Origin of the sequence: Paenibacillus sp. HJGM_3 (genome assembly GCF_045062745.1) — a bacterium.
Lineage (GTDB): Bacteria > Bacillota > Bacilli > Paenibacillales > NBRC-103111 > Paenibacillus_AA.
Genome location: NZ_JBJGED010000008.1, coordinates 1 through 230,686, shown reverse-complemented (window position 1 = coordinate 230,686; position 230,686 = coordinate 1). Strand labels below are relative to the sequence as shown.

The following is a 230,686-nucleotide window of genomic DNA, read 5'->3' as shown; positions in this document are numbered from 1 at the left end:
CTTAGTTAAGAAAGGAAGCTGGGTTCGAATGCGCAAGTCGAACAAATACACGTTGGCTGCTCTGATCGTACTATTGGCTATACTGGCTGCAACCCGGAGCGGCGTTCAAGCCGCACCGGCTGAATTGTCCCCAATCACTCCCGGCGAAGCTCCGGCGGCGACGAAACGGGTCGCGATTGTGATCGACGATTTCGGCAATCGCATGAGCGGCACGGAGCAAATGATGGAAATGCCGGTTCCGATTACGGTAGCCATCATGCCGTTCATGCCGACAACTAAGAGCGACGCGGAACTCGCGCAAAAGGCCGGTCATGAAGTGATCGTCCACATGCCGATGGAGCCGCTGCGGGGCAAGAAGAGCTGGCTGGGACCGGGCGCGATCATGACCGCGATGAGCGACAACGAAATTCGCCGGAAGGTAAACGAGGCGATCGACAGTGTGCCGCATGCCATCGGGATGAACAACCATATGGGCTCCAAGGCCACTACCGATCCCCGGGTGGCTCGTATCGTGCTGGAGGTATGCAAGGAGAGGGGGTTGTTCTTCCTGGACAGCCGTACCTCTTATTTCAGCTTGATGAAAAAAATCGGACAAGAGGTCGGGGTCCCCGTCGTGGAAAATCAACTCTTCCTTGACGACACGGTCAGTCAAGTCCATGTGAAACGGCAGCTGCGCAAAATCCTCACGCACCTCGAAGGGGCCAATCAATGCATTGCCATCGGTCATGTCGGCGGTTCCGGCAAAACCACAGCCTCTGCATTGCGGGAGTCCATTCCCGAGCTCTCCAAGCAGTTCGAGTTCGTGAAGCTTTCCACGCTCGTACCGAGGTTGTTAACCCGCTGACGCCCGGCCGGACATCCGCACAGCCGTTCCAGGCTCCTTCCGCATAGCATAACGATAAGCCTGATGGGGGCCCGCGGAAGGGGGAGCGTTCGTGAGCATTCAGTATGTGAGGAGCAAATGGCTCCGGACCGAGGCGGTGGCCCGTGATCGCCGGGTGCGCGCCTATGTGCCGGAAACCGCTATTTTCGCTGCCGGCAGCCTCACACGGATGTTGAACAGTTACAACACGGTTTATGTGAAGCCGGATCATGGGAATCATGGCACCGGGGTTATGCGCGTTTGGAGGAGCAAAGCCGGAGGCAAATACTCGGTCCAGTCGGGCAGCCGGACGCGATCGTACCGTTCGGTCGGCGCGCTCTATACCGCACTGCAGGCGGCGAGGATCGGCCGACAGCGCTATCTGGTGCAGCGCGGAATTCGGCTGTGCCGGTATGAAGGGCGGCCGTTCGATCTCCGCATAATGGTGCAGTCCAATCCCGAGCATAAATGGGAGGTCACGGGCATGCTGGCCCGGGTGGCCGGATCGCGGGGCGTCGTCACGAATGTCCGCCATGGCGGTGCCGTTGTCTCGATGGACCGAGTCTGCCGCAGCATCGGCATGAATCTGAGCCAGATTGCGGCGCTGCGCAGCCGGCTTCGGAAAGTGGGCCTCAGAACCTCGTCCGCGATGCTGCGCCGGTTCAAGCGGATCAAGGAGCTAGGCCTCGATGTTGGCCTGGATAAATCCCGGCGGCCTTGGATCATCGAGGTGAACACAAGCCCGGACTTGTCTTTGTTTTTACGCGTGAAAGACCACAGGGAGTTTCGCAAAATGTACAAGTATGCGCTCGCCTACGGGAAAAAATTCCCGCCCCGCAAGTCCAAGCGGTCTAAAAAGTAAGTCACAAGCTCTGGCAGCCCTAACCGGCCCGCCGGAGTTTTTTTGTAGGAGTGCTTAACCCGGGATCGCCGGGAATCGTCGGCTTCTCGCCAACTGGCGACTCCGGTGTAATAGATTAGAAGTTTTGCAGACTTGGTTCTACTCAGCCTCCCGATTTCATAGATTAATATCAGCTAGATTCACAGAGCGCGGGAGGGAATCGGATGAAATGGGTAGTCGCAACATTAAACCTGAGCAAAGTGAACCGGACGGTTCGCAAAATTCGTACCATGAGCAAACTTCTGACAGCGTTGGCGGTCGGAACGCTCGCCTTTTTCATCGTCACCGGTCTGTTCTCGATTGTGTCCAACAAGAATAACGCCTCGTCCATCTCTTCTATGAAAGGGATGGCGGCCAACTTATCGCTCACTTTCTTCCTCGATATGGTAGCGATGGAAATGCCGTTCATGAACACTAGCGGCTATGCACACGCGTTGTCGCCGGGCAATACGGCCAATTTCCTGCTTCAATATATGACCGGCGTCAATGCCCGGGATCCGAAGAGCCTGCTGGCCGCCGAGCTTCCCGGTCTCGCGAACGAGACAAGCGCGCTCTTGTATTCCGGCCAAGCGACGAAGGTGAACGACGGCCCGGCCGATTACATGCCGCTGCCGCAGGCGATCACACAAGTGCCGACGACAGGCACCGGAACGGGATCCGGCGGGGTCGCGCCGACACCTACACCTGCAACCGGCGCAGGCGCGGGTGGAACGACCGGCACGCCGGGAGGGGCGGGGAACGAGGTGTCCAAGGAACCGAGAGTGTTCCTCTATCATTCGCACAACCGGGAATCGTTCCTGCCCGAGCTCGCCTCCAAAGGGATCAAGGACCCCGACGGCGCTTACGATTCCGACATCAACATTACGCTCGTCGGCAAACGGCTGAAGGACAAGCTGGAGGGGCTAGGCATCCCTACGCTGCAGTCGACGACGGATTACCCCAGCACGGAAAAAGGGTTCAACTACGCCAAATCGTACGCCTATTCGGCCAAAACGGTACAAACGGCCATGGCGGCTCATTCGGCTCTCGATATGATCTTCGATATTCATCGCGATGCGCTGGCCCGAGACCGGACGACGGTGAAGCTGAATGGCAAAGATTACGCACAAGTGTACTTCATCGTCGGCACGAAAAACCCGAACTGGAAGCAAAACGCCGAATTCGCCAACCGGCTGCACACGATTTTGGAGGAGCGGTACCCCGGCATCTCGCGGGGCGTATACGCCAAGTCCTCGCAAGGCAACGGAGAGTACAACCAGCACCTGTCGCCGAACAGCATGCTCCTCGAAGTAGGCGGACCGTACAACTCGCTGGAGGAAATGTACCGCACGTCGGATTTGCTCGGCGAGCTGATCGCGGAGCTGGTGCGGCAGGACGAGCAAGCGGAAAAAGTAAACGGCTCCGGGGCGCCAGCCAAGAAAAACATGTAGCTCGGTCGGCCCGCGGATGGCTACTTTAAAGGAGGTCGCGCAGTGAGAAACATAAACTGGTTGTCGGATTTATTCGGGCTTTGGCGGGCGGGTCGGGGCATACGGGCGGCGTTTCTCGCTTGTGCGGCGTTCACGTTCCTGCTCCTGACGGCAGTCGGCGTTGCCGGGGTATGGCTGGCCAAGGACGGAGCGCGCTCTTCCCCTGCCATGCAGCGGTTCGCGGCGTCGGTCGTCCGGCCGTTCTTCCTCGATATGATGAGCCTGGAGGTGCCTCACTTGTCCGAGGCGCGGCAAGGAGGCTCGATCTTCGCCGGGAAGCGGGTGATCGGGTACTTGACCGGCCTCTGGCTGCAGGTGAATCCGTCGGAGCCGAGGTCGCTGCTCGCGGGCGAGCTGCGAGGCTTGCCACAGGGCGGAGCCCAGGGCCCCAGAACGGGGGCTGGCGGTCCGGCCGGCACAGCAGGGGGAGGCGGAGGGTTCCCGCCTAGCCCCACTCCGCAGGCTACCCCGGCTCCCTCTGAAACGCCTGCGAGTACCGCCACGCCGACTCCTGCACCGACGGCGACTGCAACTGCGACTGCAACGCCTGCCGTGACGCCGGCTTCGGGGCTCACGACGAATGGCCGCAAGGCGGTGCTCATCTATCACTCCCACCCGAGGGAATCTTGGGTACCGGAGCTGCAGGCGGGCACGGTGGCGGACGCGGAGAGCGCGGACAAGAACATCACGCAGGTCGGGCGGAGGCTCGCCGAGCAGCTGGAGAAGGCCGGCATCGGGACGATTCACTCAGGCACGGATTATAAGACGACGGTACCGGATTACAATTGGAACTTTTCCTATAAATATTCACAGCAAACGGTTCAAGAAGCATTTGCCGCGAATGATCGGCTGACGTTTCTGTTCGACATCCACCGGGACTCGGCGGCCAGGAAAATCACGACCGCCACGATCGGCGGCGCGGATTATGCGAAGGTGTACTTCATCGTCGGGAAGAAAAACGAGCATTGGGAGCAAAACGAGGCGTTCGCCAAAAAAATGCACGACCGGCTGGAAGCGGAGTATCCGGGGCTGTCCAGAGGCATTCTGGATAAAGCGGCGGGAGGCCACGGAGAGTACAATCAATCGCTCTCCCCGAACAGTATGCTGCTGGAGATCGGCGGGGCTTACAACACCTTGGAGGAATGCAACCGGACGGCCGACATCCTGGCCAAGGTGATCGGGGATCTTTACTGGGACGCGGAAAAAGTGAATGGAAGCGTCTCTATAGGCAAAAACCGGCAGGCCGGGCCAACCGGCGGATAAAGACGGATCGCTGCATGCGGGAGGAGAGTGGACGATGATGTCCCGGTACACACTGACTTTGCTCGGACTTGTGCTGATGACCGGCTTCGGTATCTTTTTCGGCGTCGAGATCGCGACTAGGGGGATGGAGCGGATCCAAGGACCGGTTTACCCGGCGGACGCGGGTCTGCCTGCGGTGGAGAGCGCCGCCCCCGGCCGCGGCAATACGGCGCAGGCAGCCGGCACGGTCCAGACCGGGGCGCAGAACGGCGCGACGCGTCCGCAGACTGGCGGCACCGCGCCCGCGACTGGCGGGAAAACCGGCACTAACGGCCCGGTACCGCAGGCGGGCGCCGGCACGGGAGCGGGGGCGGTCTCGGGGGCGGGTACAGGTGCTGGCACTGGCGCGGGCAACGGGCAGCATGCGCCGACCGGAGCGGGCCTCCCTGCGGGCAGCGCGGACTCCGGCGTGAACAAGCTCGGCAACGGGATCGGCGATCTGCTGCAGGGCATGGCGCATTCTGCGATTCGAGCTGTGGTGGGGCTGTTCGACGGCCTGGTGAATTAGTCCCGCCCGCACTTCCCCTGAGCGCTTCTTGGTACCGGACGGCTGCCGCGTTGCTGGAGTTCGCCGTTGCTGGTATAATAGGAAGTATTTGAAACGCAGGGGGATCAGCATGTCCGAACGTTTGGAACGTCAGCAAAAAATCCGCAACTTCTCGATCATCGCCCACATCGACCATGGCAAGTCGACGTTGGCCGACCGGATCCTGGAGTTTACCGGGGCGCTCTCCTCGCGCGAAATGCAGGAGCAGGTGCTCGACCAGATGGATCTGGAGCGGGAACGCGGCATTACGATTAAACTGCAGGCCGTTCGGTTGAACTATCGCGCCGATGACGGCGAACAATACATTCTGAATTTGATCGATACTCCGGGACACGTCGACTTCACGTACGAGGTGTCGCGGAGCATGGCCGCGTGCGAAGGCGCGCTTCTCGTCGTGGATGCGGCCCAAGGCATCGAGGCTCAGACGCTTGCCAACGTGTATTTGGCTCTGGACAACAACTTGGAGATTTTGCCGGTCATCAATAAGATCGACCTGCCGAGCGCCGACCCCGAGCGGGTTAAGGCGGAGATCGAGGAAGTCATCGGCTTGGACACGAGCGACGCGGTGCTCGCTTCCGCGAAGGCCGGGATCGGGATCAAGGAGATTTTGGAGCAGGTCGTTCAGAAGGTTCCGCCACCACAGGGCGACGAGAATGCGCCGCTCAAGGCGCTGATCTTCGACTCCCACTATGACGCGTACAAGGGCGTCATCGTTTATGTGCGGGTCGTCGACGGGACGATTCGCAAAGGCACCCCGATCCGCTTCATGGCCACCGGCGCGGAGTTCGAGGTTATCGAGGTAGGCGCCTTCAAGCCGCGCATGTCTATCGTGGACGAGCTCACGATCGGCGACGTCGGCTTCGTCGTGGCGGGGATCAAGAATGTGAAGGATACGCGCGTAGGCGACACGATCACGGATGCGAAGAGGCCCGCTCCCGAGCCGTTGCCCGGCTACCGCAAAATCAATCCGATGGTCTATTGCGGGCTGTATCCGATCGAGACGTCGGACTACAACGACTTGCGCGAAGCGCTGGAGAAGCTCGAGCTGAACGACGCTTCCTTGAAGTACGAGCCGGAGACGTCATCTGCGCTTGGTTTCGGCTTCCGCTGCGGGTTCCTTGGCTTGCTGCACATGGAGATTATCCAGGAGCGCATCGAGCGGGAATTCAACATTCCGCTCATTACGACCGCTCCGAGCGTTATTTTCCGGGTGACGCTGACGAACGGCGAAGTACTGCACATCGACAATCCTTCGTTGTACCCGGAGACCGGACGCATCGATTACGTGGAGGAGCCTTACGTTAAGGCGTCCATTATCGTGCCTAACGACTACGTAGGTGCAATCATGGAGCTCTGCCAAGGCAAGCGCGGCGAGTTCCTCAACATGGAATATCTCGACACGACCCGCGTCACGCTGACGTACGACATGCCGCTGTCCGAGATCGTCTACGACTTTTTCGATCAGCTGAAGTCGAGCACGAAAGGCTACGCTTCGTTCGATTACGTGTTGTCCGGCTACAAACGCTCGAATTTGGTCAAAATGGACATCCTGCTCAACAACGAACAGGTGGACGCGCTGTCGTTCATCGTGCACCGCGACCGGGCGTACAACCGGGGCCGGATCATTTGCGAGAAGCTGAAGGACATCATTCCACGCCAAATGTTTGAGGTGCCGATTCAGGCGGCGATCGGGCATAAGGTCGTGGCGCGGGAGACGGTCAAGGCGATGCGCAAAAACGTGTTGGCCAAATGTTACGGCGGCGACATCTCGCGGAAGCGCAAGCTGCTCGAAAAGCAGAAGGAAGGCAAGAAGCGTATGAAGCAGGTGGGTAGCGTGGAGGTTCCGCAAGAGGCCTTTATGGCGGTCTTGAAAATCGACGAGTAGTCGTGCCAAAGCTCAAAACCATTAAAGCGCATAACGTCACGACAGGACTTAAGGGCCTCCGCGCTCCCGTTGCAGTCAGGTTTCTTTGATGAAATTTTGGCTAATGTAGAAACAAGACTGCAAGAGGTCGCTGCTCCGGCTCCTTAAGACCTTTTGTGACTTGGCGCTTCGCATAGTTTTTGGGGAGGAGGCTCGAGAAGCCTCCTCGTCGATTTTTGTGGGGGAGTTAAAACAAGGAACCTCCACGCGGGAAGGGGGAGTAGGAAGAAATGATGAGACAAAAGACGGAGCTGCCAAAGGCGGTGTACATTCACATCCCTTTTTGCACGAACAAGTGCCACTACTGCGACTTCAACTCGTACGTGCTGAAAGGGCAGCCGGTGCAGGATTATCTCGACGCCCTCGAGCGCGAGATGGAGCGGACTGTGACCGAGGTGCCGGCGCGTGCGATCGAGACGGTATTCGTCGGCGGAGGCACGCCTACCGTGCTGCTGCCGGATCAGATGCGGCGGTTTCTGCAGCTCGTGCAGACGTATTTTCCCGATCAGGCGGCCGGTCTCGAGTTCTCGATGGAAGCGAATCCCGGGACGACCGATCTCGAGAAGCTGCATGCGATGAAGGAAGGCGGCGTGAACCGGATCAGCTTTGGCGTGCAATCGTTCGACAACGCGCTTTTGCTCGAGCTCGGACGGATCCACAATACGGACGACGTGTACCGGAGCCTCGAGAACGCGAAGGCGGTCGGCTTCGACAACTTGTCCATCGACCTCATGTTCGGCCTGCCGAAGCAGACGACGGCGATTATGGAGGACACGCTGGACAAAGCGCTGGCGCTCGATCTTCAGCATTATTCCATCTACAGCCTGAAGATCGAGGAGAACACTCTCTTCCACACGTTGTACCACAAGAACAAGCTGCCGCTGCCGGACGAGGAAGACGAGCTGGCGATGTACTTGACGATCATGCGTCGATTGAAGGAAGCGGGGTACGAGCAGTACGAGATCAGCAACTTCGCCCGGCCGGGCCGTCAGAGCCGCCACAACTCCGCCTATTGGCGCAACGAGAGCTATTACGGGATCGGAGCAGGGGCGCACGGGTATATGCGAGGCTTCCGCCACGTTAATATCAAGGGCGTGCAGCCGTACATCGAGGCGACGCGACAGGGGCTCCCGATTCTCGAGCGGTTCGAAGTCACCGAGCAGGAAGCGATGGAAGATTTCATGATGGTGGGTTTGCGCCAGCTGCGAGGAGTGAAGCGGGAGGAGTTCCGCGCGCAGTTCGGCCGCGAGCTGCAAGAGGTGTTCGCCGCGCCGCTCCAGCGTCTGATCGCGCAAGGGATGCTGATCAGCGACGGTGAGGGTTACCGGCTGTCCGAGCAAGGCTTGCTGTTCGGGAACGACGTATTCGCGCAATTCCTGGAGGATTGAGTGAAGCGTAAGGTAGGGCCTTTTAACGGTGCCCCTGCATCCGAATGGTTGAAAAAACGCTTGCTCAATCATACGTACTGATGTATATTTATACATATTTCAGTACGAACTCGACATTCATGGGTGGGATGCAAGATGAACATGACGGTGACTTGCCGGAAGGCGGCCGCGGATGACGTGGACGCGTTGTATGAGCTGATTCAAGGATATGCGGAAAAAGGAATTATGCTGCCGCGTTCTAGGGAAGCGCTCCTGCGCTATATAGATACGTTCGTGATTGCGGAAGCGGGGGGACAATTCGTCGGCTGCGGCTCGCTCTTCAGGCTCGGGACGGATCTCGTCGAGATTCGCTCGCTCGGGGTCACGGACGGGCACAAGGGGATGGGCATCGGTAGCCGGGTCGTCGAGTTCCTAGTGGATGAGGCGAGGAAGGAAGGCATTCCTAAGGTCATGGCCTTGACGTACGAAGACAAATTTTTTGAGAAAAACGGCTTCACCGTCGTCAACAAGGAGATTTTTCCGGAGAAGGTTTGGACCGATTGCGTCCATTGCAAAAAGCAGCACTGCTGCGACGAAATAGCGGTTCTGAAGCGCCTTGACTGACTTGACAAGGGGCTTTTCTTTTTGGTATTTTGTTTATAGGAATTAGCACTCCTTTCGCTCGAGTGCTAACGATGAGGGGAAATACACCAGCGTAACGCATGGGACCTGCAGGGAGGGCGGCCATATGTTATCGGAACGTCAGAGATTAATACTTAGCGCCATCGTGGATGACTATATTCGGTCGGCCGAACCGGTCGGATCCCGTACGATCTCCAAGCGCACCGACGTCAGCTTCAGTCCGGCGACGATCCGCAACGAGATGTCGGATCTGGAGGAGCTCGGCTTTCTCGAGCAGCCCCATACTTCTGCCGGCCGTATTCCTTCTAATAAAGGCTATCGCTATTATGTCGACCATCTGGTGAAGCGGGGCAACCTGTCGAGACAGGAGCTCGAGGTCATCAAGCAGTTTTTCGCGGAGAAGCTGGATGAGATGGAGCGCGCGATTCAGCACGTGGCCGTCATTCTATCCAGCTTGACGAATTATACGTCGATCGTCTTGGGTCCCGAGCTGATGGGGACGACGCTCAAGCATGTGCAGATGATCCCGCTGAACGACCAATCCGCCGTCGTGATCGTCGTCACGAACACCGGCCACGTCGAGAATAAGGTCGTCATGATCCCGGACGGCGTCTCGATGTCGGAGATGGAGCGGGTCGTGAACATGCTGAATGCGCGGATGACGGGCGTGCCGCTCTTGCATTTCAAGTCGAAGCTGTACAATGAGATCGGCGCGGAGCTCAGCCATTACTCGACGCAGTACGAAGAATTGGTGAGCTTGATCGAAGGCGTGCTGCTGCACGACGAGGATGACCGCATCTTCATCAGCGGCGCTACGAACATGCTGACGCAGCCGGAGTTCCGGGACGTGGGCAAGGTCAAGAGCATTCTCGATCTGTTCGACGAGACCCAGACGCTGATGCGGCTCGTGTCCGCCACCTCCGACGGCATTCAAGTGCGAATCGGAACGGAGAACACCGTAGAAGCAATGAATACGTGCAGCTTGATCACAGCCACATACTCGATTGACGGACGTACGCTAGGCACGATCGGCATCATGGGACCGACACGCATGGAATATGGCAAAGTGATCAGCTTGCTCGATGTGCTCTCGAAGGATATGGCGGTCTTGCTGGGCCGCTGGTACAAGTAATCGGGAAGTTAACGCCAAAGTGATGCAGTAGGGGATGCGAATCGGATGAAGCAGGGGAATGCGGACAGCGAAGAGCGGTATGCCACGCTGCTGAACAATGCGGGGGCCATTCGGGCCATCTGCTCGGCGGTGGAAGGCACGCTTGGCCCGAAGGGGCTCGATACGATGCTCGTCGGCCCGGGCGGCGAGGTGCTAGTCACGAACGACGGAGCGACGATTCTGCAGCAGATGGACGTCACGCACCCGGCGGCGCGCATGCTCGTGCAGGTCGCGAAGTCGCAGCAGGAGCGCGTCGGCGACGGCACGACGACGGCGACGGTGCTGGCCGGCGCCCTCGTGGCCGAGGGTGTCGGCCAGGTGACGCGGGGCGTGCCCGTGTCGAAGGTCGTCACCGGGATGCAGGAAGGCGTCCGGCTCGCCGCCGAGATGCTGCAGGCCCGGAGCCGGCCGATCGAAGGCTTGGGCGACCCGAGGCTGTACCGGGTCGCCCACGTGGCGGCGCGCGAGGACCGGCAGCTGGCCGAGCTCGTCATGGCCGCCGCCGACCGGCTCGGCGTAGACGCGCTGAGCGGCGAGGAGCACCGGTTCGCGGACGCGATCGTCGCGCACGACAAGCCGCTCTCCGAGGTGTGGACCGGCTTGCTGCTGAAGCACAAGCCGATCCACGCCCAGATGCTCGCGGTGGAGCGCGAGCGGCCGCGGGTGCTCGTGCTGCACGACGGCCTGGAGCCGGAGAAGCAGGACGAGGAAGCGATGGTGACGGAGGCCGGGTTCCACCGGTATTTGCAGCTGAAGGAAGAGTTCAAGACGAATCTGGATAAGCTGCTCGAGCTCGGCATCGGATTCGTCGCCGTCGACCGCGGGGTCGACCAGGAGGCGGAGCAGTTTTGCGCCGACCATGGCATCATCGTGCTGCAGCGCGTGCCGAAGCGCGACCTGCAGCGCATCTGCGACCACACCGGCGCGCGGCCGATCCGCCGCTCGGTGCTGAAGAAGGCGTCGGCCGAGCTCGCGCCGTACCTCGGCGCCTGCGCCACGATCCGCTACGACGCGCGGATCGAGCAGGTACGCCTCGCCGGCGGCGCCGGCCTGCCCGCCGCGACCGTGCTCGTCGGCGGGAGCACCGCCGAAGTCGTCGGCGAGCGGGCGCGCATCGCCCGCGACGCCGCCTCGGCGGTGCAGGCCGCCGTGCGCGGCGGCTACTTGCCCGGCGGCGGCGCGGTTGAGCTCGCCGCCGCCCACGAGCTTGACCGCTATCGCGAGACGGTCAAGGGCATGGAGGCGTTCGGCGTCGCCGCCGTCGTCGCCGCGCTGCAGAAGCCGCTCGCGCAGATGGTGCTGAACGCCGGGTTCAACCCGCTCGAGCAGGTCGAGCAGGTGCGGGCGGCTCAGCTCGCGGCGCAGTCGGACAGCATCGCCGTCGATTGCGACACGGGACGGCTCATGGACGTGTTGGAGCGGGGCATCGTCGACCCCGCTCCCGTGAAGATTCACGCGCTGCTCGCCGCAGGCGAAGTGGCGGCCGCCGTGCTGCGCATCCATACGGTCATCAAGATGAAGTCGAGTGAGAACGGGTAACCGTTTGAGCATAAAGGTTCCACCATCACGCCCATCGCGCAGATCCATAAGCAAGGCATAGAGAACATAACCGGATTAGGACAAGGAGGTGAACTGAAAGGTGAAAGAGCAAGATCCGACTGTAACCGAAACGATGGAAACGAAGCAAGCTACCCCTACGGAAGACCACCTGGAAGGTTCAAATAACGCGAAGGCGACGGAAGCGGAGGCGGCACAAGCCGAAACCGGCTTCGAGCAGGAAAGCGGTGGTGAGGAAGCGGCCGCGAATCCGCTCGCGCAGGAGCTCGAAGCCCAGCGCAAGCTGGCCGACGAGAATTATCAGCGCTACTTGCGCACCCAAGCGGACTTCGACAACTTCCGCCGGCGTTCCCGCCAGGAGAAGGAAGATTTCGCGAAGTACGCTTCGGCGAAGCTGATCGAGCAGCTGCTCCCGATCGTCGACAACTTCGAGCGTGCGATCGGAGCTTCCCGCGAAGCGAAGGATGTGGACGCGCTGCAGAAGGGCGTCGACATGATCTTCCGCCAGCTGGAGCAAGTGCTCGCGAACGAGGGGCTCGCGCCGATGAACGCAGTCGGCCAGCCGTTCAATCCCGAGTTCCACCAAGCGATCATGCAGGTGGAATCCGACGAGCACGAGGAAGGCATCGTAGTAGAAGAGGTTCAAAAAGGGTATGTATTAAAAGATAAAGTGTTGCGTCCAGCGATGGTTAAGGTCAGCCAATAACCAACCCGAACATTAACCCTTAGGAGGTTCAACTAATGTCCAAAGTTATCGGTATCGATTTAGGCACAACGAACTCTTGCGTAGCGGTCATGGAAGGCGGCGAAGCCGTCGTCATCGCGAACGTGGAAGGCAACCGCACGACCCCTTCGGTCGTCGGGTTCAAGAAGGACGGCGAGCGCGTCGTAGGGGAAACTGCGAAGCGTCAAGCGATCACGAATCCGGACCGCACGGTCATCTCGATCAAGCGCCACATGGGCACGAACCACAAGACGAAGATTGACAACAACGAATACACGCCTCAAGAAATTTCCGCTATGATCCTGCAAAAGCTGAAAGCCGACGCGGAAGCTTACCTGGGCAGCACGGTCACGCAAGCCGTCATCACCGTACCGGCCTACTTCAACGACAGCCAACGTCAAGCGACGAAGGACGCGGGGAAGATTGCCGGCCTGGAAGTGCTGCGGATCGTCAACGAGCCTACGGCGGCTGCATTGGCCTACGGCTTGGAGAAGACCGAAGACCAGACGATTCTCGTCTATGACTTGGGCGGCGGAACGTTCGACGTCTCGATTCTGGAGCTGGGCGACGGCTTCTTCGAAGTAAAGGCGACGAGCGGCGACAACAAGCTGGGCGGCGACGACTTCGACCAAGCGATCATCGACTACTTGGCGGCCGAATTCAAGAAGGAGCACGGCATTGACCTGGCGAAGGACAAAGCGGCCGTTCAACGCTTGAAAGACGCCGCGGAGAAGGCGAAGAAAGAATTGTCCACCGTGCTCACGACGACGATCTCCCTTCCGTTCATCACGGTTGTGGACGGCGTGCCGCAGCACTTGGAGGTCAACCTTACCCGCGCCAAATTCGAAGAGCTGACCGTGAGCCTCGTAGAGCGCACGCTCGGTCCTACGCGTCAAGCGCTCAGCGATGCCGGCCTTAGCGCGAACGAAATCAACAAGGTCGTCCTGGTCGGCGGCTCCACTCGGATCCCGGCCGTACAGGAAGCGATCAAGAAGCTGATCGGTAAAGAGCCTCACAAGGGCGTGAACCCGGACGAAGTCGTAGCGCTCGGCGCGGCGATCCAAGCGGGCGTCCTGACCGGCGACGTGAAGGACGTAGTCCTGCTCGACGTGACGCCATTGTCCCTCGGAATCGAAACCGCGGGCGGCGTGTTCACGAGAATGATCGATCGCAACACGACGATCCCGACGAGCAAATCGCAGGTGTTCTCGACCTATGCCGACAATCAGACGAGCGTAGAGATTCATGTCCTTCAGGGCGAGCGCTCGATGGCGGCGGACAACAAGACGCTCGGCCGCTTCATGCTGGGCGACATTCCTCCGGCGCCGCGCGGCATTCCGCAGATCGAAGTCACCTTCGACATCGATGCGAACGGGATCGTGAACGTGTCGGCCTTGGATAAGGGAACCGGCAAGAGCCAAAAGATTACGATCACGTCCTCCAGCGGCTTGACCGACGCGGAGATCGATAAAATGATGAAGGAAGCGGAAGCCCACGCCGAAGAAGACCGCAAACGCAAAGAAACGGTCGAAGCCCGCAACCAGGCCGACCAGCTGATCTACTCGACCGAGAAGACGCTGAAGGATTTGGGCGACAAGGTCGACCAAGGCGAAATCGACAAGGCGAACGCGGCTAAGGATAAGCTGAAACAGGCGCTGGAAGGAAACGACCTCGAGGCGATCAACAAAGCGTCCGAAGAGCTGTCCGAAGTCGTGCAGCAGCTGTCCGTGAAGCTGTACGAGCAAGCGGCTCAAGCCGCCCAAGGGGCGGAAGGCGCAGCAGGCGGCGCGGCCGGCGGAGATGCGAAGAAGGACAACGTCGTGGACGCCGATTACGAAGTCGTAGACGACAAGAAATAAGGCTTTTCAGTCCGGCGGATCGGAAGCTGGCGCCAGGGGCGGGTTATGCCCTGGCCCGGCTTCCGTTTCGGCGTTCGCAGATGCTATAGCAGCTATTGGGAGGTAGAAACGGTGAGCAAGCGGGATTACTATGAGGTGCTCGGCGTCGATAAGGGTGCGTCGGAAGACGAGATCAAAAAAGCGTATCGGAAGCTGGCGCGCCAATATCACCCGGACGTGAACAAAGCCTCCGACGCGGAGCAGAAATTCAAGGAAGTGAAGGAAGCTTATGACGTTCTGAGCGACGATCAGAAGCGATCCACCTACGATCAATTCGGCCATGTGGACCCGAATCAGCAAGGCGGCTTCGGCGGTCAGGACTTCGGCGGCTTCGGCGACATCTTCGATATGTTCTTCGGCGGAGGCGGCCAGCAGCGCCGCAATCCGAACGCCCCGCAGCGGGGAGCCGACCTGCAATATACGATGCAGATCGAGTTCAAGGAAGCGGTGTTCGGCAAAGAGCTGGAGATCACGATCCCGCGCACCGAATCGTGCGACACGTGTCATGGGTCCGGGGCGAAACCGGGGACGAAGCCGGAGACTTGTTCCGTCTGCCGGGGATCCGGGCAGCAGGAGGTCGTGCAGAACACCGCGTTCGGCCGCATTGTGAACCGTCGCGTCTGCTCCGCCTGTAACGGGCAAGGCACGATTATCAAGGACAAGTGCGGCACATGCCACGGCTCGGGCAAGGTGAAGAAGCAGCGCAAGATCAACGTCAAGATTCCGGCCGGCGTCGACGAAGGCGCGCAGCTGCGCGTGTCCGGAGAAGGCGAAGGCGGCACGAAGGGCGGGCCTCCCGGAGATCTGTTCATCGTCATCCGCGTGAAGCCGCACGAATTTTTCGAGCGCGACGGGGACGACATCTACTGCGAAGTGCCCCTGACGTTCGTCCAGGCGGCGCTGGGCGATGAGATCGAGATCCCGACGATGACCGAGAAGGTGAAGCTGAAAATTCCGGCTGGCACCCAGACGGGGACCTACTTCCGCCTGAAAGGCAAAGGGGTGCCGCGCTTGCGTGGCTATGGGCAAGGCGACCAGCACGTGAAAGTAGTCGTTGTAACGCCGACATCGTTGACGGAGGCGCAGAAGGATCTGCTTCGGGAGTTCGGCGGGTTGAACGGCGAAGATACCCAAGAGCAGCATGAATCGTTGTTCGACAAAATGAAGAGGGCGTTTCGCGGCGACTAAATCCGAAAGGAGCGGCTCTATGTTGTTTTACACGATCATTCTCCTGACGGCCGCGGTCGATCGCCTGTCCAAGCTGTGGGTTCGCGCGAACCTGCAGGTCGGGGAGACGAAGGCCGTCTGGGAGCCGTACGTCTCGTTTTTGCACTTCGAGAATACGGGAGCGGCGGGAAGTTCGTTTCAAGGGTTTGGCCGTTATTTTATCGTCGTGGGCGTGTTGTTCGTGGCGGGTGCGCTTTATTTTCGCCGGAAAGGCCACCTGCAAGGCTGGCTGCTGCAGAGCGGAGCGGCGTTCCTCGTCGGCGGCGCCATCGGCAATACGTGGGACCGGATCGTGTATGGCAAGGTGACGGATTTCCTCGTTTTCGGTTCCCGCGGGGGGATTATGAATATGGCCGATTTGTTCCTGAATGTCGGCGTTCTGCTGATCTTGGCCGATCTCGCCCGGAATTGGTGGCGCAGCCGTGGGGACAAGGAGGCGCCGGATCCCCCTCCTACGGCCGACGGGTTTCGTGCATAATTGGTTGCCATTGGATGCATACTATGCCAGTCCTATTCAGAGCGCCATAGTATGAATCCAGCGGAGGGATGACGATGTACGAGAACGACTATCAAACGGGCGGACAGCTGCCGATCGGCAAAAACGAAGACGTGGAATTCTCCGAAGCATTAGCGGACGAAAACGATCGCGAGGCTCAGCAGCGGGCTGAGGAAGCCGACGAACGCGCGGAGCTGTACACCGACCGGGATCTGTAGCGGGCAGGCAGCCATCATGAAAAACGTCACGATGTCTGCACTGTTCGCGAGTGCCGAGCAAGCCGCATCCGCAGCGGCCAAGCTCCAGGCGTTACGGGCGGCCAGCGTGCGGGTGGACCGGTACGATACGGAAGCGAGCGAGGAATTGTCCGTCGGGGGCAGCCGGCTGACCGCCGAGGTGAGCGAGCTCGTCCAGTCCCGGGCGCAGCGCGTCATCGAGGAATGCGGCGGCCGTCCGTCAGTTTAAATGCCGATAGAACATGCCAGAAAGGCGACCATGAGGTCGCCTTTTTGGTTCGCGCGGTCTAACTCTTCATGGGCCTGGCCAAATGTGATAAGATGGTGGTTAAAGATCATCCGAGAGAGGAGGTTCACCCGGCATGTCAGACACTGTCAAAGGCTCCTGCTGCTCCACAAGCCGCGAGGCCTTCCAGTCGATCGGAACATCGGATGCGGGGCCCGAGGAGAGCGCAGGCGGGCGCCCGCGGGACGAGGAGGAAGGGATGGTGCTCATCCCCGGCGGAACGTTCCGAATGGGCAATGGGGGAAAGGACGGCTTTCCCGCAGACGGCGAGGGACCGGTGCACGAAGTGCGGCTGGACCCTTTTTACGTGGACGTCTGCACGGTCACGAACGCCCAGTTCGACGAATTCGTCCGGGCGACACGGTACAAGACCGAGGCGGAACGGTTCGGGTGGTCGTACGTGTTCGCTCCGTTCCTGGCACCCGCCAATCGACGGCTCATTATGGGCGCTCCGCAAGGAACTCCCTGGTGGTACGCCGTGAAGGAGGCTTACTGGTACCAGCCGGAGGGCCCCGGCACGAACGTGGAGACCCGTCTGGACCATCCGGTCGTGCACATCTCCTGGAACGATGCGGCGGCTTATGCCCGATGGGCGGGGAAGCGGCTCTTGACCGAGGCGGAGTGGGAATACGCGGCCCGCGGCGGTCTCGACCAGGCGATATTCCCGTGGGGCAACGACCTTACCCCGGACGGGAAGCATATGTGCAACATATGGCAAGGTACGTTCCCGGAGAAAAATACGGCGAGAGACGGTTACGTCGGCACCGCGCCCGCCCGGTCGTTCCCGCCGAACGGCTATGGGCTGTTCAACGTATCGGGCAACGTCTGGGAGTGGACGGAGGATTGGTTCAGCCCGACCGCCTATTCCACGGAGCCGCGAGATAACCCGAAGGGGCCGGCGAAGGGAGACCGTCGTTCGATGCGCGGAGGCTCGTTCCTGTGCCACAAGTCGTATTGCAACCGATACCGGGTCGCCGCCCGCAGCTCCAATACGCCGGACAGCTCGGCGAGCAACATCGGCTTCCGCTGTGCCGCGGATGCGAAATAAACCATAGGCTGCCTTGAATTCTTCCATTGACGGAAGCTTAAAAATAGGGTAGGTTATGAGGGTCAAAATCAGATGGGGAGGACATGCACATGTCGATTCAGACGATTCAATCGAAGGACCAGCTTCGTTCTTTTTTGCATGACACGATTCAAACGACGCCCATTACGGACATTCACTCCCACTTGTTCACCGAGGATTTCGGGGGTTTGCTGCTGTGGGGGATCGATGAGCTGCTCACGTATCACTACCTGGTGGCGGAGACGTTCCGGTTTCAGCCCGAGCTCTCTTATGAAGCGTTCTGGGCGATGTCCAAGACGGAGCAGGCGGATCTCGTCTGGCAGACGCTGTTCATCGAGCATTCGCCGTACAGCGAAGCTTGCCGAGGCGTATTGACGGTGCTGAGCCGGCTTGGTCTCGATGTGAGCACCCGCGATCTGAACGCATACCGGGCCTTCTTCGCTTCGATGAGCACTACGGAGTATTTGAAGCTCGTTTTCAAGCTATCGGGCGTCAATACGGTGTGCATGACAAACGACCCGTTCGTCGACGAAGAGCGCGAAGTGTGGGAGACGATCGGGGAGATCGATCCGCGTTTCCATACCGCGCTTCGCCTGGATCCGCTGCTGAATGCCTGGGACACAACGTGGCCGCGCTTGAAGACGTGGGGCTATTCGGTAGAAGAAGCGTTCAGCGAGAAGACGATCCAAGGCGTGCAATCGTTCCTGCGCGATTGGATTCGCCGGATGAACCCGCTCTATATGGCGGTCTCGCTGCCGCCGTCGTTCCAGTTCCCGGAAGAATCGCCGCGCGGTCGCGTCATCGAGACGTGCATCCTCCCGATCGCCCGTGAATTCGACATTCCGTTCGCCATGATGATCGGCGTGAACAAGCGCGTGAACCCGGCGCTCGGCGATGCCGGCGACAGCGTTGGGCCGAGCGACGTCCGTGCGGTGGAACGTCTCTGCGCCCAGTTCCCGGACAACAAGTTCCTGTGCACGATGCTCGCCCGCGAGAATCAGCACGGCTTGGCCGTAGCGGCCCGCAAATTCCGCAATCTGCACGTCTTCGGCTGCTGGTGGTTCCTGAACAACCCGAGCCTGATCGAAGAGATGACCCGCATGCGCTTCGAGCTGCTCGGCGTCAGCGTCACGCCTCAGCACTCCGACTGCCGGGTGCTGGACCAACTCATCTACAAGTGGGATCATTCCCGTGCGATTATCGAGAAGGTGCTATTCGACAAGTACAGCGACTTGATGGACACCGGCTGGAGTCTCCAGCAAGCCGAGATTCAGCGCGACGTGGCCGATCTGTTCGGCGGCTCGTTCTGGCGCTTCCTGAACCGTCCGAACCCGGCGGCGAAGGCGTAAAGGTTTTTAACGAGCATCCGTAAGATCACCCCGAGAGCATTCACATTCATGTGGATGCTCTTTTTTGCTCGCGTATCGGTAGAAGCGATTTTATACTTTTTTTAGACTTCATTTACGGCTCGTTTATACGTTTGGGCTAAGCTAGTAGTAAGGGAAGGAGGACGCCTCATGTCCATTCGCAAAAAACTGCTGCTGTCCTATGCCGCCATGGTCGCCATTCCGGTCCTGGTGTTCGCGGCGACCGCGATCCTGCTGTTCTCGCTTGTATTCCGGCACGAGGGGACTGCACCCGGATGGGGACCGGACCGGGGCAATCCGTTCGCCGCGTCGAGCGAGCTTCGGGACGGATTGGCGTTCGTCGCCCGGTATGACGCCGGCCGGCTTCTGGACGGCGCCTTCCTCCGGAGCATCGATGTCGAGCTAACCGCCCGGCAGTCGGGTCTGGTCGTAGAGCGGGCCGGCCAGACGGTGTACGCCACCGATTTTCTGCAGGGCGCAGGCACCCTGGAGCGTATTCGGGCCTATTCGGAGCAGTCGGGAACACCGCGGTTTCACCCCGCACTGAAGGTGCAGGAGCAGTCGTACACCGTGGCGCGCAGCCCGATCGCCTTCCCCGATCAGAGCTCCGGGGAGCTCTATGTGCTCACGCGCACCGGCGACATACCGCCTCCCTTTCGATTCGTTCCGCTTCTCTTCCTCATGCTCCTGCTCGTCGTAGGCGCCACGAACGGTGTCCTCACATGGCTCGTCTCGCGCAGCATTCTGAACCCGCTCCGCGACCTGGGCAAGGCGGCGCAGCATATCAAGGAAGGCAATCTAGACGTTCCGCTGACCGACTTGGGCAAGGATGAATTGGGCGATGTCGGGCGGACGTTCGAGGAGATGCGGCTGCGCCTGCGGGAGTCGATCGCCACCCAACTGCATTACGAGGACAACCGCAAGGCGCTGCTCGCCCACATCTCGCACGACCTGAAGACGCCGATCACGGCGATCAGCCATTGCGCGGAAGGGCTGCAGGACGGAATCGCCGATACGCCGGAGAAGAGGAGCAAGTATTACGGCATGATCCGGCGGAAGGCCTCGGACATGAACCGGCTGATCGAGGAGTTGTTCCTGTTCTCGAAGCTGGACATGGGGAAGGTTCCGTTTCATATGGAGCCGGTGGAGCTGAATGCCTACCTGGAATCTTTCGTCGACGAGCTGGGGCAGGATCCGTCGAGGCCGGCGATGGAGACGTCCCTTGCGGCGGAGAGCTCAGGTCCGGTCTACGTAATGGCGGATCGCGAGAAGCTGCGCCGCGTGCTGCTCAACATCGTGGACAACAGCGTGAAGTACATGGTGCACGAGCCGCGGCGCCTCGACATTCGCTTGACGGCCGGCCCGACCGAAGCGACGGTCAGCATTCGCGACAACGGGACCGGCATGGATCGGGCCGGCCTGCCGCACATCTTCGAGAGCTTCTATCGCGACGATCCGGCGCGCAGTGCGGACACCGGAGGCAGCGGACTCGGTCTCGCCATCGTGGAGCAGATCGTCGCCGAGCACGGCGGACGGGTGTGGGCGGACAGCGCGCCGGGCGAAGGCATGTGCATCACGATTCAGCTGAAGCTGACGAAAGGACCGAGCGAACCATGACGACAAGAACGATTCTGATCATTGAAGACGATGCCGTCATTGCCGAAGTGCAGCAGGATTACTTGCAAGCGGCCGGCTATCGGGTGCTGATCGCCGCGAACGGGGATGAGGGGCTTCAGATGGCGCTTGACGAGCCGATCGATCTCATCCTGCTCGATTTGATGCTGCCCGGCCTGGATGGATACGAGATATGCCGGCGCGTCCGGGAGCGCAAGAACATCCCGATCTTGATCGTCTCCGCCAAGAAAGAGGAAGTCGACAAGATCGTCGGCTTCGGCCAGGGCGCGGATGACTATATGATCAAGCCGTTCAGTCTCGGGGAGCTCGTCGCCAGAGTGAAGGCACATCTCGCCCGCTTCGATCGGTTGACTTCGGGCGCTGGGAAGGACGAAGACGATTCACATAGGCAGGAGATCATCCGCTTGGACGGCCTGCGCATCGATACGGGGTCCCGCAAAGTGTACGTCCGGGAGGACGAGGTGCCGTTCACGACCAAGGAGTTTGAGCTATTGCTCTTCCTCGTGCAGCATCCGAACCGGGTTTTTCGCAAGGAAGAGCTGTTCGAACGGATCTGGAGCCTGGACGCGATGGGCGATAACGCTACGGTCACGGTCCACATCAGCAAGCTCCGGGACAAAATCGAGCGGGATCCGTCAAAGCCCCGGTATATCGACACGGTGTGGGGCGTCGGGTACAGGTTCAATGTGTAGAAATTGAGGGGAGAGGAGGTTGTTTCGCGATGAAGAGATTGTCTCCAGGTTGGAAAAAAGCGATGCTCGGCCTCCATCTGACGTTTACGGGCATCTTGCTCGGCTGTACCGCCGTCATCGTAGTGCTCGTCATCGCCTCTCTGGTTACGGAAGATGAGGACGTGCTTCGAGCCAGCTATACGGTGATGCACCTCTTGGCCACTTCCAGCATCCGCGCCTCCAGCATCGGATCGGTCGTCACAGGTGTAATCCTGTCGGTTTTTACGCACTGGGGACTCCTCCGCTATTACTGGATCGTCTACAAGATCATAATGACGGCGCTGTCCGTAGCGGTCGGGGTCGTGGGCTTTTACTACTGGAGCTTGAACGGCGTGACGATGATTGCGGAGGAAGGAATGCGGGCGCTGGACGATCCGGCGTTCGTAATGAACAACCAGCAGCTGTGGCTCGGCCTTGTATTTCAAGTGTTGTCTTTGGTCTCCATGGTGTTCGTCTCGGTGTTCAAGCCTTGGGGCAAACGAGTATCGCGCGTGTGAGCGCACAAGAGAGGGGAAGATGGGGATGAAGAGGATGGCTAGAACGTTATTTGCAATCATGGCGGCGCTTCTGATGCTTAGTGTAGTCGTTCAAACGTTTTTCGCGGGGATGGGGGTGTTCGGCGAAGCGTCGGGCTGGAAGCTTCATATCGTATTCGTCCGGTATTTTGATAAGTTAGCCTTGATTATGTTCCTCCTCTCCTTCGCGGGGGGAATCCGGGGCTGGCTGAGGTGGCTCAGCTTGATCGTCTTCGGCATGACCTCGCTGCAATATGTGTCCGCCCAGCTCTTCTCGGAACGGTGGATGATTGCGGCGTTCCATCCGGTCAATGCGCTGCTGCTGTTCTGGGCGACGCTGCATCTGTGCAAGCGGTCTTGGACTTGGCTTCGTCCGGGGGAAGCTTCTGTCGCCTGACGGCAAGATCGTTGGCCATAACCCGGCTTAGGTTCTCAACGATCGGACGGCAATCTTATTGCCGTCCTATTGGCGTTCCTCGAAATCTATCAACAAATTGGAAGGCAACGTATTGTATAATACTTCTATATGCTTTTTTGAGAAAAGAGGGATCTAGGTTGGAACACGTAGCGGGTACTTATGATTCGATGCTTGTCGTATTCTCGTATGTCGTAGCGGTTATGGCTTCATACACCGTGCTGGACTTGGCAGGAAGAGTCACCTCGACGCGGGGAAGCAGCCGCTCGCTGTGGTTGTCGTTCGGCGCGGTCGTGATGGGGATGGGCATCTGGTCGATGCATTTCGTCGGGATGCTCGCCTTCTCGCTGCCGATGCCGGTCGCCTACAGTCTCGAGTGGGTGCTCGTCTCGATTCTTCCGGCGATCGTCGCCTCGTTCATCGCGCTGTTCGTCGTAAGCCGGGACCGGTTGACGATCAAGCGGTTGATCGGCGGCGGACTGCTGCTCGCGACCGGCATCTCGGCGATGCATTACATAGGCATGGCGGCCATGATCGTCCCGATGAATTACAGCCCCGCGATTTTTATTCTTTCCATCCTGATCGCCATCGTCGCCTCGATCGCAGCGTTGTGGCTGGCGTTTTATTTCCGCAAAGATGGGGAGCGCGGCGAGATTTGGAAGAAGCTCGGGAGCGGTCTAGTGATGGGAGCCGCCGTTGTGGGGATGCACTATACGGGCATGTGGGCCGCGCATTTTCATATGCCTGACGCTTCGTCCGTCGTCTCCGGCACCGTGCTCGACCAGAAATGGATCGGTTACTTCATCGCCGGCGGGACTTTGTTCACGCTGGGATTGTCCTTGTTCGGCATTTTCATCTCCAAGCGGTTGTCGTCCAAGGACTCGGAAATCCAGCTCAAAACCGAGGAGCTGTATGCCAAAAATCAAGAGCTGCTGCAGCTGAACAATCATCTGGAGGAGCTGGTCCGGGAGCGCACCGCCCAGCTCGAGCAGGCGCATGACGCGGCGATCGAGGCGAATCGGGTCAAGAGCCAGTTTCTGGCCAATATGAGCCATGAGCTGAGGACGCCGCTCAACGCGATCATCGGCTACAGCGAGATGCTCATGGAGGAAGCTGAAGATATGGGCGAGCCGGCGTTCGCCGAAGACCTCGCGAAGATCGGCAAAGCCGGGAAGCATTTGCTCGCGCTCATCAACGACATTCTGGACATCTCCAAGATCGAGGCCGGCAAGATGGAGGTTTACTTCGAGCCGTGCAGCGTCGTCGGCATCGCCCAGGAAGTGATCACGACCGTGAAACCGCTCATCGAAGCGAACGGCAACCGGCTGGACGTGCGGCTGGAGGACGGGAACATGACGGTCGACGTCACGAAGCTGAGGCAAATTTTGCTCAATCTGCTGAGCAATGCGAGCAAATTCACGAAGGACGGGACGATTGGCTTCGAGGTGTTCGCCGAGTCGAGAGGACCGGCCACCGGGTTCATCTTCCGTGTTCGCGATACCGGAATCGGCATGACCCCCGAGCAGACGGAGAAGCTGTTCCAGCCGTTCACGCAGGCGGACAGCTCGACGACGCGCCAATATGGCGGCACCGGTCTCGGCCTTGCGATCAGCCAGCAGTTCTGCCACATTATGGGCGGCGATATTCGGGTGGAGAGCGAGCTGGGAACCGGGAGCACCTTCACCTGCTGGCTTCCGCTGCAACCTGCGGCGCATACCGGACCGGCGGCTCAGCCGGACGGGGCCGATGAGCGGGCAGATGGCGAAACGCCGGGCGACACCCCGGAAGCCAGTATATTGCTGATCGACGACGAGCCGTCCAATCAGCAGCTGCTCAAACGGTACTTGGCCAAAGAGGGCTGGGAGCTCGCCTTCGCGGAGAGCGGTCAGGAGGGGCTGAAGCTGGCGCGCAAGCTGCGGCCCAAGATGATCGTGCTCGACATTCTCATGCCGAGCATGGACGGGTGGAGCGTGCTGTCGGCGCTGAAGAGCGATCCGGGGCTTCAGGACATCCCTGTCGCGATCTGGTCGGTTACGAATGACAAGCAGCTCGGCTATTCGCTCGGGGCATCCGAATTTTTGTCGAAGCCTCTGCAGCGGGACCAATTGATGGGGATTTTGGACAAATATATCGAGAAGCGGAGCGAGCAGACCGTCCTCGTGATCGAGGACGACGAGACGACGAGCGAGATGATGACGAAGCTGCTGCGCAAAGAAGGCTATGTCGTGACGCAAGCCGGCAATGGGCGAATCGGCTTGGACCGGGTGGCGGAGGAGGTGCCGGCGCTTATCCTGCTCGATCTGATGATGCCGGAGATGGACGGCTTCCAGTTCATCGTCGAGCTGCGCAAGCGGGAGGCATGGAGCGCCATCCCGATCGTCGTTGTAACGGCGAAGACGATCACGTCGGAGGACCGGCTCCAATTGAACGGCTACGTAAACGCGGTGCTGCAGAAGGGCTCCTTCGATCCGCGATCGCTGCTAGCCGAGGTTCGCCGCTTCCACAAAGCGGCCGATCCGGCGAAGGAAGGGGCCGTATGAGCACCGTGCTCGATCATATCCCTGCGGATGCCGAGATCGGGGTCGGCCTCGCTCTCTTGACGGGAACCGGGGCATACATGTTTTTCTTGGCGGGATCGCGACATCGGCTTGCTGCCGGCGAAATGTTCTTCGCCGGCATCGGAGGGCATCTGGAGCCGGGCGAGAGCTTGCTCGATTGCGGGCGGAGAGAAGCGATGGAGGAGATTGGGGCGCGAATCGAGTATATCGCCTACCCAGGGGAGACGCTCTATCTTGGGACTGACGGCTCGTTTCGCATCGTGGACGCGAGTGATGCGGTTCGGCCTCTCGCGATCTTCGAGATGATTCACCTGCCCGGCAGCCCGAGAGCGGGAGGGGTGTACCACATTGTCATTTACCAGGCGCGGCTGTTGACGGAGCCCGGGGAGCTCAAGCCGGACGAAGTGGCGGGACTGCTCACACTGAGCCGCGAGCAGGTCATTGGCAGCCTCACCCGGCGCGCTTCGCTCCGGCAGCTTCTGGATGAGGGGGCTGAGCTGTACGCGGGAGACCGGGAACCGCCCGATCCGGCGGTCAAGCTGTATCCGATCGGAACGGCCGAAGCGCTCGCCACGATTTTGCAGCAAACGGAGCTTCGCGGGGAGTGGTACGGCCTCGTGGAGATGGACGATCGGCTGTTGAAGTACACCGTTATTTTCGCGAGGATGAACGGGCAATTCATTCTCATTCGCAACCGCAATCAGACCGTCTGGGAGCTGCCTGGCGGGAAGCGGGAGGAAGGCGAGACGAATGCGCAGGCGGCCGGACGCGAACTGTATGAAGAGACGGGCGCGCTCGAGTATGAACTGACCCCTGTTGGCGTCTATGCGCTTCATGGCAGCTTCGGCATGGTGTATGTCGCGGAGGTGCGGCGGTTGGGCGAGCTTCCCGCGTACGAAATTGCGGAGATTCGGCTAGCGGATGAGCTGCCTCCCGATCTGCGGTACGGCAACATCTATTACGGGTTATATGACAAGGTGGCGGTATATTGGAAGGACGGGGGAAAAAGTCCTATGACGCCGGAGGCCAAAAAAGGGCAGTAGCGCACTTCCCGACAACGGCCGACCCGTGTACCATGAACACGATTGAATCTGCTGCTCGGTCTCCATCAGGAAGGAGGAGCTACTGATGAACCTGGAGGACCTGTCGATCAAAAGCTACAGCGGTTCGCTCGTGCTCTTGTCTTGTGCGGTCGCGATCCTATCGGCGTACTCTTCTCTCAATATGTTAGGCTACGCCAACCTCTACACCGGCCGGCCGGCGCAGAAATGGTGGCGGATGGGCAGCGCGGTTGCGATGGGGATCGGGATCTGGACGATGCATTTCATCGGCATGCTCGCCATGCGCACTCCGTTCCCGCTCTCCTATCGCGTCATGCCTACGCTTTTGTCCCTGCTTCTGGCCATTTGCGCTTCATTCTTCTCGATGCTGCTCGTTCGACGAAGCAGTCTCAGTATCCATAGCTTCCTTGTCGCCGGCATGCTGATGGGCTGCGGAATTGCCTCCATGCATTATGTGGGGATGGCTGCGATCGACAGCCCCTACATCGTTCAATACCGGCTGCTCCCGTTCGCGTGCTCGATCCTGATCGCGATCGGGATTTCTTACTTGGCCCTTTATGTTACGATTCGTATGCAGAATCAGGCCTCGGCCATCAACACCCCTTATTGGAAACTGTGCGGGGCCGTCCTATTGGGGGTTGCCGTGACGAGCATGCATTATACCGGCATGTATGCCACACACTTCCTCTCCTCGGATTCGGCGTTGGTTCATAGCGCCCACTCCCGCCATTTCGTACCGGAGCTGTTCGCGCTCACGCTGGCGCCCGGCATGCTGTCGATCCTCATCAGCATCGCGGTCGCGATTCTGGTCATCCTGCTTTTGATCGGGGCTTATATCGACCGGATGCTGGCGATCGAGACCGCCCAGCTTACAACCGTTCAGTACAAGGCGTTGTTCAACAACAACCCCGATATGATTCTGGCCTTCGACGCGAAAGGACAGCTGAAGAACGTCAATTCCTCGGTCCTGGAGTCGACGGGATACTCGGCCAGCGAATTGCTGTATTGTCCCGGCATTGCCGACCGCATCTTCCACTCCCTATATAACGAGCCGGAATGGGCGGAGCTCATGAGGAGCGAGGAACCGCATCAGCAGGAGACGAGTGTGCTGCACAAGGACGGTACCGTCGTGGAGCTGAGCGTGACGACGATCCCGATGAAGGTGCGCGAGCGGATCGTCGGCGTTACCGCCATCGCCCGCAACATTACGGATCGCAAGCGCGACGAAGAGCTGCTCCGCCGTTCGGACAAGCTGAACATCGCCGGCCACTTGGCGGCCGGGGTTGCGCATGAGATCCGCAATCCGCTCACCGCGATCAAAGGATTCGTTCAGTTGTCTCAGGACAACAGACTGCATACCGATTTCCGCGAGATCATCTTGACCGAGATCGACCAGATTGAACGGATTATTACCGAGTTCCTGCTGTTAGCCAAGCCGCAGACGAGCACTTACCACAGGACCGCATTACAGCCGTTGCTCGAGCATGTGCTGACCCTCGTCCAAGCGCAAGCGAACTTGAGCAATATCGCCGTTACCGCGGAATACGGGGTCGACCTGCCGGATATATATGCCGATGCGAACAAGCTGAAGCAGGTGTTCGTCAACTTGTTGAAGAACGCCGTCGAATCTATGCTGCAAGGGGGGACGATTCATATTCAAGCCGATGTCAGGACGGATCGTAATGTGACCGTGAGAATCGAAGACGAAGGCGTAGGCATCTCCGAGGAGCTGCGCAGGAAGCTGGGCGAGCCGTTTTATAGCACGAAGGAAAAGGGAACGGGGCTCGGGCTTATGGTCAGCTTCCAGATCATCAGCGAACACCGGGGCCAGATTGAGTTCCAGCAAGCCTCAGGCGGGGGCACCGTCGTGGAGGTGACGTTGCCCGTCATGCCGCCTGAGGAAGCGCAGGGGATGTAAGTCGGGGGTTTGGCCGTTATTTATTCGGGTTTCACCAGCTCGTAGTCGTACCATAGCGCCGCTTGCTCGGTAGTCAGGTTGTATATCTTGTTCAAGTCTTGCTCGAGCGCATACAACTGCATGTCGCTAGAGACGTAATATTGCCGGGAATCACTCATGCCCAGGGCTGCTCCGGAAGTCACTTTCGTCAGCTTCAGCTGCGGATCGACCATGTAAATGCCTGGCGTAAATTGGGGCTGCTCTCTCTGAAGGGAGTAGCCCATCAATTGCACGTAGATCTGACCGTCGGCGGTTTGCGGGTCTGTGAAGCCCGGTTCTCCGAATTCTGTATTGGGACTGCCTAAACCTAGCATAGCCAAGGACAATTCATTCCAGCGGACATTCAAGGACTCGTAATGTCCTTCGGAATCCAATCGCGCGAGTTGTTGGGGTCTAATGCTGCGGCCAAATTCCGGGTACGAGGCGATCCAATACCCGCCGCCTTGAATAGGTATGACTTTTGCCGCGGGCTGCCCGCTCAGTTCGGCAGCTTTTCCATCCGTGAACAAGAATAGGTGGTAAGTGTAAAAGGATCGGTCGGCAGCCATATTGCGCTTTGCCACGCTTAACAAATATCGGTTGCCGCTTAGATCAAACCGCGTCGCCCCGAATTGTACAGTCGTCGTCTTGGACGGATCGTCCAGCTCCGACGCCTCCAGCAGTTTTTGTCCTTCGTAGTAAAGCCCATCCTCCCGAATATCCGGGTTTACCGCTTTCCCTCGATACGGATCATTCTCCCGAGTCAGCTTCATTTGATCTTGGATTTGTTCGGCCTCAGACTTGTTCATCCAAATGGGGGTCTCGGTTAGAGACTTGCTCATCTTCAGCATCACATGATCATCGTCCACCCGAATCCCCGGCTGAATGTACACATCATCCGCATCGTCCCATACGAGCTGCCCGAAAATTTGGCGTTGGCCGCCAATCACATTCAACCCGTTCATCGCGTCCCAGTATATCGTGAGCTTCAGCAAGTCATGCACGAAATGCCAAGTTAGCGGCATATACGTGATGTCCTGAAATTCGAGGAATGGATATTCCTCCTGGCTGTTGTCGACCGCTTGGGATGCAATGAAGATCGGATAATTGGAAAAGGCCGCGGTGTAGCTGATGGGAATCGGCCGCTGGACGCTTAAATCCTGCTGTAACGGTAGTCTCATGCCGCCTGGGAATGAGCCTTGCACGTAGTTGTTTTGTTTGTAGATTTGCAGCCCGCTCTCTGCGTTCCACATGAGTTGGATCCCGAGCGCAGTGGCGTTATCCCATGTAAGAGGCAAATAGGTGATCCCCTTGTACGTTAGGAAGGGATACTTCGCATGCGCGTTGTCCATCAGCTGCCCGTTGATCCGGACCGGATCGTCGCTGACAGTAACACGAGCCGTTGAGACTGAGGCATGGGTGATGGGGAGCGGAGCGGACGACAGCAGGACGATTGAGCAGAGTATTAGCCAGGTGGAGATTCGACGCAGCATGAACCGACACCTCCTTCTTGTCAAAATAAACCAGACCTAATAACATAGACGCAAGGCAGCAGCGCAGGTTGCTATCTTTTGTCAAAATGGTTTTTGAGTTGAGAAGAGCCGAGAAAGGTGAGATGAGACGAGTGAAACAGGGAAACGAGAAGGAAATCAGATTGCAGTTCAAGGAACAAGCGGAGCATTTTCGCAATCCCCGACTGACACTTAACAATGCGGAGCTGTTGAGCTGGGTCGTGAACAGCTTCGAGCTCAACCGTACGATGAAGGTGCTGGATGTTGCGGCTGGGACCGGCATAGTGAGCCGGGCGTTCGCTCCGCATGTCGCGGAAGTAACCGCAGTCGATTTGTCGGAGGACATGATCCGCCAAGGCCGTCAACTATTGGTGGAGCAAGGGATCGACAATGTGAGGTATGTTCAGGGGAATGTCGAACAACTTCCAGTGGAGAACGGACAGTTCGATGTGGTCGTCTCGCGGCTCGCGTTCCACCATTTCGTGCATCCGGACAAGGTGTTGAACGAGATGGCCAGAGCGTGCCGAAGCGACGGCGTCATCGGCGTTATCGACATGATCTCCCCCGAGGAAGCCGAGTTGGGTTACGCCTATAATCACTATGAGCGCCTGCGCGATCCGTCCCATACGGTTGCTTTGACCGGGAGCGAGCTGATACGGCTAGCGGAAGCTTCGGGAATTGCCGTGACGAGCGCGGATACGGTTCGCGTCCCGGTACATGCCGGCAACTGGCTGCGCATGACGAAGGCGGGAGACGAGGTGGCGGAGCGCATCCTGCAAGCCTTCGCGACCGAAGCGGCGACCGGCATTCACACAACGGGTATGGACCCTTACCGCAATCAAGCGGGCGAATGGATGTTCATGCAGACGTGGATGAAGGTGATCGGGTGTAAGAGAGGCGAGGGAGGTTTACCATAATGATTCAATATCCTGTACTGAATCCGGGCGCGACCATTGGAGTAACAGCTCCCTCGTCGGGAGTACGAGAAGAATTGCACCTTTTGCTTGAATCCGCAATAGACCGGATGAAAAAAATGGGGTTTTCGATGATAGGCGGGGAAACGATTTGGTCGCAGCATAAGGCGAAATCGGCGGCAGCCCAAGCTCGGGCTGCTGAATTCAACAGGATGATGAGGGATGCGGACATTCACCTCATTATTCCCCCTTGGGGAGGCGAGTTGCTGATCGAGATCCTCGAGCACATCGACTTCGACCAGATGAGTACAAAGTGGATCTTGGGCTATTCCGACATCAGCTTATTATTATTGGCTGTCACGCTTAAGACAGGCATTGCAACCGCCCATGGGACGAATCTCATCGATTTGAGAGGAGAATCAACGGATGCAACGACGGCAATGTGGCAATCTGTTTTATCCACCAAAGTTGGTGAGTTCAACCTGCAGTTTTCCTCGACTTCCTATCAGAAAGAGTGGATATCGTCTGAATCTTCGCCAAATGTCTTTCATCTAACGGAGCCGACTTATTGGATAGGGATGCCCGATGCTGCTGTGAGGATGCAAGGCCGCTTACTTGGCGGATGTGTCGATGTGATTAGACATTTGATCGGTACGCCGTATGGGGATGTGCATTATTTTCAACAATCGTATATCAACGGGGAACCGATCATTTGGTACCTGGAAAATTGTGAACTGAACACAGCCGATCTGCGCAGGTCCCTCGTCCAAATGAAATTGGCAGGGTGGTTCAATCATTGCAGCGGCATTATGTTCGGCAGAAGCGGAGCCAATCAACCTGTCGATGAGTATACTCTCGAAGACGTGTATAAGGAGCTGCACGAGGAACTCCAAATCCCTATTGTCTCTGAGATCGATTGCGGGCATGTTCCCCCTCAAATAACGTTTATTAACGGGGCGTATGCTGAAATAGAAGTGTACGATGGCAAAGGGAAGGTGAAACAGTATTTTTATCCATAGTCTCGTCGTTAGGAAATCAGAACGAGACTACCTATCACAAGCAGCGGATTCATATTCCTAAATACTTCAATTTATCAGGGTTCCGGATGATATACAAGTTCCGTATCAAATTCCCCGCCACATGGAACATGCCCACCGTATGAATCCCTTCGCTCGAACGGAGAATAAATCCGGGTTGTCCGTTCACTTGAGCGAGTTCAAAGACCGCTTTTCCATCGAGCATAGAAGCCTGACGAACCGGACCGAGAAGAAACCGCGCCACGCGATCTCTCGTTTCGATCGGATCGACAACGGCAACGGCTTTGCCACCGCCGTCAGAGACGAGCACGACCTCTTCATCGAGCATGGGCAGGATTTGCTCCAGATTCCCTTGCTTAAGGGCGGCCAAGAAGCGCCGGACCCACTCGTTGTCCGCCGTTTCAAAATGACTAAGCTCCTCCGAGGTTATCCCCAGCTTAGCACTGGCACGGCTGTATAGTTTTCGGCAATTCACTTCGCTTTTTTCTAAAAGCCCGGCTACCTCGTGATAGTCAAAGCCCAGTGCCTCACGCAAGACAAAAACGGCCCGTTCCGTAGGCGAGAGCCGTTCCAGCAGCACAAGCAAAGCGTAAGACAAGAGATCGTCCCGAATCACCGACTCCATCGAATCCTCATTCGAACTAAGAAAAGGCTCCGGAAGCCATTCTCCGAAATAGTGTTCCCGTTTTTTTCGCGCCGCCTTTTGCATATCCCGACAGCGATTCGTGACCATTTTGCAAAGATAAGCTTTGGGCTCGGCCAGCTTCTCCGGCGGAACGTCATAAATCTTCACAAAAACGTCCTGTACGGCATCCTCCGCATCGGAAACGGATCCGGTCAGCTGGTAGGCGAGTGTAAACAACAAGGATTTATATTGCTTGTAAAGTTGTTGCATCTATCTTCACTCCGTCTTTTTTAATGAAGCGTCTCTTGCCAATTACATAGACAAGAAAAGGCGGAGTTTTGTGACAGCGTCAGGAGATGTCGGTCGAGTTGCGGCTTTTCGAATACTGAATTGGGTTCGGAGATAAGCTTCATTCACTTCGATGCTGCTGGCGATGAAACTGATGGTTGGTTACCTCGGTGATAAAGATCGCTTATGGCGGTAATATTATGGACGAACCGGTATGGACCTATGCAAAATTTAGCAGGACGCATATGTCACACAAGGAGTCCCTGCGTCGTTCTATGTTCGATTCAGGGTAAACAAAAATAAAAGTAAAGAGAGGTACAGTTATGACACAGCGTATCAACTACATGAAGGAGTCCCCGGAATTTTTCAAGCAGTTAATGGAGTTCAGCAATACCGAGAAGAATAGCGCCATTGAGCAGAAGATCCGCGATCTCGTTCACATCCGGGCTTCGCAAATGAATGCGTGCGCATTCTGCCTGGACATGCATGTCAAGGAGGCTAAGATTCATGGCGAGAGCGAGCTTCGAATTTACCTGATTTCGATTTGGCGGGAATCGGCGTTGTTTACTCCTCGGGAAAGGGCTGCACTCGCATGGACCGAGATCCTGACCAAATTGCCTGAGCATGGCGTGCCTGACGAAGTATATAACCATGTTCGCGAGCAGTTCTCGGAGAAGGAAATTTCGGACCTGACTTTCTCCGTCATGGCGATCAATGCTTGGAATCGCGTGAACATCGCCTTCCAGACGGTACCCGGCTCGGCTGACGCTGCGTTCGGATTGACTAAAGCAGGTCTGAGCTGATTGATTCGAATATTGGGTATGAAAAAAGGTTGAGCAGAAAAACCTCTGCTCAACCTTTTTGTATGGGGGTTACCCCAAATTCGGCGTGTCCACTAACTCGACCGACGCTTGCCCGGTGCCATGCAGCTCGAAGACGACGATCTCGTTGTCGCCCTCCCGCAACAGGGGACCCGGCACGTATAGGGTCCGTTGCGGCCCCCGCTCCCAATACCGGCCGAGGTTGAAGCCGTTGATCCAGACGACGCCTTTCGTCCAGCCGTCGAGCTGCAAGAACGTGTCGGCCGACGGGTCGGCTCGGAACGTCCCCCTGTAGAATGTCGGAATGCTGACAGACGCTCCGGCCGCCTCGGTCAATCCTGCATTCGCGTTCGCGCCGGAGCTTGTATAGGTTAACCCGGCCAAGTCGTCGCACGGCAGCCGGTGAATCGTCCACCCGAAGAGGAACTGGTTGTTCAGGAGTACGCCTTCCGTTATGCCCTTCCGATCCCACATGTGATAGCCGTAATTGACCCGACCCATATTTTCCACCAGCAGCGTGAGCTGAGCGCCGCCTGCCGGAATGCTCAGCCGGAGCGGTGCGGACCGTGGCTGCTCTTCGACGCGCTCAATGACCCCGACGTACGTTCCGTCCAGGTAGACTAGCGCACGGTCGTGCACGTTTTGCACCCGCAGCTCGACATCCGTTCTCGGCCCCGACACACGGGTGGTATAGGCGATGAACCCCAGCTCCTGCCCCAGCTTCTCCATCGGCTCCGGACATACCCGCTCGATCGGCGCACGGCACAGGGCGTCAAGGTTAGCGAACAGCGGCGCTTGCTCAGTCAAGGCAACCCGGCCATAAGCGCGCTTCGGGACCGGAGCCGGCAGCACGCATTCGCCGATATCGGCATATTTCGCGATCACTTCGCGGATGGCGTAGAATTTCTCCGTAGGCTCGCCCGATTCACTTAACGGCACGTCATAATCGTAGCTCGTGATGGTCGGCTCATACTTGGCGAAGCAATTGGCGCCGTTGTAGAAGCCGAAGTTCGTTCCCCCGTGGAACATGTAGAAGTTGACGGAAGCTCCGGCCGCCAGCATCTCGTCCAGCACTTGGGCGACATCCTCCGCCGGCCGCGTATGGTGTTCTTCACCCCAGTGGTCGAACCAGCCGTTCCAGAACTCCATGCAGAACAGCGGATCGTCCGGTCGGTACTCCCTCAGCTTGGCGAACGCTTCCGCGGGCTTCGATCCGAAGTTGATCGTGGCCAGCACACCGTCGACCGTCCCGCCCTGCAGCATCCAATCGGTCGGCCCGTCGGACGTGAACAGCAGCACATCGATGCCGCGCTTCACCATGCCGTCCCGGAGATAGGCGAGGTACGCCTGGTCATTGCCGTAGCTGCCGTATTCGTTCTCGATCTGCATCGCGATGATCGGCCCTCCGTTCGAACTGAGCAGCGGCACGAGCTTCGGCAGCAGGACGTCGAAGTACGCGTCGACTTTGTCGAGGTACGGCCGGTGGAAGCAGCGCAGCCGCATGTCCGAATCGGCCAACAGCCATCCGGGCAATCCTCCGAATTCCCACTCCGCGCATATATACGGGCTCGGCCGCACGATTACATGCAGGCCCAGGTCGCCTGCGGTCTGCACGAACCGGACCAAGTCGGCGATGCCCTCGAAGTTGAATTGCCCTTCCTTCGGCTCGTGCAAGTTCCAGGGGACGTACGTCTCCACGGTGTTGAAGCCGCACGCCTTGAGCTTCGCCAGCCGATCGCGCCAATACTCGGGAACGACGCGGAAGTAATGAATGGCGCCGGATAAAAGGGTGATGGGGGTGCCGTTGAAAAGAAATTGATTGCCTTGTATCGTAAGCATGTTCGTTCTCCTCTCGGATTGCATGAAGTTGCGATTGGATCCTACTCGTATCTTAGAAAATCGGATGAGTATACACAATGTCCAATGCATCCATCTTTTTGACCATTTGTGCATCGTTAGTCGGGGCTGTGCTAAAATAGGGCGAAAGAGGAGGCGAAAAACGTTGGAGGCCGAAATCCATTTTCCGAATATTACAAGCACGCTGCAGGTGACCGGCTGCCTGTTCGGGGAAAAGCCGGCGGGCTGGACGTATCCGGTGCACCATCACCACCTGTTCGAGCTGCTGTACTGCCAGACGGGAGAGGTTACGCTGAACATCAAACAGTCCGTGGTCCGGCTCGAGACCGGCGACTGGCTTCTGATTCGGCCCGGCGTGCGGCACGGCCTGCGCAATGAGGCGGGCGGCAGCTACCGCTTCTTCAACATGCACTTCGACGTGGACGATCGAGACGTACGCCGCCTGCTCGCGCGCGATCCGTTCGCGCATATCCCGAAGGGACGTGTACAACACCAAGGGCTGCTGAACCAGCTCGAGCAATTGGAACGGCTGGTGCAAGCCCAACCGATGACGGCGGCGCAGGACGAGGTCGTCCGGATCGTCAAGCTGCCTTATGAGGACGTGCTAGCGGTGCAGGCGTATATCTTGCTGTTGATCCGGGAGTGGATCGCCCTGCAGGCAAGCGAGCAACCGTTGAACCCGACTGCCCATGAGAACACAATGGCTGGCGAGATCTCCTTCTACGAAGCGGACACGGCTCATCGTATCGAGGAGCTGCTGAATCTGGACATCCATGGAGGCGAAGTATCGGTAGCCAGTATCGCCGGCAAGCTCGGCATGAGCCGGAGCCAATGCACCAAGGTGTTCACTAAGGTGTACGGGCTCTCGCCGCGTCAATACATCAGCACGCTGAAGCTGAAGGAAGCGAAGGAGCTGCTCGTCCGAACGAATCTTACGATCGAGTCGATCGCGAAGCAGCTCGGGTTCGGCTCCGCGAGCCATTTCTCGCGCCAGTTCCGGCGGTGGACCGGCGTCTCGCCGAACCGCTACCGGCCGAAGCATTCCACTTCGGCGGAGGCGCAGCCATCGACCGATCCGCAATGACTGTGCGGCTGGTTTTACTAGGGTCATCCGGTATAGTACAATAGGGAAGAATTGCCGAATAGTCTAGAGAGAAGAAGGAGTACAGGGAATCGATGCGCTGGTTTGAAATTACGATATACACGAGGGAAGAAGCGATCGAGATGATCTCGAACGCGTTTCACGAAATGGGAGCGGGCGGGGTGTCCATCGAGGAGTCCGGCACGCTGAACAAGGAGAGGGACACCTCCTACGGCCAATGGTACGAGAAGCCGCTGAACGACATCCCGGAGGGGGAGGCCGTCATCAAGGCGTATTTCGCCGAGCCGGAGGATCTGGATGCGCTCGTCGAGCAGTTGAAGCAGTTCGTCGTCATGCTGCGCGACGAGATCGAGATCGACCCCGGCCGCGCCGATATCGAGACCCGTGAGGTGGACGAGGAAGACTGGGCCACGGCGTGGAAGCAATATTACAAGCCGCTGCGCATCTCCGACCGGCTGACGATCAAGCCGACATGGGAGGAGTACACGCCGGAGCACCCCGATGAGCTCATCCTGGAGCTCGATCCCGGCATGGCGTTCGGGACGGGCACGCATCCTACGACGTCGCTCTGCCTGCGTACGCTGGAGCTGACAATTCGGCCGGGCGTGGACGTCATCGACGTAGGCACCGGCTCGGGCGTCCTCGCGATCGCCGCAGCGAAGCTCGGCGCGAACCGGGTTCTGGCGCTCGATCTGGACCCCGTAGCGGTATCGAGCGCCAGGGAGAACGTGAAGCTGAACGACCTGGACAACCGGATCACGGTGGCCGAGAGCGACCTGCTCGGCGTCCTGCGAGACGAGAATCTTGCCCGGGAAGGGCGGCTGGGCGTGAAGCTGCCCGTAGAGCTGGTCGTCGCGAACATCTTGGCGGAGATCATCCTGCTGTTCGTAAGCGACGTCTATGAGGCCCTTCAGCCAGGCGGCACCTATATTGCCTCCGGCATTTACAAGAACAAGGAAGAAGCGGTGGAGGAAGGCTTGCTGGCGGCCGGCTTCACCATCGAAGCCAAGCATCGCGATCAAGATTGGATCGCCTTCGTGGCGAAGAAAGCGTAGGTGACCGTATGGATTTAGGCGGATTTTTTCGCTACCCGCTCGAACATCTGCCGTTTATTTTACTCGTCTTGATCATCGCCTTCACCGTACACGAATTCGCACACGCGTACTCGGCGTACAAGTTCGGAGACCGGACCGCGTATGACGCGGGCCGGGTCACGCTGAACCCGATGGCCCATCTGGACATTCTCGGCACGCTGCTCATCCTGATCGCCGGCTTCGGCTGGGCGAAGCCGGTACCCGTGAACCGGGGAAGGTTCAAGCACCCGAGGCTGATGGGGATCGTCGTCTCGGCGGTAGGCCCGCTCAGCAACCTATTAATCGCACTTATTGGCACGCTTATTTATGTGGGTTTGGACAAACACGGTGTGTTGGCGGGCAGCTCCCAAGGGGTGATCGACGCGGTCAATGTTTTTTTCGGCTACCTCATCCAATTGAACGCGCTCTTGTTCCTGTTCAACTTGATTCCTCTGCCGCCGCTCGACGGCTACCGGATTATCGAAGATTTGGCGCCGCTCCATATCCGGATCCGGATGCAGCAGAACGTCCAATGGGGCATTTTCGCGTTCCTGATCATGGCGTTCATCCCGCCGATCAACCGGGTTACGCTGCAGCCGATCTTAAGCTGGACCCTCGACATCATGAGGGCGTTGTTCCGGTTTGCCGATTGGGTCTTGTAGGCGGTCTCTATCAAAGCCTCCTGTCGCGATATTGCAGGGGGCTTTTTCCTATATATTTGCGGAAGACGCGGGCGAAATAGTTCGAGTCGCTATAGCCGGTCCGGAATGCGATCTGGGTGACGGGCAGCGTCGTGACGTCCAGCAAGCGCTTCGCCTCCGTGAGCCGGGTCAGATGGATGTGGTCGGTTATGGTCGTGCCGGTTTTCATTTTGAAAAGAGTGCTGAGGTAGGAGACGTTGCAGTAGCAATGGGCGGCGATCGTCCGGAGCGACAGAGCCTCGGCATAGTGCTCCTGAATGTAGTCGAGGGCTTGCTCGAGCAAGTAATTCTCCTTATGAGCGCGCGCGGCCCGTTCTACGTTAGGAACCCCTTGCGTATGCAGGAACTGCTCGTACAGCCGAATCAAATATTCGGCCAACATCCCGACCTGATGGGTCAGCGTTCGAACGTTCAGATCGTCGGAAGCGAGCGAAGCCAGGTATCGCTCTTTCAGCTCGGTTGGATTGAGCTTGTACTTCCCGGCTTGTTTTTCCAGGTGTACAAGCGCTTCCGACTCGTTCGAAGTAAACAGCCCCACGCACAGAATGCCAAGCAGCCGCTGCCTCCAATATAGCGGATAACGCAGCTCCTCGACCCCCATGTAGCATTTGCTGAAGAACGGTTTATCGCGGCGGCTGCATTGGCGGCACAGCACGTTTTTGCTGCTGACGCAGTCGCGGAAGGCGGCTTCGTGTTTTTTCAGATAGTTGCAGAACGGGTTGTTGTGATACAAGTAAGGCGTCAGCACCCGCCCCATGTCGTCGTCGATCCGGGTCAAGCCCGCTAGATCGTGAAGGTTGACGGATACCCCATACACGTCATGCAGCGACGATATATAGCCTTCCAATACGGCTGCGGACGAATGCTCATAGGAGTCGAGCTGATCGTTCCACGATAGCATCCGGCTTCCCCCTCCATTTCCAGAACTCGTACATCCAGTATACATGACCCCTGCCAAAATTTGTGCTAACGCAAGCAAAAATGTTCAAGGCCAGGCTTCCGGGCTGCCCCGTATAATCGAGCTATCTTAATGCGAAAAGGGGAGTGTTCCGATGACGACGAGCACCGAGAAGTTCGATATGGACACGATTGCGAAGACATTTCAGGAACAGGGGTACGTCTTGCTGAGGGGCGTGCTGGACGAAGCCAAGGTCAAGAAGCTGAACGCAGCCGTGGACGATATTCTCGCCCAAGAGCCGGAGGCGTTGTCCTACAACATTTACAACACTGTAGAGCGTCATCCTGAGGTGGCGTCGCTGATCGACGAGCCGACCGTCTTGCCGTTAATCGTCCGGCTGCTGGGGCTGAATATCCAGCTGCACATCTCCCATCTGACCGTGAGGAAGCCGAATCCGAACGACCTCGCCACTCCGACGAGCAGCTTCATTAACTGGCATCAGGACGGACCGCGGCCGATGTTCCATGCGCAGAACGGCGTCATCGGGACGTATTATATCAAGACGTGCTACATCCTGAGCGACATGTCCGAGCCGAACCGCGGCAATACGAAAGTGATTCCAGGCAGCCATAACCGGCCCTTCCAGCCGGATCATACGAACGTGGATGAGGAGCTTCCGGACGAGGTGCCGATCTGCGGGAAGCCGGGGGATGTGTTCCTGTTCGCCCAAAACTTGTGGCATTCCGGGTCCCCGAACCGCAGCGAGTTCACGCGCCGGCAATTGTTTCTCGGCTACAGCTACTTGTGGATGCGGCCGATCGATTATCACCGGGCATCGGACAGCCTGCTCGAAGGGGCGAGCCCGATCCGCCGCCAGCTGCTTGGCGCGATTTCGGACAATTATTTCCACTACTACGTCCCGGCGGACTCGATGCTGCCGGTGAAGGAGCTCGTGGCCTCGAAGCCGGCCGAGTCGGATGACGGGTACGGTCAAAATTAAGATGTAGGCATTTGTAATATATCCCCTTCGCTCACAGGGTCGGTGAGCCCTGATCTGAGCGGAGGGGATAGTGGCGCAAGAAGGCTTCACGAAAGCATACGGCAGGTTGTCTCGGTGGCCTCTAGCGACTCTTTACGTAGGTCAATGCAATTACGCCCGAAGGAAAAGCTTTAGCCTCTTGCAGGTTCAAGTTAATCCGGTCTGAAGACCCGAAGAGCGGTTTGCCTTTCCCCAGCACAACCGGATTCACGATAAGCCTGTACTCATCGATGAGCCCGTGTTCCGTCAATTCCCGGACGATGCTGCCGCTGCCGTAAATCACCATGTCTTTCCCCGGCTCTTTCTTCAGCCGTGCGATCTCTTCCGCCAGGTTTCCGCTTATTGGCCGGGCGTTGTTCCATGTTCCCCATGGCGTTTCTGTAAGCGTCCCGGTCGCTACATATTTTTGCAATTCGTTCGTGCGTGCGGCAAAATCGCCTGGAGCATACGGCCAAAAGCCGGCCATCATTTCATAGGTAATCCGGCCGTAAATGATGGCATCCACCGATTCAAGCAGGTTCATGGCATACTCATTCAGTTCTTCATCCTGAACGAACCAATCCAGCTGCCCCCTCGCCTCCTCCATGAAGCCTTCAATCGAAACCATTTCCGAAACTATAACTTTCCGCATCAAGCTCATCCTCCCGTTGTAAAGTTGACGGTTTATTCCGTCGGTGCCTTCAACGGCATCCCGCTCCAATATAGCAAGGTGTGGTCCGGTACGTTTCTTACCGATTGCGATCTTTTAAAGGTTGAGTTGCTTCAAGACCTGTTCACGAGCTGCTCGGTTTCATGAATCAGATCCCCTAACAGGCGGAGAGACTTCTGCAAAACGGCTTGCTCGTCGGTCACTAAGGTCAAGATTTGATTGATTCTATTGGAATACTCGCTTGGGGCCAGGTTGAAGGAGTCGGCGATGGCAGCCGCTCCTTTTTCGTTCATCCAGTAAGTTTCGTTTAGGGCAAACATAACCTGATTCAAGCAAGCGATTGCCCTGAACCAGCATCCGGCAATGTAGGCCAAATCTTTTTTAGAGATCCCTTTTTTCCCGATCTCCAGGGAGAACCTGGCTTCCCATAGAAATTTTTGAATGGTGGCTCTTTGCAACGTTGGCGGGTAGGGGGTTGTTCTGGTTTTCATGGCGTCAACAACACCTGACGGATCCCATAACACCTTACAAAACGCGATTTCCGCCAGATAGATGGAATTGAGAAACCCATGAGGATGCCCCGGTTGATAGTCGATTGTGAGATCCCCGCGATGTCATTGGTCTATTACGTTTGATACTTGATCAAGCTCGCGGTACAAAAAATCGACCGAGACTTGATTCACTTTCAGCCAGCCGCCACCGTTAATCCACGGTCCCCAGCCGCCGATGTCGGTGATTAAGTTGTCTCTGTTATCGTCATCCAAGGTGGAGGCAGCCCGACGAAGCTCGGCAATGTCTAATCCGCCGCTGGCGGTATAATAGATTCCGATATCAATATCGGAGTTGGGATGGTAGGTTCCCCTGGCTCGTGAACCGCCTAGAACAAGCGCTTGCACGCCATCGATTTGTTTAAGCCGTTCCGTAATCTTAGAAAGGATAGGTTGTATATTCATATCGCTCTCTCCGTTTCCAATTGGACTACTGTTTATTGTATCCCTCCCAGCTCAGTAACGAAATGCAAATATCACTTCGGCGGGATCCGGCAACCCGGGCTGCTTCCGGTTCGGTAGCTTTTTCGCGCGAAAAGAGGTAAGATGTAGGGTGGATATTCCCCGGAAAGAGTGACAGCGAACGAGATGCAAAGATATTTTATTGCGCCCGAACAATTGACGGCGACGGAAGCGGTGCTGACCGGCGACGACGCCCACCATCTGGTGAAGGTAATGCGGGCCCGCCCCGGTCAGACAATCATATGCAGCGACGGTCAAGGCCGGGAGGTGCTGGCCGAGATTACCGCGCTGGAGCCGGGCATCGTCCGGGCGAGCGTCGTCGAGACGTTGCCGCTCACGGCCGAACCGGCGGTGCACGTCTGGATTGCACAGAGCCTTCCCAAGGGAGACAAGCTCGAGCTCGTCATCCAGAAAGGTACGGAGATCGGAGCCGCGCGCTTCCTCCCGTTCCTGTCCGCCCGTACCGTCGTGCAGTACGATGAGCGCAAGGAAGCGAAGCGGGTCGACCGTTGGCGCAAGATCGCCAAGGAAGCGGCCGAGCAGGCACACCGCAACCGCGTGCCGGTGATTGAAGCTCCGCTAACGTGGAAGCAGCTGCTGAACCGTGTACCGGAGGCGGACGCGGCGTTTTTTTGCTACGAGAAGCCGAGCGGCCGACAGCTCCGCGAAGCGCTGCGGGACGCGTTCCCGGCCGATTCGGCGGAGACGCGTGCGGGGCGGACCGTCCTGCTCGTCATCGGGCCGGAGGGTGGCTTCACCGAGCAGGAGCTGCAGGAGGCAGAGGCCGCGGGCTGCGTGGCGGTAGGTTTGGGTGCACGAATCCTCCGCACCGAGACGGCCGGCATGGTCGGCTTGACATGCGTGTTATACGAAACAGGAGAGATGGGAGGCTGACGGCGATGTCCACAGTGGCGTTTCACACGCTGGGCTGCAAAGTCAACTTTTACGATACGGAAGCAATCTGGCATTTGTTCAAAAATGAAGGATACGAGCAAGTCGATTTCGAGCAGACGGCCGACGTGTATGTCATTAACACGTGCACGGTTACGAACACCGGCGACAAGAAGAGCCGCCAAATTATCCGGCGCGCCATCCGGCGCAATCCGGATGCGGTCGTCGCGGTGACGGGCTGCTACGCGCAGACGTCGCCCGCCGAGCTGCTGGCGATCCCGGGCGTCGATCTCGTCATCGGGACGCAGGATCGGGATAAGATTCTGCCGCTCATCCGCCAATACGAGCAGGAGCGCCAACCGATCAACGCGGTGCGGAACATCATGAAGACGCGCGAGTTCGAAGAGCTGGACGTACCGCAGTTCGACGACCGGACCCGGGCGTTCCTGAAAATTCAGGAGGGCTGCAACAACTTCTGCACGTTTTGCATCATTCCGTGGTCGCGCGGGCTCATGCGCAGCCGGAAGCCGGAGAGTGTCATCAAGCAGGCCCAAATGCTCGTAGAAGCCGGGTACCAGGAAATCGTCCTGACAGGTATTCATACCGGCGGGTATGGGGAAGATATGGAAGCTTACGGTTTGGCCGACCTGCTGTGGGATCTGGATAAGGTGGAGGGCCTGAAGCGCATCCGCATCAGCTCCATTGAGGCGAGCCAAATCAACGACCGGGTGATCGAGGTGCTGAACAAGTCGCCCAAGATGTGCCGGCATCTGCACATTCCGCTCCAGGCCGGAGACGACCGCGTGCTCGCTCGCATGCGCCGCAAGTATACGACCGCGGAGTTCGGCGAGAAGATCGCCCAGCTGCACAAGGCGATGCCGGGGGTTGCGATCACGACCGATGTGATCGTCGGATTCCCTGGCGAGACGGAAGAGATGTTCCGTGAGGGCGTCGCGTTCATGAAGCGGATGGACTTTGCCGAGATGCATGTGTTCCCTTATTCCAAACGGACCGGGACGCCTGCCGCGCGGATGGAAGATCAGGTGGACGAGGAAGTGAAGAACGAGCGCGTGCACGAGCTGATCGACTTGTCGGAGCAGATGCAGCTCGCTTATGCCGAGCGCTATGTAGGCGCCGAGGTGGAGGTCATCCCGGAGCGGACGTACAAGGGAGCGCCGGACAGCGGCCTCATTCAGGGCTACTCGGACAACTACCTGAACGTCGTGTTCCAGGGATCGAAGGACATGATCGGCCAAGTGTGCCTGGTACGCGTGACCGAAGCCGGCGTAAACGAATGCCAGGGAGAACTCGTGCGGGTGTTGGAGCGTCCGGACGTACGGCCGGGAGCCGCTAGGGCAGCGGTGGCGGCGGCGCAGTAAGGGATTTTGTGCAACGACAGGATTTCGTCTCTTGCGAATAGGGACGGAATCCTTCTTGTATATATGAAGTACACCGATTTGGATGACGAAAGGGGAGGATACGCATGAAAGAAATTTCTGCAGGCGGCGTCGTATTCCGGCGCACCGGCGACCAAGTGATGATCCAGCTGATCGAAGACCGCTACGGCCGCATTACGCTGGCGAAGGGCAAGATGGAGCCGGGCGAGACGATCGAGCAGACCGCGCTTCGCGAGATCGAAGAGGAAACCGGCATTCGCGGCCGGATTCATCAGAAGCTAGAGACCGTGTCGTACCAATATGAGCATCCCGTGCATGGCCCTATAGAGAAGGAAGTGCACTATTACTTAGTGCAAGCGATGGACGGTACGCATGAGGCGCAAGTGGAAGAAATTCATGCCGTCGATTGGGTGTCGCCGGAAGAAGCCTGGAGCAAGCAAACGAAGCAGGGATACCCGAACAACGAGATTGTCCTGAGACGGGCCCTGCAACTACTTGGAAAAGAGGTCAAACCCTGATGAGTCCATCTATCGCCGAAGTCGCATCTACGATCGACCATACGTTGCTTAAGGCCGATGCTACGGCATCGGCTATACATAAGCTTTGCCGCGAGGCCGCCGAGCACCGCTTCTACAGCGTGTGCGTGAACGGATTTTGGGTGCCGTTCTGTCGCGAACAGCTGGCCGGCACGGACGTCAAGATCAGTGCTGTCGTCGGGTTCCCGCTCGGCGCGTCCGCTTCCGCCGTGAAGGCGTTCGAGGCGGCCCGGGCCGCGGAGCAGGGAGCGGGCGATATCGACATGGTGCTCGCGATCGGCTTGCTCTTGGAAGGCAATCACGCCGCGGTACAAGCGGATATCCGCGAAGTCGTGCGCGCTGTCGAAGATCAGGCGATCGTCAAGGTCATTCTGGAGACGGGCTTCCTGAACGAGGAGCAGAAGCGCACCGCTTGTCAGCTGGCGGAGCAGGCCGGCGCGCATTTCGTGAAGACGTCGACCGGCTTCGGCCCCGGAGGGGCCACGCTGGACGACATTCGGCTCATGCGGGCGTCGGTGTCGCCGCATGTGCAAGTGAAAGCGTCGGGCGGCGTACGCGATTGGCCGACGGCGGTGGCGATGCTGGAGGCGGGGGCGACTCGCCTCGGCACGAGCTCCGGCGTCGCGATCTTGAGCGGCGCGGGCGGTGCGGCCCCTACGCAGACGGGCGGTTATTGAAGACCGGCAAGTAGCAGAGCGGAAGCGCAAGGAGCGAGCTGACGATGTTGAACAGCGTCTGCGCGTGGGCGATTTGCCCGGAGGCCGACTCGCTGAGCAGGACGGAGGCTTGGTGCAGGAGCGGCAGGAGCGGCAAGAACAGCGCGGCGCCGCCAACGTTGAGCGCGATGTGCGACCACGCTACGAACCTTCCGCTGCGGCTCGCGCCGATGCTCGCGATGAGCGCCGTGACGCACGTGCCGACGTTCGCGCCGAGCACGATGGCGATGCCGACCTCGACCGGCACGACCTGCACGGAGGCGAGCCCCATCGTCATCGCGATGACCGCGGCGCTGCTGTGGATGAGTGCGGTCACGATCATGCCCGCGAATACACCCCACAGTATGCTGCGCTGAGCATGGTCCACGAACCACGCGAACAGACCGCGCGACTGCAGCTCGGGCACGATCGTCTGCATCACCTCGACGCCGAGCATGACGGCGGCGAAGCCGCACGCCGCGAGGGACAAGCATCGCACGCTGTGCAGCCAGCGCCGCGTGCGGAATGAGCGGATCGGGACGAGCGCGAGCGTCCCGAGCCAGACGGCCGCCGCGCCGAGCAGTACCGGCAGCGCGAGCCTCGTCAGGTTTAGGCCGATGAGCTCCGTCGTCAGGCATGTGCCGATATTCGTGCCGAGAATGAGGCCGAGCGTACGGGGAAACGTCATCAGCCCGGTATTCACCAGGCCGATGCAGATGACGGTGATGGCGCTGCTGCTCTGGAGGACGGCGGTGACCCCTGTTCCGATCAGCAGGCCTCGCAGAGGGGTGCGGGTGAACCGCTCGATCAGTCGGGACAAGTAAGGACCGGCCCATTGATGAAGCGCAAGCTCCATTACCTTCATCCCGGTCAGGAAGACGCCTAAGCCGACGAGAAGCGGGAGAACGATGTGCTGCAGCATATTGGGGCTCCTTTTGCGTTTTTACGGAATGGGATTGTAGTATCCCGGGGCCCTCGCAAAGTAAAAGGAATCATCTTAAGAGATTTGCATCACTTTGTGGGGATTAAGGACATACTCAAGAATATGTGGGGGAAAGGACGGGCATGACAAGCTTTTGGCGGTGGGCGAAGCGGTGTCAGGCCCTTACATACGAGGAGGATCGGATCGGAAGATGGCAACGGTGGTGTTGGACCGCAAGCGGAAGAAACGGGTGGAGCATGGGCACCCTTGGGTTTATCAGAATGAAATCGAACGCATCGACGGACACTATGAGCCCGGCGACCTCGTGCAAGTGACGACGCATCAAGGGCAATCGCTCGCGGTAGGCTATATCAATCCGCACTCGCAGATTACGGTCCGTATCGTCAGCTACTCTCCGCTAGAACGAATGGACCGCGACTTCTTCGTCGGCCGGATTCGCCAGGCGCTGGCACACCGGGACCGGTTCGTGACGAACACCGACGCGTACCGGCTCGTCTTCGGGGAAGCGGACTTCCTTCCCGGTCTAGTCGTGGACAAGTATGCCGACGTGCTCGTCGTGCAGATTTTGTCCCTCGGCATGGATCTGTGCCGGGACGCGATCGTGGAGGCGCTGCGAGAGGTAATGAATCCTAGCGGCATCTACGAGCGGAGCGATGTGCCGGTACGCCGGCTGGAAGGGTTGGAGCCGCGGACGGGTGTTCTGTACGGAGATTGCCCCAGACACGTGCGCATCGTCGAAAACGGCCTGCAGCTCGAAGTGGATATCGTCGAAGGCCAGAAAACCGGCTATTTCTTCGACCAGCGGGAGAATCGCGCCTCCATCGCCAAGCTTATGACAGGCTGGGGCGCGCGGAGCGGGATTGCCCTGCGCCGGATCGAGTCGGATGACCCATCGGGAGGCCGCCTGGCTCCGGTTAACGCCAACGGCAAGGAAGTGACGTTCCCATATTGGGACGGTGCTAGCGTGCTGGAGTGCTTCTCCCATACGGGAAGCTTCACGCTCCACGCCTGCTTATACGGCGCCAAGAAGGTGACGTGCCTCGATATTTCGGAGCACGCCATCGAGAGCGCGAAGCGCAACGTGGAGCTGAATGGCTTCGAGGACCGCGTCGAATTCGTCGTGGCGGATGCGTTCGACTACTTGCGGGAGCAGGTTCGCGGGTTAGAGGAACGGAAGAGCCGGGCAAACACGGGGAGCGAAGGCTCCTCCGCCAAGAAAGTGGACACGTCGAAGCCGATGGCCGCCCAGGGCCGGACGTGGGATGTCGTCATTCTGGACCCGCCCGCGTTCGCCAAAACCCGAAGCGCGGTCGAATCGGCCTGCCGAGGGTACAAGGACATCAACCTGCATGCGATGAAGCTGGTGAACGAGGGCGGCTACTTAGTGACGGCCAGCTGCTCGTATCATGTGAGGCCGGAGTTGTTCCTCGAAACGATTCACGCGGCTGCGGCCGATGCAGGGAAGGTTGTCCGGCTGATTGACTTTCATGGGGCGGGCAAGGACCATCCGCATATTTTGGGCGTGGACGAGGGAGATTATTTGAAGTTCGCCATTCTGGAAGTGCGTTCGCGCCAATAACTCAGAATCCAGTCTTAAGTAGGGAGGGCCCGCCATGGAAGGGCGAGACCGACATCACGAGAAACCTCCAACATCCGCCGTCCAAGCGTCCCCCTACCGGGTTCGCGGTTGGAAAGGAAACCGCCTGCTTCACGGGATGCTGCTCCTGTATGCCGCGTATTGGATCGTGGCGGCCATTAAGCCGACGAGTCGGGGGGAATGGCTGCTGGAGAACATCCTGGTTGCGCTCACCGCGCTTGTTCTGGGGTTGACGTACAGGAAGTTTAAGTTTTCAAACCTCTCTTACTTCTTCATCCTGCTGTACCTCGTGTTCCATACATATGGCGCTCACTATACTTATTCAGCTACCCCGTTCGACAACTGGCTAAAATCGGCGTTCGATACCAAACGGAGCTATTACGACCGGGTCGTTCATTTTCTGTTCGGCTTTCTGCTCGCTTATCCGGTCCGAGAATGGTTCGTCCGGCTGTCCGGTCTTGCCAAGCAATGGACTTTGCTCATCCCGATTATCTTGCTCGTGACGTTCAGCAGCATTTTCGAAATCTTCGAGATGCGCATTGCGTTGATCATGAAAAGCCAATTGGCCCGAGATTACGTGGGACTGCAGGGGGACGTCTGGGATTCGGTCAAGGATATCGAAATGGGGTTGTTGGGGGCGGTACTCGGGTCACTTGGGCTATATATCTGGTATCGCCGGAAAGCGCGAAAGCCCGGCTAACAAAAAATCGGCATGAGCTCTACTAGGTAGAGGCTCATGCCTTATTTCGTTTAGGCTTTGCGTGCGGTCCGTTATTGGGCGGACAACGCGTCGATTCGGCGCAGCTCGTCCTCCGTAAACGTCAAGTTGCTAAGCGCGGCCACATTCTCCTCGATCTGCGACACGCGGCTTGCCCCGATCAGGGCCGAAGTCACGCGTCCGCCTCTTAACACCCAGGCAAGCGCCATTTGAGCGAGGGACTGCCCACGCTCCGCGGCCAGCTCGTTCAGTCCCCGGATGACTTGCAGCTTCTCCTCGGTAATGTTGTTGGTCTTCAAAAATACATTCCTAGCGGCGCGGGAATCTTCAGGGATCCCCTGCAAATACCGTGAAGTAAGGAGCCCTTGAGCGAGCGGACAGAAGGCGATGCTGCCGATGCCCTCTTCGTCCAACACGTCCTGCAAGCCTTTCTCGATCCAGCGGTTCAGAATGGAGTAGCTCGGCTGATGGATGAGGAGCGGCGTTCCGAGACGCTTCATGATCGCAGACGCCTCGGCGGTCTGCTCGGCGCTGTAGGAAGAAATGCCGACGTAGAGCGCCTTCCCCTGGCGGACGAGCAAATCGAGCGCCCCCATCGTCTCTTCCAGCGGGGTCTCCGGGTCCGGACGGTGGGAATAGAAAATATCGACATAGTCGAGTCCCATCCGCTTCAAGCTCTGATCCATGCTGGCGACGATGTATTTCTTGGACCCCCAGTCTCCGTACGGACCGGGCCACATGAGGTAGCCGGCCTTGGTTGAGATGATCAGCTCATCGCGATATCCGCGAAAATCGGATCTCAGAATCGAGCCGAAATGTTCCTCGGCGGATCCCGGGGGAGGGCCGTAATTGTTCGCAAGGTCAAAATGGGTGATGCCCAAGTCGAAGGAACGGGTCAGCATGTCCCGCATGTTTACTTGCCGGTCGATTCCGCCGAAATTGTGCCACAAGCCTAACGAGATGGCGGGGAGCTTCAGTCCGGATTTGCCGCATCGGGTGTACTTCATCGAGTCGTAGCGCGAAGATTGAGGGAAATATGCCACTGGTCCAGCCTCCTAATTCATTGGGTAAGTACTATGTTTTATGATACCGATTGCAAATAGCTAGAGCAAGGGGCGGGAAAAATCGTTCATACTTGATTTGTACCCTGTCTTTAGCGTGCAAGTCTGCTATTCTGAATAGGTTGCTTTTTCCCGAATGCGTTTTTTAGCCCCGGGGTCCCCGCAAAGTTATTTGCAAAAGCATCGAAGGCACTCTTCAGTTGGTGTGGGGTAAAAAAATTGGGGCTATCCCAATAAATAACAGTCATGTATAATGGGACAATAGCACATAAAACGGAACGTATGTTCCGATGCAATGGGGTGGAACGGTTGAACTTTATTTCCAAGCTTTCATGGTTTTTCAAGGAACGGTGGGCGTACTACACGTTCTCAATCGCGGCGATCGTAGTCGTCAATCTGCTGAGCATCATTCCGCCTAAAATGATAGGGACGGTCATCGACTCGATTCGCATTCACGAACTGACCGCGTCCTCACTGACCCGAACGATCGCGTTTCTGGTCGGGCTGGCGCTTGTCGTCTACGTCTTGAATTTTTTCTGGGTTCAGACTCTGTTCGGCAATTCGGCGCTGCTCGAGACGAGTTTGCGCTCCAGACTGTTCCGCCATTTGATGCGGATGACGCCTTCCTTTTTCCATCGGAACCGAACCGGAGACTTGATGGCGCTCGCGACGAATGACGTGATGGCGATCAGCCAGACGGCCGGCTTCGGGGTACTCACGCTGGTCAGCACTCTTGTAGGTACGTCCGTCGTGCTCGTGACGATGGTCGTTCTGATCGATTACAAGCTGATGTTAGCCGCCTTGATCCCGCTGCCCTTCCTCGCGATCGCGATCAACGTGTTGGGCAAGCGGATGCGGCGCCGGTTTCTCGCGGCACAAGCTTCGTTCGGCAGGATGAACGACCATGCGCTCGAGTCGATCTCCGGGCTGCGGGTGCTGCGCTCTTACGTGCAGGAGCAGCGCGACCTGTCCGCTTTCGATCAAGTGACGAAGGACGTGATGGAGAAGAACCGCAGCGTCGCCGTCATCAGCTCGATGTTCCAACCGGTGATCTCCTCCATCGTCGGCGTCAGCTATTCGATCGGATTGGGCTACGGCTCTTATTTGGTGTTCCACAACGAGCTGACGCTCGGTCAGCTCGTCTCCTTCAACATCTATTTGGGCATGCTGATCTGGCCGATGATTTCTTTTGGCGAATTTATCAATATTTTGCAGCGGGGCACTGCTTCGGCGGACCGGATGTACGACTTGTTCGCCCAGCGAGCGGACGTGCAGCCGCCGACGAAACCGCTTGCGGTCGAGGTGCCTGTGTCGATCGAGTTCGACGGCTTGACGTTCCGCTATCCGTCCGCACAGGCCGATAGTCTGAAGGATATTCGCTTCCGGTTGCAGCGCGGCGAGACGCTCGGCATCGTGGGCCGGACGGGGAGCGGGAAGAGCACGCTCCTCAAGCAGCTGCTGCGGCAGTATCCGCTCGAGGAGGGCAAGGTGCTCGTCACCGGCGTTCCGATTGAACGGATCGACATCGAGAACGTCAAGAGCTGGGTCGGGTATGTGCCGCAGGAGCACCTGCTGCTCTCCAAGAGCATTCGCGACAACATCGCCTTGGGCAAGCAGGACGCGTCGGCCGATGAACTCGACCGGGTCGTCGCCATGGCTTCGTTCAGCGACGATATCGCGCAGATGAAGGAGGGCCTCGCCACCGTGATCGGCGAATACGGCGTCATGCTGTCCGGCGGTCAGAAGCAGCGGGTCGGCATTGCCCGCGCGCTGCTGACGGATCCGGAGATCCTCATCCTGGACGACGCGCTGTCGGCCGTGGATGCGCGGACGGAGAGCCGGATTCTGGGCAATATTAGAAGGGAGCGCGAGGGCAAGACGACGCTGATCGCGACCCACCGGCTGTCCGCGGTTCAGCATGCCCAGCTCATACTCGTGCTCGACGAAGGAAGAATCGTCGAGCGCGGTACGCATGAAGAGCTGATGGCGCGGGGCGGCTGGTACAAGGAGCAGTATGTCCGCCAGCAGACCGAATCCTCGCTTATGAACGAATTGGAGAAGGAGTGACCGCTATGGAATCTATCGAATCCGAGAGAATCCCGACTTCGCTGGGCCGTCGGCTGACCGCCTATGCGATGCTGTACAAAGGGCGGATCTCGCTGGCCTTGCTTATCCTGCTGGTCGCGGTAGGGACACAGCTCGCGGGGCCTTACATCGCGAAGATCATTATCGACAAGCATATATTGGCGATCGAGCAGCCGTGGTACGAGACGAATCCGAGCCAAGTCCCTCCGGGTACGCAGTCGATCGAGTACCAGGGCAAAGCGTTCATCCGGGCGGATTGGCTGTCCCCAGGGCAATCGACTCAAGGGTGGGCGCAGGCGACCGTGAAGCAGGAGAGCTCCTCCTTCCGGCTCACCAGCACGTCCGGAACGAATACCGTACTCAGCGGGGAGGACGTGCAGCATTTCTACAGCGAGGACATTCGTCCCATCATGGGGCTCATCGCGCTCTATTTGTCTCTGCTGCTCGTCTCCGGCGCATTGACGTTCACCCAATCCTACATCCTCCAAACGGCGGCGCTCAGCATCATCCAGCGTATGCGGATGGACATCTTGAAGCAAATTCACCGCATCCCGGTACGCTACTTCGACAATACGCCGATCGGCCAGGTGGTGTCCCGGATCGCGAACGATACGGAAGCCATTCGGGATCTGTTCATGAGCTTCATGGCCACCTTCGTCGTCAGCGGCGTGAACTTGATCGGCATCTTCGTCGCGATCGCGATTTTGGACTGGAGGCTCGCGCTCATAACGCTTGTGCTCATCCCGTTCTTCTATTTAGTCATGAGGTTCCACCTCAAGTATGCGAAGGGCTACGTGACGATTATGCGGGCACGCCTCAGCGACATGAATGCGATGCTGAACGAGACGATCAACGTCATGCCGATCATCCAGGCTTTCCGGCGGGAGAAGGGGCGCACCGAAGAATTCGAGTCGTTGAACCAGGAACGGTACTTGAACCAGCGCAAGCAATTCCGTCTGTTCTCCTTATCGGCCCGGAACATCGTCGGCCTCGTAGGCAGCCTGTGCACCGCGCTCGTCCTGTGGTATTACGGCAAGCAGTCCCTTGAGACCGCGATCTCGTTCGGGGTGCTGTACGCGTTCATCGATTATTTGGGCCGGGTGTTCCAGCCGATCATCGGCATCTTCGAACAGCTGACGAACGCTCAGCGCGCCTTCGTGTCGGCCGAGCGGGTATTCGCCCTGCTGGACCGGGAGGGCGTCGACCTGGATGAGCGTCCTAGCGCTCCCCGGCCGAACGGGCTCGTGCAGTTCGAGAACGTCTCGTTCGCCTACAAGAACGAAGATTATGTGCTTCGCAACATTTCGTTCGAAGCGCGCCAGGGCGAGACGATCGCACTCGTCGGGCATACCGGCTCCGGCAAGAGCTCGATCATGAATTTGCTGCTCGGCTTCTATGAGCCGAGCCAAGGACGGATTGCGATCGACGGGCGGGACATCGCGACGTTTTCCAAGCAGGAGCTTCGTCAGCATATGGGCATCGTCCTGCAGGACCCGTTCTTGTTCACGGGCGACATCGGGTTCAACGTCAGCTTGTACAACGAGGCGATCGACGAGACGCGGATCCGCCAGGCGCTGCGGGATGTGGGGGCGGAGAGCTTCGTGAACCAGCTGCCCGGCGGCTTGCACGAGCCGGTCGTAGAGCGCGGCAACACGTTGTCCGCCGGCCAGCGGCAGCTCATCTCGTTCGCCCGCGCGCTCGCCTTCAACCCGGCGATTCTCATCCTCGACGAAGCGACCGCGAGCATCGATTCCGAGACGGAGGGCATCATCCAGCATGCGCTGCATGTGCTGAGGGAGGGGCGCACGACTTTCGTCATCGCGCACCGCCTGTCCACGATCCGAGATGCGGACCGAATCCTCGTCCTGCATCACGGCGAGATCGTGGAAAGCGGCACGCACGAGCAGCTCATGGAGCAGCAGGGCCGCTACTACAAGATGTACCAGCTGCAGAAAGGCGAGGCCGCCCGCTCTACGGTTGGACCGCCTGTCATCCTGAGCCCCGGGCTTCCCGCGAAGTAATCGGAATAAGCTACGAAGGCCTACTTCACTTTGTGGGGTTTCTTTAGCCCCGGGGTTCCCGCGAAGTAATCAACGAAGAGGAGTGTGGTTTCGATGTCAACGGATTTGCGTTACCCGATCGGCCGGTTCCAAGCGCCGGCCCAGCTCGACGACGCGGTTCGCCTGGGGTGGATAGAAGAGATCGCCTCGCTGCCGGCCCGGCTACGCGAGGCTACCGCCGGCCTGACCGAGGAGCAGCTGGACACCCCGTATCGACCGGATGGATGGACGGTACGGCAGGTCGTGCATCATGTGGCCGACAGCCACATGAACAGCTGGATCCGGTTCAAGCTCGCACTGACCGAGGAGCAGCCGACGATTAAGCCATACGCGGAAGACCGGTGGGCCGAGCTTCCGGATTCGAGGGAGCTGGCGATCGAGCCGTCGCTCGTCCTGCTCGACGCGCTTCATGAGCGCTGGGTCGTCCTGCTGCGCAGCATGAGCGAGGCCGACTTCGCAAGAACGTTCTTGCATCCCGATTCGGGAGTTGTCTCCCTGAGCCGGAATCTGGGCATTTACGCTTGGCACGGCAACCACCACCTGGCGCACATCACGTCGCTGAAGCGGCGTATGGACTGGTAGTGTGGGATGGTAGCCGGTCGGCGTACCGGCTGTCAGCCGCATGGGTTGGTAGCTGATATGCGAATAGGCCGGTGCACGAGAGGGAATTTCTCCCTCACTCTGAGCGGAGTTGTGCCAATTATAGTCTATAACAGGGAAAACCTCCCCCTTTTTGACCGGAAAACGCCTGATTTAGGCTGGTTCGTCAAAAAGTGAGGGAGGTTTTCCCCTACATCTCAGCAAAACCGAGGGAATGCCACTAAAAAGAGGGAGAAAATCCCTCTGTTAGCGTCCGCGCATGCCAAGAAACCGTCCGGGCTCGCCCGGACGGGGCTCGTGCATTTATGTCTATTGCCAGCGCTCGAGCTGATCGCGGATAGTGTCTTTGAAGATGCGGCCCTTCTGCAGAATAGGGGTCGGGACCGAGATGTTGTAGCGGACGATTTGCTTGTTAATGGCGGCGATTTCTTCATCGGTTACGGATTCGGATTGGCCGAGCTCGATCCGCTTGATCAGCTTCTCGATCCGGGTGCGGATCTCATGCTGCAGCTCCAGCCAAGGGGGCAGGACGTTGGCATTTTTGAGCATCGAATTAAGCGGATCCCCGTCCTGGACCGTGATGGGCTTGCCCTTGCCCGCCAAATTATCGAAGCCTCCGCTATCCATACAATCTTGAAACGCTTGGTCCAAATAACTGTTTAAATTGCGCACCTGAGCGATCGACTGGGCGGAGTCCTCCGCCACTTGCGCGGGCATCGCTTGCTTGTCCGTTTTCGCATCACCTATAGAGACTACGGCGATTTCCTGATTGTCCGACTTCTTGCGAAACCATTTGATCTGCACGCCAACCATCCTCTCGTAACGATCATGACAACCCTTACAATTCCATTATAAGCGCCGCCTTGCCGCGCGAAACGGGCAAATCGTGAGAATATTGTGACTGTTTCCGGCAGGAGGGGAATCGTTATTTTATTAAAGACAGATGACCGGGCGTGTGATAAACTATTCGTGGAATAGTAATCGATTACTACAAATAAAATCAGCCGAATAAGGAGCGAAAACGAGGATGAACATTCATAAGGCGGACAATGCCGGGCTGCTAGGCGAGCTGGCGGCGAATCAAGCGGCGGAGGTACTGCAGAGCACGATCGAGCGGCAAGGCTATGCCCGGATCGTGTTATCGACGGGTGCTTCCCAATTTCCTTTCTTCGAAGCGCTCAAGGCGAAGCCGATCGACTGGAGCAAGGTGGAGATGTTCCATTTGGACGAGTACGTCGGGTTGCCGGAATCCCATCCAGCGAGCTTCCGCAAGTACTTGAAGGAGCGATTCCTTTCCTTCGCACCGGTGGCGCAGGCGCATCTGGTGGATGGGGAGGGCGACGTCGCCGCTCACCTCGCAGATTTGACTAACGAAATTCGAAAAGCCCCGATTGACCTGGCGCTGATCGGAATCGGAGAGAACGCGCATATTGCGTTCAACGACCCGCCCGCCGATTTCGAGACGCGGGAGGCGTACATCGTCGTCAATCTGGATGAAGCATGCAAGGCGCAGCAAGTCCGGGAAGGCTGGTTCGAGTCGCTCGACACCGTACCGAAACAGGCGATTACGATGACCGTCCATCAAATTTTAAGCAGCCGGACGATTATCTCCGTCGTGCCCCACGAGGTGAAGGCGGAGGCGATCCGCAGCACACTGCGCGAGGGCGTGACGAACACGGTTCCGGCTTCGATTCTCAAGACGCACGGGGACTGGTCGCTGTACCTGGATCGCAACTCGGCTTCGCTAATCGAATAGCTGCATCCTTCTCTTGGGCCGTCCATTTTGGACGGCTTTTTTCAACCGGTTTTGAGCGCGGGTAACCGGGACGCTAGGGGGCCGTCTGTGGTACAATAACGCTACAACACAATCCGGCGAGGAGGCTCTCATCGCGACATGATCATCATGATAAACGGCGCGTTCGGCGTTGGTAAAACGACGGCAGCCGAGAAGCTCGTCCGCGCCATTCCCGACAGCATGCTGTTCGACCCGGAGGAGGTCGGCTACATGCTCAGAGCGATCCTCGCGGGTACGGTTACGGGACCGGAGAATACGGGCGATTTCCAGGATTTCGAGCTGTGGAAGGTATTGACCGTCCAGGTGGCGGAGCAATTGATCTCCCGCTACGGCAAGCACCTGATCGTGCCGATGACTTTGTACAAACGAAGCAATTATGACTATATCCGGGATGGATTCAACCGATTGGATGTGCGCACATATTACTTCTGCCTGCTGGCAAGCGAAGCCGCGATCTACGAGAGATTGAGAGCACGGGGCGAGAAGGAAGGCCAGTGGGTGTTCCGGCAGACGAAGCGATGTGTCGAAGCGCTCCGGGATCCAGTGTTCGCCGAGTATATCGATACGGAATCGCTAGTGCCCGAAGCGATCGTCGATTACATTCAGGCGGCCGTCCGATGAGGCGGCATACGTTCCCGAGCCCCTGGCTGCGATTCCTCACGGTGCTGGTCGCGATCGCATACACCCTGATTATGATGCGGCTGCTGTTTGATCGAACGAGCCTTCCCGGCCCCCACCCATTCCGGTACAATCTCATCCCCTTACGGACGATCACGCAATATATCGAATACCGCGATCATTTCAACTTCATGACCTGGTTTAAAAATTTGTTCGGCAACATCGTCCTGTTCATTCCGATCGGTGTATTCGCTCCGCTATTATCACGCGGCTGCGTGCGGTTCGTGCGCTTCATCGTAACGGCACTGGCGATTCTGCTAATCGTGGAAACGGTGCAGCTAGTTACGCGCGTCGGCAGCTTCGACGTGGACGATCTGATCTTGAATATGGCCGGAGCGCTCATCGGCTGGATCGGGATCCGGCTGTATGCAGGGCAGAGGTTCAAAAAAAGCCTAAGCTGAGCAGGGAGGCTGTGCGATGCGGCTATGGAATGTTGCGAGGAAACTTACGGGGAATCGTTATCTTCAAGCGGTACTAGGGATCATCATCCTGTCCTCGGTATTGGCGGCCGCCTATGCCGGGTTCCATACCCCGAAAGACCTCGCCATGGCCGAGTCCGTCGAGATTGGCGGGTTCCGCCTGTTCATGACGCAGCGGGAGATCGAAGAGATGGCGGGGAAAAGCGACCCGATCCCGAGCGCAGCCACATGTATGGGGTGCGGGCCCGAGTTCCTGTATACGAAGCTTCAAATCGCAGGACGCTACTCGGAGACGCTGGACCGCGACAATCCGAAGGTAAAGAGGCTCGTGTTCTCGGATGAAGCGTATGAAGCGTTCGGCGTGCGTCCGGGCATGACAATGGAGGAGGCGGCCAGCCGGCTCGAGCGGCAAGGCTTCGAGCAGCATCCGGACGAGCCGGGGGAGCGGTACCCTTTGTACTACGGCCTGAACAATATGTATGTCCGGCTGTCCACGAGCCGCGAACTGTCCCCTATAAGACGAACCCCGAGCTCCGATAGGGAGCCCGGGGACATTGTGGGCACGATCGTGTTGGAATATCGGGTTCGGGGCGACGAGAACATTCAATATTAGCTTTAGACCCGATGCGCTTTTTGAGTCGCCGGCTTTCCAAGCGCTTCTTTCCACAAACGGCACCACTCGTTGTAATCGGTTAAGACGTTGTCCGGATTCGCCGCGCTTCGTACGACGAAGGACGGGTGGAAGTTGCGGCCGGAGCGGGCTCCGGTTTTGTGATACCGCAGATCGAGCGACCAGCGGATGATGTCGGACCGGTTCGTCGTCCCCCTATGAGGGGTGTATTTGTTCATGATGACGATGCTGCCTTTGCGACACTCTGCTTTGATCGGCTTCACATGGGGGAGCAGCGTCGGCACGATCGTCGTGCCGCCTTCGGCTTGGTGCTCCAGATACCCGGCCTTGAACACCTCGGGCATAATCTCCATACAGCCGGTCTCGGCGGTCGCATCGACCAGCGACATCCAGAACGTAATAATCTCGGATGCTTCGGAATCATCCGACGTGACGGCCGCGTCCTGGTGCCAGGGGACGTTCTCCATGCCGATCGGCTGCTCGCCTTCGCCCTTCCAGGGCATCTTGTGGCGCAAATGCTGGATCGGATTGCAGCTCAGCTCGCGGCCGAGCAAGCTCTCGACGACGCTCAGCAGCTTGTCGTTGCGTAAGAAATCGAACATGGCGGGACCGAGCAGGAACATGATGTCGAACTGTCGGGCAATCTCCGGGCATTGCCGGGCGAGCAGCGTGAGCCGCCGTTCGAACGGCTCGTCCTCGTGCAACTCCGGGAGCTTGCCTTCGGCATGCAGGATGACGGCGCGAGCGGAGATGATCCGCTCGATCTCGTCGATTACGGGCTGCCAATCGGCCGGGGTGAATACGTCCTCGGCGATGACGTAGCCATTCGTCTGAAAGTCGATGATCTGGTTGAGCGATAGACTCATAGGATCCATTCTCCTCCTTGGCGATGCGTTCGATCCATTGATCGATCGGGTACACCCCCAGTATAGGAGCTCGCTCGCTCAGGATGAAGGCACGATTTTCGCTACTATGCGCACTATATTATCTTTTTAACCGGGCAGTGTCGGCAAGCAGGCGCATGCGGTACGCGGCCGGCGCAATGCCGTATACGCTGCGGAACACTCTGGCGAAATAGGAGGGCTCCTCGTAGCCGAGCCGCTCGGCAATGGCATAAACGGGAAGGTCGGTCAAGGCGAGCAGCTGCTCGGCTTCCCGCATGCGGATGCCTTGCAGGTGGTTGAAGGGCGATTCGCCGGTGTGCGCTTTGAACAGGCGGCACAAGTAGTTCGGCGTCAGATGGGCGAAGTCGGCTATCTCCTTCAATGTTATCGGGCGCCCTCGATGGGTATGGAGATATTGCTTGATCGAGGCGATGACCGACGCCTCCCCTTGGAGGGGCCGTTCCGTCTGCAGATACGACTCGACGACCGTCTCCACGCGGGAGAGCAGTTCCGCAACCATCAGCCCGAAATGGGAGCGGAGGAGGGGCGCGTCATACAGCTCCAGTATGCGGTCGAAGCCTTCGGTAAGAAGCGGCCTCAGTCTGGCGGGAACGACGAGCGGCCGATTCGTATTAAGCGGGTGCGTCGGACCGGCTGCCCGTGCAAAGTCGAAGAAGTGGACTTCGGCGGCGTTCCCGGCCGCATCCAGCAGCTGAAACGTGCTTTCCAGGTTCGTGAGCGGCTCGTCCAGCCCGAAGATGAATCGGTGCGGCTCGTTCGGATTGATGATATACAGCATGCCGGGCAGCGCTTCAGTCGTCGTGGAACCGACGGTGAACCGTCCCTTGCCTTCGAGAATGTACATAATGTGGAACACGGGATGGGCATGAAGAGGACCGTGCACGTTATAGCGGCTCTTCATCAGGTTTGTCGTCACATGGTCAATCGTGTAATGGCCCTTCGGGCTCGACAGCTTGATCTCGATGCGGCATCCCTCCAGTCTCGCCGCTGGCCGCGGAACGAGCGCAACTGTGAATTCGCTTTCATCTTACTGAACGTGCCCCCCTTTTGTAAATACGGGAATGACGACAATTCGAAGCCGCAGACCCCGCCCAAGTATGGTAGAATAATAGAGAAACAAGAACACATGATCTGGCGGGAGGCTACTATGGCCATACGAATATTGCTGGGCCGGGCCGGGAGCGGTAAAACCAGGCGCTGTCTCGACGATATCCGCGAGCGGCTTCTGGAGGCGCCTGCAGGCGACCCGCTCATCCTGCTCGTCCCCGAGCAGGCGACGTTCCAAGCGGAGTCCGCGCTCGTCTCGACGCCCGGCCTCGGCGGACTGATCCGCGCTCAGGTGCTGAGCTTCCGGCGGCTTGCATTCCGGGTGATGCAGGAGGCGGGCGGAACGGCCCGTATACATATAGACGACAGCGGCAAGGCGATGCTCCTGCGCCGCATCATTCAGAGGAAGAAGGGCGAGCTTCGCCAATTCGGCCGGTCGGCCGAACAGCACGGGTTCATCGACAGCCTGAACCAGCTGTATACCGAATTCCGGCGGTATGCCATCGATCCGGAACGGCTGGAGCGCCATGTTCGGCGGCAGCTGGAAGCCGGCGCGACGGGGATGACGGCGGACAAGCTTCACGACATTCGGCTCCTCTACGAGCAATTCGACGAGCAGTTGAAGGTGCATTACGTGGACGCCGAAGACTATTTGACAATCCTGGCTCAATCCATACGGGAGACCGAGAGCATGACCCGGGCGGACATCTGGATCGACGGCTTCCACGGGTTCACCCCGCAAGAGTTCGGCGTCCTCGAGCAGCTCATGCTCCACTTCCGGAACGTGACGGTATCGCTGTGCGTCGATCGCGATTATGCGGCGGACGAGGAGCCGAACGAGCTCGACCTGTTTCATCCGACCGCCCGAACGCTCGTCCGGCTGAAGCAGCTGGCGGAGCAGAACGGCGCCCGGGTCGAGCGGGTCGAGCTGCTCGAATCGGAGCCGGCGGTTCGCTATCGCCACAGTCCGATGCTTGCCTACCTCGAGCGATCGTTCGGGAATCGGACGGCTCCACCCTTCCAAGAACCGGCGGGCGAATACATAGACATATCGATTCGAAGCGCCGCGAACCGGCGCGCGGAAGTGGAGGGCATGGCCCGAGAGATGGTTCGCCAGGTTCGGGAGCGGGGCTACCGGTGGCGCGACTTGGCGATTCTCGTGCGGAACATGGAGCAGTATCGCGATTTGCTCGCAACGGCATTGCAGGATTACGCCATCCCGTATTTTTTCGATGCGAAGCGTTCGCTCCTGCACCATCCGCTCTTCGAGCTGATCCGCTCCAGTCTGGAGGTCGTGAGCGGCAATTGGCGCCATGACGCGGTGTTCCGCTGTGTGAAAACCGAGCTGCTCCTGCCCCTGCCGCAGGATCCGTCGGCCGATGAAACGCGAGCCCGTCTGCGCGGAGGGATGCACCAACTGGAGAATGTCGTACTGGCGTTAGGCATCCAAGGCTATCGTTGGAAGGAGGCGAGGCGTTGGGAGCCGGTACGCGGGGCGTCGCTGGAGGAGAACGGGCCTCCGCCTCAGCCGGACGAAGCGCTGATCGGGCTGCTGCACGAATGCCGCATGCTTGTAGTAGAGCCATTGTCGGTCCTCGAGCAAGGGATGAAGGAGGCTGACACGGTCAGGTCGATGGCTCAGGCGCTGTTCACGTTCCTGGAGCAGCTGCATGTTCCGCGCAAGCTGGACGAGCTGATGCGGGAGGCGATCGCGGCGGGCCGGCCCGAGACGGCGAAGGAGCATGCGCAAGTATGGGACAGCGTGCTGGAGCTGCTCGATCAGATCGTGGAAATGCTGGGCGACGAGACGATGCCGCTCGGCCAGTTCGCCGAGCTCATCGAGACCGGCCTCGACCAGGTGAAGCTGGCCTTGGTGCCGCCCGCCCTCGATCAGGTGCTCATCGGCAGCATGGACCGGACGCGATCGAGCCGGATCAAGCGTGCCTATATTTTGGGCGCGAACGACGGGGTTATGCCGGCGAAGCTAAGCGAGGACGGGCTATTGACCGAATCGGAACGAGAACGGTTCATCGAGGACGGGCTGGAGATGGCGGAGGGCAGCCGGAGGAGGCTGCTGGACGAGCAGTTCGTCCTGTACACGGCGCTCGCGACCCCGAGCCATCATCTGTGGATCAGTTATCCGCTGGCCGATGAGGAAGGCAAGTCGCTTCTCCCCTCCGAGATCGTGAAACGGCTGCGCCGGTTGTTCCCGGCCGCTTCCGAGCTTATGCTGCTCGCCGAGCCGGCTTCCGACTCGGGGGAGGAGGAAGCGCTGGACTTCATGGCGCACCCGGAACGGGTGCTGTCGCTCCTGTCCGTGCAGCTCCGGGAATGGATCAAGGGCCGGACGATCCCGGAGGTATGGTGGGAGGCGTACAACTGGTATTGCTCCCAGCCACTGTGGAGAGCGAAGCTGAAGCGGGCGCTGAGGTCGCTCTTCGAGACGAACGACGCCCCGCCGATCTCTCCGGCGATCAGCCGGCTGCTCTACGGAGAGCGGCTCCGGGCAAGCGTGTCGCGCATGGAGCGTTTCGTCGCCTGCCCGTTCTCGCAGTTCGTCTCGCACGGCTTGCGGCTCTCCGAACGGCGCGTCTACCGGCTGGAAGCGCCGGATATCGGGCAGCTGTTCCACGCCGCACTGAGCTGCATCGCCATGCGGCTGACCGAAGAGAGTGGGGGCTGGTCCGCGCTTACGCCGGAGCAACTCTACGCCTTCGCGTCCGACGCCGTGGATGAGCTGGCGCCGCGGCTGCAGGCGGAAATCCTGCTCAGCTCGAACCGTCACCGGTACATTACCCGCAAGCTGAAGCAAATCGTTGGCCGCGCCTCGCTCGTCCTGGGCGAGCATGCGCGGCACGGATCGTTCGTGCCGATCGGATTGGAGCTCGGCTTCGGTCCCGGACAGACGCTGCCGCCGCTCGAATTCCGTCTGGACAACGGAGCCCTCATGGAGATTATCGGCCGCATCGACCGCGTGGATCGGGCTGACGGGGACCAGGGCATGCTGCTCCGCGTCATCGATTATAAGTCGAGCTTGACCGAACTGCGGCTGACCGATGTGTATTACGGCATGTCGCTGCAGATGCTGACGTATCTCGACGTCGTCATCACGCATGCGGAGCGATGGCTCGGCCAGCAGGCGAAGCCGGCCGGCGTGCTGTACTTCCACGTGCACAATCCGATGCTGCAGCAGAAGAACGGCCTGTCCTCCGCCGAAGCGGAGCTCGCGCTGCTGAAGCGGTTCAAGATGAGGGGGCTCGTCCTGGACGATCCCGATACGGTGCTGCGCATGGACAGCCAACTCGCCGACCAGAGCGGCCGGTCGATCTTGATCCCGGTCGGGATGAAGGCGGACGGCAGCTTCTACAAAGGCTCTTCCGTCGCTTCCGAGGCGCAATGGAATCGGCTGCGGCGGTATGTGCGAGGCGTCATCCAAGATATCGGCAACCGAATGATGGAGGGACAGGTGGACATTCGCCCGTATCGGATGGGGCCGAAGCTGGCATGCACATATTGCCCGTACAAGCCGGTATGCCGGTTCGAGCCCGGAGCGGATGCCCAGTCGTACAACCGGCTGAAGGTCATCGACAAGGATCAAGTCTGGCACGCGATCGAGACCGCCACGACGGATCGGACCGCAGAAGGAGGTGCGCGATGAGTAACGACGTGAGCCAATTGGATTCGAATTCGGAACCATTATTGGAAAAGCCGGCAGGCAGCCCATGGACGGACGAGCAGTGGGAGGCGATCCGGACGCGCGGCAGCCATGTGCTGGTCGCGGCGGCGGCCGGCTCGGGGAAGACGGCCGTCCTAGTCGAGCGCATCATCAAGCGCATCACCGATGAGCGCCGTCCGATCGACGTGGACCGGCTGCTTGTGGCGACGTTCACGAACGCCGCGGCCGGCGAGATGCGCCAGCGCATCCGCGAGGCGCTCGAGAAGGAGCTGCACCGCAACCCGCAGTCCACGCATTTACTTCGGCAAATCTCGCTCATTCATCGCGCCTCGATTACGACGCTGCACTCCTTTTGCCTTGACATCGTGCGCCGTTACTTCACCCGCGTCCAGCTCGACCCTGCCTTCCGGATCGCCAATGAGACGGAAGCGGAGCTGATGCGGCAAGATCTGCTCGCGGAGCTGCTAGAGGAGGAGTACGGCCGGAGCGAGGAGGACAGCCCGTTCTGGAAGCTCGTCGACTGGTTCGGAGGCGAGCGGGGGGACGAAGCGCTGGTGCGTCTCATCCAGCGGCTGTACGACTTCGCCCGCAGCCACCCATGGTCGGACCATTGGCTGCAGCAAATCGTCGCCGCATTCGAGGGAAGCGGTGAAGCAGGGCGAGCGGCGGAACACGGCGAGCTTGGGTTCGACGTTTGGCAAGCGAGTCTGCTCCGGGATGTCCGTTTGGAATTGAGGGGCGTAAGCGGCCTGCTGTCGGAGGCGCTTCAGCTCGCGAAGCGCCCCGACGGGCCGACCGCATACATAGACAACCTGCGAGCGGACCGGGACATGCTTGAGGAGCTGTTAGAAGCATCGCACAAGTCCTGGGAAACGCTGCACGACCGGTTTCAGACGGCGGGCTTCGGCAAGCTGAGCGCCAGCCGCAGCACGAGTGTGGACAAAGATGTACAGGAGCAGGTCAAAAAACTGCGGGATCAGGCGAAAAAGCAGCTGAACGCTCTGCAGGAGGAGCTGTTCCAACGGACGGCCGAGACATACCGGGCCGAGCTCGCGGAGCTTGCGCCCCTTATGTCGAAGCTCACGGACCTCGTCACGACGTTCGGCGAGCGGTTCCGGCAGCAAAAGGCGGAGCGGGGGCTGGTCGACTTCTCCGATCTGGAGCATTATTGCCTGCAAATCTTGAGACATCCGGATTCCACGCCGGACCATGTGATTCCGTCCGATGCGGCGGAGCAGCTGCGCAGCCAGTTCGCGGAGGTGCTGCTCGATGAATACCAGGACACGAATATGGTGCAGGAAGCGATCGTGGAGCTGATCTCGTCCGCCGATCCGGGCAACCGGTTTATGGTGGGGGATGTGAAGCAGAGCATCTACCGGTTCCGCTTGGCGGAGCCGGGGTTGTTCCTGCACAAGTACGGCGCCTTCAAGGACCGCGCGGCAGGGCACCGGATCGATCTGGCGCGCAATTTCCGCAGCCGGGCGGAAGTCGTCGACGGGGTCAATTACTTATTCAAGCAGCTGATGAGCGAGTCGGTGGCCGAGATGGATTACGACGAAGCGGCGCAGCTCGTGTGCGGTGCCGGTTACCCCGTGAGCCCGAACGATTGCGCGATCGAGGTGCTGCTGGTCGACAAATCCGGGGACGGGCGCCCGGAAGTGGAGACGGAGGACGATTCCGCAGCGGAGGAGAGCGGACTGAGCGAGAGCGACTCCCTGTCCCGGACGGAAGAAAGCGTTAAGGACGAGGAAGAGCAGGCGGAGACCGCTCAGCTGGAAGCCCGGCTTATCGCGTCGACGATACATCGCCTGCGGGGAGGTACGGGAGAACGGCCCTTTCAGGTGTACGACCGAGGCATCGGCGGGTTCCGAACGCTGGAGTATCGCGATATCGTCATTTTGCTGCGTTCGCCCTCCAACTGGTCGGCCGTTATGCTCGAAGAGCTGCATCAAGCCGGGATTCCCGTCTACGCTGAGCTGAACACGGGCTATTTTACCGCCACGGAAGTGGAGACGCTCCTCTCGCTGCTGAAGGTCATCGACAACCCTTATCAGGATATCCCGCTTGCCGGCGTGCTGAGGTCGCCGATCGTCCAACTGACGGCAGAGGAACTGGCGGCCGTGAGGATGTTCCGGCGGAACGCCCCTTATTACGAAGCCGTGCTGGCCTGCGCCAATGACTATGACGGTCAGGGTGGTCAAGGACCGCTTGATCAGTTGGATCCGGAAGCGGTGGAGCGGCTGCGCGACAAGCTGCGCACGTTCCTGTCGATGCTGGGGCGCTGGCAGGAGGAGGCGAGACTGGGCTCGCTGTCCGAGCTCATCTGGAGCTTGCTTCGCGATACGGGCTTTTACGACTATGCGGGCGGGCTGACGGGGGGCTTGCAGCGACAGGCGAACCTGCGGGCGCTGTACGACCGGGGGAGACAATATGAGGCAACCTCCTTCCGGGGACTGTACCGATTCCTCCGCTTTATCGAGCGGATGCAGGACGGAGGCGGGGATTTGGGAACCGCCCGGGCGATCGGCGAGCAGGAAGACGTCGTCCGCATCATGTCGATCCATAAGAGCAAAGGATTGGAGTTTCCGGTCGTCTTCGTGGCGGGGCTGGGCAAAAAGTTCAACATGATGGATTTGAACGGGTCTTTCCTCCTGCACAAACAGCTCGGGTTCGGGCCCAAATTCGTCGACGAGCCGACGCGGCAAAGCTATCCGACATTCCCGCTGCTAGCTATGCGCAAACGGATGCGGATGGAGATGCTCGCCGAGGAGCTGCGCGTCTTGTACGTCGCCTTGACGCGGCCGAAGGAGAAGCTGTTCCTCATCGGGACGACCGCTGCGCTTGCCAAGCAGGTGCAGCGCTGGGGCGCGCAGATCGGCCATCCCGAGTGGGCGCTGCCGGACTATGAGCTGGCCAAAGCGAAATGCTTCCTCGATTGGATCGGTCCGGCGATCATCCGGCATCCCCAAGCCGATACGCTGCGCACATGGGCAGGCATCCCCGAACCGATCGGGGAAGGGTGGGGATGGATGCGGCACGACCCTTCCGCGTGGAAGATCGCCGTCGTCGGCACGGACAGCCTGGCGCAGGCGGCCGCCGCGCGGGAAGTCCGCTTCGCGGACGAGCGGATGGAAGCCGTCGCGCAGCTCCAGCCGGTGCAGGGAGTCGCTTCGCCCCACCGCGAGGCGATGGCGGAAGCGCTGAACTGGCGCTACCCGCTTGAGAACTTGCCGCGCATGTTCTCGAAGACGTCCGTCACGGAGCTGAAGAGGCTCGCGGACGAACGGCGCTATGCGGACGAAACGTTCACGGAAGGGGCGATCTGGCTTCCTTCCCATGTACGCGCGGCGCAAGAGCAGCAGGAGCAGGAGGCGGCCCGCGCCCGTCAAATGCTCGCGCGCCGGCCCAAGTTTATGGAGCAGCGGAAGATGAATGCGGCGGAGCGGGGGACGGTGTATCACGCCGTCATGCAGCATGTACCGCTCCACGCTCCGGTTACGGGCGACACGATTATGGAGACGCTCGAAACGATGGTGCGCCGCGAGCTTCTGACCCCCGAGCAGCGGGCGGAGGTGGATGCGGAGCCGGTTCGGCGGTTTTTCGCGTCGCCGCTCGGGCAGCGGGTGCTGCAGGCCGAGCGCGTGTACAGGGAAGTGCCGTTCAGCTACGGCTTGAAGGCCGACGACATCTACCCGGATCTGGACCCGTCCGAACGGGACGAGCTCATTCTCATCCAAGGGGTGATCGACTGCCTGTTCGAGGAGAACGGCGAATTGGTGTTGCTCGACTATAAGACGGATGCGGTGGTTGGCGGCCGGGTCGAGTCCCTGGTCGACCGGTATCGCATGCAGCTCGATTTGTACGCCCATGCGATCGAACAAATATGGAAGCGGCCGGTGAAAGGAAGCGTGCTGTTTTTTTTCGACGGTGCGCATGAGGTGTGGTTGTAAAGAGGAAAGGGGGAGTAAGCGTGCGGGTTATGCACACGGCCGATTGGCATTTGGGCCGGCTGTTGGAAGGAAGAAGCCGCTTGGAGGAGCAGGCGCAGGTGCTCGACGAGCTGGAGCGGCTCGTCCGGGAGGAGCAGGTCGATCTCGTACTGCTCGCCGGTGATGTCTACGATTCGGTGAATCCGCCGGCCGCGGCCGAGCAGCTGTTCTACGACGCGATCGCCCGACTGGGCGACCAAGGCCGGCGTCCGGTCGTAGTCATCGCCGGCAATCACGACAACCCGGAGCGGCTCGCCGCCTCCGGACCGCTCGCGGCGCGCCAGGGCATCACACTCGTAGGGCTGCCAACGGCCGAGCCGGTTGCAGTGGACATCGCGCGGACCGGAGAGCGGGCTGTAGTCGCGGCGCTGCCGTACCCGTCCGAATCGCGGCTCCGGGAGCTGCTCACCGATGAGCTCGATCAAGAGCTGCTGCGGGGGGCTTATTCCGAGCGGGTCGCGTCCTTGCTTCGCCGGCAGGCGGCGCAATTCCGTCCGGACACGGTCAATCTGGCCATCAGCCACCTCTACGTGCTCGGCGGTTACGAATCGGATTCCGAGCGCCCGATCCAGGTGGGAGGGGCGTATACCGTTGATCCTAGCGCCTTCGACATCGGCGCGCAGTATACGGGGCTTGGGCATTTGCACCGGCCTCAAGCGGTGAAGGCGTCGTCCCGCATCCGCTATTGCGGGTCGCCGCTCGCCTACAGCTTCTCCGAGGCGGGGCAGGCGAAGTCGGTCACGCTGCTCGATGTGAAGCCGGGCGAGGAGCCTGTTACCCAGGAAATATTCCTCTCCAGCGGTCGGCCGCTCGTGAAGTGGCGGGCGACGGAAGGGCTTGAGCAAGTACATAGATGGATGGACGACGGGCGCGACGCCCACGGCTGGGTGGAGCTGGACGTCCATCTGACGGAATCGATGGGCATGGAGCAAATTCAGCAACTGCGCAAACGGCACGGCGGTCTCGTGACGATCCGGCCGATCTATCAGAGCGTCGAGACTGAGGCGGCGGATGCCGTCGGTGCGCGGGAGCAGCTTCCCGCCGACGAGCTGTTCCGGCGGTTCTACGCCCGGCAGACGGGCGGGGCGCAGGCCGAGCCGGAGCTCGTCCAGCTGTTCCTCGAGCTGCTGCTGGAAGGCGGCGCGGCTCAGGATGAGGAAGGGGGGGCGGCATCGTGAAGCCGATTCAGCTCACGATCGCGGGGCTGCAGAGCTACCGCGAGAAGCAGGAGATTGACTTCACCCGGCTGTGCGACGCCGGCGTGTTCGGGATCTTCGGCCCGACGGGCAGCGGCAAGTCGACGATTCTGGACGCGATGACGCTCGCCCTGTATGGGGAGGTAGAGCGGGCGAGCGGCGGCACGCAGGGCATTCTGAACCACGCGGAATCGACGCTCGCCGTCTCGTTCACGTTCGAGCTGTCGAGCCCGGCCGGCTGGGAGCGGTACCGGGTCGACCGGCAGTACAAACGAAGCGGTGACGCTTCGTTGCTGCAGACGGTGAGCCGCCTAGTCCGGCTCGCGACGGCGGCGGATAACGACCCGGTCGTGCTGGCGGACAAGAGCAAGGAGGTTACGAAGTCGGTGCAGGACACGCTCGGCTTGTCCATGCACGACTTCACCCGGGCGGTCGTGCTGCCCCAGGGGAAGTTCGCCGAGTTCATATCGCTCACTAACAAGGACCGGCGGCAGATGCTGCAGCGGCTGTTCTCGCTGGAGGCGTACGGCGATCAGCTGAACGCCCGGCTGAGCAGCCGGCTGAAGGCAACCGATGTCCGGCTCAAGCAAGTCGCCGCCGAGCAGCAAGGGCTGGGCGACGCCTCGGCTGAGGCGCTGCAGGCGGCGACCGCGCGGCTCTCCGGCGCGAATCGCGCTGCCGCCGAGAGTCGCGCCCGGCTGCTGGCGAGCGAAGCCCGCCGCGACGCGCTGCGGCAGCGCTGGACGTGGCAGCTCGAGCGCGAGCAGCTGCACGGCCAGCTCCAGGAGCTCGCCTCGCGCGAAGAGACGGTCGCGCTCTGGGAGCGCTCGCTCGGCCTCGCCGCCGCCGCCGATCGGCTCCTCCCGTTCCTGCGGGAACGGGAGGAGACCGCCCGGCGTCAGGCGCTGGCCGCGCGCGAGCAAGCCGCCGCGGCCGAGAGCCTCGCCGGCGCGAGCCGCGGCCACCAGGCGGCCGCGGAAGCGCACGCCGCCGCGCAGCAGGCGCTCCTGGCCGGCGAGGCCGGCCTGTCGGTGCGCCTCGAGCGGCTGCGGCAGGCGCTGGCGCTGCAGCTCGAGCTGCAGCGCCTCGCGGCGGAGGCGGCGCAGCTCGCCGCGTCGCGCGAGCAGGCCGCGGCCGCGCTCGCGGACGGCGCCGCCCGCCTGCGCCAGCAGCGCGAGCTGCGCGAGCGCGCGCAGCTCAAGCAGCAGGAGCTGCAGCGGCAGCTCCTCGCACTGGAGGTGCCGGCGGAGCGCCGGCACCGGCTGCAGGCGGCGGCGCTCGACAAGCAGCAGCTCGCCGCCGCCGCGCGGCACGCCGCCGAGCTCGCCGCCGAAGCCGCGGGCGCCGCGCAGGCGCTCGAGCGGCTCGGCGAGCAGCGCCAGGCGCTCGCCGCGCGCGAAGCGGCGCACGGCGCCGCCCTCGCGGCGGACGCAGCGGCGGCGGCCGGCGAGCGCGAGGCGCTGCGGCGGCTCGCGGGCGAGGCGAGCCGGCTGCAGGCGGCCGCGGCGGCGGCTCAGGCGCGGCTGCAAGCGGAGGCGCGCGAGCGCGAGACGGCGCGGCTCGCCGCGCACCTCGCGGCGGCGCTCGCGGATGGCGAGCCGTGCCCGGTGTGCGGCGCGACCGAGCATCCGCGCCTCGCGCACGGCACGCCGACGCCCGCGCCGGCGGACGCGGACGCCGCGCCGGCGGACGCGGACGCCGCGCCGTCGGCCGAGCCGGCCGCGGCGCTCGAGGCGCTGCGCGACGCACTGCAGCCGCTGCAGTTCCGGCTGCAGCAGCAGGCGGCCAAGCTCGAGGAGCTGGCCGAAGCCTGGAGCCGGCGGCAGCCGGCAAGCAAGGAGACGCTCGCTGAAGCGGCCGCATCCTTAGCGCCGCTTCAATCCGTCACTTCTGACGTCGATCTGGTCGAATTGCCGGTCCCCAGTCTCCTGAAGGCCGCCGACACGCTGACAGCACAGGCTGCGGCTGCCGGCGAGCGCGTCGCTCGCCTCGAGGAGGCGTTCCGCAATACGCAGCAGCAAGAACGGCAGCTGGAGCTGCAGCAGCAGGAGCTGGCGGCTCGGCTGGAGGCGGCGCAGGCGACGCATGAGACCGCGCGCGCCAAGCAGCGGCAAGCGGAAGCTCAGCTGCAGCAGCTCTCCACAGCCTGGACCGAGCGGTACGCGGACTGGGACGTCGAGCGCATCGACGAAGAGCGGGAGCGGCTGGCCGAACAGGACAAGCAGGCAGAGGAGCTCCGCGAGCGGCTGGCCAAGAGCGGCCCGTTCCTGGAGTCGACCGATCGGCAGATCGAGGAGCTGCAGGCCGCCCAGGTCCAGCTGGACCGGGAGCTCGCCCACTTGGACGCCCAATCCGCCGCGCGCCGGCAAGCGGCCGAAGAGAAAGCCGTCCAGCTGCGGGAGCGGGCGGAAGGGGACGATGTCGACGGCTTGATGAGGGAGACGGAGGCCGAGCTGCAGCGCATCCGCCGCGATGAGTTGTCGGCGCGGGAGCGGCTCGCCGCCCAGCTCGCCGAGCTGCAGCGCAGTCAAGAACGGCACAGCGCTGCCGAGGAAGCCAAGCGCTCGACCGCCGAGGCGGCCGTGCGAGCGGAGGAGCAATGGCAATCCGCCCTGCAGGCCACCAGCTTCACTTCCCAGGAAGAGGTGGAGCGCGCCCGCTTGCCGGAAGCCGAGATCGAGTCGCGTACCGCTTCGATCCGCGCCCACCGGGAGCAGGAGACGAAGCTGAAGCTGAAGCTGCAGTCGCTCGACGACCAGCTGCAGGGCGAGCAGATCACGGAAGCGCAGTGGAACGCGTGCGTGGCGGAATGGAACGAGGCGCGAGAGCAGGATGAAGCCGCACTGCAGGAAGCGGCGCGGGCGGCGCGCGACCTCGAGGAGACGGAAGCGAAGCATGTGAAGTGGAGCGAGCTGGAGCGGGCTCGGGCCGAGCTCGAATCGCTCGCGGCCCGGCTGGGCAAGCTCCAGAGCGTGCTGCGGGGCAATGCATTCGTCGAGTACGTGGCCGAGGAGCAGCTGACCGTCGTCAGCCGAGCCGCCTCGCAGCGGCTCGGCGAGCTGACCGGCCAGCGGTACGCCATAGAGGTCGACTCGACCGGGGGCTTCCTCATTCGCGATGACGCGAATGGCGGCGTACGGCGCCCCGTCTCGACGCTCTCCGGCGGTGAGACGTTCCTGGCCTCGCTCGCCCTGGCGCTTGCGCTTTCGGCGCAGATCCAGCTGCGCGGCCGGTACCCGCTGCAGTTTTTCTTCCTGGACGAAGGGTTCGGGACGCTCGATCAGGAGCTGCTCGAGTCGGTCATCGGCGCGCTGGAGAAGCTCCACCTGGAGCGGCTGACCGTCGGCGTGATCAGCCATGTGCCGGAGCTAAGAGCAAGACTGCCGCGGCGGCTGATCGTTCAGCCTGCCGCGGCAGCCGGGGAAGGAAGCCGTGTGTCATTAGAGTCGGGGTGAGGAGACTTAATAAGCAAGAGCAACTTCGCTCACGTGCAGGTCGAGCCAATCCTCGAAGGTGTCGGCCGGCATCGGCTTGCCGAACAGGTAGCCTTGGATCTCGTCGCACCCCTGCTGCTGCAAGTAGGCATACTGCTCCTCGGTCTCTACGCCTTCGGCCGTTACTTTAAGCTTCAGGGTGCGGGCCAGCACGATGATGGCGGTGACGATCGCCGCGTCGTCGGCATCCTCGTGAATCCCGTTGATGAACGAGCGGTCGACCTTCAGGCCGTCGATCGGGAACCGCTTCAAGTAGCTGAGCGAAGAATAGCCGGTCCCGAAGTCGTCGATCGAGATTTTGACGCCCATTTCCTTCAAATCGCGCAGCATCAGAATGTTCCGGTTGACGTTCTGCATCGCTGCGCTTTCCGTTATCTCGAGCTCGAGGCATTCGGGTGCGAGCTTCGATTCCCTCAGAATCCGGTGGATGAGCACCGGCAGGTTTTGCTGCCGGAACTGCAGCGGCGACAAGTTGACGCTGACTCTCAGCGAGGAACAACCGTCACGCTCCTGCCATTCGCGCACTTGGTGGCAAGCCTTGCGAAGGACGTACTCGCCCAGCGGCACGATGAGCCCGGTTTCCTCCGCTAAAGGGATAAAGTCTATGGGCGGGATGAGGCCCAGCTCCGGGTGCACCCAGCGCACAAGCGCCTCGACGCAGACGAGCTGCTCCGAGCGCGTGCTCATGCGCGGCTGGTAGTAGACGACCAGCTCGTCCTTCTCGAGCGCCTTGCGGAGCATCGCTTCCATCGCGAACCGTTCGTACGGCATTTGCACGCCCTCGGGCGGGCTGTAGAACTGGTAGTGGTTGCGGCCTTGCTCCTTGGCGCGATACATGGACACATCGGCATTTTTCATCAGCTGCTCGGCGGTCCGGCCGTGATCCGGATACAGGGCGACGCCGATGCTCGTCGTGATGTACACTTCCTGATCGTTCAGGACGATCGATTCGTTCAGGGACTGGAAAATCTCCTTGCACAAGCTTACGACTTCCTCCATCTTCGTAAACCGGGGCACGAGGATCGCGAATTCGTCGCCGCCCATCCGGGCGAGAGTGGCCCCCTTCGGCAGCTTTTCGAGGATCCGTTCGGAGACAGAGCGGATCAGGGCATCTCCTACTTCGTGTCCCATCGTATCGTTGATATGCTTGAACTTGTCCAGATCGAGGAAAAAAACGGCGATGGGGCTCGGCTTCGACTTGGCTTGATGCAGGGCGGTGTCCAGCCGTTCCTTGAACAGGTCGCGGTTCGGCAGCATCGTAAGCCGGTCGAATAACGCCATCCGCGTCAAGTTCGTCGACACCCGGCTGATGAAGATGATGAGCAAGCCTAGCCCCATCACGATCAGGAGCGTCTCGAAGGAAAAGAAGACGCCGCCCTGAAAGTAATAAAACAAGTACAAGCTGCATGTCCCGAGCAGGCCGAACAGCAGCGTAGGCCCGATGCCGGCTTCAGACGCATAGAGCGGGACGATGAACAGCAACAGCCATGTGGGTCGTGTATCCGCACTCCATGTCGGCCAGACGAACATGAGCATCGTGATCAGCCAGTCGATACCCATCAGGACGATGAGGCCCGGCATTCTCATCAATCGGGATAAATCCTTGACCGTGAACGCTCTCCATAGCAGAAACGTGGTGTAGGCGATTGCTAGCCCGGCAATGACCAGGAGTACCGTTTGGCTGCTGCGGCTGTACAACAGCAATAGAATCAACGGTATGATTGAATGTCCGAGTGCAAATGCTTTGGCGTTCTTGTAAACCATGATTCACCCCTGATAGTATAGAAATGGCGAGGAATGCCTAGTAAAATGCGACTTCAGACGGAAGCAGGCTGAAAAAGTAGCAATATTTGCTAAACGTTCTATAGGGAATTATAACTGATTTTAAGATCAGATTCTATGACAAAACTATAGTTTTTGTCGAATGACCTTTTGTAGATCGCTGTCGAATCCCATAGGACTCCGGCTGCGCTTACTCGCCGCCCGTGCTCGTGCTATACTTTCTAGTAAGAAACAGGAGGGACTTCATGCAACCGACTAGCCGTGAGCAAGAGCTTCTCGCCCTGCAGAGCATCTCCGAGACGCTGAATCGCTCGAACGAGACGGAAGAGATGCTGCAGGCCGTATTGACTCAGCTTCTTCAAGTGACCGGCCTTCCCACGGGGTGGATTTTCCTCGCGCGGCAGGAGCCAGATTTTTCGTTCGTCTCTCGTGTCGGTCTCCCTCCGGCCCTAAGCTGGGGCGGCGATGCGCCGATGTGCTCGGGCAGCTGCTGGTGTCTGGAACGGTTGTGGGACGGCCGGCTGAGCCGGGCCGTGAATATATTGTCGTGCAAACGGATAGAAAACGCCGAGAAATACAAGTGGGGCGATACGCAGCAAATTTCCCATCACGCCTCCATCCCGCTCAAAGCCGGCGACGAACTGATCGGGGTGCTGAATGTAGCGGCTCCGGGGAAGCGGCACTTCGATTCGGAGGAGCTCGCCCTTCTGCAGGCGGTCGCCTATCAGATCGGCTCGGCGGTGAAACGAACGATGCTGTTCCAGGCCGAACGGAGGCGGGCGACCCGCATGACCCGGCTGAGCGAAGTGTCCGGCTGGATCGCGGAAACGATGGAGACCGGGGTCGTGTCGGAGCTGATCGCGGAGCGTATCGGTACTGCGTTCGAATGGGCGCACACCGCACTGTTCCTGCGCGAGGGCAACGAGCTGTACATCCGCGCCCGCTACTCGGCGGCAGAAGGACGGATCGCGAGCAGCCGTCAGAAGCTGCGTCTTCTGGACGCCGGGCCGGTCAGCGATGCGATGAGCACCCTGAACACCGTTCTTATGATCCATAACAAGGAGAAGTACGAGGAGCTTGAAGAAGTCGGCGTCGACCTGTTCCGATCGGCCATTGCCGTGCCGCTGTACCGGTCCGATATCGCCTACGGCGTGCTGCTCGTTACGGATGAACGGCCCGGGGCGTTCGATGAGCTGGATGTCGAAGTGCTCGAAGCGCTCGGCGGACAAATTGCGCTAAGCATCGACAAAGCTCGACTGGTGCTGCAGCGGCGGGAGCTGACCCGCCAGGAGGAACGCCACAAGCTGGCGCGCGATCTGCACGATTCGGTCAGCCAGACGTTGTTCTCCCTCAGCGTTACCGCCCGCGGGGCGGAGTCGCTGCCGGATGCGGACCAGACGCTGCTGCGCGAAGCGCTGCAGGAGCTGCAGACGCTATCCCAGCATGCGCTCCAGGAGATGCGCTCGCTTATTTGGCAGCTGCGTCCGCCCGGGCTCGAGCAAGGGCTTATCACCGGGCTCGCCCAGTACGGGGAGCGGCTCGGGCTGACGGTACGTACCGAGGTGAGCGGGCTGGGTGAGCTTCCGCAGCTCATTGAGGAAGCGCTCTGGCGCATCGGGCAAGAAGCGTTGAACAATGCGAGCAAGCACAGCGGATCGCCGGAAGCGGAGATTACGATCGCTTACGGGGAAGACAAGGTGCGGCTCAAGGTCGCGGATCGCGGGGCTGGCTTCGACCGGGACGGCCTGCACCCGAACGTCTCCTGTAAGGGCGGCTTAGGGCTGAACGGGATGCAAGAGCGGGCCGCCCTCGTAGGCGGGTTCGTGCATATAGCGTCGAAACCCGGCCAGGGTACGGTCGTGGTCGCCGAGCTGCCGATCGCCGACCAATTCCCTCCTAATCTATGCATGGAAAAAGGCGGAATCCAATGAAGATCAACTTGTTACTCGTGGACGACCACGCGGTCGTCTTGAAAGGGCTCGGTTTCTTCCTGAATATGCAGGCCGATCTCGAGGTGGTCGGCTTCGCCCGCAGCGGGGAAGAGGCGCTGCGGCTCGCCGCGGAGCTGAAGCCGCAGCTCGTGCTGCTGGATTTGCTCATGCAGGGGATGAACGGCATCGAGACGACGGAGCGACTAATCGAGCAGCAGCCGGAGCTGAAAATATTAATATTGACGAGCTTCGCCGAGCATGATCACGTGCTGGCTTGTCTTCAAGCGGGCGCGGTCGGGTATTTGCTGAAGGACATGGAGCCCGACCAGCTGGTCGAGGCGATCCGCGGGGCCTACCACGGCAATGTGCAGCTGAATCCGAGCATCGCGAAGCTTCTCGTCGCGGGGAAGGCCGGCTCGCCTGCCGCCGGTTCCGCGCCGGCCGACGCGCCGCCGCCGCAGACGGGCGCCGAGACGCTGACCCAGCGGGAGCTGGAGGTGCTGGTACTGATCGCTTCCGGGCAGAGCAACAAGGAGATTGCCGCCACACTCGTAATCGCGGAGAAGACGGTCAAAACCCACGTGAGCAGCATCCTCGGGAAGCTCGGGCTGGACGACCGGACGCAGGCGGCGCTGTTCGCCGTGAAGCACGGGTACGTGCAGGCTTAGCTCGGGTCTACATCGATAGTCTTAGAGAGGTCCGCCTTCGGGGGGACCTATTTGTGTAGGGGCGGCTACGGCGATATGCCGAAGTTTTCCCGGCGGCCCTCCGCTAAGATGGGAGTAGAAGGAGCGAGAGAGACGCTCCACTACGATCAGGAGGCGGAGACTATGAGAATAGTAGGATTGAATGGAAGCTTATCGTCGACTTCCAATACGTATAAAGGGGTAAAAGCGGTGCTCGACCATGCGGCGGAACACGGGGCGGAGACGGTCTTGTTCGATTTGAGAGACACGCCGCTGCCTTTATTCCATCCCGAACGCCGGGACCAGCTGGCGGACGAGAACGTATACCGGTTCATCAGCTTGATGGATGAAGCGGACGGAATCGTACTGGGAAGCCCGGAATATCACAACATGATGGGCGGGGCGTTCAAAAATGCGTTGGAGTGGGTGGGTGGCCGACAATTCAAAAACAAGCCCGTCGCCTTGATCTCCGCCACCGGCGGCCCTTCGTCGATGACCACTTTGTCGGCGATGCAAAGTATGGTGCGCAGCCTGCACGGCTGGGTCGTTCCGGTGTTCGGCTCGATCCCGGGCACGACCGAGTTCAAGCCGAACGGGGAGTTCCGCGATCCCGCGATGCAGCTGCGGTTCATGACGATCGGCGCTGAGCTGATCGAGCTCAGCAAGCTGTTGAAGCAGCGAAGACAGGATTGGGAACAAAGATGATTACCCACTTCGCGGACGTGACTTTGCCGACACCTTCGATTGCTGGAGTCAAGCAGTTTTATGGCAGGTTGGGTTTTAAGGTACTAGAGGAAACGAAGGAGCGCATCTCCTTTCGGATCCAATCTTTTAGCCGTTTAACGTTTGAATTGTCGTTCGAACCTCTGGCGCCGGCTCATCTGGCCTTCGAGGTGCCGATGTCGGCGTTCGATCAAGTCGTTGCAGAGCTGCAGTCCCGTCTCGGGCCGCCGCTAGTGTGGCCGGACGGGGACACCGTCAAATCCTTCGACAGTGGATGCAACGTGTATTATCGGGATGGGGACGGGCATTTGCTCGAGTGGATCGCTCATGGGTATGTGAACGAGCATGTGTTCGAGACTGAAGGGCCGCTGCGCCATCTATATTTGCGAGAGGTAGGTCTCCCGGTGGAAGATGTGAGAGCAGCGGCAGCCTGGTTACAGAACCGATTGAACTTCGCCCTCTTCCAGCTCGGCGATGACTTCGCATTCGCAAGAGGCGGTACTGCTCATGCCGTAGTGGTCTCTACTCAGCGCAGGTGGATTCCGATCGAAATGGTAGCTTTACCGCCACGCGTGAAGGTAGTGTGGGGGGCAGCCGATTTGAACTTCATTGGAACAATCTCCGCAAGTTTCGAGCAGACGGGTACACCTCACCGCTGGAACGCGGATTGCACCCGGCTGGAATTCGTATATGCGGGTTATCTCTTAGCGATCGAATTCACCCCGACTTTTACGGCCGAAGCAATAAACGATCTGAACTTGCCGGAATAAGATTTATTCTGATGTCATAAGGAAACCGCCGGAGCTGTCCGGCGGTTTTTACGTATCCTAAGCTCCGTATGGAATCGTTTTTCCCATATTTCTGCGTTTCACGCCATATAAATTGGCGCTTCGGTTGCAGTAAACTTAGGCTGAGCATGCACTTCGAGGAGGTACTCCCATGGAAAAATTAGCGATTGATGGAGGAACACCGGTCCGGAGCAAGCCTTTGCCTCCGCCATTCCGAGGCTCGATGCTGATCGGGGAAGAGGAGACGAACGCGGTCTCGAACGTCCTGGCCGCCCAGTCCCCGTTCCGTTACTATGGCCCGAACATGCAATACGCGGTGCAGACGCTGGAGGACTTGATTGCCAAGGATCTGAATATCCCTTACGTCTTGGGCGTCACCTCTTGCACGGCCGGCTTGGTCGTGGCGATGAAGGCGCTTGGCATCGGCTACGGCGACAAGGTTATCGTTCCGGCCAATACGTTCGTAGCGACCGCGGGAGCCGTCGTCAGCAGCAATGCCGTACCCGTCTACGTGGACATGGACGAGTCGCTCAACATGGATCCGGACGATCTGGAACGGGTATACGACGAGGAGGTCAAAGCGATCATCGTCGTGCATATTAATGGCAGCGCTTGCGATATGGATAAAATCATGGCGTTCGCCAAAAAGCGCGATCTGTATGTCATCGAAGACGTGGCCCAATCCCAAGGCTGTACTTACAAAGGGCGCATCTGCGGCACGATCGGCGACATCGGGGTGTTCAGCTTCCAAATGAATAAAATGCTCACGGCAGGGGAGGGCGGCGCGGTCGTCACATCGAATCCCGAGCTGTTCGAGCGGGCCGTACGCTATCACGACCAAGGCAGCTTCCGGGATAAGGACCGCTACCAGATCGATCCGAAGTTCGTGATGTCGGGGCAAAACTACCGGATGAGCGAATTGACCGGCGCGGTCATGATCGAGCAGTGGAAGAAGCTCGGCACGATTATCGGGACGATGAGGAAGCATCACCGCAACATCCGCGCCGCCATCGCCGCCGAGCTGCCGGACGTGAAGTTCCGCGCAGCTGCGGACGACGACGGAGATATCGGCTGCGTGCTTGGCATCGTCCATCCCACACTTGAACGGGCCCGTGCGTACGCAAGTGCCATGAAAGCGGAGAATGTGTCTACTCATTCGATGTACGACGGCGTGCCGGTGTATAAGATTCCTTGCTTCTTCGAGCAGAGGACGGCGGAGAAGGATAATTTTCCTTACAACTATCCTTTTAAGAAACCGGTCATCTACACGGAAGACATGTGCCCGAAGTGCGTAGACTTGCTGGGCCGCATCACGATTACGCTGATCAGTCCGATCCTCACCGATGAAGAAGCGGACGAAATTGCGCGTGCGGCCGTGAAGGTGCTTAAGGCATTGGATGCCAAAGCGGGAGCCGGCGCTCACAGCTAAAGCTGCAGTTCGCGCACGGCCACAAAACAAAGAGGCTGCAAGACAGATTTTCCTGTCTTGCAGCCTTGTTCGTTTTGGCCCCGAAACGGCCTTATACACCCACCGGTTGCTTCACATCGCGCAAGATGAGCTGCGCCACGTTCCGGGCGCTGGAGAACGCACGCTCCGCCAGCTCGCCCTTGCCCATGCAGCCGTCGCCGCAGAAGTAGAACGGGACGTTCTCGACCCGGTTCGGCAGCAGCCGGTTCGTATGCACGTTTTTGACGCTCGACACCATCGCCTTCTTGGACACGCGCTTCACCGCGACTTCGTCCCTCCAGCCCGGATAATGCCGGTCGAACAGCTGCTCCATCTGCAGCGTCTTCTGGTCGAGGTACGCCTTGCGGTCCGCGTCTTCATGGAAGTTGTCGTGCAGGTAGGCGATCCCCTGCAGCAGCTGGCCGCCCTCCGGCACGAGCGTATGATCGGTCGCCGACACGTCGCTGATGAACAGCTTGTTGTTCATATCGCTGATGTAGGAGAACGGACGCGCCACGACTCGCTTGAGGCCTATATCGTACACCATCACCTCGGTGGCGGTGTTGTTCTCGTACGGTGCGAGGAACGGTTCCCATGCCGTGCCCTTCAGTAGCTTCGCCACTTGCTGGACCGGCATCGCGAAGACGATCCGGTCGAAGCTTTCCTCGCGGTTCTTGGTGGTCAGTACGAACTTCCCGCCTTCATAACGGATCGAATCGATCCCTTCTTGCAAGGCGATCGCCCACCGACCGGATACTTCGAGCTTTTGCTTCAATTGATTGGTGATAACCGCCCAGCTGCCGAGCACGTAGTTGACCGGCTTGCTGGAGAGGAACAGGTTGTGATAGTATTCGCTGATGACGGCTCCGGACACTTGGCGGGCGTCCTCCGGAGTGATGAAGAAGTTCGAGCAGACGAGATGCTCCCACAGCTCCTTCAGGTCCTCGTCGGCATCCGCGTAGGCTAAGTAGTCGCCCAGGGTGCGGTAATTTTTCAATTGATGAATGTTCGCGATAATGGCGGTGATTTCGCCGGCGAACCGCATTTTTTGCATCGGACTAAGCAGATCGGTTTTGAGCAGGTTGACAAAATCGAGCGGCGCCTCGGTCAGCTGGTCGTTCTTTTCGTAGAACACCTTGCGCTTGTCGACTTGTTTACTGCTGAATGACAGCCCCAGTTCCTTCTCCATGACGGTAAGCTTGTGCCGGTCAATGCCGTAGATCGCGTGGGCGCCGTAATTCAGCGTAAATCCCGCTTTCTCGTATGTGAACGCACGGCCTCCGAGCTGCGGACTCCGTTCGAACAAAATTCCTTCGACGGAATCTTCTCCCGACAAATAAGCGGCTGCCGTTAGTCCGGCGAGTCCGCCTCCGATTACTGCGACTTTCATTTTCCGTTCCTCCTTCAATTTGGCCGCAACGAGCAAAGGCTCCGCGGAATTGCCGGACCGCAGCCCGGCCCACAACAGTGAAAATTGCTCGCGGATACGCGGCTCCAGATCGGTCTCGTCCGTCTGGCACCATAGGGCGACGATCCCGGTATACGCCGAGACGAGCAGCTCGACTTTACGCCGGTCCGGAAGCCAACGGAGCAGACTGTCGGTCAAATAAGCCAGGTGCTCCTGATGCCGCTTGGCCATCAGCTCGTTGCGCAAGGCCAATGCGTTCATGCTGCGGATGAGCCTGGGGTACGACCCGATTGTAGACGCCAAGTCTAAAAACAACCGGTTCACATGGCTCTCGAGCGAGACTACATGGGTAGGCGTCTCCCGCAGCCAAGTGTGAATGACCGACTTCTGCCGTTCCCCGACTTGGGCCAGAATGTCCTCTTTGCTGTTGAAATAGTGGTAAAACGTCCCTTTGGACGAGTGCGTAGCGGCAATAATGTCGTCGACCGAGACGTTGTCGTATCCCCGATCGATGAACAAGCGCAACGCCACTTCCATGACGTGATCGCGTTTTTTTCGGGTAGAGGCGCGCATGAAGTTCAATCGGCTTCACTCCTCTGTCACAATATACGATCATTGTACTTCAAATTAGACCGGCGGTCTATAATGGAATTGCCCTAACATCCTGCCATCCGGCAACATTTCCTGCAAGCGCGTCCCATTTCTGTTATGATGATAAAAGGTCTTTTAATTTTGTCTGGAGGGAGTTCCTCATTTCCATGTCAGCTAACGCCAAATACAACACGATCGAAGATATCAGCATCCTCGTCGACCGCTTCATGAGAGAAGATGAGCAATTGATCGGCAATCCGCTGTTTGCCGACGACGACAACGTTGTCATTTTGAAACGCAGCTTGTTCGGGCTCGTCTCCAAAGTCGAGAGCGAAGCCGAGTATGAAGAAATGCTCAATTACAAGCAGCTGCTGCACCGTCAAATCGTGCATTATTCCGAAACGCTCGAACAGATCGAAGGGCTTGTCGACGACTTGCGCGAGCTGATCGTGCATAACATTTACTTAGGTACGGAGCTTAAGCTGCTCATCCATATTTTCAAGGAGACGTACGAGCGGGAGCCCGACCTGAGCAATAAGGACGAGCGTACGCCGCAAGGCTTCCTCCGCTACCTGAAGCTGAATTGCCGCCCGGATACGGTCGCTCACTTCATCGGGATGGCGCTGCAGCAATACTTGCAAGCCAACTATGCGGAAGAGCCTTATTACGCCGGCGAGCAGTTCTTCGCCCAAAGCTACAATTACTTGGTCGAGTTCATCCTCGAAGCCGAGGAGATCGAGAAGCTGCTGAAGACGATTCAGGAGCAGCAGGAGGAATTGCTCTGGCTCCGCGATATGCTCATTACGACCGAGCATCAGCTGCAGCAAGATCCCGGGAACGAGGCGCTGCTGAACAAGCAGCAGAAGATGGCGTCCGACTTCATGACGGAGAAGCTCGAGATGGAGTTTATGTCCAACGTCTTGTTGCGCCTGTTCTAGACCCTATAATAAGTAAGGAGCGGTTGTTGAAGATGACGGATTGTATCTTTTGCAAAATCGTACGCGGAGAGATCCCTTCCCGCCAAGTGTTCGAGAACGAGCATGTGCTGGCCTTTCACGATATTCAACCGGCCGCTCCCGTTCATGTGCTGATCATCCCGAAGAAGCATATCGCCTCTGCGAACGAGATGCAGCCTGAAGACCGCGAGGTGCTGGGCGAAGTGCTGCTGGCCGCTCCCGCGATCGCACGCGAGCTCGGTGTGGCGGAAGGCGGGTATCGGCTGATCAACAATTGCGGTCCGGACGGGGGACAAGTGGTGTACCATCTGCACGTGCACTTGCTCGGCGGAGAGAAGCTGGGCGGGCTGAACGTCAAGCACCCCTAGGGCCGAAGGCCATCGCCCGGAACGGGAATAGCTTCGGGAAAATAAGGTTGGGGCGTCAGGTTGACACCCTAATTCCGTTTCCTATATAATGTAGTTTGATAACCGTGTTCTGGGTTTTTGGGACGGTCTGTTCGGAGGGAGGGAAAAACTAGTGTCTGAAACTCGTGTTCGCAAAAATGAAACGATCGATGCTGCACTTCGTCGCTTTAAGCGTTCCATCGCTAAGGACGGCGTCCTGGCTGAGGTTAAGAAGCGCAAGCACTATGAGAAGCCTAGCGTTAAGCGCAAGAAGAAGTCGGAGGCTGCTCGCAAGAGAAAGTTCTAGGAGGATTTTTTTGGAATGAGCTTAAGCGAACGATTGAACGAAGATATGAAGCAATCGATGAGAAATCAGGACAAGTTCAAACTCTCCGTCATCCGCATGGTTCGATCGGCGATTAAGAATGTTGAGATAGATATGAAGAGAACGCTTGATGACAATGAAGTGCTTGATATTCTCAGTCGTGAGGTTAAACAACGCAAAGACTCCCTCCAAGAATTTCAAAAGGCCGGCCGAGAGGACTTGGTCGATAATCTGAAGCAGGAAATTGACATCATTACCGCCTATTTGCCGCAGCAATTAACCGAAGAAGAGATCAATGTCATCGTACAACAGACCATCCAGGAGACGGGTGCTTCTTCCAAAGCGGAGATCGGAAAAGTCATGGCTGCTCTGATGCCCAAGGTCAAGGGCCGTGCCGACGGCAAGCTGGTGAACCAAGCGGTTCAAAAGCTGCTCAGCTAAACAAGCAATAAAGCCTATGAATGGTAACAAGGGGGCTGTCGCGAAAGCGGCAGCCCTTTTTGAACAAGAATGGATACTCTTTGAGCGAAGCTCAAGAATGATGGACATGCAAGTAAAGCTGCGATAACAACGTGGCTTGATTGCGGATACTCGAACCTCCAGGGTGTCTTCTCAATTGAAACATTTCTTCCCCGTTCACGTAATACCTTACATAGAGAGGTCATAAAGGAGGAGTGGCATGCGTATGAGACCGGTCCGTCAGTTGATCGGACGGTGGATGGGCGTAGGAATTGCCATATGGCTCGTACTGATGGGAACGCTTCCCGCGTTCGCGGATGTTGCGGCCCCGCAGGCACCTGCGGCAGACGCGTCCAAATCCGGCGGCAGGCTCGTCTACGTCGTTCCCGTGAAGCAAACGGTGGAGAGCGGCTTGCAGAGCTTCCTGGAACGGGCGTTTCGCGACGCGGAGGAGGCGAAGGCGAGGCTGATCGTGCTCGACATCGACACATTGGGCGGCCGGGTCGACTCCGCGGAGGAGATCGGGCGGCTCATCCGGCAAAGTCCGGTCGAGACGCTGGCCTTCGTCCATGGCCGGGCAGTATCGGCCGGCAGCTACATCGCGCTGAACGCGAACCGGATCGTCATGGAACCGGGCAGCTCGATCGGGGCGGCGGCGGTCGTGGACGGCAGCGGCAAAGAGGTGGAGTCGGCCAAGATCGTCTCCCACTGGGCGAGCGAGATGCGGGCTGCCGCGGAGCTGAGAGGGCGCAATCCTAAGATTGCCGAAGGGATGGTCGACAAGAACCTTGTAGTGGAGATGCCGGAGCTGCAGCGGACGTCGGCCAAGGGCGAGATCGTCTCCTTGACGGCGGAGGAAGCGCTTAAGGTCGGATACGCGGAGCAAGTGACGTCGGACTTGAACGACGCGATCGCCCGGGCCGGGGTGCAGGATCCCGAGATTCTCCGTTTCGAACCGACGTTTTTCGAGAAGCTGGCGCGGTTCCTCGTGCATCCGGCGACGGCGACCGTTTTGCTCTTGATCGGCATTGCCGGCGTCCTCATCGAGCTGTTCATTCCGGGCTTCGGCCTGCCGGGGCTGCTTGGGATCGCCGGGTTCGGGTTGTATTTCTTCGGCCACTATGTGGCCGGCTTCGCGGGGGGTGAGGATGTGATTCTGTTCGTCATTGGAATCGTCCTGCTGGTCGTGGAAATGTTCGTGCCCAGCTTCGGCGTGTTAGGTATCATCGGCATTGTCTCGATTATTAGCGGTGTGGTTATGGCGGCGTTCGATACGCAAAATGCACTGCTCTCGCTTGGCATCGCGTTCGTGCTGGCGGTGATCGTCGTGGCGGTATTCATCCGGGTGTTCAAGCATCGCGGCATCTGGAACCGGTTCATCCTGAAGGACTCGCTTACGACCGAGCAGGGCTACGTATCGCAATCGTCCAAGGAGCATTGGCTCGGCGCCGAAGGCATCACCGTAACGCCGCTCCGGCCTGCCGGTACGGCGGAGCTGGGGGGCGAGCGAGTCGATGTGGTGACCGAGGGGGAGTTCATCCCCGTGAATACTCGCATCCGCGTCGTAAAAGTCGAGGGCGTACGCGTTGTCGTGAAGCCGGCAGCGGAACTTTAGGCAATACTATAGTTTGAGGAGGAGTTTCGAACAGATGGATCCTACGATTACCTTGTTGTTAATTATCGCGCTTGCGATTATCGTATTGTCGGTATTTTTAAGCTTTGTCCCTGTCATGCTCTGGATTTCCGCCTTGGCGTCAGGGGTGCGCGTAGGGATTTTCACGCTAGTGGCCATGCGGCTGCGCCGCGTGATTCCGAGCCGGATCGTCAATCCGCTCATTAAGGCGCACAAGGCCGGACTGGGCCTAACGATCAACCAGCTGGAAAGCCACTACTTGGCCGGCGGCAACGTCGACCGGGTCGTGAACGCGCTCATCGCGGCCCAACGGGCGAACATCCCGCTGGGCTTCGAGCGGGCGGCGGCCATTGACTTGGCCGGCCGCGACGTGCTCATGGCCGTGCAGATGAGCGTCAACCCGAAAGTGATCGAGACGCCGGTCGTCGCCGCCGTGGCGAAGGACGGAATCGAAGTGAAGGTCCGGGCCCGGGTGACGGTGCGGGCGAACATCGACCGGCTCGTCGGGGGCGCGGGAGAAGAAACGATCATCGCCCGTGTCGGCGAGGGGATCGTCACGACCGTCGGCTCGTCCGAATCGCACAAGAACGTGCTGGAGAATCCGGACATGATCTCGAAGACCGTGCTCGGCAAAGGGTTGGACGCCGGTACGGCGTTCGAGATTCTATCCATCGATATCGCGGACGTGGATGTCGGCAAGAACATCGGCGCCCACCTGCAGACGGAGCAGGCGGAAGCCGACAAGCGGATCGCCCAGGCGAAGGCCGAGGAGCGCCGGGCCATGGCCGTCGCCCAGGAGCAGGAGATGAAGGCGAAGGTCGTCGAGATGCGCGCCCGCGTCGTCGAGTCGGAATCGCAGGTGCCGCTGGCGATGGCGGAAGCACTGCGCGAAGGCAAGATGGGCGTCATGGATTACATGAACCTGCGCAACATTGAGGCCGACACCCAGATGCGCTCGTCGATCGGCAAGACGACTCCGACGGACAAGAACGAGTAGAATGAGCCGATCGGGACTGGAGGCAAAGTCCGGGGAGGAGGCGGGACCATGCGAATACTGGAGTTTCTCTTGAGCAACATCTACTGGGTTATCGTCATCGTCGGCTTCCTGCTCACGATGCGGCAGCGATCGAAGGCCGGGCGCAAGCCTGGGCGGACGCGCACATCGCGCATGCCGACGTTCGGCGGCGGGCCGGACGACCGCGAGCCGGGCACGTGGCTGCCGGGCCGCCGCGCGCGGGACGAGGAGCGCACAGCGGCGGCCGAGCGCCCGGCGGCTGAGCAGCCGCGGGCGATGAGCGTCGGCTCCGCCGGCCCGGCCGCCTATGTGCGCGAGCCGCTCGTAGCCGCGCCGGCTGAGCGCGGCAGCCTGGCCGCCGCCGCGAAGAGCGAGCCGGCTCCGGCGGCACGCGAACAAGCGGACGCGGCGCGCCTCGAAGCGGATGCGGACGCGGTGCGCCGGGGCGTCGTGTGGGCCGAGATTCTCGGCCCGCCGCGAGCGCGCAAACCATATTCATACAGGAAGTGATCGTGTATGAGAACTTTACACCTTAGCGCCGCAGCCGTGATGCTTGCGGCGCTCGTTGTTTTCGGCGGCGGCTGCAAGCGTCCGCTGTCCCGGGACACCGCCGCCCCGGTTCAGAGCGGGACGGAGTACCGGGCGGAAGTGTTCGCCCAAGGGCTCGACGTTCCGTGGGACATGGCGTTCGTCCCGGACGGGCGCGTGTTCCTGACGGAGCGCCCCGGGACGATCCGCGTCATTGACCAGGGCCGCCTCGCGGCGGAGCCCGTGCTCTCGCTCCGGACGGCGGGGCCGTTCCAGAGCAAGGGGGAGAGCGGGCTTCTCGGCATCGCGGCCGACCCGAACTTCGCGCGCAACCATTACTTGTATGTGTACCATACATACGAGGAGAACGGCGCGCTGCGCAATCGGGTCGTGCGGCTCGTGGAGCGGGACAACAAGGCTGCCATCGACAAAGTGCTGATCGACGGCATGCCCGGACAGTCGAACCACGACGGAGGCCGAATCCGCTTCGGGCCGGACGGGAAGCTGTATTTCACGATCGGCGACGCCCAGGACCCCAAGCTGTCGCAGGACCTGAACAGCCGCGCCGGGAAGATTATGCGGATAGGCCCAGACGGGACGATCCCGGCGGACAACCCGTTCCCGGGCTCGCCGGTGTACAGCTGGGGACACCGCAACCCGCAAGGGCTCGCGTGGAACCCGAAGACGGGCAAGCTGTACAGCTCCGAGCACGGCCAATCCGCGCACGACGAGATCAATCTGATCGAGGCCGGCGCGAATTACGGCTGGCCGCTCATAGAGGGCGACGCCACCGTGCCGAAGCCGGGGACGCCGGTCCCGGCGAACGTCAAACTGCGCCCTCCGCTCGTCCACAGCGGCACGGAGACTTGGGCCCCTTCCGGCATGACGTTCGTGACGAAGGGCCCGTGGGCGGGCTCGCTGCTCGTCGCGAACCTCCGCGGCGAACAGCTGCTCAAGGTGAATCTGAAAGAAGGAGATCCCACGAAGGTCGAGAAGGTGGAGAAGCTCTACAAGGGCGAGTGGGGCCGGGTCCGCAGCGTGACCGAGGGGCCGGACGGCTCCCTCTACGTGCTGACGAACAACCGCGACGGCCGGGGCAATCCGACGCAGGGTGACGATAGAATAATCCGTCTGCGGCCGTAAAAGGCCCTCTAGCGTAAAGACAAGCAGTTCCACGTTATCGGTGGAACTGCTTGTTTTCTCTTTACAGCCGAATCGCCGCTCCCGGCCCGGCTGCTGTTATAAATGCCGTCCTCTCCGCATATGGTGTAAAAAGCTGGGCATTACAGCCAAGAGGGGGAGAAGGGCATACATGCTGCGCTTGAACAAAAGACTTAGCAAATGGACGGCCAAAATGCTCGATCTTCCTCACGATGTGGTGTACGACCTCCCCCGGTTCACGATGATTGGCAACCGTCAGCTGTACATCGAGAATCATCGCGGGGTCGCACATTTTTCCAGCGAGCAGCTTAAACTGCATTTGAGCCAAGGGACGCTGGAGGTGCTGGGCAAGCAGCTCGTCATCCGGGCGATCCTGCCGGAGGAAGTGTTCATAGAGGGCATTATAGCGGACATTCGCTATTCGGAGAGATGAAGGAGGAGGACGGGCGCGGTGAAAGCGACGTTTTGGAATCGCATGCGCGGTTATGTGGCGGTGGACGTGCGGGGGGAGCAGTTGGAGCGGCTGCTCAATGCGCTTATCGAAAAGCGGTTCGTAGTGTGGGACATTCGCAGAACGGACGAGCATACGGTTCGGTTTTTCGTGGTGCTTCGCGACTTTTTCCGTTTGCGGCCGTTGCTCAGGCAGACAAGCTCCAAGATTCATGTGACCGCGCGGTACGGGCTTCCTTTTGCGATGGACAAACTGGGCAAGCGCAAGACGTTCGCGATCGGGCTCGCCGTCTTCGTCGTGTGCCTGTACTTGCTGTCCTCGCTCGTCTGGAGGATCGATGTGGAGGGCAACGTCTCGGTTGCCAAAAGCGATATTTTGCAAGCGGCGAAGGAGCAAGGTCTGTACCGGTTCCAATGGAAATTCCGCATGAAGGAGCCGGACATGCTTGCTCGTACGATCCACGCGCAGCTGCAGGGTGTTTCCTGGGTTGGCGTGGAGGTGCACGGCACGAAGGTTCAGATCAAGGTCGTGGAGGCGACGCGCCCGGATCGGGGGCCTCTTATGAGTCCGCGCAACCTCGTGGCGTCTCACAATGCGACGATCACGCACATTTTCGCCGAGACGGGCAAGCCGGTGGCCAAGGTGAATTCGAACGTCAAAAAAGGGGATGTCCTGATCTCCGGCATCATCGGCGATGACGCGAACCGGCAGATCGTCGTGGCACGCGGTACGGTCCGGGGAATCGTCTGGCAGGAGGCGACGGTGGAAACCCCTCTCGTCTTGAAGCAAAAAGTATACACAGGCGAGTCCAAAACCCGTTCCTATCTCGTGATTGGCAGCCGCGGGCTTCAAGTGTCGGGGTACGGCAAGCTTCCGTTCGAGCAATTCGAGGTTCACGGCGAGCGTAAAATCGTGCAATGGCGCAACTATGTGCTGCCCATCGGCTGGTTGAAAGAAAAGGTGATGGAGTCCCGGTTGGAGGAGACGCAGCTGACGCAGGAGGAGGGCGAACGGCTTGCTCTCGAGCAAGCGCGTTCGGAGGTGGTGGCGGCAGCCGGCCAAGACGCCGTCCTGCGGGGAGAAAAGATTCTTTTGCATGAAAAGTCGGACAATGGTAAAGTTTATATGAAAGTCCTTTTCGAGATAGAGCGAAATATTGCCGTGGAGCAGCCGATTGTGAACTGAAGGAGATTGAGATATTGACAGAGAGAGTGAATGGGAACGGGATTAAGCTAACGCTCAAGAATGCTGCGGAGGGGCTCGCCCTGTTCGGTCCGCAGGACAAATTCATGCGGTTGATAGAGAGCAAGACAAGCGCGCACATCTTCAGCCGGGAAGCCGAGCTGGTCATTCAGGGGGAGCCTGCTGAGACCGCGTGGCTGGAACAGCTGTTCGACGTGCTGCTACAATTGATCCGCGGAGGCTACGCCTTGAACGAGCGCGACGTGCACTATGCGATCGAGCTGGCGAAGGAGCTGAAGGCGGATCAATTGCTTGATCTGCTGCGCGGCGAGATCGGTGTCACCTTCAAGGGCAAGCCGATTCGCGTGAAGACGATCGGGCAGCGTCACTATGTGGCGACGATCAAGAAGAAAGACATCGTATTCGGTATCGGCCCGGCAGGCACAGGGAAGACGTATCTCGCGGTCGTGCTGGCTGTCATGGCGCTCAAGGAAGGCCAAGTGAAGCGCATCGTGCTCACCCGGCCGGCGGTTGAAGCGGGGGAGAGCCTCGGCTTCCTGCCCGGCGATCTGCAGGAAAAAGTTGATCCTTACTTGCGTCCGTTGTATGATGCTCTTAACGATGTGCTGGGGCCGGACCAAGTGGCGAAGTCGCTCGAGCGCGGGTTGATCGAGATCGCGCCGCTCGCTTACATGCGGGGACGCACGCTAGACGATTCGTTCATCATCCTCGACGAGGCGCAGAATACGACCCAAGAGCAGATGAAGATGTTTCTCACCCGCCTCGGCTTCGGCTCGAAGATGGTCATTACAGGGGACGTCACGCAGATCGATTTGCCTAGGGGCAAAAACTCCGGTCTTGTCGAAGCCCAGCATATTCTGAGCTCGATCGAGGAGATCGGCATCGTTCATTTCAGCGAGCAGGATGTTGTCCGCCATTCATTGGTGCAAAAAATCATCATGGCCTACCAACAGGAGCAGGATCAAGGCTAACCGGGACCGGCTCTCGGGGATGAACAGAGGGGATTGAACGTTGTGAGTCGCAATGGGCGTTTTTCCACGAACGGCAAATCGTTTTCTTACCGTCTGAACGGTTGGAAGTACAGTGTAGGCATTCGAGTCATCCTGTTCGTCGGGCTGGCTTTTCTGTTCTATATGGCTTTGTCGGGCAAATGGATTCCCCAGCGCTACGATCTCCAGCTCGGCATGGCGAGCGACCGTACGATTCTGGCGCCCATGCAGATGGAGAACGGGATCGAGACCCAGAAGGCCAAGGAAGAAGCCGCCAAGAAGGTGCAGCCCGTCTATACGATCGTCTCGATGAAGAACGAGGTGCTCGTGGAGACGGTGTTCGAGAAGCTGCGCCAGATCAACAACGACGAGGCATTAAGCGACAAGGTAAGCGTATTCCGCACCGTGTTCCCGTCCTTGTACCAGGAGCATATCGCGTCGCTGTATAAGAGCGCTACGGCCGGTCTCCCGAACGATATGTTCGTCGCGGAGATGAAAGCCCGGCTGGAGGAGCAACAGTACAAAATTCCGGAGGAAGTGTACTTCAAGTTTCCCCGGCTGACCAAAGAGGACCTGAGCGTGATGGAGCCGGTCACCCGCGATATCGTTAGCCGCCTCATGTCGGATCAGATCCAGAACGCGCAGACCGCGCGGGCGAAGGTGGCGGAGCTCGTCAATACGTCGTCGCTGACGAAGAACACGAACCGCGAGCTCGTGCAGGAGATCGCCCGTTTCGTGCTGACGCCGAACCGGTTCCTGAACCAGCAGGCGACGGACGAGGAGAAGGCGAAGGCCCGGGACAACACGAAGCCGGTCTATATCAATAAGGACGACGTGCTCGTGCACAAGGGCGAGCAGATCAGCGAGGAGCTGTACCAGCGGCTCAAGACGGCGGGGCTGTTGAAGGACAAAGTGAACTATTGGCCCCAGCTCGGTCTCATCGTGACAGTGGCGCTGCTCGCCTGCGGGCTGTATATGTTCATTCGGAACAGTACGCTGCCGATTCAGCAGAACAACGCCCAGCTGTTCATGCTGCTCGTCATTTATGTGCTGAACATCGTCGGAATGAAAATTGTGGCGCTGGGACAAAATTTGGAGTATCCGTACGTCGGCTATTTGGCGCCGATCGCGATGGGCACGATGCTGATCGCCTTGCTGCTCGATTTACCGCTGGCGGTGATCTCGGCTGTGATCTTCAGCATCATCTCCAGCGTCGTCTACAATATCAAGACGGACGAGATGTTCGATTACCGGTACGGCTTCGTCTCGCTTGTCGTCGGCCTCACGGCGGTGTTCGCCATCCAGCGGGCCAACCAGCGCTCGTCGATCTTGAAGGCGGGCATTATGGCCTCTTTGTCGGGGGCGATTGCGTCGGCTTCGCTTATTCTGCTGGAGAACGACTATACGCGCAACGAGCTGCTGTTCTCGACGAGCTTCGCGATTGCGGCCGGGATCCTGACCGCGGTTCTCGTCATCGGGCTTATGCCGTTCTTCGAGGCTTCGTTCGGCATTTTGTCCCCGCTCAAGCTGATCGAATTGTCGAACCCGAACCATCCTCTGCTGCGCAAGCTCCTGACGGAGACGCCGGGGACGTACCACCACAGCGTGATGGTCGGCAATTTGTCGGAGGCGGCGGCCGAATCGGTCGGCGCGGACGGCCTGCTCTGCCGGGTCGGTTCGTTCTATCACGACATCGGGAAGACGCGGCGGCCGAGCTATTTTATCGAGAATCAGATGAATATGGAGAATCCGCACGACCGGATTGAGCCGGCGCTCAGCAAGTCGATTATCGTGGCGCATGCGAGAGACGGCGTGGAGATGCTGAAGGAAATGCGCATTCCGAAGCCGATTCGGGATATCGCCGAGCAGCATCATGGGACCACATTGCTCAAATATTTTTACCATAAGGCGCTCAAACAGCGGGAGGCCGATCCCGAGTCGGCGGCGGGTGAAGAGCCGATCACGGAAGAGGACTACCGCTATCCGGGGCCGAAGGCGCAATCGCGGGAAGCGGCGATCGTCGGCATCGCCGACGGGGTGGAGGCGGCCGTACGGTCGCTTCGCAGCCCTACGATCGAGCAGATCGACACGATGGTGCGTAAAATTATTAAGGAGCGGCTCGACGACGGCCAGTTCAACGAGTGCGATCTGACGCTGAAGGAGCTGGACACGATCGCAAAGACGCTGAACGAGACGCTGCTCGGCATTTTCCACTCGCGGATCGAATACCCGAGCGATGTGCCGGCGGGCAGTGCGACGAAGGGAGCGGGAACGGCATGAAGCTGAAACTGGAAATCTCGAACGATCAAGAAGCGCTCGCCATTACGGATGAGCTGATAGCGAAGCTGGAGCTCTTGCTGAAGCTCGCAGGCGAGCAGGAGGATGTGAACGCGGGGGAGGTCGCCCTCAGCTTCGTCGACGACGAGACGATTCACGCGTTGAATAAGGAATACCGCGGCATTGACCGCCCGACCGACGTGCTGAGCTTCTCGATGCTCGAGGCCAGTCCCGAGGAGATCGAGATCGTCTACGGCTCGGACGACGATGCGGACGAATGGGACGACGACGAGGAAGAGAGCGACGAGTCGGACGAGGGCGAGTCGGCCGATGCCGGCGATGACGACGACGATGATGAATTCCCGGAACCGCTCGGCGACATCATCATTTCGGTCCCGACCGCCATCGCCCAAGCCGAGGAATACGGGCATTCGATCGAACGGGAGCTGGGGTTCCTGTTCGTGCACGGCTTCCTCCACCTGTTAGGGTACGACCATCAGGATGAAGCTTCGGAGAAGCAAATGTTCGCGAAGCAGGAGCAGGTGCTGCTCAAAGCGGGGTTGACGCGTTGAAGGACGGCAAACGGTTCCGCCGAAGCTTTCGATACGCTTATGAAGGATTGCAATATGCGTTAACGACGCAGCCTAACATGCAGTTCCACTTTTCCGTAGGCTTGTTGACGTTCATCCTGGCCCTCGTGTTCGAACTGCCCAAGGTAGAGCTGTTGTTCATTCTGCTGGCCGTTACACTCGTCATCGTCACGGAACTGATCAATACGGCCGTTGAGAAAGCGGTCGATCTGGCGATGCCGGACCGGCATCCGCTTGCCAAAATTGCCAAAGACGTAGCCGCAGCCTCCGTACTTGTGTCTGCGGTTTTTGCCGCCGTTACGGGCATGATCGTGTTCTACGAGCCGATCGACCGGCTGATTCGCCATACCGGCCCGCACGGCGAGGGCGTCTCGCCGGCGCTCATCTGGACGCTTGTGGCGCTGGTGGCGATGCTCGTCATCGTGCTCCAGAACCGATTCGCGCACAAACGGCTTGCACGGCCGGTGAAGCCGAGTCTGGTCGCCGCAGTATCCTTTTCGATCTCGACATGGGTGACGCTGCTGACGACGCATACGCTCATCGCGCTGCTCGGCTACAGCTTGTCGCTCCAGATGATGTTCATTCTGTACGATCGCGAGAAGAGCGAGATCGCCTCGCTGATTACCGGCGCGGTTCTCGGCAGTGGTATCACCGTCCTGGTCTATTCCATCCTTCATTATATTTGAGTAAAGCGAGTGTGAGCGTGATGTCCGACTCCGTCGAGTCCCCTTTGCAAGTCCCGTTCGATCCGCAAGCGCTCATCCGGCAAGCGATCGAGGCGTCGAAGCGCGCCTACGTTCCTTATTCCCGGTTCCGTGTCGGCAGCGCGCTGCTCGATGCGGAGGGCGGCGTGCATCTCGGCTGCAACGTGGAGAACGCCGCCTACAGCCCGACCAACTGCGCCGAACGGACGGCGCTGTTCCGCGCCATCGCGGACGGGCATGCGGCGCAGAGCTTCCGGGCGATCGCCGTCGTCGGCGACACGGATGGGCCGATCGCCCCGTGCGGCGTGTGCCGGCAGGTGATGATGGAGCTGTGCGCGCCGGACATGCCGGTCGTCATGGCGAATCTGCACGGCGAGTACACGATCACGACCGTCTCCGCGCTGCTGCCGGGCGCTTTCACCTCGAAGGATCTTGGTTAGGAACAGGAATGTCACGCCCAAGTAGCTGGAGTGTAGCGCAGAAAGTGACGCTCCGAGTAACTGTAGAGACGAAAAGTTACTTTTGAGCAGGATACGTTACGGTCCGAGAGGCCAAAGTGCAGCATACGCAGAGTCATACTCTCGGTACCGAGATTAACGTACATTTTTGCCGCTATTTGGCTCAAACTATACAGGGGAGCCGAAATAAAGGACTATTTTGCCGCTAATGCCGCCGAACCCCTCACAATACGCCTACATACAGACAATAGCGGCAAAATAGTCCCTTATTCGCTCTCGAATCCATCAAAAAGTCCGAATAGATGACTTTTTTGCTTTTATTACTAAATAAAACAACAAAGTGAATGGATTCATGTCCCCGGGAGTGGAAAGAGAAAAGAGGGCCCCGGCGAGTTTTGGCTTGAAGCCCCCACCACATGTACTTTTACAATCCAAGGGGCTTCAAACAAGATGTTTGAGCTGAAGGGGCGCTTTTTCTCTTGGAACGGCGGTACCAACTCTCAAATCCATTCACTTTACCAGGAGACCACCATGAAAAAAGGCTTCAAATCGGGCTTCGCCGCCATCATCGGCCGGCCGAACGTCGGCAAATCGACCTTGCTCAACCAAATCGTCGGGCAAAAAATCGCCATCATGTCGGACAAGCCCCAGACGACGCGCAACAAAATCCAAGGCGTCTACACGACCGAGACGTCGCAGATCGTCTTCCTCGACACGCCCGGCATCCATAAGCCGCAGTCGAAGCTGGGCACGTTTATGATGAAGGTAGCCGAGAGCACGTTCCAGGAAGTGGACGCCGTGCTGTTCGTCGTGGATGTGGCGGACGGGTTGGGCGGGGGCGACCGGTTCATCATCGAGCAGCTCAAGAACGTCAAGACGCCGGTATTCCTCGTCCTGAACAAGATCGACCAGGTCCAGCCGGAGCAGCTGCTGCCGGTGATCCAGTCGTACAAAGACCTCTACGCGTTCGCCGAGATCGTGCCCGTGTCAGCCCGGAACGGGAACAACGTGACGACGCTGCTCGAGCTGGTCGGGCGGTATTTGCCGGAAGGGCCGCAGTATTACCCGGAAGACCAAGTGACGGACTACCCGGAGCAGTTCGTCTGCGCCGAGTTGATCCGCGAGAAAATCCTGCACATGACGCGGGAGGAAATCCCGCATTCGATCGCCGTGCAGATTGAGGACATGAAGGTGAAGGACAACGGGCTCGTCGACATATCGGCCGTCATCTACGTGGAGCGTGATTCGCAGAAGGGCATTATTATCGGCAAGCAAGGCTCGCTCCTCAAGGAAATCGGCAAGCAGGCCCGCCAGGACATCGAGGCGCTGCTCGGCTCCAAAATTTTTCTTCAGCTGTGGGTGAAAGTGAAGAAAGACTGGCGCAACCAGGAACATGTGCTCAAAGACTTAGGCTTCCGCCTCGACTGAACCGCGCTCGCCCCTGAGCCCGCCGTGGCAATTATTGCAACGGATAGTAGCAACACTCCTCGCAAATGATACCTAAGGAGCAGTAGACGGGAATCATTGGGAGGTTAAGTACGAATGCGCGATTTTTCGTGGAAGTATTTTACATTAACTGGTGATGTGGAGTCATATCTGCTATACAAGGAAATGCATCGCGATCGAGATGAAGAGCAAGGGGAAGAGGAAGAGCCGCTGCCGGACGAGGTGGACGGGTAAATCCGGATTCGGAGCCCGGACATGTCCGGGCGCGGCAACATCTGGCAGGGGAAGAGGGAGCGCGTATGCTGTACCGGGTGGAAGGCATCGTCATTCGCAGCTTCGACTATGGGGAAGGCAACAAGATCATTACGATCCTGACAAGGGATTACGGGAAAATGAGCGTGATGGTGAGAGGTGCCAAAAAGGTGAAAAGCCGGCACTCCGCCCTCGCGCTGTTGTTTACGTATGGCGAATTCGTTTTTTTCAAAACGGGTTCCATGGGAACGCTAAGCCAAGGGGAAATTCTGAAAGCGTATCAATCGCTTCGCGAGGACATTCACAAAACCGCTTACGCCGCCTATTTGGCGGAGCTGACGGAACGGCTCTTGGGCGAGCAGGATCGGCCCGCGTGGGTGTTCGACCAGCTGCTGGCGGCCTTGGACGCGGTCGAAGCCGACAAAGATGAGCAGATCGTAACACATATCTATGAGATGCGTTTGCTCAGTCTCGCCGGTTATACGCCGGAGTTGTCGCAGTGCGTCTCGTGCGGCTCACAAGAAGGCGAGATGGCGGTCAGCCCCTCCATGGGCGGGCTATTGTGCCCGAGATGCCGCCATCAGGATGCGTCCGCGATTCCGGTATCGGAGAGTGTGCTCAAGCTGTTGCGTCTGTTCTTACATATGGATATCGGCCGCCTAGGCAAAATCGAAGTGTCGCCTTCCACCCGGGCATTGCTCAAGCGGGTGATCCGACAGCTGTACGATACGTTCGTGGAAGTAAGGTGGAAATCGCGTCAGTTCCTCGATCAAATGGACAAGTACGGCATTTAGAGGATTTGACAACGGATACCCCGTTTGGTATTATGACACAAGCAGAATAATGTCTCCCGTTTCCTCTCTTTCGAAGAAGCGGGAGTTTTTCTATTGAGCCATGTGCTGTAAGTATGGGGATAAGGGAATTGGGGAGATGAGGGCATGAACGTACCAAGGCCGATCGTGTATGTCGTATCGGACTCTGCTGGCGACACCGGGGAATCCGTACTCCGCGCAGCCGCGATTCAATTCCACCCGCTAACCGTGGAGATCCGGCGGGCACCGTTCGTGATGGATCGGGCGACGGTGGATCGGGTGGTGGAGGAGGCGAGTCTCGCCGGCGCCGTAATTTTGTTCACGCTCGTCATTCCCGAGCTGCGGGATTACTTGACGACGCGCGCAGGACAGCTGGGCGTACCGACGATTGATTTGCTCGGGCCGATCATCAGCCGCCTGGAGAGCGTCCTGAACAAGGAGGCGCTGCACCAGCCCGGCCTCATCCACCAGCTGGACGAAGACTACTTCAAAAAGGTCGAGGCGGTGGAGTTCGCGGTAAAGTATGACGACGGCCGAGATTCCTCGGGCATCCTGAAGGCGGATATCGTCCTGGTAGGCGTATCGCGCACATCAAAGACGCCGTTATCCATGTACTTGGCCCACCGCACGCTCAAGGTCGCGAACGTCCCGATCGTGCCGGAGCTGCAGCCGCCCGAGCAGCTGTTCACCGTGAACAAGAAGAAGATCGTAGGCCTCATCATCGATCCGGACAAGCTGAACATGATCCGCAAGGAGCGGCTCAAGAGCCTCGGCCTGTCCGATACGGCTATGTATGCGCAGATGGAGAGAATCAAGAATGAGCTGGAGTACGCCAAGACGATCATGGACAAGCTCGGCTGCGTTGTGATCGACGTTTCGAACAAAGCGGTGGAAGAGACGGCGAGCGTTATTCTCGGCATGTTCCGCACTCGTTAATAACTTTCTTTTAGTAAGCAGGATTTTCGACGTTCGAAGCGTATATATTATACGGTTGTAATAAATTTCACATTTTCGTTAGTCAAAGAGCTGCGAAAAGTGGGTTATCACGGCATGAAGGCGGGTGATCACGATGCCAGCCAGCGTTCCCCGCATTCTAGTCGATGCCGACGCCTGTCCGGTGAAATCGGAAATTGTGGAAGCCGCGAAGCGGCACGGGGCGCACGTCACGATGGTCGCCTCATACGATCATCGGCTGGAGCCGGCCGAAGGCGTTACGATCGTGCAGGTGGACCGGTCGGATCAATCGGTGGACATGTACATTGCCAATCTGCTGCAGCCGAACGATATCCTCGTCACGCAGGATTTCGGGCTCGCTACGATCGGACTGGCCAAACGGGCCCGCGTCTTGTCCAACCGGGGCCAGTTGTACTCGGACCGCACGATCGACTTTTTGCTGGAAAGCCGGCACGAGAGTGCCAAGCGACGGAGAGGCGGGAAGCATTCCAAAGGGCCGAAACCCTTGACCGACGAGGATCGGCAGCGGTTTCTACAATGTTTGACAAAAGTTTTAAGGGGTTTGCAGGAGAATACCTCCATGTAGCGAATACGTATATTGCACTCCACAAGAAGGTGAACTAGGATGAGTACCGGACAAATCCCGGAAGAAGTCATTGAGGCGGTCCTAAAACACCACGACATCGTAGACGTGATAGGCAAATACGTGCATCTGTCCAAGCAAGGCCGCAATCTGAAAGGATTGTGCCCGTTTCACTCCGAGAAATCGCCCTCCTTCACCGTCCATCCCGAGAAACAAATCTTCAAATGCTTCGGGTGCGGGACCGGCGGGAACGCCATTACCTTCCTACGGGATATCGAAGGCTATTCGTTCTCGGAGGCGGTCCGCCATCTCGCGGAAGAAGCGGGAGTCCAATTCGGAGGCTGGCAGGAGGCGTCGCCCGAGCAGACGGCGAAGCAGCTCGAACGCGAGCAGCTGCTCAAGGCGCATGAACGGGCCGCCATGTTATATCATTATATTCTGAAGCATACGGAGCAAGGCAAGGCGGCAAGCGAGTATTTGAAAAATCGGGGCTTCAACGAGGCGCTGATCGAGACGTTTCAAATCGGGTACGCTCCCGCGCGATGGGATACGCTGGTCGTTCAATTGCAAAAGAATGAATTCGATATGCCTCTGATGGAGGCGGGCGGACTGATCTCGGCCAAGTCGTCCGGCGACGGATACGTGGACAAGTTTCGGGACCGGATCATGTTTCCGATCCGCGACGCCAAGGGGAAAGTGATCGCTTTTGCAGGCAGAACGCTAGGCAACGAACAGCCCAAGTATTTGAACAGTCCCGAGACCATGCTGTTTCGGAAGAGCCGCATTCTTTACAATTTTCATCAAGCCCGCGCCGCCGTGAAGAAGGAAGGCTCGATTGTCGTATTCGAAGGCTACGCGGACGTGATCAAAGCCTGGATGGCGGGCGTCCACAACGGCGTCGGCACGATGGGCACGGCACTGACGGACGAGCATGCGAGACTCATTCGGCTCGCCACGGAGGACGTAATCGTCTGCTTCGACGGCGACAACGCCGGGCAGTCGGCCTCCTACAAGAGCTTGCCAATCCTGGAGCGGGCTGGGCTGACGGTCAAGGTCGCCATCGTCCCGGATAAGCTCGACCCGGACGAGTACATCGCCCTGAACGGCGAGGAGGGGTTCCGGCGCGACGTCTTGAACGAGGCGCTGCCGGTCGTCAAGTACAGGCTGCACTACTTGAGGCGGAACTTCAATTTCCTGGACGCGGATGCGAAGCTTCGCTACGTTAAGACGGCCATTCGAGAAGTGATCGCCGATCTGCCGTCGCCGACCGAGCGGGAATATTACTTGAAAGAGCTGTCGAATGAGCATCAAATGAGCCTGGATTCCATCAAGCAAGAGACGAATCTGATCCGCCAGGAATTGCAAAAAAAGCGGCAATCTGGGGATAATAACGAAAATTCGTGGAATAATGTTAGGCATGACGGGAGAGAAGGCGTCCCACTGCCGAAACCAAGCTCTAAGGGCGACAAAGCGGAGACCGATCTGCTGACGGCGATGATGCATGACAAGGATGTCGCCGGTTACGTACAGCAGCATCTGGGAGAAGCGTTCAATATCGAAGCTCACGCAGCGTTAGCTGCTTATTTATATGCCTATTATGCGCAAGGATTCGAACCTGACGCGAGCCGCTTCATCGCCTCCCTGCAGGACGAAGCGCTGGAGCGGGTTGCGAGCTCGATGCTGATGCCCGATCTGGTCAAGGGCATCAATGCTCAAGTGATCGACGACTGCATTCGAGTCGTGAAGGCGGTGCCGCAGCTGAAGGCGTTGGAGCAAATGGAGCAGGAACGAATTCGGGTGGAGCGCGACGGGGACCCGCTCCGAGCCGCGCAAATTGCAATTGAGATTATAACTCTAAAAAATCAGCTGAAAGGCGTGTAACCCGGCGCTCGAGGTACGCGATAGTTGATTCTTTAGAGAGGAGGGAGCTTGGAATGGCGAACGATCAACATACTGAGCAAGAAACCGAACTGACGCTCGAACAGGTCAAGGAACAGCTAATAGAGCAAGGCAAAAAACGCTCCTCCTTGACTTATAAAGATATTATGGAGAAGCTCGCTCCGTTCGATCAGGATCCGGAGCAGATGGACGAATTTTTCGAACAGCTGTCCGAGCTCGGCATCGATGTGGGCAATGAGACGGAAGACGATCATATGCGGCCAAATCAGGACGACGAGCATGACGAGTTCCATCTCGACGATGACTTGTCGCTGCCTCCGGGGATCAAGATCAACGATCCGGTTCGGATGTACTTGAAGGAAATCGGGCGGGTGCCGCTCTTGTCGGCCGACGACGAGATCGACTTGGCGAAGCGGATCGAGCAGGGCGACGAGGAAGCGAAGCGTCGTCTCGCGGAGGCGAACCTGCGGCTCGTGGTCAGCATTGCGAAGCGGTATGTAGGGCGCGGTATGTTGTTCCTGGACTTGATCCAGGAAGGGAACATGGGCCTCATCAAGGCCGTAGAGAAGTTCGACTTCACGAAGGGCTTCAAATTCAGTACGTATGCGACATGGTGGATCCGTCAGGCCATCACCCGGGCGATCGCCGACCAGGCGCGTACGATCCGGATTCCGGTTCATATGGTGGAGACGATCAACAAGCTGATAAGGGTGTCCAGGCAGCTGTTACAGGAATTAGGGCGCGAGCCTACGCCGGAAGAAATCGCGAAGGAAATGGATCTGAGTACGGAGAAGGTACGGGAGATCATGAAGATCGCCCAAGAGCCGGTCTCGCTCGAGACGCCGATCGGGGAAGAGGACGATTCGCATCTGGGGGATTTCATTGAGGACCAGGAGGCGCTCGCTCCCGCCGATGCCGCTGCTTACGAATTGCTCAAGGAACAGCTCGAGGACGTGCTGGATACGCTGACGGAGCGCGAAGAGAACGTGCTGCGCTTGCGCTTCGGCCTGGACGACGGACGGACGCGCACTCTTGAAGAGGTGGGCAAGGTGTTCGGCGTCACACGCGAACGGATTCGTCAAATCGAAGCGAAGGCGCTTCGCAAGCTGAGACATCCTAGCCGCAGCAAACGGTTGAAAGATTTTCTGGAATAACCCATTCGCGACACCAAAGACCTTTCTGCTTGCAGTCAGGTCTTTTTTCACGGAGGCTGGAGATGGATTCAGAGAAACGGACGCTGATCGTCCGGGAAATCGAGCAATGGCGGAGAAGCAAGCTGCTTCCCGAGCAATATTGCGACTTCTTGCTCAACCTGTACATGGATGATACGGTAGAGCGGGAGCGCAAAGTGGCTGGCGTGTCCGTACAGGCGATCCAGAGTAGCCGCTGGCACGTCTGGCTCCTAATCTTTGGGGCCGCTGCCGTAATTTTCTTTCTCGCCCTTCATTTTAACTCTTTTCCCAGTCCTTTGCAAATTGGGCTGCTGGGCGCGGCGGTCATCGGGAGCTATGTGCTGGGCATCGCCGCGAGCCGGAAATCGCCGGTGCTGGCATACAGCCTTGTTGGGGTGGGATCGGCGGCGCTGCTCGCGGCTGGCGTTCTGATGCTGAGGCTGGCAGGGAAGGACGATCCCGGACTGTTCGTGGCGTACGTCGCCTTCTGCTGTGTCATATGGATCGCGATCGGCATCCTGGCGCGTATGGGACTGTTTCAGTATTGCGGCTGGATCGGACTGTTGCTCGTATACGCGTGGCTGCTGCAGGATCAGGAGGCGAGCCATAGCTGGGTTGGGGCACAGCTGAGCTGGCTGCCGTTATGCTTCCTGTTCGGGTGGTTCGGCTGGCTTCTGCTGCGAAGGAAGATGTCTCCGGGGTCGATCCTGTTGCTCGTTGCCTTCACGATATGGCTTTTGCCGGAGATCTATGGATTTTACATCGAAGGTCGGATGGACCCCATGTTCCAAGCGTCTCTGACGGTCAAGCTGTTGGCGGCGGGAGCGGGTTTGTTCGCAACACGAAAAAAATGGATCGAGTGGGTAGCTTAATGGTGAAATTATCGAAGCGGTTGGAAACGATCGCATCTCAAGTGCCGGCGGGCAGCCGTCTGGCGGATATCGGATCCGACCATGCCCTGCTGCCGGTGTATCTGGTTCAGCAGGGCATGATTCCTTATGCGGTCGCGGGCGAGATTAACCCCGGCCCGTATGAGGCGGCCAAAAAGCAGGTGGCGGAGGCCGGGCTGTCGCATTGCATCGCGGTGCGCCGAGGCGACGGGTTGCAAGCCGTCCAGGCCGGAGAGGTGGACGTGATCACGATCGCCGGCATGGGCGGTGCGCTCATCGTGCATATCCTCGAGCAAGGCCGGTCGAAGCTGGAGGCCGTTCAGACGCTCGTGCTGCAGCCGAATATCGGCGAAGATCAAGTGCGGCATTGGCTGACGGCCAACGGTTGGCGGCTCGCGGCGGAACAGCTGCTGGAGGAAGACGGCAAATACTACGAAGTGCTCACGGCACAGCGAGATGCGGAAAATGGTGACACGGCCGGCACCGCGAATCTGTATGCCCCGCGAATGCTGGCGTGCGGCATTCAGGTGGAGGAGAGCTTGTTGTACCGTCTCGGTCCTTATTTGATCGATTCACCGAATGAAGCGTTCTATGCGAAATGGCGCTCCGAGCTGCGTAAAATGGCCGGTATCGCTCAGGATATGGGGCGTTCGGATTCGGAATCGGCTCAGGTTCGGCGGGATGCGCTTCTGCTGGAAATCGCGAAGATGGAGGAGGTGCTCGCATGCTTGCAAAAGGACAAACCGTAATTCAGCAGTTCGAACGCATGGTGCCGAAACATCTCGCCATGCCGGACGATCGGATCGGCCTCCAGCTCGGCACGCTCCAGAAGGACATTCGGCATGTACTCATCGCGCTCGACGTGACCGATGAAGTGGTCGAGGAGGCGATCGCCGCCGGAACCGATCTTATTATCGCGCACCACGCGATCATTTTTCGGCCGCTCACGCACCTGCAGACGGACACTCCGGCCGGCCGGCTGTACGAGAAGCTGATCAAGCACGATATCGCGGTGTACATCGCGCACACGAACTATGACGTGGCCGCTCACGGCATGAACGATTTGATGGCGGAGGCGCTTGGGCTGACGGGGACTACGTTCCTGGAAGTCGTTCATACGGAGAAGCTGAAGAAGCTCGTCGTATTCGTGCCGAAAACTCACGAGGAGCAAGTGGCGAAGGCGCTTTTCGATGCCGGAGCGGGCCATATCGGCGAGTACAGCCATTGCAGCTTCCGCGTGGAGGGAACCGGCACGTTCTTGCCCGGTGATCGGACGCAACCGTTCGTCGGCCAGCCCGGCCGGCTGGAGCGCGCCGAAGAGGTGCGCATCGAGACAATTGTGCCCGATTCGATCGAGCGCAAGGCCGTGCAGGCGATGCTGAAGGCGCATCCGTATGAGGAGGTCGCCTACGATCTGTATCCGCTCGACTTGAAGGGCAAGGCGTACGGCCTGGGCCGTGTGGGCAAAGTCGCCGAGCCGGAGACGTTGACTCAGTTCGCCGAGCGGGTGAAGACGGCGTTCGATGTGCCGTTCGTTCGCGTCGTCGGCGATCCCAACCGCGTGGTTCGCAAGGCGGCGGTGTTGGGCGGTTCCGGCAGCCGATACGTCCGGCATGCCCAGTTCGCGGGCGCGGACGTTCTCGTCTCGGGCGACATCGATTACCACACGGCGCATGACGCGCTGGCCGCCGGGATCGCGGTCATCGATCCGGGTCACAATGCGGAGAAGATTATGAAGAAGAGCGTAGCGGAACGACTCCAGAGTGCGTTGAATGCGGACCGCTACACGACGCAGGTCACTCCGTCGCAGGCACATACGGAGCCGTTCCGGTTGCAGTAACCGCCGTCGACGGCTGGCAAAGGTGGAAACAGTCTCAGGTTGCATCCTCCAACAACGTCAGGTATACTTCAATATAGAATTTCGGAAAGCTTGACAGACAATCGCCGGTGCTATGCACGGGAGGAAAGTCCGGGCTCCACAGGGCAGGATGCTGGATAACGTCCAGTCAGCGCGAGCTGAAGGATAGTGCCACAGAAATGGACCGCCGATGAACTTATCCCGAGAAATCGGATAAGTAACAGGCAAGGATGGAACCGTGGTGTAAGAGACCACGAGGGGATATGGTGACATATGCCCTGGTAAACCCCATCTGGAGCAAGACCTAAGGGAACGCCCGCAGGTTCGGCCTGCAGCCTTTGCCCGAGGCGCGTTCGGGTTGGTCGCTTGAGCTTGTCAGCAATGGCAAGCCTAGATAGATGATTGTCGCTTCGATGGTGGGAGGGGCTTGTGGTCCCCGCTCGCACCACCGGAAGCACAGAACCCGGCTTACGGCAAGCTTTCCGAACTACCACAGCATTTCAGCTTTTCCTTACATACGGACATCACGAAGCCCGCCGGAGCGAACTCCAGCGGGCTTTTTTCCTTCTATTGCCAGGATGGGCGGTCTAGCCCATCCGTTGATATTTTTTGGCGATCTCGAGCAGCTCCCGGTCAACCCAATCGGTCACCATCGACAGCGACCCGCGGTTCTGGTTCGCCATCTCCAGCGCTTTGGCCACGTCGATCTGCCCGTAGCCAAAGTAGTTGTCCTTGCCCGGCGTCCCCAGATCGCTTGCCGATTTGCGTAAAATCTCCATCACTTCGGTGTTCTTGAGCAGCGGATTGACGGAGCGGATCAAGGCGGCCAGCGCCGTGACATGCGGGCTAGCCATTGAAGTGCCGGACAGCGCCGCGTACTGGTTTTTCGGATACGTGCTCGCGATATTCACCCCAGGCGCGGCCGCGTCGATATAGTCGCCGTAGTTCGAGAACGAAGCCTTCTGCTTGTTGCTGTCGGTAGCGGCTACGGCGAACACTTCCGGATAGGCGGCCGGATAGCCGGGCTGCGCCGTATTGTCGTTGCCGCTCGCGGCAATCAGCACTACGTCCCGGTCGTACGCATATTTGATCGCGTCGTGAAGGAACTGGGCGTCGGCGTAGTTGCCGAGGCTCATATTGATCACCTTCGCGCCATGGTCGGTCGCCCAGATGATGCCTTGCGCGACGGAGTACGTGTTGCCGGCGCCGGTCTCGTCCAGCACCTTGACGGGCATAATCTTGTTGTACCATGTCATCCCGGCGACGCCTTCTCCATTGTTCACGAGGGCGGAGATGACACCGGCGACGTGGGTGCCGTGGCCTACATCGTCCTGAGGATCGGTGCCTTCTTTCACCACGTTGTAGCCGCCGATCAGATGCTCCCTCAGATCCGTATGCGTCAGATCTACACCGGTGTCCACGACGGCCACGATGACGTCCTGGTTGCCTTTATTGATGTTCCAACCGGGCAGCGTATTGATTGCGGGCAAGTTCCACTGGTATTTTTTATACAACACATCGTTGGGCTCCGCAGCTGTTGTCGGTCCGGTCGGTGCAGTCGGTGCAGTCGGTCCAGTCGGTCCAGTCGGTCCGGTCGGTCCGACCGGTTCACGCGTCTCATTCGTCATGTACAGAAAGTGAGGCTCGGCGAAAACGACGTTCTTTTGCTGGAAATACCCCATCAGTTGTTTGGCTTCTAAGCGGGTGGAGCGGAAAATGTACGTATTGCCGACCTTCCGGGCCGATTCGGCACCGATATCGGCCTTCATCCGCTCCAGCTCGGCCGGGGTCGGATCCTGCTGAAACTTCACGACCACTTCGTTCACGTGGTAATGGCTCGTCCCTTCATTCTGCTCGGGATGGGTCACTGTCTTGTCGCGCAGCGTATTGGAGTCGACCGATTCGATTTTGTACCGTTTGTCGCTAGGATACGGCACGAGCCGTAAGTTTTTGCGCAAATCGACTTCCACTTTATGCAGCACATCTTGATGGATCAGGCCGACCAGCCCCGAACCGCCGCCGTCCGATGGAACGCCCAGCACAAAATATCGCTCTTGGCCGGTGCCGATCGCCTGGGACTGGTACGGCTGCCCTTGCTGCACTTTCTGACGCGCTTCCTGGAGATGAGGCGACGCCTCCTGCTGGACGTTGCCTGGTATGGAGCCTTCCGTCACCGCCGGACCTGCACCTTTGGCACCGCCGAGCCATTCCACATAGTGGATGTGTTCGTGCTCCTGCTGCAGGGCGGTCAGTTTGGACTTGACATTGGCCGGGGAATCGGATTTTAATTGATGAAGTGCGGTTTTAAAATCAAGCGCACATTGCGAGCGGCATAATTCGTCAGTTAGCTGCACATCCTGAGCCAACATCGACTGTTTGATTTGCATTTCTTTGGCCGGTCCCGGATTTTGCTGCGTATTCGGCCCAGGCAGCGGACGCCCGCTGCTGCAGCCGACTGCGAAGAGGACAAGCCCGCCGGTTGCAAGCACCGATAGCGCGGCATTCGTTTTTCTCATAGCGACCTCCCGTTGAAGCGGAATTGGATTTACTGTTAAGGTGGGGTTCCGCCAGTCGATTTATGCATCGGGATGAGCCGGAAGCTGTTGAGAGAAAACCGTGAGTGTACGCCTTTCGGCTTCGGGGTCCCGAAAGTTGTGCGGGGATAAGCTTACTTTTCGGGTGAAATTATGGTACGATGAAAGCAATGCAAGCCGAGGCAATTTTGTTACACTGAAGGAGGGGTCGACGGGAATGGTCATGCACCAAGTCAAGAATTTATGCGAAACATCACGGACGAAATTAAAAGAAGCCATCGCCAAGATGGAACTTTTCCTTAACCATTACAGCTTGCCCCAGCTCAGCACCGAGAACGATCCGGCCATGGAGGAATTTTACCGCGGCTACTTGTCGGACACGAGACATCTGCTCGTCTTCTGCGAAGTGTCGTACGAGAAGCTCGGGATGAACTTGCGCCGCCCGCACTTTAATGAAGATTACGCGGAGAAAGTGCTGTACGACGTCTATCACAGCTGCGTGAACGGCTTCTACTATCCGAAGAACGAATGCTATTCGGAAGACGGCCGTTATGCGTATACGGGACAAGATGCGATCCGGTTCCGGAAGAAACCTAGCCGCGAAGTGCGCAATCTGACGATCGAGCTGTCGAAGATTTTCGAGGAGCTCCGGGAAGATTTGACGTATTATGAAACGGACTATATGACGCAGCGCCGCATGCAAGGCGATCGGATGTAAGGGCTGCTTAAGCATAGCGTTCAGAATAGAGAGAAGAGGACCTGGTCGATGACGGCCGGGTCTTTTTGCTAGGAGGGGCACGCACCCCAATTGGGAACTACGGAGGGTCGTAAATGCCGGAGCATGATTCAGGAAAACTCGTATCGATGGGTACCCGGATCAAGGCTTTTTTGTGGGATTATATCGTCATTTTCGGTTACATTCTATTGTTGATCGGCGTATCTTATGCAGCCCGACCTTGGTTGATGCCGCTGTTCTCGTCCAGCCCTTGGACGGCGGAGCTCACCGGTTTTTGTTTCATTACGCTGCCGGTATTGCTGTATTTTGCTCTTAGCGAAGGATCTCGAGCGCATGCGACGTGGGGTAAACGAAAAGTGGGAATCCAGGTCAAGACGGTGCATGGTCAACCTATGGGATTTGGAACATCCCTGCTTCGTTCCGCAGTCAAATTCGCTCCCTGGGAGCTGGCCCATTTTACCATATGGCATATGGTGCTTCCGTCCGGAATTGCGGATTCTGTCCTTAATGGGTTATTGGCAGCTGTTTATGGACTCGTTTTCCTGTACTTGCTAAGCCCCCTATGGAGCCCCAAAAAACAAACCGTTTATGACCGGATTGCGGGATCCGTTGTGGTCCGGTCTGACAAGGCATAGTCCATATCTGCGAGAGTGTCGTCGGCTGTTGCTCCTTTTCCAAACGTTCCTTCACATAGGCGGCTTCCATACCGGGAACCTTGTAAGTGGAGGTGATATCGACAATGACGAAGCCGATCGTCAAATGCAGCGTATCCAACTGTACGTACTGGGGAGAACAGAACCAATGCCGGGCCGATGCGATCATGATCGACATCGACAGCCATGCGAACGCCCATTATAACGAAGAATTCGCCGGGGAGAGCTTCGACACCGAACATCAAGACAACGCCAGAAATTCGTCCGGCACTTGCTGCCACACGTTCAAGCCGAAAAAGTAACGGGAGGAGTCGGGGCGGATGGAAGATTATACTAAATCCAGGTACGCGGAAGGCCATTTGGTGAACGAGTCGATGCAGAGTACGCCCGTGGGCTCCCGGGAAGAGCATGGAGAGGAGTTCGGGGCTGAACTGGCCGCAGCGCCGCCCGTGTTCAACCGGACGCGGGAACTGCACAATCCCGAGGAAGACCGTCCTTATGAACGTTCGGCGGCAAGAGTGGAGGAGGAAGCGCCGAGCCGGTCTCTTGGATGGGTTGCACTAGTCTCGGCGATTATTTCCTTGTTCGTTTTGCCCGTATTCCTGGGCATCACCGCCATCGTCCTCGGCGTTATCGCGTATATGCGGGGAACGCGCGGTTTGGGAGCCTGGTCGGTCGTCATCGGAGGCATCTCCGTATTGGCGTATGTCGTACTAATCCCCACTTATTATTCTTGAACGATGGGACCGTGCCGGCGCAGGCGCGGTCCTTTTTAAATCGGCCAAACCATTTTTTTCTGTTCTTCACTGACAAATCGGTGTACAATGATTACATGCTTGTCCGCGATTTGGGAGGAAATGGTGAAATGAGCAGTATTGACCCGAGATACATCCGCCAGCTGCTGCAAGCTCAGCTGAAGCCGAATTTGGACGGGTTGTCGGCCGCCGCTTCGGAGAGCGATGACGGTGCGGATTTTGCCGACATCCTGAATACGATTATGATGGGCGTCTCTGATGACCGGTCGGCCGCGCCTTCCTATGCATCGAGCCAAGCGGCGGAGAATGCCGCAGGGCGGGCCACAACAGCGGCGACCGCCACACCGGCCAATTCCGCTTATAAAGCGTGGAATTTAATGCAGCTGTCTTCGCTGTATCCGCAACAGGTGAATTCGGCCGCAGGCTCGACTTCTTACGATTCCATCGTCGAGCAGGCCGCTCGGCAGTATGGCCTAGACGCCAAGCTCATCCATTCGGTGATCGGAGCCGAATCCGGCTATCGCTCGAATGTGGTGTCCGCGGCGGGGGCCAAAGGGTTGATGCAGCTGATGGACGGCACCGCGAGGCAGATGGGAGTCGCGGATTCGTTCGATCCGGCGCAAAATATTTTCGGCGGCACCCGCTATTTGGCCGGGTTGATGGACCGTTACAACGGCAATGAGGCAATGGCGCTCGCCGCTTACAATGCCGGGCCCGCACGGGTGGATGCGCTGAAGGTCCGCAACGACTCCGAGTTGATGGCGAAGATTACGCAGCTGCCGCTGGAGACGCAAAAATATGTAGCCGCCGTCATGGCCGGCCGTAGCTCTGTGAGCCGTATCGGACAAACGGACTGAGGCAGCGGAACATGATGTGAGGTTGCGCGAACGATACGGGATGAGTTACGATCATGGTTGGTCCGATTGAAGAGGACAGGCCGTTGATCGTTTCTTTGTATTTGGAGCAAGTTAAGAAGAACCAAGGGGGAAGGAAATCATGAGTTATTTCGACCATTGCGCGACGACGCCGCCGTATCCGGAAGTGGTGGAAGCGATGGCGGAAGTAATGACGGCGTATTACGGCAATCCTTCTTCGATACACCGGGTCGGCGTGGAGGCGGAGCGGCTCGTGTCCAAGGCGCGGACGCTGATCGCTCAGCTGCTCGACGTCGGGCCGAACGAGATTCTATTCACCTCAGGGGGCACGGAGAGCAATAATTTGGCTGTGAAAGGCGTCGCGTACCGCTATGAGTCGAGGGGCAGGCACATGATCACGACCGAGCTCGAGCATGCCTCTGTGTACGAGGCGTGCAAGCAGCTAGAGGCGAGAGGGTTCGAGGTTACGTATATTCGACCGGATACGAATGGGATTGTTCGCGTCGAGGACATAAATGCCGCGCTGCGGGAGGACACCGTTCTCGTCAGTGTCATGCATGTGAACAACGAGGTCGGTGCCGTCCAGCCGATCCGCGAAATTGGTGAGCTGCTGCGCAACCGCCCTCGCACGTTATTCCATGTCGATGCGGTGCAGAGCTTCGCCAAGCTCGCGGTGTCCCCTGCCGATTGGGGCATCGACCTGCTGTCGGTGTCCGCGCACAAGCTGCGCGGGCCGAAGGGCGCCGGCTTCCTGTACCGGCGCCAGGGCGTGCAGCTCGAGCCGCTGTTGGCCGGCGGAGGGCATGAATTCGGCACGCGGTCCGGGACCGAGAACGTGCCGGCCATCGTGGGCATGGCGAAGGCGCTGCGCATGAGCATGGACCGCCGGGAGACGGCGGCGGCGCACATGCGCGGGCTTCGCCGGCAGCTCATCGCCGCGCTCGATGGCGTGCGCGGCATCGAACTGAACGGCGCCCGCGACGAGTCGCGGATGGCGCCGCACATCGTGCACATCTCCGTGCCGGGACTCCGCTCGGAGGTCATCGTACATGCGCTCGAGCGGGAGCAGTTGTTCATCTCGACCAAGTCGGCCTGCTCGTCCGGCGAGACGGAGCCGAGCCGCGTCCTGCTCGCGATGGGGAAGGACATGGCCCAAGCCTCGAGCGGACTAAGAATCAGCCTGTCTGCGGAGCATCAGCCGGCCGATATCGAACGGCTGGCTGCCAGCCTGACACGCATGGTAGAGGAGATGGCCAAGCTATTGTGAACAAAGACATCATTTTACTTCGATTAGGGGAGCTTACCCTTAAAGGCCGCAACCGGCACCGGTTCGAGACCCAAGTGCAGCAGCAGCTGAAGCGGGTGCTGCAGCCGTTTCCAAGCGTCACCATCCGGCATGAATACGGCCGTGTCTACTTAGATTTGGGAGGCAGCGAATACGCAGCCGTCGCCCGGCAGTTGGACAAAGTGTTCGGCCTCCATTCCTACAGCCCCGCGATCCGCTGCGGACTCCGGTTGGAAGAGATTCAGACATCCGTCCGCGAGGCATTCGCGGAGATCCAGGTCAAGCCGCGCACGTTCAAGATCAGCGCCCGGCGGGTGAACAAGAAGTTCCCGTACGATACGTACGAGTTGAACCGGCTGCTCGGCGGAACGCTGCTCGAGCAGCACGAGGACCTGCAGGTCGACGTACACAACCCGGAGCTGGACATCCGCGTCGAGATCCGCGAGCAGGAAGCGCTCGTGTTCTCCGAAGTCGTCCCGGGTCCGGGCGGATTCCCGTTAGGAAGCAACGGCAAGGCGATGCTCATGCTGTCGGGCGGCATCGACAGCCCGGTCGCCGGATGGCTGGCGATGCGCAAAGGGCTGCGGGTGCAAGCGGTCCACTTCCACAGCTTCCCATACACGAGCGAGCGGGCGAAGCTGAAGGTGATCGACCTGACCCGGACTCTGGCTGGATACGCCGGCAAAATCACGCTGCATATGGTGCCGTTCACCGACATCCAGACGCGGCTGAAGCAGGAGTGCCGGGACAACCTGCTCATCACGATGATGCGGCGGGCGATGTTCCGCATCACGGAACAGCTCGCCGCACGGCAAGAGGCGCTTGCCATCGTGACGGGGGAGAGCCTCGGGCAAGTGGCGAGCCAGACGCTGCCGAGCATGCACGTGATCGGGGCCGCGGCTACCCTGCCGCTTATCCGCCCGCTCATCACGCTGGACAAGGCGGAGATCACCGCTATGGCGGAGCGAATCGGCACGTATCCGATCTCGATTCTGCCCTACGAGGATTGCTGCACGCTGTTCGTGCCCAAATCCCCGTCCACGAACCCTAATATTCACGCGGTGGAGCGCCAGGAGCGATACATGGAAGAATGGCTGCCGGAAGCGATCCGCACGGCGGTGGAGCAAACCGAGACGATGTATATCGTGCCGGAGCAGCCGGAGAAAGAAGACAGCTTGTTTTAAGTACCCCCAAAAGTGACCATGGCGGGGCTCACGAATTTCAGTTAAAAAAGTGCGGGAATTTTTGCGAAAATCATGAAACCTTTGTCCGGGTCATCCGTAATACACCGTTGCATGCTGCGGATGGCTGGCGATAGACACCCTGGCAACCAATAGATCGCAGGAGGTTAATGCATTTTATGGAGTGGTTTTTGCTATTTTTGCAAATTATGCTGATCAATATCGTACTTAGCGGGGATAACGCCGTCGTCATCGCGCTCGCGAGCAAAAATTTGCCGCTGCATCAACGGAAGCAGGCGATATGGTGGGGCGCGTTCGGCGCGGTGGCGCTTAGGCTCGTTCTGACGATCGCGGCCGTGGCGCTGCTGAAGGTGCCTTACATTCAGGCGGCCGGTTCCTTCCTGCTGATGTATATCGCGATCAAGCTTCTCGTCGAAGATGACGGGCACGCCAATGTGAAGGAAGCGGCGTCGCTCGGCAAGGCAATTTGGACGATCATTATCGCCGACTTTGTCATGAGCCTGGACAACGTGCTTGCGATAGCCGCGAAGGCACAAGGGAACATCTCGGTCATTATACTGGGGATCGCGCTCAGCATCCCGATTATCGTGTGGGGCAGCACGCTTGTCATGAAGCTGTTGCACAAGTATCCGATTTTCGTCTACTTGGGCGCAGGCATTCTGGGGTACACCGCAGGCGAGATGTTCGTGAGCGACGAGAAGATGGAGCATTATTTGCTCCACGGCAGTGCGACGATGCACCATGCGATTCCGATCGTGGCTACCGTAGTCGTGATTGCGGCTGGACTTATCAAGAAATTCTCCTCGTCGGGCAAGACCGCCTAATCGGGCCGGCAAGCCGCCCCACTAGCAATTTCTGACTCTATTCGCTAAAATAGAGCTAGCAAAAGTCGCTTCATCGGACAAGCGGCAACTAGGGGAGGGGAGCTGCATGACCCGTAATCGGTACTCGATCGGCCTCGTCATCGTGGCGGTCGGCGTTGTACTCTTGCTTGGCAAACTGGGGATTTTCGGATTTTTCTGGGGGCTCTTGTGGCCGTTTTTCATAATGGCAATCGGCGTTTTGCTGCATATGCTGTTTTTCGGCAAGCTGTTGCCTTCCGGCGTTTTGATTCCCGGCGGGATTCTCATTACGATTTCGCTCATGTTCCTATTCTGCAACATATTCGGCTGGTCGGCGATGGCGTATTTGTGGCCCGGGTACTTGTTCGCGGTGGCGGTCGGGTTGTACGAATATTATATATTCGACAAGTACAAGCCTCGCGGGGCATACACGGCTTCGCTCGTGCTGACGATCGTGGCCGCGCTCTTCTTCGCCTTGACGTTGCTGTTCTCGATCAGCATCTATTTCATCGCCCTCGTCTTGATCATCGGAGGCTTGGCTTTAGTGTGGCGTCGGCCGGGGCGCCGTTCCTGGTGAGAGTTGGCAGCCGTTCCATCGCTTGACTTGCGTTATCCGGCCGGAGAGAGTACAATAATAGTTGTATGTCAAGCGTCGGCGCATTGTCCGGCGCTTCTTTTATGAAGCCCCATACGCTTCGAAGCCCTTACTGAGAGGATTGAAATTATGCATTCCAGACAAAACATTCGCAACATCGCGATTATCGCCCACGTCGACCATGGCAAGACGACGTTGGTCGACAAGCTGCTTCAACAATCGGGTACGTTCCGGGAGAACGAGCATGTGCAGGAACGCGCCATGGACTCGAACGACTTGGAGCGCGAGCGCGGCATTACGATTTTAGCCAAAAACACCGCCATTCATTATAAAGACTACTTGATCAACATCGTGGATACCCCCGGCCATGCCGACTTCGGCGGCGAAGTCGAGCGCATCATGAAGATGGTGGACGGCGTCTTGCTCGTCGTAGACGCGTTCGAGGGCTGCATGCCGCAAACGAAGTTCGTGCTGCGCAAGGCGCTCGAGCAGAACTTGACGCCGATCGTCGTCTTGAACAAGATCGACCGTCCGAATGCCCGTCCGGCTGAAGTCGTGGACGAGGTGCTCGAGCTCTTCATCGAGCTCGGCGCGAACGACGACCAGCTCGACTTCCCGGTCGTCTATGCGTCTGCCCTGATGGGGACGTCGAGCTCCGATCCTGAGAAGCAAGATGAGAACATGGAAGCTCTTTATGAGATGATCGTGAGCCACATTCCGCATCCGACGGAAGATCCGGAGCAGCCGCTCCAATTCCTCGTGACGCTGATGGACTACAATGACTACCTGGGGCGCATCGGGATCGGCCGTGTCAATCGCGGGATCATTCGCCAGGGCCAGTCGGTGGCCGTCATGACGCGCGATGGCGCGACGAAGACAGGCCGCATCGAGAAGCTGTTCGGCTTCCAGGGCTTGAAGCGAGTGGAGATCGAGGAGGCCGGCGCGGGCGACATTGTCGCGGTATCCGGCATCAAGGAGATCAACATCGGCGAGACGATCGCCGATCCGGCTCACCCTGAGGCGCTGCCGGTATTGAAGATCGATGAGCCGACGCTGCAGATGACGTTCCTCGTGAACAACAGTCCGTTCGCCGGCAAGGAGGGCAAGTGGGTGACGTCCCGCAAGCTGCGCGAGCGGCTGTTCAAGGAGCTCGAGACCGACGTGAGCTTGCGCGTCGACGAGACCGACAGCCCGGACGCCTTCATCGTATCCGGCCGCGGGGAGCTGCATCTCGGCATTCTGATCGAGACCATGCGCCGCGAAGGGTTCGAGCTGCAAGTGTCGAAGCCGGAAGTCATCATCAAAGAGATCGACGGCGTCAAGATGGAGCCGCTCGAGCGGCTGCTCATTGACGTGCCGGAAGACAGCATGGGCGCCGTCATGGAGAGTCTTGGTACACGCAAGGCCGAGATGATCAATATGACGAACAACGGCATGGGCCAAGTCCGGCTGGAATTCCTCATCCCGGCTCGCGGACTCATCGGGTACGGCACGTACTTCCTCACCTTGACACGCGGATACGGCGTGATGAACCATGCGTTCGACAGCTACGGCCCTTACGCGGGCAGCGGCGTTGGCGGCCGTCATCAGGGCGTGCTCGTCTCGATGGAGACGGGAACGGCTACCGCATACGGGATTTTGTCGATCGAAGACCGGGGCATCCTGTTCGTCCATCCGGGTACGGAAGTGTACGAAGGCATGGTCGTGGGCGAGCATACGCGCGACAACGACATCGTCGTGAACATCTGCAAGGAGAAGCAGCTGACGAACATGCGCGCCTCCAGCAAGGATGAGACGGTGAAGATCAAGACGCCGCGCACGTACTCGCTCGAGCAGGCGCTGGAATATTTGAACGACGACGAATACTGCGAAGTGACGCCGAAGTCGATCCGCCTCCGGAAGAAGATTCTGAACAAGAACGACCGCGAACGCGCGGAGAAGCACCGGAAGATGGCGGAGGCGACCGTATAACCCGGACACATTCGGGCAGGGGAGGTGGAGAGCCCATGCAAGCGTGGCTCGCCGAACATCTGTGGATCACCTACATTCTCATTTATGTGTTTCTCGTCTATATTTACAATAAAGTGTTCCGCACCCGCCGGCTGCCGATCTTGAAGGCGGCAATCGTCTACTTGCTGATGGCCGTGGGCGCGCTGATCCTGCTTATGTTCCAAGTCGACCTCGACTTGCCGATTCTGCTCTGCCTGCTCGTGGCGGTCGCGCTCATGTTCATGGTGCGCGTCCGCTATTGGGTCGAAGCCCGGCAGAAGCGGCAGGACAACAAGGAGGCGCGATAGGGATGGCCTACTGGCTGACGCCGATCGATTCGCTTACACCATTCGTGCTCGGCGCAGGACGGATTCGCTGCGAATCGTCCGCCGAGCTCGACGAGTGGCGCGAGGCGCTCCGGCAGCTCCATCCCCGCCTGCTTCCGCTCTTCAAGGCGAGCATGCTCCCTGGGGATCCGCATCCGTCCGCTGAAGCCGCCGACCCGGCCGCCTGCGGGCTGGACCGGATCCCTTTTTCATTAGCAGGCGCCGATCCGATCCGCTTCGACGGACCGTTCTTCGGGCTGTCGTCTTGCGGCGAAGCGATGACGGAGCGTCTCCTGGAGCCGAAGGAAGCACTCGGTCACTTGGAGACATTCGGTACGGGGGCCGCCGGCCTTGGGCTTAGCGTCATCAGCGAACCGTGGTTAACCGCCATGAGACGATGGCTCGGCCAAGGGAAACGTATCATTTTAATCCGGGAGGATACATAGAGATGAAGCTGCGAGACGCTCTGTACAATTGGCTGCAGATGAAGATTGTGTCCGACGCTCGGCCGGACGATGGGGCTGCCGTGGAGACCCGGGATTTTTTCGTAACGATCCTGACCGAAGACCACAAGCTGAGCCGCTTCACCGTTTATGAGACTACGGATCGCTATTATGTGGTGCACTATGAGCTGGAAGGCCGGACAAGTACAGAGAAGTTCGACCGGGAGCTGGCGGAGCAACTGCTGAACGACATAGAATCGAATCCCAAATACAACGAATAAGGAAAGGGGGACGCCGCTATGAGCCCGGTTCCTGGTGTCGGCCCCGATGCGCACGCGCCCTTGCCGCCCCGACGGCCGAAGCCCGTCTCCAGAGGCTGGCTGAAATCGTTTTTCGTCCTTATCCTTATACTCGTACTCGGGGCGCTCGGGTATGCCGGATACTTGTACTGGCAAATCAATCAGGCGATCGATCACGTAGGTACGAACGCGCCGGTCGCTCCGGACCAATCGGCCAAATCCAAGCCGCTCACGATTTTGCTGCTAGGGACGGATACGCGGTCAGAGACCGGCAGCCTCAATACCGACGTCATCATGGTTGCTTCGATGAATCCGAATACCCAAAAAGCGACCTTGGTCTCGATTCCAAGAGACACCCAGGTGAAGCTGAGCGGCGTGAAAACGAATAAGGCAAACGCGTTTTATGCGAACTACGTGGCGGCCGACAAAAAAACCGCGCAGACCAAGACGAAGGAGCTGTTCGGCCGTTACTTGAACGTGAAGATCGATTACATGGCCATCATCAACTTCCAAGGGTTCGAGGACGTGATCGACAAGCTCGGAGGCTTGACGATCGATGTGGATATGGATATGTGCTATGTCGACAAGTTTGACGGGACGAATATCAAGCTGCGCAAGGGCGTGCAGCCGCTTGACGGGAAGAAGACGCTCGATTTCGTCCGCTACCGCAAGTCGAATTGCGGCACCGCCGAATCGAACGACATGGAGCGCAACGAGCGCCAGCAGCAAGTCATCGACCGGATGGTCGGGAAGCTGAAATCGGTCGAAGGCGTGCTCAAGCTCGGTCAAGTGATCGAGTCGGCGGCCGAGAGCGTGCAGACGGATATCCCTTCGGTCCAAATCAAAACGTTCCTGGGGACATATATCGGGATCGACCGCGATAAAATAAACTATATTCATTTGGAAGGAGACTGGCAAAGCCCGTACGTCATCCTGAAAAATGAAGAACTTAAGGCCGCGCAAGCCGCCCTTCGCGACACTTTGCAGGAGAGCCGCCCCTAGGCGGACGAACCGGTACGGGGTCTGTCTATGGTGGCTTGGCCACGGGAATGCTATAATGGGGATAAGCTGCCGCAAGTCCCCATGCCGTCAAGAGATTCAGGAGGATGAAAGTATGGCCGAACCGGTACCTGCTTTGTCGGAGCAACTGCTGCACCATTTTCATCAAGAAAAGCTCGCGCTTCTGAGCACGATTGACGCCGATACCGGAGCGCCCAGTACGAATGCCATTTCCTGGGTGACCGCCGTCTCGCCAAGTCGCGTTCGATTCGCCCTTGATCAACGTTCACGGCTAGTCGGCAATCTGCAAGCGAATCCGAACGCCACACTCACCGTGTTCGCGGACGGCTCGGTCTACGCGGTATCGGGCCAAGCTCAGACCGTGGCGGAGGCGCTGGACGGCGTGCCGTTCAAGCTGGCGTGCCTCGAGGTGCACGTAGACGCGGTGCGCGATGTGATGTTTTATGGAGCGCGCCTCTCCGTCGAGCCGGAATATGAGAAAACATACGACGCGCGCGCGGCTGCCAAGCTCGACAGCCAAGTGTTCGCCGCCATGAAAAAAGCCTAGTTCCGTAGAACTGGGCTTTTTGCGTCTTATGAAGGGTTGTCCATCACTCGGTTTTATTGTTCAGCTTTTGGCGGTCTTCCGTCTCGGCCGGCTTGTTGTACTCCGGCGTAATCGTCTTCGGCAGCTGCGGGGTAATCCGCCCGATGATATCGGCCACTTCCTCCGCGAAGCCGGCGATCGGGCGTCCGCGGGCGATGTCATCCCGCATCTCCTGAATACGTCCGCGAAGCCCCAGGTCGGCAGTGACGAACGCATGTACGCCATAGGGATCTTTGCGCAGCGCTTCCGCTACGGAATATTTGATGACGTCCACTCTGGAGCGATCCAGAGTCGGGTCGACATCGATCCCGACGATGGCCGTATTGCCGAGGACGACGCATTTGGCGCCATGCACTTGCGGAATGCTGGCCGCTAGCTTCTCCAGACGGTCTCTTACTTCGGTTTTGTTCGTGATTTGCGGCTTATCGGGAACGGTCTGCTGCACCTTGACGTTGCGTCCCGTGTCCGGACCATTATTCCCCCAATCCTCCGCCGGGGCCGCGCCTTTGTTCTTGGAGCAGCCGGCCAGCAGGGAGACCATTAGTACCATGACAATCCAATATCGCATTCTAATCGCACTCCTCATCTTGTTCCTGATTCTCATTCGTTAGTTTGGCCGCAGGCAGTTGCAAATATGTACAATCGCTGACACCAAGCCGGGGAGGAATCTCAAATGAGAAAAATTTACGTATTGGATACCAATGTGCTGCTCCAAGATCCGAACGCTATTTTTGCCTTTGAGGACAATGAGGTGATCATCCCTGCGATCGTGTTGGAAGAAATCGACTCGAAGAAGCGGAACGCCGACGAAATCGGCCGGAACGCGCGCTATGTCTCCAGGCTGCTCGACGGGTTGCGGGCAAAGGGAAGGCTGTACGACGGCATCGAATTGGATTCCGGCGGCCGCTTGAAGGTGGAGCTGAACCATCGCAGCTTCATGAAGATGCAAGAGGTATTCGGCGAAATTACAAGCGATAACCGAATTCTCGCTGTCGCCTTGAATTATCATGTGGAAGAGCAGCACAAGGATTCACCGCGGCCGGTCACGCTCGTGAGCAAGGATACGCTCGTCCGGATCAAGGCGGATGTGCTCGGCTTGAACGCGGAAGATTATTTGACCGACCGTATCGTAACGTTGAACGAAATGTACCCGGGGTATTTGACGCTCCATGTGCATCCGGGGATTATCGATACGTTTTACAACGCCCGCTTCCTGCCGGTGTCCAGCCTGAACTTGAGCTATGAGCTTCACCCCCATGAATTCGTCATCATGAAGGATGAGCTCGGCACGTCGAAGTCCGCGCTCTTGAAGGTTAGCGCCGACAAGAAGAAGCTGGAGCCGCTCTACCTAAGCAACGAGCCGATCTGGGGCATCGGGGCGCGCAACGTCCAGCAGCGTATGGCGCTCGAGCTGCTGCTGAACGACGACATTCCGCTCGTGACACTGACCGGGAAGGCCGGTACGGGCAAAACGTTGCTCACGCTGGCGGCAGGACTTATGAAGATCGAGGACGAACATAAATACAAGAAGCTGCTGATCGCGAGACCGGTCGTGCCGATGGGCAAAGATATCGGCTATTTGCCGGGCGAGAAGGATGAGAAGCTCCGTCCTTGGATGCAGCCGATCTACGACAACCTGGAGTTTCTGTTCGATACGAAGAAGCCGGGCGATATCGAGAAGATCCTGGCGGGGATGGGCAGCATCCAGGTCGAGGCGCTCACGTACATTCGCGGACGCTCGATTCCGGGGCAGTTCATCATCATTGACGAAGCCCAGAACTTGTCGAAGCACGAGGTGAAGACGATCGTCTCCCGGGTGGGCGAAGGCAGTAAAATCGTGCTGGTCGGCGACCCCGAACAGATCGACCATCCGTACTTGGACTCGTCGAGCAACGGGCTCACTTATGTGGTCGAGCGGTTCAAAAATCAGGCGCTGAGCGGCCACATCAATCTGGAGCGCGGCGAGCGGTCTCATTTGGCTCAGTTGGCGGCGGATTTATTGTAGGGTTACTGAGCCTATCGAAAAATGAAACCGCCGTTCCAAGTGAAAAGTCCGAGCCGTTCCAAGTGAAAAAGGCCCCCCTTTTGCTCAAACATCTTGTTTGAAGCCCCTTTGATTGAAGGAGTACATGTGGTAGGGGCTTCAAGCCAAAACTCGCCGGGGGTCTCTTTTTCACTTTCCACTCCCTCTTTCGAGGAGAAAAGCTTTTCACTTTCCACTCCCTGGTTCAGGGAGAATTGACAGCTCAGCGTGTGGGGGAGAGTAAGGGAGGATATCGACTACAATGTTGTCGACGCAGAAAAGAACCGAGCTTTTAAAGATGTACAAAGAGCACATTCAGAATCAAATGCTCCCGTTCTGGCGGAGAGCGGTGGATGAGAGGCACGGAGGGGTGTTCACGTGCTATTCGAATGACGGGCGGACCCAGGTGAACCGGAACAAGTATACGTGGTCGCAGGGCAGGTATGTCTGGCTCTGGTCGCGTCTCGCGGCATGTTGCCGGGAGGGCCTGCTCGACGGAGACGCGGACGTCTTCTTGCGTCAGGCCGGGCAAGCGGTCCGGTTCCTCCGCGATCATGCGGTGCTGGATAACGGCAACTGCGCGTTCCTGCTGACGGAAGAGGGCGTGCCCTTAGAGCCGGTTCCGGGGCAAGGCTACGACACGAGCTTCTTCGCCGATTGCTTCGTCGTGATGGGCGCGAGCGAATACGCCCGCGTGAGCGGGGACGGGGACACGCTGGCCTGGGCGCTCGAGCGCTACGACTCGATCGAGCGGCGGCTCGCGACGAACACACAGCGCAGCGAGCCGTATCCGATCCCGGCCGGTCTTACCGCCCATAGCGTGCCGATGATCATGCTGAACGTCGCGCAGGAGCTCGCCGCGGCGCTCGAAGCCGCGGGCCACGCCCGCGCGCAGGAAGTGCGCCAGGCGGCGGTCGCACGCTTGGACACGATCCTCACCCGGTTCGTCCAGCCAGACGGAACCGTGGCGGAGCTGATCGCGACCGACGAGCGGCTCGCGGATACGGTCATGGCCCGCCACCTGAATCCGGGCCATACGATCGAATGCATGTGGTTCGCCATGACGGAGGCGAACCGGATCGGCGGCCGGATGGAGGCGATCCGGCAGACGGTGCGGGTGACGAAGCGGGCGTTCGAGCTCGGCTGGGACGCGGAGCACGGCGGGCTGCTCCACTATGTCGACCGCGACGGAGGCCCGCCGCAGGGGCGCGAGATCGGCGACGGGTTCGAGCGTAACATCGTCGAGACGTGGGACACGAAGCTGTGGTGGGCGCATTCGGAAGCGCTCTACACGCTGCTGCTCGGCTACGAGCTGACCGGGGACGACGAGCTGCTTGAGCTATACGAGCGTACGCATGCCTATACGTTCGACACGTTCCCGAATCCGGACCGGGAGGTGGGCGAGTGGATCCAGATCCGGGACCGGGCCGGTGTGCCGCTCACGAAGGTTGTCGCGCTGCCGGTGAAGGATCCGTATCACATCCTGCGCAATTGCATCCTGATTGTGGAGCTGCTCAGCCGGTAAGCCCGTCATCGTCACTATAAACAGGACAACCCCTCGAGGGCCATAGGCCTCCGAGGGGTTGTTCTTCGTGTACTTGCGAGGTGCCAGACACTTAGCTGAACTTCGGCAGCCAGCTGCCGTGAGCTTCGATCATGGCGTCGCACATCGCCACGATGTCGTCCATCGACAGCTCAGCCGATGTATGCGGATCCAGCAGGGCGGCGTGGTAGATGTGCTCCTTCTTGAGCGTACGCGCCGCTTCCAGCGTCAACAGCTGCGTGTTGATGTTCGTGCGGTTCAGCGCGGCCAGCTGCGGAGGCAGGTCGCCGACGTATGTCGGCGTAACGCCGTTCGCGTCGACGAAGCAAGGCACTTCGACGCACGCTTCCTTCGGCAAGTTCGTGATCAGGCCGGTGTTCATGACGTTGCCGCCGATCTTGAACGGCACGTTCGTCTCCATCGCCTCCATGATCCGGGATGCGTACTCGTGGGAGCGCTCATGCGTCAAGTTGTTGTTGTTCACGATCTCTTCGCGCATCGTCTTCCAACGCGCAATTTGGTTGATGCAGCGGCGCGGATACTCGTCGAGCGGAATGTTCAGGTTCTCGATCAGCTCCGGGTAGTTCCGCTTGATGAAGTACGGATGGTACTCGGCGTTATGCTCGGACGACTCGGTCACGTAGTAGCCGAACTTGAACATCAGCTCGAAGCGGACCATGTCGCGGTGCTTCTCCTTTTGTTTCTCGAGGGCGCGGCGCTTGATCTCCGGATACAGGTCGACACCGTCCTTCGTCACTTCGAGCAGCCAGGCCATATGGTTGATCCCGGCAATTTTGCTCTTCACGCCGGTCGTATCGATGTCGAGCTGGCGGAACAGGTGGGAGACGCACACCTGCACGCTATGGCACAGCCCTACGGTCTTGATGCCGCCCAGCGTGTTCATGGCGTTCGTCAGAACGGCCATCGGGTTCGTATAGTTCAGGAACCAGGCGTCCGGACACACTTCCTGCATATCGCGCGCGAAATCCAACATGACCGGAATTGTACGCAGGTTGCGGAAGATCCCGCCGATTCCGATCGTATCGGCGATCGTCTGACGCAGGCCGAATTTCTTCGGGATCTCAAAGTCCGTAATCGTACACGGATCGTAGCCGCCGACTTGAATGGCGTTGATGACGTACTTGGCGCCGCGGAGCGCTTCCTTGCGATCGGAATAAGCTTTGATTTGGCATTTGCTGCCGCTGGTCGCTTGCAGGTTCAGCAGCATTTTCTCGGAATCGGCGAGCCGCTCCGGATCGATGTCGAACAGCGCCAGCTCGAAATCCTGCAGCGCTGGGGTGAGCATCGTATCTCCCAGTACATTTTTCGCGAAGACCGTACTGCCCGCCCCGATAAACGTAATTTTATTCATGCTTTCATCCACTCCCCGTGTATGGTGGTTACGCTCTAACTATAATTCGTTTGGCGATTCCGACATATGGATTTATGCAACGCGCATATGGACAAATGTAGTTTTTTTGCTACGATGGCTATAAGGGTCAGCAGAGAAATAGAAGCGGGGGAACTAGATCAATGAATTCATCCACGTATTCGGTCGTGATCCATCCGTTCCCGGGCCGGGGCGAGCTGGTCGTGTTATTCGCCGGTCATGAACAGACGATGCCGAATCATCAGGTGGGGCCGCAAGTAAGAGACTACTATTTAATCCATCACGTGGTTTCCGGGCGAGGCACATTCCAGTGCCGGGGGAAGCAATATTCGGTAGAGGCGGGGCAAAGCTTCGTCATTTTCCCCGGGGAGCTCATCCGGTATGACTCGGACGCACAGGAGCCTTGGAAGTACCGGTGGATCGCGTTCAAAGGGACGATGGCCAGCCAGCTGCTGAGCGAACTCGGCCTTTCGCCGGAGCATCCCGTAGCGCAGCCCGGTGAGCCGCGGCGGACTTCCGCCCAGCTCCATCGCCTCGAGCAGACGCTTGCACGTGCGGACGCCGGCTGCGATCTCGAGAGCGGGGGGCTGCTGCGTCTCGTGCTCTCCGGCTATGTACGGCAGGAGCGGGCACCCGTTGCCGCCGGCCGTGCGGTTCACAACCCGAGCGACGAGCTCGTCGAGCGGGCGATCCGTTGGTTGACGCTCCAGTATGCTCAGCCGGTCTCGATCCAGCATCTGGCGCAATCGCTCGGGTACCACCGGACGCATCTGACGAAGCTGTTCAAGCAAGCGACCGGCCAGTCCCCGATGCAATATTTGCTCAAAATCCGGATGGACAGGGCGAAGGTGCTCCTGCTGGATGACTTGACGGTGGAGCAGGTTGCTTCCTCGGTAGGCTTTGCGGATTCGCTATATTTCTCCAAACAGTTCAAGCGATGGCACGGCTGTACGCCGTCGGAATACCGGAACGGCACCGGGGACCCGGCGGTCGATCCGCAGATGGATTGTTCTTAAAAACACGTTCAGAGTGGAAGAGAGGTTGAAGGATGGAATCGAATCGTAACGCTAATAGCGGGGTCACCGGACGAAGAGAGCTGCTGTACGCCTTGCTGGGCCGGCTGCCGGATCGGAACCGGCCGATTGGGGTCGATCTTGTTTCGGTAGAGGAACGGCCGTCATGTTATGTAGAGCGGCTAACGCTCGAGCTGAACGGCGAACAGCCGGTGCCCGCTTACTTCCTCCGGCCGAAGCGCGAAGACGGGCCGCATCCGCTCGTCGTCTACCATCATTCCCATGGCGGACGTTATACGGTCGGCAAGGAAGAGCTGTTCGTCGGCGCACCATACTTGCACGCTCCCTATTACGGGGAAGCGTTGACTCGGGAAGGCTATTGTGTCCTGGCGATCGATGCTTGGGGGTTCGGCGAGCGGAGCGGGCGCAAGGAATCTGCGATCTTCAAGGAAATGCTGTGGCACGGACGCTCCATGCTCGGCATGATGCTGTACGACAGCCTGCGGGCGCTAGATTACGCGGCCGGCCGACCAGACGTGGATCCGTCCCGCATCGGGACGATTGGCATGTCCATGGGCAGCACGATGGCGTTCTGGCTGGCGGCGCTCGATCCGAGAGTCCGGGTCACGGTCGACATTTGCTGCATGACCGATTATCAGGCGCTGATCGAGGCCGAGGGACTGGACTTGCACGGCTTGTATTATTACGTCCCGGATTTGTTGACGCATTTCACGACCGCCGACATTCAAGAGCTCATTATTCCTAGGCCGCACCTGTGTCAGGCCGGCGACCGGGATTCGCTCACACCGGCTCCAGGCCTGGATCGGGTCGACCGGCAGGTCAAGGAGGCGTATGCCGCGGCCGGGGTTCCGGAAGCGTGGACGATGAGCCGTTACGACGTAACCCACGAAGAGACCGGCGAGATGCGGGAAGAGACGCTCGCTTATCTTCGCCGGTGGCTGTAGCCCGCCGATCGCATCGGGCTGGGTCAGCCCTCCGCGTCAACAGGTTCGATTGCGCACTCGTAGGCTCGCGCGATGCCGCGCATCAGGTCGAGGAGCGACGCATCCACGGCGTACAGGGTGCCAGAGACGTCTTCCGCTTCGATGCGGGCGATCAGGTGCTCGTCCATCTGCAGCAGCGCCGCTTGCCGCGACGCCGGGTCGGCCGTCTTACCTACGAGACGGAACAGAGCGGTTAGATGGGCGAACAAGTACCTTCGGCCCCCGCGGCTCTCGAAGCCGTAGTCCGGGAACGCCGGCGTCACTTCGGCTTGCTGCGGCAGCTCCAGCAGCAGGAGCTCGTCATACTCGATCCGATATTCTTCGAGCAGCGCCTTTACGGCGTCGGCCCCCGTCTCATCGGCCGCGATCAGCGTCTCTTTGTCCCGGTCGTAGAGGGGGACGCTGGCCAGCGCCTTGACCAATTGCGCGTAGTAACCCGGGCGCTTGCCGTCCGGCAGGCGCATATCGATTGCATATTTTCGCATAAGCTCCTCCATGGTGAACATGATGTAAGAGATCTCCCGATCATCTTACCATAATTAAGGGTTCCCGAATGGGGCGAAATCCTATATCATAGACTTAACAGCCTGAGACTTTGGTACTAGACGGCACGAAGGAGGCGAATCGATTGCACGGCAAACGGCTATGGGTGCTTGCTACGATGGTAGGTCTTTCGATGCTTCTAGTGTTCGGGGTTGGAAACGTATTCAATGACGCCATGTTCGTTACCGATCCGAAACCGAACCGCCACCCCGCCGAGCCGGTTCCGGAGCCCCTGGCAGGCACCAAAGAAATTACGATCCAGGTGGCGATGGACGCGGACGAATACGCCGTTCTGAACCAGCTGAAGCAACAGTACCAGTCGATTCATGCCGAGCTCAGCCTCAAACTGGACTTGGTGTCGCCGTCCGCCGCTTACGCGAGCTGGAAGAAGGCGGCCCAGCTCGGCGAATCCGCCGACGTGCTTCTCTTGGACAACCGCTGGGTGACGGAGTTCGCGGCGCTTGGCTACTTGACCCCGGTCGACTCACTGTTGACGAGTGATCAAATGTCTCAGCAGCTCCAGCCTATGGTGAACCAAGTGAAGTGGAACGGGTATACGTGGGGCGTTCCGAAGGATCTCGACCTCCCGGTCGTCGTGTATAGCGCGAAGCGGCTGCAGGAGCTCGGTACGGACAAGCCTCCGGCCCAGAGCGAGGAATTGCTCTCTCTACATACGGCGTCCATGAAGTTGAATGACGGGAAGCTCGGATTATACGCCGATCTCGAGGATCCCGATTCCATAGTAGCCCTAACCCAGGCGTTCGGAGGGGCAAAGGCGCAGGGGAAGGCCGGTCTGGTCAAGCTAACCGAGCCAGCTGCCGTCAAGGCGCTCGAGTCGCTGTTCCCGGACGCGAACGGAACCGGCAGCTTGTTCCCCCTGAGCGGCAGCCCTTCCTGGAAGCCATGGGAGCGCCTGCAGCAGGGTACGATGCTCGGCATGCTGACGACGCTGTCGGCGTACAAGCAGCATGCGGCGGACGGGCTCGTCCTGTCCGCCCTCCCTCTGCCCAAAGGGGAGGCGGTCTGGAAGAGCGGCTGGCTCGCCGGCCGCAGCTTCGTAATCACCTCGCACACCCGTTATCCGAAGGAAGCGTTCGAGTTGATCCGGGAGCTGACGAACGCAGCCTCTAGCGTCAAGTTCTGGAACGAGGGCCATCGGCTGCCCACCGTTATGAACAGCTATGCGATCGGGGGCATCCGGAACGATGCGGCCGTCCAGCTCGTGACCCCATTCCTCGACAAGGAAGAAGGCGCGCCGCTCCCGCCGCTCCAGAACCGGCAGCTTTTGCTGCTTGAGGAGGGGCTGCAGAAGCTGCGCAGGGGCGAGCTCGCCTGGAAGGCGATGCTGGAGCAAACGATGCAGCTATGGGACAAAGGGGACCCCGGCGCCGTCACTGCGCCCGCAGGTCCCCCTCGTTCAAGCTAGAAGCTCATTTTGAGCGTCACGGAAAGCGTCCGGTTTTTGACCGTCAGATCGGTCGCTTGTAGAAATGAAGCCAGCTTACTCGGATAAAAGCTTAAATCGCTGCCCGACTCAAGTGTCTGCATCGTAGAGGGAGGCAGCTTGTAGCCGTTGTACACGATCTCGCGGATATGGAACCGGATCGCATTCTTCGGCTTCGTCTCCAATTCGTACGCGCCGGTGATCGACACCGAGACGTCTCCCTCCCGGCCGCTCGCGGTCAGCGTACCGTCGCCGAAGGAGAAGTTCAGTTGCTGAAGCGTCGGGCTGCGGGCGTGGATGAACGCGTTCAGCTCGCTGTCGCGGATTTGGAACGTGTAGGTGAACCCTTTGATCGTAAGCGAACTCGGCGTGCTGGCGACGAGCTCCGGCAGCTTCTGCATCGTCTCCGACAGCGCCTTGAAATATTGCTTGAACAGCGGGAGTCCCTTGGTCTCCCAGCTCTGATTCAGCTCGCTCATCTGCCGGGCGAGCTCTTCCTTCTGCGGCAGCTGCGCCAGCTTGCGCGCCACTTCCTCCTGCAGCGCCGTCATCGTCCGGCGCTGGTCTTCGTAGCGGGTGCGCGTCGAGCGCAGCTCGAGCTCCGCCTGCTCGAGACCGGCGCTCACCTCGGCTTTCTCCCGGTGAGCGGCGGTGTATTGCGACAGCGCGGCGCGGTCGCGCTCGGCAATCAGCTTCAGCTGCTCGAAGACGTAGAGAGCGTCCTTCCAAGTTCGTGCGGAGAGGAGCGCCATCCAGGAGGGCATCCGATCGCCGGTGTATGTTGTCTGCAGCAGCCGCTTGACCCGATCGTTCTGGGTCTCGATCCTGGCGGACAGCTCGGCGAGACTCCGCTCGGCGTCGGCCATTTGCGCCACGAGGCCTCGTTCCTTCTCGTTCAACCGGTCGATCTCCCGGTCCAATTCATGCAGCGTGAGTCCTTTCTCCAGCAGCGCTTGCGTCTCGTCCTTCGCCTGGTTCGTTTCCGCCGCGGCGGGGCTGCCGGGAAGAAACGCAGGGCTGCCGAGTAAAAAGACGGCAAGGATCAGTCGAAACCATGTCCCCATCGTTTGTCCCACGTCCTCTCCGTACTTAATGTATCGAAGCGGACGGGGAAACATGCCTAGAAATCATCCCAAAGGGCCGTACAACTCACGAAGGCCGACTTCACTTCACCGGAGCCTTGGCCGGGGAGCCGAACAGGTTCAGCAGCTGATCGAGCGGCTTCGCTTGGGCGGGCACGTCTTGGGTGAAGACGGGCGTCTCATTCCGATGCCCCCACTTGTTGGTGAGCTGCAGCGACTGAACCGGTCCCGATTGGCCGGCCTCCTCCAGCACATAGCTCAGATCGAGCGCGAGCTCCTGCACGAAACCGTCCGGGCCGACCGCGAGCCGGATACGGCCCGGCGGCTGGACCTTCACCTGCTTCCGGCTAAGCGATGCCTTAAGCGCATCGGCTTGGGGCGCAGGAAGCAGTCCGCTATCCTGCAGCCGAGCCGCTCCTTCGGTCAAGCTGCGCTGCAGCGCATCCGAGATCGCCTTGACGTTCGAATCGACGAAGGCCACGGTGTACCAGGCCTTCACGCCGGCGGCAGACTCCGCGGACGTCGGGGCCTCGGACTTGAACCATTTGGCGTCAATACCCTGGATGAGCGTCTCCGCCAGCTTGGCGAACGATTGCGACGACTGGGCCAGTCCCGATGCTTGGCGGCTTACATCCATCGACAAGTATTCGTTTTTCGGGTTCAAATATGGTATCTGCAAGTACAATTTGTTATCCTTGAGCAGAATGGGCATTTCCGGCAACGGGGCTCCGGCCTTTGGGGCAATGTTCAGCTTCGCCTCGAGCCGGGGCGGGGAGACGGCCGCGGTACCCGTCCAGCCAAGAGTGGACGTGGCGAGCGAGCCGATCAACGCACCGGTCAGCGGATTGCCCGGGGCGATGGCGAACGTCTCGCCGAGCTGCAGCGTCGCGCGGCCTTCGAACGTATAGCTTTGCAGGCCGGCTTGCTGCCGGAGCGCCTGAAGCGCCTCTTCCTTCGCCTGTTTGCCGTCGCGATCCGTGCACCCGGCCAGTCCGACGAATGCGAGCAAAGCAAGGGTGCCTGCTGCTGCGGCGGTCAGCCAGCGAATGAATGGGGATCGTTTCATCGCAGTCAAGTCTCCCTCCTGGTAGAATGAATATTTTACATTATAAGTGGAAGTGGAATGCCGATGCAAAATAACACCGAAAGCAAAAGCAAGCTTATCCGGTTGATCGAGGGTAGTCCGGACCGCCAAATCTCCTTCAAATCCTATATGGCGTATTGCTTGTACGACGAACAATACGGCTACTATCATCGCTCTACGGTCAAGATCGGCAAAGATGGGGACTTCTACACCAGCTCTTCCGTGGGACCGATGATGGGGCGGACGCTCGCGGCGGCGATCCGAAAGCTGCTGCAGCAAGAAGGCTGGGCGGACGGCCCGTGGCAGATCGCGGAGTGGGGCGGCGGGAACGGCCGGCTCGCCCTGCATATGCTGGACTGCTTGCGGCAGGAAGCTCCGGCTCCGTATGCCCGTCTGACATACACGCTCGTGGAGCGAAGTCCTTATCATCGCACCCTGCAGCAGGATGCGCTTCGCAAGCATGAGCGCGTCCGATTCCGGACCCCGGAGGAATGGCTCGCCGAGTCGTCTGCGATTCCTACTATCGTATGCTCGAACGAGCTGTTGGATGCGTTCCCGGTCCATCGGCTCCGTTATGCCCAAGGCCGTTTCGAGGAGCTATTCGTCCGTTGGGACCCGAGCCGCGAGCGGCTGGAGGAGGTGTACGCGCCGATCACGGAGCGGCAACTGCTCGACGCCATACGCGCCTACGGATTGCCCGAGCGCGAAGGCCAGCTGTTCGAGCTGAACACGGACGCTGCCTCATGGATTCGTTCGGTTGCGGAGCGCTTGAACCCCGGGGGCCTTATCACGATCGATTACGGCGATACGGCGGATGAGCTGTACGGCCCTCACCGGATGCGAGGGACGCTCATGTGCTATCGCAAGCATCAAGCCCACGACGACCCGTACGTCCACATCGGCGAACAGGATATGACCGCTCATGTGAACTTCTCTGCGTGCATTCAGGCGGGAATCGAAGCCGGGCTGACCCAGTGGACGCTCCAGACGCAGCGAGCCTTCCTGGTCGAGAACGGAATCCTGGATCAGCTGCAGGCGCATGACGGACGCGATCCGTTCAGCCCCGAAGCGCGCGCGAACCGGGCCATCCGCCAGCTGCTGCTGAGCGATCAGATGAGCGAGCTGTTCAAAGTTTTGATCCAATTCCCCACAAAGTGAAGCGCACCTTCGAAGCATATTCCAAGTACTTTGCGGGGGGCCCCGAGACTTTTACAAAAATAAAAGGTGAGACGCGGGCTGACGGACAGCCGGGCGTTTCACCTTTTTCCTCGTGTGTCGAACAGGACTGAGTTATACGGACATTTGGAAGAACGACCAATACGTGAATCCTGTGAAGGACAGGATCAAGTATCCCCAGAAAATCAATATGTAGGCGCGTTCGGACAAGTTCATATAGCCCAAAATTACGAAAGCTGCGGTCTGGAAGAAGAACAGCAGCGCCATCTCCTGCATGCCGCCGGCCAAAGCCATGAGCCCGATCGCAAGCGTCCAAAACCCCAACACTCTGAACATGCGTGCCACGATGTAATCCCCCTCTCTGTCGCAACGGTCGAACATAACTATTGCCATTATACCGTTCCGACTTGTACGTGTAAACTGCGAAGCGTGACGAAATATCAAACTTTTTAGTTAGTCTCTCCATTTTGGGGATGAGCATGTATGAGCGTCAAAAAAAATGGTAATACCAAATAGTATCAAATAGATTCTATGAACTCTACTATGGGCATAGAGATAAAACAGTGGCAACTTTATAAGTTTGTTGGGAGGTTGTAGGCATGACAGCAATCAGACAGGATGCCTGGAGTGAAGAAGACGATCTAATTTTGGCCGAAGTCACGCTGCGCCATATACGGGAAGGCAGTACTCAGCTAGCGGCTTTCGAAGAAGTCGGAGACAAGATCGGGAGGACGTCGGCGGCTTGCGGTTTCAGGTGGAACAGCTGCGTACGCAAAAAATACGAAGCGGCCATCTCGATCGCCAAAGCCCAGCGTCAAAAGAGAAGCCAGTATAAAAAACATGCGGGCGGTGCGAACGTCGCCGCGATCGCAACGCTCGAAACGGCCGATGCGGTTCACGCTTACAAGAGCGACGCGTTAACCGAAGAATCGATCTCCATCGACGCCGTAATCCGGTTTTTGCGTCAATGGAAAGGAACCTATCAAGACATGACGCGTCAAATCAAGACACTGGAGAAAGACCTTCGCGAGAAAGAGGAGGAGCTGGATGACCTCCGCCGGGAGAAGGAGAAGCTGAACCGGGAAATGAGCGAGGTGCAGACCGACTACCGCGTCGTGAATGACGACTACAAGGCGCTTATCCAAATTATGGACCGAGCTAGAAAGCTGGCCTTTTTAGTAGAAGAAGAGGACGAGCAAAAGCCGCGCTTCAAGATGGACGCGAACGGCAATCTGGAACGGATCGAATAGCGGTACGAGAAGATCCCGGCCTGGACAGGCACGAGGATCTTTTTTTGCTTATTGGGGTCCCCGCAAAGGGGCTCCGCCGGGACTAAGCTTCGAAGCCTAACGTCACTTTGTGGGGTTACTTGTGCTATCATGGGGAAAATGGTAATCGGCAGGAGGCAACAATGAACATTTGGGTTGTAGGAGCAGGGTCGATCGGCATGCTGCTGGCTGCGAAGCTCGCGCTCGCGGGCCAGGCGGTCCGGGTCGTCACCCATTCGGAGGAGCAGGCTCGGGCGATCATGGACGAGGGGCTGCGGCTGGTCGAAGGCGACAATGAATATGTGGCCCGGCCTGAAGCCATCGCGTTCCGGCAACTGAAGCGGCTTGCTCCCGCAGCGGCACAAGCGCCGGACTGGCTCCTGCTTACCGTGAAGCAGCAGCATCTAACCGACGAGCTGATGACGGTCCTGGGCAAGTGGTGCGCCCGTGGGACCCGGCTGCTCGCCTGGCAGAACGGGATCGGGCACGTCGAGCGACTAGCGGACCATATCCCGGCCTCCCGGCTGGATACCGCGGTGACGACGGAGGGAGCCCGTAAGAACTCCCTGAACGAGATCCATCACACCGGCTTCGGCATGACTCGCATCGGATGCGCGATCGAGCCGGGGGAGGCGGAAGAGCGGCAGGGGACGGAGCAGCGGCAAAAAAAGCTGATCTCCGCGCTGCATATGGCAGGATTCGAGGTTTCCTTGTCGAACAACATGAGGGAGATAGCTTGGAACAAATTGCTAGTGAATGCCGTCATCAATCCGCTGACCGCGTTGCTTCAAGTGCCGAACGGCCGCCTGCTCGAGCTGGAGCCTTTAATGCCGCTGATGCGTTCCCTCTATGAAGAGGGAGTGGAGGCGGCGCATGCGGAGAACGTTCGTCTGCAAGAAGACTTGTGGGAGCAAGTACTCGAAGTGTGCCGCAGAACGGCGAACAACGCTTCTTCGATGCTGCAGGACGTCACCGCCGGCCGTCCGACCGAGATCGACTGGGTCAACGGCGCGCTGTTGCAGGCCGCACGGAAGCACGGGCTTACGTTGATGGCGAACAGCACGATGTACCGGCTCATTAAGTCGATTGAGGCCAAGCAGCGGCAGTCGGGCGAATAACGCCGGGGCATTCTCACTGGCATGACGAAAGCGGTGACTCGACCTGAATGCGTTTACGAATTTTTGGATCCATTTATATGCCATCACCGCGATCGTACCGTTTCTGTGGTTTTTCGTGCTCTGGCTGATCGTGTATTTGTGGTTCAAGGACAGCCGGAAAGCGACCAAATTGGCGATGGATGTAACGACGTTTTTACTGATCGGGTCCGTGTCTTCCATGTATCATACGATTTTTCATAACACGTTTGGCTTCTATATGATCCTGCTGTTTTTCTTGATCGGCTATGGATTGATCGGGAATTATCAGTATCGGCTGCGCGGCAAGATCAATCATTTGAAAATCGTCAGGCTGCTGTGGAGGCTTGGATTCCTGTTGCTAAGCGCGGTGTATTTCCTGCTCATGATTATCGGCTTCATCGTGAAGCTGAACGACGTCTAATCCATTCATTCGAGAGGGGATGCTGGAATGTCAATCCATAATATGATGGAAGAAATCGTGAGAAACTGTTTAAGGGATTTGATCGCGCATAATCCTGAGTTAGCGTCGCTCGAGGAACGGCATATCAACGACATTATGGCGCTCGCCTTGAATAAGCTCCCGCCCAAATACGTCTCCACGCAGCGGGGCGAGATGTTCGCCAAGACGCAGCTCCGCGCGCAAGTGGAGACGGATGTGTACCGCGAGCTGACCCACGCGATTGAACGGGTAAGAACGACGGAATAAACTGAAAGCGTTTCGAGGGAGCCGGAAGGCTCCCTTTTCGATAACACCAGAATTTATATGTTTTGAGCGTAAGCTCAAGAATTCTGGTGTTGCAAGAAAAGCTACCACTAAAGCACGAATGCACATCCTCGAAAGGCTTCGATCAGAAGCTTTTCTAATTTGTTCCGACTTGCTCCTAGAGGCATCCGCAACCCAATATTGTGCATATTTTTGTAAATTAAATCAAATGATAAGCAATAAGATCAATATTTTCCCCCTAATTGATCAATATTGTACGTGTATTTTTGAAAGTCGACGCGCTATATTAAGTTTCGTATGGCGAAAGATTAGAGAGAAATAAAATTTCATACTAAGGAGGAAAGGCCATGTTTAAGGGGTTCAACAAAAGTGTAATCGTTTTCATGAGCATCGTCTTGCTTATGGGAATGGTTCTGGCCGCCTGCGGCAACGACGGCAAGAGCAGCGGTGCCGGCGGCGATCAAGTGTTTCGTATGATTTTGGGTTCTGAGCCGCCATCTCTCGACCCGGGTCTTGCGCAAGACAATAACTCTTCGACGGTGCTTCGCCCGATCTATGATGGATTGACGAGGAAGGACGAGAACGGGGAAGTCAAAGGGGCCGCCGCCGAGAAATGGGAAGTTTCGAAGGACGGTCTGAAATACACGTTCAACCTTCGGAAAGACGCTAAGTGGTCGAACGGCGATCCTGTAAAAGCCAGCGACTTCGTCTTCGCCTGGAAGCGCGCCCTGGATCCTGCATTCGCAGCTCCATATGCGTACCAGCTGTACTACATCAAGAACGCGGAAGAGTACAACACGAAGAAAATTACGGACGCGAACCAAATCGGCGTTAAAGCCGTTGACGATTATACGCTGGAAGTCGAGTTGAAAGCTCCGACTCCTTACTTCGACAGTCTGGTATCGTTCTACACATACTTCCCTCTGAACGAGAAGCATGTGAAAGCGACGCCTAAGTTCGCCGCTGAGGCTAACACGATGGTGACGAACGGCGCCTTCACGATCAAAGAGTGGAAGCACAACGACTCCATTACACTCGCGAAAAACGAAAGCTACTACGGGGCCAAAGACATCAAGCTGGCTACCGTGAATATGAAAATTTTGAACGACGCCAATACGCAATTGCAAATGTACAACTCCGGCGAGATCGACTGGGTCGGCCGTCCGGTTGGGGAAATTCCGGTAGATAAGCTGCCTTCCTTGAAAGCCGACAAAAACTTCGGTCTTCAAGTGAAAGGGATCGCCTCGTCGTACTATTATGAATTCAACACGAAGCAAGCTCCGTTCGACAACGCCAAGATCCGCAAGGCGTTCGCAATGGCGATCGACCGCAAGTCGATTGTAGAGAAAGTAACGCTCGGCGATCAAATTCCGGCATTCGGCTTCGTGCCTCCGGGGATCAAGGGCGAGAAGAAAACGTTCCGCGAAGAAGTGAAAGACGACTACTTCAAGGAAGACGTAAACGAAGCTAAGAAATTGCTCGAAGAAGGCTTGAAAGAAAAAGGTTTGACCAAGCTGCCTCAAGTAACCTTGATCTACAACACCAGCGAAGCGCACAAGAAAATCGCCGAAGCGGTCGTAGACATGTGGAAGAAAAACCTGGGCGCGGACATCAAGCTGGAAAACCAAGAGTTCGGTGTGTACATCAAGAACCGTCAAACCGGCAACTTCCAGATCGCTCGCGCAGGTTGGGGAGCGGACTACAACGATCCGATGACTTACATTGACCTGCTCATGACAGGCGGCGGCAACAACAATTCGAAATATTCCAACGCTGAGTATGACAAGCTTGTGAAGGAAGCTCAGACTACTCAAGACGACAAGAAGCGTATGGAAGCGATGGCGAAAGCCGAGAAGCTGATGGTCAGCGAAATGCCGATTATTCCAGTGTACTACTACACGGGAATCTGGGCGCAAAAACCGTACGTGAAGAACGTATTTATCGACTACAAGGGCGATATCGACTTCACCAAAGGCTACATCGAAAAGAAATAAAGCCAATAGGTGAGAACAATCGGTTCGGGGTATAGGAAAGCTGTATACCCCGAGCTTTTTTTCATGTAAAACGGTGATGCACTAAAGCGGTTACCGGTACTTAAGCTGGGAAATGATACAATTGGACACGAAATAGTCTACTTGTTTACAATAAAAATAGTTATGTTAACTTTGGATTGAAGACGTAGGAGGTGCCGCGGTGGTTCGCTATGTTCTGCGAAAACTGCTCCTTGTATTAATATCTTTGTTCATATTGGCAACGGCCACCTTCTTCCTGATGAAGGCGATCCCCGGCGATCCTTTCATGTCCGAGAAAATGCCGTCTCCTGAGATATTGGCCAACCTGAAGGCCTACTACGGCTTGGATAAGCCGGTTATGGTTCAATACTGGAATTACATCAAGTCTATCGCTACGCTCGACCTCGGCGTCTCGATGAAATGGCAAGGCCGCACCGTCAACGGCATCGTCGAAGGGTCCTTCGGCAATTCGCTGCGCCTTGGTCTGTGCGCCATTATCGTCTCGGTATGTGTAGGCGTGACGCTTGGGACAATCGCGGCCCTGCGCCATCGCCGCCTGATGGACAACCTGGCGATGATTATCGCGGTGCTGGGCGTTGCGGTGCCTAGCTTCGTCATGGCGACGCTCCTGCAGTTCGTCTTCGCGAGCAAGCTGCATCTATTCGACGTAGCGGGGCTGAACGATCCGTCCGACTACGTGCTGCCTTCGCTTGCCCTGGCCTTCTCGCCGATCGCCTTCATCGCCCGTCTCACGCGCTCCAACATGCTGGAAGTGATGAGCTCCGATTACATCAAGACGGCGAAGGCCAAAGGGTTGAGCGGAACCGCAATCACCATCAAGCATGCGCTGCGCAATGCGATTCTGCCTGTCGTTACTTATCTGGGCCCGCTCACTACCGGGGTTATTACCGGTTCCGTCGTTATTGAGAAAATTTTCGGCATTCCGGGACTCGGCAAGCACTTCGTGGAGAGCGTGTCGAACCGGGACTATACGCTGATCATGGGACTCACGCTCTTCTACGGGGCGATCCTGATGGCGGCGCGCTTCCTGACGGACGTCGCTTACGTATTAGTCGACCCGCGCATTAAACTGACCGGCGGAAAGGAGAAGGCATAATGGCAGATTATACGGTTGAACACGGCGCAGGCGACCTGAAGCCGGAGCAGTTCCGCAAGCTGGACCGCAAAGAGAAGGCTGGAGACAAAATCGTCCGGCCGAGCCTGTCGTCGTGGCAGGACGCGTGGAGACGGCTCAGAGCGAACCGGCTCGCTATGGTCGGTCTGGTAATCCTCATCCTGCTCAGCTTCATGGCGATCTTCGGCCAGATGATGACGCCGCACGACTATGCGACGAACAATCTGGATCAGACGAACCTGCCGCCTTCCTCCGAGCACTGGTTCGGTACCGACGACCTGGGACGCGACATGTTCGCCCGCACATGGATGGGGGCTTCGATCTCGCTGCGCGTCGGTCTGTTCGCGGCGCTCATCGACCTGCTGATCGGCGTGCTGTACGGCGGCATCATGGGGTATTTCGGCGGTCGCGTGGACGAAGTGATGAGCCGCTTCTCCGAAGTGCTGTACTCCATTCCGCATATGCTCATCGTCATTCTCATGGTCGTCGTGTTCGAGCCGAGTATGACGACGATTATTTTGGCGCTGACGATCACCGGATGGATCAATATGTCCTGGATCGTCCGCGGTCAGATTATGCAGCTGAAGAACCAGGAGTACGCGCTCGCTTCCCGCTCGCTCGGGGCCAGCATGCCGCGTATCCTGTTCCGCCATCTGATCCCGAACGCATCCGGCCCGATCATCGTTACCTTGACGCTGACCGTGCCGTCGGCGATTTTCTCCGAAGCGTTCCTGAGTTTCCTGGGCCTCGGCGTCAGCTCGCCTGCCGCCTCTTGGGGTACGATGATTTCGGACGCCATCTCCGCGTGGGACGTCTATCCTTGGCGGATGATCTTCCCTGCGGGTTTGATCAGTTTGACCATGTTTGCCTTTAACGTATTCGGGGACGGCTTGCGCGACGCATTCGACCCGAAGATGAAAAAATAAGCTCGGCACGAAACTGGGAAGGAGGAAGCTGCTATGGACAAAATTTTGGACGTACAAGATTTGAAGGTGTCGTTCCGCGTGTACGGCGGCGAAGTCAAAGCCGTGCGCGGCGTCAGCTTTCATGTGAATAAAGGGGAAGCCGTAGCCATTGTCGGTGAATCCGGTTGCGGCAAGAGCGTGACCGCCCAATCGATCATGCGCCTCATTCCGTCCCCGCCCAGCATGATCCAAGGCGGTTCCGTCAACTTTATGGGCCAGGACCTGCTGAAGAAGACGGAGAAGGAGATGCAGGCGATTCGCGGGAAAGACATCGGCATGATTTTCCAGGATCCGATGACCTCGCTCAACCCGACGATGACGGTCGGCAAGCAAATTTCCGAAGGGCTGATCAAGCACCAAAACATGTCGAAGGCGGAAGCGACGAAGCGGGCCATCGAGATGCTCGGTCTCGTCGGCATTCCGAATCCGCAGGAGCGCGTGAAGCAGTACCCGCACGAATTCTCCGGCGGCATGCGGCAACGGGTGATGATCGCCATTGCTCTGGCGTGCAACCCGTCCCTGTTGATCGCGGACGAACCGACGACGGCACTCGACGTGACGATCCAGGCGCAAATTCTTCGTCTGATGAAGGATTTGCAAAAAAACCTGGGCACCTCGATCATTCTGATCACCCATGACTTGGGCGTCGTGGCGGACATGTGCGATCGCGTCATCGTCATGTATGCGGGGAAAGTGGTGGAGAGCGGCACGAAGATGGAGATCTTCAAAAATCCGAAGCACCCGTACACCCGGGGCTTACTCCGTTCCGTGCCCCGTCTGGACCAGAAGAAGGACGAGCCGCTTATTCCGATTCTCGGGACACCGCCCGATCTGATCAAGCCGCCGGCCGGCTGCGCCTTCTGCGCACGCTGTGATGAAGCGATGGAGATTTGCCTGAACAATGATCCGAATGAGACTCGGTTCAGCGAGTCGCATACGGCGCGTTGCTGGATGGCGCATCCGCTCGCCCATCAGGAGGTGGCCAAATGAGCAGCAATCTGATCGAAGTCCGCAACTTGAAAAAATTTTTCAACATCGGCAAAGGCCAAACGCTGAAAGCCGTTAACGATATTAATCTCGATATCAAGCAAGGCGAGACGCTCGGGGTCGTAGGCGAGTCCGGCTGCGGGAAGTCGACGGCCGGCCGCACGATCTTGCGGCTGTACGAGCCGACGGCCGGTTCGGTTACATTCGGCGGCACGGACATCTACAAGCTGTCCGGCTCCAAGATGAAGGCGCTGCGCCGCGAGATGCAGATGATCTTCCAGGACCCGTATGCGTCGCTCAACCCACGGATGACGATCTCCGATATTATCGGGGAGGCGCTCGACGTGCACAAGCTCGTCGGCAGCAAAGCCGAGCGCAAGAAGCGCGTCGAGGAGCTGCTCGACCTCGTCGGGCTGAACCCGGATCACGCAACCCGGTACCCCCACGAATTCTCGGGCGGTCAGCGCCAGCGGATCGGGATTGCCCGTGCGCTGGCGGTCGACCCGAAATTCATCATCTGCGACGAGCCGATCTCGGCCCTCGACGTCTCGATTCAGGCGCAAGTCGTGAATCTGCTGCAAGAGCTGCAGGACAAGATGGGACTCACGTACTTGTTCATCGCCCATGACTTGTCGATGGTGAAGCACATCAGCGACCGCGTCGCGGTCATGTATCTCGGCAAAGTGGTGGAGCTGGCCGAGAGCAGTGAATTGTACGCGAACCCGACACACCCTTACACGAAGGCGCTGCTGTCGGCCATTCCGATTCCGGACCCGGAGATCGAGGCGACGCGCGAGCGCATCGTGCTGCACGGCGATTTGCCGAGCCCGGTCAACCCGCCGAGCGGCTGTCCGTTCCGTACGCGCTGCCCGCTTGCTTCCGAGAAATGCGTCCAAGTCGAGCCTCCGCTCGTGGAGACGAAGTCCGGCCACTGGACGGCTTGCCATTACGCATAATACGGTTCGACTCAAGGGGTTGGTACAGGAGGGATCCTGGCCAGCCTCTTCTGCGTTCCCTTTTGACGAATCCCCTCGCGAGAGGTAAAATCGAATAGGCTGTTACAATGCCGAAACCTGGGAACTAATAGCTGTACAAATAACGGTAGATCAAGGAGGGCTCGGCATGCGAATAGAGCCATATATAGGGCAGCCCGGCCAGCCGCTCGCTCGCGACCATAAGGAGCGTTTCGCGTCGGTCGCGCAGCTGTACGCCTATGACCCGCAGGACCCGCAGACGATCCAGCGCCGCGCCGACTGGCTGGATACGGCCGGGCGGCCGCAGGCGGATCGGTCGGCGCTGGCGGACACGCTGCGCCGCTATAATGAAACGATCGGCAATGCGCCGGAGGCGCTGGAGGCGATCGAAGCGCTGCGCGATCCGCGCACGCTGGCCGTCGTCGGCGGTCAGCAGGCCGGACTTTTCACGGGCCCGCTGCTCGTGATGTACAAGGCGATCACCGCGCTGCAGGCGGCGCGTGCCGCCTCGGAGCGGTTGAACCGCCGCGTCGTGCCGGTGTTCTGGATTGCCGGCGAGGACCACGATTGGGATGAAGTAAATCACACGCACGTATTGACGGACGCGCTCTCGATCCATAAAATCAAACTAGCGACTGTGCCGGAGAAGCGCGGACCGGTGAGCGACGTTCTGGTATCTCGGGAAGATTGGCTGGCGGCGATCGACGAGCTCGAGGGGATGCTCATGAACACCGAGTTCAAGGGGCCGCTCCTGAATCAAGTGCGGCAGGCGTGCATGGAATCGGATACGCTGTCGCTCGGCTTTGCGCGCCTTCTGGCGCAATGGTTCGGTGCCTATGGCCTGATCCTCGTCGATTCGGCCGATCCGGCGCTGCGGCAGCTGGAAGCTCCGATGTTCCGACGCCTGGTCGAGGGTGAGCGCGAGCTAAGCGCATGCCTGATGGCAACCCAGACCCTGATGCAGGAGCTCGGCTACAAGCCTCAAGCGGAAGTGCGGCCGGACAACGCGAACCTGTTCGTGCTGCAGGACGGCGAGCGGCTGCTGCTGAGCTGCGAGGACGGGTTGTATACGGACAAGCGCGGCGAGCTGCGATTAACGCGGGATCAGCTGCTACAGCTTGCGGAGGCGGAGCCGGAGCGGCTGAGCAACAACGTCATGACCCGGCCGCTGATGCAGGATTACTTGTTACCGGTCCTCTCCGCCGTGCTCGGCACCTCGGAGATTGCGTACTGGGGACTGCTGCGCCCGGCCTTCGAGCAGTTCGGCCTGCAGATGCCGATCTTGACGCAGCGGCTCGAGTTCACGCTTGTGGAAGGCACGCTGCAAAAGCAGATGAACAAGTACGACCTGCAATTCGAGGACGTCCTGCTGCGGTATGAGGAGAAAAAGCAAGCATGGCTTGCAGGTCTTGGCTCGACTGAGCTGGCCGAGCGGTTCGCCGATGCCAAGCTGCGCTTCACCGACATGTACAAGCCGATCGTTGACACGATCGGGGCGCTGAACCCCGGCATGCGCAAGCTGGGGGAGACGAACCTGCAGAAGATCGTCGAGCAGATCGAGTTTCTCGAGACGCGGGCGAACGAAGCGTTCGCGAGCCAGTTCGACACCGCGCTGCGGCATTGGGAACGGCTGTACGTCTCGCTTGCCCCTCAGGGCAAGCCGCAGGAGAGGGTGTACAATGCCCTGATGTATCTGGTGAAGTATGGGGACGGTTGGCTGAAGGAATTGATTGACATGCCCCTGTCGCCGGACGATACGCACCGAATAGTATATTTTTAGAGATATCCCCGGTATTGTCAAAAAGCGAAGTACCCCATTAACCTAGAGGAGGCTACATATGTCAGCCAAAGAGCGCAGCATTATCGCGAACCCGGCCGCGGCGCCGGACGGACATTTGAAAATCGATTGGGTGCAAGCCCACATGCCGGTGTTGAACCGGATTCGCGAGCAATTCGAGAAGGAGCAGCCGTTCAAAGGGCTGAAGGTGGCCATCTCGCTCCATCTGGAAGCGAAGACCGCCTATTTGGCGAAAGTAGTGCAGGCCGGCGGCGCGGATGTGACAATTACGGGTAGCAACCCGTTGTCCACGCAGGACGATGTGTGCGCAGCGCTCGTGGAAGACGGGATCACCGTTTTCGCGAAGTACAACCCGTCTCCCGAAGAATACAAGCAGCTGCTCATCCATACGCTGGAGACGAAGCCGGACCTGATCATCGACGACGGCGGCGATCTCGTTACGATTCTCCACTCCGAGCGCCAAGATTTGCTGCCGCAAGTGCGCGGCGGCGCGGAAGAGACGACGACCGGCATACTCCGGCTGAAGGCGATGGAGAAGGAAGGGCAGTTGAAGTTCCCTATGGTCGCCGTTAACGACGCATTCTGCAAATACTTGTTCGACAACCGCTACGGGACCGGCCAATCCGTATGGGACGGCATCAACCGGACGACGAACCTCGTAGTGGCGGGCAAGACGGTAGTCGTCGTAGGCTACGGCTGGTGCGGCAAAGGCGTGGCTATGCGCGCCAAAGGTCTGGGCGCCAATGTCATCGTTACGGAAATCGACGCGATCAAGGCTGTGGAAGCCTATATGGACGGCTTCGACGTAATGCCGATGGTGGAAGCCGCTAAGGTCGGCGACTTCTTCGTGACCGTTACCGGCAACCGCGACGTGATTCGCGGCGAGCACTACGACGTGATGAAGGACGGCGCGATCCTCTCGAACGCGGGCCATTTCGACGTCGAAGTGAACAAGCCGGAGCTGGAAGCGAGAAGCGTGTCGAAGCGCACCGTGCGCCGCAACATCGAAGAGTACGCGCTCAAGGACGGCCGCAAGGTGTATGTGCTGGCCGAAGGCCGTCTCGTGAACTTGGCCGCCGGCGACGGACATCCGGCCGAGATTATGGACATGACGTTCGCGCTTCAGGCGATGTCGCTGAAGTACGTAAACGAGCAATACGAAGCGATCGGCAAAAAGGTCGTCAACGTACCGTACGAGCTCGACGAGCAAGTCGCCCGCTTCAAGCTGGCGTCGCTCGGCAAAGGCATCGACAAGCTGACCGAAGAACAAAAGAACTATTTGGACAGCTGGGCCGAGCATTAATTCCGCTCTTGGTCGGCTGCATCCCCGTCCCGCCATCCCGGCAGGACGGGGATTTTTGCCTCTGGGGACAAACCGGCTTTTTCCATGCCACCCGAGCCACAGGATCTTCCGAGAACCGGATGTTTTTTGTTCGTCGCATCCAATATCATGCAACCCTGGGTGTTATTGCTTCGTCTGATGAGTAGACGCTTACAATAGCGCAAACGACTAGGGGGTTGGGTTGCCATGGAGATCAGATGGAGGCGGCGGAGCAGGAAAGGTCGGCACGCAATCGTATGGTTGGCGGCTGCGGCGGCGTTCGCGATCGCGCTTTTGGCGGGAGGGTGCAGCACGAGCGACAATAAGGCCGGCGGGGAGGATTCCCGAACGGCGGAAAGCCTTCAAGCGGCTCCGGCTTCGCAGGCGGAGCTCGCGAATGCCGCTCCCGCCGCTAAGAAGGACCAAGCGGGATCGACGAAGTCCGCAGCTGCCCAGACGTCAGGCGCTTCGGCTTCAGCCAGTTCTCCCGGGATGGCGCTACCGACGAGCGCCGGTGCCTTCGACCGGAAAATCATTTACAAGGCGAACATTACGATGCAGGTAGACAGTTATGCCGACGCCCAATCGGACATTAAAAATAAGGCGCTCCTTGCTGGCGGATACATCGTCCAGTTTTCCGAGAATCGTACCGCTAACGAGCTAAGCGGCACGCTGACCGTCAAAATCCCGTCAACCGGGTTTACCGGGTTCATCGCCGATTTGGAGCAAATGAAGCCGAAATCGATGCAGCAAAACATCCAAGGCCAGGACGTAACGGAGGAATTCGTCGATTTGACGTCCAGGCTGAAATCGAAGCAAGTGATGGAAGCACGGTTGCTCGATTTCCTCGCCAAGTCGACGAAGACGGACGAATTGATCAGCTTCTCGAACGAATTGGGAAAGGTTCAGGAAGAGATAGAGAAAATCAAAGGCCGCATGACGTATCTGGAGCAGAACGTCGCCTTCTCTACGGCCGAAATTCGGCTGTATCAGAAGCTGGAGGATGGGAAAAAAGCGCAGGAGGAGCCCGGGAAATCGTTCGGTTCTCGAATCGTGCAGACGGGCAAGGCCAGCGCAGACGTCATGCTGGATATTGTGCAGTCGCTGCTGCTCTTCCTCGCGGGCGCGCTGCCCGTGCTGGTCGTACTGGCGATCATCGGATTGCCGTTGACCGTATGGTGGCGCAGACGCCGTCGAGAGCAAGCGCTGCAGGAGGAGCGCATGCGGCGGCTGAGACAGGAGAACCGCGTAACGTCCGATCCTCCAACCCCGCCCGACGATCCCGCATCCATTTAACCCCATAAACTTTTTTTGAGAATCCTGTCTGTGGCGGCAGGATTTTTTGCTGTGGTGGCGAATTTATCAAGTCATGTGGTGAAATGTGGGTGAAAGTGGTGGGAAAGGGGGGACGCACGGATGTTCATGGGGGAATATCAGCACACTGTCGACGACAAGGGTCGCATGATCATTCCAGCCAAATTCCGTGATGCCCTAGGCCCCCAATTCGTCGTCACCCGCGGATTGGACAACTGCTTGTTCGTCTATCCGAAGGAAGAATGGGCGATTCTCGAGCAGAAGCTCAAGTCACTTCCGCTCATGAAGTCGGACGCCCGCGCCTTTACGCGTTTCTTCTTCTCCGGCGCCACCGAATGCGAGCTGGACAAGCAGGGCCGCGTCAATCTCCCGAATACGCTTTGCGAGTACGCCAAGCTCGACAAAGATTGCGTCGTCCTAGGGGTATCCAACCGGGTGGAGATTTGGAGCAAGGAAGTTTGGGAAAGCTACTTTAAGCAGTCTGAAGCCTCTTTCAACGAAATCGCGGAGAAGCTGGTGGACTTCAACTTTGACTTATAGCGGAGGGCTTGTTCGTGTTTCATCATATTACGGTGCTGAAAGAAGAGTCCGTAGACGGGTTGTGCGTGAAGCCGCACGGGATCTATGTGGATTGCACGTTAGGCGGAGCCGGACACAGTGCGTTGATCGCCTCCCGGTTGAATGCCGATGGACGACTGATCGCGTTCGATCAGGACGATGCGGCGCTCTCCAACGCGCAGACCGTTCTCGCCGAATATGGGGATCGCGTCACGCTGGTCCGCTCGAATTTCCGCCATCTCGAGCGCGAGCTGCGCAAGCTGGATGTCCCCGTCGATGCGAACGGGGTACCGCAGGTGGACGGCATTCTGTTCGATCTGGGCGTCTCCTCGCCACAGCTCGATGAGGCGGATCGCGGCTTCAGCTACAACCAAGACGCCGAGCTCGATATGCGGATGGACAGGAGCGTTGAGCTTACGGCGAAGACGATCGTGAACGAATGGAGCGAGCAGCAGATCGCCCGCATTTTGCAGGAATATGGGGAAGAGAAATTCGCCCGCCGCATCGCGAAAACGATCGTGGCCGCTCGGGCCAAAGCCCCGGTGACGACCACCGGGCAGCTGGCGGAGCTGGTGAAGGAAGGGATCCCTGCGGCAGCCCGGCGCACGGGCGGCCACCCGGCCAAGCGCAGCTTCCAGGCGCTCCGCATCGCGGTGAACGACGAGTTGGGCGCCTTCGAGGACGCCCTGCAGCAAGCGATCCGCTGCCTGGCTCCAGGCGGACGCGTGGCCGTCATTACGTTCCACTCGCTGGAGGACCGCATCTGCAAGTTGACGTTCGCCGAGCATGTAGGAAAATGCACGTGCCCGACGGATTTTCCGATGTGCGTGTGCGGGAATGCGGACGGAGACTTGAAGCTGGTGAACCGGAAGCCGATCGCTCCGTCGGAGCGGGAGTTGGAGCTAAATCCGAGAGCAAGATCATCCAAGCTGAGAATCGCAGAGAAGCAAGACCGGCGATCCTGAACGATTCATTATACGAGACGCGTTTCTGATAGAGACGCTTAAGGAGGTAACGTCAAGTGTCGGCCTACATTCATGGCAATCTGGCTCTCGAGCCGAAGGAAGTTCGCAAGCCTCAGATCAAAGAAACGAAGAAAACCGTCTATCGGCGAAGACCGATTCCCGTGCAGGAGAAGCTGCTGTATTTGTTCACCGTGCTCATCTGCGTCGTTGTAGCCGGCGTCATCATTTGGCGTTACGCCCAAATCTATGAAATGAACACGCGGATTCAAATGATAGAAAAAGAAGTGAAGGCGCTCCAAGTCGAGAACAACAAGCTGAAGCTGGAGATCAGCAAGGCGCAGGACCCGAAGCGTCTGCAGGATATGGCCAACCAGTACGGACTCGGGCCGAACGAGAAGCAGGTGAGTCAAGTGGGGCAAGTGAACTCCGCGAACTCGGCGAACTCCGGAACGGCTTCCAAGACGGACGGTAAACCGAACAAATCGCCGCTCACCCTAAAAACCGAATAAAGGGGCTTAAGCGATGACGAAAAGAGCCAAGCTGAGAACGTTATGGATAGGGGGAGTCTTCACCCTCTTTTTTGTTGTCTTGGTCGGAAAAATGTATTACTTGCAAGTCGTAAGCGCCTCCGGACTCATGGAGAAGGCCGAGGAAATGTGGGAGAAGGACAAGGTGCTCCAGCCTGTGCGCGGCTCGATCCTGGACCGGAACGATCACATCCTGGCCGAGGACGGGCCGTCGTACACGGTCATCGTCAATCCGCAGGCCATAAACGTACTGAAGCAGGAACGGGCCGTCGCCCAGGGGTTAAGCTCCATCCTGGGCAAGCCGGAGTCGGAGATGATGGACCTCGTCACGAAAAAGCGCGCGGATAACGGAAAATTCTACCAATGGGTTGAAGTGCGAAGCGAAGGCTGGAAGATCGACAACGACAAGGCCGACGAGATCATGGAATTTTTCGATATGGAGAAGCCTTACGACAACCGCAATAACTTGAACACTCGTGGCATTTATCTGGAGGAGACGCAAAAGCGGTATTACCCTTCCAATAAAATGGCGGCACACGTTCTCGGTTATTTTGATAAAAACGGCAAGGCGGTTGGCGGGCTGGAATCGATGTACAACAACGAGCTGAGCGGCAAACCGGGGCGCATCATAACCGAGAAGGACCGGATGGGCTACGACCTGCCGGACGGGAAGTCGAGCTATGAGCCGGCGGTCGATGGCAAGACGATTCAACTTACCATCGATCAGCAAATCCAGTCCTATCTGGAAACCGCGATGGAAAAATCGTACCAGACTTGGAAGCCGAAAAGCATGTCGGCGATTGCGGTCAACCCGAAAACGATGGAAATCTTGGCGATGGCCAACTTCCCGAACTTCAACCCGGCCTCGTATTGGGATACGAATGATCAGAAGGACTTCTACAACCACGCCATAGGATCGATGTATGAGCCGGGCTCCACGTTCAAGCTGGTCACGCTGGCCGGCGCGGTCGAGGAAGGGCTGTTCAATCCGACGGAGACGTTCAAATCCGGCAGCATCAATATTCTGGGCGATACGCTGCATGACTGGAACGGCAACGGCTGGGGACCGATCTCTTATCTGGACGGTCTCAAACGGTCGAGCAACGTCGCCTTCGTGAAGCTGGGCTATGAGAAGCTGAAGCCGGACAAGCTGAAGGACTATATCGCCCGCTTCGGGTTTGGGGAGAAGACCGGGATCGACCTGCCGGGAGAAGCGAAAGGGCTGATCTCGTTCCGGTACCCGGTCGAGTATGCGACGGCAACATATGGACAAGGCGGGGTATCCGTCACCGGGATTCAACAGGCGGCGGCCTATGCCGCGATCGCGAACGGCGGCAAGCTGATGAAGCCGTATATCGTGAAATCGATCAAGGACACGCGGACCGGAGAAGTGCTGCAGACGACCCAGCCGCAAGTCGTGCGCCAGGTGGTGTCGCCGGCTACCGCCCAGAAGGTGACGGAGTATCTCGAGCAGGTCGTGTCGGACCAGGCGATCGGCACCGGGAAAAACGCCTACATCGAGGGATACCGGGTAGCGGGCAAGACCGGGACCGCCAACGTCGTCATCAACGGTAAGTATTCGGACGACACCTGGCTCACCTCCTTCATTGGCTTCGCGCCGGTCGAAGACCCTCAAGTCCTGATCGCCATCGTGGTCGATCAGGCGGATTTGAAAGGCGACTTCCACGAAGGCAGCAAGGTCGCGCCGATCATCTTCAAGGAAGTCATGTCGCAGAGCTTGCGTTACCTCGGGGTGTCGGCCAAGCTAAAAACCGAGCAAACCGCCAATGTCGAGAAAAAATTCTCGGTACCCGATCTGATCAACCAATCGGTCGCGGACGCGAAGAAAAGCTTGAACGACGGGAAGATCGCCTACGTGACAATCGGAAAAGGGGCGAAAATTGTGGCCCAATACCCTGTCCCTGGAACTGAAATGAACCCGTCGCAACGAATGTTTATCGTAACGGAGCCGGTCGAGGAAGCTGAGCTGCCGGATCTGAAGGGCAAATCGCTGCGGGACTCGCTCGAGATTTGCTCTTATATGAAAATCGATTGCCAAGTGTCCGGCGAAGGCTATGTCGTGAGTCAGACGTTGTCTGCCGAAGGGGACAAGAAAACCGCCAAGCTCGAGCTGAAGCCATGGCTCGAAACGGCGGAAGCCTCGGCAGGAGCGGGTGCCACCCCGGCCCCTGGCAAAGGGAGCGGGGCGTCGGCGACCGGCGGCGCAGGGGCGACCGGGAAGACGGCGAATAGCGTCAATACCGCCGGCGCTACGCCAAAGCCGGGTACGACACCAACACCATCACCGACTCCGACCCCGACTCCATCGGGGAAAAAACCTTAAGCGGAACCGACAGCTTGTTCTATCCGTTTTCGCATTCGAATAGTCTTGTTATGAACCGTCAGGTAGACAAGTTATGGCTACCTGATCGTTCGACCCAGGGCGAATCGAAGCGAAGGGGGACCACCTGTCGTGAAAGTATCTAACGTAACTGTTCGACGCCGTCTGTATCTGGCACTGATCCTAAGTACGATCCTTTTCGCCGCCATGCTCGTTCGTCTAGGATATGTGCAGCTGTGGATGGGCAGCGAATTGGCCCAGCGCGCCGAGGACAACTGGCGGCGCATGATCCCGTTCGCCGCGAAGCGCGGGGAACTGTGGGACCGCAATGGCGTTCGGCTCGCTTACAATATTACTTCACCGTCTGTAATGGCGATCCCGGCGCAAGTGAAAGACCCGGAGACCGCGGCGCGGGAACTTGGCCGCATCCTCGAGATGAGCGAGGAGTCGGTGCTCGCGCTCGTGAAGAAGCGGGAATCGATCGTAAAGATTAATCCGGGCGGCCGGAAAATCACCGAGGAAAAAGCCGAGGAGATCCGCAAGCTGGGCTTGCCCGGAATCGTCGTAGCGGAAGACAACAAACGCTATTACCCGTTCGGCTCGCTGGCGTCCCACGTGATGGGGTTCACGGGCATAGATAACCAAGGGTTAACAGGAGTCGAACTCTCTTATAATAAGCCGCTCAGCGGCATTCCTGGCAATGTCTCGTATTTGGCCGATGCACGGGGCGGCACGATGCCGAATTCCTCGGACAAATATACGCAGCCGAAGGACGGCTTGAACTTGCAGCTGACGATCGACAAGCAAATTCAGTCGTTCGTGGAGCGGGAGCTCGATCAGGCGATGCTGCAGTTCCAGCCCCAGCATGTGATCGCGATCGCGATGGATCCGAACAACGGCGAGATTCTGGCCATGTCCAGCCGGCCGACATACGATCCCACGAACTATCGGGATTTTCCTTCGGAAACTTATAACCGCAATTTGCCGATCTGGATGACGTACGAACCCGGGTCGACGTTCAAAATCATTACTCTGGCCGCCGCGGTCCAAGAGAAAAAAGTGGATCTGAAGCGGGAGAGCTTCTACGACCCAGGCTTCATCGAGGTAGGGGGGGCCAGGCTGCGCTGCTGGAAGGGCGGCGGCCATGGCAGCCAGACGTTCCTGCAGGTCGTGGAGAACTCCTGCAACCCCGGCTTCGTCGTCTTGGGCCAGCGGCTCGGCAAAGAAAAACTGTTCGATTATATCGGCAATTTCGGCTTCGGGAAAAAAACCGGCATTGACTTGGGCGGCGAGGAGAACGGGATCATGTTCAAGCCGTCGAGGGTAGGTCCGGTGGAGCTGGCGACGACCGCGTTCGGCCAAGGGGTGTCGGTCACGCCGATCCAGCAGATAACGGCCGTATCCGCAGCAGTGAACGGCGGGAAGCTGTTCAAGCCGCATATCGCCAAAGCCTGGGTCAACCCGGATACCGGCGAGACGGTCGAGACCGTTCAGCCGGAGCTGGTCCGGCAAGTGATCTCAGAGGAGACGTCGAAGACGGTGCGGGAAGCGCTGGAAAGCGTCGTAGCCAAGGGCACCGGACGCAATGCGTTCCTGGACGGCTACCGGGTCGGCGGCAAAACCGGGACCGCGCAAAAAGTAGTAAACGGCCGGTATTCTCCCGACGAGCACATCGTCTCCTTCGTCGGCTTCGCGCCGGCGAACGATCCGAAGGTCGTCGTCTACGTAGCCGTCGACGACCCGCAGGGCTTGCAGTTCGGAGGCTTGATCGCCGCGCCGATCGTACGCAACATTATGGGCGATACGCTTCGTTACCTCGGGGTGGAGCCGAGCAAGGATCAGTTGAATAAGGATTACCGCTATGGGGAGACGACGGTCGTGGAAGTGCCGGACCTGGTCGGACGGACCGTCAGCGACATCTATGAAGATATGAATTCGAACTTCCTGCTGGAGAAATTCGGGACCGGCTCCGAGGTGATCAGTCAGGCGCCCAAAGCCGGGCAGCGGGTAGAGAAAGGCTCGACGATCCGCATTTATTTGTCCGATCATGTCAATCATTGATTCTTTCTGAGCTGATTTTTGTCTATAATAGATAAGGTTGCGTTTGAACGGGGTTGTAACTCGAGTGGAAGGGGAGAAGGGCATGCGGCTTGCGGAGCTGGCGTCCCTCTTGCTGCTGAGCAGGCTGGAGGGGGATGGATCTACCGAAATTACGGGCATGCAGACGGATTCGCGGCAAGTGTCGCCCGGTGACTTGTTCTTCTGCATCCCGGGGCTCGTGCACGACGGTCATCACTTTGCGAAGGCCGCGGCGGAGCGGGGGGCGGTCGCCCTAGTCGTCGAGCGGCCCGTCCCGGTCGACCTGCCGGTGCTGATCGTGAAGGACGCGAGACTCGCCATGGCGGTGCTGGCGTCGCATTTCTACGACTACCCGAGCCAGGCGATGAAGCTGATCGGGATTACGGGTACGAACGGGAAGACGACGACCGCCTTCATCCTGGAACAGCTGATGAGCGATCTCGGCTGGCGCACCGGTCTGATGGGGACGATCGCGATGAAGGTCGGCGACGAGTGGTCCGAGGCCGAGCGGACGACGCAGGAGGCGCTCGATCTGCAGCGCAATTTAAGCCGGATGGCCCGGGCGGGCACCGATGCCTGCGTCATGGAGGTGTCGAGCCACGCGCTGGAGCTGGGCCGTGTCAAAGGGTGCCATTTCCGGACTGCGATCTTCACGAACTTGACGCAAGATCACCTCGATTTCCATCAGACGATGGAAAAATACGAAGCGGCGAAAGGGCTGTTCTTCGCCCGGCTGAGCAACGGATACTCGGCCGATCCCGCTCATCGCCAAGTGGCCGTATTGAACGGCGACGATCCGGCCGCGAGGCATTATAGCCGCTTGACGGCCGCCGAGGTCATCACGTATGGACTTGATTTCGAGAACGACGTCCAGGCGAGCGGGGTGCGCGTCACCTCGAAGGGGACCGCGTTCACAATCTCGTCGTTTGCCGGCAGCGCGGAGATCCGAATGAAGCTGATCGGCAAATTCAATGTATACAACGCGCTTGCCGCGACGGCGGCATTGCTCGCGGAGCGCATTCCGCTCGAGCGGATCCGGGAAGGCCTGGAGCGCGTCCGCGTCGTGCCGGGGCGGATGGAGCTCGTGGAGGGGGCGCCGGACTTCGCCGTCGTCGTAGATTACGCGCACACGCCGGACGGCCTCGAGAACGCCTTGTCCACAGTGAGCGAATTCGCCGAAGGACGCATCCTGGTCGTCTTCGGCTGCGGCGGAGACCGGGACCGGGGCAAGCGTCCGATCATGGGACGCATCGCGGCGCAGTACAGCGACTATTGCATCGTCACGTCGGATAATCCCCGGACCGAGCCGCCGGAGTCGATTCTGCTAGAGATCGAGAACGGGCTTCGCGACGCCGGGATGGACGCGGATGCTTACGAGCTGGAGGTCGAACGCCGCCATGCGATCCAAAAGGCTATTGAAATGGCAAGCCCCGGCGATGTAGTATTAATTGCGGGAAAAGGCCATGAGACGACCCAGATCATCGGGGGAACCGCGATCCATTTCGACGACCGGCTGGTCGCCCAAGAAGCGATAAGGGGAAGAAACAAGTGATTAGACGCACATTCGAACAAATCCGACTCATGGTGAACGGGACGAACCCGAATGGGGTGGACGAAGACCTTGAGATCGAAGGGGTTTCGAAGGATACCCGCTCGATCAAGATGGGCAATTTGTACGTGCCGATTATCGGAGAGAACTTCGACGGGCACGCCTTCGCGCAGGAAGCGATCGACAAGGGCGCGGCCGCTACGCTGTGGCAGGAAGACCATCAGCCCGTCCCGGCGAACATGCCGGTGATCCTCGTGCCGGACGCGCTGGCCGCGCTCCAGCAACTAGCGCACGCCTACCGGCAGGAACTGCCGGTCCGGATCATCGCCGTCACAGGCAGCAACGGGAAGACGACGACCAAGGATATGGTCGCCTCCATTCTACGCACGACGTATAAAGTGCATAAGACGGCCGGCAACTTGAACGGGCATATCGGCTTGCCGCTTACCATTCTCGAGATGTCCGAGGATACGCAGATGGCGGTGCTGGAGATGGGCATGCGCGGCCGTCACGAGATCGAGCTGCTGTCGAACATCGCCGAGCCCGAAGCGGCTATCATTACGAATATAGGCGAATCGCATCTGGAGCTGCTCGGTTCCCGCGAGGAGATCGCCAGGGCGAAGCTGGAAGTGATGCATGGCATGAAGGAAGGCGGACTTCTCATATACAACGGCGACGAGCCGCTGATCGAAGCGCTGCTGCCGGAGATGCCGAAGCCGAAGGGCTTGCTGCGATACCGGTTCGGCGCGACCGACAAGAGCGACATAAGCCCCACGGGCATTTTGCTGGACGATCAAGGGACTCATTTTACATTGGAAACGAACGGCGGGCTCACCTTCTACATTCCGATGCTCGGCCAGCACAACGTCATTAACGCGTTGGCGGCGATCGCCGTCTCGAAATATATGGGCGTGAGCGACGCGGACGTGATCCGCGGCCTGAAGACGGTGAAGCTGACCGGCATGCGGATCGAGCAGCTGAAGGCTCCGTCCGGACTCACAGTGCTGAACGACGCGTACAACTCCAGCCCCACCTCGACCCGGGCCGCGATCGAGCTGCTCGAGATGCTCGAAGGCTACCGCCGCAAGATCATTATTCTGGGCGATATGCTGGAGCTGGGCGATCGGGAAGAAGCCTACCACCAAGAGATCGGCGACCGCTTGAATCCGGACCGGATCGATTACGTGTACGCGTGCGGACCGCTGTCCCGGAAGCTGGCCGAGGCAGCGGCGAAGAAGTTCAAGCCGGGCCACGTACGCTGGTTCGAGAAGAAGGAAGAGATTATCGCCGATGTGCTGCGCATCGTGAAGCCGGAGGACGTCGTGCTCGTGAAGGCTTCGCGAGGCATGAAGCTGGAAGACGTCGTGAGCGGGCTGCTCCGGCAGTCCAGATAAGAGGAAAGGAGAGAGACGGATGGATCGGATTGTGATCCTGTTTACGCTGGGGGCCGCTTTCGTGCTCGCGCTAATTGCAGGGCCATTGTTCATACCCTTGCTCAGAAGACTCAAATTCGGACAACAAATTCGCACGGACGGCCCGCAAGGCCATCTGAAGAAAGCGGGAACGCCGACGATGGGCGGCACAATCATCCTGCTCGCACTCTCCCTGGCATTCCTGCGATTCTCCGACAAAACGACGGATGCGGTCATCCTGCTCATTGCTTCGCTCGGGTACGGACTCGTCGGATTCCTGGACGACTATATCAAAATTTTGTTCAAACGATCGCTGGGGCTGACGGCGCGGCAAAAGCTGGCCGGCCAGCTCATCGTCTCCGGGGTCGTGTGCTACTTGCTGTACCGGAACGGTCACGACACGGATCTCAGCATTCCGTTCACGGACTTGACACTGTCCGTCGGCTGGTGGCTGTACGTGCCGTTCGTCATTATCATGATGCTGGGCATGTCCAACGCGGTCAATTTCACGGACGGCCTGGACGGCCTGCTGGCCGGGACGAGCGCCATCGCCTTCGGCGCCTATACGATCATCGCGATGGTACACTCGACGCAGGAGACGGCGATCTTCAGCGCGGCGATGGTCGGGGCGGTGCTAGGGTTCCTCGTGTTCAACGCGCATCCGGCCAAGGTGTTCATGGGCGACACCGGCTCGCTAGGGATCGGCGGGGGCCTGGCCGCGGTGGCGATCTTGACGAAGTCCGAGCTGCTCATCCTGCTGATCGGCGGGGTGTTCGTGCTGGAGCTGCTGTCGGTCGTCATCCAGGTCGTCTCGTTCAAGACTCGGGGGAAGCGGGTGTTCAAGATGAGCCCGGTCCATCACCACTACGAGCTCGTCGGGTGGTCCGAATGGCGGATCGTCCTTACATTCTGGTTGGCCGGCCTTGTGTTCGCGGGCGCGGCTCTGATTACTATATGAGGTGTAGCAAATGAATCATCCGGCTAGTTACGCCGGGAAGGACGTCGTCATTCTCGGCCTGGCGCGAAGCGGCGTGGCGGTAGCGAAGCTATTCCACGAACTGGGCGCACGCGTAATTGTGAACGATCAAAAAACGCTCGACCAATGCCCTGAGGCCGCCCCACTTACGGCTCTGGGTATTTCTGTTGTTACCGGGGGCCATCCGGACACGCTCATTCATCCTGGAGTCGCGCTGGTCGTGAAGAACCCCGGCATCCCCTACAAAATCGCTCCGATCCAGGAAGCGATCCGGCTCGGCATCGAGATCGTCACCGAAGTGGAGGTCGCTTCGCTCATCTGCCAAGCGCCGATCATCGGCATTACCGGCTCCAATGGCAAGACGACCACGACGACCTGGGTGGGGGATATTCTTCGCGAGGCCGGCTTGTCGCCGATCATCGCCGGCAACATCGGCCGCGCGCTGTGCGAAGCGGCGGAGGAGGCGACGCCCGACGACTGGATGGTCGTCGAGCTGAGCAGCTTCCAGCTGAAGGGCACGAGCCGGTTCCGGCCTCGCATCGCCTGCCTGCTGAACATTAGCGAGGCGCACTTGGACTACCACGGCTCGATGGACGATTACATCGAGTCGAAGGCCAAGCTGTTCGCCAATCAGACCGCCGAGGACACCGCAGTGCTGAACTGGGACGATCCTACGTGCCGGATACTGATCGAGCGCGGCTCCGTGAAGGGCCGGCTCATGCCGTTCTCGATCCGCGAACGGCTGCCCCGCGGCGTCTACATAGAGCCGCCGCTCGCGGCAGGCGAGGCGCTCACGGAGCGCCACATGCTCGTAGCCCGCGGCGTGCCCGGCGGAGCTGCGGCTAACGATCCCGAGGCTGACACCGGCCTCGTGGAGCTCGTAAGCGCCTTGCAGCTCGGCATCCCGGGACGCCACAACGCCGCGAATGCCCTCGCCGCTGCGGCGATTGCGCTCGCGGCTGGGGCGTCCGTGGAGGCGATCCGCGCGGCGCTGCAGGCGTTCCGAGGCGTGGAGCATCGCCTCGAGCTTGTGAAGCAAGTGAACGGCGTGACGTTCTATAACAACTCCAAGGCGACGAACGCTCTGGCGACGATTACGGCGCTCGAGTCATTCCGGCAGCCGGTCGTGCTGATCGCCGGGGGCAAGGAGCGCGGCTCGCATTATACCGAGCTGCTGCCGCTCTTCAAGGATCGCGTGCGCGCTGTCGTCGCGTTGGGCGAAACCCGGCAAAAATTTGCCGATGTCGCGGCGAAGGCCGGAATTACCCGGGTGAAAACGGTCGATACTGCTAACAGCGCAGCCGATACGCTCCGCTCCGCGGTGGACACGGCCTACGCGTTCGCCGAGCCCGGGGACGTCGTGCTGCTCTCACCGGCCTGCGCGAGCTGGGACATGTTTGAGTCTTACGAGGAACGCGGACGCATTTTTAAACAGTCGGTGCATAATCTTGTATAATAGGGGGGACAAGAACCACCCCTCAATCTTGTTGCAAGAGGTGTGCGGCGATGTCGAAGGTACGTTCTGCTCCCGATCCCTGGATTCTTATCGCTACGTTGCTCTTATTGACCATCGGCGTTGTGATGGTGTACAGCGCCAGCGCCGTGCTCGCGTTTCGTGAATTTGGCGACTACGGGTATTACCTGAAGCGGCAGCTCGTGTTTGCCGTACTCGGGATTATTGCGATGTATTTCACGATGAACGTCGATTATTGGGTATGGAAAAAGTTGGCCAAGCCCGGACTCATCGTCTGCTTCGCCCTGCTGGTCATCGTGCTGATCCCCGGGATCGGCGTCATTCGGGGCGGGGCCCGCAGCTGGCTCGGCATCGGGTCGCTCGGCATCCAGCCCTCCGAGTTCATGAAGCTCGGGATGATCGTGTTTATGGCCAAGCTGTTGTCCGACGAACAATCCGGCATTACACGCTTCACGAAGGGCTTGCTGCCGCCGCTCGGCATTATGGGCGCCGCGTTCGGCCTCATCATGCTGCAGCCGGACTTGGGGAGCGGGGCCGTTCTGGTCGGCGCGACCATGATTATTATTTATACCGCCGGGGCTCGCATCTCGCATCTCGCGATGCTAGGCATGGTAGGCGTCGCCGGCTTCGTCGGCTTGATCGCGTCCGCGCCGTACCGGTTGAAGCGGATTACGGGGTTCCTCGATCCGTGGCAAGACCCGCTCGGGACCGGCTATCAGATCATCCAATCGCTCTATGCGATCGGCCCCGGCGGCCTGGTCGGTCTCGGGCTCGGCATGAGCCGGCAAAAGTACAGCTACTTGCCCGAACCGCAAACCGATTTTATTTTCTCCATCATCTCCGAAGAGCTGGGCTTCATCGGCGGGGCAGTTGTCCTGCTGCTCTTCATGCTGCTGGTCTGGCGCGGGATGCGCGCGGCGATTACGGCCCCCGACACATTCGGGAGCTTGCTCGCGGTCGGCATCGTCGGCATGATCGCCGTGCAGGTCGTCATCAACATTGGAGTCGTCATCGGGATGTTCCCGGTCACGGGCATTACGCTTCCGCTGATCAGCGCGGGCGGCTCGTCCCTCACCCTTATGCTGACCGCCCTAGGGGTACTGCTTAACATTTCCCGCTATTCGAGGTGATTCCTTATGCGACCGCGAACGATCGCGTTCACCGGAGGCGGGTCGGCCGGCCACGTGACGCCGAATCTGGCGCTCATCGGCAAGCTGCGCGAATCCGGCTGGAACGTTCACTATATCGGCTCCGGCGACGGCATCGAGCGGGGCATGATCGAGGAGACGGGCATCCCGTTTCATTCGATTTCGTCCGGCAAGCTGCGCAGGTATTTCGATCTGAAAAATCTGAAGGACCCTTTCAAAGTGATGAAAGGGCTATGGGACGCTTATCGCGTTCTCGGGCGCGTCAAGCCCAAGGTCGTGTTCTCCAAGGGCGGCTTCGTCTCCGTCCCGGTCGTCGTGGCGGGTTGGCTGCGCCGCATCCCGGTCATCATCCACGAGTCGGATATGACCCCGGGGCTCGCCAATAAGCTGTCGCTGCCATTCGCCTCGAACGTCTGCGTGACGTTCCCGGAGACGCTCGCGCTCATGCCGCGCGGCAAGGCGGAGTTCACCGGCTTGCCGATCCGCGAGGAGGTGCTGAACGGCAGCGCCGCCCGAGGGCGGGCGTTCTGCGACTTCCACCGGCAAAAGCCGGTGCTGCTCATCATGGGCGGCAGTCTGGGCGCCCGCGCCATCAACGATGCGGTCCGAGCCAAGCTGCCGGAGCTGCTCGAGCGGTTCCAGGTCGTCCACCTGTGCGGCAAAGGCCACGTGGACCCTGATCTGGAAGCGAGGCGCGGCTACAAGCAATTCGAGTTCGTCTCCCGCGAGCTGCCCGACTTGCTGGCGCTCGCCGACGTCGTCCTTTCCCGCTCCGGCTCTACTTCGATCAACGAGTTTCTGGCGCTCCGCAAGCCGATGCTGCTCATCCCGCTGACGAAGCAAGCATCCCGGGGGGATCAGATTCTGAATGCGGAGTCGTTCCGCGCGAGCGGCTACTGCGAGGTGCTGCCGGAAGAGGAGCTCACTCCGGAGGAGCTGCTCGTCCGCCTCAGCTCTCTGTATGACCGGCGGCAACAATATATCGACCGGATGGAGGCCGGGACGCGTACGGACAGCTTGCGCCGGATCCTCGCCCTGATCGATTCGATCGCGGGGTAGAGGGCCGCCCTTCCCGTGCGCCTTGCCGCCTCACAGCCATCTTGCAGCACCCGTTCTCTCCCGACGCCCGGATTAATCGCTGGGCGTTTGTCACACATGCCTCAGTTTCTCATACTATACACTATAGCCGTGACAGACACCGGGCGTGCCGCTTCATCCGCAACTGGCAAAAATAACGGCCGATTTTTGCCAAATCGCATGCGCGCGGATAAAGCCTCCCCGTTCTGTAAAGGAGGTTTACCCTATGCAATCTGTACTATCCGAATTGCGAGACGCTCAAGTAGGCGAAGTGCTGCCGAACGAACCGCTCGCACCTTATACGAGTTGGAAAATCGGCGGTCCCGCCGATCTCCTCGTCATCCCGGAAAGCAAAGCGCAGCTGGTGGAAACGATTCGCATCCTGCACCGGCACGGCGTGCCGTTCCTGCCGATCGGGCGCGGCTCCAATATGCTCGTGTCCGACAAGGGCATTCGCGGAGCGGTCGTGAAGCTCGGCGGGGGTCTGAATCAGCTGCGTTTCGAAGGGAGTCGGATCTATGTCGGAGGCGGCTACTCGCTTATCACGCTGTCCGTTAGAGCCGGAAAGGAAGGATTGACCGGGTTGGAATTCGCCGGGGGTATCCCCGGTACCGTGGGTGGAGCCGTCTATATGAACGCGGGAGCGCACGGATCGGATATGTCGCGAATACTCATAGAAGCTGAAATTGTGCTAGAAACCGGAGAACTGGTTCGACTTCAAAAAGAGGACCTTCTATTCGCTTACCGTCATTCCGTGCTCCATACGCTGCCGGGCATCGTGACCGAAGCGGTGCTCGAGCTAGCGCCTGGCGACCGCAAGGAGATTGCGGCCGCCAATGCGACCTATAAGGAACGGCGCATCCGCACCCAGCCTCTGCATCTGCCGTGTGCGGGCAGCACGTTCCGCAATCCGGATCACCAGCACGCCGCCAAGCTGATCGAAGAAGCCGGTCTGAAAGGATTGCGCGTCGGAGGGGCCGAAGTGTCGACCCTACACGCCAATTTCATCATTAATACCGGCGATGCGACCGCGGAAGACGTGCTGCGCCTGATGGAACGGATGCAGAACGCCGTGCGGGAACGCTTCGGGATTGAGCTCGTGCCCGAGGTGCTCCTGGTCGGCGAGCCATGACGGTTGTGACACCTCCGGTTTCAGCTTGCACAGCAAGCTTTCGGGAGGGTGAAATTTTGGAAAAACTGGTGATCGAAGGCGGAAGGCCCCTGTCCGGAACGATCCGCATTCACGGAGCGAAAAACGCGGCTCTCCCCATTCTGGCCGCAAGTATGATGGCAGAAGGCACCCATCGAATCGACAATGTGCCCGATTTGCTAGACATTCATGTCATGATGGACATTTTGCGCAGCCTGGGCTGCAAAGCCGAACTCCGCGAGGAGACGGTCATTCTCGATACGGTCCCCGCCAACTCGTCGCATATCCCGGAAGAATTAATGACCCAGATGCGCTCCTCGATCTTCCTGATGGGACCGCTGCTCACCCGCTTTGGAGAAGTTCAAGTGTACCAGCCGGGCGGATGCGCGATCGGAGAGCGCAAGATCGATTTGCATTTGAAGGGCCTTCAGGCACTGGGCGCGACGATCGAAGAGCGAGGCAATACGATCGTCTGCCGGGCCCCGCGCCTGATCGGTACGGACATTGTCCTGGATCTCCCGAGCGTAGGCGCGACCGAGAATATTATGATGGCCGCCGCCAGAGCGGAAGGGAAGACAACGATTCATAATGCCGCGCGCGAGCCGGAGATTCAAGACCTTCAGCATTTCCTGAATGCGATGGGGGCGCGGATTATCGGAGCCGGAACGGACACGATCACGATCGAAGGGGTCGACCGGCTCTCTCCCTGCACGTACCGCATTATTCCGGACCGGATCGTTGCGGGCACGATCATGGTGGCGGCTGCGATTACGAAAGGCAACATCCAGCTGACCCACGTATGTCCCGCCCATCTGACTTCCGTGACGCATGTGCTGCGACGTGCCGGTGTTCAAGTGCACATCGACGGTGATATAATGAATGTAAGCTGCCCTGGCCGCCCGAAAGCGGTGGAGCGCATCGTCACTTCGCCTTATCCATCCTTTCCTACGGACCTGCAATCCCAGATCATGGTGCTGCTCTCGCTCGCCGATGGGCTCAGCATCATCAAAGAAACTATATTCGAAGGCCGCTTCAAGCATGTCGACGAGTTGACCCGGATGGGGGCGGACATTCGCGTCGACCTGAACTCCGCGTTCGTCCGAGGAGTACCTCGCCTGTACGGGGCTACCGTCGAGGCGACGGATTTGCGGGCGGGAGCCGCCCTGGTCATAGCGGGGCTGGCGGCCGCAGGCACGACCATCGTCGAGCAAATTCACCACATCGATCGAGGCTATGACCGCATAGAACGCATGTTCAGCCGGTTGGGCGCCCGCATCGAGCGGTTCATTCCGGTGGCCAATCCATCGTCTAGCGGCATTGTAGGCTAGTAGAATCGCCTAGAGAAGATAGAGTTGCTGCGCAGTCGAAGTCCCCTTTCTCCACGCGGAAGGGGACCGATGGCGTTAATCCCCCACAAAGTGAAGGGAGCCTCCGAAGACTATTCCATTAGAGCAGCTAGCTGCTCGCACCAATCGCTACGATTTAGACACGTATGTACATCTCGATCTTCTTCGGTAAAAGAGCGAATGGTATTGCTTTGTGGGGACCCCGTGCATAGACAGGAGGCTAGTCCGTTGCAAGTGCATGCCCAGGAGAAAGTACCCGTCCTGCGGGAGGAGAAGCCGCGCCGCCGCGGCAGCCGCAAGCTGCTCGTCATCGTGCTGCTGCTGTTCGTCGTGCTGCTCGCCGTGCTGTTCTTCCGATCGTCGATCAGCAAGATCGATTCTATTGAGATCGGCGGACAGGAGCTCTTGTCCGAAGATACGGTACGCCAAGCGCTTGCCGTGCAGCCGGGCGACCATTTCTTCGCCACGCGTTCGGCTACGCTGAAGGCGCGGGTGAAGGGATTGCCGCTCGTCGAGGACGTGACCGTGACGAAGAAGTTTCCCGGTTTGATCCGCGTGCAAGTGAAGGAATACCCTAGGGTCGCGTTCCAATTCAACGCGGAGGGCAAGATCGAGGCGATCCTGGCCAATGGTCTCACGGTTCCGGCGAACGGGACAGCCATTCCTTTGGACAAGCCCGTGCTGACCGGCTGGTCGGACGACGACCCGTGGAAGGCGAAGCTGTGCGAAGCGCTCGCCCGGATTCCGTCCGCCCAGCTCGCGGAGATTTCCGAGATCAAGCCGGCCCCGTCGAACGCCTATGAAGATAAAATCAAAATGTATACCCGTTCCCAGTACGAGGTTTACACGACCGTGACGTTTTTGCCGGCCAAAATGCCGTATCTCGAACAGTTCATCGCCCAGATGCAAGAGTCGAACGTGGATTCGGGCGTGTTCGAGATGCTGGATGCCGATACTCACAAGCCGTTCGAGCAGTACTACAACACGAAACCGTCCCCGACTCCGACACCGGGCAAAGACGCCAAGAAAACCGGGTAAAAGAACTAACTCCGAGGCCTAAGCCGCTTTGTAGAGTTTCTTAACCTAGTAAAATAGCTCTACTCATTTATTGGAAGAAATGATAGAATTGAATTTATGGGATCATGCGGATGGTAATATTTGAAACCCAAAAAATCGCATAAAAAATTGGCCAAAAAAGAGGGAAACCATAAACCGTGTGGAATAAGTACAAAAGCCAATTTAGCCATACCAGGTTGATTTTCAGTTTACGGGAGGTGCCAAGGCTTGAGCAGCAATGACATCATTGTGAGTTTGGACATCGGTACATCCAAAGTTCGAGCGATCATCGGAGAATTGAATAATGGTGCGATAAATATAATCGGAGTCGGTTCGGCTGATTCCGAAGGCATACGGAAAGGCGCAATCGTAGATATTGATCAAACCGTCCAATCGATCCGCAATGCGATTGATCACGCGGAGCGGATGGTAGGAATCCAAATTTCCGAAGTGTACGTCGGAATATCCGGCAATCATATCGCTCTCCAATCCAGCCATGGCGTAGTGGCCGTGTCGGATGAGGACCGCGAGATCGGCGAAGTGGACATCGAACGCGTACTGCAGGCGGCCAAGGTAGTGGCCTTGCCTCCGGAGCGGGAGATTATCGGGGTTGTACCGAAGCAATATTTAGTTGACGGGTTGGAAGGAATCCAAGATCCACGCGGCATGATCGGAGTGCGTCTCGAGGTGGAAGCTTCCATCATAACCGGCGCGAAGACGTCCATACATAATTTGGTTCGCGTGGTGGAGAAGGCGGATTTGAAGGTGTCCGGGCTCATCCTGATGTCGCTCGCAGCGGGTCAGATGACGCTCTCTAAGGACGAGAAGGCGATCGGAACCGTGCTCGTCGATTTCGGAGCGGGGGCGGTTACGATCTCGGTGTTCAACGAAGGCAGTCTGGCCGCTACGTCGACGCTGCCGATCGGGGGGGAATACATTACGAACGATATCTCGATCGGCATTCGGACGCAGCTCGACATCGCGGAGAAGATCAAGCTGAAGTTCGGCTGTGCCGTGGTCGAGCATTCCGCGATCGATCAGGTGTTCAAGGTCAATCGGATCGGCAGCAATGTCGATAAGGAATTCACGCAGGTCGATCTGGCCAATATTATCGAGCCGCGGGTTCAGGAAATTTTCCAATTGATCCGTGCGGAAGTGACCCGTCTCGGGTATCCGGAGCCGTCGGGAGGGTACGTCCTGAGCGGCGGGGCCATCTCGATGCCGGGGATGCTCGACATTGCGCAGCAGGAGCTGGAGAGCTCCGTGCGCGTCGCCGTGCCCGACTACATCGGGGTGCGCGATCCTTCCTATACGAATGGCGTCGGCATTATCCAGTACGTGTACAAGTACACTAGGCAACGGTCCACGTCCGCGGTTCGCCGGACGACCGCCGCTAAGAAAGCGACGGCCGCCGCGGCGGAGAAGCCGAAGAGCGGATTCATGGAAAAGTTCAAAAATTGGATCAGCGAATTCATCTGAGTTCATCATCATGCATTGATAATCGGCGCGACTATGCGGGAATGGTTAGGAGGATTTTGATTTATGTTTGAATTCGATTTGGATACGGATCAATTTGCCAAAATAAAGGTCATCGGCGTGGGCGGGGGCGGCAGCAATGCCGTGAACCGGATGATCGAGTTTGGGGTGCAGGGCGTAGAGTTCATCACCGCGAACACCGACGCCCAAGCGCTGCATACCGCCAAATCCCAAGTCAAGCTTCAGCTCGGCGAGAAGCTGACCCGCGGCTTGGGAGCCGGCGCGAATCCGGACGTGGGCAAGAAAGCGGCCGAAGAATCGCGCCAACAAATTATCGATGCGCTTAAGGATTCGGACATGGTGTTCGTTACTGCCGGCATGGGCGGCGGTACGGGGACGGGCGCCGCTCCGGTGATCGCGGAGATCGCCAAGGAATGCGGAGCGCTCACTGTGGGCGTCGTGACGCGTCCCTTCACATTCGAAGGCCGCAAGCGCTCGGGCCAAGCCGACGCCGGCATTCAGGCGCTGAAGGAAAAGGTCGACACGCTAATCGTCATTCCGAACGACCGTCTGCTGGAAATTATCGATAAGAAAACGCCGATGCTGGAAGCGTTCCGTGAAGCGGACAACGTCCTTCGTCAAGGGGTCAAAGGCATTTCCGATCTCATCGCCGTGCCAGGTCTCATCAACTTGGATTTCGCCGACGTGAAGACGATTATGACCGAACGCGGCTCCGCGCTTATGGGCATCGGGATTGCCAAGGGCGAGAATCGAGCAGCTGAAGCGGCCAAGATGGCTATCATGAGCCCCTTGCTCGAGACGTCGATCGACGGTGCACGCGGCGTGCTCATGAACATCACCGGCGGCGTGAACCTCAGCCTCTATGAGGTGAATGAAGCGGCCGACATCGTCGCGACCGCATCCGATCCGGAAGTGAACATGATCTTCGGGGCGGGCATCGACGACAACTTGACTGACGAGATTGTCGTTACTGTTATCGCCACAGGCTTCGAGCACCGTTCGGCAGCGCCTCTTCCACCTACGAACCGCCGGCCTACTAATCCGGTAGAGACGCCGGAGAAGTATTCGAATCCACTGAAGCCGTTCGGCACTCCGTCGAGCGACCAGTTGGACATTCCGACATTCTTGCGCAATCGCGGCAAGAACAATCCGGGCGGAAGATAACCTAATAGACCGACAACCCTATAGCTGCACGCGGGATATTCCCGTCTGCAGCTTTTTGCTTTTTTCTAACGCATGCTCGTCCATTCTCGGTCGAATCAAATTTCGCTAAAATTAGATGCAATCCGCTGACAAGTTTAGACAGACTTTGGAATAAGCTTTACTATATACTAAATTCAATCGTCCTTCCTGTCGGAGCGCTAGATGCTAGACCGATGGCGCGTGGGCACCGGCAAGCGGATCGCGATGGGCTGCAGAAGCGGAGGGACGCCTGTGGTCGTCTACTTGGATCTCATCTTCCTAGTTAATTTTTTCGTCGATGGCGTTGTCCTGTACGGTACGGCCTGGACGCGCAAGCTTCCGGTCAAAGCATGGCGATTGTTGCTGTCTGCATTTTTGGGCGCCTGCTACGTAATGCTCATGTGGTTCCCCTCTTTATCCTTTATGTATACGCTCGCCGTGAAATGCTTACTTTCTTTGGCCATGATCTACGTTGCATTCGGCTTCGGGAGCCTGCAGTCGTTTTTGCGCACTATAGCCGCCTTTTATCTCATCAACTTCGCGGCTGCCGGCGGCATTTTCGCCCTCTATTATTTCACCCAGTCGTCCGGCGAGGTGATGAACGGCATTCTCATAACCCGTACGGGCGGCGTCGCGTTTCAGCTGCAGATCGGGTTTTGGTTTACGGCGATCGGGTTTACATTGATGATCTGGTTTTACCGGCTCGTCCTCAGCTCCGCGCGCAAGCGGCAGGCGATGACGCAGTACTTGGCTGAGATCCGCATTCAGATCGGCGACTTCGAATCCCGCTGTACCGGCCTCGTCGACACGGGCAACCAGCTGTATGATCCGCTCACGCGAACCCCCGTCATGGTATTGGAGGCCGAACAGTGGAGCTCCATGCTTCCGCCCGAGTGGATGAAGCGGATCCGGCAGTCGGAGGTCGACCAGCTGGTTGCGGCCATAGGGACCGACGAATGGATCTGGCAGGACCGGCTGCGTCTCGTCCCGTATCGGGGGGTTAATCGCGGAACGCAATTCATGCTGGCGGTGAAACCCGACAAGGTGGTGGTCCAGTACGCCAACAACGAAATCGTGAACGCCAAAGTACTGGTCGGCCTCGATGGCGGCAAGCTTTGCGCAGACGGTTCTTATCAAGCTATTCTACATCCGACGCTTGTGCAATTGGAGGCATAGCGACATAGTACTCAGGAGGTAAGCCCATGCTCGTGAAATGGAAATTGATGATGCAAATCACGTACTATCGGTTTCTGTTCCTCCTCGGTTTGAAGAGCGAGGAAATCTATTATATCGGGGGGAGCGAGGCGCTGCCGCCGCCGCTGACGAGGGAAGAGGAGGAGTATTTGCTCGAGAAGCTGCCTTCCGGCGATTCCGCCATCCGGGCGATGCTCATCGAACGCAACCTGCGCCTCGTCGTCTATATCGCGAGGAAGTTCGAGAATACCGGCATCAACATCGAGGACCTCGTCTCCATCGGCGCGATCGGGCTCATCAAGGCGGTCAACACGTTCGACCCGGAGAAGAAGATCAAGCTCGCTACATACGCTTCGCGGTGCATCGAGAACGAGATTCTCATGTACTTGCGGCGCAACAGCAAGCTGCGGACGGAAGTCTCCTTCGACGAGCCGCTCAACATCGACTGGGACGGCAATGAGCTGCTCCTGTCGGACGTGCTCGGGACGGAGAACGACACGATCTACCGGAACATCGAGGAGCAAGTCGACCGGAAGCTGTTGCACAAGGCGCTCGACAAGCTGTCGGAGCGGGAGCGGATCATCATGGAGCTTCGCTTCGGGCTGCAGGACGGCGAGGAGAAGACGCAGAAGGATGTGGCCGATATGCTCGGCATTTCACAATCGTACATATCGCGGCTGGAGAAACGAATAATAAAGCGCTTGCGCAAGGAATTTAACAAGATGGTGTAACCATTGAGCGGTGCCGAAGACACCGTTTTCACAGCCGTTCCGAGGCGTCCTTGAGCGGTTTCCCGGCGCATAAAAAAACTTTCCAAGGAGATAATGTACAATAATGTTGCTCCTTGGGAGGTTGTACACGATGACCCGAAATAAAGTCGAGATCTGTGGTGTTGATACTTCGCAATTGCCCGTACTGACGAACGCCGAGATGCGCGAATTGTTCGTGCGGCTTCAAGACAACAAGGAGCGAGAGGCTAGAGAGAAGTTAGTGAACGGGAACTTGCGTCTCGTGCTGAGCGTCATCCAGCGCTTCAACAACCGCGGTGAATTCGTGGACGACTTGTTCCAAGTCGGGTGTATCGGACTGATGAAGGCGATTGATAATTTCGATTTAAGCCAGAATGTGAAATTCTCTACATACGCGGTGCCGATGATCATCGGAGAAATCCGCCGGTACTTGCGCGACAACAACCCGATCCGGGTGTCCCGCTCGCTGCGCGATATCGCCTACAAAGCGCTTCAGGTGCGCGACAGCTTGACGAACTCGAACTCCAGGGAGCCGTCGATCTACGAAATCTCGGAGGCACTGAACGTGCCAAAGGAGGATGTCGTATTCGCCCTCGATGCGATCCAGGATCCGGTCTCGCTGTTCGAGCCGATCTATCACGACGGCGGCGATCCGATCTATGTGATGGACCAGATCAGCGACGAGCGGAACAAGGACATCTCCTGGATCGAAGGCATTGCGCTGCGGGAAGCGATGCGGAAGCTCAATGACCGGGAGAAGATGATCCTGTCCATGCGCTTCTTCGAAGGGAAAACCCAGATGGAGGTTGCGGACGAGATCGGCATCTCGCAAGCGCAAGTGTCGCGGCTGGAAAAATCGGCCATCTCGCAAATGCAGAAGCATGTGAAAACTTAGCCCGTTTCTCCTGTACAAGCAGCCCGCTCGGGTTGCTTGTTTTCGTACGGTTGCGTGGTCATGTGTGGTATGGCTTATGGCTACTATCCCCTTCGCTCAGGGGATACAAAATAATTTAATAATCCCTAAATACAACGGTAGCTCTGGGGAGGGCACGGGGAGGGAGTGGAGAAGCGCCAGCGTCCGCCTTTGAAATCGGGTTATGACAGCTATAAAGTAAATCCAAAGAACCCGATTTCAACAGCGGTCGGAGCCTCTCCCCGTGTTCTCCCCGGCGCGAACGTACTGTTCCCGCTGATGAGCCCCTCCCCGTGTTCTCCCCGGCGCGAACGTACCGTCCCAGGTAAAATTAATTTGTCTGCTTCGTCCGCCCATGAGGACATTTCCAAAGGTCTCGACATATAATGGACTGTAGGCATAGGCACATGTGGCCTGTTCGCAGCCTAACTTCGGACGATTCGCGGGTGATGCTTCATGAAGATATCGGATTTTCAATCCAAGGACGTCATCAATATCGTGGATGGGAAAAAGCTGGGGCAAATCAGCGATTTGGAGCTCGATCTCAGACAAGGCCGAATCGATTCGATCGTTGTGCCGAACCAGACCAAGTTTTTCGGCTTCTTCGGCTCTGGCACCGACGTCATCATTCCATGGCGGAACATCGTCAAGATCGGCATGGACGTCGTACTGGTGAAGCTGGACGATGCCCGCTCGTATCGGGCCCAGGAAGAAGGAGACGCGCCCCAGGAATACAACCGGTCGTATCGATAGCCAGACATGCAGAGGGCCTCCCGTCCACCTCCGGACGGAAGCCTTTTTTTGGTTGTCCGGAGTGAACGAATCGGGCCGGAACGGGACAAATATGAAAATAACCTTAAAACAACCTTAAAGGAACCTGAAAAGAAAGAGCTTGCGTAATGTATGGTTTCCGTGCAAAATGATAGGTAAGTCCCGCAAACCATCCAACTAACTTTGTATTACGGAGCCGTGTGAAAATTGTACAAACTTTTTCTGAAATGGAAAGATCGAGACATTTTTTATTTGATTCCGCTAATTGCGTTTTCTTTGACCATTCGGTTGCGCTTCTATTTTTGGAATAAGTCCACCGGCTTTAAGCATTTGCCTCAATCTCCGGATTCCCAGTGGTACCTCGATTACGCTCACAGCTTGCTCTCGAATTTCAAGATCGGAACGAGCATGAACGATATTTTGTACATGGGGTACAACATGCTCCTGGCCCTCTTGCTCGCCGTGTTCAAAACGACAAACGCCGTCATTTTCGTGCAGACGGTAATTGCCAGTGTGTGTGTCGTGTTGGTCTATGCCATCGCGAAGATGCTGTTCAATCGGCTGACCGCGATACTGGCTTCAGTCATCTATTCCATTTCGTTTCACATCACCTTATGGTCGATGTACATATTGTCCGACAGCTTCTTCATCTCCCTACAGCTGCTGTGCATCTACTGGCTGCTCAAGGCGTACGAGTCGGAGAAGAAGCGATTCAAGGTATTGTTCGCGGCCTCGGCCCTGCTCCTGCTCGTCTTTCGTCCGACCGGCGTCATCTCCCTCTTCTTCATCGCGATCTATTTGTTCATCCGCATGGACAAGCGGAAGGCTTGGGCCTTCATCCGGAAGCACCGGTGGACCATCGGCGGAGCGGCAGCGGCCTGTCTCGCGGCGGGGATCTTCCTCGTGTCGAGCGGCAAGCTGAACAATCTGATCGGCTCCTTGCAATTGAACATCAAGATGGTGCTCTTCAACCAGTATGCGAAAGGCTGGATTTACGACCATCCTACACCGCACGACGTCGCATTCCGCCCGGACTATACGATTAATATATTGAACAGCATGATCCTAAGTTTTATAATTAACAACTGGGACCATATCATGGTGTTGTATGCCAAAAGAGCGTTCGCGTTCCAGGGCAATTGGGTATGGCGGATCAACGTGATTACGGTTCATGGCTTGATTAAGTTTTTCAAAAACACGCTGCCGATCAATTTGTTCTTGATAGGGACGTTTATGGCGATCCGCAACCGTGTGTTCACCCGCGCTTCGGTGCTCTGGCTGATCAGCCTCTCTGTGTTTCTTTTTTGCATCTTCACATTTATTGACGGAATGTACCGATACAAGGCACCCGCCATGCCGCTCCTCGCCATCATTTGCGCATATGGGATCGATCGGATCGTTCACGGTGTAATTCATCTCACCAAAACTTACGCGGGGAAGCTGCTATGGAAAAAGGAAAATTATTGATCGTCGTCCCGGCCTTTAACGAACAGCACAATATTCTAAAGGTCATTCGGGACATTCGCGAGCACATTCCGGACGGAGACATTCTGGTTGTAAACGATTGCTCGCTCGACAGCACATCGATTGTGGCGCGCAAGGCGGAAGGGGTCAAGGTTGTCGACCTGCCCCATAATCTCGGCATCGGAGGAGCGGTCCAAACCGGCTTCATGTATGCTTACGACAAAGGCTACACGTACATGGTCCAAATCGACGGCGACGGCCAGCACATGGCTCAAGAGGTGGACAAGCTGTACCAGACGATGCTGCGGACCGGCAGCGATATGGTGATCGGCTCGCGGTTTCTGGACGTCAAGTCGTTCCGCACCTCGTGGTCGCGGCGCATGGGCATCCGGGTGTTCTACTGGCTGTTCCGGCTGCTCATTCGGAAGAAAGTAACCGACGGGACTTCGGGATTCCGGCTGTATAACTGGAAGAGCATCGAGCTGCTCAGCCGCTTCTACCCGGAGGATTATCCGGAACCCGATGCCGTCATCCTACTGACGAAGCACGGCTTACGAATCAGCGAAGTCGGGGTCGAGATGCGCGCCCGGGAGCACGGGTCGTCTTCGATCACATTGATCAAAAGTCCTTATTATATGGCGAAAGTGATGGTTTCGATCTTTTTCTCCTACGTCAGGACAAGGTGGTGAGTGGACATGGAGAATATGTATAGCTTGTTCGCCGTACAGCTGATGGGCATCGCCTTCAGTCTCATCATGCTCATCTCGGTATTCGTCATGGTCCGCGCCAGAATGATTCGGGAGAAGTATTCACTCGTCTGGTTTCTAATCGGCGTGTTCACGTTGTTCATATCGGTGTTCCGCGGGTTCATCGATTGGTTCTCCGATCTGATCGGCATCTACTATGCACCTTCGGCCTTCTTCGCCATCTTGATCGGGAGCGCCTATCTGCTGCTGCTTCACATGAGCGTCAGCATCTCGAGCCTCAAAATGCACAACAAAACGCTCACCCAAGAGCTGGGCTTGACGAAGCTGCGGCTGGAAGAGCTGGAGAAGAAAGTCAACAAGGGGGATTTCGAATCAAATACTGGATCTTAGCGGCCAACATCGTGATGACCGTTGCCGGCAGCACCTTGCTCAAGCTGGGAAGCCGCTCGGTCGCGTTCGAAGGTTCGCTTCTGTCGATTGTGCTCGGGTACTTAACCTCCCCGGTCATCCTGGCCGGCTTCGTCACTTACGGCTTGGCGGCTTTCCTGTGGGTCTATTGCCTGTCGCAGTTCGAGCTGAGCTACGTCACGTTCGTGACCAGCCTGCAGTATGTGCTGCTGCTCCTCGTCTCGATTCTCGTGTTCAAGGAACAGATCAGCGTCATGCAGTGGGCCGGCAGCGGTTTAATTATGCTGGGGGTTATTTTTTGGATGAAAGGGTAAACGAAGACCATGTTCCGTTGTATCCCGTATGTCGAAGCTATGCAGGAGGAGTGGGATCGTATCGCGTTCGCACACGGTACGGTATACCACTCCGTTTCGTTCAGACACATCTTGATTCGCACGTTCGGGTACCGGTGCCTGTACCAGGCGGTCGTCGATGAGGCGGGGCGCGTACAGGCGCTCATCCCATTAGTTGCCGGCCGCAACTTGTCGATGAAGAAAGCGGGCGTCTCGCTGCCGTTCATCAATTATTTGGATATCTGCGCCGCCAGCGACGAAGCGCGAGAATACGCCTTTGCCGAGCTGCCCCGATTGAGGGAAACGTACGGGTTGGATTATATCGAGCTCCGGCTCAAAGAGCAGCGTATCGAAGAGACGGGTTGGACGGCCGATGAGCGGAATTGTACGTTCGTTCTGCAACTCTCGGAGGACGAAGAGACGGTGCTCGGCCGTTCCTCGAGCAGCAACCGGAATCATGTGCGCAAGGTGTACAAGAAGGACGAGTTCGACGTTTCGTTCGATTCGGCGAACTTGCCCGCGTTCTATGAAGTTTATGTCAGAAGAATGAAGCAGTTGGGCTCGCCCGCTCCGGATATCCGGTACTTCGAGGCTTTCTTCGAATGGCTGCCCAAGCATAGTCACCTGCTGACCGTGTTCGACAAGGCTGCGCAACGAGTGATCGGCGGCATGCTGCTCGTTACGAGTCCGACCGACCGTACGGTCTACTACCCCTACGGGGCGAACTTGACCGAGTATAACGGCAAATACTTAAACAACTACATGTATTGGGAAGCGGTTCGCTTCGGCATCCGAGGCGGTTATGACTATCTGGACCTCGGCCGCTCGCCGATCGGATCCGGAACGTACAAGTACAAGGAGCAATGGGGGGCGATTCCCGTCCCGCTCCGATACATGACCTACACGGGACTGGCCCGGGCACATAGCGCACCTGACAAGGAAAGCCTGCAGCTGTTCATCGACTTGTGGAAGAGAACCCCGAGCTTCATCACGAACCCGGTCGGGAAGCGGTTGATCAAATATTTGTTGCCATAACATACTCTGGAGGAACCGATACGATGAGCAATTCCAACTGGAAGACGTACTTCGATAAAAAAGCCGAAACGCACGGAGCATCCGTACAGTCGTCCGACTACTTTAACGAAGAAAGCTTTTTTATGCAACGGGACAATACGCTGCGCTGGTTGGGTGAATTGAAGGGCAAGGAAGTGCTTGACGCCGGTTGCGGCGTAGGCGCGTTCAGCGAGCCTCTCGTGGCGAACAACACCGTGTACGGTGTCGATTTCTCCGTGAAGAGCCTGGAATATGCCGCCGGGCGCGGGCTCATCACGATGTCCGAGGACTTGACGGCGCTTCCGTTCGAGAACGGCAAATTCGATGTCGTGTTGTGCATCGGCGTTATTCAGCTCATCGAGCAGCACGAGGCGGTCCTCCGGGAGCTCGCGCGGGTTACGAAGCCGGGAGGCACGATGCTGATCCAGACTCTGAATCGCGGCTCGGTGCAGCGCAAAATTCTCGGCTTGTTCGAGAAGAGCAAAAAGTTCGAGAAGATGTACGCGATGGAAGAGCTGAAGGATCTGTACGAGCGGATCGGCTTCGAGCAGATCGATTTCTTGAAGATGTACCACCCGTTCAGCTTCGTCACGAGCGGGGCGAAGCCGGGTACGCTGGCCGGGTCGTTCAGCACGTCGTTCGCGATCAAAGGGAGCAAAAAATCGTGAGAGCGCCGCATCCGAGCGGTTCAATCCGCAACCTGCTCACCTTCGATATCGAAGAGTGGTTTCACGCCAACTATGAAGGCTTGGAGGACTTCGCCACCAGCAAGCGGCGGGGCTCGAACTTCCGCGCGCAGCTGGAAGCTCTACTCGAGCTGTGCGGGGAGACCGGCAGCAAGGCGACGTTTTTCACACTGGGCTGCATCGGCGAAGATTACCCGGATCTTGTCAAACGGATCGTGCGCGACGGGCATGACTTGGCCTCCCACGGTTATGGGCATCAGCTCGCCTACAAGCAATCGTACTTGGAATTTTACAACGACGTGAAGAAGTCCGTGGACATTCTGGAGCAGCTGACCGGGACCCGGGTGCTCGGCTACCGGGCGCCGTCTTGGTCGATCGTGGAGAGCAACCTGCACTATCTGGAAGCGCTCGAAGACATCGGGCTGCAATACGACGCGAGCATCTTCCCGGTGAAGACATTCCTGTACGGCATTCCGACCGCGCCTCGGGACATTCACAAGCCCCGGGTGAACGGACGGGAGTTGAACCTGTATGAAGTGCCTATGTCAGTGACACGGGTGGCGGGGCGGAACATCGGGTATTCCGGTGGCTTCTACTTCCGCTTTTTCCCGGGCTGGTTCATCAAGCGGGCGATTCGCGCCGCCAACGAGCAAGGGCAGAACTCGATCGTCTACTTGCATCCGAGGGAGATTGATACCAGGGAGCAAAAGCTCGCCTTGCCGGCCAAGGAAGCGTTCATCCATTACTACAGCATCGGCCGGACGAAGTCGAAGCTGCGCGACATCTTGACGAGCTTCAACTTCACGTCGATTGCGGAACATTTGCAAGAGACTCGCAAGCTGACCGTATAAGGTGTCGGACGAGAAATCGTCAATAAGGATGTCTCCGGCGGCCTGCCCGAGCAGGAACGCGCATGACGGAGGCATCCTTTTACATATATCAGTAGAAGATATAGGTTGGAGAAGGAGGATCGGTATGCAAAGCGAAGAACCGTTCGTAGAGACGTATTCCGCCGGGAAGCCGGCCGGCTTCCACCTGGCGGACTGGGAGCGCCGCTTCCCGTATGTGAGCGCAGGGATGACGTCGCGCCACGGAGGCGTGAGCGATTCGCCGCTCGATACGCTGAACTGCGCGCTGCACGTGAACGACGCGCCGGACCGCGTCATCGAGAACCGGCGCACGTTCGCGGAGACGCTCGGCGCGTCGTTCGACGCGTGGACGTGCGCGGAGCAGGTGCACAGCAGCCGCATCGCCGTGATAACGGCGGCGGAGCGGGGGCGCGGGCGGCTCAGCCGCGAGGACGCCATCCAGGCGACCGACGCATTGATCACCGATACGCCGGGCGTTTGGCTGACGGCGTTCTTCGCGGACTGCGTGCCGCTCTACTTCCTCGACCCGGTCCGCCGGGCCGTCGGCCTCGCGCACGCCGGGTGGAAGGGCACCGTCGCCCTGATCGCTCAGGAGACGGTGCAAACGATGGCGGCCTCGTTCGGCTCACGGCCGGGGGATCTGTACGCCGCGGTCGGGCCGTCCATCGGCGGGTGCTGCTACGAGGTCGACGCTGCGGTGGCGACGCCGGTACAGGCTGCGCTGGAGCGGCTCGGACTTGAAGCCGAGGCGGACCGCTTCCTGGTGCCCCGGGCAGGCCGGGAAGGCAAGTGGATGCTGAACTTGCAACTCTTAAATCAACAAATTATGATAAAAGCAGGAATTTTGCCGAGCCGTATCGAAATATGTGGCATGTGCACCAGCTGCCGAACGGACGTGTTTTATTCCCATCGGAAGGAGCACGGTTCGACGGGGCGGATGGCGGCATGGATCGGCATGGACCTGTTGCGTTCCTAACAACCGGAGGAGGCGAGGGACAGCCCATGACATTGGAACAACGAATCGAGCAGGTCGAACGCCGAATCACGGAAGCGTGCGAGCGCAGCGGCCGCACCCGCGACGAAGTGCAAGTGATTGCGGTGACCAAATACGTTTCGCTGGAGACGACTAAACTTGCTATGCAGCTAGGGCTTCTACATATCGGAGAGAACCGCTGGCAAGACGTGCAGCCCAAGTGGGAGGCGCTCTCGTCAGAAGGCGTCTGGCATTTCATCGGTCATCTGCAGACGAATAAAGTGAAGGATGTCGTCGGGAAGTTCGACTATATCCACTCCCTGGACCGGTATTCGCTCGCGGCGGAGCTGGACAAGCAGGCGGCCAAGCGGGATATCCCGGAGGTGCGCTGCCTGATCCAACTGAACGTTTCGGGAGAAGAGACCAAGCACGGACTATCGCCGGAGGAGCTGTTCACGTTTGCGGAGCAGCTGCGCGAGCTGAAGCGTCTGAAGATCGTAGGTCTCATGACGATGGCGCCCTATGAGATGGAGGCCGAGGCTACACGGCCGGTCTTCCGGGGCTTGCGGGAGTGGCGGGATCGATTGAATGCGAGCGGATTGCTTCGCGAGGAAGCGTCGCATTTGTCGATGGGCATGTCGGGCGATTTCGAAGTGGCGATCGAGGAAGGCGCGACCATGGTGCGTCTGGGTACTGTACTAGTAGGCAAGGAAATATAAAATGCCCCACAAAGTGACGCAGGCCTTCGGAGCCTATTCCATTAGAGCAGCTTGCTGCTCGCACCAATCGCAACGATTAAAACACGAATGTACATCCTCGATCTTCTTCGGTGAAAGAGCGATTGGTATTACTTTGCGGGGACCCCGGGATTAATAAATTTGATCGACCATAAGGACCATAAGGAGGAACCGAAGATGAGCGTGATGAACCGTTTCTTGAACTTTGTAGGGCTTCAGGACGAGGAGGAAGTCGTCGAGCGCGAGCGTGTCGTGGAGGAAACCGAGGAATCTGAAACTTCTCAGGCGGATTCCCGTAAAACAAAGGGGAATATCGTGAGCATCCATTCCCAACGCAATACGAGAGTCATCTTGTCCGAGCCCCGTTCGTATGAAGAGACGCAGGAAATCGCCGATCATCTGCGGTCCCGCCGGCCGACGGTCGTCAACCTGCAGCGGGTGCGTCCCGATCAGGCGATCCGCATCGTAGACTTCCTGAGCGGAACCGTCTATGCTTTGAACGGAGGCATCTCGAAGATCGGGCCGAATATATTTCTATGTACCCCGGATTCGGTTGAAATTCAAGGGGCGATTTCGGACATGATGGATGAAGAGGAAGAATACAGAAAATCGAGGTGAACGGATTGTCAGAAGAAACTATCTTCTCCATTCAGCAATATATTCGTCAAGTGGGCACGATCTATCAATACTTAGTGATTGCCTATGTGCTATTATCCTGGCTTCCGAGCGCACGCGAGAGCTTCATCGGTGAAATTCTCGGCAAGCTGGTGGAGCCTTACCTGACTCCCTTCCGCAGAATTATCCCGCCGATTGCCGGCATGATCGATATATCGCCTATCGTCGCTTTGCTCGCCCTGCAATTCGTCATTGCGGGGATCAATACGGTTGTCGGATATATCTTGCGTCTATTCTAAAGCATGCATTTCTACGAAAGGCTTCGATCCGAAGCTTTTCTTTTTCGTAAAGGATGAATTCCAATATGCAGCCTGACTTTTACAAACATTTTCACCCGGACGAACATCATTTTGTTGACAAAGCGTTGGACTGGCTGTACCGGGCGAGCGAGCAGCACGCGGTCAAGCTGACCGACTTTCTCGACCCCCGGCAAGCTTACATCCTAACCACGCTGGCCGGCCGGCACCTCGATGCGCAGGTGCGGCTTGATGGCGGATACGAGAACGCGGAGCGCAAACGGGCGTGGATCGCGCCGGATTATATGGACCCGGACGGGGCAGACTTTCAGTTGTCCGTGCTGTCCATTACTTCGGACGATGACCAGTTTGCTGCTTTGGAACATGGCGATTTTCTAGGTGCGCTGCTGGGATTGGGACTGAAGCGGGATAAGCTCGGGGACCTTCACTTGGGGAGCGAGCAATGCCATTGCGTTGTTGCGTCGGAGATCGCCGATTACTTCCGTCTGCAGCTGCAGCAGGTTCACCGGGCGCATGTGCATACGGAGCTGCTGCCGATCGAACGGTTGCAGCCGGTCCTTCAAACGCTCGAAGAGATGAACTTGTCCGTCGCCTCCATGCGGATGGACGGCATCGTAAGCGATGTGTACCGGCTCAGCCGGGCGAAAGTGCTGCCCCCGATCAAGAACGGCCGCTGCCGGATCAATTGGAAGGTGGAGGAGGATCCGAGCAAGCCTCTCAAGAGCGGAGATGTCGTCTCGTTCCAGGGTTTCGGACGCTTTCGGGTGCTGGAGGTCGAAGGGGAGACGAAAAAAGGGCGCATTCGACTGAAAATTGGGAAATTCGTATAGGCGGAAGGCAGGAATTTTAGCGGATGGCGTCGAATGTACAGGGGAGGAGAACGGGATACTCGCGTGAGCTCTCCCCAATTTTTCAGGAGGTGCACCAATGCCTTTAACGCCATTGGACATACATAACAAGGAATTCGGCCGACGTGTACGGGGGTATGACGTTGATGAGGTGAATGAGTTTCTCGATCAAGTGATCAAAGATTACGAGGCGCTCATTCGCGAGAATAAAGATTTGGAAAATCAAGTGCACGGCTTGCAGGAGCGGCTGAGCCACTTTGCGAATATCGAGGAGACGCTCAGCAAGACGATCATCGTCGCGCAGGAAGCGGCGGATGAGGTGCGCAACAACTCCAAGAAGGAAGCGCAGCTGATCGTGAAGGAAGCGGAGAAGAACGCGGACCGCATCATTAACGAAGCGCTCGCCAAGTCTCGCAAAGTGTCGATGGAGATCGAAGAGCTGAAGAAGCAGGCGTCGATCTACCGCACGCGCTTCCGGACGCTGGTCGAAGCCCAGCTCGAAATGCTGAAGAACGATCAATGGGAGACGCTGAACAGCTCCCGGGAGAAGGAAACCGTCCTGGAGTAGGCGCGGGCTGACGTCGATTTGACGGAGACCGTTTGGATGGGCTATACTGGGAGAAAATTTGGATGCACTCAACAGCCTCACTTTGTGGGGCATAAAAGCTATGACTGGGACGAGTACGTTCGAACGATCGGCGTCAGCGAGTCGGGGACAGTGGGAGCCCGGCGGCCGTCACGAACCGAAGATCACCCAGGAGCGTTTCTTGAAGGATGGCTCATCGTGTGAGCCGGCTAGAGAATACCGGGTGATGACCGTTATCCCATCATCGAGTGAGCGCACGATTGCATGGCCCTTAGGTTAGGCAGGCAGCGCTTATGAGGGTGGTACCGCGAGACAAGCTTCTCGTCCCTTAGGGGATGGGAAGTTTTTATTTTATTCCATGGAGTGTGTTAAGAATGGATTACAGCAAAACGCTCAATTTGCTTCAAACCGAATTCCCGATGCGAGGGAACTTGCCATCGGCCGAACCGAACATGCAGAGCTGGTGGGACGAGATCGACATCTACGCCAAGGTGCAAGAGAGAAACGCGGGCAAGCCGAAGTTCATCCTGCACGACGGCCCTCCCTATGCGAACGGCGACATCCATATCGGCCACGCGCTGAACAAGCTGCTCAAGGATTTTATCGTGCGCTACAAGTCGATGCGAGGCTTCGATGCGCCTTACGTGCCCGGCTGGGACACGCACGGGTTGCCGATCGAGCAGGCGATTGCGAACGGGGGCAAGGTGGACCGCAAAAAAATGTCCGTCGACGAGTTCCGCCGCTATTGTGCGGAGTATGCTCTGGATTGGGTGGAACGCCAAAAGGCACAGTTTAAGCGCCTCGGCGTCCGCGGCGACTGGATCGATCCGTACATCACGCTCAAGCCGAAGTACGAAGCGCAGCAAATCCGCGTGTTCGGGGATATGGTGAAGAAAGGCTATATCTATAAAGGGCTGAGACCGGTCTACTGGTCGCCGTCTTCCGAGAGCGCGCTCGCGGAAGCGGAGATCGAGTACCGGGAAAAGACGTCCCCGTCCATCTATGTCGCCTTCGACGTGGAGGACGGCAAAGGCATCGTGCCCCAAGATGCGGCTCTAATCATCTGGACGACGACGCCGTGGACGCTGCCGGCGAACTTGGGCATTGCGCTGCATCCGGAGCTGGACTATGTGCTCGTTCAAACGGGAGGCCGCAAGTTCGTCGTGGCCGAAGGGCTGCTGGCGGCGGTAGCCAAAGAACTTGGGTGGAACGACCCGCAGACGCTAGCTTCCTTCAAGGGCGCGGAGCTGGAATATGCGAAGTGCAAGCATCCGTTCTACGATCGGACCTCGCTCGTCATTCTCGGCGAGCACGTCACGCTCGAAGCCGGTACCGGCTGCGTGCATACGGCTCCGGGCCACGGCGAAGACGACTTCTACGTCGGTCAGCAATACAACTTGGGCGTGCTGTGTCCTGTGGACGACCAAGGCCATCTGACGGCGGAGGCACCCGGATTCGAAGGCGTATTTTATGAGAAGGCGAACAAGCTCATCACCGACCGGTTGGAGCAATCCGGCCACCTGCTTAAGCTGGCTTCGATCCAGCACCAATACGCGCACGATTGGCGGACGAAGAAGCCCGTCATCTACCGGGCAACCGAGCAATGGTTCGCTTCAGTGGACAAATTCCGCGGCGACATGCTGGAGCAGATCAAGCAAGTGAAGTGGACGCCGCATTGGGGCGAAGTGCGCCTGCACAACATGATCGCCGATCGGGGAGATTGGTGCATTTCGAGACAGCGTGTCTGGGGTGTGCCGATCCCGATCGTCTATTGCCGCAGCTGCAACACACCGCTTGTCAACGATGCGACGATCGAGCATGTGGCCGGCATTTTCGAGTCGGAAGGCTCGAACGCTTGGTTCGTCCGCGAAGCGGGCGACTTGCTGCCGGCAGGAACGCTATGTCCGGAGTGCGGACATGGCCACTTCCGCAAGGAGACGGACATCATGGACGTCTGGTTCGACTCGGGTTCGAGCCACGTCGCCGTACTCGAGACGCGTCCGGAGCTGCAATGGCCGGCGGACCTGTACCTGGAAGGCTCGGACCAATATCGCGGCTGGTACAATTCCTCACTCATCACAGGGGTAGCCGTACGCGGCCAATCGCCGTACAAAGGCATTTTGAGCCACGGCTTCACACTGGACGGCGAAGGGCGCAAAATGTCCAAATCTCTAGGCAATACCGTGGACCCGAATGCCGTTTGCGGCAAGCTAGGGGCGGATATTCTACGCCTGTGGGTCGCTTCGGTCGACTATCAGTCCGACGTGCGGATCTCGGATAACATCCTGACCCAGATTACCGAGGTGTATCGCAAAATCCGCAATACTTTGCGCTTCTTGCTCGGCAACTTGACGAATTTCGATCCGGCCAAAGATCGCGTTGAGTTCCAAGCGCTGAACGAGCTCGATCAGCTCGCGATTATCCGCTTGAACCGGATGACGGAGAAGGTGCTGAAGGCGTACGAGAATTATGAGTTCCACGTCGTCTACCAGGCGGTACACCATTTCTGCGCGGTGGAGATGAGCGCCTTCTACCTGGACATCGTCAAAGATCGTCTGTATGTAAGCGCGCCGAACGATCCGGAGCGGAAAGCGTGCCAATCCGTATTATTCGAGGCGATGACGGTTATAACTAAATTAATTGCCCCCATTTTGCCGCACACGGCGGATGAGGTTTGGAAGTATGTTCCGGGTACGGACGCGATCAGCGTACAGCTGACAGATATGCCGGAGGCGGATACATCGTTGTACAATCCGGCGTTGGAGCAAAAATGGGATGCCCTGAACGAAGTGCGGGACGAAGTCTTGAAGGCGCTGGAGACCGCACGCAAGGAGAAGGTGATCGGCAACTCGCTTAGCGCCAGCGTCAGCCTGTACCCGAACGAAGCGACAGGGAAGCTGCTCCGTCAGTTCGACGATCTGGAGACGCTGTTCATCGTCTCGAGCGTACGTCTGCACGAGGCGAGCGATTTCGTGCCGGAAGCGGCGGTGAGGCTGGAGAGTGTGTCCGTGCTCGTAGAGCCGGCTGAGGGCGAGAAGTGCGAGCGCTGCTGGATCGTCACCCCGGAGGTAGGTAAGGATGAGAGCCATCCGACGCTGTGCCCGCGCTGCGCTTCGGTCGTGAAAACTTTGTAAGCTGTGAAAGGAACGATCTTATGGACGGAACGGCGAACGAGCGGGGAAATACGATGGACGCGAGCCGCTGGATCAGCTTGGACGAGCGGCTCGCGAAGCTTGGCGAGCAGGTGGAGAAAACCCAGATCGCCGAGTACGTCATGTTGTTTCACAAACCGTGGCGGCTGCTCCTCCTGCATATGATGTTCGGAATCGCTCGGGGGATCGGGATTGCGATTGGCTTCACCTTTTTCGCAACCGCCATCCTGTATGGCCTTAGAATGCTTGGTGCACTGAACTTGCCGATTTTCGGCGACTTTATCGCGGATATCGTCAAAATTGTGCAAACTCAGTTAGAGGGACACGCATTCTAAAAGGCGGTTCCGTTCTTATGGCGATCCGGCTAAACATCTTCGTAAGGATCCGGCTCCAGTAGGCCTTCGCCTTCGTTGTGGTCCATGTACTGGCGATACGTCCGATTGCGCACTACGGTTACGTTTTGCCCGTAGATGTCGGTGGCCAGGAAGCTTTCGAGCGGCTCGACGTAGCCTTCGTTCTCTTCCGCCTCGATGTACATGCCGTTGTAGTCCGTAATCTCGGTATCCTCGGCCATGGCGGGGGTGTTGGACGTTCCCCAGCTCTCGACGATCTGCCAAGCGTCTTCGCCGTCGAACTCGGTTTCGCGATCGGTCTCGTCGAAGCTGGTACGCCCGAACGGCGGCGCGAGGTAGTCTTCTTCCGCCGGACGGTTGAGGGGGAACGTGCTTTTCTCCGCATGGGCCGTGCACCGGAGCGACGCGGGAATCGCCTGCAGCCGTTCGAACGGAATCGGTTCGCCGCAGACGAGGCAATTCCCGTAGTCGCCGGTGTCCATCCTATATAGAGCTTGCTCGATGGCATCCAGTTGATGCTCGGCGTTCTCGTTCAAGGCGACATCCTTGCCGCGCTCGAACACCTCGGAGCCTAGATCCGCCGGATGATTGTCGTAAGCGGACAGCTCGCCGGTGGACATATTTTGGCTATCCTCCAGACCGAATTGGTCGTTGATCGCAAAATGCCGTTCCCATTCGTCGCGCTCCCTCTCCAGGGACTGACGAAGCTCGCGCAATTGCTCGGGGCTCAGATGGCTCATGTTCCGTCTCCTCTCGGTTGTACCAGTATTCGCATTATCCATGCTTTTAGCATTTGCGGAGACTCCATGTTTTAATGAAGGAAGTATAAGGGATCGGGTGCCCGATTTGCCGGTTGGCAGGAGGTTTGAACGAATGGTTTACTACTTGATATCTATACTAGTGCTAGCGCTTGATCAGCTTACGAAATGGATCATCGTGCACACCATGGATTTGTACGAGACCCGCTCGGTCATTGGGGAGTTTCTCTCCATTACATCGCATCGGAACCGCGGGGCAGCTTTCAGCATCTTGCAAGGGCAACGATGGTTTTTTCTGACCATTACTCCCTTGATCGTCATTGGCATCTCCTGGTACATCAACAAAATCCGAAAAGAGCCGGGGAAAAGGCTGCTTTGTTTCGCGCTTAGCATTTTGCTCGGCGGAGCGACTGGCAATTTTATCGATCGGGCCTTGTTCGGGGAAGTGGTGGACTTCATTCAGTTTCATTTTCAGTTCTCGCTGTTCGGCAAGGCGATCGACTACATCTTCCCGATCTTCAATGTGGCGGATTCGTGTATTGTGATCGGGGTCGCATTAATATTCTTGGATACGATACTTCAATCGCGGAGGGAAAGAAGAGGGCAGGTGCATGAGCTGGACGGATCAGGAAACTGAGTTGCAGGAGACGCTGGAGTGGACCGTCGAACCGGAGCAGTCCGGGGAGCGGATCGACAAGTTCGTGACCGAGTCGTTGGATGAGGACGTATCGCGTTCGCAGATTCAGATGTGGATCAAAAACGGCGATATCCGTGTGAATGACAGTCCGGTCAAGCCGAACTACAAGCTGACGCAGGGGGACCATGTGGAGGTGCGCGTCCCGGATGCGGTGGCTACGGACATTGTTCCGGAGAATATTCCGCTCGACGTTGTGTATGAGGACTCGGACGTCATCGTCGTGAACAAGCCGAGAGGGATGGTCGTCCATCCCGCACCTGGGCACAGCTCCGGCACGCTGGTAAACGCGCTCATGTACCACTGCCGGGACTTGTCCGGCATTAACGGGGAACTGCGGCCGGGCATCGTGCATCGGATCGATAAGGATACGTCGGGCCTGCTTATGGCGGCGAAGAACGATCTGGCACACGTGTCGCTCGCCGAGCAGCTGAAGGAGCATTCCGTGACCCGCGTGTACACGGCGGTCGTGCATGGCAAGGTGGCGCACGATCACGGCACGATCGACGCCCCGCTCGGGCGCGATCCGGTTGATCGCAAGATGTACACCGTCACGCACCGGAACAGCAAGCCGGCGGTCACTCACTTCCTTGTGCTGGAGCGGATCGGGGAGTTCACCGTGCTGCAGCTCAAGCTGGAGACGGGGCGGACGCACCAGATTCGCGTCCATATGAAATTCATCGGCCATCCGCTTGTGGGCGATCCGGTCTATGGGGTGCGCAGCCATCGCGACAAGTGGATGACCGGGCAGGCGCTTCATGCCGGCATGCTCGGGTTCCGGCATCCGCGTACAGGCGAGGCGAAGGAATTCGCAGCTCCGCTGCCGGATGATATGGAGAAACTGCTCACGGTATTGCGCGGATTGTAAGAATGGTAAGAGGTGTGGGGAGGAGCAAGGGGAATGTTGGAGCATTTAGTGAATGCGAGCGTTCAGGGGATCCAGATTTCGGGCATCCGCAAAATCTCGAACCTCGTCGCGACGTACAAAGACGCCTTGACACTTACGATCGGCCAGCCGGATTTCCCGACGCCTGCTCATATCGTGGAAGCGGGCAAGCGGGCGCTTGATGCGAACCGCACCATCTATACGCCGAACGCAGGCTTGCCGGAACTACGCAAGGCAGCGGCGGTGTTCGTGCGGACGAAGTACGGATTGGACTATAATCCGGATACCGAGGTGATCGTGACCGCCGGTGCGAGCCAGGCGCTCGATATTACGCTGCGCACCATTCTGGAGCCAGGCGCAGAGGTCATTCTGCCGGGGCCGCTGTATCCTGGCTATGAGCCGATCATCCGCCTGTGCGGCGGCGTGCCGGTGTACGCGGATACGACGGGCACTGGGTTCAAGCTGACGGCGCCGCTGATCCGCGAGAAGCTCACGGAGAAGACACGCGCGGTTGTGCTCTGCTACCCGTCGAATCCGACGGGACGGGTCATGAGCGCGTCCGAGCTGGCCGAGATCGCGGAGCTGCTCAAGGACCGCGAGCTATTCGTCATCTCCGATGAGATCTATAGCGAGCTCGTGTACGAGGGAGGGCACCGGTCGATCGCAGCGATCGGGAGCATGCGTGAGAAGACAATCGTGATCAACGGCTTGTCAAAGTCCCACGCAATGACCGGGTGGCGCATCGGGTTCACGTTCGCGCCCGCTTACTTGACCGCACACATGGTGAAGGTGCATCAATACAATGTTACTTGTGCCAGCTCCATCAGCCAGTATGCGGCGGTCGAGGCACTCACTAACGGCATTGATGATGCCGAGCCCATGAAGGCGGCCTATGTCAAAAGGCGAGATTATGTTCACGGCCGACTTTTGGCCATGGGGTTGCAGGTGGAGAAGCCGGAAGGCGCCTTCTACTTGTTCCCGTCCATCCAGCCGTTCGGGCTGAAATCGATGGAATTCGCGATGAAGCTGCTCGAGGAAGAGCGAGTGGCCGTCGTTCCAGGCGATGCGTTCTCCGGCTACGGAGAAGGGTATGTACGGCTGTCATACGCATACGCGATGGACGTGCTCGAGCAGGCACTGGATCGCATAGAGCGATTCCTGGAACGGCAAGCTCGCTCATAATCGGTGGCCCTTTTACAATCGATGAGCTATCGGCTATACTAGCACTAGCGGAAGCACCGCCAGACGCAAGCTTAGGAATTCCTAGGCTGCTGCGTAATGGCCGGTGCTTTTTTTTGTTTTCAATTTATTTCTAGGGAGGGAATGCATGGTTATTGATCACGATCGGCTATTCAAGGAATTGATTCAAACGTTTTTTCGAGAGTTCATGGAGTTGTTCTTCCCACAGGCATCTGCCGGGATCGATTTCGACCAGTTGACATTTTTGTCAGAAGAGCTGTTTACGGATGTGGTGGCGGGTGAGCGGCGCCGAGTCGATTTGCTGGCGCAAACAAAGCAGAGGGACGAGAACGTTCTGATTATCGTTCACGTCGAGCCTCAATCGTATTACCAGAAGGATTTTGCGGAGCGCATGTTCATCTATTCGACACGCCTGTATGAGAAGTATCGCCGTAGAATTTTGCCCATCGGCGTATTCAACTATGACGGGATTAGGGATGAGCCGGATACGTTCGGGTGGGGGTTTCCATTTTTGGAGGTTATGCAGTATCGGTTCTATACGTTAGAGCTGCGAAAGTGCGATTGGCGCCATTTCGTGAGGCAGAACAATCCGGTGGCGGCTGCGCTTCTAAGCAAAATGGGCTATACTGAAGATGAAAAGGTGCAGGTGAAGCTAGAATTTTTGCGGATGCTCGTACGCATGGAGCTCGACCCTGCACGGATGCATCTGATCGCGGGCTTTTTTCATAAATATTTTACTTTAAACGAGCGCGAGGAAATGAAGTTAAGGGAGGAAATTCGAATGCTTGATCGTCAGGAAGAAAGTCTGTTAGCCAAGCTGAGAACCCATTGGGAAGTCGACGCCGAGTCGCGGGGTAAAATCGAAGGAAAAACGGAGGAAGCACGGAAGTTTATCGGCAAGTTTCTTCAAGCTCAATTTGGGGAGCGAGGGGCTGCCTTGCAGGCGAAAATCGAGGGACTGCAAGAACTGGAGTGCTTGGAACGGTTGGCCGATCAACTATTCAAAGTGTCCCATATAGAGGAAGCACAACGATTGGTAGACGAGGCCCGTCAGGACGTATAACCGCGTAAGTCCAAATCGATAGACGAAACCCTCTGAAGCTAGCTCCAGAGGGTTTTTGATTAGCGCGACTGCTGCTCCGACTTCCACCGGAAATACCGGGTGACCGTATCGATCGCCACGTCCAGCGCCGCTTCGTTCGGCTCCAGCTTGGAATGGTGCAAACCGTACGGCGTATTGACGCCGAGCCAGAACAAGAAGCCGGGGATGTGCTCCAGAAAGTAGCCGAAGTCTTCGCCGGTCATCGCTTCCGGGCAATCGACGAATTGGAGCTTACCATTCCCCTCAGCCGTTTTCACCCAATCGCGGAACTCGAGAGTGAGGGCTTCGTTGTTGTACACTTGCAAATAGTTCGAACCGTAGTCGATGTCCACCTTGCACTCGAAAGCCGCTTCCGTTCCTCGCGCCAACGCTTCGATCCGGGATTTGATCAGCTTCATCGAGCGGTCCGACAGCGTCCGGATCGTTCCTTCGAGCCTGGCCTTCTCGGCGATGATGTTCTGGCGCGTGCCGGCTTCGATCTTGCCTACGGTGACGACGGCGGAATCCAACGGATTGATATTGCGCGCGACGATCGTTTGCAGCTGGGTCAGGAAGTGTGCGCCCGCCACGACCATGTCGTTCGCCAGATGCGGATACGCGGCGTGGCCGCCTTTGCCGGTCAAGTCGATGAACAGCTCGGACGTATTCGCGAACAAAATGCCCGGCTTCGTCGCGATTGTGCCGACCGGGTATTCCGGGGCGATATGGAGCGCGACGATCTGCTCCGGCAGCCAGCTCCGGAACTCCTCGCTCTCGCGCATCGGAAGCGCCCCGCCCGGTCCTTCCTCCGCCGGCTGAAAGAGGACGACCAGATCGTCCGCCATCGGGTTGGAGGCAAAGTGTGCTACGATCCCGAAGCCGATCGTCATATGAAGGTCATGGCCGCAGGCGTGCATATAGCCCGGATGCTCGGACTTGAAGTCGTAGCTCGTGTCTTCCTGAATCGGCAATCCGTCCATATCGGCACGAAATCCGAAGCGCCGCTTCGGATTCGTTCCTTTAATATAGACCAGAATGCCGGTCCTCCAAGTTTTCACTTCCAGCCGCTCCTGAGGCAGCGACTCGATCAGCTGCAGCAGCAGCCGTTGGGTTTTGAATTCCTGGAATCCCGGTTCGGGAATCCGGTGAAGCTGCCGACGGATGTCGGCATACGAGCCGAGAGAGCCTGGAGCTCCGAAGGCGGTCGTCATAAGCTAGTCCCTCCCGAAGGTTCATACTGGAAGCAGTGAACTACAGCGTACGCAATTCTTGCAGAATTTCGGTCTTCGACTTTGTCTTGTCGTCCACTTGCTTGATGACGCGAGCCGGAGCGCCGGCCACGACGGAGAAAGCCGGTACGTCCTGGGTGACGATGGCGCCAGCCGCTACGACGGCGCCTTGGCCTACGCGGACGCCCTCAAGGATAACCGCATTCGCACCGACGAGCACGTCGTCTTCAATGACGCATGGCTGAGCGGATGGGGGCTCGATGACGCCGGCGACGACCGCGCCTGCGCCGATGTGGCACATTTTGCCTACCTTCGCGCGTCCGCCGAGGACCGCGTTCATATCGATCATTGTGCCTTCGCCCACGGAAGCGCCGATGTTAATGAGCGCACCCATCATGATGACGGCATTGTCGCCGATCGATACCATGTCGCGGATAATAGCACCTGGCTCGATGCGCGCGTTGATGTTCTTCAAGTTCAGGAGCGGAATCGCCGAATTGCGGCGGTCGTTCTCGACGACGTAGTCTTCGATGTTCGCTTTATTTGCTTCGAGAATGCCCTCGAGCACTTTCCATTCTCCGAACACGACGCCCGTGTTGCCGGTAATGAATGTTTGCGAGTCCGCACCGAAGTCGATGCCGTCCAGCTTGCCCTTCAAATATACTTTCACCGGGGTTTTCTTCGTGCTGTTTTTGATGAAATTGATGACTTCCATTGTATTCATTTCAGCCATGCGGATTAGCTCCTTTATAAGTAGTCTATCCTCTTTTATAGCACAAATGGGTAGGCCAGGCAATGCTCGGCAACCCGCGTATTGACTTATTTTGTCGAACGTGAGATAATGACTTTCAGTTAAATAGCACCTTTAAGTCGGTCCCGTGAGACCGGCAAGGTAGTCGAATGGAAGTAAAGAAGGGATTCTCTGCTGGGACGGGTCATGCCCAATAGAGATCGCGAGTGAATAGAGCGAGGGCTTGCCCTCCGGCTCCGTGCGCGCGTGCCTTCTTTCGAACTCCTTGCCTGCGGGCGAGGAGTTTTTTTGTTACCAAGGAAAGGTCGTTGAGAGGAGGAGGCGGATGAGATGGCCGACAAGCACGTCATTATGGACGACATTGCGATCCGAAGAGCCCTAACGCGGATTGCCCATGAGATCTTGGAAAAAAATAAGGGTGTGGAAAACTGTTGGCTGATCGGGGTCCGAACTCGAGGCATCTATTTGGCCCGACGCATTGCCGAGCGGATCGCGGAAATCGAGAACGTGCCGGTGCCCGTCGACGAGTTGGACGTGCGAGGCTACCGCGATGACGTCGCCCGGGTGCATTCGGGGGCGATGGCGCCGGCGGGCGGATCGATGGAGATCAAGGACAAGACGATTATCCTGTTCGACGATGTGCTGTATACGGGACGGACCGTGCGCGCCGCGATGGACGCGCTGATGGATCTGGGACGCCCTCGCATGATTCAACTCGCGGTGCTGGTCGACCGGGGACATCGGGAATTGCCGATCCGGCCGGATTATGTCGGGAAGAACGTGCCTACCTCCAAGCTGGAGCAAATCGAAGTGCGCTTGCACGAAGTAGACCGGATCGATGAGGTCATCATACTACAGCAAAGGGGACACGCCGAATGACGCAAACATACGTAGGAATCGATCGGCACTTGCTCGGAATCAAGGACTTGAGCGCAGAGGAGATCCGCAGCATCCTGGACCGGGCCGCCCATTGGGAGCGACAGCCGAACAAGGTGACGCATGTGCTGGACGGGAAGTTCGTGGCGAACATGTTCTTCGAGAACAGCACGCGGACACGATTCTCTTTCGAAGTGGCCGAGAAACGGCTCGGAGCCGAAGTGCTGAACTTCGCGGCCGCGGCCTCGAGCGTAGAGAAGGGCGAGTCGATCTACGATACGGTCCGCACGCTCGAGTCGATGGGCATCGACGCCGGGGTCATCCGGATGAAGCCGATCGGGCTGCTGGCCGAGCTGGCGACCAAGATCCGGGTGCCGCTCATTAACGCCGGCGACGGCAACAACGAGCATCCGACCCAAGCGCTGCTCGACTTCTATACGATGCGCAAGCAGTTCGGAGACGTCCGAGGCTTGACGGTCTCGATCATCGGGGACATCCTGCACAGCCGCGTCGCCCGCTCGAACCTGTGGGGGCTGCTGAAGCTGGGAGCGCGAGTTCAGTTCTGCGCACCGGACAACATGCAGGCGCCGGAGCTGGCTGCGTACGCCTCTTATGTCAGCATGGAAGAAGCGCTGCAAGCCGACGTCGTCATGATGCTGCGCGTGCAGCTGGAACGCCACGAGAAGGGGATGCTGAAGTCCGCCGAGGAGTACCGGGAGCATTACGGGTTAACCGCGGAGCGGGCCGCCCGGATGCAGCCGCATGCGATCATCATGCACCCGGCGCCGATCAACCGGAACGTGGAGATCGATGACGAGCTGGTGGAATGCGAAAAGTCGCGCATCTTCACGCAAATGTCGCACGGGGTTCCGATACGGATGGCGGTCGTGGAACGTGCGATGGTCGGTTAGCGGCAACAGACGGCATGATGCGGAAACCTTTGGTAACAACCATAGTACAAGATAGATGAAGCGGGAGGAATTATGGGAATTTGGATACTGAACGGCCAAGTCGCCGAAGCGGGTAACGGAACGCCGGCGGTCAAGCATATATACATTGAAGACAAACGCATCGTCGAAATCCGCGAAGGAGCGGCTCCCGATACTACCGGTCACGAAGTGATCGACGCTTCCGGCAAGCTCGTCTCCTCCGGACTCATCGACATGCATGTGCACCTGCGCGAGCCGGGCTTCGAGCACAAGGAGACGATCGCGACCGGGACGGCGTCGGCGGCGAGAGGCGGATTCACGACGATCGCCTGCATGCCGAACACGCGTCCGGTGATCGACACCGTAGACACGGTGGGTTACGTGCTCGATAAAGCGCAGACCGAAGGCAAGGTGAAAGTGCTTCCCTACGCGTGTATCACGAAGAATCAGCTGGGCCGGGAGTTGACCGACTTCGCCGCCCTGAAAGAAGCAGGTGCGATCGGCTTCACCGATGATGGCGTCGGCGTGCAGAGTGCACAAATGATGAAGGACGCAATGGCACTTGCCGCCTCGATGGACATGCCGGTCATCGCCCACTGCGAGGACAACACGCTGGTAGAAGGCCGCGCCGTAACGGAAGGCGCGTTCGCGCGCAAGCACGGACTGAAGGGCATCCCGAACGAGTCGGAGGCGATCCACGTCGGCCGCGACATTCTACTCGCGGAAGCGACGGGCGTCCACTACCACGTCTGTCACGTCAGCACCGAGCAATCGGTACGGCTCATCCGGCAGGCGAAGCAGCTCGGATTCCGGGTCACCGCGGAAGTTTGTCCGCACCATCTGCTGCTCTCCGACGAGGATATCCCGGACAGCATGGATGCGAATTGGAAGATGAATCCTCCGCTGCGGACGCCGAGAGACGTGCAGGCTGTACTCGAGGGGCTCGAGGACGGCACGATCGACATTGTCGTCACCGACCACGCCCCGCACAGCGTGGAAGAGAAGGCGCGCGGCATGCAGCTGGCCCCGTTCGGAATCGTAGGCTTCGAGACGGCGTTCCCGCTGCTGTACACGAAGTTCGTCGCGACCGGGCGCTGGACGCTTGACTTCCTGCTGGACCGGATGACGGCGAAGCCGGCGGACGTGTTCGGCTTGAACAGCGGACGACTGGCCGTGGGAGCGGAAGCCGACATTACGATTATAGATCTGAACTCCGAGCAGGAAGTCGATCCGGAGAAGTTTGCAAGCAAAGGCCGCAACACGCCGTTCGCGGGCTGGAAGCTGAAAGGCTGGCCGGTACTCACGATGGTCTCGGGCCAAGTAGTATGGAGCGCATAACGATAGGGGAGTGAAGAGAAATGCAAGCTAGATTATTGTTGGAAGACGGCACGCTTTTCACCGGAAAAGCTTTCGGCAGCGAAGGGGAATCCGTTGGGGAAGTCGTGTTCAATACAGGCATTACCGGGTACCAGGAGGTGCTCTCCGATCCGTCCTACTGCGGACAGATCGTGACGATGACGTACCCGCTGATCGGCAACTACGGCATCGCCCGCGATGACTTCGAATCGATTCGCCCGTTCGTACATGGGTTCGTCGTACGCCAGCACGAGGAAGTGCCGAGCAACTGGCGCGCTCAATATACGGTCGACAGCCTGCTGAAGGAATACGGCATCGTCGGCATCAGCGACATCGACACCCGGATGCTGACCCGCAAAATCCGCCACCATGGCGTTATGAAGGCGATGCTCACAACGTCGACCCGCAGAGTGGAAGACTTGATGGAGCAGCTCAAGGCAAGCGTGCTGATGACGGACCAAGTGTCCCGCGTCTCCACGAAAAGCGTCTTCAGCTGCCCGGGGACGAAAGAACGCGTCGTGCTCGTCGACTTCGGCGCGAAGAGCGGCATCATCCGCGACTTGTCCACACGCGGCTGCGACGTCGTCGTCGTGCCGCAAGACGCGACGGCCGATCAAATCCGCCGCCTTGCGCCCGACGGCATCCTGCTGTCGAACGGCCCGGGGGACCCGAAGGACGTCCCTCACGCCGTCCGCATGATCGCCGAGCTGCTCGGCGAGTTCCCGATCTTCGGTATCTGCCTCGGCCATCAGCTGTTCGCCCTCGCTTGCGGTGCGGATACGGACAAGATGAAGTTCGGCCACCGCGGCGGCAACCATCCGGTCAAGGATCTGGAATCGAACCGCTGCTACATCACGTCCCAGAACCACGGCTACGCGGTGATGGACGATTCGATCGCGGGCACGAACTTGATCGTGACGCACATCAACAACAACGACAAGACGATCGAAGGGCTGAAGCATGCGGTCCACCCCGCGTTTTCGGTGCAATATCACCCGGAAGCGGCTCCGGGGCCGTTCGACTCCAGCTACTTGTTCGACGACTTTTTGACCATGATTCGCAAGTTCAAGCAGGACCGTCCAGGGCTGCCACGACAAGCGGAGATTATCGCCGCCCGGCCTAACCGCCAATCGGCCGCTGAGAAAGGGGAGCTCGCATATGCCAAAAAATAAAACACTCAAAAAAATTCTCGTGATCGGCTCCGGGCCGATCGTCATCGGGCAAGCCGCCGAATTCGACTACGCGGGCACGCAAGCGTGCCAAGCGCTGAAGGAAGAAGGCATGGAGGTCGTCCTGATCAACAGCAACCCGGCTACGATTATGACCGACACGAACATGGCCGACAAAGTATACATCGAGCCGATCACGCTCGACTTCGTCTCGCAAATCATCCGCCAGGAAAAGCCGGACGGCTTGCTCCCGACGCTGGGCGGGCAGACCGGCCTGAACATGGCGGTCGAGCTGGCGCGCGCCGGCGTCCTGGAGCGCGAGAACGTCAAGCTGCTCGGCACCCAGCTGACCGCGATCGAGAAGGCGGAAGACCGCGACCTGTTCCGCGATCTGATGCGCGAGCTCGAGCAGCCGGTACCGGCGAGCGTCATCGTCACGTCCGTAGCGGAGGCGGTCGACTTCGCGAACGAGATCGGCTTCCCGATCATCGTGCGTCCGGCGTACACGCTGGGCGGTACGGGCGGCGGGATCTGCAACACGGAAGAAGAGCTCATCGAGACCGTCTCCTCCGGGATTCGCTACAGCCCGATCGGCCAATGTCTCGTCGAGCGCAGCATCGCCGGCATGAAGGAAGTCGAATATGAAGTGATGCGCGACGCGAACGACAACTGTATCGTAGTCTGCAACATGGAGAATTTCGACCCGGTCGGTGTGCATACGGGCGACAGTATCGTCGTAGCGCCGAGCCAGACATTGTCGGACCGCGAGTATCAAATGCTCCGTTCGGCCTCGCTCAAGATCATTCGCGCGCTGAACATCGAAGGCGGCTGCAACGTGCAGTTCGCGCTCGATCCGCACAGCTTCCAATACTACGTCATCGAAGTGAACCCTCGGGTGAGCCGCTCCTCGGCGCTCGCGTCCAAGGCGACCGGTTACCCGATCGCCAAAATGGCGGCCAAGATCGCGATCGGCTACACACTGGATGAGATCATCAACCCGGTTACGGGGCAGACGTATGCCTGCTTCGAGCCTACGCTCGATTATATCGTATCGAAAATTCCGCGCTGGCCGTTCGATAAGTTCACTAGCGCGAACCGCAAGCTCGGGACGCAAATGAAAGCGACCGGCGAAGTGATGGCGATCGGCCGGACGTTCGAAGAGTCGATTCACAAGGCGATCCGCTCGCTCGAGATCGGCGTGCATCGCTTGTATCTGAAAGGTGCGGAGCAGCTGGACTCCGAAATGCTGGAGCAGCGTCTGGCGAAACCGGACGACGAGCGGCTGTTCCTGATCGCCGAAGCGTATCGCCGCGGCTACACGCTGCAGCAAATCCAGGACTTGTCCAAAATCGACTGGTGGTTCTTGAACAAGCTGGAGGGGATGATTCGCTTCGAGGCGGACCTCCAGCAGCCGGAGCTGTCGGACGAGCTATTGCTTGAGGCGAAGCGCAAAGGGTTCACCGATCGCGCCATCGCCGAGCTGCGCGCCGAAGCCGGACTTGCTACGCTGACGAAGGAAGGCGAAGTGCGCTCGCACCGTCTGGACCTGAACCTGAAGCCGGTCTACAAGATGGTCGACACATGCGCCGCTGAGTTCGAAGCGACAACGCCTTACTACTACTCGACGTATGAGACGGAAGACGAAGTGCAGCAAACGACGAAGCAAAAAGTTATGGTACTCGGCTCCGGCCCGATCCGGATCGGCCAAGGCATCGAGTTCGACTACTCGACCGTACATGCGGTATGGGCGATCCAAGCGGCCGGTTACGAAGCGATCATCGTGAACAACAACCCGGAGACGGTGTCGACCGACTTCAGCACGTCCGACCGGTTGTACTTCGAGCCGCTGTTCTTCGAAGACGTCATGAACATCATCGAGCATGAGAAGCCGATCGGCGTTATCGTCCAGTTCGGCGGCCAGACGGCTATCAACCTGGCAGCTCCGCTGACCCGCGCCGGCGTGCGCATCCTGGGCAGCAGCCTGGAGAGCATCGATACCGCCGAGGACCGCAAGAAATTCGAAGCATTGCTCCGTGAGCAAGGCGTCGCCCAGCCTCCGGGCGGTACGGTAACCTCGGTCGATCAAGCGGTCGGCACGGCCGCGCAATTCGGCTATCCGGTACTCGTGCGTCCGTCCTATGTCCTCGGCGGCCGGGCGATGGAGATCGTTTACTCCGACCAGGAGCTGCTCAGCTACATGGAGTATGCGGTGAAGATCAATCCGGAGCATCCGGTACTGATCGACCGCTACATGCTCGGCAAGGAAGTGGAAGTCGACGCGATCTGCGACGGCGAGACCGTGCTCATCCCGGGCATCATGGAGCACGTGGAGCGCGCGGGCGTACACTCCGGCGACTCGATCTCGGTGTATCCGCCGCAGTCGATCTCCGAAGAGCTGAAGCAGCAGATCGTCGACATCACGATTAAAATCTCGAAGGCGCTGAACGTAGTCGGCCTCGTCAACATCCAGTTCGTCATCTACAAAGAGCAAGTATATGTGATAGAAGTCAACCCGCGTTCCTCGCGTACGGTACCGTTCCTGAGCAAGGTGACGAATGTGCCGATGGCGAACATCGCGACCCGCGCCATCTTGGGCGAGAAGCTGGCCGACATGGGCTATGTGACCGGATTGTGCCCGGAAGACGACCATGTCTCGGTCAAAGTGCCGGTGTTCTCCTTTGCCAAGCTGCGCCGCGTCGATACGACGCTCGGTCCGGAGATGAAATCGACCGGCGAAGTGATGGGCCGCGACCGCAATTTTGCCAAGGCGCTGTATAAAGGCTTCATCGGCTCCGGCATGAAAATCCCGCCGACCGGCGCGATAATCGCGACAGTAGCCGATAAGGATAAGGAAGAAGCGATCGAAATTTTGCGCGGCTTCTACGAGCTCGGCTACAAGATCGTCGCGACAGGCGGCACGGCGACCGCGCTAGAGAAAGCCGGCCTGCGCGTGACGACCGTGAACAAGCTGAGCGAAGGCTCGCCGAACATTCTGGATCTGATCCGCAACGGGGAAGCGCACTTCGTCGTCAACACGCTGACGAAGGGCAAAAAGCCGGAGCGCGACGGATTCCGCATCCGCCGTGAGGCGGTCGAGAACGGCGTCGTCTGCATGACGTCGCTCGATACGGTACGCGCCCTGCTGCACGTGCTGAACACGATCAATTTCTCGTCGCGGGCTATGCCGGTGGCGCAGCTGCAATAACCTTAAGAATGCGTCACCCGAATGGCTTCATTCGAGTGGCGCATTGCTTTGACGGCTACACCATTCACGGATGAAGGAAAGGGCGGGAGAACGGATGACAGGAAGCGATACGCAGCACCAGACTGGAGCCGGTACGCAACTAGTGGAACGCATCATCGTGGCGCTCGACTATCCCGACGCATCGGGCGCGGAGAAGCTGCTGCAGCAATTGAAGGGCATTCCCTGCTACATGAAGGTGGGGATGGAGCTGTTCTACGCCGCAGGGCCGCAATTCGTGCTTCGGCTGAAAGAAGAGGGCTACAAGGTGTTCCTCGACGTGAAGATGCACGACATTCCGAATACGGTCAAGGGCGGCTCGGCGAGCGTCACGCGGCTCGGCGTCGATATGTTCAATGTGCACGCTGCCGGCGGGCTCGCTATGATGCAGGCCGCACGCGAAGGCGTCGAAGCCGCGCTGGCGGGCTCTCCCGGTGCGCGGCGGCCGATCCTCATCGGCGTGACCCAGCTCACCAGCACGAGCCGCGCCGTGCTGAACGACGAGATCGGCCTCGCCGGGTCGGTCGAGGACGCTGTGCTGCGCTACGCGGGATTGGCCCGCGAGGCAGGCCTCGACGGCGTCGTAGCGTCGCCGCTGGAAGTGCCGGGCATCAAAGCCCGATGCGGCCCTTCCTTCGTGACGGTGACGCCGGGCATCCGCCCGGCCGGCGCCGAACTGGGCGATCAATCGCGCGTTATGACGCCGCGCGAGGCGTTCGCCCAAGGCACCGACTACATCGTGATCGGCCGGCCGGTCACGGCCGCCCCGGACCCGCGCGAAGCGCTGGAGCAGATCGTCGCATCGCTATATTAGAAGAGGAGTGTGTATCCGTATGTCGATTCGATACTTAGACGAACAAATTGCCGAGCAGCTGCTCGAGATTGGAGCCGTCGCCCTGAGGCCGAAGGATCCGTTCACGTGGACGTCCGGTCTTAAGTCGCCGATTTACTGCGACAACCGGCTTACCATCTCGTACCCGCACGTTCGGGACTTGATCGCACTCGGATTTTCCGAGAAGATCCGCGATTTGTACCCGGAGGCGGAAGTCGTAGCCGGGATCGCCACAGGCGGCATTCCGCACGGCGCCTTCGTCGCTCAGAAGCTGAATCTGCCGATGATCTACGTGCGGGACAAGGCCAAAGGCCACGGCAAGGAAAACGTAATCGAAGGCGCGATCAAGCCGGGACAAAAGGTCGTCATGATCGAAGACTTGTTCTCGACGGGCGGCAGCTCGATCAAGGCGGCGAACGCGGTTCGCGACGCCGGAGCGGAAGTGCTCGGCATCATCGCGATATTCAGCTACCAGTTCGAGTCGGCGGTGGCGAACTTCATGCAAGCCGGCTTCGACTACCATTCCTTGTCGAACTACACCGCCATGATCGACGTGGCCGTGAAGCTCGGCCGGATCCAGCAGGAGGACGTCGCCCTGCTGCAGTCGTGGCGCACGAGCCCGGAATCGTTCGGCCGATAAGGACAAAAAATCCTGTTCCGTAACCCGGAACAGGATTTTTTATTAATGCTCCAACACTAGTGCGACGACCGAGAGAATGATCCCCCACAAAGGAATCGCCAATACGATGCCGTTTATTAAGCCTGCCATAAATCGATTCTCCTCTTCCACAGAGCGTGGCCTCCGTCCTGGAATCCTTATGGATACCAGTATGTCCGGAGATGCGCGCGCTCAAACCAGGATGGGAGTCTGCGATTAGTGGCACACCGCTACATTGTCATAGTAAGTGACCGTCGAGCCGTCGAACTTCATAAGCGGAACCGGCTTGTATTCGGCTTCCGCCCGGCTGCCTATCCGATCACTGATAGCCGAGGCGACGATAGCTATGGCCACAACAATGCCGAACAGCCACACTATTTTCCCCTTCATCCTAACCGCCCCTTTCCGCGCAAAATGCGTTCATTTCCCTTATCTTACTACAATTCTGAGTAATTGACTAGGGATTTACGGGCTTTTCTAGTTGCTGTTACTTTCCACCAATCCAACAAGATGTGCCCAAATTTAAGGTTTTCTTAACGTTTTTGCTATACACTCGTTAGTTGAATCCGTGCATCTTCCGATCTGCATGAAATCCAACTAGTAAGTAAGGGGGATCAACGACACCAATGGAACAAATTCAAGGAATGCCGCTCATGGAGAAGAGGTCGCTGCCGCCTCGCCGACCCCGTCGATTTCGATGGGTGCTGTATCCAGCGGTCTTCCTCATGATTGCGATAGCGGCCTTTGCCGCCTGGTTTTATCTCACGGCCTCCGGCACATCGCTGCGCTATTTGATGGCTGACACCATCATTACGACGCAGCACCGGGAATGGGCCAAATATTTGATCGGCAAAGACGAGCTGGACAAGCGCGTGCAGGAATATTTGAACCGATTCGACGAAATGGGCCAAGTCGAGGACGATTTCAACATTAATTTGCCCAGCAAGGCCGCTAAAAACGTAGAAGTCGAAGCAATTGAAGGGAAAGGCTACAAAGGTCATATCTTGTACGTCCACGATCCTAAAATGATTCGGGTAGTGACGACGTCGATCGTCGGACAAGGAGAGCAAATTTTGAGCATGGTGAAGCGGACCGGGGCGATCGCCGGCGTGAACGGCGGCGCCTTCGACGACCCGAACTGGGACGGCAATGGCTTCAAGCCTGGCGGCATCGTCATGTCGGGCGGCAAGCTGCTCTACTCCGACGTAGGGATGAACGACCCGGTCAACGTGGTTGGCATCGATCGCGACGGTCTGATGGTCGCCGGACGCTACAAGCCTTCACAATTGCTCGAGATGGGAGTAAACGATGCGGTAACGTTCCAGCCCAAATTCATTGTGAACGGGCAAGGGCTGATCAAAAATCAGGCCGACGGCTGGGGCATCGCGCCACGTACGTGCATGGCTCAAAAGGAAGACGGGACGATTATGTTCGTCGTTATCGACGGACGGCAACCTGGTTATTCCGTTGGGGCGACATTATACGACGTGCAGCAAATCCTGCTCGAGCGCGGGGCCGTAACGGCGGCCAACTTGGACGGCGGCTCTTCGTCGGTGCTGGTGAAGGACGATGAAGTGGTCAATCGCCCGTCCAGCAGCTATGGGATGCGCTACTTGCCGACCTCGTTCCTCGTGTTCGAGCATCCCGAGAAGTACAAGTCCGGCAACATCTGGGAAGGCATCGATATGAAGCATTTCGATTCTTCCGACAAACCGTTCTGATCCAGCACTCTGAGGACCCTTCGAGGGTCCTTTTTTTTGTTGTCTTGAGAAATTGATAGTCACTCACACTTAAGGAAATCTTTAGAAACCCTTACATCCCCCTTAACGTTTTCAGTCTATTATTAAAAAAGCTCTGAACCGAGACGTTCAAGATTCTAGCAGATCCATTCCGTATAATTTGTTTCGCGCAAGCAGTAAATTTTGTAAAACAAATTGTAACTTTTTCGAAACCAATATCGTCTATAATTTGTATAATTATAGAAACTCTGAGAGGAGCGCAGATCGATGGGGTGGCTGAAGCGACATGGAAAGCCGGACGCAGCGGGAATCGACGCCTCCGGATCTACCGGCGGGACCGATGCGGAATCAGCCAAGGCAGACAGCATGAGTCCAGGTGAAGCGCCTGCGGAGCAAGGATGGGAGATCGAGCCGAGAGAGAACATCGACATTCCGGCACCGCCGGCGGAGCCAATCGTGGTCGTGCGAGGGGTGGAGCGCTCGTTTCACACCGGGAGCCGCACGCTTCACGTTTTGAAAGGGATTGAGATGGAGCTCCAGCCAAAGCGGCTCATTATGCTGCGCGGAAGGTCGGGCTCCGGCAAGACCACGCTCCTGAATTTGATCGGGGGCCTGGATCAGCCGAACAAAGGAGAAATTTATTTTCAGGGGTGTCCGTTCCATCAGTGGAGCGACGATCAACGGACGGAGGTGCGGCGCAAGCAATTCGGATTCATCTTCCAATCGTTCGCGCTTATGCCGCTACTCTCCGCCTGGGAGAATGTGGAGCTGGCGCTGCGGATGGCTGGGACGCCGCGCTCGCAGTGGAAAGGCCGCGTCCAGCATTGCCTGGAGCTCGTCGGGCTCAGCAAGCGGATGCATCATCGGCCGTTCGAGCTGTCCGGCGGGGAGCAGCAGCGAGTTGCCATCGCGAAGGCAATCGCTCACCGACCCACCCTGCTGCTGGCGGACGAGCCGACCGCGGAGCTCGATTCGCAGATGGGCGCGCAGATCATGACGGTGTTCCGCGACATCATCGAGACGGAGCATGTGACGATCTGCATGACCACGCACGATCCTACGATTCTGGAGGTAGCCGACCATGTCTATCAAATGGCGGATGGCAAATTCGTCACTACATAACAAACAGCGCACCGTGAAGCGCGGTGCGGTACTTATTCTAAGTCTTAGCCTGCTGTTCACCACCGGATGCTCCCTGCTGCCCAAGGAAGGCGAAGAGGAAGCGATCCCGACGATCAATCCGCCGAAGCTGTCCAAGAAGCCGGAATATACGGCGAAGACCGAGACCCTCGAGACGAGGGTGCGGGCAAGCGGGCGGCTGATGGCCACGAAGGAAGAATCGCTCTATTTCACCGAGACGGGCAAACGGGTCAAAGAAGTGTATGTCAAATCAGGCGAGCCGGTCAAAGCCGGCCAAGTCATCGCCGAGCTGGACGTCAGCGACCTGGAGAGCTCGCTGCGCCAGAAAAAGCTGCAATCGCGCAGCGACGAGCTGAAGATGATAGAGCTGCTGCGCCAGAGCGATGACAAAACGCCCGAGCAGATCGAACAGGCCAAGATCGAGTTCGAGCTGAAACGCGAGGAGGTCGTGAAGCTGGAGGAGTCGATCGGCAAGGCGAAGCTGAAGGCTCCGTTCGACGGTGTCGCGGTCGGGGTGTACATCAAGAAGGGAGACAGCGTCACCGCGTACAACGAAGTTGCGGTCGTCTCCGACTTGACCCAACTGGTGGTGGCGGCGCAGCCGACGGCTGACGATCTGAAGAAGATCGCGGTCGGCATGGAAGTGACCGTCGATATTAACGCGGCCGGCCAGCATAAGGGCAAGGTGAAGCAGCTGCCGAACCCGCAGACGCAGTCGCAACAAGGCGGCGGTCAGGGCGGAATCGGAGGCAACGGGCAGCAGAGGCCGCCGGACACGATCGACAACTATTTGCTGGTCGAGCTCGACGCATTCCCGAAAGGCTTGCAGCGCGGCACGCCGCTCAGCATCTCGGTCGTCACCCAGCGCAAGCCGAATGCCATCACCATTCCTACCGCCGCACTTCGTACATACTCCGGGCGTTATTACGTGCAGGTCGTCGACGAGCAGGGCAACAAGAAGGAAGTCGACGTCGAGATCGGGCAGCAGACGGCCACCGATGTGGAAATCGTAAAAGGGCTGTCCGCCGGGCAAAAAGTGGTGGGGAAATAGACGATGCCAATGCTGCGCTTTCTATACCGGAAAATGTGGAATACCCGCTGGTTAACGTTAAGCTCGCTCGTAGGGCTGATCATGGCGGTAGCATTCACGACGAGCATCCCGATGTACGCGGATGGCGCGCTTAAGCGGGTCGTAGCCAAATCGCTGCAGGATAAAAGCGACGGCATGCCGCCCGGCTCCACCTTGATCCGGTTCCAGGCGGTAGGCAACGACAGGGCGGATCTTGCCGCCTTTCAAGACGTGGACAGCTACATCCAGCAAGACATTCCGAAGCAAATCGGGTTCAGTCAGCTCGCATACGCGAGGGCGCTGTCCATTCGGAGCGCGCAAGTGACGCCGGTCGATCCAGCCAAGGTCGATCCGAGCAAGCGGCGGCAAATGTCGCTCAGCTCCTGGTCCGACCTGAGTGAGCATATCGACGTGACGCGCGGCCAGATGTTCGGAGCGGCCAGCAAGAGCGGCGTCATCGAAGCGGTCGTCTTCGAAGAAGCGATGAACGTGAACGATTTCCGGGTCGGCGACGAGTTCAATTACCCGATCGCGGGCGGTCTCGGCATCGCTCCGCTCAAAATTCGCATCGTAGGCAGCTTCACGCCGAAGCAGGAGAACGACCCTTATTGGTTCCAGGGCTTCGACGGACTGTCGAGTACGCTTCTCATTCACGAGGACGTGATGCGGAAGGAACTGTTGGAGCAGAAAAAAATTCCGCTTAATCTGGCCAACTGGTATTATGCATTCGATTTGAGCGAAATCAAGACGAGTCAGCTAGGCCTGTTGTCCCGAACGTTGGAACGCATGGACATCATTTTGTTCCAGAAGCTCAAGGACACGAGGGTCGACATCTCCTTCAAGGAAATGTTGAACGAGTTCAAGACGCTGAGCCTGCAGCTGCAGATGCTGCTGTTCACGCTCGCTGCACCAATGCTGGCGATGGTGTTCTACTACATCGTCATGAACGCGCGCCAGGCGCTTGAACGGCAGCGAAGCGATATCGCGGTGCTGCGCAGCCGGGGCGGCAGCACGCGCCAGATCATCGGCGTGTACTTGCTCGAGGGTGTCCTGCTAGGCGCGATTGCCCTCGTCGTCGGGCCGATGCTCGGCTGGCTGATGGCGAAGAGCATTGGGTCGTCGAACGGCTTCCTCATGTTCGTGGACCGCAAGGCGGTGCCGGTCGGGGTGTCCCGCGAAGCGCTGCTATACGGAACGGGAGCGGTGGTGCTGGCCATTCTCGCCAGCGTCATCCCGGCTGTCCGGTCGGCCAAGGCGTCGATCGTCAGCTACAAGCAATCGCTCGCCCGTTCCGACCGGAAACCGCTGTGGCAGCGATGGTATCTCGATGTGGCGCTGGTCGCGCTAGCCGGATACGGATATTATTCGTTCCAGACGTATCAAATTTTGTCGGCCAAAACCGGGATGACGAACGATCAGCTGCAAGTGCATCCGCTCTTGTTTTTCGTCCCGGCGCTGTCGATTTTCGCCGTCGGGTTGTTCTTTCTGAGAATTTTCCCGTGGCTGCTCCGGCTGTTCAACTGGCTGGGCAAACGGTTCCTGCCGGTACCGATTTATTTGACGCTCACCCAGCTGTCCCGGTCGGCCAAGGCGTATTATCCGCTCATGCTGCTCTTAATCTTAACCCTTGGGCTCGGAGTGTATAATTCATCGGCTGCGCGTACGATCGATCTGAATTCGACCGAGCGCACGCTGTACCAGTACGGCACCGATGTTGTACTTCAGACCGTCTGGGAAGGCAGCTCGGAGCTGACCATATCGGATCCGGGCGCCGGTTCCGGGCAAGGCGACCAAGGGGGGCAAGGTCAGGGAGGATCCGGCGGCGGCTCGGGTCAAGGCGGTCAAGGCAGCGGGCAGGGCGGTCAAGGTGGCCAGGGTGGCCAAGGTCAAGGAGGCCAAGGCGGCCCGCAAGTGAGCGAGTCCCGAGTCCGCTATGTCGAACCCCCGTTCGAGCTGTTCCGCAGCATGGAAGGCGTTGCGCACGCCGCGCGGGTGCTTCAGACGAAGGGCAATGTGCTCGTGTCGGCCCGTTCGGCCGGCCAAGGCATGGTCGTCGGCATCGACAACGTCGACTTCGCGGAAGTCGCCTGGTTCCGCGACGATCTGTTCCCCGCGAATCCGCGTGCTTACTTGAACTTGCTTGGAGCCTACGAGCAAGCGGTCATTATACCGTCCGGCTTCGCGGAGAAGTACCAATTGAAGACCGGGGACTTGATCAGCATCGCGATTCAGCAGCAAGCGCTCGAGTTCGTAGTCGTCGGCATCTTGCCTTATTGGCCCAGCCAATACCCGGATGAGCTCCCGTTCTTCATTACGAATTTGGACTATCTGTACGATCAGGTGCCGGTCATCCCGTATGAGGTGTGGCTGAAGATGCAGCCGGGGGCGAAGCTCGCGCCCGTCATCGAGACGCTGCAGGCGAAGAACATTCAGCTTGTCAGCTACAAGGATGTGCGTAACGAACTGATCACCCGGAGCAAGCACCCTTCCCGGGGCGGCGTATTCGGGATCTTAAGTCTCGGTTTCCTTGTCTCGGTCTTTATCTCGCTAATCGGCTACATTCTGTACTGGTTCTTCAATCTGTCGAGCCGGGTCGTCCAATTCGGCGTCCTGCGGGCGATGGGGCTGTCACGCCGGCAATTGACCGGTATGCTGCTGCTCGAGCAGCTCTTCACGGCCGGGCTGTCGATCACATTAGGTATCGCGATCGGGAAGCTCACGAGTCTGTTGTTCTTGCCGTTCCTGCAGACGGCCGACTCCGCCAAGACGCAGGTGCCGCCGTTCCGAGTCGTGTTCGAATCGAAGGACGCGTACCAGCTGTACATCGTCATCGCCTTCATGATGCTGACCGGCGCTACGCTGTTATTCCTGCACATTCGCAGGCTGCGGGTGCATCAAGCGGTGAAGCTGGGAGAGGAGCGATAACGGATGATTCTATGCGATGGGTTGGTCAAAATCTATAAAACCGACGACCTCGAAGTCGTCGCGCTGCAAGGACTCAACATCAACGTCGAACCCGGCGAGATGATGGCGATCATCGGCAACAGCGGCAGCGGCAAGTCGACGCTGCTGAACATTCTGGGCGGGCTCGACCGGCCGTCCGCCGGGCAAGTCCGGGTCGGGGAGTGGGATCTGCTGAAGATTACCGACGACCAGCTCGTTGAATACAAGCGCCGGACCGTCGGCTTCATCTGGCAGAACAACGCGCGAAACCTGTTGCCCTACCTGACGGCGCTGGAGAATGTCGAGATGCCGATGATGCTCGGAGGCAAGATCGACCGCGCTTATGCCCGTCAGCTCCTGGAATGGGTCGGGCTCGGGGAGCGGATGAAGAACAAGCTTTACCAGCTGTCCGGCGGGGAGCAACAGCGCGTAGCGATCGCCATCTCGCTTGCGAATCGGCCCTCCCTGCTCCTGGCAGACGAGCCGACCGGCTCGGTGGATTCGCAGACATCGGACATGATCATGGACATCTTCCGCCGGCTGAACCGGGAGCTCGGAGTGACGATCGTGATCGTCACTCACGATCTGGCGCTGGCGAGCAAGGTGGATCGTGTGGTCGCGATTCGCGACGGGATGACGAGCACGGAGTTCATCAAGCGCAATCCGAACTTGATCCTGGATCCGGGAGACGCGGAGCGGCGCAAGTCGATGCAGGAAGCGCACGAGGAGTACGTCGTGCTGGATCGCGCCGGCCGGCTGCAAATCCCGAAGGCGTACTTGGAGGCGCTCCAAATTACCGGCAAAGCTTCCATGGAATTTGATGGAGAGAAAATTATGATCAGAGCACCCAAATCATTGGAGGGATGAAACGGATGAAGAAGACGAAATGGCTCCGGACGCTTACGGGCGTAACCTTGACGGTATCGCTTATGGTGCCGCTTCTGGCCGCATGCGGCAAAGGGGACGGCAGCGACGCCAAGACGAACGGCGTATTGAGAATCGCCACGATGTACGGAGGAGCGGATGACGACTACTTCCGCCAGCAATTCACGGATGCGTATGAGATTACTCACCCTAACGTGAAGATCGAGATCGTGCCCGTAATCGACAACAGCCAATATCGATATGCACCGCCGAAGCCCGGAGAGAAGCAGCCCGATCCGCTGGAGAAGCTGAAGGAGCTGATGACCGGTCCGAATCCCCCCGATATAGCCGTGGTGAACCTGGAGCAGCTGCCCGATCTCGTCAGCAACAACATGCTGCAGCAGCTCGATCCGCTGATCACCAAAGACAAATTCGACACCGCCGACATCGTGCCTACGGTTCTGGAAGGCTTGAAGAGCGCCGGGGAGGGCAAATTGTACGCGCTCGCGCCAACTTTTACATCCAGCGCGCTTATGTACAACAAGGCTTTGTTCGACAATGCCGGCGTCGCGTATCCGAAGGACAACATGACTTGGGATGAAATGTTCGATCTGGCCCGCCGGGTGTCCTCCGGGGAAGGGGCGAACCGGAAGTACGGCTTCTCGTTCAACACATATTCATATGGCGACAATGTGTTCTACGAAATGTCCAATATCTATACGCCGCCGCTGCAGCTCCGGATGTTCAACGACGCGGGAGATAAAATGACCGTCGATTCCGACCGCTGGGAGACGGTCTGGAAGACGATGCAAGGGCTGATCAAGGATAAGGTGTTCCCGGAGCAGCCGGACCGCTCGCAGATGTCGAAGCCGATGAATCCGGGCTCGGACGACTACAACCCGTTCCAGAACGATCTGTTCAAGTCCGGCCGCCTCGCCATGACGATCGTACAGAACTATCAAGTCTACGAGATGATCACGGCGAACAAGTCCGCTACGAACGTAAAGGGGTTCACCCCGATCGACTGGGACATCGTGACGGTGCCGACGCATCCGGAGACGAAGGGTGTAGGCGGCAACATCTACATGAACGGCATCATGGGCATTAATACGAAAGCGCCGAACCCGACCGACGCCTGGTCGTTCCTGAAATTCGTCAACGGCGAGGACTGGGCGAAGCTGAAGTCCCGCAGTGTGAGCCAGATGGTGTCTCGCAAAAAATACATCCAAACCCGCGACGGGTTGAACTACAACATCCAAGCGTTCTACCTGCTCAAGCCGAACATTTTCAACGAAATGAACAAACTGTACCGCGACAAGCCGATGATCGGCCAAGTGCAGAGCATGGGATACAATTACTTTAAACAAGCGATGGACGGAACGAAGGGAATCCGCGATGCGCTGAAGGAATGGCAGACCGCCGGCGATGCCGCCCTGCAACAAATGAAGGACAATCCGAACGCTCCTATCAACATGGCCCCCGGCGCCGTCATGAAGGTCCCTTACTAAGTAATAAAGTAAACCGGCAAGAGACGTCTCTCTTGTCGGTTTTTTGTGGTCGGACTACAGAAAAAAGTAACCGAGGAGGGAATGGGGACGCCTTACGGATTGACACGGCCACGAACCGCTGCGGGTAAGAATTAGCCAACATTGGATATGCTATCTGGTAGAGGTGTTATTATTGCCGGGAGGCGGGTTCGATGAAACTGAACTGGGTCTATTGGGGAAAGCTCTACGAGAGCAAGTTCCAAGCGGGCTGCTTGGCGAAGCGGATGGAGGAGGACTGGTGGGTGTACGGCTACGAATGCCCGCAGACGGTCGAAGTATTTCGTTCGAAGAAAGGTAAATTCGGCGTCCGGTACATGCTGTAGAAGGATTCAACCGCACCCTCCAATTGAGCGTTGTCCTGCTCGTGTCGGTGAATTACAATAGAGCGAGAGGATAGCAGGCGATTGGGGGCCGTAGACGACTACATGAAACCGATGCATACGATTGCTCAGCCGATTTCGGTCACATATAGCGAAAGCCCTATTTCTAAGATGATGCCGTTCCACTCCCACTTGCACCATGAAATCTATTATTTCAACGGCGGCGCGGTCAATTACTTGATCGGAGACAAGCTGTATGAGCTGGCGCCGGGCGACCTCATCTTGATGCACGGGATGACGCTGCATTGTCCGCATATGGCGTCCGGGAACGAGTACCGGCGCACGACGATCCACTTCGATCCGGATTACGTACAAGGACTCGCCGGGCCTTCATTCGGCGTCAACGTGCTGCAGCCGTTCCAGGAGCTGCGCAATCACCGGCTTCGGCTCTTAGGCGCAGATCGGGAGGAAGTGGAGCGGCTGCTAGTACGGCTGACGAATATGCACACCATCCAGGACCCGGTCGCGTACAGGAGGCTGCTGGCCGCTTTCCTGGAGCTGCTGCTCCTCATCCACGGTTTGTGCGAGAAGCCGATGGAAGCGAGAGCCGAGGTCGTCTCCGACAAGGCATTGCACGTCCAGAACATGATTTCGTATCTGGAGGAGCATTACACGGAAGATTTGCATCTGGAGCAACTCGAGGACGCCCTGCATCTGAGCAAGTATTACTTGTCCAAAATTTTCAAGGAAGTGACCGGCGTCACGATCTTCGACTTCCTGTACCAGCGGAGGATCAACCAGGCGAAAATATGGCTGTTGAGGGAAAAAAAGCTGTCGATCACCGACATCGGCTATCAGGCCGGCTTCAAGCATCCGTCCCACTTCAGCCGGATGTTCAAAGGGCTCGTCGGCAGTACGCCGGAGCAATATCGCCGCCACCATTCGTCCTCATAAGCCGCAATCAGAGTCAAATGAGCGCGGCCATTTGCGCAACGGTAAACAAGTGGACGGACGTGCAGCTATGCTACGATGGACGGGGAGGCTGATGAAGAAAATGGAACAAGTACGAATCGGCATCGTTGGAATCGGCAACATGGGGACGTCCCACGCGAATTATTTGGCCCGCGGCGACGTGAAAGGGGCCGTCCTGGCCGCCGTCTGCGACGTGAGCGCAGAGCGGCTGCAATGGGCCGCCAAGGAATGGGGAGACCGGGTCCGCACGTTCGACAGCGTCGAGGCGATGCTCGCTTCCGGAAGTGTCGACGCGGTGCTGATCGCGAACCGGCACTTCGATCATCCGGGCACCGCGAAGCTGGCGTTCGAGCACGGCGTGCACGTGCTATGCGAGAAGCCGGCGGGCGTCTACGCCCTGCATGTTCGCGAGATGAACGAGGCGGCGGCTAAGAGCGGACTTGTCTTCTCGATGATGTATAATCAGCGCACGAATCCGCTCTATATCAAGCTTCGCGATCTCATTGCGACGGGAGAGCTCGGACAGATTCGCCGTACGAACTGGATCATCACGACTTGGTACCGGCCGCAGAGTTATTACGATTCAGGCGGCTGGCGTGCGACGTGGGCCGGCGAAGGCGGAGGCGTGCTGCTCAACCAATGCCCGCATCAGCTCGATCTGTGGCAATGGGTGACCGGGCTTGCTCCGAAGCGGCTGCGCGCGTTTTGCACATTCGGCAAGTATCGCGACATCGAAGTGGAAGACGATGTGACCGCCTACGTGGAATACGAGAACGGAGCGACGGGCGTGTTCATCACGACGACGGGAGAAGCCCCGGGCACGAACCGGTTCGAGATTACCGGCGACCGCGGCAAAATCGTGGTCGAAGACGGCAAGCTGACGTTCTGGCGCCTGCGCGTGTCGGAGCCGGAGTTCAACCGCACGTTCAAAGGCAATTTCGGCCAGCCGGAGCATTGGAAGATGGAGATTCCGGTGCAAGGCACGGAGACCGGGCACAAGGGCATCACGCAAAATTTCGTGGATGCCATTCGGGGCGGGACGCCGCTGATCGCGCCGGGCGAGGAAGGCATCAACGGCCTGTTGCTGTCGAATGCCATGCTCTTGTCCAGCTGGCAGGACGATTGGGTCGAGCTGCCGATGGACGAGCAGTTGTTCTACGAGAAAATTTCCGAGAAAATCAAAAGCTCCGTATTCCGGAGCTAGCGATCTCCTAAGTCAACCTACAAAAAGCCCTTGACAGTTGATGTGAAGTTGGTGTATATTATTATTTGTCGCTGTCGAAGGTAGACAGCTGTGAATGATGACGCGGGGTGGAGCAGCCCGGTAGCTCGTCGGGCTCATAACCCGAAGGCCGCAGGTTCAAATCCTGCCCCCGCAACCAACTTTACCTATCAGTAGGGCCCTTAGCTCAGTTGGTTAGAGCGGTCGGCTCATAACCGATTGGTCGGGGGTTCGAGTCCCTCAGGGCCCACCAGTGTAAGCTATAGCCTACATATGAATCAGCCAGCCGGCATCTCCTCGGAGTTGTGCCGGCTGGCTTTCGTTTTACTCTTTAATGATCTTTCGTAGGGGAGGCGGTGACCGCAGGCATGATTACCGGCTTGTAGCTGGAAGCCACGAAGGTGGAGGCCTTCGGTTCGGTGATCACTTGCGGATACATCTTATCCGGCTCCGGAAGGTGCGTGGAGTAGAACACCCATGCTTCGCCGTTCGCTTGGAACTCGATTCGGTCGATGCCGATCCGGTAGCCGGGGTTCGGCTTGCTGCCCCAGGAGACGGTCACTTTGTTTACATCCTCGTTCACTTTCTCCGTCTGCATCGTTACGGTCGGGTCGACGGGCGGTACGGGATCCACGGGCTTATGCTCCTTCACGAATTGGATCGCGCGATGCAGCATTTGAACGGCCTCGCCTCGGGTGACTTCGCGTTTCGGATAGAAATACCCTTTTTCCAGCTTGGCAACTTTCATAATCAGCAGTCTCTGAATCGTCGTCATGTAGCCTTCCGAGACGTCCTTCTCATCCTCAACCATCACATACAGCTCGATCAGCGGGAAGTCGCCGTTCCGCGTCATCGCTTCATACAGCAGCTTGGCGAACTGCTCCCTGGTCATCGTCTGCATCGGATCGACATCCTTCGCGAGGGACAAGCCGTTTAACTGGGCGATAATGAACGATTGGGCATACCAGCTGTCATCCGGCACTTTAGTAAAGTAATCGCTCGCCTTCGGCTCCTTGATGAACCGAATGTTGTCGATGTTCAGCTTGAAGCCCTTGACGACGAGCTCGACCGCCTGGGCGAACGTAACCTTGCCCTTCGGGGCGAACGTCTCGGCGCTGATGCCGCTTACGATTCCGGCGTCGCGAAGCGCGATAATATCGGCCTCGGCTTCATCCCCTTGAATGTCGGAGAAGGCGAACACTGTCGATTGCAGCGAGACCAGCAGGGCGAGCGCCGCTAGAAGCGCTGTCCAGCGTTTGAACATGTGGAACACCTGCTTTCCTGTAGTTTTTTGGGACGCGTCATCTTTTCTAACGGCATCGGTCTGGAAAAGGTTGCATGGCGTTCGCCAAAAAACTTCCCGTATCAAAGGGGAAAGCGGTTGCGCAATAAAAACCGTACAGGAGCCAATATCCGGCGTCACAAGGCCGGCCTTTTAATCAGGTGGCGGATGAGGCAGGGGCGTCGTTCCTCTTGCTCTCGAACGCGATGAGCGTAATCGTCTCCCCGAGCTGCTCCTTCAGCTTATGCTCCAGCGCCTGGATATCCCGCACGACTTCCGGATGCACGCTCAAATCGGCGAACTTGTAAGCATCCATTCCCATTCTCCAACATCTCCTTATCGGGCTCGAATGATTCGCATTTGGCTCTATTATTCCCGTTTCATCTATGTTTAGTCTCCGAGCCCATCGGCTTTGAAAATGCGGCTCATTTGAAGTACGATGGAAGTAGCTGTCGATCACCCGCTCTATCAAATTTATGAAAGAAGGCGATGGAAATGGAGCTTACGTATCACGGTCACTCATGCATTCAACTGACGTCCGGGGGGCATTCGCTTATTATCGACCCGTTCATCTCCGGCAATCCGAAGGCGGTGTCGCGTCTCGAAGACATTCGCGTGGACTATGTCCTGCTCACCCATGGCCATGGGGATCACACGCTGGACGCGGTTCCGATCGCCACCCGCAACGACGCCACCATCATCGCTACCTTCGAGCTTGCTACATACATGGGATGGAAAGGAGCCAAGTCGACGGCGATGAATATCGGCGGCAAGCTGTCGCTTGGCTTCGCAGAAGTGGAGATGATCCAGGCGTTCCACAGCTCTTCGATCATCGAAGAGGATACGCAGCGCATCCTCTATGCCGGAATGCCGGGCGGCTTCATCATTCGCTGGGACGGCCTCACGCTCTTGCACAGCGGGGATACGGGCTTGTTCTCCGATATGAAGCTCATCGGAGAGCGGAGCCATATCGACGTCGCATGCCTGCCGATCGGCAACGTGTTCACGATGGGGCCGGAAGACGCCGTTACGGCGGCCCAATGGTTTCGCGCGAAGAAGGTCGTCCCGCTTCACTTCAATACGTTCCCGCCGATTGAGCAGGATGGGGCGAAATTCGCGGCGGCTTTGGCCGGAGTCGGCATCCAGGGACTACCTCTAACTCCAGGGGCGACGATCACCCTGTAAGAAGCGGGAGCAGCACGGAAGAGGGCGATTGACGGCCTTCTCGCCGCGGTGATACAATAGCTCCAGCTATTCATGGATTAGATTGGCATTCCTATATCGTTTGGAGCGTGAATTGTGTGGCTAAAGTAGTCATTGTTTCAGGCAGCCCGACCCCAACCTCGCGTCTGCACGGCGTAATCGATCATGCGAAGGCGCAGCTGGAGCGTGCCGGGATTCATACGGACTGGATCAAGGTGAGGGACTTTCCGGCGGAGGATTTGCTGTACGCCAAATTCGACAGCGAGTCGATCGTGAAGGCGAATGCGTTAGTCGAACAGGCGGATGCCGTATTCGTCGCAACCCCGGTGTACAAAGCTTCGTATACGGGCGTACTGAAGGCGTTTCTGGACCTGCTGCCGCAAAAAGGCTTGACCGGCAAAGTCGTTCTGCCGCTCGCCGTGGGAGGCACGATGTCCCACTTGCTGGCGATCGATTATGCGCTTAAGCCGGTGCTGTCCTCGCTCGGAGCGCACAATATTCTGCAGGGCGTGTACGTGCTGGACAAGCAAGTGACATGGGGCGAGAACGGACAAGCGATTTTGGACGAAGAGATCTCGACCCGGCTTGCGCAAGCGGTATCCGACTTCGTTCAAGAGATCCAATGGCACACGAGCAAGCCGGCGCGGCAAAACGCATAGCAGTACGAATCGCACCACTTCGGAGCTTCGGCCGCCGGGGTGGTGTTTTGTTAACCGTTAAACAGTTTGCGGGGTTTCTTAGGAGAGGAGGGATGCAGATGGCACAGGAGCGGAAGAACAACTACAGAACGCGCGTAGAAACAGTGTTGAGCACATGCGGAGAACCGGTACAAGCTCTCCTGCTCGACCTGTTGCAGGAGACGGAGCGGCTCTCGGAGGAGAACGGCCGGCTTCGCCAAGCTTTGGTGAAGGCCTCCCGTGCATCCGGCATGTCGAGCAAGCTGAAGGATGCGTTATACGAATAGAGCGCTACAGGAACCGTCTAACCGCTTAAGGCGCATGAAACCTCAGCCTATGGGGATTCTAACGGAAACGCATCTAGCATGGAAAGGAGGTTCGCGTGCCGTGCAGGACCGAGAAATCGCCGACCAGACCGCCTTTGAGATCGCAGGCATCCCTACGCCTCCCGATCATCAGGACGCTGCCGCCACCGATCCGATCAGCGGGGCCGTCGCCCAGATCATGGACAACATCCAGCATGCCTTCGACCCGAAGGAGACGGAAGGGAAGTAAGCCCCAGTTATTACAAGCTAATCGATGGAATTTGCAGGAAATACCCCAAGCCGGCACCAAACGTCAGGTTGGGGTATTTCGTTTGACCGGATCAGGTTGATCCGCTGATCTCGTCTGCGGCACGAATGGCGGATTGGATCGCTCCCTGAATCCAACCATGATAATCGGACGCATGTTCGCCTGAGAAGTGCACTCTCCCTTCCGGGGATGCAATGTAGGGAGAGAGGGTGGTCTCTTGAAACGGTTTAAATATCGTAAACGCGCCCGCAGCGAATGGTGATAACACTAGTGCAACCGCTTAAAACTAACACTCCAGCGATAACAACGGTGATAGTCGATTGGATTGGTTTCATTCGCTATTCCTCTGCATCATGTTTTCTGTACTCAGACGAAAGTTACTTACAAATGGTTGCGTTGCCGGGGAAAAAGCAAAGAACCCTTGATTCATCAAGGGTTCTTTCGTATGACCTGTAGAGGGCTCGAACCTCTGACCCCTACCCTGTCAATTCAGGGACTAGCCACAACACTACATTACCCATCACAGAATAGTAAGGACTATACCCTTTTTCTTAGGTCTATATAAGGATATTGCAATTCCATTGAATCCCTTTCAGAGAATATAAAGAATATACTTTATTATTCGACCATGACCAGTTCCATGACCACTTAAATGACATAATCATCAGAGGGGAGGGGGTTGTTAGCGGGTTTTGTAGTGAATTGGTTCGCTTCAATACTTTAATAGTATGCAGCATTAATGCACCGCACAACAGAAATTGTTCGATATTCCGAAAGCGGAGCCTAGAACTTTTTAGTCTTTTGGGACAGTTTCAAGATGTATGAAGGGGATACTGGACTTTTAGGAGGGCAAAGACATCATTCGAATCCATATGATAAGGGGGTATTAGTTCAGTGCAAGACATATTATAGGTCTGGAGTAAGCCTAGTTGATAATGAAGAAACAATTCTGCATCAAAAGAAATCACCGCCCATAGAAATTAGGCGGTGATTTTATATTTTATTTTCGAGCGCTCTTTTTAATAAGCTAAAGTCAGCTATTAATTGACTCTTCGAGTTGAACTAAGCACTAGCAGCCTCAGAAAAAATTTAGCCCTAGAAGATCCGTGGGTCAGTTGGAACATATCCCCAACCGCGGTAACAGGGGTGGGAAAACTGTTGTAGGAGGACTAATATCATGGTGATAGTAGCAATTATGTGAGATTGATGTTTGTCTTATTTTTTATCCATATGATTAGTACGACTTCTTTCAAGTTTTATTAATTCTTGACCAATATTATTAAAGGTCACACGCCCTTCTTGGCTCAAGTGTGAGAGTAAAGTCTGTAATCGTTCAATTTCCTCTTTTTGAACTTTGCGTCCAAAGAGGATAAAGTCAGTGGTGGTTTCCAGTAAAATAGATATCCTTACGAGTAAATCTATACTTGGGAGCCCGCCGCCCCTCTCAATCCGCTTTACATTTGCTTCGGATGTCTGGAGTGCTTCAGCAAAGTCATTGCGACTTGGAAATTTCCGTTTCCTTGCAATTCTAATTCTCTCGCCGATTTCGTCAGGATTCAACTGTATTCACCTCTGTCCCCAGTCTATAGGATAAGACTTTGGCATTTAAGGGTATACAAAGTATCCGTTAAAGGGTTACTATTAGTTATACTCACGATAATTTGGAAGTCACAGGAGTGGCTGATATGGTACGCGATGGTGACACGTGCTCTCTTTATAAAAGATGCAAGGTATGTAATCAGTCCAAGTGGTTCAAGGAGTTTAGCTCAGCTCAGGGTGGAAAGCTTAGAGCTTATTGCCGATCATGCAAGAGCAGATGTGTTGAGGTAACCTATACCCTCCAGTCACCTGTACCTTATAACTTCGATATTACAACCTTAAGTATTAGTAAATATGGGTATATTTTTTATGTCGGTCCAGGAGGTTATAAAGGTGGTTGGAGTCGACAAATTGATCTTCAGACTGCAGTGGCAGAAGTATTGGCGGGTAACGCAACAATACAGCGTCCATGGAGAATAAAGAAACTCAGAAATCCAAAGCCTTTTCATGAATATATACTTCGGCGGGACAATTACAACTGCTACCATTGTGAAGCCCCGGCCACAGAAGTGGCCAAGCTTCCAGTGCATATCTCTGGTGAGCGTAGCTTTGCTAGCTTTTGCAAAAAATGCATAGGGGGAGGGGGGATTTTAAGGGATTTAAAGATGCAATGGAATCCATCGGAATCTCCCCCAGCACAAGAGGGTTTAAAGGAAGTTAAATGTAATAGGATGCTAAGTGTCTATTGTGATGCTTCAGTACAAAAAAACAGCTCAAAGTATGGGATTGGAATAGTACTGGTTGACGGGAAACAGTCGATAACCTCAAGCAGGGTAATGTCCATCGATGTGATACATTCTCCGCCTTTTGGGGGATTTTGCGCGATAATTGGAGCACTGAACGAAGTCAAGTCATATTTGGATGTGTCTGAAGCGACTTATCAGCGAGTAAGCATATATAGTGATGTAGACAACATCAAGCGTATTTTAGATCCACAATTCACAGCGAGTTTGGATGAATTGAGTCTACAGATAGTACAAGATATTCAAAATTCGCTTCGGGAATTATGCTCGACGTTTCCTTCAACCTGGATAGATATCAAATTCATCGGGAGAAAAAAAGGGCAAAGCTACTATAGATTAGCGCATAGGCTATCAAGGGAATACATGAAAAATACTACCATTCAAAACCTTCACCCTGAGACAAAGATGGCCGTTGTTGATAATATAACTAATACGGGAGGACAGGACATGGAACGTAAAAAGTACCCCAGAGATTTCAAACATAAGGTCTTAAAGGAAGCTGCTGAGAGCGATAATATTGCGAATATAGCCAGAAAACATGGATTAACACCAGCATTGGTTTACAAGTGGCAGAGACTGTTAAAAAACGAGCCAGATTCTGTGGAGGAAGGCTTACGCTCACAGACAGTCAGACATCCTCAAATAGACACCCTGCTAAGTTCGATCAAACAGATCGAGCACATTATTCAAGCCGTTGTTGAGAGGGTTTCATCAAGCGAAATAATTAACCAGAAAACGGTTGAAGAGGTATTGGAGATCATTCAAAACCTGGAGTTTTCTAAACGTAGGGAGTTACGTCAAGTTCAAATCTCCGAAGGGACAACTCAAGTATTTAGCATCAGGGAATGATCGCAAAGTACTTAAGGTGATGACATCGGAACTGGAGTGAGCTGGTTTTGGAGGGTTATAGTAATTAACTAGGTGTGGCGTAGTGGTTCGGTCGGGTCTTGTATAGAAGGGATAGAGAAATAATGGTTTGAGGGATGGGGCAGTTAGTTTTCCTTTCATATTGTGATTTGGCTGATTTCTGATCAAATGAATATAGAAGTCAAAGGGGGGCTAGGGATGGTAAGGGAAATTGAACGGATAGCAAGGATAACAAGTCTAATTGAGACCATTTGGCAAAAGTACCCTGATCTACGTTATTTCCAGTTAGTCAATTTGTTAGAACATGAGTTTTCGAAGAGGAATAATAACTTCGGGAGGACTGAGCTTATTGAACGAGATAAGTTTGGAGCTGAAATGCCTCGACCATTAATCGAGCTATTTAATCTTGAAGACGATAGATTTGAGAGCTTCCTGAAACTCATTAAAGATGAGAATCTATAGAAAGTGTTTTTTCTCACCCACATTCAAATGTGAGCTTAGTGATCCTATTTCCGAACTTTCGGATATAGGCTGTTGTTTTAGTAACAATTCATCAATTATTCGATTTAATTTGCTTAATTTAACAAGTGCTGACTATTCCCGACAAACAACCTTCTTCTCGACAGAGTCCTGTATATGGTGGAATTTGTTCTATGACCTGTAACGGGATTCGTGAGCATCTCAAGAATAACCCTAAAATGTTGTTACATCTTTATCTGGCAGAAAACCAATATTTTTATGATGAGCAATTACGATATCATTTTTTTCTTTGGTATAACTTTCGACAGTGTTTTTAGAGAAAAGAATAAGTTCCACCTTGCCGTCTCTACTTAGAAACCCTTCGGAAACCAAACAATCTGCTATGAAATTTCTTGCATTGACGTAACTATCGTGAGCTTCATAAGCTTCATGTTGAGGGGAATCTCTGAAGATATAAATAATTCCTACAAAATAACAGCTCATTAATTGATCAGACAAAAAGCACCCATATAACTCGGGTGCTTTTTATTTATATATGATAATCTTCGGTTATGTGCCCAACCAGTGAGGAAATGAATTGACATTATTAGACTTGCTACAAACATATCCTCCTTAATTTCTGTGTGCCTAAAATAACATTATAAATGTAAAATGAAGAGTTTAGTATTTATTTTTACTCCTGACAAACACATGGACCAAATGTACTAAATTGTGGTAGAATTTATTTGTCGAATTATGGAAACTGATCAACGTTCAAAAATGAATCTTAAATTATGTAGAGGGGTATTTATATGTCTGTCACATTATATTTCTCAAAAGTTAATCTGAATTCTCACATTTTTAAGGTGTATGATAAGAAGATAAAACTTGAAGAAACTTTAGATAAATTGTACACGAAAATTAATGAAAAGGTAGAATACACACGGGAAGATATGAAAACGGTGGAATATGGGGAGACCTATACGTACGATGCTACGTATAATTTTAATTTTCTAGAGAAATTAGATTTTCCTCGTTCTATCGTTGGAAGTATTTTTAAAAAATCTCCTTTGTTTTTTAATGAGGTAGATAGTAACACAGGAAAGTTACGGAAAATGATGGTTGACAATACAGAAGTAATTGAATTTTACTTTGATGTACATAAAGAAATAGTAGTATTTTACACTACTAATAGATTTGGCTTTCAAGAATTTAACCATGCATTCGGAGAACTATTAAATAGAAGCATGTCAAATGCTGAAGAAAACTATTATTTTGATGTTTCCTTGTTGAAAGAAGGATTAAGTGTTGATCGTATAAAAGAGCAATTAAAAAGTATTGGTAAATTACATTCGTTAAAGATTGAAATTATACCTCCTAATGCAGATGATGAATTCTTGGATAAAATACAAAAAAATGGGGAAAAATATTTAAATAACATTAAAGCCGGAAATGTAACACAAACAAGTATATTGTTCACTTCTAGAAATGATGAAGGTTTGAATTTGGATGCAGAAATTATTAACGAAGAAATTGAAAAAATTGAAGACATACATTCAGAATTATCAGCAGAATTAGCTATAAGAAATGGATATGTTAAAGTCGAAGCAGAAAGTAAAGAAGGAAGAAAGTATACAACAAATGACAATAGATCAATCAAAGATAAATTGGAAGAAAAACCTTCAAATCCGATCCTCTTTGCTGAAGTTTGCAGAAAAAAGATTGAGTCATTACTTAATATGTTTTTCTGATAAGCATGATCTCTTTTTAATTCGTATCTTTAGGAGATACTCCAATGAAAAAAACTATGTTTAGTAGGTTTAATGAAAATAAAAAGTGGCATGATTACTTCAATTTTAAGGCAGTTGAGTGTAAGCTATCACTTATTGTAGCTAGCACATTATTTCTGTTAGCAATAATATCTAATGTCCATTCGGACTTTAATAAGTATCTAGTTCCCTTGCAGAGTATTACATTAAACATAGCTACAGCTTTAATCGGAATGTTGGGGACAATCCTGGCAGGTATCGCTATAATTATTGGCATACTACAAAAAGATATTGTTAAATTGATTACGAAGCTAAATGGAGTCAAATCAATTCATAATATTTTAGTAAGCTTTGAATTTTTGGCTTTTAATATCGGTGTAGGAATCATTTTGTTTTATTTTCTACACTTCATTTTATACAGTACAGAAGAACTTGTTTCAGAGCTAGTCTTCTACCTAATCGTTTTTTTTGTGGCTTACTTTTTCTCTTTTATTGTTTTTTATACTCTTAGTTTGATTAGTAACAGTATAAGGGTATTTTATATTTCAAACTTGTACTCCGATATTAAAGATAATGAAAAAAGCGTCTTAGACTTAGCCAACGAATTGAGAGTGGACTTCATATTAAACATACTTCTCAAAGATAGGAAGATAACTAAAGAGAAGTTCGCAGAAGAATTAGAACAGTACATCGATAGAAGTAATATTGGGAACAAGGATGAAATTAAGAAATATCTCAAGGGATACTACAATTACTGATTTATCTGTTAATGCCACTTCTTATGGGTGGCATATTTTGGTTTTTTAAGGAAGTGTAACATTCAAATAATAGGTGGATTAAATGGCCCTTTTAGAGTTTAAACTACAAAAAGTATTCGATGAGATACCGTTGAAGTTAGTGAGCTTTATATAGGGGCTACAAGGTAGTCCGTTTGATGACTTCCAACAGGCTTGTTTATTAACTTTCACTAATAAACCATCAATAATTGGTGTTGGAAGGCCTTTTTTTAAGTACCCAGAGGAATCCCAAGAGTTCATACTATTGCATAAGATCGGCCATGACATTGCCATCCAAAGCTCTTCAACTACGGGGCAAGGTTCTCTTTACGATCGTAACATTGAGGATGAACTTGGCAAAGATTACTTCCCCTCAGCTATACCTTTATAATGTATCTAAACCCTCACTATGTTAATTGAATCTTTTTAAGATTTGCAGGGATAGTAGAGTGGGAATGTCGAATAATAAGGGTTAGAGAATTAACCTTCAGGAGGAATTATATTGTCTAGCGAAAAAATAACCCTATCCCAATTAGAAAACTTCCTTTTTAAGGCTGCCGATATTTTACGCGGTAAAATGGACGCCTCAGAGTTCAAGGAATTTATCTTTGGGATGTTGTTCATAAAACGATTGTCAGATGAGTTCGACCGCAAACGTGAACAACTGCGTAATACAGACTATGCACATTTAAAGGATCAACCGGACCTCATTGAGGAAATACTGGAAGACAAAATGACTTACGGCGAGACATTCTTCGTTCCTATTCGTGCCCGCTGGCATGAATCATGGACCGATGAAAACGGTGATACAGTACCTGCGCTAAAGGATTTAAAACACGACATTGGCAACATGCTCAACAAGGCGATTGCTGCAATAGAAGAGGAAAATGACGCCCTTGCCGGAGTACTTAAAAACAACATTGATTTTAACGCCGTCAAAGGCAAGACTAAGATACCTGATCAAAAGTGGAAAGACCTGATTGACCACTTCAACCAGCCTGACTTTGTACTAGTGAATAATAATTTTGAGTTCCCCGATCTGCTTGGCGCAGCATACGAATATCTAATAAAGTTTTTCGCTGATAGTGCTGGTAAGAAAGGCGGAGAGTTCTATACCCCGGCTGAAGTTGTGCGCTTGCTCGTACAGCTTACTAAACCAGAAGCAGGTAACGAAATCTATGACCCTACCGTCGGCTCCGGTGGCTTTCTAATTCAATCCCATCAGTATGTAGAGGAGCAGGGGCAAGATCCGAACGATCTGGCCCTCTTTGGTCAGGATTCTAACGGTACTGTGTGGTCAATCTGCAATATGAATATGATTCTCCACAACATCAATCGCTTCACCATTGAGAACGGTGATACTCTGGAAGACCCACTCATTACGGAGAATGGCCAGATACGTAAGTTCGATCGCGTGCTAGCCAATCCTCCATTTTCGCAAAACTACAGCCGTGCAAATCTAAAATTCCCTAATCGCTTTCGCGAATGGTGTCCCGAAACAGGAAAGAAGGCAGATCTAATGTTTGTCCAGCACATGTTGGCGAGCCTTAAGCCCGATGGTCACATGGCAACCATCATGCCCCATGGTGTACTCTTCCGTGGCGGTAAGGAGAAGCTGATCCGCGAGATCTTGATTAATGACGATATAATTGAAGCTATTATTAGCTTGCCACCTGGTTTGTTTTACGGTACTAGTATCCCGGCATGCGTGATCGTCGCCAATAAAAATAAGCCAGATGTCCTGCGAGATAAGGTGCTTTTCATAAATGCTGACCGCGAATATGCCGAAGGTAAGGCACAGAACAAGCTACGCCCGGAAGACATAGAGAAGATTGACTTTGTCTTCACGCACAAGCTGGAGATTCCCAAATACAGCCGATTGGTCCACAAGACTGAAATAGTGAAGATTCATGATTGCAATCTAAATATCCGCCGCTATGTAGACAACACCCCCGAACCGGAATCGGAAGACGTGCAGGCACACTTGATTGGCGGCATTCCAGAGGCTGAGGTCACTGCTCGCGTTAACGACTTTGCTCGCTTCGGGATTCAGTTCGACACTCTTTTCGAGCCTGATCGCCCCGGTTATCTCGCCTTCCGAGAGTCAGTTAACGCCAAGCCCGCCATCAAGGCCTCTTTGGAAGCCGATTCTGCACTACAGCAGACGATCAATGCACACATTTCTGCTTTACATGAGTGGTGGACTGTGGCACGTGGCGACTTTGCCGGACTGAGTGACAGCAAGACAATACCAGAAGTTCGTCACGAACTGCTAACCACGCTCAAAAACAAGCTGATTCCCTTGTGTGTACTCGATGAATTCAAGAGCGCTGGGGTGTTTGTGAACTGGTGGCAACAGATACGTTATGACCTTAAGACCATAATCTCCACCGGTTGGCATCACAGTCTGATTCCTGATGAATACCTGGTAGCAGCCTTCTTCCAGGTCGAGGCGGAAGAGATTGAAGCGCTCGAGACTCAGATCTATGAGTTACAGAGCGAGCTCGCCGAGGCGGTGGAAACAGCTCAGGAAATAGCTGCATATGAGCCGGAAGAGGATGAGAGCGTCTCTGCTCCTGTTTTGAAGAAGGCCCTGAAGGAACTGATTGATGATCTCAAGGGAAGCACAGGTGAATCAGCAATCAGAGAGTTAAGAAACCTGCAAGCCCAAGAAAAGGCAATCATCATCATTGAAAAGCGCATCAAGGACAACAAGGTCGATCTGAAAACCAAAACCGACGAATTATCCCTGAAGCTCCAACTTAAACGGCTCGGCGCTGACCAGTTTAAAGCCGAGAGCGAGGGAATGATTAGGCAAGTAGATGCTCAACTGGCCGAACTCAATCCCATTAATAAAGACGACAAGAAGAAGATTATCTCATTAAACAAGGATAAAGCTGCCCTAGAAAATCGCCTCGCTAAGACAGATGGCATCCTTAAAGACATTGGTGGTCAGCTCAACGAGGAAGAAGCTCGTCATTTGATCCTGAAAAAGCTATTTGATCTGGTCTATCAGGACCTAGACCGCTTCCTCAATGCGGAGAAGCGTGAGCTGATTCAGGTGGTGGAAAACCTCTGGGACAAATATGCCGTATCCAGTCGGGAATTGGAAAGTGAACGACTCGAGAACCTGAAGACACTGGATGGGTATCTAAGGGGGTTGCTGTATGTGTGAATCTTTTCCACAGGTTAAGCTTGGTGATTTGTTTGAGATCAGCAAGGGCTCAATTTGTCCTTTTCTATTTCCAAACGAAGAATTCGCTCACCACAGCCTTCCGGCCTTTGATGCGAGTCGCGGCCCCGCAATCGAATTTGGGCGAGAGATCGAGAGCAACAAAACGCTCTTGTCTGAACCGGTTGTTTTACTGTCAAAGTTAAACCCACGAACTTCCCGCGTATCTGTGGTCGACCCGTCTAATTCTTACCGAAGACACTGTTGTTCGACAGAGTTTATTGCTTACAAGGCAAAACAAAAAGCGGTATCACTTAATTACTATAGATATTGGTTTGAAACTGACTTTTTCCGCCGAAGGCTACAGAATTCGGCGGTTGGTACAACAAATAGCCATGTCCGAGTAAACCCAGGGGAAACTTTGAATTGGAAAGTACCTTATCCTGACATACAAGAGCAAAACAAAATCGCCGAAATTCTTTCTACTGTAGATCAAGCAATTGATCAGACACAGGCATTGATTGCCAAACAGAAGCGTATCAAGACCGGCCTAATGCAAGACCTTCTCACCCGCGGCATCGATGAACATGGCAATGTACGTTCCGAACTGACACATCAATTTAAAGACTCACCATTAGGTAGGATTCCGGTAGACTGGAATGTTGTAGAGCTAGATACTGTTGTTGAGTTCGTGACCAGTGGTTCAAGGGGATGGGCACAATTCTACAGTGTCGAAGGGGCTACATTTCTTCGAATTGGTAACCTTACGAGGGAGCATATAAATCTGCGTTTAGACAATTTAGTTCGTGTAAGTCTGCCGAAATCGTCAGAAGGAAAACGTACGTCAATTGCAGCAGGTGACATCCTGATTTCAATTACTGCAGACCTAGGTATAATAGGTGTTATTCCTAAACAGTTTGGAGAAGGATACGTGAATCAGCATATTGCATTGGTACGTCTATTACCCTCTAAAGTAGATGCAAGATTTGTTGGTTGGTATCTTTCGGGGAGAGGTGGGCAAAGTCAGTTCGAGAAGCTAAATGAATCTGGGGCAAAAGCAGGTCTTAATCTGCCAACGATAAGGAAACTACTCATTCCAATAGCGAATCCAAGCGAGCAGGTGAAAATCTCAGAAATATTAGATTCAATTATCAAAAGAATTGAAAATCTTTATTCTGAACTCCACAAACTGAACTCCCTTAAATCAGCGCTAATGCAAGACTTGCTTACAGGCAAGAAGCCCGTTGCACCCTTGCTGGATTCGGAGGTTATGGTCTGATGAGCGACGACAAAACCCCTCAGCATATAAAGATAGACGAACGTAACCACGTTGAGAAGCCATTGCTTGAACAACTTGCGGGGTTAAAGTGGGAAATCATCGACCTCAACAAAAGCCAACACCCGATCGAAAGTCACCGCCAGAGTTTCAGTGAGGTTGTGATGCTACCTGTTCTACGGGAGCAGGTCAAGATTATCAACCCGTGGCTGGAAGACGATCAGTTGGAATATGCGGTCAAGCAACTCACTGCTAGTTTTCCTGGTACGAGCCTGATTCAGAATAACCGTCATGTTTTTAACTTGTTAGTAGAAAACACCAGCGTCAGTGAGAATCGCCTGACAGGCGAGAAAAGTCCATCGGTGCGTTTTGTGGACTTCACACACAAGGACAACAATCGCTTTATCGCAGTTTGTCAGTTCAAAGTGCGTATCCTAGGTACCGAGCATCACATCATTCTTGACATCGTTCTATTCCTCAACGGCTTGCCGGTGGTGGTGGTAGAGTGTAAATCGCCTAAGGTAAAAGATGCGCTCCCTGAAGCTATCGACCAAATACTCCGTTATAGTGAACAGCGTGGCGCGAAGGGCGAAGGCAGTGCGCCGTTGTTTTATTATAATCAGATTGTCATTGTCACCTGCCGCAACGAGGCCAAGTTCGGAACCATTACCACCCACAATGAGAAACACTTCTATCGCTGGGCGGATCCTTATCCGCGCACAGTCGACGAGCTTGAACATGGTAACAGCAGTCCCAACGACCAACAGAGATTGGTCGCCGGGATGTTGGATCGTGACAATCTGCTCGACCTTATCCGCACCTTCACATTATTTGCCACCAACGATAAGGGTGAGACCATTAAAATTGTGGGCCGCTACCAGCAATTCCGTGCAGTCAAACTAGCTGTCAAACGCCTTCTAGAAGGCCATAGCCGTCGTGATCGCAGTGGTATTATCTGGCATACACAAGGTTCAGGTAAATCGCTTACGATGATGTTTATGGTTCGTGAAATGTATCGTCATGCCGAACTCTCCCATTGGAAGGTGGTGTTTGTGACCGATCGGACCCAGTTGGAAGATCAACTGGCTGAGACCAGTAAAAGTATTGGCTTTACTGTCAAGGTTGCGGATAGTATCAGTAAGCTGAAAGAACTGCTGCGTTCAGACTCCTCGGACCTGGTTATGGCCATGATACACAAGTTCCGTGAGATTGATCTAACTGAGACTTTTCCAGAGCTGAATCCGAGCCCGTACATACTGGTAATGACAGACGAGGCACACCGCTCCCAATATGCAATGTTAGGGGCTAATCTTGATAAGGGAATCCCAAATGCCACCCGCATTGGCTATACTGGCACACCCATTGATAAAACCGAGAAGGTTTTCGGTGACTACATAGATAAATACACCATGCGTCAGGCAATCGAAGATAGAGTGACCTTAGAAATCGTTTACGAAGGTCGCACCCACAACGCAGAGGTAACAGACCAGTTGGAAATGGACGCTGCTTTTGAGGATGTATTCAGCGACTACAATCTTCATCAACGTATGGAGATTCTTGGCTATGGTTCCCGCGAAGCTTACCTGGAAGCAGAACCTACGATCGCCGCCAAATCCGAAGACATGGTAAAGCACTATTTGAAACATGTGTTCCCAAATGGCTACAAGGCCCAAGTGGTCGCCACCTCCCGGGAAGCTGCTGTGAGATACAAGAAACACATTGATGATGCTCTTAAGGCAGCGATTGTCGAATTGGAACAGTCTAATCCGAGGAAGATTAAACTGGATCAATTAAAGAAACTTACAACGGACGTCATCATCTCGGGTAATCACAACGACTTGCCTCACCTTAAGAACTACTCCGACAAGTCCAAGCATGAGAAGAGCATCAAAAGTTTTAAGATGACTTTTGGTAATGTAGATAAAGATGATGGAGTCTCTGGAGACCTAGGTATCATAATAGTAAACAACATGCTATTAACCGGATTTGATGCGCCGGTCGAACAGGTGATGTATCTCGATAAGGTGATCGTTGCTCACAATCTGCTTCAAGCTATCGCACGTGTGAATCGTGTTGGTGGTAAGTTCAAGGACAAAGGATTCGTAGTCGATTATGTGGGTATCGGTCATCATCTTAAAAAAGCGATTGACACATATGACGAGCGGGAGCAAAAAGAGGTGATCGACGCTCTCAGTTTCCCCGAGGATGAGCTTCGTGAACTTATTGTTAGCCATGCCGCAATTATGGATCTGCTCAAGAAAAACGGCCTGACGGATTTGACCGATTTCGATGCGTTCTTCGATCTATTCTATGATGAAGATCTCCGTTTCGACTTCATGCTGGCGTTCAAGAAGCTGACCAGATGCCTAAACTTAGTGTTCCCCGCCCGGCAAGCTCTCGACTATATAGCTGACTACCAGGCGCTAGCAGAAATTAATGTATTAGCAGGGAAACACTTCCGCGACGAGCGTTTGAGTATGAAAGGAATCCCATCAAAACTTCGAAGTATTACCGACACATATCTTGAGTCAAAAGGGATTGAGGTGAAGGTCGAACCAATCTCTATACTGGATGAGGACTTTCAAAAACAATTAAGCAAGCGTAACCGGACCAAGACTAAAGCGGCTGAAATTGAACATGCCATTCGCCATCATATTGATATTGAAATAAACGACGACCCAGATCTTCAGGCCTCTTTTGCCGCAGCACTAGCAGCAGTTTTTGAAGAGTTCCGCGACAACTGGAAAAAGATCTATGAGGAACTAGAAAAGCTGCGTGAACGCATCATAAACGCCAGTAAGGAGCAAACCTATGGACTCCATCGTAAGAAGCAGATGCCACTGTTCAGAAGTTTTAAACGTGAGATTTATGGTGAAAAAGATTTAAGTGACGATGAGATCTCTACGCTCGTTAATCTGACACAGCAAACTTTTTTAGTTGTTGAGCGTGAATTAAGGTTGACAGGATTCTGGGAGAGCATTCCCGCCCGCAGCAAATTGAGATCTGAGCTTCAAAAGTTATTACTTTCAGAAGGTTTTTTACAACTTCCCGGCATAGTAAAAAACCGTGCTCATATCATCAGCCGGATTATGGAAATCGCAGAGAAAAACAATGACATAATTCTCTACGCGGAGTGATTGCGATGGAACTGACATATATAATTCATAGATCCGCTAAGCGGAGCAAGCTAACCATCACTGTTGAGCGTGATCGCAGGGTGGTGGTACATGCGCCTGAAGGTACATCTGACGAAAAAATCGAACAGATTGTTGCGTCAAAGCGGCAATGGATATATGAAAAATTAGGGCACCCTCAGAAGTATCAGGACCTGCCCCACGCTCCAGGGAAGGAACTCGTAAGCGGTGAATCTGCGCTCTATTTGGGACGACAATATCGCATAGAAGTCGTTCGGGCTGGTTTAGACGAGGTTCAATTCGCTCAACGGTTCCTTATTCCGGCTACACAGGCGTCTAAACAAGTAGAATCCTTGCGCGAATGGTATATATGTAAGGCCAAAGAAAAAATGGTCCCGCGGGTAAAGCAGCTCGCCCGGTTACTCGGCGTCAATATAGGTGAAATAAAGATAGTTGACAATCGCTACCGTTGGGGTTCCTGCACTTTGAAGGATAACGTTAATTTTAACTGGCGGTTGATTAAAGCTCCGATGTTTGTCATCGACTACGTCATTGTCCATGAACTCGCTCATTTGATCGAGGCGAACCACACGCCGAGGTTCTGGAACATCGTTCGTGCACAAACTACGACGATGGATAAGGCGAAATTGTGGTTGAAGGAGAATGGACAGTTGTTAGAACAGGCTATTTGACACAATAGGTAAGATTGAAAGTCATTTTGATGAACGTATAACAAAAGGATATGTTAAACGTTGTTGTTGATTTTCTTGGAATAAGCTAACAGACAGGTACCGATATTACAACCACGCCGCCAGCCGGAGAATTGTGGTGTAAAAAACTACTCCGAATTAAAATAAAATTTCCAGGTTGGAGCTGCAAGCGGAATGCATATTTTGCGCACCTGTCAAGGCAGTAACGATGGCATTCGACTGTTATTATTGCCGATTCAACTTTTAATCAAAACCTAGATTTACAAGAGAACATAGTTTTTACAGGTACCACAAAAATACATGCCCAGACTGGCTACGTTTGTCAAGTTTGTATAATAGATTATAAGCGGCAGGGCATTTGTCACGACAAGATTACGATTTGCAATTTGTTGAGTTGCATCCGAATCTATTTCGAACCCGGATTGAAGGCTAAGGTAAAAATGAATTGGACGAAAAAAGGATTCTTAAGAAGTTCAGTGTTTTTGTTGAGTTCATTGTATGAGTATCTATTTTTTGTCTTCGCAAAATAGAACGTGCACACAGCACGAAGGAAGTTGTTTTCTTCGATTGTTACTGCTTCACTAAGCCCCGTGATTTTACCGCCACCTATCCGTTCATTACGGAGGAAAACTGCTATCTTTTCTCTATTGATATAGGCGCTACGCAAGTGTAACTCGGAGGTTAACACCTTTCATTATTTCACCCTAGCAGCAGGTTAATCTACTTCCAAGCGTTTCAAATGTATTGGTATTTTGCTGTCTCGAATGAAGTAAGACAATACATTTTTTAATATTCTTGATTACGACCATTTTTTTCGCGTCCATTATGATTAGGATAATATTTCGGGTCACATCTCTTCCAAAATTCTACAAATTGTTGCGATATCCTGCTACAATAAGATAAACAATAACAAAATGACTTAGGGGGATATCGAATGGCTTCCAAGTATGACCCATTAAAAGATTATCTTTCAAATAGAGTAACGTTGAAAATGACTTACTCAGAGATTGAAAATATACTTGGGTTTACGTTACCACCAAGCGCCTATAAACGTAAACAATGGTGGCACAATGAGACTCATGGACATGAACATAATCATACCCAACTTAACGCATGGGAAGGTGCTGGTTGGAAAGTTAAGGATGTAGAACTTGGTGAATATATTATTTTTCATAGGGCGGAATACGCTCGACTGAATTAAAATTCATTAGTAGTGGAGAGGGCGACTGTGATGGACTCGGAAATATTCAAACAGTCAATAGAAGATTTACTAGTTAGATGTAATTTATTACCGCTCGATAAATGGAATCGCTTTGAGATTACTCATATACAACCAGAAGATATATCACAGATTCAATCTACTAAAAATTACATAAATTTGAATGTAAGAAACAAAAGAGGAATTTATATTTATCAAAACAGTGCAGGCGAGACACTATATGTTGGGAAAGGAAGCCCCCTTAATAGCAGGATATCATTGCATTATGATGCGTGTTACAAGCCTGTAAGAGGTGATTCAAAAAACCAAAAATGGCATAGGTTTTTTAGCGGTAACTATGGTTTATTAAATGTTCATTGGATTGAATTCGAAGATGAAGAAAATCGTCAAGCGCTTGAAAAAATGTTGTCGGTAATACTGAAACCGAAATTCTTAAAGTTTAAATAAATGCTGGATCTACTGAATTACGGGGGATTATTATGATAAGAGAACTTTACTCTTCAGAATTTATTGAAGATGTTATCAAACATATTAGGATTCATGGATACTATTCAGTTTTATTCAACGAAGATTTTACAGATCTCGATGCATTGTACTTCTTAGAATCTCTGAAAGATACATTTGCCAATATCGTATATGTGAATTTCGATGATACAAAGAAGTATTTTGTAATAAATGAGCCGGGCAAAAAAACAGTGCTCAAATTAATGGAAAAAAGTATTCACCTTACCAAAAGAGGCATATATGATTCGCTGGGAAATGTTTTTCCTGAGATTAAACTGAAGTTCGATAAAATGACTCGTAATAAGAAGGCATTAGAACAGGTTCGTTTTTATTAAAGCCGGTAAAAAATGTTTCAGTAAAGTTTATAATAATCATCTTTTTCGTTGGGAGTTGTAATGCCGAATGAAAATGAGACTATCGAAATGCAATATCGCGTGTCAGAAGGGTTGTTATGTTGTCTTAATCCTACCATGCCACTAAATCAAGTCGAACTCATGGGACTATCATGGTATGTCAGTGAAATAATTGATAATGGAACCTATGAAAGAATTACAGAACAATTACTAAATCATGAAGATACAACAACTTGTCATTTCTATTAGATGGTTCATGTTCGGTGTATCCTGTTAGACAATTGGCTTGTCGCGTATTCCATGTTTTTGATACTCCATGTGAAGATTATGAAGATGTGAGCAAAACACGACCTGAAGACATAGCAAAAGGAAATAAAGTTGATGTAGCTTGGATGGGATCACAAAAACTCATGCCGCATATGGGCATCCATGATAAAGCTACCCAATCGATATGATGAAGTGTACCAAGGATATGCATACGTTTGATTGGAGAGAATTCAAAAAGCAAGTTGATTCAATCAAAAAAGTTGTTGGAAAAATAAAATATCAGTTAATTAGTGTGCAATCACAATCAGAATAAGGGTGGTTAGCAATATGTCATGGGAAGTAACTTATAATAAAGAGCATCCTTGTCCTTGTGGATCAAGAACGTATCGTGAAATCCATGAATCTGATGATTGGAACCGTACACGGGAAGAGGTTACAATGAAGTGCCCAAGCTGTAAAGAAAAGTACTATCAACATTTCTACACAAAAGCAGATGGGGAAGAGCGATGGTTTTGGAAGGAAAGCGTGGCGAGATGACAGAGGATAAAATTAGGGAGCACGCCCTTGCTTTTAGAAAAACGATTCAATTGATGCCACTGAACGAGTTTCCAAACTCAAGTTTCTTTGAGAATTTCCCGAGAGGTTGTTGTGGTGATACAAGCCATTTATTTGCAAAGTTTCTCAGTAATAAAGGAATTCAAGCGCATTATGTTTGGGGTATAGATAAAGAAGGACGTTCTCATGCTTGGCTAGAACACAATTGTGTTATTATAGATTTAACTGCAGATCAATTTCCTGATATACATGAGGAAGTTATTGTGACAAGAAATGGACAATGGTATGAACAGTTTACAATACAGGGCAAGTATTTAAGTGATTTTGAAATGTTTAATGATTTTAATGCAATTCGATTAGGTCAAATATTCTCCAATATAATGAGTCGTAAAGAGTGAAGGGTCTACCGATATTAGGTGGGCTTTTTTATTGTGATAGTGCTATTTTTGTTATATATCTAAGATAATCTCGGAAACTACTTCCAAAATTCTACAAAAGGTTACGATTTCCTGATACAATCTTGGGAGAAGGGGGCTTCTAGATGCAATGCTCAAAATGTAAAGTACCTGTTCAAATCAATTGGAATTTTTGTTCGTACTGTGGTAGTGCATTGTGTCCCCTTTTGCTCTTCTGATCGTTACTACTTAGGTGGCGCAAGATTAAAAGCGGAAATGCCCTCGATAGGCTAGCTGAAGGGAAGCAATAATCGGTCGGTTTTGCTTGAGGAGGGTGGAGATGAAGCTC

The 230,686-nt window shown here is 57.0% G+C and carries 212 protein-coding genes, 2 tRNA genes, 1 other RNA gene, 2 pseudogenes and 1 other annotated feature; of the genes and pseudogenes, 187 read left to right on the top strand and 30 right to left on the bottom strand.

Annotated features, from left to right (window positions below; translation table 11 throughout):
• The first annotated feature begins 28 nt into the window (after positions 1 to 28).
• The 25 genes from ACI5FR_RS12015 to ACI5FR_RS11895 all read left to right on the top strand — a co-directional run bounded on the left by ACI5FR_RS12015 (position 29) and on the right by ACI5FR_RS11895 (position 27,875).
• Complete coding sequence (locus tag ACI5FR_RS12015) at positions 29 to 844, top strand: divergent polysaccharide deacetylase family protein (RefSeq protein ID WP_405454695.1); 816 nt, start codon at positions 29 to 31, stop codon at positions 842 to 844.
• Positions 845 to 935: 91 nt separating this feature from the next.
• Positions 936 to 1,724 (top strand): YheC/YheD family protein, encoded by a 789-nt coding sequence (locus ACI5FR_RS12010; protein ID WP_405454693.1) that lies wholly within the window; start codon positions 936 to 938, stop codon positions 1,722 to 1,724.
• Between the two features lie 203 nt (positions 1,725 to 1,927).
• Positions 1,928 to 3,193, top strand: a complete 1,266-nt coding sequence (spoIIP, locus tag ACI5FR_RS12005) for a stage II sporulation protein P (RefSeq protein WP_405454691.1) — start codon at positions 1,928 to 1,930, stop codon at positions 3,191 to 3,193.
• Between the two features lie 42 nt (positions 3,194 to 3,235).
• The gene (spoIIP, locus tag ACI5FR_RS12000) at positions 3,236 to 4,495 is read left to right on the top strand and encodes a stage II sporulation protein P (RefSeq protein ID WP_405454689.1); all 1,260 of its coding nucleotides are present in this window, start codon (positions 3,236 to 3,238) and stop codon (positions 4,493 to 4,495) included.
• Positions 4,496 to 4,529: 34 nt separating this feature from the next.
• Positions 4,530 to 5,042 carry a hypothetical protein gene (locus ACI5FR_RS11995; RefSeq protein WP_405454687.1) on the top strand — a complete coding sequence of 171 codons (513 nt, stop codon included), beginning with the start codon at positions 4,530 to 4,532 and terminating at the stop codon, positions 5,040 to 5,042.
• A gap of 109 nt (positions 5,043 to 5,151) precedes the next feature.
• Positions 5,152 to 6,966: a translation elongation factor 4 gene (lepA, locus tag ACI5FR_RS11990; RefSeq protein ID WP_405454685.1), complete on the top strand. Its 1,815-nt coding sequence runs from the start codon at positions 5,152 to 5,154 to the stop codon at positions 6,964 to 6,966.
• A 272-nt stretch (positions 6,967 to 7,238) separates the two neighbouring features.
• The gene (hemW, locus tag ACI5FR_RS11985; protein WP_405454735.1) at positions 7,239 to 8,393 is read left to right on the top strand and encodes a radical SAM family heme chaperone HemW; all 1,155 of its coding nucleotides are present in this window, start codon (positions 7,239 to 7,241) and stop codon (positions 8,391 to 8,393) included.
• Between the two features lie 135 nt (positions 8,394 to 8,528).
• Positions 8,529 to 8,996, top strand: a complete 468-nt coding sequence (locus ACI5FR_RS11980; protein ID WP_405454683.1) for an N-acetyltransferase — start codon at positions 8,529 to 8,531, stop codon at positions 8,994 to 8,996.
• Positions 8,997 to 9,120: 124 nt separating this feature from the next.
• Positions 9,121 to 10,146 carry a heat-inducible transcriptional repressor HrcA gene (gene hrcA / locus ACI5FR_RS11975; RefSeq protein WP_405454681.1) on the top strand — a complete coding sequence of 342 codons (1,026 nt, stop codon included), beginning with the start codon at positions 9,121 to 9,123 and terminating at the stop codon, positions 10,144 to 10,146.
• A gap of 45 nt (positions 10,147 to 10,191) precedes the next feature.
• Positions 10,192 to 11,724, top strand: coding sequence for a TCP-1/cpn60 chaperonin family protein (locus tag ACI5FR_RS11970; RefSeq protein WP_405454679.1), 1,533 nt, complete (start codon positions 10,192 to 10,194; stop codon positions 11,722 to 11,724).
• Positions 11,725 to 11,824: 100 nt separating this feature from the next.
• Positions 11,825 to 12,448: a nucleotide exchange factor GrpE gene (gene grpE / locus ACI5FR_RS11965; RefSeq protein ID WP_405454677.1), complete on the top strand. Its 624-nt coding sequence runs from the start codon at positions 11,825 to 11,827 to the stop codon at positions 12,446 to 12,448.
• Positions 12,449 to 12,483: 35 nt separating this feature from the next.
• Complete coding sequence (dnaK, locus tag ACI5FR_RS11960; protein ID WP_405454675.1) at positions 12,484 to 14,325, top strand: molecular chaperone DnaK; 1,842 nt, start codon at positions 12,484 to 12,486, stop codon at positions 14,323 to 14,325.
• A 111-nt stretch (positions 14,326 to 14,436) separates the two neighbouring features.
• Positions 14,437 to 15,552 carry a molecular chaperone DnaJ gene (dnaJ, locus tag ACI5FR_RS11955; protein WP_405454673.1) on the top strand — a complete coding sequence of 372 codons (1,116 nt, stop codon included), beginning with the start codon at positions 14,437 to 14,439 and terminating at the stop codon, positions 15,550 to 15,552.
• 19 nt (positions 15,553 to 15,571) lie between these two features.
• Positions 15,572 to 16,069 (top strand): signal peptidase II, encoded by a 498-nt coding sequence (gene lspA, locus ACI5FR_RS11950; protein WP_405454671.1) that lies wholly within the window; start codon positions 15,572 to 15,574, stop codon positions 16,067 to 16,069.
• A 74-nt stretch (positions 16,070 to 16,143) separates the two neighbouring features.
• Positions 16,144 to 16,305 (top strand): YfhD family protein, encoded by a 162-nt coding sequence (locus ACI5FR_RS11945; RefSeq protein ID WP_405454669.1) that lies wholly within the window; start codon positions 16,144 to 16,146, stop codon positions 16,303 to 16,305.
• A gap of 16 nt (positions 16,306 to 16,321) precedes the next feature.
• Complete coding sequence (locus tag ACI5FR_RS11940; RefSeq protein ID WP_405454667.1) at positions 16,322 to 16,552, top strand: hypothetical protein; 231 nt, start codon at positions 16,322 to 16,324, stop codon at positions 16,550 to 16,552.
• Between the two features lie 133 nt (positions 16,553 to 16,685).
• Complete coding sequence (locus ACI5FR_RS11935) at positions 16,686 to 17,657, top strand: formylglycine-generating enzyme family protein (RefSeq protein WP_405454665.1); 972 nt, start codon at positions 16,686 to 16,688, stop codon at positions 17,655 to 17,657.
• Between the two features lie 89 nt (positions 17,658 to 17,746).
• The gene (locus tag ACI5FR_RS11930) at positions 17,747 to 19,024 is read left to right on the top strand and encodes a glucuronate isomerase (RefSeq protein ID WP_405454663.1); all 1,278 of its coding nucleotides are present in this window, start codon (positions 17,747 to 17,749) and stop codon (positions 19,022 to 19,024) included.
• Between the two features lie 168 nt (positions 19,025 to 19,192).
• A complete protein-coding gene (locus ACI5FR_RS11925) occupies positions 19,193 to 20,659 on the top strand; it encodes a sensor histidine kinase (protein WP_405454661.1) in 1,467 nt (488 codons plus the stop codon).
• Entirely contained in the window at positions 20,656 to 21,369 is a 714-nt protein-coding gene (locus ACI5FR_RS11920) for a response regulator transcription factor (protein WP_405454660.1), read from the top strand. Before ACI5FR_RS11925 ends, ACI5FR_RS11920 begins: the two co-directional genes overlap by 4 nt.
• Positions 21,370 to 21,398: 29 nt before the next feature.
• Complete coding sequence (locus ACI5FR_RS11915; protein ID WP_405454659.1) at positions 21,399 to 21,905, top strand: hypothetical protein; 507 nt, start codon at positions 21,399 to 21,401, stop codon at positions 21,903 to 21,905.
• A 34-nt stretch (positions 21,906 to 21,939) separates the two neighbouring features.
• Positions 21,940 to 22,320 carry a DUF6220 domain-containing protein gene (locus ACI5FR_RS11910; RefSeq protein ID WP_405454657.1) on the top strand — a complete coding sequence of 127 codons (381 nt, stop codon included), beginning with the start codon at positions 21,940 to 21,942 and terminating at the stop codon, positions 22,318 to 22,320.
• A 158-nt stretch (positions 22,321 to 22,478) separates the two neighbouring features.
• Positions 22,479 to 24,878 carry an MHYT domain-containing protein gene (locus tag ACI5FR_RS11905; RefSeq protein ID WP_405454655.1) on the top strand — a complete coding sequence of 800 codons (2,400 nt, stop codon included), beginning with the start codon at positions 22,479 to 22,481 and terminating at the stop codon, positions 24,876 to 24,878.
• The gene (locus ACI5FR_RS11900) at positions 24,875 to 25,939 is read left to right on the top strand and encodes an NUDIX domain-containing protein (protein ID WP_405454653.1); all 1,065 of its coding nucleotides are present in this window, start codon (positions 24,875 to 24,877) and stop codon (positions 25,937 to 25,939) included. Before ACI5FR_RS11905 ends, ACI5FR_RS11900 begins: the two co-directional genes overlap by 4 nt.
• Before the next feature lie 85 nt (positions 25,940 to 26,024).
• Complete coding sequence (locus ACI5FR_RS11895; RefSeq protein WP_405454652.1) at positions 26,025 to 27,875, top strand: MHYT domain-containing protein; 1,851 nt, start codon at positions 26,025 to 26,027, stop codon at positions 27,873 to 27,875.
• Between the two features lie 20 nt (positions 27,876 to 27,895).
• Here ACI5FR_RS11895 and ACI5FR_RS11890 read toward each other — a convergent pair whose 3' ends face one another.
• The gene (locus ACI5FR_RS11890) at positions 27,896 to 29,386 is read right to left on the bottom strand and encodes a hypothetical protein (RefSeq protein ID WP_405454650.1); all 1,491 of its coding nucleotides are present in this window, start codon (positions 29,384 to 29,386) and stop codon (positions 27,896 to 27,898) included.
• 131 nt (positions 29,387 to 29,517) lie between these two features.
• Here ACI5FR_RS11890 and ACI5FR_RS11885 point away from each other — a divergent pair, with 131 nt between their 5' ends.
• Together ACI5FR_RS11885 and ACI5FR_RS11880 are read left to right on the top strand one after the other, a co-directional pair.
• Positions 29,518 to 30,321, top strand: a complete 804-nt coding sequence (locus tag ACI5FR_RS11885) for a class I SAM-dependent methyltransferase (RefSeq protein ID WP_405454648.1) — start codon at positions 29,518 to 29,520, stop codon at positions 30,319 to 30,321.
• On the top strand, positions 30,321 to 31,337 hold the full coding sequence (locus ACI5FR_RS11880; RefSeq protein ID WP_405454646.1) for a S66 family peptidase: 1,017 nt from the start codon (positions 30,321 to 30,323) through the stop codon (positions 31,335 to 31,337). The genes ACI5FR_RS11885 and ACI5FR_RS11880 overlap by 1 nt, the downstream gene beginning before the upstream one ends.
• Positions 31,338 to 31,386: 49 nt before the next feature.
• On the opposite strand, the gene sigJ is transcribed toward ACI5FR_RS11880, so the two are convergent.
• Positions 31,387 to 32,250, bottom strand: coding sequence for an RNA polymerase sigma factor SigJ (gene sigJ, locus ACI5FR_RS11875; RefSeq protein WP_405454644.1), 864 nt, complete (start codon positions 32,248 to 32,250; stop codon positions 31,387 to 31,389).
• 341 nt (positions 32,251 to 32,591) lie between these two features.
• Between sigJ and ACI5FR_RS11870 the strand changes: the two genes are divergently transcribed.
• The gene (locus tag ACI5FR_RS11870; protein WP_405454642.1) at positions 32,592 to 33,071 is read left to right on the top strand and encodes a carboxymuconolactone decarboxylase family protein; all 480 of its coding nucleotides are present in this window, start codon (positions 32,592 to 32,594) and stop codon (positions 33,069 to 33,071) included.
• 69 nt (positions 33,072 to 33,140) lie between these two features.
• On the opposite strand, the gene ACI5FR_RS11865 is transcribed toward ACI5FR_RS11870, so the two are convergent.
• On the bottom strand, positions 33,141 to 34,928 hold the full coding sequence (locus ACI5FR_RS11865; protein WP_405454640.1) for a glycoside hydrolase family 35 protein: 1,788 nt from the start codon (positions 34,926 to 34,928) through the stop codon (positions 33,141 to 33,143).
• Between the two features lie 163 nt (positions 34,929 to 35,091).
• Here ACI5FR_RS11865 and ACI5FR_RS11860 point away from each other — a divergent pair, with 163 nt between their 5' ends.
• The 3 genes from ACI5FR_RS11860 to ACI5FR_RS11850 all read left to right on the top strand — a co-directional run bounded on the left by ACI5FR_RS11860 (position 35,092) and on the right by ACI5FR_RS11850 (position 37,783).
• A complete protein-coding gene (locus ACI5FR_RS11860; RefSeq protein ID WP_405454638.1) occupies positions 35,092 to 36,030 on the top strand; it encodes a helix-turn-helix domain-containing protein in 939 nt (312 codons plus the stop codon).
• Between the two features lie 92 nt (positions 36,031 to 36,122).
• Entirely contained in the window at positions 36,123 to 37,103 is a 981-nt protein-coding gene (gene prmA / locus ACI5FR_RS11855; RefSeq protein WP_405454636.1) for a 50S ribosomal protein L11 methyltransferase, read from the top strand.
• Between the two features lie 8 nt (positions 37,104 to 37,111).
• Positions 37,112 to 37,783 carry a site-2 protease family protein gene (locus tag ACI5FR_RS11850; RefSeq protein WP_405454634.1) on the top strand — a complete coding sequence of 224 codons (672 nt, stop codon included), beginning with the start codon at positions 37,112 to 37,114 and terminating at the stop codon, positions 37,781 to 37,783.
• 10 nt (positions 37,784 to 37,793) lie between these two features.
• Here ACI5FR_RS11850 and ACI5FR_RS11845 read toward each other — a convergent pair whose 3' ends face one another.
• Positions 37,794 to 38,723, bottom strand: coding sequence for a helix-turn-helix domain-containing protein (locus ACI5FR_RS11845; RefSeq protein WP_405454633.1), 930 nt, complete (start codon positions 38,721 to 38,723; stop codon positions 37,794 to 37,796).
• Positions 38,724 to 38,874: 151 nt separating this feature from the next.
• Here ACI5FR_RS11845 and ACI5FR_RS11840 point away from each other — a divergent pair, with 151 nt between their 5' ends.
• Positions 38,875 to 39,720 (top strand): phytanoyl-CoA dioxygenase family protein, encoded by an 846-nt coding sequence (locus ACI5FR_RS11840; RefSeq protein WP_405454631.1) that lies wholly within the window; start codon positions 38,875 to 38,877, stop codon positions 39,718 to 39,720.
• Positions 39,721 to 39,841: 121 nt separating this feature from the next.
• Here the strand turns inward: ACI5FR_RS11840 and ACI5FR_RS11835 are convergent, their stop codons facing one another.
• The 3 genes from ACI5FR_RS11835 to ACI5FR_RS11825 form a co-directional block, all read right to left on the bottom strand.
• Positions 39,842 to 40,390, bottom strand: a complete 549-nt coding sequence (locus ACI5FR_RS11835) for a dihydrofolate reductase family protein (RefSeq protein WP_405454629.1) — start codon at positions 40,388 to 40,390, stop codon at positions 39,842 to 39,844.
• A gap of 131 nt (positions 40,391 to 40,521) precedes the next feature.
• Positions 40,522 to 40,947, bottom strand: a complete 426-nt coding sequence (locus ACI5FR_RS11830; RefSeq protein WP_483875161.1) for a DUF4037 domain-containing protein — start codon at positions 40,945 to 40,947, stop codon at positions 40,522 to 40,524.
• Positions 40,948 to 41,022: 75 nt separating this feature from the next.
• A complete protein-coding gene (locus ACI5FR_RS11825; RefSeq protein WP_405454625.1) occupies positions 41,023 to 41,361 on the bottom strand; it encodes a nucleotidyltransferase domain-containing protein in 339 nt (112 codons plus the stop codon).
• Positions 41,362 to 41,544: 183 nt separating this feature from the next.
• On the opposite strand from ACI5FR_RS11825, the gene ACI5FR_RS11820 reads away from it, so the two are divergent.
• The 4 genes from ACI5FR_RS11820 (at position 41,545) to deoC (ending at position 44,919) form a co-directional block, all read left to right on the top strand.
• Entirely contained in the window at positions 41,545 to 42,312 is a 768-nt protein-coding gene (locus ACI5FR_RS11820; RefSeq protein ID WP_405454623.1) for a 16S rRNA (uracil(1498)-N(3))-methyltransferase, read from the top strand.
• A 5-nt stretch (positions 42,313 to 42,317) separates the two neighbouring features.
• Complete coding sequence (mtaB, locus tag ACI5FR_RS11815; RefSeq protein WP_405454621.1) at positions 42,318 to 43,688, top strand: tRNA (N(6)-L-threonylcarbamoyladenosine(37)-C(2))-methylthiotransferase MtaB; 1,371 nt, start codon at positions 42,318 to 42,320, stop codon at positions 43,686 to 43,688.
• Positions 43,689 to 43,792: 104 nt separating this feature from the next.
• Positions 43,793 to 44,224, top strand: coding sequence for an NUDIX hydrolase (locus ACI5FR_RS11810; protein WP_405454619.1), 432 nt, complete (start codon positions 43,793 to 43,795; stop codon positions 44,222 to 44,224).
• A complete protein-coding gene (gene deoC / locus ACI5FR_RS11805; protein WP_405454618.1) occupies positions 44,224 to 44,919 on the top strand; it encodes a deoxyribose-phosphate aldolase in 696 nt (231 codons plus the stop codon). Before ACI5FR_RS11810 ends, deoC begins: the two co-directional genes overlap by 1 nt.
• On the opposite strand, the gene ACI5FR_RS11800 is transcribed toward deoC, so the two are convergent.
• On the bottom strand, positions 44,897 to 45,859 hold the full coding sequence (locus tag ACI5FR_RS11800) for a Na/Pi cotransporter family protein (protein WP_405454616.1): 963 nt from the start codon (positions 45,857 to 45,859) through the stop codon (positions 44,897 to 44,899). The genes deoC and ACI5FR_RS11800 overlap by 23 nt on opposite strands.
• Positions 45,860 to 46,070: 211 nt before the next feature.
• Here ACI5FR_RS11800 and ACI5FR_RS11795 point away from each other — a divergent pair, with 211 nt between their 5' ends.
• A complete protein-coding gene (locus ACI5FR_RS11795) occupies positions 46,071 to 47,459 on the top strand; it encodes a class I SAM-dependent rRNA methyltransferase (RefSeq protein WP_405454614.1) in 1,389 nt (462 codons plus the stop codon).
• 34 nt (positions 47,460 to 47,493) lie between these two features.
• The gene (locus ACI5FR_RS11790; protein ID WP_405454612.1) at positions 47,494 to 48,177 is read left to right on the top strand and encodes a DUF2238 domain-containing protein; all 684 of its coding nucleotides are present in this window, start codon (positions 47,494 to 47,496) and stop codon (positions 48,175 to 48,177) included.
• A 71-nt stretch (positions 48,178 to 48,248) separates the two neighbouring features.
• Here ACI5FR_RS11790 and mgrA read toward each other — a convergent pair whose 3' ends face one another.
• Positions 48,249 to 49,238: an L-glyceraldehyde 3-phosphate reductase gene (gene mgrA, locus ACI5FR_RS11785; protein WP_405454610.1), complete on the bottom strand. Its 990-nt coding sequence runs from the start codon at positions 49,236 to 49,238 to the stop codon at positions 48,249 to 48,251.
• 300 nt (positions 49,239 to 49,538) lie between these two features.
• Between mgrA and ACI5FR_RS11780 the strand changes: the two genes are divergently transcribed.
• From ACI5FR_RS11780 to ACI5FR_RS11770, 3 genes are all read left to right on the top strand, one after another.
• Positions 49,539 to 51,323 carry an ABC transporter ATP-binding protein gene (locus ACI5FR_RS11780; RefSeq protein WP_405454608.1) on the top strand — a complete coding sequence of 595 codons (1,785 nt, stop codon included), beginning with the start codon at positions 49,539 to 49,541 and terminating at the stop codon, positions 51,321 to 51,323.
• 5 nt (positions 51,324 to 51,328) lie between these two features.
• Complete coding sequence (locus ACI5FR_RS11775; RefSeq protein WP_405454606.1) at positions 51,329 to 53,362, top strand: ABC transporter ATP-binding protein; 2,034 nt, start codon at positions 51,329 to 51,331, stop codon at positions 53,360 to 53,362.
• Positions 53,363 to 53,455: 93 nt separating this feature from the next.
• A complete protein-coding gene (locus ACI5FR_RS11770; RefSeq protein WP_405454604.1) occupies positions 53,456 to 53,983 on the top strand; it encodes a YfiT family bacillithiol transferase in 528 nt (175 codons plus the stop codon).
• A gap of 327 nt (positions 53,984 to 54,310) precedes the next feature.
• On the opposite strand, the gene ACI5FR_RS11765 is transcribed toward ACI5FR_RS11770, so the two are convergent.
• Positions 54,311 to 54,805 carry a DnaJ family domain-containing protein gene (locus ACI5FR_RS11765; RefSeq protein WP_405454602.1) on the bottom strand — a complete coding sequence of 165 codons (495 nt, stop codon included), beginning with the start codon at positions 54,803 to 54,805 and terminating at the stop codon, positions 54,311 to 54,313.
• Positions 54,806 to 55,028: 223 nt separating this feature from the next.
• On the opposite strand from ACI5FR_RS11765, the gene ACI5FR_RS11760 reads away from it, so the two are divergent.
• From ACI5FR_RS11760 to ACI5FR_RS11745, 4 genes are all read left to right on the top strand, one after another.
• Positions 55,029 to 55,757, top strand: a complete 729-nt coding sequence (locus ACI5FR_RS11760) for a glucosamine-6-phosphate deaminase (RefSeq protein WP_405454600.1) — start codon at positions 55,029 to 55,031, stop codon at positions 55,755 to 55,757.
• Between the two features lie 138 nt (positions 55,758 to 55,895).
• A complete protein-coding gene (locus tag ACI5FR_RS11755; RefSeq protein WP_405454598.1) occupies positions 55,896 to 56,417 on the top strand; it encodes an AAA family ATPase in 522 nt (173 codons plus the stop codon).
• Positions 56,414 to 56,875 carry a VanZ family protein gene (locus tag ACI5FR_RS11750; RefSeq protein ID WP_405454596.1) on the top strand — a complete coding sequence of 154 codons (462 nt, stop codon included), beginning with the start codon at positions 56,414 to 56,416 and terminating at the stop codon, positions 56,873 to 56,875. Before ACI5FR_RS11755 ends, ACI5FR_RS11750 begins: the two co-directional genes overlap by 4 nt.
• A 16-nt stretch (positions 56,876 to 56,891) precedes the next feature.
• A complete protein-coding gene (locus ACI5FR_RS11745; RefSeq protein WP_405454595.1) occupies positions 56,892 to 57,506 on the top strand; it encodes a hypothetical protein in 615 nt (204 codons plus the stop codon).
• Between the two features lie 2 nt (positions 57,507 to 57,508).
• Here the strand turns inward: ACI5FR_RS11745 and ACI5FR_RS11740 are convergent, their stop codons facing one another.
• Both ACI5FR_RS11740 and ACI5FR_RS11735 read right to left on the bottom strand, forming a co-directional pair.
• Entirely contained in the window at positions 57,509 to 58,390 is an 882-nt protein-coding gene (locus ACI5FR_RS11740) for a phytanoyl-CoA dioxygenase family protein (RefSeq protein ID WP_405454593.1), read from the bottom strand.
• 118 nt (positions 58,391 to 58,508) lie between these two features.
• Positions 58,509 to 59,345, bottom strand: coding sequence for a helix-turn-helix transcriptional regulator (locus tag ACI5FR_RS11735; RefSeq protein ID WP_405454591.1), 837 nt, complete (start codon positions 59,343 to 59,345; stop codon positions 58,509 to 58,511).
• Between the two features lie 231 nt (positions 59,346 to 59,576).
• On the opposite strand from ACI5FR_RS11735, the gene addB reads away from it, so the two are divergent.
• The 5 genes and pseudogenes from addB to ACI5FR_RS11710 all read left to right on the top strand — a co-directional run bounded on the left by addB (position 59,577) and on the right by ACI5FR_RS11710 (position 71,792).
• Entirely contained in the window at positions 59,577 to 63,134 is a 3,558-nt protein-coding gene (gene addB / locus ACI5FR_RS11730) for a helicase-exonuclease AddAB subunit AddB (RefSeq protein ID WP_405454589.1), read from the top strand.
• Positions 63,131 to 67,102 (top strand): helicase-exonuclease AddAB subunit AddA, encoded by a 3,972-nt coding sequence (gene addA, locus ACI5FR_RS11725; RefSeq protein ID WP_405454587.1) that lies wholly within the window; start codon positions 63,131 to 63,133, stop codon positions 67,100 to 67,102. Before addB ends, addA begins: the two co-directional genes overlap by 4 nt.
• 20 nt (positions 67,103 to 67,122) lie before the next feature.
• Positions 67,123 to 68,319, top strand: a complete 1,197-nt coding sequence (locus ACI5FR_RS11720) for an exonuclease SbcCD subunit D (protein WP_405454585.1) — start codon at positions 67,123 to 67,125, stop codon at positions 68,317 to 68,319.
• Positions 68,316 to 68,885, top strand: a pseudogene (locus ACI5FR_RS11715) (AAA family ATPase); the annotation flags it as partial. The gene ACI5FR_RS11720 and the pseudogene ACI5FR_RS11715, both read left to right, overlap by 4 nt.
• A gap of 1,059 nt (positions 68,886 to 69,944) precedes the next feature.
• Positions 69,945 to 71,792: an SbcC/MukB-like Walker B domain-containing protein gene (locus tag ACI5FR_RS11710; RefSeq protein WP_405454733.1), complete on the top strand. Its 1,848-nt coding sequence runs from the start codon at positions 69,945 to 69,947 to the stop codon at positions 71,790 to 71,792.
• 6 nt (positions 71,793 to 71,798) lie between these two features.
• Here the strand turns inward: ACI5FR_RS11710 and ACI5FR_RS11705 are convergent, their stop codons facing one another.
• Complete coding sequence (locus ACI5FR_RS11705; protein ID WP_405454584.1) at positions 71,799 to 73,595, bottom strand: putative bifunctional diguanylate cyclase/phosphodiesterase; 1,797 nt, start codon at positions 73,593 to 73,595, stop codon at positions 71,799 to 71,801.
• A 263-nt stretch (positions 73,596 to 73,858) separates the two neighbouring features.
• Between ACI5FR_RS11705 and ACI5FR_RS11700 the strand changes: the two genes are divergently transcribed.
• The 5 genes from ACI5FR_RS11700 to ACI5FR_RS11680 all read left to right on the top strand — a co-directional run bounded on the left by ACI5FR_RS11700 (position 73,859) and on the right by ACI5FR_RS11680 (position 79,170).
• On the top strand, positions 73,859 to 75,544 hold the full coding sequence (locus ACI5FR_RS11700; RefSeq protein ID WP_405454582.1) for a sensor histidine kinase: 1,686 nt from the start codon (positions 73,859 to 73,861) through the stop codon (positions 75,542 to 75,544).
• Positions 75,541 to 76,212: a response regulator gene (locus ACI5FR_RS11695; RefSeq protein ID WP_405454581.1), complete on the top strand. Its 672-nt coding sequence runs from the start codon at positions 75,541 to 75,543 to the stop codon at positions 76,210 to 76,212. Before ACI5FR_RS11700 ends, ACI5FR_RS11695 begins: the two co-directional genes overlap by 4 nt.
• A 162-nt stretch (positions 76,213 to 76,374) precedes the next feature.
• Complete coding sequence (locus ACI5FR_RS11690; RefSeq protein ID WP_405454580.1) at positions 76,375 to 76,935, top strand: NADPH-dependent FMN reductase; 561 nt, start codon at positions 76,375 to 76,377, stop codon at positions 76,933 to 76,935.
• Positions 76,932 to 77,723: a VOC family protein gene (locus ACI5FR_RS11685; protein WP_405454578.1), complete on the top strand. Its 792-nt coding sequence runs from the start codon at positions 76,932 to 76,934 to the stop codon at positions 77,721 to 77,723. The genes ACI5FR_RS11690 and ACI5FR_RS11685 overlap by 4 nt, the downstream gene beginning before the upstream one ends.
• A 169-nt stretch (positions 77,724 to 77,892) precedes the next feature.
• Positions 77,893 to 79,170 (top strand): DegT/DnrJ/EryC1/StrS family aminotransferase, encoded by a 1,278-nt coding sequence (locus tag ACI5FR_RS11680; RefSeq protein WP_405454576.1) that lies wholly within the window; start codon positions 77,893 to 77,895, stop codon positions 79,168 to 79,170.
• 91 nt (positions 79,171 to 79,261) lie between these two features.
• Here ACI5FR_RS11680 and ACI5FR_RS11675 read toward each other — a convergent pair whose 3' ends face one another.
• On the bottom strand, positions 79,262 to 81,169 hold the full coding sequence (locus tag ACI5FR_RS11675) for an FAD-dependent oxidoreductase (protein ID WP_405454732.1): 1,908 nt from the start codon (positions 81,167 to 81,169) through the stop codon (positions 79,262 to 79,264).
• A gap of 185 nt (positions 81,170 to 81,354) precedes the next feature.
• Between ACI5FR_RS11675 and ACI5FR_RS11670 the strand changes: the two genes are divergently transcribed.
• The 26 genes from ACI5FR_RS11670 (at position 81,355) to rnpB (ending at position 104,674) form a co-directional block, all read left to right on the top strand.
• Entirely contained in the window at positions 81,355 to 82,125 is a 771-nt protein-coding gene (locus ACI5FR_RS11670; protein ID WP_405454574.1) for a hypothetical protein, read from the top strand.
• A 32-nt stretch (positions 82,126 to 82,157) separates the two neighbouring features.
• Entirely contained in the window at positions 82,158 to 82,511 is a 354-nt protein-coding gene (locus ACI5FR_RS11665) for a histidine triad nucleotide-binding protein (RefSeq protein ID WP_405454573.1), read from the top strand.
• 151 nt (positions 82,512 to 82,662) lie between these two features.
• Positions 82,663 to 82,836: a 30S ribosomal protein S21 gene (rpsU, locus tag ACI5FR_RS11660; RefSeq protein WP_010491812.1), complete on the top strand. Its 174-nt coding sequence runs from the start codon at positions 82,663 to 82,665 to the stop codon at positions 82,834 to 82,836.
• A gap of 15 nt (positions 82,837 to 82,851) precedes the next feature.
• Positions 82,852 to 83,295: a GatB/YqeY domain-containing protein gene (locus ACI5FR_RS11655; protein WP_405454570.1), complete on the top strand. Its 444-nt coding sequence runs from the start codon at positions 82,852 to 82,854 to the stop codon at positions 83,293 to 83,295.
• Positions 83,296 to 83,533: 238 nt separating this feature from the next.
• Complete coding sequence (locus ACI5FR_RS11650; RefSeq protein ID WP_405454568.1) at positions 83,534 to 84,928, top strand: NfeD family protein; 1,395 nt, start codon at positions 83,534 to 83,536, stop codon at positions 84,926 to 84,928.
• Positions 84,929 to 84,962: 34 nt separating this feature from the next.
• Positions 84,963 to 85,943 carry a flotillin-like protein FloA gene (floA, locus tag ACI5FR_RS11645; RefSeq protein WP_405454566.1) on the top strand — a complete coding sequence of 327 codons (981 nt, stop codon included), beginning with the start codon at positions 84,963 to 84,965 and terminating at the stop codon, positions 85,941 to 85,943.
• A gap of 48 nt (positions 85,944 to 85,991) precedes the next feature.
• Positions 85,992 to 86,471, top strand: coding sequence for a hypothetical protein (locus tag ACI5FR_RS11640; protein ID WP_405454564.1), 480 nt, complete (start codon positions 85,992 to 85,994; stop codon positions 86,469 to 86,471).
• Positions 86,472 to 86,477: 6 nt separating this feature from the next.
• Positions 86,478 to 87,632: a PQQ-dependent sugar dehydrogenase gene (locus tag ACI5FR_RS11635; RefSeq protein WP_405454563.1), complete on the top strand. Its 1,155-nt coding sequence runs from the start codon at positions 86,478 to 86,480 to the stop codon at positions 87,630 to 87,632.
• Positions 87,633 to 87,801: 169 nt separating this feature from the next.
• Positions 87,802 to 88,083: a sporulation protein YqfC gene (gene yqfC, locus ACI5FR_RS11630; protein WP_405454562.1), complete on the top strand. Its 282-nt coding sequence runs from the start codon at positions 87,802 to 87,804 to the stop codon at positions 88,081 to 88,083.
• 18 nt (positions 88,084 to 88,101) lie between these two features.
• Positions 88,102 to 89,286, top strand: a complete 1,185-nt coding sequence (gene yqfD / locus ACI5FR_RS11625; RefSeq protein ID WP_405454560.1) for a sporulation protein YqfD — start codon at positions 88,102 to 88,104, stop codon at positions 89,284 to 89,286.
• A gap of 14 nt (positions 89,287 to 89,300) precedes the next feature.
• Complete coding sequence (locus tag ACI5FR_RS11620) at positions 89,301 to 90,275, top strand: PhoH family protein (protein WP_405454558.1); 975 nt, start codon at positions 89,301 to 89,303, stop codon at positions 90,273 to 90,275.
• Positions 90,276 to 90,317: 42 nt separating this feature from the next.
• Entirely contained in the window at positions 90,318 to 92,573 is a 2,256-nt protein-coding gene (locus ACI5FR_RS11615) for an HD family phosphohydrolase (RefSeq protein ID WP_405454556.1), read from the top strand.
• Entirely contained in the window at positions 92,570 to 93,142 is a 573-nt protein-coding gene (gene ybeY, locus ACI5FR_RS11610) for an rRNA maturation RNase YbeY (RefSeq protein WP_405454554.1), read from the top strand. Before ACI5FR_RS11615 ends, ybeY begins: the two co-directional genes overlap by 4 nt.
• Positions 93,139 to 93,846: a diacylglycerol kinase gene (locus ACI5FR_RS11605; RefSeq protein WP_405454552.1), complete on the top strand. Its 708-nt coding sequence runs from the start codon at positions 93,139 to 93,141 to the stop codon at positions 93,844 to 93,846. The genes ybeY and ACI5FR_RS11605 overlap by 4 nt, the downstream gene beginning before the upstream one ends.
• 20 nt (positions 93,847 to 93,866) lie before the next feature.
• Positions 93,867 to 94,304, top strand: a complete 438-nt coding sequence (gene cdd / locus ACI5FR_RS11600; protein ID WP_405454551.1) for a cytidine deaminase — start codon at positions 93,867 to 93,869, stop codon at positions 94,302 to 94,304.
• Between the two features lie 549 nt (positions 94,305 to 94,853).
• Positions 94,854 to 95,750 (top strand): GTPase Era, encoded by an 897-nt coding sequence (era, locus tag ACI5FR_RS11595; protein WP_405454549.1) that lies wholly within the window; start codon positions 94,854 to 94,856, stop codon positions 95,748 to 95,750.
• A 114-nt stretch (positions 95,751 to 95,864) separates the two neighbouring features.
• Entirely contained in the window at positions 95,865 to 96,002 is a 138-nt protein-coding gene (locus ACI5FR_RS11590) for a YqzL family protein (protein ID WP_405454547.1), read from the top strand.
• 65 nt (positions 96,003 to 96,067) lie between these two features.
• Positions 96,068 to 96,814 carry a DNA repair protein RecO gene (gene recO / locus ACI5FR_RS11585; RefSeq protein WP_405454545.1) on the top strand — a complete coding sequence of 249 codons (747 nt, stop codon included), beginning with the start codon at positions 96,068 to 96,070 and terminating at the stop codon, positions 96,812 to 96,814.
• 144 nt (positions 96,815 to 96,958) lie between these two features.
• Positions 96,959 to 97,768, top strand: coding sequence for a pyruvate, water dikinase regulatory protein (locus ACI5FR_RS11580; protein ID WP_405454543.1), 810 nt, complete (start codon positions 96,959 to 96,961; stop codon positions 97,766 to 97,768).
• A 133-nt stretch (positions 97,769 to 97,901) separates the two neighbouring features.
• Positions 97,902 to 98,372 (top strand): YaiI/YqxD family protein, encoded by a 471-nt coding sequence (locus tag ACI5FR_RS11575; protein WP_405454541.1) that lies wholly within the window; start codon positions 97,902 to 97,904, stop codon positions 98,370 to 98,372.
• Positions 98,373 to 98,411: 39 nt separating this feature from the next.
• Entirely contained in the window at positions 98,412 to 100,250 is a 1,839-nt protein-coding gene (gene dnaG / locus ACI5FR_RS11570) for a DNA primase (RefSeq protein WP_405454540.1), read from the top strand.
• Between the two features lie 53 nt (positions 100,251 to 100,303).
• Positions 100,304 to 101,422, top strand: a complete 1,119-nt coding sequence (gene rpoD, locus ACI5FR_RS11565; protein ID WP_405454538.1) for an RNA polymerase sigma factor RpoD — start codon at positions 100,304 to 100,306, stop codon at positions 101,420 to 101,422.
• A gap of 62 nt (positions 101,423 to 101,484) precedes the next feature.
• Complete coding sequence (locus ACI5FR_RS11560; protein ID WP_405454536.1) at positions 101,485 to 102,312, top strand: hypothetical protein; 828 nt, start codon at positions 101,485 to 101,487, stop codon at positions 102,310 to 102,312.
• A gap of 2 nt (positions 102,313 to 102,314) precedes the next feature.
• Positions 102,315 to 103,079 carry a tRNA (adenine(22)-N(1))-methyltransferase gene (locus tag ACI5FR_RS11555; RefSeq protein WP_405454730.1) on the top strand — a complete coding sequence of 255 codons (765 nt, stop codon included), beginning with the start codon at positions 102,315 to 102,317 and terminating at the stop codon, positions 103,077 to 103,079.
• Positions 103,055 to 104,170 (top strand): Nif3-like dinuclear metal center hexameric protein, encoded by a 1,116-nt coding sequence (locus ACI5FR_RS11550; protein WP_405454534.1) that lies wholly within the window; start codon positions 103,055 to 103,057, stop codon positions 104,168 to 104,170. The genes ACI5FR_RS11555 and ACI5FR_RS11550 overlap by 25 nt, the downstream gene beginning before the upstream one ends.
• Positions 104,171 to 104,255: 85 nt before the next feature.
• Positions 104,256 to 104,674, top strand: an RNA gene (gene rnpB / locus ACI5FR_RS11545) — RNase P RNA component class A.
• A gap of 101 nt (positions 104,675 to 104,775) precedes the next feature.
• Here the strand turns inward: rnpB and ACI5FR_RS11540 are convergent.
• The gene (locus ACI5FR_RS11540) at positions 104,776 to 106,704 is read right to left on the bottom strand and encodes a S8 family peptidase (RefSeq protein WP_405454533.1); all 1,929 of its coding nucleotides are present in this window, start codon (positions 106,702 to 106,704) and stop codon (positions 104,776 to 104,778) included.
• Between the two features lie 235 nt (positions 106,705 to 106,939).
• On the opposite strand from ACI5FR_RS11540, the gene ACI5FR_RS11535 reads away from it, so the two are divergent.
• The 15 genes from ACI5FR_RS11535 to ACI5FR_RS11465 all read left to right on the top strand — a co-directional run bounded on the left by ACI5FR_RS11535 (position 106,940) and on the right by ACI5FR_RS11465 (position 118,289).
• A complete protein-coding gene (locus tag ACI5FR_RS11535) occupies positions 106,940 to 107,440 on the top strand; it encodes a YpuI family protein (protein ID WP_405454531.1) in 501 nt (166 codons plus the stop codon).
• Between the two features lie 113 nt (positions 107,441 to 107,553).
• Positions 107,554 to 108,093 (top strand): RDD family protein, encoded by a 540-nt coding sequence (locus ACI5FR_RS11530; RefSeq protein WP_405454529.1) that lies wholly within the window; start codon positions 107,554 to 107,556, stop codon positions 108,091 to 108,093.
• A 104-nt stretch (positions 108,094 to 108,197) separates the two neighbouring features.
• Positions 108,198 to 108,413, top strand: coding sequence for a DUF1540 domain-containing protein (locus ACI5FR_RS11525; RefSeq protein ID WP_405454527.1), 216 nt, complete (start codon positions 108,198 to 108,200; stop codon positions 108,411 to 108,413).
• A gap of 18 nt (positions 108,414 to 108,431) precedes the next feature.
• Complete coding sequence (locus ACI5FR_RS11520; protein ID WP_405454526.1) at positions 108,432 to 108,848, top strand: hypothetical protein; 417 nt, start codon at positions 108,432 to 108,434, stop codon at positions 108,846 to 108,848.
• Positions 108,849 to 108,976: 128 nt separating this feature from the next.
• The gene (locus tag ACI5FR_RS11515) at positions 108,977 to 109,723 is read left to right on the top strand and encodes a lytic transglycosylase domain-containing protein (RefSeq protein ID WP_405454524.1); all 747 of its coding nucleotides are present in this window, start codon (positions 108,977 to 108,979) and stop codon (positions 109,721 to 109,723) included.
• A gap of 139 nt (positions 109,724 to 109,862) precedes the next feature.
• Positions 109,863 to 111,008: a cysteine desulfurase family protein gene (locus ACI5FR_RS11510; protein WP_405454522.1), complete on the top strand. Its 1,146-nt coding sequence runs from the start codon at positions 109,863 to 109,865 to the stop codon at positions 111,006 to 111,008.
• Positions 111,005 to 112,210: a tRNA uracil 4-sulfurtransferase ThiI gene (thiI, locus tag ACI5FR_RS11505; protein WP_405454520.1), complete on the top strand. Its 1,206-nt coding sequence runs from the start codon at positions 111,005 to 111,007 to the stop codon at positions 112,208 to 112,210. The genes ACI5FR_RS11510 and thiI overlap by 4 nt, the downstream gene beginning before the upstream one ends.
• A gap of 176 nt (positions 112,211 to 112,386) precedes the next feature.
• Positions 112,387 to 113,052, top strand: coding sequence for a TerC family protein (locus ACI5FR_RS11500; protein ID WP_405454518.1), 666 nt, complete (start codon positions 112,387 to 112,389; stop codon positions 113,050 to 113,052).
• 106 nt (positions 113,053 to 113,158) lie between these two features.
• Positions 113,159 to 113,647: a hypothetical protein gene (locus ACI5FR_RS11495; protein ID WP_405454516.1), complete on the top strand. Its 489-nt coding sequence runs from the start codon at positions 113,159 to 113,161 to the stop codon at positions 113,645 to 113,647.
• 147 nt (positions 113,648 to 113,794) lie between these two features.
• On the top strand, positions 113,795 to 115,636 hold the full coding sequence (gene typA / locus ACI5FR_RS11490; RefSeq protein ID WP_405454514.1) for a translational GTPase TypA: 1,842 nt from the start codon (positions 113,795 to 113,797) through the stop codon (positions 115,634 to 115,636).
• A 35-nt stretch (positions 115,637 to 115,671) separates the two neighbouring features.
• Positions 115,672 to 115,962 carry a YlaH-like family protein gene (locus ACI5FR_RS11485; RefSeq protein ID WP_405454512.1) on the top strand — a complete coding sequence of 97 codons (291 nt, stop codon included), beginning with the start codon at positions 115,672 to 115,674 and terminating at the stop codon, positions 115,960 to 115,962.
• A gap of 2 nt (positions 115,963 to 115,964) precedes the next feature.
• Positions 115,965 to 116,426, top strand: coding sequence for a hypothetical protein (locus ACI5FR_RS11480; RefSeq protein ID WP_405454510.1), 462 nt, complete (start codon positions 115,965 to 115,967; stop codon positions 116,424 to 116,426).
• Between the two features lie 2 nt (positions 116,427 to 116,428).
• Positions 116,429 to 116,704: a hypothetical protein gene (locus tag ACI5FR_RS11475; RefSeq protein WP_405454508.1), complete on the top strand. Its 276-nt coding sequence runs from the start codon at positions 116,429 to 116,431 to the stop codon at positions 116,702 to 116,704.
• 18 nt (positions 116,705 to 116,722) lie between these two features.
• A complete protein-coding gene (locus tag ACI5FR_RS11470) occupies positions 116,723 to 117,724 on the top strand; it encodes an LCP family glycopolymer transferase (RefSeq protein WP_405454506.1) in 1,002 nt (333 codons plus the stop codon).
• 112 nt (positions 117,725 to 117,836) lie between these two features.
• Positions 117,837 to 118,289 carry a pyridoxamine 5'-phosphate oxidase family protein gene (locus ACI5FR_RS11465; protein ID WP_405454504.1) on the top strand — a complete coding sequence of 151 codons (453 nt, stop codon included), beginning with the start codon at positions 117,837 to 117,839 and terminating at the stop codon, positions 118,287 to 118,289.
• Between the two features lie 43 nt (positions 118,290 to 118,332).
• Here the strand turns inward: ACI5FR_RS11465 and ACI5FR_RS11460 are convergent, their stop codons facing one another.
• Positions 118,333 to 118,896: a YhcN/YlaJ family sporulation lipoprotein gene (locus tag ACI5FR_RS11460; protein WP_405454503.1), complete on the bottom strand. Its 564-nt coding sequence runs from the start codon at positions 118,894 to 118,896 to the stop codon at positions 118,333 to 118,335.
• A gap of 105 nt (positions 118,897 to 119,001) precedes the next feature.
• Here ACI5FR_RS11460 and ACI5FR_RS11455 point away from each other — a divergent pair, with 105 nt between their 5' ends.
• A complete protein-coding gene (locus ACI5FR_RS11455; RefSeq protein WP_405454501.1) occupies positions 119,002 to 120,333 on the top strand; it encodes a PhoH family protein in 1,332 nt (443 codons plus the stop codon).
• Between the two features lie 280 nt (positions 120,334 to 120,613).
• Entirely contained in the window at positions 120,614 to 121,876 is a 1,263-nt protein-coding gene (locus ACI5FR_RS11450) for an AGE family epimerase/isomerase (protein WP_405454499.1), read from the top strand.
• 91 nt (positions 121,877 to 121,967) lie between these two features.
• Here ACI5FR_RS11450 and melA read toward each other — a convergent pair whose 3' ends face one another.
• A complete protein-coding gene (melA, locus tag ACI5FR_RS11445) occupies positions 121,968 to 123,266 on the bottom strand; it encodes an alpha-glucosidase/alpha-galactosidase (RefSeq protein WP_405454498.1) in 1,299 nt (432 codons plus the stop codon).
• A 161-nt stretch (positions 123,267 to 123,427) separates the two neighbouring features.
• Here melA and ACI5FR_RS11440 point away from each other — a divergent pair, with 161 nt between their 5' ends.
• Positions 123,428 to 124,300 (top strand): AraC family transcriptional regulator, encoded by an 873-nt coding sequence (locus ACI5FR_RS11440; RefSeq protein WP_405454496.1) that lies wholly within the window; start codon positions 123,428 to 123,430, stop codon positions 124,298 to 124,300.
• Between the two features lie 32 nt (positions 124,301 to 124,332).
• Entirely contained in the window at positions 124,333 to 125,262 is a 930-nt protein-coding gene (locus tag ACI5FR_RS11435; protein WP_405454494.1) for a dienelactone hydrolase family protein, read from the top strand.
• A gap of 23 nt (positions 125,263 to 125,285) precedes the next feature.
• Here ACI5FR_RS11435 and ACI5FR_RS11430 read toward each other — a convergent pair whose 3' ends face one another.
• The gene (locus ACI5FR_RS11430; RefSeq protein WP_405454492.1) at positions 125,286 to 125,786 is read right to left on the bottom strand and encodes a hypothetical protein; all 501 of its coding nucleotides are present in this window, start codon (positions 125,784 to 125,786) and stop codon (positions 125,286 to 125,288) included.
• A 143-nt stretch (positions 125,787 to 125,929) separates the two neighbouring features.
• On the opposite strand from ACI5FR_RS11430, the gene ACI5FR_RS11425 reads away from it, so the two are divergent.
• A complete protein-coding gene (locus tag ACI5FR_RS11425; RefSeq protein ID WP_405454490.1) occupies positions 125,930 to 127,270 on the top strand; it encodes an extracellular solute-binding protein in 1,341 nt (446 codons plus the stop codon).
• Here the strand turns inward: ACI5FR_RS11425 and ACI5FR_RS11420 are convergent.
• Together ACI5FR_RS11420 and ACI5FR_RS11415 are read right to left on the bottom strand one after the other, a co-directional pair.
• The gene (locus tag ACI5FR_RS11420) at positions 127,267 to 128,352 is read right to left on the bottom strand and encodes a hypothetical protein (protein WP_405454488.1); all 1,086 of its coding nucleotides are present in this window, start codon (positions 128,350 to 128,352) and stop codon (positions 127,267 to 127,269) included. The genes ACI5FR_RS11425 and ACI5FR_RS11420 overlap by 4 nt on opposite strands.
• Before the next feature lie 100 nt (positions 128,353 to 128,452).
• Positions 128,453 to 129,436: a hypothetical protein gene (locus tag ACI5FR_RS11415; protein WP_405454487.1), complete on the bottom strand. Its 984-nt coding sequence runs from the start codon at positions 129,434 to 129,436 to the stop codon at positions 128,453 to 128,455.
• A gap of 63 nt (positions 129,437 to 129,499) precedes the next feature.
• On the opposite strand from ACI5FR_RS11415, the gene ACI5FR_RS11410 reads away from it, so the two are divergent.
• Positions 129,500 to 130,612 (top strand): class I SAM-dependent methyltransferase, encoded by a 1,113-nt coding sequence (locus ACI5FR_RS11410; RefSeq protein WP_405454485.1) that lies wholly within the window; start codon positions 129,500 to 129,502, stop codon positions 130,610 to 130,612.
• A gap of 132 nt (positions 130,613 to 130,744) precedes the next feature.
• On the opposite strand, the gene ACI5FR_RS11405 is transcribed toward ACI5FR_RS11410, so the two are convergent.
• Positions 130,745 to 130,975: a DUF2626 domain-containing protein gene (locus ACI5FR_RS11405; RefSeq protein ID WP_405454484.1), complete on the bottom strand. Its 231-nt coding sequence runs from the start codon at positions 130,973 to 130,975 to the stop codon at positions 130,745 to 130,747.
• 254 nt (positions 130,976 to 131,229) lie between these two features.
• On the opposite strand from ACI5FR_RS11405, the gene ACI5FR_RS11400 reads away from it, so the two are divergent.
• From ACI5FR_RS11400 to ACI5FR_RS11170, 47 genes are all read left to right on the top strand, one after another.
• Positions 131,230 to 131,880 carry an RsfA family transcriptional regulator gene (locus tag ACI5FR_RS11400; RefSeq protein WP_405454482.1) on the top strand — a complete coding sequence of 217 codons (651 nt, stop codon included), beginning with the start codon at positions 131,230 to 131,232 and terminating at the stop codon, positions 131,878 to 131,880.
• A 161-nt stretch (positions 131,881 to 132,041) separates the two neighbouring features.
• On the top strand, positions 132,042 to 133,016 hold the full coding sequence (locus ACI5FR_RS11395; RefSeq protein WP_405454480.1) for a ketopantoate reductase family protein: 975 nt from the start codon (positions 132,042 to 132,044) through the stop codon (positions 133,014 to 133,016).
• 43 nt (positions 133,017 to 133,059) lie between these two features.
• Positions 133,060 to 133,455: a DUF3397 family protein gene (locus tag ACI5FR_RS11390; RefSeq protein WP_405454728.1), complete on the top strand. Its 396-nt coding sequence runs from the start codon at positions 133,060 to 133,062 to the stop codon at positions 133,453 to 133,455.
• Positions 133,456 to 133,482: 27 nt separating this feature from the next.
• Positions 133,483 to 133,740, top strand: a complete 258-nt coding sequence (locus tag ACI5FR_RS11385) for a late competence development ComFB family protein (RefSeq protein WP_405454478.1) — start codon at positions 133,483 to 133,485, stop codon at positions 133,738 to 133,740.
• A 365-nt stretch (positions 133,741 to 134,105) separates the two neighbouring features.
• A complete protein-coding gene (locus ACI5FR_RS11380) occupies positions 134,106 to 135,752 on the top strand; it encodes a peptide ABC transporter substrate-binding protein (protein WP_405454476.1) in 1,647 nt (548 codons plus the stop codon).
• A gap of 199 nt (positions 135,753 to 135,951) precedes the next feature.
• Entirely contained in the window at positions 135,952 to 136,887 is a 936-nt protein-coding gene (locus ACI5FR_RS11375; protein WP_405454474.1) for an ABC transporter permease, read from the top strand.
• The gene (locus ACI5FR_RS11370; protein WP_405454472.1) at positions 136,887 to 137,831 is read left to right on the top strand and encodes an ABC transporter permease; all 945 of its coding nucleotides are present in this window, start codon (positions 136,887 to 136,889) and stop codon (positions 137,829 to 137,831) included. The genes ACI5FR_RS11375 and ACI5FR_RS11370 overlap by 1 nt, the downstream gene beginning before the upstream one ends.
• A 33-nt stretch (positions 137,832 to 137,864) precedes the next feature.
• Positions 137,865 to 138,860 (top strand): ABC transporter ATP-binding protein, encoded by a 996-nt coding sequence (locus ACI5FR_RS11365; RefSeq protein WP_405454470.1) that lies wholly within the window; start codon positions 137,865 to 137,867, stop codon positions 138,858 to 138,860.
• Entirely contained in the window at positions 138,857 to 139,813 is a 957-nt protein-coding gene (locus tag ACI5FR_RS11360; protein WP_405454469.1) for an ABC transporter ATP-binding protein, read from the top strand. Before ACI5FR_RS11365 ends, ACI5FR_RS11360 begins: the two co-directional genes overlap by 4 nt.
• Before the next feature lie 166 nt (positions 139,814 to 139,979).
• Entirely contained in the window at positions 139,980 to 141,611 is a 1,632-nt protein-coding gene (bshC, locus tag ACI5FR_RS11355; RefSeq protein WP_405454467.1) for a bacillithiol biosynthesis cysteine-adding enzyme BshC, read from the top strand.
• A gap of 58 nt (positions 141,612 to 141,669) precedes the next feature.
• Positions 141,670 to 142,932, top strand: a complete 1,263-nt coding sequence (locus ACI5FR_RS11350) for an adenosylhomocysteinase (RefSeq protein ID WP_405454465.1) — start codon at positions 141,670 to 141,672, stop codon at positions 142,930 to 142,932.
• Between the two features lie 225 nt (positions 142,933 to 143,157).
• Positions 143,158 to 144,246 carry a DUF4349 domain-containing protein gene (locus ACI5FR_RS11345; RefSeq protein ID WP_405454464.1) on the top strand — a complete coding sequence of 363 codons (1,089 nt, stop codon included), beginning with the start codon at positions 143,158 to 143,160 and terminating at the stop codon, positions 144,244 to 144,246.
• Between the two features lie 120 nt (positions 144,247 to 144,366).
• Positions 144,367 to 144,804: a division/cell wall cluster transcriptional repressor MraZ gene (gene mraZ / locus ACI5FR_RS11340; protein WP_405454463.1), complete on the top strand. Its 438-nt coding sequence runs from the start codon at positions 144,367 to 144,369 to the stop codon at positions 144,802 to 144,804.
• A gap of 14 nt (positions 144,805 to 144,818) precedes the next feature.
• Positions 144,819 to 145,787: a 16S rRNA (cytosine(1402)-N(4))-methyltransferase RsmH gene (gene rsmH, locus ACI5FR_RS11335; protein ID WP_405454461.1), complete on the top strand. Its 969-nt coding sequence runs from the start codon at positions 144,819 to 144,821 to the stop codon at positions 145,785 to 145,787.
• Positions 145,788 to 145,843: 56 nt separating this feature from the next.
• A complete protein-coding gene (gene ftsL / locus ACI5FR_RS11330; RefSeq protein ID WP_405454459.1) occupies positions 145,844 to 146,296 on the top strand; it encodes a cell division protein FtsL in 453 nt (150 codons plus the stop codon).
• 13 nt (positions 146,297 to 146,309) lie between these two features.
• On the top strand, positions 146,310 to 148,658 hold the full coding sequence (locus ACI5FR_RS11325; RefSeq protein ID WP_405454457.1) for a penicillin-binding transpeptidase domain-containing protein: 2,349 nt from the start codon (positions 146,310 to 146,312) through the stop codon (positions 148,656 to 148,658).
• A gap of 129 nt (positions 148,659 to 148,787) precedes the next feature.
• Positions 148,788 to 150,716 carry a stage V sporulation protein D gene (locus ACI5FR_RS11320; RefSeq protein WP_405454455.1) on the top strand — a complete coding sequence of 643 codons (1,929 nt, stop codon included), beginning with the start codon at positions 148,788 to 148,790 and terminating at the stop codon, positions 150,714 to 150,716.
• Positions 150,717 to 150,798: 82 nt separating this feature from the next.
• On the top strand, positions 150,799 to 152,286 hold the full coding sequence (locus ACI5FR_RS11315; protein WP_405454453.1) for a UDP-N-acetylmuramoyl-L-alanyl-D-glutamate--2,6-diaminopimelate ligase: 1,488 nt from the start codon (positions 150,799 to 150,801) through the stop codon (positions 152,284 to 152,286).
• Positions 152,283 to 153,677, top strand: coding sequence for a UDP-N-acetylmuramoyl-tripeptide--D-alanyl-D-alanine ligase (locus ACI5FR_RS11310; RefSeq protein WP_405454451.1), 1,395 nt, complete (start codon positions 152,283 to 152,285; stop codon positions 153,675 to 153,677). The genes ACI5FR_RS11315 and ACI5FR_RS11310 overlap by 4 nt, the downstream gene beginning before the upstream one ends.
• 19 nt (positions 153,678 to 153,696) lie before the next feature.
• Positions 153,697 to 154,653 (top strand): phospho-N-acetylmuramoyl-pentapeptide-transferase, encoded by a 957-nt coding sequence (gene mraY / locus ACI5FR_RS11305; protein ID WP_405454449.1) that lies wholly within the window; start codon positions 153,697 to 153,699, stop codon positions 154,651 to 154,653.
• Between the two features lie 10 nt (positions 154,654 to 154,663).
• Positions 154,664 to 156,127: a UDP-N-acetylmuramoyl-L-alanine--D-glutamate ligase gene (gene murD, locus ACI5FR_RS11300; protein WP_405454448.1), complete on the top strand. Its 1,464-nt coding sequence runs from the start codon at positions 154,664 to 154,666 to the stop codon at positions 156,125 to 156,127.
• A 50-nt stretch (positions 156,128 to 156,177) separates the two neighbouring features.
• Positions 156,178 to 157,275, top strand: coding sequence for a stage V sporulation protein E (spoVE, locus tag ACI5FR_RS11295; protein WP_405454447.1), 1,098 nt, complete (start codon positions 156,178 to 156,180; stop codon positions 157,273 to 157,275).
• Between the two features lie 6 nt (positions 157,276 to 157,281).
• Positions 157,282 to 158,352: an undecaprenyldiphospho-muramoylpentapeptide beta-N-acetylglucosaminyltransferase gene (locus tag ACI5FR_RS11290; RefSeq protein WP_405454445.1), complete on the top strand. Its 1,071-nt coding sequence runs from the start codon at positions 157,282 to 157,284 to the stop codon at positions 158,350 to 158,352.
• 244 nt (positions 158,353 to 158,596) lie between these two features.
• Positions 158,597 to 159,502 (top strand): UDP-N-acetylmuramate dehydrogenase, encoded by a 906-nt coding sequence (gene murB / locus ACI5FR_RS11285; protein WP_405454443.1) that lies wholly within the window; start codon positions 158,597 to 158,599, stop codon positions 159,500 to 159,502.
• Between the two features lie 56 nt (positions 159,503 to 159,558).
• Positions 159,559 to 160,848, top strand: a complete 1,290-nt coding sequence (gene murA / locus ACI5FR_RS11280; protein ID WP_405454441.1) for a UDP-N-acetylglucosamine 1-carboxyvinyltransferase — start codon at positions 159,559 to 159,561, stop codon at positions 160,846 to 160,848.
• Positions 160,849 to 161,100: 252 nt separating this feature from the next.
• Positions 161,101 to 161,904 carry a cell division protein FtsQ/DivIB gene (locus ACI5FR_RS11275; RefSeq protein ID WP_405454726.1) on the top strand — a complete coding sequence of 268 codons (804 nt, stop codon included), beginning with the start codon at positions 161,101 to 161,103 and terminating at the stop codon, positions 161,902 to 161,904.
• A 246-nt stretch (positions 161,905 to 162,150) separates the two neighbouring features.
• Positions 162,151 to 163,401 (top strand): cell division protein FtsA, encoded by a 1,251-nt coding sequence (gene ftsA, locus ACI5FR_RS11270; RefSeq protein ID WP_405454439.1) that lies wholly within the window; start codon positions 162,151 to 162,153, stop codon positions 163,399 to 163,401.
• A gap of 63 nt (positions 163,402 to 163,464) precedes the next feature.
• Positions 163,465 to 164,583 (top strand): cell division protein FtsZ, encoded by a 1,119-nt coding sequence (ftsZ, locus tag ACI5FR_RS11265; protein ID WP_405454437.1) that lies wholly within the window; start codon positions 163,465 to 163,467, stop codon positions 164,581 to 164,583.
• A 201-nt stretch (positions 164,584 to 164,784) separates the two neighbouring features.
• Positions 164,785 to 165,777: a sigma-E processing peptidase SpoIIGA gene (gene spoIIGA, locus ACI5FR_RS11260; RefSeq protein WP_405454436.1), complete on the top strand. Its 993-nt coding sequence runs from the start codon at positions 164,785 to 164,787 to the stop codon at positions 165,775 to 165,777.
• 26 nt (positions 165,778 to 165,803) lie between these two features.
• Positions 165,804 to 166,526 (top strand): RNA polymerase sporulation sigma factor SigE, encoded by a 723-nt coding sequence (gene sigE, locus ACI5FR_RS11255; protein ID WP_405454434.1) that lies wholly within the window; start codon positions 165,804 to 165,806, stop codon positions 166,524 to 166,526.
• Between the two features lie 130 nt (positions 166,527 to 166,656).
• A complete protein-coding gene (gene sigG, locus ACI5FR_RS11250; protein WP_405454432.1) occupies positions 166,657 to 167,439 on the top strand; it encodes an RNA polymerase sporulation sigma factor SigG in 783 nt (260 codons plus the stop codon).
• Between the two features lie 474 nt (positions 167,440 to 167,913).
• Positions 167,914 to 168,210 carry a YlmC/YmxH family sporulation protein gene (locus ACI5FR_RS11245; protein WP_405454430.1) on the top strand — a complete coding sequence of 99 codons (297 nt, stop codon included), beginning with the start codon at positions 167,914 to 167,916 and terminating at the stop codon, positions 168,208 to 168,210.
• A gap of 225 nt (positions 168,211 to 168,435) precedes the next feature.
• Positions 168,436 to 169,695 (top strand): glycosyltransferase family 39 protein, encoded by a 1,260-nt coding sequence (locus ACI5FR_RS11240; RefSeq protein ID WP_405454428.1) that lies wholly within the window; start codon positions 168,436 to 168,438, stop codon positions 169,693 to 169,695.
• Entirely contained in the window at positions 169,674 to 170,381 is a 708-nt protein-coding gene (locus ACI5FR_RS11235) for a glycosyltransferase family 2 protein (protein WP_405454426.1), read from the top strand. Before ACI5FR_RS11240 ends, ACI5FR_RS11235 begins: the two co-directional genes overlap by 22 nt.
• A gap of 6 nt (positions 170,382 to 170,387) precedes the next feature.
• Positions 170,388 to 170,789 carry a DUF2304 domain-containing protein gene (locus ACI5FR_RS11230; protein ID WP_405454424.1) on the top strand — a complete coding sequence of 134 codons (402 nt, stop codon included), beginning with the start codon at positions 170,388 to 170,390 and terminating at the stop codon, positions 170,787 to 170,789.
• A gap of 14 nt (positions 170,790 to 170,803) precedes the next feature.
• Entirely contained in the window at positions 170,804 to 171,121 is a 318-nt protein-coding gene (locus ACI5FR_RS11225; RefSeq protein WP_405454724.1) for an EamA family transporter, read from the top strand.
• Positions 171,122 to 171,130: 9 nt separating this feature from the next.
• Positions 171,131 to 172,174 (top strand): GNAT family N-acetyltransferase, encoded by a 1,044-nt coding sequence (locus ACI5FR_RS11220; RefSeq protein ID WP_405454422.1) that lies wholly within the window; start codon positions 171,131 to 171,133, stop codon positions 172,172 to 172,174.
• A 23-nt stretch (positions 172,175 to 172,197) separates the two neighbouring features.
• Positions 172,198 to 172,860: a class I SAM-dependent methyltransferase gene (locus tag ACI5FR_RS11215; RefSeq protein ID WP_405454420.1), complete on the top strand. Its 663-nt coding sequence runs from the start codon at positions 172,198 to 172,200 to the stop codon at positions 172,858 to 172,860.
• A complete protein-coding gene (locus ACI5FR_RS11210; protein ID WP_405454419.1) occupies positions 172,857 to 173,729 on the top strand; it encodes a DUF3473 domain-containing protein in 873 nt (290 codons plus the stop codon). Before ACI5FR_RS11215 ends, ACI5FR_RS11210 begins: the two co-directional genes overlap by 4 nt.
• A 124-nt stretch (positions 173,730 to 173,853) precedes the next feature.
• The gene (gene pgeF / locus ACI5FR_RS11205) at positions 173,854 to 174,723 is read left to right on the top strand and encodes a peptidoglycan editing factor PgeF (RefSeq protein WP_405454417.1); all 870 of its coding nucleotides are present in this window, start codon (positions 173,854 to 173,856) and stop codon (positions 174,721 to 174,723) included.
• Between the two features lie 26 nt (positions 174,724 to 174,749).
• Positions 174,750 to 175,439 carry a YggS family pyridoxal phosphate-dependent enzyme gene (locus ACI5FR_RS11200; RefSeq protein WP_405454415.1) on the top strand — a complete coding sequence of 230 codons (690 nt, stop codon included), beginning with the start codon at positions 174,750 to 174,752 and terminating at the stop codon, positions 175,437 to 175,439.
• Positions 175,440 to 175,634: 195 nt separating this feature from the next.
• A complete protein-coding gene (locus ACI5FR_RS11195) occupies positions 175,635 to 176,075 on the top strand; it encodes a cell division protein SepF (protein ID WP_405454413.1) in 441 nt (146 codons plus the stop codon).
• 5 nt (positions 176,076 to 176,080) lie between these two features.
• Positions 176,081 to 176,371 (top strand): YggT family protein, encoded by a 291-nt coding sequence (locus tag ACI5FR_RS11190; RefSeq protein WP_405454411.1) that lies wholly within the window; start codon positions 176,081 to 176,083, stop codon positions 176,369 to 176,371.
• A 65-nt stretch (positions 176,372 to 176,436) separates the two neighbouring features.
• Complete coding sequence (locus ACI5FR_RS11185; RefSeq protein ID WP_405454409.1) at positions 176,437 to 177,219, top strand: YlmH family RNA-binding protein; 783 nt, start codon at positions 176,437 to 176,439, stop codon at positions 177,217 to 177,219.
• Between the two features lie 97 nt (positions 177,220 to 177,316).
• Positions 177,317 to 177,805 carry a DivIVA domain-containing protein gene (locus tag ACI5FR_RS11180; protein ID WP_405454407.1) on the top strand — a complete coding sequence of 163 codons (489 nt, stop codon included), beginning with the start codon at positions 177,317 to 177,319 and terminating at the stop codon, positions 177,803 to 177,805.
• Positions 177,806 to 177,896: 91 nt separating this feature from the next.
• Positions 177,897 to 178,155: a binding site (T-box leader), on the top strand.
• Between the two features lie 42 nt (positions 178,156 to 178,197).
• The gene (gene ileS / locus ACI5FR_RS11175) at positions 178,198 to 180,957 is read left to right on the top strand and encodes an isoleucine--tRNA ligase (protein WP_405454405.1); all 2,760 of its coding nucleotides are present in this window, start codon (positions 178,198 to 178,200) and stop codon (positions 180,955 to 180,957) included.
• A gap of 53 nt (positions 180,958 to 181,010) precedes the next feature.
• Positions 181,011 to 181,310, top strand: a complete 300-nt coding sequence (locus tag ACI5FR_RS11170) for a DUF5665 domain-containing protein (protein WP_405454722.1) — start codon at positions 181,011 to 181,013, stop codon at positions 181,308 to 181,310.
• A gap of 29 nt (positions 181,311 to 181,339) precedes the next feature.
• On the opposite strand, the gene ACI5FR_RS11165 is transcribed toward ACI5FR_RS11170, so the two are convergent.
• The gene (locus tag ACI5FR_RS11165) at positions 181,340 to 182,068 is read right to left on the bottom strand and encodes a TraR/DksA C4-type zinc finger protein (RefSeq protein WP_405454403.1); all 729 of its coding nucleotides are present in this window, start codon (positions 182,066 to 182,068) and stop codon (positions 181,340 to 181,342) included.
• 133 nt (positions 182,069 to 182,201) lie between these two features.
• Here ACI5FR_RS11165 and lspA (ACI5FR_RS11160) point away from each other — a divergent pair, with 133 nt between their 5' ends.
• The 4 genes from lspA (ACI5FR_RS11160) (at position 182,202) to ACI5FR_RS11145 (ending at position 185,929) form a co-directional block, all read left to right on the top strand.
• On the top strand, positions 182,202 to 182,723 hold the full coding sequence (gene lspA / locus ACI5FR_RS11160) for a signal peptidase II (RefSeq protein ID WP_405454401.1): 522 nt from the start codon (positions 182,202 to 182,204) through the stop codon (positions 182,721 to 182,723).
• Positions 182,698 to 183,648: an RluA family pseudouridine synthase gene (locus ACI5FR_RS11155; RefSeq protein ID WP_405454399.1), complete on the top strand. Its 951-nt coding sequence runs from the start codon at positions 182,698 to 182,700 to the stop codon at positions 183,646 to 183,648. Before lspA (ACI5FR_RS11160) ends, ACI5FR_RS11155 begins: the two co-directional genes overlap by 26 nt.
• A 36-nt stretch (positions 183,649 to 183,684) precedes the next feature.
• The gene (locus ACI5FR_RS11150; RefSeq protein WP_405454720.1) at positions 183,685 to 184,848 is read left to right on the top strand and encodes an aminotransferase A; all 1,164 of its coding nucleotides are present in this window, start codon (positions 183,685 to 183,687) and stop codon (positions 184,846 to 184,848) included.
• A 145-nt stretch (positions 184,849 to 184,993) separates the two neighbouring features.
• A complete protein-coding gene (locus ACI5FR_RS11145; RefSeq protein ID WP_405454397.1) occupies positions 184,994 to 185,929 on the top strand; it encodes an RpnC/YadD family protein in 936 nt (311 codons plus the stop codon).
• Between the two features lie 59 nt (positions 185,930 to 185,988).
• Here ACI5FR_RS11145 and ACI5FR_RS11140 read toward each other — a convergent pair whose 3' ends face one another.
• Together ACI5FR_RS11140 and dapD are read right to left on the bottom strand one after the other, a co-directional pair.
• Positions 185,989 to 187,158 (bottom strand): N-acetyldiaminopimelate deacetylase, encoded by a 1,170-nt coding sequence (locus tag ACI5FR_RS11140; protein ID WP_405454395.1) that lies wholly within the window; start codon positions 187,156 to 187,158, stop codon positions 185,989 to 185,991.
• 40 nt (positions 187,159 to 187,198) lie between these two features.
• The gene (gene dapD / locus ACI5FR_RS11135; protein ID WP_405454718.1) at positions 187,199 to 187,900 is read right to left on the bottom strand and encodes a 2,3,4,5-tetrahydropyridine-2,6-dicarboxylate N-acetyltransferase; all 702 of its coding nucleotides are present in this window, start codon (positions 187,898 to 187,900) and stop codon (positions 187,199 to 187,201) included.
• Between the two features lie 357 nt (positions 187,901 to 188,257).
• Between dapD and pyrR the strand changes: the two genes are divergently transcribed.
• From pyrR to pyrE, 7 genes are all read left to right on the top strand, one after another.
• Positions 188,258 to 188,806: a bifunctional pyr operon transcriptional regulator/uracil phosphoribosyltransferase PyrR gene (gene pyrR / locus ACI5FR_RS11130; protein ID WP_405454394.1), complete on the top strand. Its 549-nt coding sequence runs from the start codon at positions 188,258 to 188,260 to the stop codon at positions 188,804 to 188,806.
• Complete coding sequence (locus ACI5FR_RS11125) at positions 188,803 to 189,714, top strand: aspartate carbamoyltransferase catalytic subunit (RefSeq protein WP_405454392.1); 912 nt, start codon at positions 188,803 to 188,805, stop codon at positions 189,712 to 189,714. Before pyrR ends, ACI5FR_RS11125 begins: the two co-directional genes overlap by 4 nt.
• 72 nt (positions 189,715 to 189,786) lie before the next feature.
• On the top strand, positions 189,787 to 191,070 hold the full coding sequence (locus tag ACI5FR_RS11120; protein WP_405454390.1) for a dihydroorotase: 1,284 nt from the start codon (positions 189,787 to 189,789) through the stop codon (positions 191,068 to 191,070).
• A 20-nt stretch (positions 191,071 to 191,090) separates the two neighbouring features.
• On the top strand, positions 191,091 to 192,260 hold the full coding sequence (locus ACI5FR_RS11115; RefSeq protein WP_405454388.1) for a carbamoyl phosphate synthase small subunit: 1,170 nt from the start codon (positions 191,091 to 191,093) through the stop codon (positions 192,258 to 192,260).
• Positions 192,247 to 195,462: a carbamoyl-phosphate synthase large subunit gene (gene carB / locus ACI5FR_RS11110; RefSeq protein ID WP_405454385.1), complete on the top strand. Its 3,216-nt coding sequence runs from the start codon at positions 192,247 to 192,249 to the stop codon at positions 195,460 to 195,462. Before ACI5FR_RS11115 ends, carB begins: the two co-directional genes overlap by 14 nt.
• Positions 195,463 to 195,556: 94 nt before the next feature.
• Positions 195,557 to 196,312: an orotidine-5'-phosphate decarboxylase gene (pyrF, locus tag ACI5FR_RS11105; protein ID WP_405454383.1), complete on the top strand. Its 756-nt coding sequence runs from the start codon at positions 195,557 to 195,559 to the stop codon at positions 196,310 to 196,312.
• 19 nt (positions 196,313 to 196,331) lie between these two features.
• Complete coding sequence (pyrE, locus tag ACI5FR_RS11100; RefSeq protein WP_405454381.1) at positions 196,332 to 196,970, top strand: orotate phosphoribosyltransferase; 639 nt, start codon at positions 196,332 to 196,334, stop codon at positions 196,968 to 196,970.
• 234 nt (positions 196,971 to 197,204) lie between these two features.
• Here pyrE and ACI5FR_RS11095 read toward each other — a convergent pair whose 3' ends face one another.
• Entirely contained in the window at positions 197,205 to 197,378 is a 174-nt protein-coding gene (locus ACI5FR_RS11095) for a hypothetical protein (protein ID WP_405454379.1), read from the bottom strand.
• A gap of 236 nt (positions 197,379 to 197,614) precedes the next feature.
• Between ACI5FR_RS11095 and ACI5FR_RS11090 the strand changes: the two genes are divergently transcribed.
• From ACI5FR_RS11090 to ACI5FR_RS11040, 11 genes are all read left to right on the top strand, one after another.
• Positions 197,615 to 198,709 carry a phosphodiester glycosidase family protein gene (locus ACI5FR_RS11090; protein ID WP_405454377.1) on the top strand — a complete coding sequence of 365 codons (1,095 nt, stop codon included), beginning with the start codon at positions 197,615 to 197,617 and terminating at the stop codon, positions 198,707 to 198,709.
• 285 nt (positions 198,710 to 198,994) lie between these two features.
• Positions 198,995 to 199,849, top strand: coding sequence for an ABC transporter ATP-binding protein (locus tag ACI5FR_RS11085; RefSeq protein ID WP_405454375.1), 855 nt, complete (start codon positions 198,995 to 198,997; stop codon positions 199,847 to 199,849).
• Positions 199,809 to 200,918, top strand: a complete 1,110-nt coding sequence (locus tag ACI5FR_RS11080) for an efflux RND transporter periplasmic adaptor subunit (RefSeq protein ID WP_405454373.1) — start codon at positions 199,809 to 199,811, stop codon at positions 200,916 to 200,918. The genes ACI5FR_RS11085 and ACI5FR_RS11080 overlap by 41 nt, the downstream gene beginning before the upstream one ends.
• 3 nt (positions 200,919 to 200,921) lie before the next feature.
• Positions 200,922 to 203,861, top strand: coding sequence for an ABC transporter permease (locus tag ACI5FR_RS11075; RefSeq protein ID WP_405454371.1), 2,940 nt, complete (start codon positions 200,922 to 200,924; stop codon positions 203,859 to 203,861).
• Between the two features lie 3 nt (positions 203,862 to 203,864).
• A complete protein-coding gene (locus tag ACI5FR_RS11070) occupies positions 203,865 to 204,746 on the top strand; it encodes an ABC transporter ATP-binding protein (RefSeq protein WP_405454369.1) in 882 nt (293 codons plus the stop codon).
• 5 nt (positions 204,747 to 204,751) lie between these two features.
• On the top strand, positions 204,752 to 206,251 hold the full coding sequence (locus ACI5FR_RS11065) for an ABC transporter substrate-binding protein (protein WP_405454367.1): 1,500 nt from the start codon (positions 204,752 to 204,754) through the stop codon (positions 206,249 to 206,251).
• Between the two features lie 191 nt (positions 206,252 to 206,442).
• Positions 206,443 to 206,613 carry a hypothetical protein gene (locus ACI5FR_RS11060; RefSeq protein WP_405454737.1) on the top strand — a complete coding sequence of 57 codons (171 nt, stop codon included), beginning with the start codon at positions 206,443 to 206,445 and terminating at the stop codon, positions 206,611 to 206,613.
• An 81-nt stretch (positions 206,614 to 206,694) separates the two neighbouring features.
• Positions 206,695 to 207,564 carry a helix-turn-helix transcriptional regulator gene (locus ACI5FR_RS11055; RefSeq protein WP_405454365.1) on the top strand — a complete coding sequence of 290 codons (870 nt, stop codon included), beginning with the start codon at positions 206,695 to 206,697 and terminating at the stop codon, positions 207,562 to 207,564.
• 100 nt (positions 207,565 to 207,664) lie between these two features.
• The gene (locus ACI5FR_RS11050) at positions 207,665 to 208,786 is read left to right on the top strand and encodes a Gfo/Idh/MocA family protein (protein WP_405454363.1); all 1,122 of its coding nucleotides are present in this window, start codon (positions 207,665 to 207,667) and stop codon (positions 208,784 to 208,786) included.
• 101 nt (positions 208,787 to 208,887) lie between these two features.
• Positions 208,888 to 208,964: transfer RNA gene (locus ACI5FR_RS11045), tRNA-Met, on the top strand.
• Positions 208,965 to 208,980: 16 nt separating this feature from the next.
• A tRNA-Ile gene (locus tag ACI5FR_RS11040) sits at positions 208,981 to 209,057 on the top strand.
• A 78-nt stretch (positions 209,058 to 209,135) separates the two neighbouring features.
• Here the strand turns inward: ACI5FR_RS11040 and ACI5FR_RS11035 are convergent.
• On the bottom strand, positions 209,136 to 210,068 hold the full coding sequence (locus tag ACI5FR_RS11035) for an S-layer homology domain-containing protein (RefSeq protein ID WP_405454361.1): 933 nt from the start codon (positions 210,066 to 210,068) through the stop codon (positions 209,136 to 209,138).
• Positions 210,069 to 210,243: 175 nt separating this feature from the next.
• Positions 210,244 to 210,408, bottom strand: coding sequence for a hypothetical protein (locus tag ACI5FR_RS11030; protein ID WP_405454359.1), 165 nt, complete (start codon positions 210,406 to 210,408; stop codon positions 210,244 to 210,246).
• A 173-nt stretch (positions 210,409 to 210,581) separates the two neighbouring features.
• Between ACI5FR_RS11030 and ACI5FR_RS11025 the strand changes: the two genes are divergently transcribed.
• The 4 genes from ACI5FR_RS11025 to ACI5FR_RS11010 all read left to right on the top strand — a co-directional run bounded on the left by ACI5FR_RS11025 (position 210,582) and on the right by ACI5FR_RS11010 (position 212,521).
• On the top strand, positions 210,582 to 211,271 hold the full coding sequence (locus ACI5FR_RS11025) for a metal-dependent hydrolase (protein WP_405454357.1): 690 nt from the start codon (positions 210,582 to 210,584) through the stop codon (positions 211,269 to 211,271).
• Positions 211,272 to 211,387: 116 nt separating this feature from the next.
• Positions 211,388 to 211,948, top strand: a complete 561-nt coding sequence (gene ssuE / locus ACI5FR_RS11020; RefSeq protein WP_405454355.1) for an NADPH-dependent FMN reductase — start codon at positions 211,388 to 211,390, stop codon at positions 211,946 to 211,948.
• A 98-nt stretch (positions 211,949 to 212,046) separates the two neighbouring features.
• Entirely contained in the window at positions 212,047 to 212,253 is a 207-nt protein-coding gene (locus ACI5FR_RS11015; RefSeq protein ID WP_405454353.1) for a hypothetical protein, read from the top strand.
• Positions 212,254 to 212,353: 100 nt separating this feature from the next.
• Complete coding sequence (locus ACI5FR_RS11010; RefSeq protein ID WP_405454351.1) at positions 212,354 to 212,521, top strand: hypothetical protein; 168 nt, start codon at positions 212,354 to 212,356, stop codon at positions 212,519 to 212,521.
• 91 nt (positions 212,522 to 212,612) lie between these two features.
• Here the strand turns inward: ACI5FR_RS11010 and ACI5FR_RS11005 are convergent.
• Both ACI5FR_RS11005 and ACI5FR_RS11000 read right to left on the bottom strand, forming a co-directional pair.
• Positions 212,613 to 212,798 (bottom strand): annotated as a pseudogene (locus ACI5FR_RS11005) (FAD-dependent oxidoreductase); the annotation flags it as partial.
• 956 nt (positions 212,799 to 213,754) lie between these two features.
• On the bottom strand, positions 213,755 to 214,099 hold the full coding sequence (locus ACI5FR_RS11000) for a helix-turn-helix domain-containing protein (RefSeq protein WP_405454349.1): 345 nt from the start codon (positions 214,097 to 214,099) through the stop codon (positions 213,755 to 213,757).
• A gap of 125 nt (positions 214,100 to 214,224) precedes the next feature.
• Between ACI5FR_RS11000 and ACI5FR_RS10995 the strand changes: the two genes are divergently transcribed.
• Positions 214,225 to 215,730 (top strand): transposase, encoded by a 1,506-nt coding sequence (locus tag ACI5FR_RS10995; protein WP_405454347.1) that lies wholly within the window; start codon positions 214,225 to 214,227, stop codon positions 215,728 to 215,730.
• 711 nt (positions 215,731 to 216,441) lie between these two features.
• On the opposite strand, the gene ACI5FR_RS10990 is transcribed toward ACI5FR_RS10995, so the two are convergent.
• The gene (locus ACI5FR_RS10990; RefSeq protein ID WP_405454345.1) at positions 216,442 to 216,726 is read right to left on the bottom strand and encodes a hypothetical protein; all 285 of its coding nucleotides are present in this window, start codon (positions 216,724 to 216,726) and stop codon (positions 216,442 to 216,444) included.
• Between the two features lie 293 nt (positions 216,727 to 217,019).
• Between ACI5FR_RS10990 and ACI5FR_RS10985 the strand changes: the two genes are divergently transcribed.
• From ACI5FR_RS10985 to ACI5FR_RS10935, 11 genes are all read left to right on the top strand, one after another.
• Positions 217,020 to 217,958, top strand: a complete 939-nt coding sequence (locus ACI5FR_RS10985; RefSeq protein ID WP_405454343.1) for a DUF4747 family protein — start codon at positions 217,020 to 217,022, stop codon at positions 217,956 to 217,958.
• Between the two features lie 44 nt (positions 217,959 to 218,002).
• Complete coding sequence (locus tag ACI5FR_RS10980; protein WP_405454341.1) at positions 218,003 to 218,734, top strand: hypothetical protein; 732 nt, start codon at positions 218,003 to 218,005, stop codon at positions 218,732 to 218,734.
• Positions 218,735 to 219,254: 520 nt separating this feature from the next.
• Positions 219,255 to 221,927 carry a type I restriction-modification system subunit M gene (locus tag ACI5FR_RS10975; RefSeq protein ID WP_405454339.1) on the top strand — a complete coding sequence of 891 codons (2,673 nt, stop codon included), beginning with the start codon at positions 219,255 to 219,257 and terminating at the stop codon, positions 221,925 to 221,927.
• Positions 221,920 to 223,203: a restriction endonuclease subunit S gene (locus ACI5FR_RS10970; RefSeq protein WP_405454337.1), complete on the top strand. Its 1,284-nt coding sequence runs from the start codon at positions 221,920 to 221,922 to the stop codon at positions 223,201 to 223,203. The genes ACI5FR_RS10975 and ACI5FR_RS10970 overlap by 8 nt, the downstream gene beginning before the upstream one ends.
• Complete coding sequence (locus tag ACI5FR_RS10965; protein WP_405454335.1) at positions 223,203 to 226,337, top strand: type I restriction endonuclease subunit R; 3,135 nt, start codon at positions 223,203 to 223,205, stop codon at positions 226,335 to 226,337. The genes ACI5FR_RS10970 and ACI5FR_RS10965 overlap by 1 nt, the downstream gene beginning before the upstream one ends.
• 5 nt (positions 226,338 to 226,342) lie before the next feature.
• Entirely contained in the window at positions 226,343 to 227,026 is a 684-nt protein-coding gene (locus ACI5FR_RS10960) for a M48 family metallopeptidase (RefSeq protein WP_405454333.1), read from the top strand.
• A 952-nt stretch (positions 227,027 to 227,978) separates the two neighbouring features.
• Positions 227,979 to 228,245 (top strand): DUF7662 domain-containing protein, encoded by a 267-nt coding sequence (locus ACI5FR_RS10955; protein WP_405454331.1) that lies wholly within the window; start codon positions 227,979 to 227,981, stop codon positions 228,243 to 228,245.
• A gap of 30 nt (positions 228,246 to 228,275) precedes the next feature.
• Positions 228,276 to 228,710 (top strand): hypothetical protein, encoded by a 435-nt coding sequence (locus ACI5FR_RS10950; protein ID WP_405454329.1) that lies wholly within the window; start codon positions 228,276 to 228,278, stop codon positions 228,708 to 228,710.
• A gap of 32 nt (positions 228,711 to 228,742) precedes the next feature.
• Positions 228,743 to 229,102, top strand: coding sequence for a hypothetical protein (locus ACI5FR_RS10945; RefSeq protein ID WP_405454327.1), 360 nt, complete (start codon positions 228,743 to 228,745; stop codon positions 229,100 to 229,102).
• Positions 229,103 to 229,893: 791 nt separating this feature from the next.
• Entirely contained in the window at positions 229,894 to 230,340 is a 447-nt protein-coding gene (locus ACI5FR_RS10940) for a transglutaminase domain-containing protein (protein WP_405454325.1), read from the top strand.
• A gap of 143 nt (positions 230,341 to 230,483) precedes the next feature.
• Positions 230,484 to 230,576: a zinc ribbon domain-containing protein gene (locus ACI5FR_RS10935; RefSeq protein WP_405454323.1), complete on the top strand. Its 93-nt coding sequence runs from the start codon at positions 230,484 to 230,486 to the stop codon at positions 230,574 to 230,576.
• Positions 230,577 to 230,686 lie beyond the last annotated feature (110 nt).

Bases quoted from the DNA above. Each gene is read 5' to 3' on its own strand.
- ACI5FR_RS11290 (WP_405454445.1), top strand. From the start codon at position 157,282: ATGCGACCGCGAACGATCGCGTTCACCGGAGGCGGGTCGGCCGGCCAC.
- ACI5FR_RS11495 (WP_405454516.1), top strand. From the start codon at position 113,159: ATGACCCGTAATCGGTACTCGATCGGCCTCGTCATCGTGGCGGTCGGC.
- ACI5FR_RS11230 (WP_405454424.1), top strand. From the start codon at position 170,388: ATGGAGAATATGTATAGCTTGTTCGCCGTACAGCTGATGGGCATCGCC.
- floA (WP_405454566.1), top strand. From the start codon at position 84,963: ATGGATCCTACGATTACCTTGTTGTTAATTATCGCGCTTGCGATTATC.
- ACI5FR_RS11065 (WP_405454367.1), top strand. From the start codon at position 204,752: ATGAAGAAGACGAAATGGCTCCGGACGCTTACGGGCGTAACCTTGACG.
- ACI5FR_RS11235 (WP_405454426.1), top strand. From the start codon at position 169,674: ATGGAAAAAGGAAAATTATTGATCGTCGTCCCGGCCTTTAACGAACAG.
- ACI5FR_RS11705 (WP_405454584.1), bottom strand. From the start codon at position 73,595: ATGGTTTACAAGAACGCCAAAGCATTTGCACTCGGACATTCAATCATA.
- ACI5FR_RS11580 (WP_405454543.1), top strand. From the start codon at position 96,959: ATGAACGTACCAAGGCCGATCGTGTATGTCGTATCGGACTCTGCTGGC.
- typA (WP_405454514.1), top strand. From the start codon at position 113,795: ATGCATTCCAGACAAAACATTCGCAACATCGCGATTATCGCCCACGTC.
- ACI5FR_RS11080 (WP_405454373.1), top strand. From the start codon at position 199,809: ATGTCTATCAAATGGCGGATGGCAAATTCGTCACTACATAACAAACAG.
- ACI5FR_RS11435 (WP_405454494.1), top strand. From the start codon at position 124,333: ATGGAATCGAATCGTAACGCTAATAGCGGGGTCACCGGACGAAGAGAG.
- ACI5FR_RS11915 (WP_405454659.1), top strand. From the start codon at position 21,399: ATGAAGAGATTGTCTCCAGGTTGGAAAAAAGCGATGCTCGGCCTCCAT.
- ACI5FR_RS10945 (WP_405454327.1), top strand. From the start codon at position 228,743: ATGATAAGAGAACTTTACTCTTCAGAATTTATTGAAGATGTTATCAAA.
- ACI5FR_RS11380 (WP_405454476.1), top strand. From the start codon at position 134,106: ATGTTTAAGGGGTTCAACAAAAGTGTAATCGTTTTCATGAGCATCGTC.
- ACI5FR_RS11780 (WP_405454608.1), top strand. From the start codon at position 49,539: ATGTTCCGATGCAATGGGGTGGAACGGTTGAACTTTATTTCCAAGCTT.
- ACI5FR_RS11980 (WP_405454683.1), top strand. From the start codon at position 8,529: ATGAACATGACGGTGACTTGCCGGAAGGCGGCCGCGGATGACGTGGAC.
- ACI5FR_RS11670 (WP_405454574.1), top strand. From the start codon at position 81,355: ATGTCAGCTAACGCCAAATACAACACGATCGAAGATATCAGCATCCTC.
- ACI5FR_RS11690 (WP_405454580.1), top strand. From the start codon at position 76,375: ATGAGAATAGTAGGATTGAATGGAAGCTTATCGTCGACTTCCAATACG.
- ACI5FR_RS11480 (WP_405454510.1), top strand. From the start codon at position 115,965: ATGGCCTACTGGCTGACGCCGATCGATTCGCTTACACCATTCGTGCTC.
- ACI5FR_RS11015 (WP_405454353.1), top strand. From the start codon at position 212,047: ATGGCACAGGAGCGGAAGAACAACTACAGAACGCGCGTAGAAACAGTG.
- yqfC (WP_405454562.1), top strand. From the start codon at position 87,802: ATGCTGCGCTTGAACAAAAGACTTAGCAAATGGACGGCCAAAATGCTC.
- ACI5FR_RS11460 (WP_405454503.1), bottom strand. From the start codon at position 118,896: ATGCGATATTGGATTGTCATGGTACTAATGGTCTCCCTGCTGGCCGGC.
- pgeF (WP_405454417.1), top strand. From the start codon at position 173,854: ATGCAAAGCGAAGAACCGTTCGTAGAGACGTATTCCGCCGGGAAGCCG.
- ACI5FR_RS11870 (WP_405454642.1), top strand. From the start codon at position 32,592: ATGACACAGCGTATCAACTACATGAAGGAGTCCCCGGAATTTTTCAAG.
- ACI5FR_RS11750 (WP_405454596.1), top strand. From the start codon at position 56,414: ATGAGGCGGCATACGTTCCCGAGCCCCTGGCTGCGATTCCTCACGGTG.
- ACI5FR_RS11440 (WP_405454496.1), top strand. From the start codon at position 123,428: ATGAATTCATCCACGTATTCGGTCGTGATCCATCCGTTCCCGGGCCGG.
- ACI5FR_RS11895 (WP_405454652.1), top strand. From the start codon at position 26,025: ATGAACCTGGAGGACCTGTCGATCAAAAGCTACAGCGGTTCGCTCGTG.
- ACI5FR_RS11415 (WP_405454487.1), bottom strand. From the start codon at position 129,436: ATGAAACGATCCCCATTCATTCGCTGGCTGACCGCCGCAGCAGCAGGC.
- ACI5FR_RS10980 (WP_405454341.1), top strand. From the start codon at position 218,003: ATGAAAAAAACTATGTTTAGTAGGTTTAATGAAAATAAAAAGTGGCAT.
- pyrR (WP_405454394.1), top strand. From the start codon at position 188,258: ATGGCCGACAAGCACGTCATTATGGACGACATTGCGATCCGAAGAGCC.
- ACI5FR_RS11195 (WP_405454413.1), top strand. From the start codon at position 175,635: ATGAGCGTGATGAACCGTTTCTTGAACTTTGTAGGGCTTCAGGACGAG.
- ACI5FR_RS11070 (WP_405454369.1), top strand. From the start codon at position 203,865: ATGATTCTATGCGATGGGTTGGTCAAAATCTATAAAACCGACGACCTC.
- ACI5FR_RS11465 (WP_405454504.1), top strand. From the start codon at position 117,837: ATGGCCGAACCGGTACCTGCTTTGTCGGAGCAACTGCTGCACCATTTT.
- ACI5FR_RS11500 (WP_405454518.1), top strand. From the start codon at position 112,387: ATGGAGTGGTTTTTGCTATTTTTGCAAATTATGCTGATCAATATCGTA.
- ACI5FR_RS11485 (WP_405454512.1), top strand. From the start codon at position 115,672: ATGCAAGCGTGGCTCGCCGAACATCTGTGGATCACCTACATTCTCATT.
- ACI5FR_RS11470 (WP_405454506.1), top strand. From the start codon at position 116,723: ATGAGCCCGGTTCCTGGTGTCGGCCCCGATGCGCACGCGCCCTTGCCG.
- sigG (WP_405454432.1), top strand. From the start codon at position 166,657: ATGACCCGAAATAAAGTCGAGATCTGTGGTGTTGATACTTCGCAATTG.
- lepA (WP_405454685.1), top strand. From the start codon at position 5,152: ATGTCCGAACGTTTGGAACGTCAGCAAAAAATCCGCAACTTCTCGATC.
- ACI5FR_RS11655 (WP_405454570.1), top strand. From the start codon at position 82,852: ATGAGCTTAAGCGAACGATTGAACGAAGATATGAAGCAATCGATGAGA.
- bshC (WP_405454467.1), top strand. From the start codon at position 139,980: ATGCGAATAGAGCCATATATAGGGCAGCCCGGCCAGCCGCTCGCTCGC.
- ACI5FR_RS11695 (WP_405454581.1), top strand. From the start codon at position 75,541: ATGAAGATCAACTTGTTACTCGTGGACGACCACGCGGTCGTCTTGAAA.
- ACI5FR_RS11945 (WP_405454669.1), top strand. From the start codon at position 16,144: ATGTACGAGAACGACTATCAAACGGGCGGACAGCTGCCGATCGGCAAA.
- ACI5FR_RS11680 (WP_405454576.1), top strand. From the start codon at position 77,893: ATGGAAAAATTAGCGATTGATGGAGGAACACCGGTCCGGAGCAAGCCT.
- ACI5FR_RS10965 (WP_405454335.1), top strand. From the start codon at position 223,203: ATGAGCGACGACAAAACCCCTCAGCATATAAAGATAGACGAACGTAAC.
- ACI5FR_RS11455 (WP_405454501.1), top strand. From the start codon at position 119,002: ATGAGAAAAATTTACGTATTGGATACCAATGTGCTGCTCCAAGATCCG.
- ACI5FR_RS11910 (WP_405454657.1), top strand. From the start codon at position 21,940: ATGGCTAGAACGTTATTTGCAATCATGGCGGCGCTTCTGATGCTTAGT.
- ACI5FR_RS11360 (WP_405454469.1), top strand. From the start codon at position 138,857: ATGAGCAGCAATCTGATCGAAGTCCGCAACTTGAAAAAATTTTTCAAC.
- ACI5FR_RS11790 (WP_405454612.1), top strand. From the start codon at position 47,494: ATGGAAGGGCGAGACCGACATCACGAGAAACCTCCAACATCCGCCGTC.
- ACI5FR_RS11060 (WP_405454737.1), top strand. From the start codon at position 206,443: ATGAAACTGAACTGGGTCTATTGGGGAAAGCTCTACGAGAGCAAGTTC.
- murD (WP_405454448.1), top strand. From the start codon at position 154,664: ATGAATCATCCGGCTAGTTACGCCGGGAAGGACGTCGTCATTCTCGGC.
- sigE (WP_405454434.1), top strand. From the start codon at position 165,804: ATGCTCGTGAAATGGAAATTGATGATGCAAATCACGTACTATCGGTTT.
- ACI5FR_RS11515 (WP_405454524.1), top strand. From the start codon at position 108,977: ATGAGCAGTATTGACCCGAGATACATCCGCCAGCTGCTGCAAGCTCAG.
- ACI5FR_RS11180 (WP_405454407.1), top strand. From the start codon at position 177,317: ATGCCTTTAACGCCATTGGACATACATAACAAGGAATTCGGCCGACGT.
- dnaG (WP_405454540.1), top strand. From the start codon at position 98,412: ATGAGTACCGGACAAATCCCGGAAGAAGTCATTGAGGCGGTCCTAAAA.
- ACI5FR_RS11700 (WP_405454582.1), top strand. From the start codon at position 73,859: ATGCAACCGACTAGCCGTGAGCAAGAGCTTCTCGCCCTGCAGAGCATC.
- ACI5FR_RS11165 (WP_405454403.1), bottom strand. From the start codon at position 182,068: ATGAGCCATCTGAGCCCCGAGCAATTGCGCGAGCTTCGTCAGTCCCTG.
- spoIIP (WP_405454691.1), top strand. From the start codon at position 1,928: ATGAAATGGGTAGTCGCAACATTAAACCTGAGCAAAGTGAACCGGACG.
- ACI5FR_RS11650 (WP_405454568.1), top strand. From the start codon at position 83,534: ATGCGTATGAGACCGGTCCGTCAGTTGATCGGACGGTGGATGGGCGTA.
- ACI5FR_RS11395 (WP_405454480.1), top strand. From the start codon at position 132,042: ATGAACATTTGGGTTGTAGGAGCAGGGTCGATCGGCATGCTGCTGGCT.
- ftsZ (WP_405454437.1), top strand. From the start codon at position 163,465: ATGTTTGAATTCGATTTGGATACGGATCAATTTGCCAAAATAAAGGTC.
- rpoD (WP_405454538.1), top strand. From the start codon at position 100,304: ATGGCGAACGATCAACATACTGAGCAAGAAACCGAACTGACGCTCGAA.
- ACI5FR_RS11385 (WP_405454478.1), top strand. From the start codon at position 133,483: ATGTCAATCCATAATATGATGGAAGAAATCGTGAGAAACTGTTTAAGG.
- ACI5FR_RS11035 (WP_405454361.1), bottom strand. From the start codon at position 210,068: ATGTTCAAACGCTGGACAGCGCTTCTAGCGGCGCTCGCCCTGCTGGTC.
- ACI5FR_RS11345 (WP_405454464.1), top strand. From the start codon at position 143,158: ATGGAGATCAGATGGAGGCGGCGGAGCAGGAAAGGTCGGCACGCAATC.
- ybeY (WP_405454554.1), top strand. From the start codon at position 92,570: ATGAAGCTGAAACTGGAAATCTCGAACGATCAAGAAGCGCTCGCCATT.
- addB (WP_405454589.1), top strand. From the start codon at position 59,577: ATGGCCATACGAATATTGCTGGGCCGGGCCGGGAGCGGTAAAACCAGG.
- melA (WP_405454498.1), bottom strand. From the start codon at position 123,266: ATGAATAAAATTACGTTTATCGGGGCGGGCAGTACGGTCTTCGCGAAA.
- ACI5FR_RS11525 (WP_405454527.1), top strand. From the start codon at position 108,198: ATGACGAAGCCGATCGTCAAATGCAGCGTATCCAACTGTACGTACTGG.
- ACI5FR_RS11075 (WP_405454371.1), top strand. From the start codon at position 200,922: ATGCCAATGCTGCGCTTTCTATACCGGAAAATGTGGAATACCCGCTGG.
- deoC (WP_405454618.1), top strand. From the start codon at position 44,224: ATGAGTCCATCTATCGCCGAAGTCGCATCTACGATCGACCATACGTTG.
- ACI5FR_RS11940 (WP_405454667.1), top strand. From the start codon at position 16,322: ATGAAAAACGTCACGATGTCTGCACTGTTCGCGAGTGCCGAGCAAGCC.
- ACI5FR_RS11835 (WP_405454629.1), bottom strand. From the start codon at position 40,390: ATGCGGAAAGTTATAGTTTCGGAAATGGTTTCGATTGAAGGCTTCATG.
- ACI5FR_RS11025 (WP_405454357.1), top strand. From the start codon at position 210,582: ATGGAGCTTACGTATCACGGTCACTCATGCATTCAACTGACGTCCGGG.
- ACI5FR_RS11865 (WP_405454640.1), bottom strand. From the start codon at position 34,928: ATGCTTACGATACAAGGCAATCAATTTCTTTTCAACGGCACCCCCATC.
- dapD (WP_405454718.1), bottom strand. From the start codon at position 187,900: ATGAATACAATGGAAGTCATCAATTTCATCAAAAACAGCACGAAGAAA.
- ACI5FR_RS11995 (WP_405454687.1), top strand. From the start codon at position 4,530: ATGATGTCCCGGTACACACTGACTTTGCTCGGACTTGTGCTGATGACC.
- ACI5FR_RS11900 (WP_405454653.1), top strand. From the start codon at position 24,875: ATGAGCACCGTGCTCGATCATATCCCTGCGGATGCCGAGATCGGGGTC.
- ACI5FR_RS11775 (WP_405454606.1), top strand. From the start codon at position 51,329: ATGGAATCTATCGAATCCGAGAGAATCCCGACTTCGCTGGGCCGTCGG.
- ACI5FR_RS11540 (WP_405454533.1), bottom strand. From the start codon at position 106,704: ATGAGAAAAACGAATGCCGCGCTATCGGTGCTTGCAACCGGCGGGCTT.
- ACI5FR_RS11930 (WP_405454663.1), top strand. From the start codon at position 17,747: ATGTCGATTCAGACGATTCAATCGAAGGACCAGCTTCGTTCTTTTTTG.
- ACI5FR_RS10970 (WP_405454337.1), top strand. From the start codon at position 221,920: ATGTGTGAATCTTTTCCACAGGTTAAGCTTGGTGATTTGTTTGAGATC.
- ACI5FR_RS11635 (WP_405454563.1), top strand. From the start codon at position 86,478: ATGAGAACTTTACACCTTAGCGCCGCAGCCGTGATGCTTGCGGCGCTC.
- ACI5FR_RS11400 (WP_405454482.1), top strand. From the start codon at position 131,230: ATGACAGCAATCAGACAGGATGCCTGGAGTGAAGAAGACGATCTAATT.
- ACI5FR_RS11770 (WP_405454604.1), top strand. From the start codon at position 53,456: ATGTCAACGGATTTGCGTTACCCGATCGGCCGGTTCCAAGCGCCGGCC.
- ACI5FR_RS10985 (WP_405454343.1), top strand. From the start codon at position 217,020: ATGTCTGTCACATTATATTTCTCAAAAGTTAATCTGAATTCTCACATT.
- ACI5FR_RS11575 (WP_405454541.1), top strand. From the start codon at position 97,902: ATGCCAGCCAGCGTTCCCCGCATTCTAGTCGATGCCGACGCCTGTCCG.
- ACI5FR_RS11315 (WP_405454453.1), top strand. From the start codon at position 150,799: ATGCGGCTTGCGGAGCTGGCGTCCCTCTTGCTGCTGAGCAGGCTGGAG.
- hrcA (WP_405454681.1), top strand. From the start codon at position 9,121: ATGTTATCGGAACGTCAGAGATTAATACTTAGCGCCATCGTGGATGAC.
- spoIIGA (WP_405454436.1), top strand. From the start codon at position 164,785: ATGCTAGACCGATGGCGCGTGGGCACCGGCAAGCGGATCGCGATGGGC.
- carB (WP_405454385.1), top strand. From the start codon at position 192,247: ATGCCAAAAAATAAAACACTCAAAAAAATTCTCGTGATCGGCTCCGGG.
- ACI5FR_RS11215 (WP_405454420.1), top strand. From the start codon at position 172,198: ATGAGCAATTCCAACTGGAAGACGTACTTCGATAAAAAAGCCGAAACG.
- pyrE (WP_405454381.1), top strand. From the start codon at position 196,332: ATGTCGATTCGATACTTAGACGAACAAATTGCCGAGCAGCTGCTCGAG.
- ACI5FR_RS11030 (WP_405454359.1), bottom strand. From the start codon at position 210,408: ATGGGAATGGATGCTTACAAGTTCGCCGATTTGAGCGTGCATCCGGAA.
- dnaK (WP_405454675.1), top strand. From the start codon at position 12,484: ATGTCCAAAGTTATCGGTATCGATTTAGGCACAACGAACTCTTGCGTA.
- ACI5FR_RS11530 (WP_405454529.1), top strand. From the start codon at position 107,554: ATGCCGGAGCATGATTCAGGAAAACTCGTATCGATGGGTACCCGGATC.
- ACI5FR_RS11475 (WP_405454508.1), top strand. From the start codon at position 116,429: ATGAAGCTGCGAGACGCTCTGTACAATTGGCTGCAGATGAAGATTGTG.
- ACI5FR_RS12015 (WP_405454695.1), top strand. From the start codon at position 29: ATGCGCAAGTCGAACAAATACACGTTGGCTGCTCTGATCGTACTATTG.
- ACI5FR_RS11325 (WP_405454457.1), top strand. From the start codon at position 146,310: ATGACGAAAAGAGCCAAGCTGAGAACGTTATGGATAGGGGGAGTCTTC.
- ACI5FR_RS11800 (WP_405454616.1), bottom strand. From the start codon at position 45,859: ATGCTGCAGCACATCGTTCTCCCGCTTCTCGTCGGCTTAGGCGTCTTC.
- ACI5FR_RS11850 (WP_405454634.1), top strand. From the start codon at position 37,112: ATGGATTTAGGCGGATTTTTTCGCTACCCGCTCGAACATCTGCCGTTT.
- ACI5FR_RS11365 (WP_405454470.1), top strand. From the start codon at position 137,865: ATGGACAAAATTTTGGACGTACAAGATTTGAAGGTGTCGTTCCGCGTG.
- ACI5FR_RS11185 (WP_405454409.1), top strand. From the start codon at position 176,437: ATGCAGCCTGACTTTTACAAACATTTTCACCCGGACGAACATCATTTT.
- ACI5FR_RS11125 (WP_405454392.1), top strand. From the start codon at position 188,803: ATGACGCAAACATACGTAGGAATCGATCGGCACTTGCTCGGAATCAAG.
- ACI5FR_RS11535 (WP_405454531.1), top strand. From the start codon at position 106,940: ATGGTCATGCACCAAGTCAAGAATTTATGCGAAACATCACGGACGAAA.
- ACI5FR_RS11145 (WP_405454397.1), top strand. From the start codon at position 184,994: ATGGTTATTGATCACGATCGGCTATTCAAGGAATTGATTCAAACGTTT.
- mraY (WP_405454449.1), top strand. From the start codon at position 153,697: ATGGATCGGATTGTGATCCTGTTTACGCTGGGGGCCGCTTTCGTGCTC.
- ACI5FR_RS11740 (WP_405454593.1), bottom strand. From the start codon at position 58,390: ATGAGTCTATCGCTCAACCAGATCATCGACTTTCAGACGAATGGCTAC.
- ACI5FR_RS11050 (WP_405454363.1), top strand. From the start codon at position 207,665: ATGGAACAAGTACGAATCGGCATCGTTGGAATCGGCAACATGGGGACG.
- ACI5FR_RS11115 (WP_405454388.1), top strand. From the start codon at position 191,091: ATGCAAGCTAGATTATTGTTGGAAGACGGCACGCTTTTCACCGGAAAA.
- ACI5FR_RS11590 (WP_405454547.1), top strand. From the start codon at position 95,865: ATGCGCGATTTTTCGTGGAAGTATTTTACATTAACTGGTGATGTGGAG.
- ACI5FR_RS11880 (WP_405454646.1), top strand. From the start codon at position 30,321: ATGATTCAATATCCTGTACTGAATCCGGGCGCGACCATTGGAGTAACA.
- ACI5FR_RS11450 (WP_405454499.1), top strand. From the start codon at position 120,614: ATGTTGTCGACGCAGAAAAGAACCGAGCTTTTAAAGATGTACAAAGAG.
- prmA (WP_405454636.1), top strand. From the start codon at position 36,123: ATGCGCTGGTTTGAAATTACGATATACACGAGGGAAGAAGCGATCGAG.
- ACI5FR_RS11925 (WP_405454661.1), top strand. From the start codon at position 19,193: ATGTCCATTCGCAAAAAACTGCTGCTGTCCTATGCCGCCATGGTCGCC.
- ACI5FR_RS11890 (WP_405454650.1), bottom strand. From the start codon at position 29,386: ATGCTGCGTCGAATCTCCACCTGGCTAATACTCTGCTCAATCGTCCTG.
- ACI5FR_RS11120 (WP_405454390.1), top strand. From the start codon at position 189,787: ATGGGAATTTGGATACTGAACGGCCAAGTCGCCGAAGCGGGTAACGGA.
- ACI5FR_RS11935 (WP_405454665.1), top strand. From the start codon at position 16,686: ATGTCAGACACTGTCAAAGGCTCCTGCTGCTCCACAAGCCGCGAGGCC.
- ACI5FR_RS11745 (WP_405454595.1), top strand. From the start codon at position 56,892: ATGCGGCTATGGAATGTTGCGAGGAAACTTACGGGGAATCGTTATCTT.
- cdd (WP_405454551.1), top strand. From the start codon at position 93,867: ATGTCCGACTCCGTCGAGTCCCCTTTGCAAGTCCCGTTCGATCCGCAA.
- mraZ (WP_405454463.1), top strand. From the start codon at position 144,367: ATGTTCATGGGGGAATATCAGCACACTGTCGACGACAAGGGTCGCATG.
- lspA (WP_405454401.1), top strand. From the start codon at position 182,202: ATGGTTTACTACTTGATATCTATACTAGTGCTAGCGCTTGATCAGCTT.
- ACI5FR_RS11970 (WP_405454679.1), top strand. From the start codon at position 10,192: ATGAAGCAGGGGAATGCGGACAGCGAAGAGCGGTATGCCACGCTGCTG.
- pyrF (WP_405454383.1), top strand. From the start codon at position 195,557: ATGACAGGAAGCGATACGCAGCACCAGACTGGAGCCGGTACGCAACTA.
- murB (WP_405454443.1), top strand. From the start codon at position 158,597: ATGCAATCTGTACTATCCGAATTGCGAGACGCTCAAGTAGGCGAAGTG.
- ACI5FR_RS11090 (WP_405454377.1), top strand. From the start codon at position 197,615: ATGGAACAAATTCAAGGAATGCCGCTCATGGAGAAGAGGTCGCTGCCG.
- ACI5FR_RS11510 (WP_405454522.1), top strand. From the start codon at position 109,863: ATGAGTTATTTCGACCATTGCGCGACGACGCCGCCGTATCCGGAAGTG.
- ACI5FR_RS11170 (WP_405454722.1), top strand. From the start codon at position 181,011: ATGGACGCGAGCCGCTGGATCAGCTTGGACGAGCGGCTCGCGAAGCTT.
- era (WP_405454549.1), top strand. From the start codon at position 94,854: ATGAAAAAAGGCTTCAAATCGGGCTTCGCCGCCATCATCGGCCGGCCG.
- addA (WP_405454587.1), top strand. From the start codon at position 63,131: ATGAGTAACGACGTGAGCCAATTGGATTCGAATTCGGAACCATTATTG.
- ACI5FR_RS11810 (WP_405454619.1), top strand. From the start codon at position 43,793: ATGAAAGAAATTTCTGCAGGCGGCGTCGTATTCCGGCGCACCGGCGAC.
- ACI5FR_RS11350 (WP_405454465.1), top strand. From the start codon at position 141,670: ATGTCAGCCAAAGAGCGCAGCATTATCGCGAACCCGGCCGCGGCGCCG.
- ACI5FR_RS11095 (WP_405454379.1), bottom strand. From the start codon at position 197,378: ATGAAGGGGAAAATAGTGTGGCTGTTCGGCATTGTTGTGGCCATAGCT.
- ACI5FR_RS11140 (WP_405454395.1), bottom strand. From the start codon at position 187,158: ATGACGACCGCCTTCGGAGCTCCAGGCTCTCTCGGCTCGTATGCCGAC.
- ACI5FR_RS11840 (WP_405454631.1), top strand. From the start codon at position 38,875: ATGACGACGAGCACCGAGAAGTTCGATATGGACACGATTGCGAAGACA.
- spoVE (WP_405454447.1), top strand. From the start codon at position 156,178: ATGTCGAAGGTACGTTCTGCTCCCGATCCCTGGATTCTTATCGCTACG.
- recO (WP_405454545.1), top strand. From the start codon at position 96,068: ATGCTGTACCGGGTGGAAGGCATCGTCATTCGCAGCTTCGACTATGGG.
- ACI5FR_RS11675 (WP_405454732.1), bottom strand. From the start codon at position 81,169: ATGCGCGCCTCTACCCGAAAAAAACGCGATCACGTCATGGAAGTGGCG.
- ACI5FR_RS11550 (WP_405454534.1), top strand. From the start codon at position 103,055: ATGCTTGCAAAAGGACAAACCGTAATTCAGCAGTTCGAACGCATGGTG.
- hemW (WP_405454735.1), top strand. From the start codon at position 7,239: ATGAGACAAAAGACGGAGCTGCCAAAGGCGGTGTACATTCACATCCCT.
- ACI5FR_RS11845 (WP_405454633.1), bottom strand. From the start codon at position 38,723: ATGCTATCGTGGAACGATCAGCTCGACTCCTATGAGCATTCGTCCGCA.
- ACI5FR_RS11245 (WP_405454430.1), top strand. From the start codon at position 167,914: ATGAAGATATCGGATTTTCAATCCAAGGACGTCATCAATATCGTGGAT.
- ACI5FR_RS10995 (WP_405454347.1), top strand. From the start codon at position 214,225: ATGGTACGCGATGGTGACACGTGCTCTCTTTATAAAAGATGCAAGGTA.
- ACI5FR_RS11410 (WP_405454485.1), top strand. From the start codon at position 129,500: ATGCAAAATAACACCGAAAGCAAAAGCAAGCTTATCCGGTTGATCGAG.
- ACI5FR_RS11640 (WP_405454564.1), top strand. From the start codon at position 85,992: ATGCGAATACTGGAGTTTCTCTTGAGCAACATCTACTGGGTTATCGTC.
- ACI5FR_RS11220 (WP_405454422.1), top strand. From the start codon at position 171,131: ATGTTCCGTTGTATCCCGTATGTCGAAGCTATGCAGGAGGAGTGGGAT.
- ileS (WP_405454405.1), top strand. From the start codon at position 178,198: ATGGATTACAGCAAAACGCTCAATTTGCTTCAAACCGAATTCCCGATG.
- ACI5FR_RS11760 (WP_405454600.1), top strand. From the start codon at position 55,029: ATGAACATTCATAAGGCGGACAATGCCGGGCTGCTAGGCGAGCTGGCG.
- lspA (WP_405454671.1), top strand. From the start codon at position 15,572: ATGTTGTTTTACACGATCATTCTCCTGACGGCCGCGGTCGATCGCCTG.
- ACI5FR_RS11825 (WP_405454625.1), bottom strand. From the start codon at position 41,361: ATGAATATACAACCTATCCTTTCTAAGATTACGGAACGGCTTAAACAA.
- ACI5FR_RS10940 (WP_405454325.1), top strand. From the start codon at position 229,894: ATGGTTTTGGAAGGAAAGCGTGGCGAGATGACAGAGGATAAAATTAGG.
- ACI5FR_RS11520 (WP_405454526.1), top strand. From the start codon at position 108,432: ATGGAAGATTATACTAAATCCAGGTACGCGGAAGGCCATTTGGTGAAC.
- ACI5FR_RS11155 (WP_405454399.1), top strand. From the start codon at position 182,698: ATGAGCTGGACGGATCAGGAAACTGAGTTGCAGGAGACGCTGGAGTGG.
- ACI5FR_RS10950 (WP_405454329.1), top strand. From the start codon at position 228,276: ATGGACTCGGAAATATTCAAACAGTCAATAGAAGATTTACTAGTTAGA.
- ACI5FR_RS11665 (WP_405454573.1), top strand. From the start codon at position 82,158: ATGACGGATTGTATCTTTTGCAAAATCGTACGCGGAGAGATCCCTTCC.
- ACI5FR_RS11795 (WP_405454614.1), top strand. From the start codon at position 46,071: ATGGCAACGGTGGTGTTGGACCGCAAGCGGAAGAAACGGGTGGAGCAT.
- ACI5FR_RS11920 (WP_405454660.1), top strand. From the start codon at position 20,656: ATGACGACAAGAACGATTCTGATCATTGAAGACGATGCCGTCATTGCC.
- ACI5FR_RS11225 (WP_405454724.1), top strand. From the start codon at position 170,804: ATGACCGTTGCCGGCAGCACCTTGCTCAAGCTGGGAAGCCGCTCGGTC.
- sigJ (WP_405454644.1), bottom strand. From the start codon at position 32,250: ATGCAACAACTTTACAAGCAATATAAATCCTTGTTGTTTACACTCGCC.
- ACI5FR_RS11420 (WP_405454488.1), bottom strand. From the start codon at position 128,352: ATGGGGACATGGTTTCGACTGATCCTTGCCGTCTTTTTACTCGGCAGC.
- ACI5FR_RS11560 (WP_405454536.1), top strand. From the start codon at position 101,485: ATGGATTCAGAGAAACGGACGCTGATCGTCCGGGAAATCGAGCAATGG.
- ACI5FR_RS11370 (WP_405454472.1), top strand. From the start codon at position 136,887: ATGGCAGATTATACGGTTGAACACGGCGCAGGCGACCTGAAGCCGGAG.
- ACI5FR_RS11820 (WP_405454623.1), top strand. From the start codon at position 41,545: ATGCAAAGATATTTTATTGCGCCCGAACAATTGACGGCGACGGAAGCG.
- ACI5FR_RS11685 (WP_405454578.1), top strand. From the start codon at position 76,932: ATGATTACCCACTTCGCGGACGTGACTTTGCCGACACCTTCGATTGCT.
- ACI5FR_RS10935 (WP_405454323.1), top strand. From the start codon at position 230,484: ATGCAATGCTCAAAATGTAAAGTACCTGTTCAAATCAATTGGAATTTT.
- mtaB (WP_405454621.1), top strand. From the start codon at position 42,318: ATGTCCACAGTGGCGTTTCACACGCTGGGCTGCAAAGTCAACTTTTAC.
- ACI5FR_RS10955 (WP_405454331.1), top strand. From the start codon at position 227,979: ATGGCTTCCAAGTATGACCCATTAAAAGATTATCTTTCAAATAGAGTA.
- ACI5FR_RS11755 (WP_405454598.1), top strand. From the start codon at position 55,896: ATGATCATCATGATAAACGGCGCGTTCGGCGTTGGTAAAACGACGGCA.
- ACI5FR_RS11085 (WP_405454375.1), top strand. From the start codon at position 198,995: ATGGGGTGGCTGAAGCGACATGGAAAGCCGGACGCAGCGGGAATCGAC.
- ACI5FR_RS11200 (WP_405454415.1), top strand. From the start codon at position 174,750: ATGACATTGGAACAACGAATCGAGCAGGTCGAACGCCGAATCACGGAA.
- ACI5FR_RS10960 (WP_405454333.1), top strand. From the start codon at position 226,343: ATGGAACTGACATATATAATTCATAGATCCGCTAAGCGGAGCAAGCTA.
- ACI5FR_RS11430 (WP_405454492.1), bottom strand. From the start codon at position 125,786: ATGCGAAAATATGCAATCGATATGCGCCTGCCGGACGGCAAGCGCCCG.